A 227,859-nucleotide genomic window follows, 5' to 3' on the forward strand; every position below is an offset into this window, starting at 1 on the left:
AGCATTCGCCTGCGCGCCCGAGTGCGGCTGCACGTTGGCATACTCTGCACCGAAGAGTGCTTTGACCCTGTCGATGGCCAGCTGCTCGATAACGTCCACATGTTCGCAGCCGCCATAGTAGCGCTTGCCCGGATACCCCTCCGCGTACTTATTCGTCAGGACGGAACCTTGGGCCTGCATGACGGCGACGGCGGTGTGGTTCTCTGACGCGATCATTTCCAGGCCGTTGCGCTGACGGCTGAGCTCGTGGTCGATCTTGGCCGCGATCTCCGGATCCAGTTCCGACAGCTGTGCGTCAAGGCTGGGCGAAACCACCTGCTCGAACGAAGCGTGAGCGGTGCCTAAGGCCGGGGCGTTCACAGTTCGCCACCGTTCTTGGAAGCGTAGTCCTGCGCAGAGAGCAGCGGGCCTTCGGACTCCGATGCCACCTTGAACAGCCAGCCGGCACCGTACGGATCGTTGTTAATCAGCGCGGGGTCATCGACGACGGCGGGGTTCACCTCGGTGACCTCGCCCGTCACGGGGGCGTACAGGTCCGAGACGGACTTGGTGGATTCCACCTCGCCGCATGTCTCCCCCGCCGTCACCATCGATCCGAGCTCGGGGAGGTCAACATAAACGATATCGCCGAGGGCATCGGTGGCCACGGCGGAGATCCCGATGGAGACCAGGTTCCCGCCTTCGCGGGCCACCCACTCGTGCTCTTCGGAGTACTGCAATTCAGGGGCAACCTTTGCCATGTTTTTTCCTTACGTTTGAGTTCTGGTGGTTCCGTACAGCGGCAGTAAACCGGGGCCCGTCGGCCCCGGAATCGGGGACAGGAGGGTTTCGCAGGTCTACTTTGCGCGCTTGTAGAAAGGCAGTGCGACAACTTCGAACGGCTCCGTCTTTCCCCGGAGGTCGATGTCCAGGGCAGTGCCGATTTCGCTGTGTTCGACGTCGACGTAGGCCATCGCTACCGGGTAGCCGAGCGAAGGGCTGGGCTGTCCCGAGGTGACTTCGCCAACGACGATGCCGTTCTTGAGCACTGGGTAGTGTCCCCGTCCGGCACGGCGCCCCAGTCCTTTTAGTCCCACCAGCTTGCGGCCTGTGGTGCTGCCGGCACCGGCTTCCTTCTTGGCGGCCAGGGCAGCTTTGCCAACAAAGTCCCCCTCCTTCGAGAGGGCAACCACTCCGCCCAGGCCGGCAGCGAACGGGTCGCCGTCGATCGAGAGCTCGTTTCCGTAGAGCGGCATGCCTGCCTCGAGGCGGAGGGAGTCACGGGAGGCCAGACCTGCCGGCGTGAGCTCCCCTTCGTCAGCAATGGCGACGATGGATTGCCAGAGGGCAGCGGCGTCGTCGTTATCGATGAAAATCTCGAAGCCGTCCTCACCGGTGTAGCCGGTACGGGCCAGCAGGAGCTGCTGGCTGCTTCCGCCCACGAGGACGGGGACCTCGACGGCCGCGTAGTACTTCAGCCCCGTGACCAGTTCGTGCTGGGCCGCGGGAACCAGGCGGAGGAGAATTTCCTCGGCCTTCGGTCCTTGTACGGCGACGAGGGAAGTAGCGGCGGACACATCCTCCACGTCGACGTCGAAACCCGCAGCTCGCAGCGCCAACTCCTCGGCCACTGCCCTGGCGTTGCCTGCATTCGGAACCACCAGGAACCTGGTGTCGCCCCGGCGGTACGTGATGAGGTCGTCGATGATGCCGCCGTCCTCGTTGCAGATGAGGGAGTACTTGGCCTTTCCTAGGCTCATGGCGGAGATCTTTCCCACCAGGGCATAGTCCAGGAAGGCCGCAGCGTCAGGTCCGGTGACCCAGACCTCGCCCATGTGGGAGAGATCGAAGATACCGGCCGATTTCCTGACGGCGTGGTGCTCCGCCAGCTCGGAGCTGTACTTGAGCGGCATCTGCCAACCGCCAAAATCGGTGAAGGAGGCGCCGAGCTTTTTGTGCTCCTCGTACAGGGCAGTGTAGTTCTCAGTCATGATTACAGTCCTCAGTTGGCAGCGTCGGCGGAGTGGTCCTCGAAGGCCTCGAGGGGCGGGCACGAGCAGATCAGATTCCGGTCCCCCAAAGCACCGTCAATTCGGCCCACGGGCGGGAAGTACTTGTCCTGCTTCAGTGAGTGCACCGGGAATACAGCCTGTTCGCGCGGGTACCCGCGGTCCCAGTCACTGCTGATCGCGGCAGCTGCGGTGTGGGGCGCGTTCCGGAGCGGGCTGTCAGCCACGGAGAAGTCGCCGTGTGCCACCTGGTCGATTTCGGCCCGAATGGAGATCATGGCCTCGATGAAGCGGTCCATCTCTCCGAGGTCCTCGGACTCGGTGGGTTCCACCATCAAAGTTCCTGCTACGGGGAAAGCCAGCGTCGGGGCGTGGAAACCGTAATCGATCAGGCGCTTGGCAACATCCTCTGCCGTGACACCTGTCCTGGCCGTGAGCTCGCGCAGGTCAAGGATGCACTCGTGGGCCACCAACCCGCCTTCGCCGGTGTAGAGGACCGGGAAGAAGTCATTCAACCTCGCCGCGATGTAGTTGGCCGCCAGCAGGGCAGACTTCGTGGCCTCGGTCAGGCCCTGGCCGCCCATGAGCTTCACATAGGCCCAGGAGATGGGCAGCACACCCGCGGAGCCAAAGCGCGAGGCCGAAATGGGAACGTCGTTGCCTTCGGTCCAGGTGGCAGCGTTCCCGGGCATAAACGGAGCCAGGTGTGCCTTCGCTGCAACGGGTCCGACGCCGGGTCCGCCGCCGCCGTGCGGGATGCAGAACGTCTTGTGGAGGTTGAGATGGGAGACGTCGCCGCCAAACTTCCCGGGCTGGGCAAGCCCTACGAGGGCGTTCAGGTTGGCGCCGTCGATGTAGACCTGTCCGCCGGCTGCGTGGATGGCATCGCATACCTCGCGGACGTCGGCGTCGTACACCCCGTGCGTGGAGGGGTAGGTGATCATGATGGCGGAGAGCGCGTCCTTGTGGGCGTCTATCTTCGCCTGCAGATCAGCGTGGTCAATGGTGCCGTCGGGGGCGGTGGCAACCACCACCACCTTCATTCCGGCCAGGACCGCGGAGGCAGCGTTGGTGCCGTGGGCGGAAGCGGGGATGAGGCAGACGTTGCGCTGGGAATCGCCGCGGGAGCGGTGGTAGCCGCGGATGGCCAGCAGACCGGCAAGCTCCCCCTGGGAACCGGCGTTTGGCTGGATGGACACCTGGTCGTAGCCAGTAATCTCCGTCAGTTCGGCCTCGAGGTCAGCGATGAGTTCCCGCCAGCCCTCCGTCTGGGAATCGGGTGCGAACGGATGGATGGAGGCGAATTCCGGCCAGGAAATAGCTTCCATTTCGGCAGTCGCGTTCAGCTTCATGGTGCAGGAACCCAGTGGGATCATGGTGCGGTCCAGTGCAAGGTCGCGGTCTGAAAGTTTGCGGACGTACCGCAGCAACTGGGTCTCGGAACGGTGGGTGCTGAACACAGGATGCTGCAGGTAGTCGGACGTACGCTCGACGGCCGGATCCAGCCCGAAGGAACTGTCCCACCCGGCGCCTGCCTCTGCTACCGCGACACCGAAAGCGGCACAAACAGCGGCGACGATGTCCGCCGTCGTCGCTTCATCCGCAGAAATCCCGAGCGTGTCAGCATTGATGGCGCGGAGGTTGATCCCCCTGGCTTCCGCAGCGGCAAGGATCTCCGCAGCCTTGCCCGGAACCGAAACAGTGATCGTGTCAAAGAAGCTGGTGTGCAGAACGTCCAGGCCGCCGGCCTTCAGGGACGCGGCCAGCGACCTCGCGTGCCCGTGGGTGGTCTCCGCGATCGCTTTCAGCCCGTCCGGGCCATGGTAGACGGCGTACATGGACGCAACGATTGCCAGCAGGGCCTGGGCCGTGCAGATGTTGGACGTAGCCTTCTCACGGCGGATGTGCTGCTCACGGGTCTGCAGGGCCAGACGGTAGGCCGGGGTGCCCGCGGAGTCCTTGGAGACTCCCACCAGGCGGCCGGGCATGGACCGCTCGAGGCCCTTCTGCACGGCCATGTAGGCAGCGTGGGGCCCGCCGTAGAACAGCGGCACACCGAAGCGCTGGGCCGAACCGACTGCAATGTCTGCACCCTGTTCACCCGGAGGGGTGATGAGGGTCAGTGCCAGCAGGTCGGCGGCAACGGTCACGAGGGCGCCCCGCTCCTTGGCGTCGGCAATAACTGAAGAGTGGTCGAAAACCCGGCCGGATACGCCCGGCTGCTGGAGGACCACGCCGTTGATGACGCCGTCGGGCAGTCCTTTGGAAAGGTCCGCCACCTCCACCTCGAACCCCAGGGCCTCTGCCCGGCCTTTGACGATGGCTATGGTCTGCGGCAGGCAGTCAGCGTCAAGGACCGTCTTGCCGTCAACTGCAGCCTTGTTCTTGTTGGCCCGGCGCATCATCAGCACAGCCTCGGCTACAGCGGTGGCTTCGTCCAGGAGCGAAGCGTTGGCAATGGGCAGGCCCACCAGGTCCTGGACCATGGTCTGGAAGTTCAACAGAGCCTCGAGGCGGCCCTGGGAAATCTCCGGCTGGTACGGGGTGTAGGCCGTGTACCAGGCCGGAGCCTCGAGGATGTTCCGGCGGATGACCGGCGGAGTGAGGGTGTCGTAGTAACCCTGGCCGATCATCTGGACGGCTGTTTTGTTCTTCGCAGCCAGCTTGCGCAGCTCGGCCAGGGTTTCAACCTCGCTCAGTGCGGGAGAAAGTGCCAGCGGGGAATCCTGCCGGATATCTTTCGGGACCGCAGTGTCCACCAGCGCATCAACGGTGTCGTAGCCGACAGCCTTGAGCATGGCGTCAACGTCAGACTCATGGCGGGCGCCGACGTGCCGGTCAACAAAGGACGTGGAGGCTGATTTAACAGTCACAAGGAACTCCAAAACTAAGGCGGCGCAGGGTACGCCACATTGACTGGGTTCCTCCCCGCTCTGTATTGGACCTGAGAGTTTCCGCGCAACCGTGCTCTCGCATGGCTCCGCTTGCACCGTCGGTGAGCACAGTTTGTCCTGCAGAAACCCCGGTTATGATCCCGGTGCTGGAGCGGACAAACTTGCTGCTTTCCAGAGTTGCCTTGCCGCGGCGGTACGTGGGCCTGAGAGATTCCTGGGGAGGGTTTGCTCCTACGGCGCCTGCTTGTACCTACTTGCAGGACTCTCCCGCCGCAGATCAAAGGCATTTATTTAGTTTGCGGTGACAACAGTCACAGAGGCCATTGTCCTATGTCCCGGGCCGTGGGGCAAATGTGTGTTTTGCCGGGACACATCACTCGCTTTCCACATAGGCCTTTAGAGCATCAAGGAGTCCTTCCGTACCCTCTATGCGGCCTTTGACATCATCTTCGCTCGTAAAATAAACCCCCTGTTCCGTTAAGGTCAGCTTGGTGCCGTCCCCGTCCGGCTCGAACTCCAGACTGCTGAGTGATACGGACATTCTCTGGCCGTCCAGAAGCATTTCGTAGCTGTAGACGATCCTCTCGTCCTGAACGATGTCGTGGTAGGTCGCGTACATGGTGGAGACAAACCCGCCTTCCGGTCCGCCGACATCGGTCTCACGCCCGCCCTCACGGAAGTCCAGGCTGGATTCCCCCTGGGTCCACTCCGGCGGCCCGCCGAACCACTTCTTCTTACTGGAATAGTCGGAGAATGCATGAAAAACGCGCGACGGCGGCGCGTTGAGTTTGCGCTCGAGCGTGAAGCTTGCGTGGGTAATAGGGGTATTCATCGGTTTCTCCTAAGTGTCGTGTTGGTGCAGTTTGGCTGGATCATCTGATTCAAGGAAAGCTTCGAGCCGGTCAAGGCGGCGCTCGGCAGGTGTCCGGCGGGCAGCGAGCCAGTTCTCCGCAAAGCGGAGAGTGGAGGGGACGATGCTGCAGCTGCGGACCCTGCCGATTTTTTCGGTACGGATGAGCCCGCAGTTCTCCAGGACCTGAAGGTGCTGCACAATGGCGGGCAGGCTCATGGCAAACGGGCCTGCCAGGTCCGAAACCGAAGCCGGGCCGTTGCAGAGCCGGACGATAATGGCCCGCCTGGTTGGGTCCGTGAGGGCCTGGAAAACAGAGTCGAGCTGAGCTCTCCCCGACTCGTCACCTTGCGGATTGTTAAGCACATACTTAAGTATTGACGGAACGCTCAGGATGTCAAGAGATCTTTTAGCACCACAAAACAAAAGCGTCCGACGCCGGGAAAGTCCCGGCGTCGGACGCCATGATCGCGGCACAAGCGCCGCGCTCTCTCTGATCTACTGCGAAAGGCGGAGTTTGAACCTGACTATTTCGAATCTGGTCGGGTCACGCTCGCGGTCGCCTTCATGTTCTCGGCCCCAACCATCCAAGCGAACTGCTCCAGCTTCTCGATGAACGTGTGGAGCAAATCCGCCGTGGTCGGGTCTTCTTCATCCACCTCGTCATGGACTTTGCGCATGGTGCCGACGGCGGCCTCAAGGGCTGCAACGATCCGGTCAATGGCGTCCTTGGTGCTGATCAGGCCTTCCGGGAACTGAGCCAGGCTCGTGGAGTCGGACACCGTTGCGCTGCGTCCGTCCGGCAGAGCATGGAGTGCCCGCATGCGCTCAGCCACGTCGTCCGCAAACAAGCGCGCTGCATCCACGATTTCATCCAGTTGAAGGTGAAGATCCCTGAAGTTGGTACCCACGATGTTCCAGTGGGCCTGCTTTCCCTGGATGTGCAGTTCGATGAGGTCCGCAAGTACGGCCTGCATGTTGTTGGTCAGGGTGGGTGACGCTTTCATTTGCTCCTCCTGAATGCTTTTCAACCTATGTTCCGGTCCTTCGAAGCTATCTCAGCAGCAGCGCCGGGGCCAGCAAATCTCGCCTGCGGCTTAAATCAAATGAATTTTGTTCATTTTTCCCTTGCCCTCTTCGCAATGCTTGGGGATACTAAATGAACGTCATTCATTTAGTGACGACCGTCTCACTGGAGAAATCACCACCATGATCGAAATAACCTGCCTCGCGCCCTTGGCTTCACCCGCACGGATGACGCCTTCCACCCGTCCCCTACTGAGGGTCGGCGTAGTCCAGCACCGCTGGCACTCAACCCCGTCCACTCTTCGGGCGGAACTTGATGAGGGCATCGAACGCGCTGCAAATCTGGGAGCCGCTGTTGTCTTCCTTTCTGAACTTACTCTTTCCCGCTACCCCGCAGATGTTCTTCCCGAAAACGATCAGACCCGCCCGCATCAGAAACGCGCACGGCCCTCCGACGGAGCCGAAGACCTCCTGACCGGCCCCACCTTCCGCTTTGCCGCTGAGTCCGCGCAGCGACACGGAGTCTGCGTCCATGCCTCGCTCTACCAGCAAGCAGATGATCCTGAGGGCTCCGACGATGGCCTCGGCCTGAACACCTCGATCCTGGTTTCTCCTGAAGGAGAACTGCTGGCACGAACCCATAAGCTGCACATTCCCGTGACGGCCGGGTACTACGAAGACAAGTTCTTCCGCCACGGCCCGGCTGCAGAAGACGCCTACCAGGTCCACTCCCCTGCCCAACTCGGTGGCGCAAGGCTGGGTATGCCTACGTGCTGGGATGAGTGGTTCCCGGAACTCGCCCGGCTCTATTCCCTGGGCGGAGCCGAGTTGCTGGTCTACCCGACGGCAATCGGTTCCGAACCGCTCTTCCCGGACTTCGACACCCAGCCGTTGTGGCAGCAAGTGATCGTCGGCAACGGAATTGCCAACGGATTGTTCATGGTTGTTCCAAACCGCTGGGGTCAGGAAGGAAGCCTGAACTTTTATGGTTCATCGTTCATCTCGGATCCCTACGGCAGGGTTCTGGTTCAGGCGCCCCGGGATGAATCCGCCGTCCTGGTAGCGGACCTGGACCTTGACCAACGCCGGGACTGGCTCACCCTCTTTCCCTTCCTTACCACCCGCCGGCCTGACACTTACGGCCGGTTGACACAAGCCATCGATCCGTCGGCTCCGTTCGGCGATCACGCCCCCGTCCCCTTGGAGGTGACGGCATGACGTCCTGGCGCATGCCCGCCGAGACTGAGGAGCAAGAGCGGATTTGGGTGGCCTTTCCCACCGGCGGCTATACGCTTGGCGACGGCCCCGAGGCCGCCCACTCCGCACGTAAAACCTGGGCGGCAGTGGCTAACGCCGCCGTCGCATTTGAGCCCGTCACCATAGTGGTTAGCCCCTCCGACGTCGGCATCGCCGGTCAGTACCTGGATCCGGCCATCGAGGTGCTTACCGCAGATCTCAACGACGCCTGGATGCGTGATATTGGCCCGACATTCGTCCTCGACAACCATGGCCGCCTTGGCGCTGTGGACTGGGTTTTCAACGGCTGGGGCGCACAGGAGTGGGCAAGCTGGGACAAGGACGCCTTGATAGGCGGTGAAGTCGCCGGAAGGTCAGGTGCCGAACATGTGGTCTCACGCCTGGTCAACGAAGGCGGCGGAATCCAGGTCGACGGGCAAGGCACTGTGCTGGTCACCGAGACCGTTCAGCTGGATCCGGCCCGCAACCCCGGATGGGGCAAAGCGGAGGTGGAAGCTGAACTTGCCAGAACCATCGGCGCTACGCACACCATCTGGCTTCCGCGTGGCCTGACAAGGGACTCCCAACGCTTCGGAACGCGCGGCCATGTGGACATTGTCGCTGCCATTCCCTCTCCCGGGAAGCTTCTGGTCCACTCCCAGCAGAATCCCGAACACCCCGATTTCGAGGTATCGCAGGAAATTATCGAGTTCTTGCACAGCACCCGGGATTCTGCGGGACGGGAATGGGAAATCACCCAGGTCCCGGCCCCTTCTGTCCTTACAGACGACGAGGGATTTGTGGACTACTCCTACATCAACCACCTGGTGGTCAATGGCGGAGTCATCGCATGCAGCTTCGAGGATGCCATGGATGAGAAAGCACTGCGCATCCTCGCAGACGCATACCCGGGACGCCGCCTGGTCAGCGTTGACGCCCGTGAGCTTTTTGCCCGCGGCGGCGGCATCCACTGCATTACCCAACAGCAGCCTGCTGCCTTCCAGAAAGGGCTCTCATGAGTCAGACAGTTCAGCGCCATGAGGATCCCGCTACCGGCGGCCCTTCCTCCGCTCACGGTATCTCCAGCAAAGGCCTGAAAGGTGGCCAGCTTGGCCTCCTCGCGGTGGTGGTGCTGGGCATCTCCACCATCGCCCCGGCCTACACACTTACGAGCGCCTTGGGCCCCACGATCAGTGAAGTGGGGCTGCAGCTCCCCGTAATTTTCCTCATCGGCTTCATTCCGATGATCCTGGTGTCGCTCGCCTACCGGGAACTCAACGCCGATTCCCCGGATAGCGGGACCACCTTCACCTGGGTGACCAAAGCTTTCGGCCCGTGGGTGGGCTGGATGGGAGGCTGGGGACTGCTGGCCGCCAACATTATTGTGCTTTCCAACCTGGCAGGCGTTGCCGTGGACTTCTTCTACCTGTTCCTCTCGCAGCTGACCGGCAATGCCGAGCTGGCTGACCTGGCAGCAAACAAGCCGCTGAACGTGATCACGTGCTTCGTCTTTGTGGCCCTCGCCGTCTGGGTCAGCTACCGGGGGCTTCACACCACGAAGATCGTCCAGTACGGGCTGGTCGGATTCCAGTTGCTGGTCCTTGGACTGTTTGTAGCCATGGCGTTCGCTAACTGGTCCGCCTCAGAGACATCCATCCCCTTCAGCTGGGAGTGGTTCGACGTCACCAAAATCGAGACTTTCGGCCAGATAGCGGCCGGGATCTCGCTGTCTATTTTCGTTTATTGGGGCTGGGATGTGTGCCTCACCGTGAATGAAGAGACCACCAACGGCAAAAAAACGGCGGGCGTCGCCGGCACCCTGACCGCAGTCGTCGTCCTGGGCATCTACCTCATGGTGACCATCGCCACCATGATGTTCGCCGGCGTAGGCGCCGACGGGCTGGGCCTGAACAATGAGGAAAACCATGCAAACATCTTCACGGCACTGGCTTCACCCATCATGGGACCGCTGGCCATCCTGATGTCCCTTGCGGTCCTGTCCAGCTCCGCCGCATCGCTGCAGTCCACGTTCACCTCGCCCTCACGCAGCCTGCTGGCCATGGCGCACTATGGCGCCTTGCCCAAGCCTTTCCGCCGGATGACCAAGTTCGCAACGCCGGGTTTCGCCATCTTTGCAGCAGGTGTTCTGTCTGCGGGTTTCTATGCAGTGATGCATGTGATCAGCGAAAACGTCCTCAATGACACCATCCTGGCCCTTGGCCTGATGATCTGCTTCTACTACGGCCTGACCGCGATTGCCTGCGCCTGGTACTTCCGTCAGAGTGTCTTCAGCAGTACCCGCAACTTTCTGCTCCGCCTGGTCTGCCCGCTTGTTGGAGGAGTCGGACTGTTCGTGGTGTTCTTCCAGACCGCCGTGGACAGCTGGGCACCTGAATTCGGCAGCGGATCCGAGGTCTTCGGCGTCGGACTCGTCTTTGTCCTTGGCATAGGCATCCTGGCCATGGGCGCTGTGTTCATGGTCATCATGGCTAAGTTGCGTCCCGGGTTCTTCAAAGGCGAAACCATACGCCGGGACACTCCTGCCCTGATTATTCCCGAGTAGGGCTCATTCCTGAGTAGGACGTTCACCAGCAACACTCAACAACGAGCCCTGGCGGAAATGCCCGCCAGGGCTCGTTGTTGTCAGTTAGCTTGCAGTCGCCTTATGGGATCACCAGAAATGTGCGACGTCGATGACAAGGCGTGAGCCGGTTCCCGGACCGTCCAGGGTGAAGACCCGGAACGGAAGTCGTGCACGCACACCCAGGCCGATGCTCGTGGAGCCTTCAAAGCTTCCGGCGTACACGACCTGCCGGAAGGTCTGGTAGCCAGAGACGTTGGATAGCTCGGCTTTGGCTGCCGGGTTGTAGGTCAGGTTCCCGTTACGGTCATGATCCGGAGCCCTCACAACCGCCTGAATCTTCGCGGCGCCATAGGTGGGAATCGTGAAGCCGGAGCCGTCCTGGGTTATAGCCGTGACATAGCTAACGTGATAGCCGGCGGCAGGGCCGTTGAGGTCAACAACCAAGCGGTCGAAGCAGTAGTGCTGCCCGGTACGGACGTTAGTGACAGATGCGGTGCTTGCGGCGTCGCTGGTTTCGGCCAACGATCCCCACATCTGCCCACAGTAAGCGGCAGCCGAGGCAGGCCCCGGTGCCAAAAGGCCTAGCCCAGCTGCCATGAGAATGGCAACGAGCCACGCGTGAATTTTCTTCATTTGGGCCACCCCCTCGAGTGAATTGGATACCTCAAGCGTAGGAGCGGAATGCCCGCCGGCAGAGGGATGTATCCGCTTCGGCGCCGAACCGTTAACCACGGGTTTTCCTGGTCACAAGCCTGTGATGAACCGGGCAATTTAGGGCCCTGTGGCCCTTCCATGCCTGCACTCTATGACCGTTTTCGTTACCTCGAATAACGACGACGAAGCGCCGGCGTCCTCGATGGACGGCCGGCGCTTGTGCTGTTCCTGTTTAGTTCGTGGAATGTGCAGTCCGTGACCGCTGTTGCGGAGCTTCTAGCCTTCGCAGTCGCGGCAGTACTTCATGCCGTTCTTTTCAAGAGCAACCTGGGACCTGTGACGGACCAGGAAGCAGGACGAGCAGGTGAATTCGTCCGACTGCTCTGGAACAACAATGACCATCAGTTCTTCGCCGGAGAGATCAGCACCCGGAAGGTCGATGCCCTCAGCGGTATCGTTCTCGTCGACATCGATCACAGCGGTCTGTGCTCCGCCGCCACGTGATGCCTGAAGGGCCTCCAGCGATTCGGCGGGAGATTCTTCTTCTGTCTTGTTGCGTGGGGCGTCGTAATCGGTAGCCATAGCGGGGTTCACTTTCGTTGCTGCGCAGCGCCATTTCAGGCACCTCAGTGAAGCAGTTTAGGCCATTATCACGTGAGTTGAAGAATAGTGTGTTCAACCCAACAAATTACGTCGGCAGAAGACAGTTAGAGTCGCAGCGCCGGGGCGCCTGATCAGGGTGGCGCCGCACCAATCAGACGGACTCCTCTGGAGCTCTGACTGCTGCTTCATGGGCTTTCCTCGCATGGTCTCCAGCCACCGATACACCGCTAAGCGCCGGCAACCATGCCCAGCGGGTGACATCAGCCAGCTCAGACCTGCCTTCCATCAAGGGCCCTGTCAGTGCCAGCTTCGCCTTCCGCTCCATCCAGGACCGCAGCCATGAACGCATCCGCGGCAATGTCGAGTTGGTCATGCTGACAAACTAGGCCCGAATTATTGTGGGGACGTTTCCGCACGGTCTCCAAGGGGTTACATGTTCACTGGCCGTTAAGTTGAACAGGCGCGATCATTTCGCTCGAGAGCCGCGCCGCACCGTACCACCGGGATGACATCGCCAAGGCCGCTAAAGAGTTGCTTGAGCTGATCGACGCCGAGTAGGAATCTGAGCCCCCTGTCGGATTCGAACCGACGACCCCCGCTTTACAAGAGCGGTGCTCTGGCCAACTGAGCTAAGGAGGCGTTGCGCCGGCATAGGCGACTGCCCGTCAGAAACAGTCCGTCAATTCGGCGCTAGACAAGGTTATCCCACGGACGGGCTGCAGGTAAAAACGGAGCCGCCAAGGGCTCATGAACCCGGGTTCAGACGAGGGTTTTCAAAAGAGGGTTTTCAAACGAAAGGCCCAGCTCCGGAATCTTCCGAAGCTGGGCCTCTGCCCGGCGACTACCCAGGAGACGAATCCCTCGGGTTAGCCCTTGGCGTCAATCGCTGTCTGGACGAACGGGATGAGGTCGACATTTGCGTTGTCGCCCTTGCCCCACTGCTTTCCATCAACAAATGCGGTCGGAGTTCCGGAGACGCCTGCTGCTGCGGCGGCCTGAGTCGCGTACTTCACATAAGGACGGAACACTTTGTTGTCAACGCAGCTGTCGATGTTCTTTGCCCCCACCTCCGTGGCAAGGCCCTTCAACTCGTTGTCGGAGAGGCCCGAGCCACCTTCCTTAGGTTGCTTTTCGAAGAGCGTATTCAGGAAGTCAGCGTATTTCTCGGGGGACTCGTTCACTACACAGGCGGCGGCATTGGCTGCCCGTGAGGAGTAGTTGGTTTGCGACTTGCTGTCCAGGAAGCCCAGGGGACGGTACTCCAAGGTGATCTTGCCTTCGTTCCGGAGCTTGGTGAGGTCAGCACCGTAGGTGTCCTCAAACCTCTTGCACACCGGGCAGATGAAGTCGATGTAGACCACAACCTTCACGGGCTTGCCTGCTTCTGCGTCAGCTCCCGGAGCCTTGATTTCCGTCGGCGGGGTAGCCGGAGCGGCGGGGATGTCTGCAATGTTCACGGTTGCGGGATCTGACTTGGCAACCTCTGAATTGGCCAGCAAGGTGACACCGCCATGCACGTTTGCGTTGGCAGGGGTTGGTCCGTTGTCCGCGACGGGGGCGTTGTCCCTCATCGAGGTCGTGACCACCAGGGCGATTGCAGCCAGAATGGCCACAACGGCAACCACGATGCCCCAGCCGACCAGAAGGCGCTTGCGTTTGTCTTTCGCTACCTGTGCCTCACGGATCTTGCGGGCATGCTCGCGCGCCTCAGCAGTGCGCTCTGCCTTGGACTTCCGGAGTTCGTTTGCGGGGCTCATTAAGTTCCTCGTGTCGATCGGGTCCGGGGACCACCCGGTAGCAACTTCATTATTTTAGGCGAGAAAGCTGGGAGCTTGCACTTTCAACTTTCCCGTCCACGTTCCCAACGGACGAATAGCTCCTAAGATTCCGTGCAAGTAGTGTGGATTTGAGCCACAACAACCCCAGGGAGCACCAATGCACAGACCTGCACGCGGGACAAACGATGTACAGGCAGGTGGGGCGCCGTCCGGAAAAGGCCACGCATCTTCAGCTCAATACGATTTTATGGTGGTGTCCAACCGCCTTCCGGTGGACCGCTGCCCCAAGGAAGACGGCGACGGCTGGCGGCGCTCGCCCGGCGGACTTGTCACGGCATTGGCGCCGATGATGACCAAGACCGAAGGTGCCTGGGTGGGATGGCACGGGGCTCCTGATGAAACCGTCAAGCCGTTCAGCCACGACAACATGGACCTGATTCCCGTCCAGCTCAGCGAGGAAGACGTCGAGTTGTATTACGAAGGCTTCTCGAATGCGACGCTGTGGCCGCTCTACCATGACGTTATTGCCCCGCCGGAGTTCCACCGGACCTGGTGGGACTCGTACCGCAGGGTCAACCGCCGGTTCGCCGACGCCGTCGTGCGCCATGCCGGACACGGCGCCACAATATGGGTCCAGGACTACCAGCTTCAACTGGTACCGCGCCTGCTCCGGGAGGCCAGGCCCGACCTCCGGATCGGCTTTTTCAATCACATTCCCTTTCCCCCACCGGAGATCTTCGCCCAGTTGCCTTGGCGCCGTGCGATCATCGACGGCCTGCTTGGTGCGGATCTGGTGGGCTTTCAGAGAAACAGTGACGCCGGAAACTTCATGCGGTCCGCACGCCGGTTCCTCGGCGCGAGCGTTAAGCAGCAGCAAGTCCATGTGAAGGGTGGCGACGGCGAAATCACCCACATCGCCCGCGCCCAGGCCTTCCCCATCTCCATCGACGTGAAGCACATCGGTGAACTGGCAGCCAAGCCGGAGATCATCGAACGTGCCAAGCAGATCCGCCGGGACCTGGGCAATCCGAAGGTCATCATGCTCGGCGTCGACCGCCTGGACTACACCAAGGGGATCCGGCACCGGCTGAAGGCCTACGAGGAATTGCTGAACGAGGGCAAGGTGAAGGTGGAAGATGCCACTCTTATCCAGGTGGCAAGCCCCAGCCGTGAACGGGTTGAGCATTACCGCCTGCTGAGGGAGGAAGTCGAAGGCACGGTGGGCCACATCAACGGTACCTACGACACCATCCAGAACACGGCGGTCCGCTACCTTCACCACAGCTACCCGGTAGAAGAGATGGTGGCGCTCTACCTGGCCGCCGACGTGATGCTTGTGACGGCACTGCGTGACGGCATGAACCTGGTGGCCAAGGAATACGTCACGGCACGCACCAACAATGACGGCGCCCTGGTGCTGAGTGAGTTTGCCGGCGCGGCCGACCAACTGAAGCAGGCCCTCCTGATGAACCCGCACGATATTGACGGGCTCAAAGACACCATCATGCGGGCCGTGAATATGACAGACAAGGAAGCCGCCAGGCGGATGCGCTCCATGCGCCGTCAGATCCTGGACCACGACGTCGACCATTGGTCTGCGGACTTCCTGCACGCGCTCAACGAGAAAGTGATCCGCGATGACTCCTGATCCCATTCAGCCCGACTCCAGTGACTCCCCGGCCGCAGGCAAGGCACAGCTCACCCTGCCCCCTGAACTCCTGGAGGCCATTCGCCGGGTGGCCTGCACTGAACACCTCCTGATAGCCATGGATTTCGACGGCGTCATGGCACCTTTGGTGGATCACGCCGACGACGCGCGCGCCCTTCCCCGGTCCGCGGACGCCTTCGCGGCACTGGCTGCACTCCCCAGGACCAGTACTGCGCTGATCTCGGGCAGGGCCCTGGATAGCCTCCAGGCCGTGGCATCACCCCCACCTGAAACCCTCTTGGTCGGCAGCCACGGGGCAGAGGCATGGCTGGGACCGAACTCGGCTCAACTGACCCTCGATACCGCGCAACGCGATCTCCTCGCGGATGTCCGGAGAATCATGGAAGAGATCGTCGACGTCGCTCCGGGCACGCTGCTCGAAGACAAACCGGCAGGAGTAGTCCTCCACACAAGGCTCGCTTCCGACGACGTTGCCGAGGACGCCGTCGCCGCAGCCCGGGCCGCCCTTCAGGACCGGGACGGTGTCTACCTGAAAAACGGCAAGCGGGTTCTTGAATCTTCAGTGGTTCATGCCTCCAAGGGAGAAGGAATGGAATTCCTGCGGCGGTCCTCGGGGGCTACCGCTGTGGTCTTTGCAGGGGACGACGTCACGGACGAAGACGCCTTAGGGCGGCTTGTCCCCGGCGACCTGGGCCTCAAAGTCGGTTTCGACTTTACCCAGGCCGAGTTTCGGGTGGAGGCCCCTGCTCAGGTAGGCGAATTCCTTGAGGCCCTCCTTCGGGAGAGGACCCGCTTCCTGGGCCTCGGTGATGCTGCGGAAAGTGCCTAAGCGGAAGAGACGGAAAGCGCCGGGTGCGGGCAATCACAAGTGACATTCGTAACACTTATGACCGAATTCACTTTTTCTGACATACTCTTCAAGGTGATGTGGCGCACATAACCGTGCGGCATCATTCGATGCTCCCCGGCTTCCTTTAGCGGAAAACGGGGAGCATATAACTGAATTACATGAACCATTCACTACGGATCGTCCGGCACGTACCTGCCGGTGAAGGGATTGATAACTGTGGCAACAGTTACTTTTGATAACGCTACGCGTCTGTACCCGGGCACAGAGAAGCCCGCTGTTGACAAGCTCAACATTGAAATCGCCGATGGCGAGTTCCTGGTCCTCGTTGGACCCTCCGGCTGTGGCAAGTCCACTTCCCTCCGCATGCTTGCGGGGCTGGAAGACGTAAATGCCGGCCGCATCCTCATCGGTGACCGCGATGTCACCGATGTTCCGCCGAAGGACCGCGACATCGCGATGGTTTTCCAGAACTACGCGTTGTACCCGCACATGACTGTTGCTGACAACATGGGCTTCGCACTGAAGATCGCCGGCGTTTCCAAGGAAGAGCGCGCCGAGCGCGTTCGCGAAGCCGCCAAGCTTCTTGACCTCGAGCCGTACCTGGACCGCAAGCCGAAGGCACTCTCCGGCGGTCAGCGCCAGCGTGTTGCCATGGGCCGCGCCATCGTGCGTAACCCGCAGGTGTTCCTCATGGATGAGCCGCTCTCCAACCTGGACGCCAAGCTCCGCGTCCAGACCCGTACCCAGATCGCATCCCTGACCCGTCGTCTTGGTGTCACAACCGTCTACGTGACCCACGACCAGGTTGAGGCCATGACCATGGGCGACCGCGTTGCTGTTCTCAAGGACGGTCTGCTGATGCAGGTCGACACACCGCGCAACCTCTATGACAAGCCGACGAACGTTTTCGTTGCAGGCTTCATCGGCTCCCCCGCCATGAACCTCCTCGAGCTCCCCGTCGTCGACGGTGGCGTTCAGTTTGGCGGAACGGTTTACCCCGTTCCCCGCAACATTCTCGAAGAGGCGCACGGCAGCACCGTAACCCTCGGATCCCGTCCGGAAGACCTCGAGACCGCCCCCACCGGCGAAGGCCTCAAGGTTGAAGTTGACGTTGTCGAAGAGCTCGGCGCCGACGCCTACGTCTACGGCCACACGACGCTTGACGGCAAGGACCACGACATCGTGGCACGCGTCGACGGCCGCCGCCCTCCGATGAAGGGCGAGGTCATCTACGTCCGTCCCCAGTCCGGCCACGTACACCTGTTCGACACCAAGACAGGCGATCGTCTGGGCGACTAGTCCCCACCGGTTCACCGGCTCACAACATGAACGACGGCGGCCCTCCTCACCGGAAGGCCGCCGTCGGGCGTTAATGCCTGGTCCTGTTCTGGATTTAGGCTCGCTGGCCCTCTCTACGGAAGAATTGCTTCATGACCGAGGAAAACAATGCCCAATGGCACGATGAACCAACTGACTACGGCCAGATCGGGAAGCTGCCTCGGTTCCAGGCCGCAAGTGCCAATGATGAGAAACTCTCAGCGGTATCCAGTTCCCTGAGCATTACCGCAGCCGCAGCCGATCCAGAACTGCTGGATCTGCCGTGGCACATTGCTCTGGAGGAATGGCCGGCAGAGAGCCTGGCAGCCCTGCCCCGTGGTATCTCGCGGCACATTGTGCGCTTCGCGCACCTTGGGCATTCGGTCATCGCCATCAAGGAGACCTCGGAGCACGTGGCCCGCCACGAATACCACATGCTCCGGAAGCTCGCCCGGCTCGATGTCCCGTGTGTGGAACCCGTTGCGGTCATCACAGGCCGCACCACCCCGGACGGCAGGCCTTTGAACCCCGTTCTGGTCACGCGACACCTGAAGTTCTCCATGCCATACCGGGCCCTGTTTTCGCAGATGCTCCGCAAAGACACCCTTACACGCCTCATCGATGCCCAGGCACTGCTGATGGTACGGCTTCACCTGATCGGGTTTTATTGGGGCGACGTTTCGTTGTCCAACACCCTGTTCCGCCGTGACGCCGGCGCCTTCGCTGCTTACCTTGTGGATGCCGAAACCGGGGAACTCTATCCGGACCTCTCCACCGGGCAGCGCGAGTACGATCTCGAAATAGCCCGAGTGAACATCGCCGGAGAACTGATGGACCTCCTCGATGGCGGTCTTATTGAGGACAAGGTGGATCCTGTCGCCACCAGCGAGCTCATCATGGACAGCTACCGGCGGTTGTGGGCAGAGCTCACGGAAAAGGAATCCTTCGAACTTGGTGAGCGGTGGCGGGTAGGCGCACGCATCCGTCGCCTGAATGAACTGGGTTTTGATGTGGAGGAATATGCCATCAAGACCACCCAGAATGGCTCAACCATCCAGCTGCAGCCAAAGGTAGTGGACGCCGGCCACCATCAGCGCCGCCTGCTGCGTCTGACGGGCCTGGATGCCCAGGAAAACCAGGCCCGTCGGCTCCTCAACGACATGGATACCTTCCGCGCGGACAACAACCCCGGGATGGACGAGGAATATAGCGCCCACCTTTGGGTCAGCCAGATCTTCGAACCGATCGTCCGCTCCATCCCCCGGGATCTCTCCGGGAAGCTGGAGCCAGCCGAAGCCGTTCACGAGGTCCTGGAGCACCGCTGGTACATGTCCGAAAAGCAGGAACGCCACATACCGCTGGCCGAGGCCGTCCAGTCCTATATCGACTCCATCCTCCGCCATCGCCGCGACGAGGCTGCCATCATGCTGAATCCCGATACCGGGCTGCTGAGAATCCTGGAAGTTGAAACCGAAGACTCACGGTACGGCGCCGATGAATCCATCGACGAGTATCCCGACGTCGACGACTGACTACTTCGCCGGCCTCGCGGCCGGCGTTTTAGCGCTGGCGGGTTAAAAGGGTTCAGCTTAGCCATCCTGCCTTAGATGGCCTTACCGGGGTTGAGAATTCCCAAGGGGTCAAAGAGTTCTTTGATGTTGTGCTGCAACTTGCGCAGCGGTTCGGGCTGCTCGAGCCCGAGCCAGCGCAGTTTGTACTGGCCGATCCCATGCTCTCCGGTGATGGTTCCGCCCATGGCCAAGGCCACCGAGATCGATTTGTCCAAGGCCTCGTTCAGCCGCTTCATGTCATCCTCGCCCACGGAGGCATCCGCCCGTTCAACCCAGAACGTCGGGTGGAGATTGCCGTCGCCTGCGTGGGCCACCACCTTGAGCATCACTTTGAACTCAGCCGCCATCAGCTCCAGGGCGGCGATGTAGTCCACCAGCTTGGAGCGTGGAACGGCGACGTCCTCGCCCACTCTGTACTCGTCGTCCACTTCCGCGCCACGGCTGTGCCGCCGCAAGGCCACCAACCTCTCGGCTTCCTCGCTGAAGGCCGTGCTGACCAATGCCCCTCCAGCGGTCAGAACGTTCCGAATGATATCGGCTTCCACTTCTGCTCCAAAGCCATCGGTCTGGATCAGGAGCAGGGATCCTCCCCTGGCGCTCAGATCCGAACCATGGATGGCGTCCAGCTGGCGCAGGGTGGCGCCGTCAAGCAGTTCCATGATGGCTGGCTGGACCCTCGCCTTGCCGACCGCAAGGACTCCTGCTGCAGCGCTTTTGAAGTCGGGATGAAAGGACGCGATGGTCTGCACCTTCGGAGGAAGGTACCTTAGCCGGACAGTCACGCCCACAACGATGCCCAGGGTGCCTTCCGAGCCAACAAAGAGTCCCGTCAGGTCGTAGCCGGCAACCCCTTTAAACGTCTGGTGGCCTGTGTGCAGGAGTGATCCATCGGCCAGAACCACGTCCAGGGCGAGGACGGAATCCCTGGTGACACCGTACTTCGCACACCGAAGGCCTCCAGCGTTGGTTGCAACGTTGCCGCCGATGGTGGAAACCCTGTAGCTTGCCGGGTCCGGCGCATACATGAGGCCATGCTCCGCGGCGGCATCGTTGAGCCGGGAGTTGATGACGCCAGGTTCCACCACGGCTGTCTCATCCTCGGGGTTCAGGGCCAGGATACGGTTCATTCGTTCAAGGCACAGCACTACACAGCCTTCGCTCGCGTGGGCACCGCCTGAAACCCCTGTGCCTGCCCCGCGGGCAACGATCGGCACGCCGTGGCTGGCACAAAGGCGGACCACACTCTGGACGTCCTCAATCGATTCCGCCCATACGACGGCCACTGGAAGGTGGTAATCCAGCACCGGGGCCTGATCCACGGCTACAGCGGCCAGGGACAAATCATCCGAGGCAACCTTCCGAGGACCCAGCGTGCTCCGGAGCCCTTCAACAATCGTGGACACACTGCCTCCGCTTCCTGTCTCAACCCGGACTTCAGTCTAAACCGCGGCCCAGCCTCAGGGCGGCAGAACGTGTCACGCCACCGGGATCGGTCCCCAAACAACTGCAAACGCTTCCATTTTTAGTGAGAAAACAGGTCGATCGGATTGTTTATCCACTTGCTGTCGGTGGACAATCCTTGATCGGTGCCAGCGCATTTCTCCAGTCATTCAGCGGACTTAATCAGCGTGCTTCTCATTTATTGTCCATTCATTAGTGTGACATTCCATAACTGGAAGCGTTTTCAGTTTTTTCAGCCAGAGGTCTACCATCGATGCATGTCAGTCGATTCTCTACTTCAGACGCCCGCTCCTCTCGCCGGACCTTTGACCCTGATCCATGGGAAAGATGAGGCTCCGGGGTGGTGGCGCTCCGCCGTCATTTACCAGGTTTATCCACGGTCGTTCCGGGATATGAATGGTGATGGAATTGGTGACATCGCGGGAATCACCGCCGAGCTTCCGCAGCTGGCCGATCTCGACGTCGACGCCGTGTGGTTGTCACCCTTTTACCGGTCCCCTCAGCGCGATGCCGGCTACGACGTCAGCGACTACTGCGATGTAGATCCGCTCTTCGGGACTTTGACTGACTTCGACGTAATGATTGCAGAAGCCAACCGGCTGCATCTGCGAGTCATCGTGGACCTCGTCCCCAACCACTGTTCTGACCAGCATGTGGCCTTTCAGGCCGCGCTAGCCGCCGCTCCCGGCAGCCCGGAACGGGACATGTTCATCTTCCGTGACGGCACCGGCCTTTCCGGCGAAGAACCGCCGAATAACTGGGCATCCCACTTCGGCGGACCTGCCTGGACCCGGATCACTGAGCCGGACGGCACTCCGGGCCAGTGGTACCTGCACCTCTTCGACTCCTCTCAGCCGGACTTCAACTGGGACAACCAGGCGGTCCATGAAGAGTTCGAGCGGGTCCTGCGCTTCTGGCTTGACCGCGGCGTCTCAGGTTTCCGGGTTGATGTCGCCCATGCACTCGTCAAAGCGCCTGGTCTTCCGGATTGGGGAGGCAGGGCAGACGGCGGCAGCTCCGACGGATTCCCCGGCCATGAAGCCCCAATGTTCGGTCAGCCTGCTTTGCACGCCATTTATCGCAAGTGGCGCCTGATTCTGGAGAGCTATGGCCCAGACAGGATCCTCTGTGCAGAGGCCAATGTGGATCCGCTGCCGCGTCTGGCTGACTGGGTCCGTCAGGACGAGATGCACCAGGCCTTCAACTTCCCCTATCTTCACGCCGGGCTTGATGTCCACCGCCTTCGTGGGGTGATCACAGACTCGCTGCTGACCCTCGACGCCGTGGGGGCACCCAGCACCTGGGTCCTTTCCAACCACGACGTCGTCCGGCACGCCAGCCGGTTTGGCTACAACGGCTCTGGGCCCCGCGACGGAGACGGTATAGGGGTCTGGGATCACCAGCCCGACGAAGCCTTGGGCCGCCGCCGCGCAGCTGCAGCCTCCATGTTCATGCTGGGCCTGCCGGGTGGTGCGTACCTGTACCAGGGCGAGGAACTCGGACTTCCCGACGGCATCGATATTCCTGACGGCCAGCGGCAGGATCCCACTTTTGCCCGAACGGGCGGAGCACGTCTGGGCAGGGACGGCTGCCGAGTACCCCTGCCCTGGCGTGCAGATGAGCCGCACAACGGCTTCGGCGACGGCCAGGAGCCTTGGCTCCCCCAGCCCGAAAGCTTCAAGCAACTCGCCCGGGATGCTCAGGCTGCATCGCCGTCGTCGCACCTGAACCTTTACCGCCGCATGCTTTCCACCCGCCGGGAGCTCGGGCTGGGTGCCGGCTCCCTGTCCTGGTTGGAGCATTACTGCACCGGCTCATCCCTCGCCTATCTCAATGGCAGCACGCTGGTGGTGATGAACCTCAATCACGAGCCCCTGGAATTGCCTCCGGGAAGGGTGCTCCTGCGGAGCGGGTCTGCAACCCCTGCTAGTGACCAGTCCGTTTCCGAGCTTGGACATCGGCTAGGCTCAAATGAAACTGTTTGGATGAAGGTCACTGTCGAGGAGGCGGAGAGCTAGCGTATGGCCGGTATTAAGGACGTTGCGGAACGGGCCGGCCTCTCCATCGCCACCGTATCGCGCGCCCTGAGCGGGAAGGGACCTGTCTCCTCCCGTAGCCGGGAACGCGCCCGGGCTGCAGCAGCCGAGCTGGGTTTTGTGCCCTCCTATCACGCCTCCAGCCTGGCCTCCGGGCGGAACCACAATATTGGCGTGGTGGTTCCGTCCGTTCACCGCTGGTATTTCTCGTCGGTGATGGAGGGCATTTCAGCCACCCTGATCGACGCCGGATATGACCTCACTCTGTACAACGTGAGCGAAGGGCCCAAGCATCGCCACAGCGTCCTGAACGACTTCCTCCTCAGAAAGCGTGTGGACGGTGTCATAGCCGTAGCTCTCAAGCTCAGCGAGGCCGAGATCCGCAAGTTGCTGGCGGTCCACAGACCGATCGTTGGCATCGGCGGCACACTCCCTGGGGCTTCCAGTATCCGGATTGACGATTTTGGCCTGGCGGTGGCCGCCACTAACCACTTGATCCGTTTGGGTCATAAGCGCATTGCCCACCTGACCGGCGGATCCGTTTATGAGCAGGATTTTGAGCTGCCCGGTACCAGGCAAAGCGGCTTTGAGAAGGCCATGCGGGACGCTGGCCTCGCTGTTCGCCCCGAGTGGCACATCCCAGCCGACTTCACGATTCAAGGTGCCTACGCCAGCGCCAGGACGCTCCTGGGAAGCACGGCCGAGCGCCCTACTGCCATTTTCGCCGCTTCCGATGAGATGGCAATCGGGGCAATCCTGGCTGCCCGGGATTTCGGCCTCCGTATCCCCTATGACCTTTCCGTCATCGGCTTCGACGGCCACGAACTCGGGGAAGTGTTCGGCCTGACCACAATCGACCAGGGCGCGCGTGACCAAGGTTCTCTTGCCGTCAGCATGCTCTTGTCAGGCCTCGACGGCGATGCCGGCAACATCGCAACCGAGGCGGAATATCCGGCAAAGTTTCTGATCCGGTCCAGCACTGCAGTTCCTCCGGACGATTCTTCCTTCAAACGCCCCTAGATACGGTGCTCTGCGACGCCCTAATCCCCCGCGCCACCCATGAAGCGAACGAACCGGCCCAACACCAGTGGCCAGGCCTCGAGCCACTTGCCGCGGGCCTGCAGCGGGTCATCTGAACCTTCCCAGCCGCTGTGGACGAGTCTTAGCTCTGTTCCGCCATCAACAGCCTTGAACGCCACCCGAAGCTCTGTTGACCAGACTGCTGTGCTGTCCGGGTGCCAGCTGGCATGAAAGGAGAGCGGCGGCTGCCAATCGTCGATCGATCCCCAGACAGCGGTGCGGCCATCATCAGCCGTTTCGAGGATGAGGTTCTCTTCGAACTCCACATAGGATCCAACGCCAAAGACGCTGATGGTATCCAGGGGCCACCAGAGGTGGGTGTGCTCGGTGAAGCCAATGAACGCCTGGGAAACGGGGCCTGGCACCACCACTGTGTTCACGACGGGGTCCAGCGCTTCTGAGCCCGGCGGCAGATCGTCATCCAGCGGCGCATGGCTGAAGAGGTTGTTCATGGACACCAACTGTACCGGCCTTCGAAGACACGCTTCAGCAGCGGTTAACCGGCGTTAAAAGACTCAGGCCCCGACAATCCTTGTCAGGGCCTGAATCATAAATAGTGTCCGGCGGTGACCTACTCTCCCACACCCTCCCGGGTGCAGTACCATCGGCGCTGTGGGTCTTAGCTTCCGGGTTCGGAATGGGACCGGGCGTTTCCCCCACGCTATGACCGCCGTAACCTTTTTACCCGTTCACGCAACCCCGTTGTGTGGGGTGGTGTGGGAAGTTTGTGGTTACAACATGTTTCCTGCCCTTTTTGGGGGCAGTTGTGGTGTTGTTATTCAGTTGTGGTGTTCCCGTGGCCAGGCAAACCGTGTTCGGGTTTGTTGGTTGGGAACCACATAGTGGACGCAAGCAGTCTTGTTTTCTTTTTACCAGTGCTTGGTGTGAACGTCTTTTGAATGCCGTTCACGCATTGGTGTGTGGTGTAAGTTATCGGCCTATTAGTACCGGTCAGCTTCACGAGTCGTTAGTCCTCGCTTCCACATCCGGCCTATCAACCCAGTGGTCTGGCTGGGGGCCTCTCACACACAAGGTGTATGGAAATCTCATCTCGAAGCGAGCTTCCCGCTTAGATGCTTTCAGCGGTTATCCCATCCGAACGTAGCTAATCAGCGGTGCACTTGGCAGTACAACTGACACACCAGAGGTTCGTCCGTCCCGGTCCTCTCGTACTAAGGACAGCCCTTCTCAAATTTCCTGCGCGCGCAGCGGATAGGGACCGAACTGTCTCACGACGTTCTAAACCCAGCTCGCGTACCGCTTTAATGGGCGAACAGCCCAACCCTTGGGACCTACTCCAGCCCCAGGATGCGACGAGCCGACATCGAGGTGCCAAACCATGCCGTCGATATGGACTCTTGGGCAAGATCAGCCTGTTATCCCCGAGGTACCTTTTATCCGTTGAGCGACGGCCATTCCACAATGTACCGCCGGATCACTAGTCCCGACTTTCGTCCCTGCTCGAGATGTCTCTCTCACAGTCAAGCTCCCTTGTGCACTTACACTCGACACCTGATTGCCAACCAGGCTGAGGGAACCTTTGGGCGCCTCCGTTACTTTTTAGGAGGCAACCGCCCCAGTTAAACTACCCATCAGGCACTGTCCCTGACCCGGATTACGGGCCGAAGTTAGATGTCCAAAGTGACCAGAGTGGTATTTCAACGATGACTCCACCCGAACTGGCGTCCGGGCTTCAACGTCTCCCACCTATCCTACACAAGCCACTCCGAACACCAATACCAAACTATAGTAAAGGTCTCGGGGTCTTTCCGTCCTGCTGCGCGTAACGAGCATCTTTACTCGTACTGCAATTTCGCCGAGTTTATGGTTGAGACAGCGGGGAAGTCGTTACTCCATTCGTGCAGGTCGGAACTTACCCGACAAGGAATTTCGCTACCTTAGGATGGTTATAGTTACCACCGCCGTTTACTGGGGCTTGAATTCTCAGCTTCGCCTTGCGGCTAACCGGTCCTCTTAACCTTCCAGCACCGGGCAGGAGTCAGTCCGTATACATCGTCTTGCGACTTCGCACGGACCTGTGTTTTTAGTAAACAGTCGCTTCCCCCTGGTCTCTGCGGCCCCTGCACGCTCCGGACAGCAAGTGTCCATCACGATGGGGGCCCCCCTTCTCCCGAAGTTACGGGGGCATTTTGCCGAGTTCCTTAACCATAATTCTCTCGATCGCCTTAGTATTCTCTACCTGATCACCTGTGTCGGTTTGGGGTACGGGCGGCTAAAACCTCGCGCCGATGCTTTTCTAGGCAGCATAGGATCACCGAATCCCCCCTTACGGGAGTCCCATCAGATCTCAGGCATCATGAACAGCGGATTTGCCTACCGTTCGCCCTACATCCTTAGACCGGGACAACCATCGCCCGGCTCGGCTACCTTCCTGCGTCACACCTGTTAATACGCTTACCTCCCAGGATCAGGTCCCGCGCTCCACCAAAAACCTCACACCACAAGGGTGATCGGTCAGGTCTCGGGCGGTTAGTATCCCCTGTTCAGCATGGACGGTTTTTCGCCGGTACGGGAATATCAACCCGTTGTCCATCGACTACGCCTGTCGGCCTCGCCTTAGGTCCCGACTTACCCAGGGCAGATTAGCTTGACCCTGGAACCCTTGATCATTCGGCGGACGGGTTTCTCACCCGTCTTTCGCTACTCATGCCTGCATTCTCACTCGTGTAGGCTCCACCGCTGGTTTACACCGCGACTTCACTGCCCACACGACGCTCCCCTACCCATCCAGACGCCTGAACCACAAGGGCTTAGCAAAAATCTGAATGCCACAACTTCGGCGGTGTACTTGAGCCCCGCTACATTGTCGGCGCGGAATCACTTGACCAGTGAGCTATTACGCACTCTTTTAAGGATGGCTGCTTCTAAGCCAACCTCCTGGTTGTCTTCGCAACTCCACATCCTTTCCCACTTAGCACACGCTTAGGGGCCTTAGTTGGTGGTCTGGGCTGTTTCCCTCTCGACTATGAAGCTTATCCCCCACAGTCTCACTGCTGCGCTCTCACTTACCGGCATTCGGAGTTTGGCTGACGTCAGTAACCTTGTAGGGCCCATCGGCCATCCAGTAGCTCTACCTCCGGTAAGAAACACGCAACGCTGCACCTAAATGCATTTCGGGGAGAACCAGCTATCACGAAGTTTGATTGGCCTTTCACCCCTACCCACAGCTCATCCCCTCCATTTTCAACTGAAGTGGGTTCGGTCCTCCACGACGTCTTACCGTCGCTTCAACCTGGCCATGGGTAGATCACTTCGCTTCGGGTCTAGATCACGCCACTGCAACGCCCTATTCAGACTCGCTTTCGCTACGGCTTCCCCACACGGGTTAACCTCGCGACGTAACACTAACTCGCAGGCTCATTCTTCAAAAGGCACGCCGTCACAGCTACTTGTGATTACTCACGGCTGCTCCGACGGATTGTAAGCACACGGTTTCAGGTACTGTTTCACTCCCCTCCCGGGGTACTTTTCACCTTTCCCTCACGGTACTGGTCCGCTATCGGTCATTAGGGAGTATTTAGGCTTATCAGGTGGTCCTGACAGATTCGCACGGGATTTCTCGGGCCCCGTGCTACTTGGGATACTCTCCAGGCGGTACACAACATTTCGGTTACGGGGCTCACACCCTCTCTGGCCGGCCTTTCAAGACCGTTCACCTATGCCCGTACTCTCACCTCACTGTCCCGGCAGAGACAGAACGGAAAGTCCCACAACCCCGACCATGCAACGCCCGCCGGCTATCACACATGGAACGGTTTAGCCTGATCCGCGTTCGCTCGCCACTACTAACGGAATCACTATTGTTTTCTCTTCCTGCGGGTACTGAGATGTTTCACTTCCCCGCGTTCCCTCCACGCACCCTATGTGTTCAGATGCGGGTCACCAGATCACTCGCGCGTCTGGCGGGGTTTCCCCATTCGGAGACCCTGGGATCAAAGTCCGGTTATCGACTCCCCCAGGCTTATCGCAGATTCCTACGTCCTTCTTCGGCTCCTAATGCCAAGGCATCCACCGTGTGCTCTTAAAAACTTGACCACAAAAGATCAAAAAAACATTTCGAGAGAACCTATGGGAACCACACCACAAACACAGCCACACCCAACCCCCAAAAGAGGCAAAGGCACAACCACATCCGCAGCACAGATCCAGGTTCATATTCTTGGAAATTGCTTCTTATAAAAGATGCTCGCGTCCACTATGTAGTTCTCAAACAACAACCCCAAACCACACACCCCACACACCACCCCAAAAAGGGTTCAACGCGCATGATCGATGCAGCCAGGAAACCAGAAACAAACAAACCCGGAAAGTTACCCTCCCGGTCCTGTTGCCTCAGGACCCAACAGTGTGCCAAACACTAAACCCGTGAACCACCACCCCCGCCGTTCCAGGACACCCTCCAAAAGGAGAACAACCGTACTGAACAGGGACAACAACCACGAGGCCGCTATTTGTTGATATTCCACCCTTGAGCACCCACCGCAGAACAATCGCCTGCGCAATGGGCCTTTACTCCTGACAACCCCTCCACACTCACATACATGAGGCAAGGTGACTGTAGGTGCTCCTTAGAAAGGAGGTGATCCAGCCGCACCTTCCGGTACGGCTACCTTGTTACGACTTAGTCCCAATCGCCAGTCCCACCTTCGACAGCTCCCTCCCACAAGGGGTTAGGCCACCGGCTTCGGGTGTTACCAACTTTCGTGACTTGACGGGCGGTGTGTACAAGGCCCGGGAACGTATTCACCGCAGCGTTGCTGATCTGCGATTACTAGCGACTCCGACTTCATGGGGTCGAGTTGCAGACCCCAATCCGAACTGAGACCGGCTTTTTGGGATTAGCTCCACCTCACAGTATCGCAACCCTTTGTACCGGCCATTGTAGCATGCGTGAAGCCCAAGACATAAGGGGCATGATGATTTGACGTCGTCCCCACCTTCCTCCGAGTTGACCCCGGCAGTCTCCTATGAGTCCCCACCATCACGTGCTGGCAACATAGAACGAGGGTTGCGCTCGTTGCGGGACTTAACCCAACATCTCACGACACGAGCTGACGACAACCATGCACCACCTGTGAACCAGCCCCAAAGGGGAAACCACATTTCTGCGGCGGTCTGGCCCATGTCAAGCCTTGGTAAGGTTCTTCGCGTTGCATCGAATTAATCCGCATGCTCCGCCGCTTGTGCGGGCCCCCGTCAATTCCTTTGAGTTTTAGCCTTGCGGCCGTACTCCCCAGGCGGGGCACTTAATGCGTTAGCTACGGCGCGGAAAACGTGGAATGTCCCCCACACCTAGTGCCCAACGTTTACGGCATGGACTACCAGGGTATCTAATCCTGTTCGCTCCCCATGCTTTCGCTCCTCAGCGTCAGTTAATGCCCAGAGACCTGCCTTCGCCATCGGTGTTCCTCCTGATATCTGCGCATTTCACCGCTACACCAGGAATTCCAGTCTCCCCTACATCACTCTAGTCTGCCCGTACCCACTGCAGAACCGGAGTTGAGCCCCGGTCTTTCACAGCAGACGCGACAAACCGCCTACGAGCTCTTTACGCCCAATAATTCCGGATAACGCTTGCGCCCTACGTATTACCGCGGCTGCTGGCACGTAGTTAGCCGGCGCTTCTTCTGCAGGTACCGTCACTTTCGCTTCTTCCCTACTGAAAGAGGTTTACAACCCGAAGGCCGTCATCCCTCACGCGGCGTCGCTGCATCAGGCTTTCGCCCATTGTGCAATATTCCCCACTGCTGCCTCCCGTAGGAGTCTGGGCCGTGTCTCAGTCCCAGTGTGGCCGGTCACCCTCTCAGGCCGGCTACCCGTCGTCGCCTTGGTGAGCCATTACCTCACCAACAAGCTGATAGGCCGCGAGTCCATCCAAAACCACAATAAAGCTTTCCACCCCCCACCATGCGATGAGGAGTCATATCCGGTATTAGACCCAGTTTCCCAGGCTTATCCCAGAGTTAAGGGCAGGTTACTCACGTGTTACTCACCCGTTCGCCACTAATCCACCAGCAAGCTGGCATCATCGTTCGACTTGCATGTGTTAAGCACGCCGCCAGCGTTCATCCTGAGCCAGGATCAAACTCTCCGTTGAAGTAAAACAAAAACAGACACAACCAAATCCCCCGGGAAAACGGGAAACAAGGCCGCACAAAATTTGAAACCAGCCAAAAAAACCAGACCATCCACGGGGTGGACAACCTGGCCAATTCAACCAATCAATAAAACAATTGGTATCAACAAACTTGGCACACTATTGAGTTCTCAAACAACAGACACACCCGGCACCACCACAACAACAAACAGCCGTGGATCGCTCCGGAGCAACTTTTCAAACTTACCCGCTAGCTTCACCCTTGTCAAATCGGGGATCCTGACTCATTTTTGCCTGAGGCGTCTGAATCATCTTCACCGACCGACTCCGGGGAGCAGCGCGGGTATTAACGTTACCACTACTTTGCCCCGGAGACAAAACGTCCCAGCCCGGTGGCCATCCATCGGAAAGGAGCCCGGAATCGTCTCGATTCCGGGCTCCCAGTGGTTGTTCTCGGCAGCTCTGCCGGCTCTCGCCGGCCCGTTGCTTAGACCACTGTTTACATCGCTCTTTACAGCACGATGGCGGGCGGCAAACCTGGCAGGGTATCGGTAACCGGCTTGAAGTAAGCAGCCCCCAGCGGAGGCAGCGTCACACTCAAGCTTGCCGGTTGTCCGTCCACCCCGGGTCCAGTCGCTTTCAGGGTGCCCTTGTTCTCCACTCCCGAGCCGCCATAAGCAACGGCGTCGGTGTTGAGAACTTCATCCCAAGCACCTGCTGACGGAACCCCAAGCACAAAGTCCTGATGCGGGCCGCCGGAGAAGTTCACCGCGACGACTACCGGGCTTCCCTTGGTATCCCAGCGGATGAACGTCAGCACGTTCCGATCAGCATCGCCGCCGTCGATCCACTGGAAACCGCCAGGCTCGTTGTCGCGCTGGTACAGAGCCGGCGTCGAGCTGTACAACTCGTTCAGGTCCTTGGTCAGGAGCTGGACTCCACGATGGGCAGGAATGTCGGCCAGCCACCAGTCAAGGCCATGCTGTTCGGACCATTCAGCTTCCTGACCGAATTCGGTGCCCATAAAAATAAGCTGCTTGCCAGGATGCGCCCACTGGAAAGCGAGGAACGCACGGAGATTGGCCAGCTGCTGCCAGCGATCGCCGGGCATCTTGCGCAGCATCGACCCCTTGCCGTGCACAACTTCATCGTGGCTGATGGGCAGGAGGAAGTTCTCGGTGAAGGCGTAGACAAGCGAGAACGTGACCGTGCCGTGGTGCCACTTGCGGTTGACGGGGTTTTCGGAGATGTACTTCAGCGAATCGTGCATCCACCCCATGTTCCATTTGATCCCGAACCCGAGTCCGTTGTGGCTGGTAGGTGCGGTCACGCCGGGGAAGGCAGTAGATTCTTCCGCGATCATGACGGCACCGGGGTGGGTCTTGTAGACGGTGGCGTTGGCTTCCTGGAGGAAGGACATGGCTTCCAGGTTTTCCCGGCCACCGAACCTGTTGGGCTGCCACTGGCCGTCTTCCCGGGAGTAATCCAGGTAGAGCATGGATGCGACAGCATCTACCCTTAGTCCGTCAATGTGGAACTCATCCAGCCAGTACAGGGCATTGGATACCAGGAAGTTCCGCACTTCAGTCCGGCCGAAGTCGAAAATGAGCGTTCCCCAGTCGGGGTGCTCGCCCAGGTTGGGATCCGCGTGTTCGTAGAGTGGTTGACCATCGAACTGTGCCAGCGCCCACGAGTCCTTGGGAAAGTGCGCGGGGACCCAGTCCAGCAGCACACCGATGCCTGCCTGGTGGAGGGCGTCGACGAGGTGGCGGAACTCATCGGGGTGCCCGAACCGTGATGTGGGGGCGAAATACGAGGTGACCTGGTATCCCCAGGAGCCGCCGAACGGGTGCTCAGCCACGGGCATGAACTCCACGTGCGTGAAGCCAAGCCACTTCACGTACTCCACGAGTTCCTTGGCAAGTTGGCGGTAGTCCAGTCCCACGCGCCAGGAGCCCAAGTGGACTTCGTAAACGCTCATGGCCGAGTTGTGCGGGTCACGCTCCGCACGGGCAGCCATCCATTCGGCATCCTGGAAGTTGTACGTGGAGTCAACAACGCGGGACGCCGTCAGGGGTGGGACCTCCGTGCCGAAGGCCAGCGGATCAGCCTTCTCGATCCAATGACCGGCCTTGGTCTTGATCTCGAATTTGTAGCACGCCCCTGCTACAACGCCTGGGATGAAGAGTTCCCACACGCCTGAGGAACCAAGCGAGCGCATCGAGTACTCCCGGCCGTCCCACGCGTTGAAATCACCCTTTACGCGCAATGCCTCTGCATTCGGTGCCCAGACGGCGAAGGAGACGCCATGGATTTCTCCCAACGACGAGGCATAGTTCTGAACGTGTGCTCCGAGTACTTCCCAAAGCTTCTCGTGCCGGCCTTCGCCGATCAGGTGCAGGTCCACTTCTCCGACAGTCGGAAGATAGCGGTAGGGATCGTCGGTGGTCTGCGGCAACCGGTCCTCGTAGGTGACCTCGAGCCGATAATCCGGAACATGGCCAGGATCGATGGGATCCAGGACAGCGACCCATATGCCATGTGCCTCGTGGGACATGGGGAAAGTTCCGGCAGCAGTGACAACGGAAACAGCCTCCGCGAGGTGCTTCACCGTCCTGATGGTGACGTGGCCATGATCGTCCAGGTGTGCACCCAGGACCGAGTGGGGAGCGTGATACTCCCCCGCAGCGACTTTCGCCAGGACATCGGGATTCACGTGTAGAGGCGCCCCGGGCCGTTCGGTGCGTGCTGAGCCTGTCATGTTCTTGTTACCTTCCGCTGCCGCTCCGGCGGGTGTGCCGGAGCCTGTACTGCTAAGGAGACGCTGGGATGCGTTCACTGGAATGGCCAGCCACCCCGGCCTGTTCCGCAATTCATAAACGACTTCGTAAAGTGCCTTATCCAGCCACAATGCCACGAACAAGGGGGATTCGCGGTCAATCGTTCCCGGTGTGACCTCCGCATAGCCGGCGAGAAACGCCTCGGCGCAGTCATCCACCCACGAAACGGGCACTTCAGTTCCTGCTGTTTCACGGACGGCCGCACCGGCGGCGTAGTCGAAAGACCGCAGCATGCCCACGACGTCCCTGAGGGGGACGTCAGGTTGGTTGCGTTCCGAAATAGGCCGCAGCGGTTCACCCTCAAAGTCCAAAATCGCCCACCGGGCGGGATCTTCCCCTGCTCCTGGGACCTGCAGAATCTGCCCGAGGTGGAGGTCACCGTGGATCCGCTGCAGGGGACCCGCCTCACAACCGTCCAAGCGGTTGAGCAGGACTGCCAGTTCGTCGTCGTACGGCCCTACGGCGGTGCCCGCTTCCGCCCAGGACTGCCGCACGCGCTGGGCCACTCCGGGTGCGATGTCCTTCCCGGGGGACGATTCAGCCGTGAGTCCAAGGGTCTCAGCCAGCCTGCGGTGCACAGTGGCTGTAGCCACGCCAAGGTCATGGGCTTCCCTGGAGAAATCCCTACCGCTGGTGGCTGCATCCACTGCGAGGCGCCAGGCGTCCAGCCCTCCGGCAAGGAACTCATGTGCCACGGCGAGCTCTCCGTGCACGGGTTCCCCCTGACCAATGGCCGCCCCATCCGGCCCTCTGCCCGGGGCATCCCACTGTCCAGTCACCCAGCCAAGGGTGGCAGGCACCTCGACGGTACTGGCAGCAGTCAAAGCTGCCCCCACCTCCACCTCGGGATTGCGTCCTGCGGTAAGGACGCGGAAGAACTTCAGGATTGCCGCCGATTCGCCGTCGTCCACGATGACAGAACTGTTGGACTGCTCACCTGAGAGAACCCGGACCTTACCCTCCGTGGTTGGCAACCGGAATCCTGAGGGGAGAAGGTGCCCCTCAGCAGTCCCGCCAGGGGCTGTGCTCTCGGTCCGCATCAGGTCCAGCCACGACGATATGAAGCCGCGGTCGTGGACGGCGTCGTAGATCCACCGGTGTCCCAGATCCGAATGGACACTTTCGCCGACAAGGGCTGCATCGGCTCCCGGCAAGGGTTCGTTCCGGTAGCTGAGGGGCACTTGAACCACATCGGTGCGGCTGGCGCCGTCGGCAGTGGAGTAGGTGACAGCAACCATGAAGACTTCATGGCCAACACCGGATTCCCTGTCAGTCAAGGTGAGTCCGCCTACGGGGGCCAGGGAAAAGTCGGCGCCCTTGACCGGAAACCAGCGTTGGGACGGAAGCCAGGCCGTGAGGAGTTCGCTGAGCGGCGGGTTGAGTGTTGTTGTCCGCATGTCAGCCCTCGATGGAAAGGATCGGCATCGCCTGGGTGTAGGGGGACGATGGGTTGGACGCCGCCGAACGTACCCTCAGCCAGAAAAAGTCGTGGCTTCCCAGGGTCAGCGTAAGGTTGCCGTCGTCACCGATGGGCGGGAACGTCTGGCCGCCGAAGACGTCCCGGAGCCCGCGGCCGGCCAACTGCGGCACCCGGAGCGTGGTGGCTACAGGATGCTGCGAGAGGTTGAACGCGCAAAGGATGGTTTCGCCTTCCTCCCCTGCCGAGTTGCCCTCCGGAAGTTCACGCAGGTACGCAAGTACGACGTCGTGATCGGCTTCAATGTGCCGGAAACCGCCGAGGCCGAAGGCCGGATGGTTCCGGCGGACGCTCAGGATTTGCCGGGTCCACCGCAGCAGCGAGCCCGAGTGGGCAGCCTCAGCTTCCACGTTGGCCATGGAGTAGTTATACACGAGGGATTGAATGACAGGCAGGTACAGCTTGCCCGGATCCGCATGGGAGAAGCCGGCGTTGCGGTCAGGGTTCCACTGCATAGGAGTGCGGACAGCGTCGCGGTCTTCGAGCCAGATGTTATCCCCCATGCCGATCTCGTCCCCGTAGTACAGGAATGGGCTTCCAGGCAGGGAGAGCAGCAACGCGTTGATCAGCTCGATCTCGGACCGCGAATTGTCCAGGAGCGGGGCGAGTCTGCGTCGGATGCCGATATTCGCCCGCATCCGGGGATCCGGGGCGTACCAGCCCAGCATTGCTGCGCGTTCGTCCGCTGTGACCATCTCGAGGGTGAGTTCGTCATGGTTCCGAAGGAAAGTTCCCCATTGGGCGCCCTCCGGAATGTCCGGCGTATCCCGCATCGTTTCGATGATGGGTGCCGCCTTCTGGTCCCGTAGGGCGTAGTAGAGCCGGGGCATGATGGGGAAGTGGAACGCCATGTGGCATTCGGGCTCTTCCTCGGTCCCGAAGTACTCCACCACCTCGTTGGGCGGCTGGTTGGCCTCTGCGATTATGACGCGGCCCGGGTAGTTCTCGTCCACCATTTTCCGGAGCTTGCGCAGGAACTCATGGGTTGCCGGCAGGTTTTCGCAGTTGGTCCCCTCCTCTTCAAAGAGGTAGGGAATCGCATCCGCACGGAAACCGTCGATGCCCTGGTCCAGCCAGAACCTCACGACGTCGAACAGCGCATCGATGACCCGGGGGTTCTCAAAGTTCAGGTCCGGCTGGTGGCTGAAGAAGCGGTGCCAGAAAAACTGCCGGCGGATGGGGTCGAAGGTCCAGTTGGACTCCTCGGTATCGACGAAGATGATGCGCGCGTCCTGATACTTCTCATCCGTATCGCTCCACACGTAAAAATCCCCGAAAGGCCCGTCCGGATCCTTCCGCGACTCCTGGAACCACGGATGCTGATCGGAAGTGTGGTTCAGCGGAAGATCGATAATCACGCGGACGCCGCGGGCATGCGCCTCTGCGACCAGCCGCTTGAAATCGCTGATGGTGCCGAACTCGTCCAGCACGGAGTTGTAGTCCGAGATGTCGTACCCGCCGTCACGCAGCGGAGACTGGAAGAAGGGCGGCAGCCACAGGCAGTCAACGCCGAGCCATTGCAGGTAGTCGAGCTTTTCGATCAGTCCGTGAAAGTCCCCCGAGCCGTCTCCGTTGCCGTCTGCAAACCCACGGACAAGGACCTCGTAGAAGACCGCCTTCCGGTACCACATTGGATCGTGCGGTAGTCCGGGCGCGTTCAGTTCGAAGCTGCTCTTGGGCGTGAAGTGATGGGTAGGGTTCTGCGGGCTGAAACTCACTAGGCTACCTCCGGATGCTGAAGATGTGGGCAGGTTCGATGTGCGCGTCAAGCCTTACGTAGTTGTACTCCCCCCACTCATAACTCTCGCCGGACACAAGGTCGTCCACCCGGAATCCGCCGCCAGGCGTGAGGTTCTCCGGATCGAGCTCCAAGGCGGCCAGATCAAGGGCAACCGTACTCTCGCGGGCGCTATGCGGATCCACGTTGACCACAATGATCAGGGTGTCCTTGGTGCCGTCAGGGAGGGATTTGTGCTTGGAGTAAACAATGGTGGCTTCGTCAGTGCTCTGGTGCAGGGTCAGGTTCTGGAGGTCGCCCAGCGCAGGGTGGGTGTGCCTGATCTCGTTGAGCCTGGTGATGTACGGCGCCAGGGTCCTTCCCGAGGCTGCAGCGGCGTCCCAGTCGCGGGCCTTGTACTCGAACTTCTCGTTGTCGATGTACTCCTCGGCTCCAGGGCGGGCTACATGCTCATACAGTTCATAGCCGGCGTACATTCCCCAGATCGGGCTTGCCGTTGCTGCGAGGGTGGCCCTGATCTTGAATGCCGCCGGTCCTCCATACTGCAGGTACTCGGTGAGGATGTCCGGTGTGTTGACGAAGAAGTTGGGACGGAAGTACGCCGCCGACTCGTGACTGACCTCCTGGAAGTACGTCTCCAGCTCAGTCTTGGTATTGCGCCAGGTGAAGTATGTGTAGGACTGCTGGAAACCAGCCCGGCCCAGTGCGTGCATCATGGCAGGCCGGGTGAAAGCCTCGGCCAGGAAGACAACCTCGGGGTGCTTTTTGTTGACCTTGCGGATGAGCCATTCCCAGAACCAGACGGGTTTGGTGTGCGGGTTATCAACACGGAAAATTTTGACCCCGTGGCTCACCCACAACAGCACAATGCGAAGAATCTCGTTTGACAGCCCAGCGGGATCGTTATCGAAATTCAGCGGGAAAATATCCTGGTACTTTTTCGGCGGGTTCTCGGCGTAGGCAATGCTGCCGTCCACCCGCGTTGTGAACCATTCCGGATGCGACTGCACCCACGGGTGGTCCGGGGCTGCCTGCAAGGCCAGGTCCAGCGCCACTTCAAGGCCCAGTTCGCCTGCCCGTGCCACAAAAGAGTCAAAGTCTTCGAACGTGCCAAGGTCCGGATGGATGGCGTCATGGCCGCCTTCCTTGGCGCCGATAGCCCAAGGCGAACCGGGGTCGTTGGGCCCGGCGATCAGCGTGTTGTTTGGCCCCTTGCGGTGCTGCACGCCGATGGGGTGGATGGGCGGCATGTAGATGATGTCGAATCCCATGGCGGCCACAGCTTCAAGGCGCTTAGCGGCGGTCTGGAAATTTCCTGAAATCCATTCACCGGTTTCGTGGTTCCGTACCGCGCCTTCGGAGCGGGGGAAGAATTCATACCAGGCGCCGCGGCCAGCGAGGTCGCGCTCTACGAGGAGGGGGAATTGCTCCGAGGTGGTGACCATGTCCCTGATGGGCTGGCGTTCGACGACGGCGGCTATGTCCTCGCTGAAGCCCGCCGCCAGGCGTTCCTCGGGAGACAGCGATGTATCGGAAAGAACGACGACGGCGGTGCGAAGAGTGCGCCGATCGGCTGAGTTTCGGCTCGAGTCCTCCGCGGCTTCGGCCAGGATCGCGGCACCTTCGGCGAGCATGAGCTCCACGTCGATGCCGGCCCCAACCTTGACTTCGGCGTTGTGGTGCCATGTTCCGTAACGGTCGTTCCAGGCCTCGATCATAAAAGACCAGTTGCCGGTGGACGTGGGCGTCAGGATGCCTTCCCAGAGGTCTGTGCCCTTGCCGCGGTCGCCGCGGGGCGGAAACAGCCGGACGCGTTGCCGCTCTTTCCCCTTGGGGTCCAGGAGCACTGCGCTCACGCCGAGCTGATCATGGCCCTCGCGGAAAGCGGTGGCAGACACCACCAGGTCTTCGCCTGGCAATGCCTTGGCGGGGAACTTCCCGCCCTCAACAACTGGCCCCACATTTGTGATCGGGAAACGGCCGAATTGCAGGCCGTCCGTGATCAGAGCCTTGGGCTTTTGCTTGGATGTGGCACTGGTTCGGGAATTAGTCACAGGCTCGACGTTATCGAGAAATCCGGGGAAATGCTAAGGAAGCGATCTTTTTCTGACTCAGCGATTCGTCATTTACACAAATGAAACCTCCACATGTTCCGACGAGTCGGAGTTGTCCGTTAGTGTGGCGCAGGTGAAGGCAATCCGCAGATTTACCGTCCGAACCGTTCTTCCGGAGTCGATCCGACCGCTTGCTCGATTGGCGGGCAATTTACGCTGGTCGTGGCATCGCCCCACCCGTGAGCTGTTTGAAGGTCTGAACCCCAGAATCTGGCGCGAAAGCTCCAACGATCCGGTGACTTTCCTGGGGTTGGTGAGCCGCGAGGAACTTCAGCGGCTGGCCGCTGACCAGGACGTTGTCCGCCGGGTACAGGAGGCAGCCGAGGACCTGGACCGTTACCTCGAACAGCCCCGCTGGTACCAGGGCCTTGGCGAAGATGCCCCCGCCTGCATCGCCTATTTCTCCCCCGAATTCGGTATTACCGAAGTGCTTCCCCAGTACTCGGGCGGTCTCGGTATCCTGGCCGGCGACCACCTCAAGGCTGCCTCGGATCTGGGCGTCCCGTTGATCGGTGTGGGACTGCTTTACCAGGCTGGCTACTTCAAACAGTCCCTGTCCCGTGACGCGTGGCAGGAGGAAACCTACCCGGTCCTGGATCCAGATGGGCTGCCGCTGACGCTGCTGCGGGAAGCATCCCCCGACGGCAACGGTAAGCCCCTGCAGATCTCGCTTCCCCTCCCCCACGGCCGGCGCCTTCTGGCGCATATCTGGCGTGCCGACGTCGGACGCGTTCCGCTTTTGCTGCTGGATTCCAACGTTCCCGGAAACGACGACGCCGCCCGAAGCATCACGGACCGGCTGTACGGGGGCGGCGGGGACCACAGGCTTCAGCAGGAGCTCCTGCTGGGCATGGGTGGAGTCAAGGCACTCCGCGCCTACCAGAAGCTCACGGGCATTCCCGCACCTGAGGTGTTCCACACGAACGAAGGCCACGCCGGATTCCTGGGAATCGAACGCATCCAGGAGCTCATGTCGGCAGAACATCCGCTCAGCTGGGAGGAAGCCTTGGCAGCCGGGAGGGCGTCCACGGTTTTCACCACCCACACGCCCGTGCCCGCAGGAATCGACCGCTTCGAGGCCTCCCAGATCCAGCACTTCTTCGAAGCCGGCCTGGCGCCCAGCGTCCCCGTCTCGAAGATCCTGGACCTGGGCCGCGAAAACTTTGCGGGAGGCAACGCGTCGGTCTTCAATATGGCGGTCATGGGCCTGCGGCTGGCACAGCGGGCCAACGGCGTAGCAAAACTCCATGGTGTGGTTTCACGTGGAATGTTCTCGGCGCTTTGGCCAGGCTTTGACCATTCGGAAATTCCCATCACGTCCGTTACCAACGGCGTCCACGTTCCCACCTGGGTGGACGGACGGGTCTCCAAACTTGCCCGGGAGCAGTTCGGCGCCGAAGCTGAGGCTGCCGGCCGCTGGGATCTGGCCTATAACGTCAGCGATGAGGACGTCTGGGCGCTCCGTCGTGAGATGCGGGTGTCCCTGGTGGAAGATGTGCGCCGCCGGCTCCGTGCGTCATGGAAGAAGCGAGGTGCGGCCGACGCAGAGCTCCGGTGGACCGATTCGGTGCTGGATCCCGATGTGCTGACCATCGGATTTGCCCGGCGCGTTCCCACGTACAAGCGCCTGACGCTGATGCTGCGTGAACCTGACCGGCTGAAAGCACTGCTCCTCCACAAGACGCATCCGATTCAACTGGTTATCGCCGGCAAATCCCATCCTGCCGACGATGCGGGCAAGAAGATGATCCAGGACCTGGTCCGCTTCACCGACGATCCCGAAGTGCGGCATCGCATCGCCTTCCTGCCTAACTACGACATCGCGATGGCCAGGACGCTTTTCCCTGGTTGCGACGTGTGGCTCAACAATCCCCTGCGACCGCTGGAAGCCTGCGGAACCTCGGGAATGAAGGCTGCCATCAATGGCTCCCTGAACCTCTCGGTGCTGGATGGCTGGTGGGATGAGATGTACGACGGCGAGAACGGCTGGGCGATTCCGACGGCCAACAACGACGCCTCTCCTGAGGAGCGCGACGACATTGAGGCCGCTGCGCTCTATGAGCTGCTCGAAACCCAGGTGGCGCCGCGGTTCTATGGCTCCACTGTCTCCGAAGGTGCAGGGGCGGCAGGTCCTTCCCAGACCGGGCCTGAAAAGGTTCCAACACACTGGGTGTCGATGATCAAGCACACCATGGCACACCTGGGGCCAGCGGTCTCGGCGGACCGCATGTTGCAGGACTACGTGAACATTTTGTACCGTCCGGCTGCCGTTGCCGGAAGGTCTGCCACGGCGCACTCGTTTTCTCAGGCCAAGAGCCTCGCTGCCTGGACTTCCAAGATCAGGGCCGCCTGGCCGCAGATCCAGGTGGAACACGTTGACTCCGTGGGCGTGTCCGAGGACCCGCAGATCGGTGACACCCTGCAGGTCAACGCCTACGTGGCCCTGCATGAGCTGACGCCGGACGATGTCTACGTTGAGGTTGCTTACGGCCGGGCCGAAGAAACCGACGAACTGGCGGACATCACCGTGGTGGAGCTCGTTGCTAAGGAAGATCTCGGTAAGGGCCGGCACCTCTTCAGCGGCTCGCTGCTGATCGACCGCTCAGGCTCGTTCGGCTACACGGTGAGGGTACTCCCGAAGCACGAGGCTTTGGCTTCCAAAGCCGAGCTTGGCCTCATCGTCAACGCCTGATCACTTAGCTGGACGGTCCTGCCAGCCAGGACCGTCCAGCCGGGGGCCATACAGCCGCGGATCTAGAGGCAGACAGTGACTATGGCCAGATCCTTGCCTGCGTAGCTCTCGGCGTCCTGGAGGGTTTCGCAGATGATGGCGAAGAACCGGTCTGTGCGGAATGATGCCGGAACCTGCCAGATAACGGTGACCGGTTTGTTTCCGTTTTCTGCGACAGCGTCAGCCAGATCGTGGAGTGAATCGTTCAGATCATCGAGGTCCAGGGCGTCGTACTCGGGAAGGTCCAGGGCCTCGCCGAACGTCGCCAGGACAGCCCGTTTGGTGTCGGCCGCAGGGACCATCAGGAAGCGCCGCCCGGCGTCGTCGGCCTGGGCCTTTAACTCATCGATGGTCCAGGTGTCAGCAGAGTAAATTTTCACAAGTGCCCTAACGTACGTTCAACCAGAATTGCGCAACCAGAGCCCGTCGGTGTCCGAAGGTGCTCAGGTCCGGTAGATACTGATCGTATTCGCTTGGAGTACATCCCGCTCGCCTGAGGACACCATGACACCCTGGCGGCGGTCGTGGAGTGAGGACGTAGTGAGGCGCAGCTCGAAGGCGCGCTTTCCTGTGCCTTCCTCATTGACGACCTCGGGCAGCCTGATCTTGAAGTCCTGATTGCTTCCGTTGATGACAACCAGACCGTCCACCTGTCCGTCCTCGGAGCCCAGCAAAAGCTGCACAACGCGGTGTTGCGGGTCATTCCAGCGCTCCATGGACATCGGATCGCCGTTCTCGTCGAACCAATGCAGGTACGCCTGCTTGTCCCGGGCAGGGTAGTCGTGAGGCTGGCTGGCCAGGAATTCCTTGCGCAGGCGGATCACCCGTTTGGTGGTGCGGAGCATGGCATGTTTCTCCGGCGTATTGGTCCAGTCCAGCCAGGTGAGGGGGTTGTCCTGGCAATACGCGTTGTTGTTGCCCTGCTGCGTGCGGCCGATTTCGTCGCCCGCAGTCAGCATGGGAACGCCCAGCGAGATCATAAGCGTAGCCATAAGGTTCCGGCTGGTCTGGGCACGTTGTGCCAGGATGGCTTCGTCCTCGGTACGGCCTTCGAATCCATGGTTATAGCTGCGGTTGTCTCCGTGGCCATCGCGGTTCTGCTCGCCGTTTGCCTCGTTGTGCTTACGGTCATAGGACACCAGGTCAGCAAGCGTAAAGCCGTCGTGGGCAGTGATGAGGTTGACCGACGCCATCCTGGACCGTCCCGAGGGCTCGAACAGGCTTGCGGAACCGGAAATGGAATCGGCGAGCCGCGCAACTGAGCCGCCTTGTCCGCCGGCGTTGATTGCGGCACGATCCGCGAGCCAGAATGAGCGCAGCGCGTCACGGTAGTGGTCATTCCAGTCCACCCAGCCCGGCGGGAAGCGACCGGTCTGCCAGCCGCCGTAGCCTACGTCCCACGGCTCGGCGATGAGCTTTGTTTCGGAGAGAACAGGATCCGCTGCGACTGCCACCAGGAACGGATGCCTCGGGTCAAAATCATTGGCCGCGTTCCTGCAGAGCGTCACGGCCAGGTCAAAGCGGAAACCGTCGATATGGAATTCATCCACCCAGTACCGGAGCGAATCCAGGACGAGCTGCACAACCCGGGGTTCCCCGAAGTTCAGTGTGTTGCCGCAGCCGGTGGTATCGATGTACCTCCCGTTACCGTCATTGCGGTAGTACTGCATCTCGCCAAGTCCACGGAAGCTCAGGGTCTGCCCGTCGCGCCCACCTTCAGCCGTGTGGTTGTACACGACGTCGAGGATCACCTCGAGCCCGGCAGCGTGGAGAAGCTTCACCATGCCCTTGAACTCGTCCTGCACAGCGTGCGGCCCCGCCTGCTGTGCAGCCCGGGTGGCGTACCCGGGATGGGGGGCGAAGAAAGCGGCAGTGTTGTAGCCCCAGTAGTTGGTCAGCCCCAGGTTCTGAAGGTGCGGTTCGTCCAGATGGAAATGCACGGGCAGCAACTGAATCGACGTCACGCCAAGACCGGTCAGGTGCTCGATCATGGCAGGGTGTGCCATGCCGGCGTAAGTCCCGCGCAACTCCTCCGGAATGTCCGGGTGCAGCATGCTTTGCCCACGGACGTGTGCCTCGTAGAGGATCGTATTGCGCCAGGGTACCCGAGGGCTCCTGTCGGATCCCCAATCGAAACCATTGGCCATTCGGACGCTGGTAATCAGCCGTTCACGCTGGTCCACGGCACGGCCATAGGGGTCAAGCAGCAGGGGCTGCTCACCGGCGTCGTCAAAATCAATGGTGGGAAGCGAAAGGGGCAGCGCCCGTTCTCCTTCAACCGTCCGGAAGCCGTAACGGGAACCGACAGGCATGCCCTCTATGACGCCGTGGTGGACACCGTTGGTGATATTGGGTAGTGCTGCCAACTGCCATTTTCCGCCAGGCGGCTGGAAGGCAACCTCCAATGCTGACGCGCCGGGAGCGTAAACAGCAACGTTCACGGAGGCATGGTTGAGTTCGTCCATCGCGGGGGAACCCGTGCGATGAACGCTAACACCGAGGGGGAACGCCCGGGAGGCGTCTACGGTTGAAGCTGTGTCCAGTAGCGGCATGACCATCGATTAAAGCTTAGCGGGACGGAACAAATGATCCGTCTTATCGACTTAATTATTGGCTGGCAGTGGTTCCAGACGAGGAAACCCTCCCCCACCTAATGGTGAGGGAGGGTTTCCGATTTTAGTGCGAAATGTGAGGGAGCGTCTCCGTTTTTATTGCGAAACGTGAGGGAGCGTCCCCTGCCGGGGCCTACTTGGTGGCGCGCTGCCTGGACACTTCATAAAGCGAAATGCCCACTGCCATTGAAGCGTTTAGTGATTCCATGGCCGAGTCGATGGGGATGGAGACGATCTGGTCGCAGTTTTCACGAACCAGGCGGCTGAGGCCCTTACCTTCGGAGCCAACAACAATGCAGACGGGCTCAGTAGCCAGGGTCAGGTCCGGCAGCGAGACGTCGCCGTCGCCGTCGAGGCCCAGAACGAAGATGCCCATGTTCTTGAACTGCTTCAAAGCGTTGTTCAGGTTGGCGGCACGGGCTACCGGCACGCGTACGGCTGCTCCGGCGCTGGTCTTCCAGGCGGAGGCCGTGACGCCGACGGAGCGGCGCTCGGGGACAATGACGCCGTGACCGCTGAAGGCAGAGACGGATCTGATGATGGCCCCGAGGTTGCGGGGGTCCGTGATGCCGTCGAGGGCAACGAAAAGGGGTGCGTTGGCTACATGCCCCTTCTTCCAGCGGTCAACGGTCTCCTCCGCGAGATCGTAGGCGTCCTGGTATTCGTAGGGCGGGATCTGCAGCACGAGGCCCTGGTGAACGGCGTCTTCGGTCATGCGGTCAAGCTCGGTCTTGCCCGTCTCCATCAAAGGAATACCCCGTTCTGCGGCCAGCTTCAGGGACTCCTTGACGCGATCGTCCATCTCGATCCGGACGGCCACATGGAGGGCCTTGGCGGGGATGCCTGCGCGGAGGGCTTCGACCACGGAATTGCGGCCGGTGACTACTTCTTCAGTAGCCCTTCCCTTGGGGCCTGTTCGTGCGGCACCTGCACTCCGGGCGCCGGTTCCGCGCTTCGCTGCCGACCTTTCGGAGAGCTGCTTGCTCTTGTGTGCCTTGTGGTACGGACGGTCCTCCGCCTTGGGCGTGGGGCCCTTACCCTCGAGGGCTTTGCGGCCGTGGCCACCTGTACCGACGGTGGGGCCCTTCTTTGCTTTGACCGACCGGCGACCGTTGTTGGCCATGAGTTCCACCCTTGATTGTGTTGACTAAGTCTGCATACCAGTCTACTGAATCAAGTTAAATCGAGTTCCAGGCCTGTTTCCGGCCAGACCCGTTATTCCCGTTGCAGGCTCCAGGTGGCACCCTCGGGGCCGTCTTCGACGATGATGCCTGCCGCTTTGAGGGTGTCCCTGATGGCGTCGGACGCTGCCCAGTCTTTGGTGGCCCGGGCTTCCGCGCGGGCCACCAGCTGTGCTTCCACCAGGACCTCGAGGGCAGTGTTGGCCTGGTTGTCTGAGGCCGGCGTGGCGGCAGCACTGATACCCAGGACCCGCAGCATGTCCGTGACGCTCACCAGGGCCTCATTGGCCTCATCGAGGTTGCCCTCTGTGAGCGCGGTGTTGCCCGTGCGGACCGTCTCGTGGAGGACTGCGAGGGCCTGGGGAACGTTGAGGTCGTCATCCATTGCGGCGGCGAACGCGTCCGGAACGGTGCCGTAACTGAAGAACGTGTATGACTCGCCGGCCGAGGCGAGAGCCCGGACGGCGCGGTTTATGAAACCATCAATGCGCTCCATCGCGGCAGCAGCCTCCTGGAGGGAGGTGGGGCGGTAGTCCAGGATTGAGCGGTAGTGTGCTTGGCCCAGGTAGTAGCGGACCACCCTGGGTGATGCCAGTTCCAGCATCTGGCTCGGGCTGATGGTGTTGCCGATGGACTTGGACATCTTTTCACCCTCGTAGGTGACCATGCCGTTGTGCATCCAGAAGTTCGCGAAACCCTGGCCTGCCGCCTGCGACTGGGCCATCTCGTTCTCATGGTGCGGGAAACGGAGGTCCAAGCCGCCGCCATGGATGTCGAATTCCGTACCCAGATACTTCGTGGCCATAGCGGAGCACTCCAAATGCCAGCCCGGGCGGCCGGTTCCCCACGGCGATACCCAGCTTGCCGTCGTCGGCTCCCCAGGCTTGTATCCCTTCCAGAGAGCGAAATCCCGGGGGTCCTTCTTACCCCGCGGGTCGGCGTCGGCAGCACCCTGCATATCGTCAATGTTCTGGCGCGTCAGGGACCCGTACTTGTCCCAGGAGCGCACATCGAAATAGACATCCCCTGAATCGTCCAGAGCCGGGTAAGCATGGCCACGGTCGATCAGCTGCTGGATCAGGGCGTGCATTTCCGGGATGTGGCCGGTTGCGCGTGGTTCATAGGTAGGGCGGGAAACACCCAAGGTGTCGTAGGCCTTGAGGAACTCCTGCTCGTAGCGATAGGCCAGCGCCCACCACTCCTCGCCGGCGATTTCTCCCGGCCCGCCACTGAAATCGGGTTCAAAGGAAGCGGCTGATTTCGCCAGGATTTTGTCGTCGATGTCCGTCACGTTGCGGACCACTGACACGCGGAAGCCCCGGTACTGCAGCCAGCGCGTGAGTTGGTCAAAGGCGATGGCTGAGCGGATGTGCCCTACGTGAGGCATACCTTGGACTGTGGCACCGCAGTAGTACAGGCTCACTTTGCCAGATACCAGAGGAACGAAGTCGCGGACTTCGGCGGATGCGGTGTCGTAAAAGCGGAGGGTCACCGCTCCAGATTAGCCGATGCGGCTGCCGCCCCTTACTTGCAGACCTCGCCGATCCTGTTGTTCTGCTCTTTGAGCTCTTGGGTCTGTTCCGCGCTCTTGGTACCCAGCGAAGTGCCCGCTGCCTTTTTCATGATGTCCGCCATTTTTTGGATGGGATCCGCCACTTCAGGAGCCACCTTGTCCGCGACTTCCTGATAGTGCTTGGCGATCTGGTCCGCCTTCTGCTGCTCGTTTCCGCTCGGCACAAAGGTGTCACCGCTGAGGAATTTGCAGCTCTCCTCCACGCTCATCTTGGGGGAGCCTGAACAGCCAGTCAGCAGTACTGCTGAAGCAAGTACGACGGCGGCCAGCGGCTTGTTCACGGGAAGTCTCCTGAAGGGTGTGGAAGCAGGGTCAGTGATTAAGGGTAGGCGAAAGGGCCGCTGCAAGCCCGTCTGTGTCGCTTCCGGTCTTTTCAGCTGACGCGGTAGACCAGGGCAGTGGCTATAGCAGAGATGCCCTCTCCGCGCCCTGTAAAGCCAAGACCATCGCTGGTGGTGGCACTGACGCTGACAGGGGCTCCGGCTGCGCTGCTGAGCACTGCCTGGGACTCTTCACGCCGGGGACCAAACTTAGGCCGGTTGCCGACAAATTGAATGGCGATGTTGCCGACCTCGAAGCCCTCAGCCCGAACGATTCTCGCAGCCTCGGCCAGCAGAGTGACACCGGATGCACCGGCCAGCTCGGGACGGCTTGTTCCGAAGTGGGTTCCGAGATCGCCCACGCCGGCTGCGGAAAAGAGTGCATCAGCAGCGGCATGTGCCACAGGATCACCGTCCGAATGGCCGGCGAGTCCGCGTTCACCTTCCCAATGGAGCCCACCCAGCCACAACTCACGGGGCTCGTTTTCGGGGGTGAAGGCATGAACGTCTATGCCAATACCGATGAGGGGAATGAGTGGAATGACGGGCCCTGCAGCAGCCATGTCAGCCCTCCACCCAGCGGATACCCAATGGACCTTCGAGTAATCCCTCAGCAAGGATGAGGTCCAGCGGTGTGGTGATCTTCAGCGACTGGCTGGCCCCGCGGACTGCGTGAACAGGGACTCCAAGGAGCTCCACCAGCATGGCGTCGTCAGTGATTGCCGCGGACTGCTCGTCGTCAAAGCCCTCGGCTGCCTGGTGCGCCCGCAGCAATGTGGCCAGCTCGAAGCCCTGAGGTGTCTGTACTGCCCGCAGATCCTCCCGGGGAGCGGTGCCCGTGACGATCTCCGGAGCGATCCGGGCGTCGTCGCCATTGGTCACGGCGACGGTCTTGACAGTGTCCACCACGGGAATTACGGGGATCACAGCGGCGGCACCAGCGGCCAGCGCATTGACTACGCGGTGGAATACAGTCTCGGGCGTGAGCGCGCGGGCTGCATCATGAACCAGGACGGCATCCGTACCGCTTTCAACGGCAGAAAGGGCAGCCCGGACAGAATCGGCCCGGGTTGCACCGCCGTCGACCATTGTGATGAGGGGCCCGCCGTCGACGAGTTCCTCGCTGAACTCCTCGCACAATCTCCGGAGTTCCCCGTCACCCTTTGGCAGCGCAATGCAAACCTGCCGTGCGACGCCTGCAGCAATGATGCCCCGCAGGGTATGCATCAGAATGGGCTCGCCGCCCAGCGGGACGCGCGCCTTAGGGATACCGTAACCAAGCCGCTGCCCGGATCCTGCCGCTACAACAACGACTGCGACGGCGGGCGTGAGAGAGGGGGCTCCGGAGTCCAGTCCTGTTGCCGCCGATTCGTGTGGTGAACTCATGGGCATAACACTACGTGGCACTCCCCGGCCGGACCCCAAAGAGGGCAAAAAGAAACCCCGGCGGCACCTTGCCACCGGGGTTCAATTCTTAGGAAGCCAAAACCTCGTCGAGAACGCTTGCAGCCTTCTCTTCGTCGGTCTTTTCAGCCAGTGCCAGTTCTGAAATCAGAATCTGGCGGGCCTTGGCCAGCATGCGCTTCTCGCCTGCGGAAAGGCCGCGGTCGTGATCACGGCGCCAAAGGTCACGAACGACCTCTGCTACCTTGATGACGTCCCCGGAAGCAAGCTTCTCCAGGTTTGCCTTATAACGACGTGACCAGTTGGTGGGCTCTTCAGTGAACTCGGCTCGCAGCACATCAAAAACGTGCTCCAAACCTTCTTTGCCCACTACGTCACGGACCCCAACAAGGTCAACGTTCTCTGCTGGAACTTCAATGGTCAGATCACCCTGAGCCACCTTGAGCTTGAGATACATCTTCTCTTCGCCCTTGACAGTGCGCATCTTGATTTCTTCAATTTTGGCTGCACCGTGGTGAGGGTAAACTACTGTCTCGCCGACCTCAAAAACCATGTGGACTTTCCCCTTTCCCGCAGACCAGTTTATCACGATTCAGGCATATGACTGGCACTGAAGGGGTCCTGGAACCGCATGAATACAGGGAAAAGGGGCTGAAACAGGCCCCTGCGACCCCTTGACGAATGCGGATAATAGTGCATGCCACCAGCTCTGCCAAGGATCTCCGAGGGGCCCCTCCTGCTCACGAACCACTTCCTGCAAGGTCCTGAAATGGGGCCTATTATGTACAGCCGGAATCCGCGTTTCATGGTGTTTGCGGCTAGGCTATGGCCTGAATAATGTTTCAAACTCTCGAGGAGTACTTGACGTGCGTTTCACTGCGATCACCCGGGGCCAGCGCGGCAGGCTTGTTATGGCTACTGCCGCTCTTGGTGTCAGCCTGCTGTCAGTGACAGGCTGCGGCTACATCAACCCTCAGCAGACCGCCGAGCAGTACTCTGCGTCCGACGGAATCCGCGCTGATGTTGGACCGCTGCAGATCCGGAACCTGATGATCGTCTCCACAGGCGAAGACCAGCCCGGACGGGTCATCGGTGCCGTCTACAACTCCTCGTCCAATGACGTGAAGCTCACCCTCAACGGCGCAGCTGGCTCACAGACCGAGATCCCTGTGGCCAAGAACTCCTACACGCTGCTCAATGAGACCACCGACCCCGCCATCCTGAGCACCACAGGAGGAATTCCCGGATCCCTCGTTGACGTCAAGTTCAAGGAAAGCGGAACCGGCCAGAACGGTGAAGCCAAGGTTCCCGTTCTGGATGCCACGCTCCCCGAATACCAGGAGTACCTGCCGGCGGGCAGCGAACCCACTGGCACGGCTTCCCCGGAGTCCACACCGACGCCGACCAGCAGCGCAAGCCACTGACCTTCCCGCGGGCGTAAACCGCCACGCGAAAAAGGAGCGGCTCCCCATGGGGAGCCGCTCCTTTCGTTTACGGACCTTTTAGGGTTCGAACTTGTAGCCGAGGCCCCGCACTGTGACCAGGTAACGGGGGTTGGACGGGTCCGGCTCAATTTTGCTGCGGAGTCGCTTGACGTGGACATCCAACGTCTTGGTGTCGCCCACATAGTCGGATCCCCACACCCGGTCAATGAGTTGGCCACGCGTCAGCACCCGGCCGGAGTTTCGCAGGAGCATCTCCAGCAATTCGAACTCCTTCAGAGGAAGGGACACGTGGTCCCCGGAGACACTGACGACGTGCCGCTCGACGTCCATCCGGACTGGCCCGGCCTGCACGGTGTTGGAAATCAGCTCCTCGGGTTCCGCCTGGCGCCGCAGCACGGCACGAACCCTGGCAACCAATTCGCGTGAGGAGTAGGGCTTGGTGACGTAGTCGTCGGCGCCCAGCTCCAGGCCCACCACCTTGTCGATTTCAGAGTCCTTGGCGGTCAGCATGATCACGGGCACACTTGAACGCTGGCGGAGCTGGCGGCATACCTCGGTGCCGGACTGGCCCGGCAGCTGAAGGTCCAGCAGCACCAGGTCGGCGCCGTTGCGGTCGAATTCGGTGATGGCGTCCAAGCCGTTATCCACCACCTCCACCTCGAAGCCCTCCTTGCCCAGCAGGAAGGAAAGGGGGTCGCTGAACGATTCCTCGTCCTCAACAATCAGAATCCGGCTCAAGCACTGGCTCCTTGTTCATGGACGCCTGCGGCGTCGCGTCGTTGTGATGATTTCTGGCGTCCGGGCGCCGCAGCTTCGGCGGGCGTGGAGGAGTCGGCTGCGTCGCCGTCGTCCTGCCCTTCCATTTCGGGAAGCCGCAAGGTGAACGTCGATCCCTGCCCGGGCTGGGACCAGAGTGTCACTTCGCCTCCGTGATTCGAGACCACATGCTTGACGATGCTAAGACCCAGCCCCGTTCCTCCGGTATGGCGGGAGCGGGCCGCGTCAACACGATAGAACCGCTCAAAAACCCGTTCCTGATCCTCAGGTGTGAGTCCGTCGCCCTGATCCGTCACCGACACCGAGATCAGGCCCTCGCTGGCTTTGACCCCGATGCCCACCCTGGTGTTTTCGGGGGAATAACGGATGGCGTTGTCGATCAGGTTCCGCAGCGCCGTGACCAACAGGTCCTGGTCACCGAAGACCATGGCTTCCACCCGACCGCCGATCACTATTTCTATGTTCTTGCTCTCGGCCGGCAACTGCGATCGGTCCACAGCTTCGGTAATCACCGAGTTGATGTCCACCGGATGGCCTTGTTGGGCTACGTTCGCCCCCTGCAGGCGGGACAGTTCAATGATGTCCTGCACGAGGGCCGCCAAGCGTGCTGATTCCTTGTGCATCCTTTGAGCGAAGCGCCGCACGGCCTTCTCATCATCAGGCGAGGCTTCGAGCGCCTCCGCAAGCAGGGAGATAGCCCCGACAGGAGTCTTCAGCTCATGGGAGACGTTCGCAACGAAGTCATTGCGGATCTCTTCGGTTCTGGTGATCTCGGTGCGGTCGTCGGCCAGCAGGAGGATGTACTCCTCGCCGAGCATTGCCGCCCGGAGCTGGACAATGATGGTTCCTTGCCCCAGGGGCCCGCGAGGCAACTCCAGCAGTTCCTCCAGGATCACGCCGTCCCGACGCACCCTCGCCGTCATGTCCAGCAATTGCTTGTGCACAACGGTATGCCCGCGGACCAGCCCGTACGCATAAGCTGCCGGGCTCGCACGCACCACACCATCAATGGCATCGACAACGAGGAAGGCACGCCCAAGTACTGCCAGGACTTCCGCGGCCCCATCTGGGAGGGCAGGCTCATCGAAGTCGCCGTCGACCAGTTTGCGCTGCTGCTCGCTTATCCGGAAGGCGAGGACGCCAAAAATGCCCAACGCCAGCCCGACCAGGCCGGCGATAACACCGATAAGCATAGGATCCACGGCTCCAGCTTATGCGGTACAACTGATGGCAAACGGGCAATAGCTGCGATTGGGCCAGCGGTTCAGCTAACGTTCACTTATTGACGCCTAACAGTTCACCCGACGGTGACAGAGTTATCAGTTGGACTGCCGGAACGGTGACACGAAACCTGCCGGTCACGCTGGTGGCTGCACAGTTTCAAAGGAAAGGACGCCTAGTGCGTAAGGTTTTTCAGGAAGAGCTGACCCAGGTGGGCGAACAGCTCGTCGAAATCTCGAAGCTGGTCAGCGAGGCAATAGAGAAGGCGACGACGGCCTTTGAAGGCGCCGACGTCGACCTCGCCCAGGATGTTATCGCCGCCGATGCACGGATCGATTTCCTGCAGAACAGCCTGGACGAGCGCGCAATCGACATCCTTGCACTGCAGGGCCCGGTAGCCAGCGACCTGCGGATGATCGTGGGTTCCCTGCGAATGAGCGCGTCGCTGGAACGCATGGGCGATCTCGCCAGGCATATTGCCCAGCTTGCGCGGCTTCGGTTCCCGGCTACCGTAATTCCCGCCCAGCTGTCCGAGACCTTCAAGCACTTCGCTGAGCAGGACATACTGATCGCGGAAAAGCTCACTGAGCTCCTCGAGACCCGCAACCTGGAAGTCGCGCGGGACATCCTCAAGGCGAACAGCGTGGTCAACGACCTTCACTTGAGCGTCTTCAAGGCGATCGCCCGGAGTGATTGGCAAGAGTCCCCCGCGACTACCGTCGACGTCGCTCTCGCCAGCCGGTACTTCGAGCGGTTCGCCGACCATGGAGTTTCGGTGGCCCAGAAGGTCACGTACCTTGTGACCGGTGCCTGGCAGCCGAACAGCTCGGAAGTCTGACTCCGGGCCCGTTGAGGCAAGCAGAAAGTACGACGGCGGGCGGTCCACTGAGTGGGCCGCCCGCCGTCGTTCGTTCGTTCGACTATTGCGGAGTCAGGATCCCGGCTGAGCTGCGTCTAAGGGAGGAACGACCGAGCAGCCAGCGGGATTCTCGACGAAGCCTTACCGCTTGCCCTGGTTGGCGACCGCCATGATAGACGCAGCTGCGGCGTCGGGGTCAAGGTAGGTGCCGCCCGGGATCAGGGGCTGGAAGTCCTCATCCAGCTCATACACCAGGGGAATGCCTGTGGGGATGTTGAGGCTGGCGATGTCCTCGTCACTGATGCCGTCGAGGTGCTTGACCAGGGCGCGCAGGGAGTTTCCGTGGGCGGTGACCAGAACGGTTTTGCCCTTCTTGAGGTCTTCCTTGATGTCTGATTCCCAATAAGGCAGCAGACGGATCAGGACATCTTTGAGACACTCGGTGCGGGGTACAGCGTCGCCCAGCTCCGCGTACCGGGGATCCCCAACCTGCGAGAACTCGGAGCTGGCGTCGAGGGCCGGCGGCGGAGTGTCGTAGGAGCGGCGCCACATCATGAACTGCTCTTCGCCGTATTCAGCGAGGGTCTGGGCTTTGTCCTTGCCCTGAAGTGCACCGTAGTGGCGTTCGTTGAGGCGCCAGTCACGCTTCACGTCGATCCAGCCGCGATCGGCTTTCTCGAGTGCCAGGTTGGCCGTGTTGATAGCGCGCTTCAGACGGGAGGTGTAAAGAATGTCCGGGAGAATGTCGTTCTCTACCAGGAGCTCACCGCCCCGAACTGCTTCCCCACGGCCTTGCTCGTTGAGGTCGACGTCCACCCAGCCGGTGAAAAGGTTTTTGGCGTTCCATTCGCTGTGGCCGTGGCGCAGCAGAATCAGCTTGTAAGTCATGGTTTTCATCCTAGCCGAGCAGCTATGCGTGCTGCCGAGCGTTACATCCCATTGTCTGAAGGCCCGATACCCTTGCAAGGTGGTGCAGAAAGCAGAGCGGGTGACAGCACCCTTCGGACCCCGTGACAGAGCGGCACCCTTGGCGAGGGCAGGCAAGCCACCGCGGGCAGGGAAGCCGATTGGCAACATCACCCGTGGCACCACCAATCCCAACCGCATGCGCCGCCTTGACCGTTGGCTTACCGGCCCGCAGGCCTGGCGACTGCGTTCGGCAGGAGATCCCCTCGTGATCGATCTAGGGTACGGCGCTACCCCTGCTACCGCCGTCGAACTCTTTGACCGCCTCTCCATGGTCCGCCCTGACGTCCGCGTCTGGGGAATCGAGATTGAACCGGAACGGGTGCGCGCTGCCAAAGCCCTTGAAAGGCCCGGCTTGGGTTTTCTGTTGGGTGGCTTTGAGCTTCCGGTGGAGGGCCAGCCTGTGCTGGTGCGTGCCTTCAATGTGCTGCGTCAATATGAAGAGGCCGACGTCGCAGGAATCTGGAGGCTGGTGCAGGGCAGGCTTTCACCCGGAGGCCTGTTCATTGACGGCACCTGCGACGAGATCGGACGGCGCGTGACCTGGATTGCGGTTGGCAGCCAGGGGCCCCTGAGCCTCAGCTTGTCCCTGCGGTTCGGCAGCTTCGCCCTGCCGTCAGAGGTGGCCGAACGATTGCCAAAAGCCCTGATCCACCGCAATGTTCCCGGTGAGGCCGTCCATTCCCTGCTCCAGGCAATGGACAGGGCCTGGATTGACTCCGCACCATTGCAGTCCTTTGGTAACCGGCAGCGCTGGATAACGATGTGCAAATCATTGCGCGACGACGGGTGGCCGGTTCAGGATGGTCCCACCCGCTGGCGGTTGGGGGAAATTACCGTGAACTGGGAAGCCGTGGCGCCCGGACTGTGACCGGTGCGGGCGCTGGCCAATGACGACGTGCTGACCGTTGTACAGGCGTTGATGGAGCTGGCTTACCAGGGTCCGTAGGGGCCGGCGTTCCGGCTACCGCCCCGTCCCGCATCCTTAACGGCAGGGCGGACATCAGCCAGGTAAACGGAAGCGGCTGTGACAGCGGCGAGACCGAAGATGCCAAGGGTTCCGAAGAGTCCGCCCCTGACTCCGGTGAAGACCGACAACGCACCTATGGCAAAGGCAACGCCGGTCATCGCCAGCCAGAACGTCTTGGTCCGCTTTGATACGGCCTCAAAGGCGTTGGGCCGGTGGCGAAGGCAGTCAAAGAACGCCCACGCCTCGATGCCGAAGGCAACAAGGGCCAGGAGGTAAAACACTCCGTTTTCGACATACATAATCATCAGTTTTCCGTCCACTACCCCAGCCTAACTGCCCAGAGCGTCCAGCGCCTGCGCCACGTCAGCCCAAAGGTCCTCTACGTCCTCGATCCCCACACTCAACCGCAGCAGGTTATCCGGGACGCTCGCCGGCTCTGCGGTGTGGCGACGGCGGCGTTCCATCAGGGATTCCACCCCGCCCAAGGATGTTGCCGGCAGCCAGAGATCGAGGGCGGCAATGACCCGGTCAGCCGCTTCTTCACCGCTGAGCCCGGACGACGCAGCCACTTGAACACTGATGATGGAGCCAAAGCCCTTCATCTGGGCCTTGGCCCGCTCGTGGCCCGGGTCCGACTTGAGGCCGGGATACCGGATGCTTTCGATCCGCGGATGGGAACCAAGCCGTTCGGCCAGAACGGCCGCTGACGCCTGGGACCTCTCGATCCGCAGCGCAAGAGTGCGCAGCCCCCGCAGGGCCAGCCAGGCTTCAAAGGGGCCGGCAATGCCGCCGTGAATGGAACGGTGCTGCAGCAGCGCCTCCCGCAGACCGGCGTCGGACGTCACGAGGGCACCCAGCACTACGTCCGAGTGCCCCGCGAGGTACTTGGTCACCGAATGGAGCACGACGTCGGAGCCGAAGGCGAGCGGCTGCTGCACCAGCGGGGTTGAGAAAGTATTGTCAGTCACCACCAGTGCGCCCACGGCATGGGCGGCGTCGGCCAGGACTGCTATATCTGCAATGCCAAGCATGGGATTGGTGGGGCTTTCCAGCCACAGCATGTCCGCAGCCTTGCCCTGGCTGGGTGACAGCTGCTCCTTGACGGCCTCAGTATCGGCAATGTCCACAGTCCGCAGTTCAAGGAAGCCCTTGCCTGCCAACTCCTCCGCCATCGCCAGGGAACCCGAGTAGCTATGCGTTGGCATGACCAGGATGCCCCCGGCCGGGATCAGGGAGAATGCGGAACTGACAGCGGCGAGGCCTGACGAGTAGAGCAGGCCAGGGAGTTCCGCACCTTCCAACTGGCCCAGGGCCTCCTCGAACGGCTCCCACGTGGGGTTGGAGTAGCGGCCGTACCCTCTGTCGCCGGAATCCAGCGGGCCCGTCCCAAAGTACGTGGAGGACAGTACTACAGGAGGGTTGACCGGTTCATTGCGTTCACGGGCCGGTCTGCCGGCGGCCACAACCACCGTTTCAGCTGAGAGCGCGGCGACCTGCTGTTGGGAGAGAGTCATGGAGAAAGCGTACGTCGCGGCTTCGCAGCGGCTAAATGAGCCCGCGGGCAGCCGCGGTTGGAACGGGCAGTGTTTGCTGTGAACGTGCCTTGATGGTCGGGGGGCGGGATGAGCAGGCACCGTTTGCTGCAATTGCGCTACAAGGCGCTGTGGCGTGCACCTTAGTGCCAACCGCCCGTGAAGGCAGCCCTGACATGTCCGGACACCCCGCCCCGGCCTGTTTTACCACGAACACCCGGCCTCTTGGCGAGGGAACGTGATCAGTATTTCTTTGCACCGGATGCAATTCCGTTGATATAGATTTTCATAGCACCCGCCCATCAATCTGACAAGAGTTAACGTGGTTCGCCTCTCTGGTCGGAGGCGAATTATGTCGTGGGATATCGGTAGGCTAGTCAGGTGACTACCCAGAGCCCCGGACTGTTCATTGCCTTTGAGGGCGGCGACGGCGCCGGCAAGTCAACCCAGGCGGCTGAACTGGCCCGCGCACTGGAGGCAAGGGGCATAACCGTTTTACGCACCCGTGAACCCGGCGGCACACCCATAGGTGAAAAGTTGCGCTCCCTGGTACTCGATCACGGACACGGCCACATTGATGCCCATACTGAAGCCCTGATTTTTGCCGCCTCCCGTGCGGCTCATGCCAGCCAAGTCATCCGGCCTGCCTTGGGGCGGGGCGAAACAGTCCTCACCGACCGCTACATCGATTCCTCCGTGGCGTACCAGGGTGCCGGGCGGTTCCTTGGCGCTGACGCTGTCCGCAGCATTAATGAATGGGCCACTTCCGGTCTGCTGCCGGACCTGACCGTACTGCTCGACGTCGATCCCGCCGTCGGGCGTCAACGCCGCACTTCCGGAGATGCGGCGGAAGACCGGCTTGAATCCGAAGCTGATGACTTTCACACACGTATCAGGGACGCATTCCTGAGTCTCGCGGCCGCCCGCCCTGAACGTTACCTGGTCCTTCCCGCCCATCTGCCGGTCGCAGACCTCGCGGCCAGGATCCTGGCCAGAGTGGATGCCCTGCTGGGAGCCTCGCCGCGGAGTACAGCATGAGTGTGTGGGATGACCTCCAGGGCCAGAGTGCGGTGGTGCACCAGCTGCGCCAGGCCGCCGAGGGCGACGGTTTGACTCACGCGTGGCTGTTCACCGGGCCGCCAGGCTCCGGCCGCTCCAACGCCGCGAAGGCGTTTGCCGCTGCACTGAACTGCGACCAGGAAGATGTCACCAACCGCGGCTGCGGCACCTGTGCAGCATGCCGGACCATCCTGGGCGAGACGCACTCGGACGTAACCTTCGTCCGCACCGACAAAGTCACTATCACCATCCAGGAGTCGCGTGAACTGGTGGCCAAAGCCGGCAACAGGCCCTCCTCCGCCCGGTGGCGGGTCATCATCGTCGAAGATGCAGACCGTATGGCGGAACGCACCACCAACGTGCTTCTTAAGGCAATTGAGGAGCCCACGCCCCGCACCATTTGGATGCTGTGTGCCCCCTCCCCCGCTGATGTCTTGGTCACTATCCGCTCCCGTTGCCGCCCGGTGGCGCTGCGTCTGCCGCCAGCGGCAGATGTTGCAGCCCTGCTGGTGAAGCGCGACGGCGTGGAGCCGGCACTCGCCGAACGGGCGGCCCGGGCGGCCCAGAGCCATGTAGGAATCGCGAGGCGTCTGGCGCGTGACCCACAGGCAAGGGAGCGGCGGCTCGAGACCGTTCGTTTCCCCTTAGGCCTGCGTGGAATAACTGCAGCAATCCTCATGGCGGAGAAGCTTGTGAAGATCGCCACGGAGGAAGCCAACAGCTCTAACGAGGAACGCGACGCCGCGGAAAAAGCCGCTCTTCTGGCCACGCTCGGCGCTCCAGAAACCGGGACCCTGCCCCCGGGAATGAGAAGCCAGGTCAAGCAGCTCGAGGACGATCAAAAGCGGCGGGCCAAGCGGTCCGTTACTGATTCCCTTGACCGGACGCTCACGGATCTGCTGTCCTTCTACCGGGATGTGCTCATTATCCAGATGGGGAACGCCGTGGAACTGGTGAACGTTGAGTTGAGGGGCGAGCTGGAGGAATTCGCGGCCCGCTCCAGCGCCGAAGCAACGCTCACGAGGATGGAAGCCATCAACAAGGCCCGGAATCGAATTACTACCACCAACGCAGCGCCTCTCCTGGCAGTCGAGTCCATGGCCGCCAGCCTCATCTGATTCCGCCAGCCTTCCGCCGACAGCGGAGCGTACACTGAGCCTTCCCGGTCGGCACGGCCGATACGGGCAAGGCCGATATTTGAAGGAGAACCGCATGAAGCCTGCACCACGCCTGCCCGCACCACCCCGATCGGTGGTGACCGGAGCGCGGACTGCCGGCGCGATGGCGCTGGTTCTTCTGCTGGCGTCGTGCAGCTTCCTGGGACAGCCGAAGGATTCAAAGCACCAAGACGCAACCGGGCAGGCTGACCCCTCCATCACCGATGCTGCCCCGCCGGAATTGCGCTCGTACTACGGACAACAAGTTTCGTGGACATCATGCGAGGAACAGTTCCAGTGCGCCAAGGTGAAGGTGCCCCTGGATTACAACAAGCCCGAGGGCGACAGCATTGAGATCGCTGCCCTGCGCTTGCCTGCCAAGGGCAACAAGAAGGGAAGCCTGCTGGTGAACCCCGGCGGCCCCGGAGGTTCCGGCTACGACTTCGTCAAGGACGCGGGAACCACAAACATCTCCGACCGGGTCCGGTCCAATTACGATCTTGTGGGTTTTGATCCCCGCGGTGTGAAGCGATCTGCTCCCGTCACCTGTCTCACTGACAAGGAACGTGACGCCGTCGCGCAGCAAAACTACAACCTGGACCTCGACGCCGATCTGCAGGCCTATCTTGAGGCCAACAAGGCAACCATCGCCAAGTGCGTTGAAAAGACCGGCCCCGTCCTGGCCCATATCGACACCATCAGCGCGGCAAAGGACCTGGATATCCTCCGGGCGGTGGTCAATGATCCCAAACTCAACTACCTCGGATACTCGTACGGGACATTCCTCGGCTCCACCTATGCCTCCCTTTTCCCGGACAACGTGGGCCGCGTGGTGCTCGACGGAGCCCTCGACCCGTCGCTGAGCAACGAGGAACTCACCCGCGGACAGGCACGTGCTTTCGAGAAGGCAATCCGCGCCTATGTTTCAAGCTGCCTTCAGCAGGAGGGCTGTCCGGTGTCGGGAACGGAGGATACGGCCGTGCAGGAGATTCGCGACCTTATCCAGAGCGTTGCCGCCAGTCCCAGGCAGGCAAAGGACGGCCGGGTTGTTACCGGCTCCACCTTTGTGAGCGGCTTCATCCTGCCCTTCTACAACGACGACAACTGGCCGCTGCTGACAAAGGCCCTCGACGACGCCATGAAAGGCGACGCCTCAACCATGCAGCAGCTTGCGGACTTCGGCGCGGACAGGAGCCCTGACGGCACGTACACGTCGAACAGCGGCTTTGCCTTCACTGCGATCAACTGCCTTGATTACCCCATGGTCACAGACACCGAGGGCATGCGGGCGGAGGAACAGTTACTGAAACAGGATTCACCTACCTTGGGCTACTTCTTCGCCTACGGCGGCACCAACTGCAAGGACTGGCCGTACAAGAACGTCCGAACGCCCGCGCCGGTGGAATACTCCGGTTCCGCTCCCATCGTCGTCATCGGCACCACCGGCGATCCGGCCACTCCGGTTGAATGGGCCGAGGCCCTGCGCAAGCAACTCGGAAATGCCTCACTGGTGACGTGGAAAGGCGAGGGCCACACGGCTTACGGACGATCCAACAGTTGCGTCGGGGACGCGGTTGACCTCTATCTCATCGACGGCAAATCCCCCGTGGACAACACCGTCTGCTAAAAGTTTCAAAACCCCCGTCACGTTCCGCCCCGCAGATGCTCTTACTAGTTAGACGGGCTTCAAAACCGTCTGTAGTGGGAGCTGTTTTGCGGCTGGGGCGGCCTAAACATGGGGGGCCGCTTTAATCGTAGAAGGTCCGGAGCCAGGTAATCAGGCTCCGGACCTGCTTCATTTTGACCCGGAACCTTGAACTCGATTACAGTTGTTTCTTGCATGATCCGGCCGGTTCCTCCGGTTAACTTCGTGCGGTGCTTCCTTAGCTCAGTCGGTAGAGCGTTTCACTCGTAATGAAAAGGTCATCAGTTCGATTCTGATAGGAAGCTCGGGAAAAACCCCGTATTGTCGTTGATTTCGGCGATGGTGCGGGGTTTTTTGCTGGTTAAGCAGGGGTGAGTCGGGCCTGACACCTTTACATCCCTGCGGCTCCTCGCCACAATGAGTCGCATCAGCCTCCACTGGGCCAGCAGCGCGCTGCCACTCACTACATGCCACATCAAAGGGGCCATGACATGGATGACAACACAGATGTCAAAGAGGCGGACCGGGCGCTCAAGCAAAAGCACCGGACTATGTGGGCGCAGGGCGATTACCCGGCCCTGGCCAGTGAACTGATTCCGGATCTCGGCGCAATCCTTGTCGACACCTGCGGAATCAAACCCGGTCAGCGGGTCCTTGATGTTGCCGCCGGCGCCGGCAACGCGGCTATTCCCGCCGCCATGATGGGCGCCCGGGTGGTGGCCAGTGACCTTACACCGGAAATGTTCGACGCCGGCCGCCACTTGGCGGCTGATCGAGGCGTCGAATTGGAATGGCGGGAAGGTGACGCCGAGGCCCTGCCGTTCGCGGACGACGAGTTCGACGTCGTGCTGTCGTGTCTTGGGGTCATGTTTGCACCGCACCACCAGGCTGGCGCGGACGAGCTGGTCCGGGTATGCAAGCCCGGTGGGACCATCGGGCTGTTGAGCTGGACGCCCGAGGGGTTCATCGGGAAGATGTTCGCAACCATGAAGCCGTTCTCGCCCCCACCCCCAGCCGGCGCCCAACCCCCGCCGCTTTGGGGCAGCGAAGACCATATACGGGAGCTATTTGGCGACAGACTCTCAGACGTCCGGACCCGCAAACAGACCGTGACCATTCGAAGCTTCCACAGGCCGGAGGACTTCCTCCACTACTTCAAGTCCCACTACGGCCCCACAATTTCCGTCTACAAGTTCCTCGGCGAAGACGAAGAAAAGACCAAGGCGTTGGACAAGGCCCTCACTGAACTGGCAGAGGCTTTCAGCGAGACCCACGGCGATTCGACGTCGCAAATGGAATGGGAGTACCTGCTGTTCACCGCAAAGAAAGCCCGTTCCTGAGGCTCAGGCTAGAGCTATGCGGACGGTTCCTCGACCTTGACGGCGGAGATCTCGAACTCCAGGGTGATTTTGTCCGAAATCAGGACTCCGCCAGAGTCCAGCGCTGCGTTCCAGGTGAGGCCGAAGTCCTGCCGGTCGATCCGGCGTGACCCTTCAAAGCCTGCGCGCAGGTTGCCCATGGGGTCGCGCTCCACTCCCATGAAGTCCAGCGGGATCGCGATGTCCTTGGTCACCCCCCGGATAGTGACGTCACCGCCCACGATGAAGTGGCCGTCGTCGACCTGGTCCACGCGGTTACTGGAGAACGTGATCTCCGGAAACTGCGGTGCGTCAAAGAATTCGTTGGTGCGCAGGTGCTGGTCCCGGTCCGCGTTGCGCGTATCGATGCTGCCCACCTGAATGGTCATGCGTGCAGAGGAACGCTCGGGGTTTTCGCCGTCGACATTGATGACGCCCTCAAAATCATTGAACGCCCCACGGACTTTAGTGACCATTGCGTGACGGGTGGAAAACCCGATGCGGGTGTGAGTGGGGTCAAAGCGCCACGTGCCCGAAAAGTTCGACGAGATTTCAGCCATTTGGAATGCCTCCTGTGCAGGCGTGACGGCACAGGGACTGTGCTGTGGAAAGGTGTAGCAACAGTAACAGACCGGCGGACCCACCCTTGTTGGACGACCGCTAGTACGACGACACGGCTGCCAAAAGTTACGTCCTAAAGGACCTTGCCAGAGCCCTGCAAGCTGCGCTCCGAAGAAGGCTCCGGAAATATCATGCGACCTTGGCTGGTTGGACCGTCTGAGTGCGCCACCGCCTCAACAGGGAATCGAGACTCATGAAATTGTTTTCACTGCTCCGGGAGGACCTGCTGGCGGCCAGGTCCCAGGACCCCGCTGCGACGAGCGCGGCTGAAGTAGGCCTGCTCTATTCAGGGGTTCATGCTCTGTGGATGTACAGGCTGACTCATGTCCTCTGGCAAAGGCCCGGGACCAAGGGTATTGCCCGCCTGCTTTCGCAGGCTACTCGTGCTTTGACAGGCATCGGGATACATCCGGGCGCCTCGGTTGGGCGTCGTCTCTTTATCGACCACGGGACCGGCGTTGTGATCGGTGAAACAGCAGTTATTGGCGACGACGTCCTCATATACCAGGGCGTAACTCTCGGCGGGAAGGCCCTGGACCAGGAGAAGCGGCATCCGACCATTGGTGACAGGGTCATGCTGGGTTCAGGCGCGAAAGTGCTCGGCCCGGTGATGGTCGGAAGTGATTCGGCGGTGGGCGCCAATGCTGTTGTTGTGACCGATATACCCGGGGGTGCGATTGCTGTGGGCATACCGGCTCACTGGCGGTTTCGTGATGCAAATGAAGCCGTCCCCCGGGACGTCTTCATCGATCCAGTGCTGCTGACGTGATCAACCGCCGCGAGGGCCTTACCGGTTCAGCATTACTGCCCACGGCTTTGGATTCATAGGGCAGAATGAACCCATGTGCGGCCGATACGTGATGTCCCGAGCCACTGGCGATCTCCTCGGATACTTCGATGCCCACGAGGCTGAAGGACGGGAAGCTCCACCCAGTTGGAACGTGGCGCCCACCAACGACGTCCCGATCATCACTGAGAAACCGGCGGAGGACGCACCCAAGCGCCGCCTGCTTATTGCGAAGTGGGGGCTGGTGCCATCGTGGGCCAAGGACACGAAGATCGGCTCGAAGCTCATCAACGCCAGAAGCGAAACCATCCTGGATAAGCCTGCCTTCAGAAAAGCAGCGATCAAACGCAGGGCCTTGATTCCTGCCGAAGGCTACTACGAGTGGGAAAAGACGGAAGACGGGAAAAAGATTCCCAATTACCTGTACTCCGCGAAAGATGAGCTGCTGGCCTTCGCGGGACTCTACGAGTTCTGGCCCGATCCGTCCTTGCCTGAGGACGACCCCCACCGCTGGCTACTTACCTTCACGGTCCTCACCACCACCGCTCAGGATTCCCTGGGCCACGTCCATGACAGGTCGCCCGTCATCGTCCCTCGGGAGATGTTTGCCGACTGGCTGAACCCGGAGTTGAGTGACAAGGAAGGAGTGCAGCAATTGCTGGATTCCATGCCTGAGCCGGTTCTCACTCCGCGAATTGTGAGCGACCGGGTGAACAGTGTGCGCAACAATGGTCCGGAGCTTGTTGAGCCCGCCGAATGAGAACCCGCCGTAAAGGGCCCTGTTTCATGTGAACGAACCATTCGTTCTGGCACGCTCCACTTCCAGTCCTACGGCGACGGCTGTGGGACCTCGCAATTGATCTGAGGGTTAGCGCCGAGATAATTCAGCGGGCCGGCGACGATGGTCACCGCGATGGTCCCTGCTTCGGCGCACGTAGCGGGTGAGCCAGCGAAATATCCCCGCTGCACACACGCTGCCACTCCGATTGCCAACCAGAGTATGAGCAAGATCCCGACAATACGCATTTTGGCCTCCAATGCCGGACGGTACCGCCACTTCGAATTATCCTCCCGAATGGAAAAAATCCCTAGGGATTACCACGGGAACCGGTGGCAAGAGCGGAATGGATCAGCTTCGTTCCCGCTGCTCGGCATTCTGCAGCCAGAATCAACCTATGATGCTCGCATGGGAGAGAAGCAGCTGATGGACCGGCGGCTGGCCGAGATTGCCCAAGAACTTTACGGGTTGCCTCTGGAGGAGTTTGTGGCTTCACGCACCGCGGCCGCCAAATCTGCTGCCGACGGAGACCGGGAACTGGCAGCGGCTGTCCGCGGCCTTCCCAAGCCCTCATCAGCGGCGTGGGCGGTAAACATGTTCGCGCGGCATGATCCGGATTCTGTGCGGCAGCTCAGCGAATTGGGTCAGTCCATGAGGGCCGCCCAAGACAATCTTGACGCAGCCGCCATGCGCGAACTGGGCCAGGAACGCCGGCGTTTGCTGTCCGAGGTGATGGATACGGTCCACAACATCGCGGAACAACAGGGACGGAAAATCAGCGGTGCTGTGGCCACCGAGGTTGAAGAGACTCTGCGGGCAGCTACTGCTGACAGCGGAGCTGCCGCTGCCGTCCGAAGCGGCCAATTGCTGAAGGTTCTATCATCCGACGGCGTGGATCAGGTGGACCTCGACGGCGCCGTAGCCGTTCCGCAGGTACTTGCCGATGCACTCCAAAATGAGACCCGGAATGTGGGCAAAGCTCCCCGTCGGCCGGTACCGGCAAGGTCCACCGAAATTCGAAAACAAGAAAAGAAAAGCGCCAGGGAAGGCCAAAAGGGGAACGCTAACCAGGCTGGCGGACGGACTGACAAACCCCGCCTCCAGGCCGTTGAGTCGCTGCGTCGAACAACCTTGCCTTCTGCCCTTGAAAAAGCCCTCGCCTCCCTCGCTGAAGCCGAAGCTGTGACACGGGCGGCAAGTGAGGATGCTGCCGCCGCTGAAAACCGTCTGGAGGAGGCGGAGGCGGAACTGGGCACTCTGGCCGAACGGTCACGGAAGCTCAGGGAGGAACTGAAAAACCTGGACCGCGAGCTCGACAGGGCCCGTAAGGAGAGGGAAACGGCAGCCATAGAGGCCCAGCAGACCACCCGGGCAGCTGACAAGGGCCGGCGGACGGAGGAGTTGGCCCGCCAGCGCGTACTGCGTCTCCGCAACACGCAGAACTGAAATCTCTAATATTGTCAGAGCCCCGCTTCACACTGGATTCATGAACAGGAACCAGATCAACAGCATCGAAATCAACGGCGCGGAACTGCCTGTTGCCGCAAACGCCGGCAATGCCACGGGCGGGCAGGAATTCCATGTCACCTTCTACAATTCCCTCCACGGACGGGTCAGCACCGAGATTTTCGACGACGCCGCCAGTGCCGAGCGGTTCGCGAACCGGATGATCTGCGATGAGGACGATTGGGCAATCGTCGATCCTGTCCCGCTGCAGCAGAACCGCATCGCAGCCTAAAACGGCGCTAGCGCGACTTGAACATCACGGCATAAAAGCGGCGTGACAAAGGTCCCGCGCTGCCACGCACGGGACCCTTTTCACGTCAGTTGGACTCAGATCACTACAAAGCCCGGCGCACTAAGAGTTACGCGAAACCGGCGCACTGAGAGTTAGGCGAAGTCGGAGACTGCCGGATCGGGACCGATTCGTCCGCCGCCTTCAACCGTCCGGTCCAGGGTGTTGATGGCCTGGATATCTTCAGGGTCCAGAGTCACAGCCAAGGCTGCATAATTCTCCTCAATACGGGATTCGGTGACGGACTTCGGAATGACAACATTCCCAAGCGCCAGGTGCCACGCAATGACAACCTGCGCGGGACTGGCGCCGTGCTTGTCAGCAATGGCTGTGATCACAGGGTGCTCCAGAAGCTCCCCTCCCTGACCCAATGGAGACCACGCCTGGGTCAGGACGCCCAGCGAGTTATTGAAGGCGCGCAGCTCTGCCTGGTTAAAGAACGGATGCAGCTCAATCTGATTGATCACGGGCACAACCCCGGTCTCATCGATCAGCCGCTGCAGCCCCTCTTTGGTGAAGTTCGAGACGCCAATGGATTTAACCCGCCCGCGCTTCTGCAGTTCGATGAGCGCCTTCCACGTGTCCACGTACTTATCCTGCTTGGGCTGCTCCCAGTGGATGAGATACAGATCAAGTGACTCCAGGCCAAGGCGTTCCAGAGAGTCCTCAAAGGCCTTCAACGTTGATTCGTAGCCTTGATCGGAGTTCCACAGCTTGGTGGTAACAAAAATGTCCTCAGGCGCGAGACCCGAACGCTCAATCGCCCTCCCCACACCTGCCTCGTTGCCGTAAATCTTCGCGGTATCAATGTGACGGAAGCCGGCTTCAAACGCCTGAACCACCACCTTCTCAGCTACATCGTCTTCAACCTGCCAGACCCCGTAGCCGAGCTGGGGAATGGTGTTGCCGTCATGAAAGGTCAGTACGGGTGAAGTAGTCATGCTTTTCATCGTGCCAATAAGCAGGCGCCCCGGCCAACGCACGCGCCGGGATCAGCTACCCGCGTAACCGGGAATAAGCGCGGCTCCGGATTATGACTCCGGGCTACGACTCCGGAACAGAATCCACCAAACGCTGTTCGGCGTCGGCAATTTGCTCGAACACGGCTTCCGCGCGGCGACGTACTGAGGCCGCGCCGACTGGCACCGGCCCCACAGCGAGGCGCAACATAGCGGCAGCCTCCGCGGTGGTGGCCAGCGAGTTGCCTGCTTTGGACAATGAACGGTGAACTCCCGCAAGAGTTCCCGGGATATCAAGGCCGTCGCTTGGTGAACGCCGCTGAGCCTCGACGCAGACCAGCCGGACGCGCGGAGATAACGCAGCAAGTTCGTTGGCGATCTCCACGAGCTCCTCGTAGAGCTGCGGGTCTTCCACGCCTTCCAGAACCTGGTGGTAACGATCCAAGCCACGGTGGAAGCGGTCATGGGCGCGACGCCAGAGACCCTTGCCGAGTTCAGCGTCGTCTTTCCGCCCTTGCCGCGCGGAGGTGAAAAAGCCCAAGCGAAGCCCTAGAGGTACTGGCCGGGACCGTGGTCCGGGTCCTCCGGCCGGCCGGGAACGGGGGCGCCCTGCCCCGGACGGGATGCGGGTGCACGCTGGGGCTGGCCGTTTTCGCCTATGACAACTCCGGGGGCGATCACAGTGCCCGGCGGCAGCTGTCGCAATTGCATCTGGGCCATGGAGTGCTCACGGGCAGCATGCTGGGCTGCAATAGCCGTCTGGATCCCATGGAAAAGCCCTTCGAGCCAGCCGACCAGCTGGGCCTGGGCAATCCGAAGTTCGGCGTCAGAGGGAGTCACATCATCGGAAAACGGAAGATTGATCCGCTGCAGTTCCTCAACGAGTTCCGGGGCCAGCCCATCCTCGAGTTCCTTGATGGAACGTTCATGGATTGCAGCGAGCCGGCCGCGCGCGGCGTCGTCCAAGGGAGCCGACTTCACTTCATCCAGGAGTTGCTTGATCATGGTGCCAATCCGCATAACCTTGGCGGGCTCGTCCACCAGATCCTGGACGGCATTCCTCGGTTTGGAATCGGGTCCGGCTGCCGCTACCTCCACGGAGGGCTGACTGCCGTCGTCGATGGGTGTCCCCTCCACAGGGGTCTCTTCAGCTGACTGAGTGTCTGCGGGATCGCTCATGGGTTCATACTCTCATGACCGCCGGAAACGTTGCGCCTGTCCGGTGGGGCATGAACCGCCGGGACCGTTCATCCCCCACAGGTTACTTCAACAGCATCGTCCTTGCGGATTGTTGTCCTGACGGTCGGTCTTATCGCGCCAGAACTCCCGCTCGCTCAGGGGCGGGCCGTCATGGCTGGACGCAAGGTGGTGCTCCAGGTATTTCCGGTACGCGTCGGCACCGACCAGAGCCCCAAGATACTGGGCAAAGCCGCGGAACCCGGCCATGACTGCGTTCATCAGTGGTGTCCGGATTTCTCAAGCCGCCTGTCCGCAGGAAGCTTGTTCCATTCAGCCATCAGCGCCCGTTCCGCAGGGGTGGGAATCAGACCAGCGGGCGCGTAGACCCGCGATGCGCTCACCTGGTCCTCGTGGTCCTTGTTGGGGATGCCCGAGGCTGCGTTCCTGAAGGCCTTCACTGTGGCCAGTACTGCCGTGACGATGACGATGATGCTCAGCGTCACGAAAATCACCGACAGCCAGCCCTGCACCGTGGTGTTCCGCACAACGGCTTCCATTGCTGTCACCGTCTTGGCCGAACCGAAGGAGGTCTTGCCGTCTGCAAGCGCCTTGGAGAATGCGGCGTTATTGGCGAAGTAGCCCACGGCAGGGACCGGCGAGAAGATCTTGTGGAAGCTCGCCGTAATGGTGACGACGGCAGCAAAAGCCAGCGGCGCCGCCACGATCCAGATGTACTTGAAGGAACCGCGTTTGGCAGCAATGGCCATGCACACCGCCAAGGCAATGGCTGCCAGCAGTTGGTTGGCGATTCCGAACAGCGGGAACAGGGTGTTGATACCGCCGAGCGGATCGGTGACCCCCATCAGCAGAACCGCACCCCACGCCCCCACCATGACCGCCGTGCAAAGCCATGCCCCGGGCCGCCAAGACGCTTCCTTGAACTTGGGGACAAAGTTGCCGATGGAATCCTGCAGCATGAACCGCGCAACGCGCGTACCGGCGTCGACCGCTGTGAGAATGAAAAGCGCCTCGAACATGATGGCGAAGTGGTACCAGAACGCCATCATGGAGGTGCCGCCGATGAACTGCTGCATGATGTGCGCAAGTCCAACGGCCAGCGTCGGAGCCCCGCCGGTACGGGAAACGATGCTCTCCTCACCGACGTTGGCAGCTGTCTGAGCCAGGAAGTCCGGAGTGAGGTTCACCCCGGACAGCCCCAGGCTGTTGACCCAGGCCGCGGCAGTTTCCACGGTTCCGCCGGTCAGGGCGGCCGGAGAGTTCATCGCAAAGTACAGGCCGCGGTCGATGGAAATGGCGGCTACGAGGGCCATGATGGCCACGAATGACTCCATCAGCATGCCGCCGTAACCGATCAGGCGGCTCTGGCGCTCCTTTTCGATGAGCTTGGGGGTGGTGCCGGACGCGATGAGGGCGTGGAAGCCTGACAGCGCTCCACAGGCGATGGTGACGAACAGGAACGGGAACAATGCGCCGGAGAATACCGGGCCGTTGTCGCGGCTGGCGAACTCGCTGAAGGCCGGGACTGTGATTTCCGGGCGGACCACAATGATGGCCAGGGCCAGCATCACAATCACACCGATCTTCATGAACGTGGAGAGGTAATCACGTGGGGCCAGGAGCAGCCAGACGGGCAGGATCGCGGCGATGAATCCGTACACAATGAGGCCCCAGGCGATGGTGACCTTGTCAAGGTGGAAGAAGGCCGCACCCCACTCTGTGCCGGCCACGGCACCGCCGCCGATGATCGCAGCCATCAGCAAAACGAAACCGATGATCGATACTTCCAGGACCTTCCCCGGACGGATGAACCGCAAGTACACCCCCATGAACAGGGCAATCGGGATGGTCATGCCCACAGAGAAGACGCCCCATGGGCTTTCGCCCAGCGCATTCACGACGACGAGGGCGAGGATGGCAACGATGATCACCATAATGAGCAGCGTGGCCACGAGGGCGGCAGTGCCGCCGATCACGCCAAGTTCTTCACGGGCCATCTGCCCCAAGGAACGGCCGCCGCGACGCATCGAAAAGAACAGGACAAGGTAGTCCTGGACAGCCCCGGCAAGAACGACGCCGATAATGATCCAGATGGTGCCTGGAAGGTAGCCCATCTGGGCTGCGATGACGGGGCCCACCAGGGGGCCGGCGCCTGCAATGGCAGCAAAGTGGTGGCCGAACAGGACGTTGCGGTCAGTACGCACATAGTCTTTTCCGTCGGCCTTGTATTCAGCTGGTGTGGCGCGACGGTCATTCGGCTTGGTGATGTAGCGTTCGATCACCTTGGAGTAGAAGCGGTACCCGATCAAGTACGTGCAGACCGAAGCAAAGACAAACCAGATGGCGTTGACCGTTTCACCCCGGACAATGGCGAGCATGAACCAGGCCACGCCGCCCAAAAGTGCAATTGCTACCCACAGCCCGATCTTGGCCGGGGTCCATTTACTGTCTTCAGCTTCCCTGGCCTCATTCACCGCGGTAGCGGGAAGGGCCGGATCGCCTTCTAAAAGATCCTCCGACAATGTGTTCGGCGACTCTTCTTCGTACGTTTTTCCCACGTCTCCTCCTTGAGAACCCGGTAGAGCGTTGTGCTCGTTCCGCCGGGCAGAGCCCCACATCCCCCGACGCAGTGCTCACAGTACTTGACTGTTACCCTTCGTCGAAACATCATTACAAAGCGGTCAAATTGCGTGACAACGAGCAGCCCTGGGGTTGGCGCCGCGTCAGGGGGCAGGCCTGGCAATGGAGGAAGAGCCCCCGTTGGCTTGGCTGGAGCTGCCTTGGCCGAGGCTGCCCGGGCTGGCGTTTCAGGCGCTCCCGTTGGTGTTCTGGGAGAGCTGAATCATGCGGGCCTCACAGAGGTCAAGCCACCGCACCTCCGCCTCGGTCTGGAAAATCAGCGAGTCCAGCACAAGCAGCGAAGCGGTATCCACGGTGCGCTGGTTTCCGGCCGTGTCCCTGCGGGCTCTGGTGTATTCCTGGAGTGCAGCCATGGAAGCTGTCCGCTGGACTTGAATGATTGCACTGACGTCGACACCGGGGAGAGTAACCGCCAGGGCCAGTTTGATGGCGAGTTCGTTTCGTGGCGGGCTGTCCCGCTCTACCGGCGCGGCGAACCAGCTCTGAACCTGTTCCAGGCCCGCCCCGGTGATGCTGTAGATGACGTGCCCGGCGCCGTCGTCGCCGTCTTTCTTCACCAGACCGTCGCGCTCCAGGCGGTCAAGCGTGGTGTAGACCTGGCCGATATTCAGTGGCCAGGTGGCCCCGGTCCGGTCCTGGAATTCCACTCGCAATTGGTAGCCGTAGCGCGGCTGGTCCTGCAGTAGGGCCAAAAGGCTGTGACGAACGGACATTAGGCTCCCGCTGATAGCCGGACACAGGTACGCACGCGCCCCCAAGCTAGACGCGTGCATACCGCGTATAGAACCACCCTAGCGTTGGGGAACCTGATGGCAAAAACCCCACGCCGAAAAAATCGGATTTAGATGACCAACAGCACTTTGCCCATATGTTCGCCTGAGTCGAAGTATTCGTGGGCGGCCTGCACCTGGTCCAGCGGAAAAGTCTTGGCTACCAGAACCCTGATCCTGCCGTCTGAGACCAGTGGCCACACTGACTCCCGAACGGCGTTCATAATGACGGTCTTTTCCTCCGCTGGACGCGGACGCAAGGCAGTTCCGACGATCGCCGCCCGTTTGCCCAGCAGTTTCCCCAGGTCCAGCTCGCCTTTTGTCCCACCTTGAAGTCCGATCACGATCAGCCGACCATAATCAGCGAGCGCGTCGACATTCTGCTTCAAATACTTGGCCCCGACGACGTCGAGAATCACGTCGGCGCCCCGCCCGCCGTTCTGTGCACGGAGGCTCTCGCCGAAATCTTCCTCCGCATAATTGATGGCGATATCGGCGCCGAGGAACGCTGTTGCGGTGCTGACCTTCTCCGACGTCCCGGCAGTTGTGGCAACTTTGGCCCCGAAGGCCTTCGCCAACTGGACGGCCATGGTTCCGATGCCCCCGGTGGCTCCATGGATCAGCACAGTCTCGCCGGGCTGCAGTTGAGCCGTCATGATGAGATTGGAATAGACGGTAGCCGCCACCTCAGGCAACGCGGCCGCCGTGACCAGATCCACGCCGTCTGGAATCCTCAGAACCTGGCCGGCAGGCACGGCCACCTGCTCGGCGTATCCCCCGCCTGCAAGCAGGGCCACCACCTTGTCCCCCACGCTGAATGGCTTCGCAACGTCCGGCCCAAAGCCGGCGATCCGTCCGGACACCTCCAGTCCGGGAATCTCGGAAGCACCTGGAGGGGGCGGGTAGTGACCTTTCCGCTGCTGGACATCCGCCCGGTTCAGGCCTGCGGCGACGACGTCGACGAGCACCTCGCCGGGGCCGGGAACCGGTGCCGGGACGTTTCGGATTACCAGGGCTTCGGGCCCTCCGGGCTGCGAGATGTAGACGGCCTTCATTGAAAACTCCCCGATACCTAGCGGATTCCTGCACCCGGACAGTGGGCCGGGCTGCACTTTTTCCATTGTTACCGAAAGGCTCGCCTGAAGTGTTTCAGCAACGCTGTTTTTGTCGCAGCCAACTGCCTATGAAAGACTACTGTTACTGGAAGGTTGTCCGAGCGGCCGAAGGAGCTAGTCTTGAAAACTAGTGTGCGGTAACCCCGTACCAAGAGTTCGAATCTCTTACCTTCCGCGAGGCGCACAGTTTGCGCTGGTCAAAGACCGGTCGGGCTAGTTCAAGGACTAGTCCGGCCGGGCTTTGTCTTTTAAGCCTGAACCTGCATCTAAGGCCGAACCGCAGCCAACGGCACGGCGCTTCACTGACCCTATATCGCGGCCCCGCACACGAACCCTCCTGCAGTCCTTCTGACTGCCTGGCGTCTTATAACCGCGCAGTGAGCGCATCCTTCCGCTGACTACCCGGAGTCCGCCACACCCCAGCACCATTTGACAAGTTCAGTAATCAACTACAAGCTGTGCATGACAAAATCTGTCAACTCGGCAACACTTGGGGGAAACTCATGACAAAGATAGTAAACAGGCGCCTATTTCTAGGTACAAGTGCGGCCATGGCTGCTGCCGCTGCATCTGCAACTGTGGCCCCCTCAGCCTCAGCACTGTCCACGGCTGATGTAGACGGATTTGTCGCTAAGTACGACGGGAAGTATGTCAATGTTGACGGCGCTTACGGCGCTCAATGCTGGGATCTCTGGGAGCAGTACTGCCGGGAGGTTATCGGGGTCCAGAATATTTCGACGCAGCTTTCACCCAACCCCGGATACGCGGTAGCGCTGTGGGACGGTTACGTTGCTAACGGCGCCTCCGTCGCGTTCGATGCGATACAAGCCGATCAGGCTCCACGAAAGGGAGATGTAGCGATCTGGCAATCGGGCCAGGCGTACTACCCGCTATCTCACGTTGCTATTGTCTTGGGGGATGCGGGCTCCAACCTCTATGTCTTCTCGCAGAACTCCTCCCCCTCTCTGCCAGGCAATCCGTATCCCTCACAGTCCACGGGACCGTCTGTAAAACAGTACTTACCCAAAGCAGGCCTCGCCGGATACCTTCGCCCCAAAGCCTTGAATGGGGGAAGTGTTCCGCCGCCCGTAGCCTTTTCCCCGAGACTGGCAATAACAGATGCAGCCGGTCATGTCTCCGTCAAGGAAGGCAACCTCTATTCCGGGTGGGTCTCACAGGAAAGCGGCGCAAAGGGCTTCCACATATCTTCGAACCGAATCGGAGTCATCGACTCTACTGGTCTGGCGAGGGTCAAGGATGGCTCATTAACAGCCACCTGGGTCAATCAGCTTCCCAACGCAGCAAAAATTCGCGTCACTGAGACTCGAATCGGCGTACTCGCTACGGACGGCAACCTCTGGGTCAAGGAAGGCTCTCTCTACGCCGGTTGGACACAGGTTAACTCAAGCGTCACCGACTTCGATATGTCGGGGAACCGCATCGCCACCATCGGAGGCGGTGTGGTCAGTGTCAAGGAAGGAGATCTGTACCAGCCGTGGGTCACCCAGATCAGCAACGGAGCCAAGGTCAAGGTCGACGGGGACAGGATCGGCGTCTTGCAAACGAGTGGTGTCCTGCAGGTCAAAGCCGGAAACCTTTGGTCCGGGTGGACCCAGCAAGCCAGCGCAGTGGCCGACTTTGACCTCTCCGGAAACAGAATCGGAATAGTCGGCGCTAACGGATTGGCAAGCGTTAAGGAAGGCGACCTCAGCGCATCCTGGGTCAACCAGCTTGCCAATGTTTCCAAGGTCCGTATTACACAAAGTCGAATCGTCGTCGTCGGCACGAACGGAGACGTCTATGGCAAGGACGGCAACCTCTATGACGCATGGATCAAACAGACCGGCGGTGTTTCCGATGTAGAGGTCTGCAACTAGGTTGCTAGACCAGTAGCCGGCGCGGGCTAGTAGCATTTCATCTCTTGCCCACCTTCCGCGAACGAGTGCCCCAGGTTCTGAATTTTCATCAGAACCTGGGGCACTTTTCGCTTAAGTGCCATTGAAACGGTCGTACCCCCGGCATAGTGTCTGTCCTGTTGCCGCTGCCCCAACAACCATGTAGTGGCCACACCATGCTGTTGATGCACTCAACACTGACCTCACTAGGAGCAATCATGCCCACTCCTGATATCCAATCAGGCGATCCCTGCTGGATCGACCTCATGACCTCGGACACGGAAAAAGCGAAGTCCTTCTACGGCGAACTCCTCGGCTGGACCTTTGAAACGGGCGACCAGGAAATGTACGGCGGCTACATTTCGGCGGCCAAGAACGGCAAGGCAGTAGCCGGCATTATGGCCAAGCAGGAAGACCAGGCCGCTATGCCCGATGCTTGGACCACGTATCTGGCAGCGGAGGACGCCGCGGCAACCGCGACCGCCGTCGCCGAAAACGGCGGCCTGGTCTACATGGAGCCCATGGACGTCCCCGAGCAGGGACAGATGGCGTTCTTCGCCGACCCGGCGGGCGCCTCCTTTGGCGTGTGGCAGCGCCGTGAGCACCAGGGGTTCAAGATCGCCGCCGAACCCGGCGCCCCGGTCTGGCACGAACTCCACGCGAAGGACTACCCCGCAGCGGTCAAGTTCTACCAGGATGTTTTCGGCTGGGAGACGGAGGTCATGAGTGATGCTCCGGACTTCAAATACACCACCCTTGGAGCCGGGGATGCGGCAAGGGCGGGAATTATTGACGCTTCACTGTTCCTGCCCGAGCAGATTCCATCCCACTGGCAGGTGTATTTGGGGGTTGAGGACACGGATGCCGCCGTCGCCAAAGCACTTTCGATGGGTGCCTCCGTTCTCGAACCTGCCGAGGACAGCCCGTTCGGACGCGTAGCTACCCTCGCCGATCCGACCGGCGCCACCTTCAAAATCATCGAAGCTTTGGATCAGGGCGCATAAAGCACCAAACAGGAGCAGGAGGCCTCCAAGGCGCGCAGCTCCATGCCTTGGAGGCCTCTCAGCAATTTGCTGTAAAAAGTACCGGCCCGGAGCTTCCCTCAAAGCTACTGGCCGGTATTCTTTTGGCATGTCAGGGATGGAACGTTTCGCTGGGGGACGTTTCATGGAATGCACGCCCAAGTCATCCTGCGTTCATTCAACGCTGTTTTGATGTGCCGGAAACTACTTGACCAGGAGTAAAGGCCGGTCCCGGTGTCCGTTGGTACAACCCGGATGCCTTCAATGAGGTCCCTCACCCAGGGACACCCTAATGAGAGTCAGAGCGAATGCACCGTACACCTTGGAAAATCGCGCTGGGCACAGCGCTGGCGGCGGGGCTCATCACGCCGCTGGCAGCCGTCCCGGCCGTTGCGGCGGAGGTCTCACCTGCAGCAGGCACTTCACCAGTAGTCATCAACGAGGCCTACCTGAGCGGCGGAAGCGCGGGAGCCGCCTACAAGAACAAGTTCGTTGAGCTTTACAACAGCTCCGACGTCGCAGTGTCACTTGCCGGCTGGTCACTCCAGTACAGGTCCAGCGCAGGCACGGGAGTGCCGAACAATGTCACACCCCTTAGCGGCAGTATCCCCGCCAAGGGCCATTACCTGCTCAAGGGCGCCACTAACAGCGGCACGTCCACGGCAGCTGAGCTGCCCACCGCAGATGTGGTGGCCGCTGGCTTCAACCCATCCGGAACCAACGGAACAATCGTCCTGGCCAAGCAGGCAACCGCAGTCGACCCGTTGCCTACAGGCTCGGTGGTTGAAGCGGTTAACATCGCTGACCTGCTGGGATACGGGACCACCAACACCTACGAAACCCAGGCTGCCCCGGCCCCGGCCGGCAACACAGACGTTAAGAGCCTCAACCGCACTGGCGGGGCGGACAGCAACAGCAATTCAGCCGACTTCACCCTCAGCGCCTCGATTACCCCGACGGCCGCCGGCGCGGTGGATCCGGGTCCAGAAGATCCGGGTCCGGTAGATCCCGGTCCCACCACGCCGCCAACGGTGAAAACCATCGCGGAAATCCAAGGCACGGGCCCCGTCAGCCCTCTTGCCGGCACCACCGTTACAACCAAGGGCAAAGTCACGGCCTCCTTCCCCACCGGAGGATTCGCTGGTTTCTATCTCCAGACGCCAGGCACGGGTGGAGACCTCACTCCGGCCAACCACTCGGCGTCGGACGCTGTGTTTGTGTACTCGCCCTCAGCGGTGGGAACAGTCCAGACCGGTGACTTCGTGGAGGTGACCGGCGCAGTCAGCGAGTTCTTCGGAATGACGCAGCTGACGGCGTCTGACGCGAGCCAGGTAAGGAAACTGACTGAACCTGCCGCAGAGGTAAAAGCCACCGGCTTCAGCCTTCCCGCGGTGGAAACGTTCCGGGAATCCCTCGAGGGTATGCTTCTCGCCCCGCAGGGTGCCGTCACCGTCACGGATAACTACTCGCTGAACCAATATGGCGAGATTGGTCTGGCAGGCGGCACTACCCCTCTGGTCCAGCCAACCGCCGTGGCTCCTTATGGATCCGCAGAGCACACCGCAACCGTGGCCGCGAACGCTGCACGCGGCATCAAGCTCGACGACGGCGCCACCACCAATTTCCTCAAGGATGCGGCCACGAAGGCCCAGGTCCTGCCGTATCTGACGCCTGCTGATCCTGTCCGGGTAGGAGCTCCCGTCACGTTTACCACCAACGTGGTGCTCGGCTACGCCAACAACGCGTGGAAGCTCCAGCCGCTGACAGCTTTGACGGCCGGTAATGCTGCCTCTGCCCAGCCCGCAACCTTCGGCGGCACCAGGACAGACGCTCCCGCCGCTGTCGGAGGAAACCTGAAAATTGCCTCCTTCAATGTGCTGAACTACTTCCCCACCACCGGCGACCAGGTTGCCGGCTGTAATTTCTATACCGACAGGGATGGAAACCCCATCACGGTCAAGGACGGCTGCAACGTCCGGGGGGCGGCCAACGCTGAGAACCTGAAGCGCCAGCAGGACAAGATCGTGGCCGCTATCAACAAAGCCGGCGCTGACGTCGTTTCGCTTATGGAGGTGGAGAACTCAGCCCAGTTCGGCAAGGACAGGGATGCCGCGCTGGCAAAGCTGGTTGATGCCCTCAACATCCAGACCCCAGGGGTATGGGACTACGTTCGTACTCCGGCCAACGCTCCTCCGCTGGCCGACGAGGACATGATCAGGACTGCCTTTATCTACAAGAAGGCCACAGCAGTGCCAGTGGGCGAATCCATCATTCACAATGACACTGTTGCTTTTGCGAGTGCCCGGAAGCCGTTGGCCCAGGCATTCAAACCGGCCGGCGCGGCTGACGACAAGAAGTTCATCGCCATTGCCAACCACTTCAAGTCCAAGGGCTCGCCTCCCCCGGCGGATCCCTCGGACACGGACAAGGGCCAGGGCAACGCCAACCTGGCACGCACGGAGCAAGCCAAGTCCCTACTGGCCTTCTCCAACGAACTCCAGAGCACGCAGGGCACTGACAAGGTCTTCCTGATGGGAGATTTCAACGCCTACGCACAGGAGGACCCGCTCAACGTTTTCCGGGCGGCCGGTTATGTCAACCAGGACGAAAAGGCCCGCAACACCGACGGCTCAGCCAAACACTCCTACCTCTTCGGCGGACTGGTGGGTTCCCTTGACCACGTGCTGGCCTCCCCCGGCGCCAATGCGGTTGTTACCGGCGCTGATATCTGGAACATCAACTCTGTGGAGTCAGTGGCTCTGGAGTACAGCAGGTACAACAACAACGTGACCAACTACTACGCTCCTAATCAGTTCCGTGCCAGCGATCACGATCCCGTGGTGGTGGGCCTGGACCTGAAAACCGAAACTCCCGCGACCGCGGAGCTGAACTTCCTGGGCATCAACGATTTCCACGGCAGGATCGACAGCAACACCGTCCTCTTTGCCGGAACCATCGAGAAACTGCGTGCCGCTGCCCCTGGTCCCACCGCCTTCATCTCGGCCGGTGACAACATCGGTGCCTCACTGTTCGCCTCGGCCGTCGCCAAAGACCAGCCCACCATTGATGTCCTCAACGCCCTGGACCTGAAGGCCTCCGCAGTGGGAAACCATGAGTTCGACGGCGGTTTTGCCGATCTCCGGGACCGCGTCATTGCCGGGGGTGCCAACGCCAAGTTCCCGCACCTTGGGGCGAACGTGTACAAGAAGGGCACCACGGAGCCTGCATTGCCGGAATACACGGTGCTGGATATGAACGGCGTCCGGGTTGCCGTCATCGGAACCGTCACCCAGGAAGTCCCGTCGCTGGTCACTCCGGGAGGCATCACCGAACTGGAGTTCGGCGATCCCGTCGACGCCATCAACCGCGTCGCGGCCCGGGTCACCGCTGAAAACCTTGCCGACATCATCATCGTCGAAAACCACGACGGCGCCGGTTCAGGGGTCCCTGAAGGCGCCACTCTGGAGCAGGAAGTCGCAGCAGGGGGTCCCTTCGCGCGGCTGGTCAATGAAACATCCGCCGAAGTAGATGCCATTTTCAATGGGCACACGCACAAGGAGTACTCCTGGGACGCGCCTGTCCCCGGGGTAGAAGGCAAAACACGCCCCATCGTCCAGACCGGCAACTACGGCGAGAACATCGGCCAGATCCAGCTCACCGTGGACACGGCCACCATGGCAGTGACCGGGTACAAGGCCGGTAACGTCAAGCGGTTCGTACCCACTGCTACCGAGACAGCGGCGGATCTGGTCACCAAATACCCGCGCGTCGCGGCGGTGAAAGCCATCGTGGACAAGGCCATCGCTGACGCCGCTGTGATCGGCAACCAGCCAGTCGGCAAGGTCACTGCGGATATCACCACTGCGTTCAGCCCGGATCCTGCCGGCGGTCCTGCGAAGCGTGATGACCGTGCCAGCGAGTCCACTTTGGGCAACCTCGTGGCCGATTCGCTCGCGGCCACTCTGGGAAGTCCGGAACTCGGCGGAGCAGAAATCGGCGTCGTGAATCCCGGCGGGCTGCGGAACGAACTGTATTTTGCGCCTGACGGAACCATCACCTATGCCGAGGCCAATGCGGTGCTTCCGTTCGTCAACAACCTCTGGACGACGTCACTGACAGGTGCGCAGTTCAAGACGCTGCTGGAGCAGCAGTGGCAGACGAACCCTGACGGCACTGTTCCCAGCCGCGCCTACCAGCAACTGGGGCTGTCCAAGAACGTCAACTACACCTACGACGCCGCCCGGCCGGCGGGCGACCGGATCACCTCCATCCGCGTAGGCGGGGCTCCCATCGATCCGGCGAAGGCCTACCGGATCGGGACGTTCAGCTTCCTCGCCACAGGCGGTGACAACTTCAGGATCTTCAAGGAAGGGGCCAACACCAAGGACTCGGGGCTGGTGGACAGGGATGCCTGGATCAAATACCTGCAGGAACACAATCCCGTATCCCCCGATTTCGCCCGGCGAACCGTGGCCGTGGTGAACACGACGGCCGCCGAGGTCAAAGCCGGCGAATCCATCTCACTGGCTGTTTCCAAGGTGGATCTCACCTCACTGGGCAGCCCTGTGAACACTTCACTGAAGGCCGTCTTTGTTGACTCTGCCGGTGTGTCCACCGAGCTGGGCAGCATCGGCGTCTCCGGCGGCGCGGCCGCTGTGGACGTCAAAGTGCCAGCTGGCGCGGCTGTGGGAACGGCCACGCTTGTACTGACCGCGGTGGAATCCGGAACAGTGATCAAGACCGATGTCCGTGTGGCGTCCAGCGGACCTGTTCCGCCTGTCTGCACCGCACCGGTTCCGCCCGCCAAGTGGTACGACATCGGCGGTTGGATCAGGTACGCCTTCGCCCTCATTGAGTACCGGAAGTGCCTGAAGGGGTGACCTGAACAGGCAAAAGGGGCATGCCCTCCCGTAGTCGGAGGGCCTGCCCCTTTTTTCGCGCCCCGAGGGCATCAGGAAGGAGGCAGTCCACCGAGGCCACCCGGGAGAGGCCGCAGGAATTAAAGCGGGAAGCTAGAGTCCCAGAATGCCGCGGGCGATCTCGTCCGCGTCGCGCAGGGTCCGTTGCCCGCTCGGGTAGACCGGTCCTTGTTGCTGGCAGGCTTCGGCCGCGATCGCTGTTCCCCATTGCGCCGAGGAGAGCTGCAGGCCTAGGACGTACAGGCCGTTGGTGACGGAGCCATTCGTGGCGACGGTCCGGTACGGGTGGGGTTGTACATCAAGGCCGGACGTCTGCACCGGCGTACCCTCCGCAGTCATCATGAGGCGCGGCCTGACGAGCCCGTCGGCCAACAGCTGTTCCAGCAGCGGGGACTTGTTTCTTGCCACCCTGTTGGCCGGGGCCAGCGCTTCGATGAGCGTGCGGGCCTTGACACCGCCGGTCCTGACCCACGGCGAGGCTGCGGAGAACTGGCCGGCCGTCCTGTCGAGGCTGAACTTGGGATCGGGGCCTACAAAACTGACCACTCCGGCACGGGCGAGCGCCGCCAACTGCTCGGAACGCAAGGCAGGCGGACCGCTGGCGAGCCCTTCCACGAACGACTCGAACCAGCCGCGCAGCCCGCCGACCCACGACTCGTCGGTGATGCCGCCGTCGGCCACCGCCGATTTCAGCACCGCACGCCCGTGATGCAGGGCTCCAATGGTCATTTTGACGGGATCGTCTTCGCCGAGGGCTGAGCGGCGGGCGTCATCCTGCAGATAGTCCACGACGGCGGCGTCGAGGTCACTGCCGGAGGCGAAGGATCTGCCGGCCAACGGGGCCGCAAGCCCGAGAAGGTCAAGCCTGCTGGAAGGCACAACATGGGCCGTGACCACCCGCTCCACTTCGTTTTCCCACTTAACGGTGCTGTGCGCATGGGGACGCAGGACGTCCTCAAGCGCCTTTAGGAAAAGGGCCGGTTCGTTCACTGCGACGGGGCTCACCCTTACCAGCGTGGTGTAGTAGGCCCAGAGGGCATCACGGTGCAGCAAGGGCCATAAATCATGGTCGAACGAGGGGACGATCCCTGCTGCGGAAAACCTAGCCAACGCAGCCTTCGTCAGGTACCTCAGAGTCACCGCACCCGGGTAGTAGCCAGCAAGGGTTGCCTTGGCCCGGTAGGGTGTTCCGCGCCGGGAAGCCGCAATAATCTTTGGCTCCTGGCCTGATGGCAGGTACTCCAGCCCGAAGCGGCCGGAAGATCCGGGAGGACCCTGACAGACAGCGTCCACATACTTCCCGCCCCGTCCCTCCGTGAGCTGCCCCATCACGTCAAAGAAGTTCAGGCCCATCCCACGGACCAGCACGGGCTCCCCTGCCGGCACAACGGACCAATCCACATCTGCTGGTGCCGCGGGCGGCAGGTAGAGCAGGCCAAACTGGCGGGCGCCCGACTGCAGGGCGCGCTGCTCCGCGTTAAGCCTTGCTTCCAGATGACCCAGGGCCAGCACCACAGAGTGAACGGCGAGGGAACCGCCGTCGCCGAGCCCGACGTCGAACGTTCCGCTCCCCGTGCGCCGAACCGAAACGGCAGAGGTTTCGTGGAACTGGACGGTGACGCCGTCAGGAAGACGGCCAAGCAATTCCTCAAGGGTGGTCCGCAGGTAGCGGCCATACAATGCACGGCTGGGAAAATCTCCGGCTGCGAGGGTGGCGAGTTCGGCCCGTTCCTCAGCGGACAGGGAAGGGGCGGGCCGCTGCTGCTGGTCCTGCCGCCACCGGTCAAAAGTGCGTCCCGCCAGAGGTGGGGCCAACAGCGGATCTTCGGGGATCAGCGTCGGGTAAAAAGACTGTGTATTCATGAGGTAGAGCCTGGACTGACCGGGCTGCCACACATGCCCCGGACCGGCGGGGTAGGGGTCCACAACGTCAATGTGGAGGCTTCCGGCGTCGGCAGTGCCCTTTTCGGATGCAGGGCGGGCTGCCCAGTTGGCCAGCAGGCGTTCCAACACGCTGGTACCCCTGGGTCCGGCGCCTATCAGTGCCGTCCGGATCCTTTGAGATGTGCCCACGGCATCCAGCGTATCCGCATGTGGGGCACGCGCTTGACTTGCTAGCGGTGTACGGAAGTTGCTTGGATGGGCCCATGACCACCACCGAAGCTGAACAACAGCCCACGTCCGGCCACCCCTCGGCTCCGGCGACAGCCCCCGAACCCACCGACGAGAACATCTGGCTCGAGAAGATTTACGGGGAGGAGCAGCTGGCCTGGGTCCGCGAACAGAACGCCCGCACTGAGGACCTGCTGGAGGACGCGGACTATGCAGAACTGGAGGAGCGGGTCCTGGAAGTTCTTGATTCCACGGACAAGATTCCGATGGTGGGCAAGCACGGCAGTTGGTACTACAACTTCTGGAAGGACGGCAAGAACCCCAGGGGTCTGTGGCGGCGCACCTCCTGGGACAGCTACCTGGGCGGATCCCCCGAGTGGGATGTGCTCCTTGACATTGATGCACTGGCAGCCAAGGAAGGAGAAGAATGGGTCTTCCATGGAGCTGACTTCCTGAGGCCGGCTGCAGGCGAACCGCACCGGCGGGTGCTCCTCGCCCTCTCCCCTGACGGCGGTGACGCCAACCGCTACCGGGAGTTCGACGTCGTCAACCGCGCCTTTGTTGAACCCGCTGACGGAGGCTTCGACCTGCCGACGGCGAAGGGCAACGTCTCCTGGCTGGATGCGGACACGCTCCTGGTGGCCTCCACGGCAGGAAACCTGCCGAAGACTGCCTCCTCCTACGCGCGCACCGGTGTGATCCTGCGGCGGGGCAGCACCCTTGCCTCCGCTGAGCGGCTCTTCGAAATACCCGAGGACCACATGATGGCGCTTATCTCCCACGACTCCACGCCGGGGTTCGAGCGCACGTTCGCCGTTGACTGGATGGATTTCTTCAACAGGCAGACGTCTGTTCTCCGCGATGGCTCCTGGCTGCGGATTGACGTCCCCACTGACGTAAATCTCAGCGTTCACCGCGAATGGCTGCTCTTCCGGCCACAAGGCGACTGGACAGTCAACGGTGTCATCCATCCTGCCGGTTCGCTGCTGGCCGCCGACTTTGAGAGTTACCTGTCAGGCGGGCGGGAACTGGTGGTCCTGTTCGCCCCTGACTCCAGCACGTCGCTTCAGTCCTGGAGCTGGACCCGCAACTTCCTGCTGCTGAATCTGCTCAAGGACGTTTCCTCCGAAATCCGCGTCCTTGATCCCTCACGACCTGTGGAGGGGGGAGACTCAGCCTGGGCTTCCTCCGTGTTGGACGCGTGCCCGCCCCTGCACGATGTCACCGCCTATGCAGTGGACGATGAGGACGAGGACACGGGCTCCGCAGACGACTTCTGGCTCATTGCTACCGGCTTCACCACTCCCAGTACCCTCACCCGCGGGACGCTGAAGCGCGAAGGCAGTGCAGTAGGCAGCGCCCATGAGGTGATCCGGACCTCGCCGTCGTTCTTTGACGACTCCGCTTACGAGGTCCAGCAGCATTTTGCCGTCTCCGATGACGGCACCAGGGTGCCGTACTTCCAGGTGGCATCCAGGGACCTGGTTCTTGATGGCCAAAACCCCACCCAGCTCTCCGGTTACGGCGGCTTCGAAATTTCCCGGACCCCCGCCTACAGCGGAGCCATCGGGCGGGCCTGGCTGGAACGGCGTACGGGCACTGCCGTAATTTCCGGGAGTGATGGTTCTCCGAGTGACAGTTCGGCGGGTGACGGTTCTGCGGGTGACGGTTCTGCGGGTTCAAACGCTGAAGCCGGTCACTCCCGCGGCGGGGTTTTCGTGGTGGCAAACATCCGTGGCGGAGGGGAGTACGGCCCCTCGTGGCATCGTGCGGCCCTCAAGGAGAAGAGGCACCGCGCGTACGAGGACTTCGCCGCTGTGGCCAGGCATCTGATCTCCAGGGGCGTGACGTCGCGGGAACGTCTGGGCTGCGTAGGCGGTTCCAACGGCGGCCTCCTGGTGGGCAACATGCTCACTCAGTATCCCGAATTGTTTGGTGCCGTGTCCTGCGGCGTGCCCCTTCTGGATATGCGGCGATACACCAAACTGTCCGCCGGCCACTCCTGGATCGCGGAGTACGGCGACCCCGATGACCCTGAGGACTGGGATTTCATCAGGACGTTTTCGCCGTACCACCTCCTCAGGGACGGCGTCGACTATCCGGAGACCTTCATCTGGACGGCAACCTCCGATGACCGAGTTGGCCCGGTCCAGGCCCGGAAGATGGCTGCCCGCATGCAGGCCATGGGGATTCCCAACGTCTGGTATCACGAGGCTCTGGAAGGCGGCCACGCAGGTGCGTCGGACAACCGTCAGGCAGCTGCCCTCCAAAGCCGCAGCCAGCACTTCCTGTGGCGGGCCCTTGCCGGACGGGCCGGATGAGCCAAGCCGGCCCGCTGTCGGTCCGGCAGGCAAGACCGCGGGATGCAGAGGAGCTCTCCGCCGTACACGTCCAATGCTGGAAGGAGACCTACGGGGGCGTCCTCTCGGACGGCTTTCTCGCAGGTTTGAATCCCGCAGCCAGGCTCGGCATGTGGCAGCGGATCCTCGAAGGCCCCCGCGTCTCTGATCATTGGGTGGCCTGCGAGGGCCAAAAGGTAGTCGGCTTTGCCGGCCGTGAATCGCCAGAGCAGCAGTCCGCAGGGAGTCCCGTACTACTCTGGGGCCTCTATGTGCTGCAGTCCTATCAGGGCCTTGGCCTGGGCCGGCAGTTGCTGGAAGCGGCCGTGGGTGACGGGCCCGCGAGCCTCTGGGTTGCCGCTCAAAACGAACAGGCTATCGCGTTCTATCGGCACTTTGGTTTCCGGCCGGACGGAGCAGATGACGTCATCGCGGACTGGGAAAACCTGAAAACGATCCGCATGGTGCGCTGACTCCCGGACTCCGGCCGTTTCTGCCGGCCACGCGTTCCCGAACCGTTTTGCACTGTATGGCCGGTTCTGCGTATCCTTGGTGGGCTAGTAATAGCAATTGGAGACGTGCCAGAGCGGCCGAATGGGCTTCACTGCTAATGAAGTGTGGGGCACAACTCCACCGGGGGTTCAAATCCCCCCGTCTCCGCGTTGGGTCCCGGTCATTGACCGGGACCTTTTGCGTAGGATGACAAGCTGGCGCAGCCCTCAAAAATACCGTGTGAGGATAAGCGCATGGTAAACAACAGCAGTGAGGGGCAAGACTCCTGGAGCCCCCGGCTTGCCCTGCTTGTGGCGGCCACATTCTTTATGGAATTCCTCGACGGCACAGTGCTGGTCACTGCCATTCCGAGTATCGCGAGAGATTTCGCCGTAGCGCCCACCGACGTCAACATCACGATGACCGCATACCTCATGACAGTGGCCATGGGAATTCCGATCAGCGGCTGGCTGGCGGAAAGGCTCGGGGCCCGCAACGTCTTTTGTGTCGCCATCGCCACCTTCACAGCTGCTTCTCTGCTCTGCGCCCTCAGCCAGGACCTGACCATGCTGACCCTGAGCAGGATCCTCCAAGGTGCGGGCGGAGCGATGATGGTTCCGGTAGGAACACTGGTTGTGCTCCGCGGAACCCCCAAACAGGACCTGTTGCGCGCCACCGCCTACCTCGTCTGGCCCGGGCTCCTGGCACCCGTGTTGGCTCCCGTCATCGGCGGGGCGTTAACCAGCTACCTCTCGTGGCAGTGGATCTTCCTGATCAACCTTCCGCTGGGACTTGCGGCCTTTCTGTTAGCGCTGCGGCTGGTTCCCCAAGGTGCCGGAAACCCGGACCGGCGCCTGGACTGGCCCGGGCTGGCCCTCACAACACTGGGTGTGGGATCCGTAGTGGTGGGGCTGGAATACGCAGGCCATCATCCATCCGATGTCCTCCCTTGGGCTGTCGTCGGCTTGGGGTTGCTGCTCCTCGCTGCTGCTGCCGGCTGGATGCGACGCAGCGGGCATCCCCTCTTCGACCTGGGGGTTTTTTCCACAAGGACATTCCGCGCAACGGCCACCGGAGGCTTCATCTACCGGCTCACCATCAGCGCTGTACCGTTTTTGCTTCCCCTGATGTTCCAGGACGCTTTCGGATGGGACCCCTTGCACGCCGGAGCGATGGTGGCCGCAGTATTCGTGGGAAACATTGGTATCAAGCCAGCCACCACACCACTGATCCGGCGTTTCGGCTTCAAGCCTGTGCTGGTGTTTGCCTCCCTTGCTTCGGCCATCACCTTCGCTCTATGTTCAATGCTCGACGCCAGCACTCCCGAAGCGCTGATTGCTGTTCTTCTGGTGGTGAGTGGAGCAGCGCGTTCCATTGGTTTCTCCGCCTATGCCTCAGTGCAATATGCGGACATCATGCCGCCCCAACTGCCGTCGGCCAACGTGGTGTCCGCGACCCTGGTGCAGTTGGCCGCAGGCACGGGCATAGCCTTGGGCGCCCTTTCCCTCCGCATTTTTGAAAGCACCGGCGCGCTGGGCACGGATGCCACAGCACCTTACCGGGGCGCCTTCCTGGCCATGGCTGCGCTGATGCTCCTAAGCACCTTGGACAGCCTGTCCCTGCAACGCCATGCTGGCGCCGAAGTGAGCCGTGGGCGGCAACCTGAGCGGAAGGCAACGCCCTAGGCTCCCGGGTGCTTAGCCTGCCTGCGCCAGCACCAACGGCAAAACAGCTCCCGCGCCTGCTCGCCGAAGCGCGCGGGCAGCAACAGTGATGGTCCAGCGGCTGTCTGTGAGATCGTCCACGAGCATGATGCTCTGGCCAGAGAGCGGTTCCAGTTCAGCTGCCAGGTCCGGTCCCACAGCCAGGCGGTCCCAGATGCCGGCGAGCCGGTAGGCACTGTTTCCTCCCCTGGCCCCGGTTGGACCTCCATGCTCGAGCTGGAGCTGTCCCAGATACGGGATGCGGCCTATCCCTGAAATCCCCTGGGCCAACGATTGCACCAAAGCCGGCTTGCTCCGTGAGGGAATACTGACGATTCCAGCTGGCCGACCAGCCCCGCTCCAGCCCGGCGTGCGATCGCTGCCTGCACCCCATTCCCGAAGAACCTGGACGCATGCCTGAAGCATGGCCGGATCGATGTCCCGGTCAGGGGCGCCGGAAGCGAAAAGCTCCCGCAAGGACCCGCCCCAGCCCAGGTCTGTGAGCCTGGCAAGAACGCGCCCCTCAGCCACGTTCTCGTCTGCTTTGATTTTGCCCTTCACCTGTACACCCAGCCGGTCCATTCCGGTGGGCCATTGAAGCCGGGGTTCCAAGGCCACACCTGCCCGGCTGAGCGTCGCCCCCGCGGCCTCAGTTGCTGAGGCGTTGATGTCGGTGGGGAACCATCGCCCCGCACAGTTATCGCAGCGGCCGCAAGCACGCGCCGTCGCGTCGTCGAGGACCGCGGTGATGTACTCCATCCTGCATCCGGCGGTGTCCTGGTAAATGACCATGGAGTCCTGCTCATCAACCCGTGCTTCAGCGATACGGCTGTACCGTTCCGAGTCGTAGACCCAGGGCAAACCCGTGGCGCGCCAGCCTCCACCTACCCGCTCCACGGCTCCGTCCACGGCCAGAACTTTCAGCAGCAGCTCCAGCGGAGTCCGGCGCAGGTCCACGCGTGCCTCCAAGGCCACAGTGGACACAGCCGTTCCGGCATCGCCTAGTGCGGTGAGAACGGCGGCTGCCTTTTCCTCCGAAGGCATGGATGCTGTGGCAAAGTACTGCCAAATATCCCGGTCCTCGGATCCGGGAAGGAGAAGTACGTCAGCGTTGGCTGCCCCTCGACCGGCGCGCCCAACCTGCTGGTAGTAAGCCACGGGGGACGACGGGGCTCCAAGGTGCACGACGAAGCCCAGATCCGGCTTGTCAAAACCCATGCCGAGCGCGGAGGTGGCAACCAAGGCCTTGACCTGGTTGTCCTTGAGCTGCTGTTCGGCCCGTTCCCGGTCGGCGGGGTCCGTTCGCCCCGAATAGGCCAGGACCTTGTGGCCGGCCTCCGCAAGCAGCCGTGCAGTGTCCTCCGCAGCGGAGACGGTGAGTGTGTAAATGATGCCGCTCCCCGGTAAATCCCCAAGATGGGTCAGCAACCACCCCAGTCTGTCCCGGGAATCGGGGAGGGTGAGCACCCCCAACCGCAGGGACTCCCGGCCCAAGGCACCACGAATGGTCAGGACGTCCGCTCCTAGCTGTTCTTCAATATCGTGAACCACCCTGGAGTTGGCAGTGGCTGTTGTGGCCAGAACCGGCACAGTAGAAGGAAGTTCGGTAATAAGATCTGCAATTCGCCGATAGTCCGGCCGGAAATCGTGCCCCCAGTCCGAAATGCAGTGCGCCTCATCAATAACCAGCAGGCCTGTCCTGCGGATCAGCTCGGGTAACTGGTTCTCCCGGAACGACGGATTGGTGAGCCTCTCGGGCGACACCAGCAGCACATCCACCTCATCCGCTGCCAGCTGTTCCCGGACGGTATCCCACTCGAGCTGATTGGCCGAGTTTATTGCGACTGCCCTGACTCCGGCCCTTGCTGCCGCGGCTACCTGGTCACGCATCAGCGCAAGCAGCGGGGAAACGATCAGGGTTGGGCCGGCACCGCGTCGCCGCAACAGGAGCGATGCCACGAAATACACGGCACTCTTTCCCCAACCGGTTCGCTGGACCACGAGTGCCCTGCGTCCGTGGCCGACGAGTGCCTCGATGGCCTCAAACTGGCCGTCATGGAAGCTGGCACCAGGATGGCCAACGAGCTCCCGCAACACATCAAGCGCCTCACCGTAAATGGCAGAAGCGGACGAGGCTACAGATCCGGTATCGGCGGCAGGAAAGGCATGAAGAGCAGGGGCATCTCGATTGGTGAGCATTGCTTCAGTATCCCAGCCACCTCTGACAGCCCGAAAGAATGCTCAATGACCATGTGGATATCGGGGCAGGTCTGCGCCGAAGAGCGGAGCAGGGCGTTTCACCTTCAACGTAAGATGGGACGCGTGACTAGCGACCAGACAAAGACTTTTGATCTCTCGGCTTCCTTCAAGGCCTATGACGTTCGTGGCATCGTGGGCGAATCCATCACCGCGGAAATCGTTGAAGCCGTGGGGGCCGCCTTCGTTGACATCCTTGCCCTCGAAGGCCAGACGGTCCTTGTTGGCGGCGACATGAGGCCCTCCTCCCCTGAGTTCAGCAAGGCCTTTGCCAATGGCGCAGCCACCCGCGGCGCCGATGTCCAGCTCCTGGACCTGATCTCCACCGACGAGCTCTACTACGCTTGTGGAGCCCTCAACGCGGCAGGGGCTACTTTTACGGCCAGTCACAATCCGGCAGCCTATAACGGCATCAAAATGGCCAAGGCCGGAGCCGTTCCCATCTCCTCGGAAACCGGGTTGAAGGAGATCCAGGCTTTGGCGGAAGAGTACCTCGCAGCGGGCACTATTCCGGCTGCCCCCCGACGCGGCCAGATCGGCGTCCAAGACGTTCTCAAGGACTACTCCACCTACCTTCGCAGCCTTGTGGACCTCAGCCGTTCACGCCCCCTCAAAATCGTCGTGGATGCGGGCAACGGCATGGCCGGCCTCACCACTCCTGCTGTCCTGGGCGACACCCTCCTGCCGAAACTCCCCCTCGAGATCGTTCCCCTCTACTTCGAGCTGGACGGGTCCTTCCCGAACCACCCTGCCAACCCCCTGGAACCGGAAAACCTCCGGGACCTCCAGGCCGCCGTCGTCGAGCATGGGGCAGATATCGGACTGGCTTTCGACGGCGACGCCGACCGCTGCTTTGTGATCGACGAAAAAGGCGAGCCTGTATCGCCGTCGGCTATCACCGGCATGGTGGCCCGGCGCGAAATTGCCCGGGCCAAGGCCCTGGGCGAGGAAACCCCCACCATCATTCACAACCTCCTGACGTCAAAGGCGGTGGCGGAACTCGTGGAGCACGACGGCGGCCGCGCAGTCCGCACACGCGTGGGCCATTCCTTCATCAAGGCAGTTATGGCTGAGGAAGGCGCCGTCTTTGGCGGCGAGCACTCGGCCCACTTCTATTTCCGTGACTTCTGGAACGCGGACACCGGCATGCTCGCCGCCATGCACGTGCTGGCCGCCCTGGGTGAACAGCAGGGTCCGCTGTCCGAACTCGGCCGCGAATACGAACCCTATGTGTCATCCGGGGAAATCAACTCCGAAATCGAGGACAAGACTGCGGCCGTGGAACGGGTCCGCAGCAACTTCGAGAATGACGATGTTGAGATCGACCACATGGACGGCAGCACCTTCACGGCAAAGGACGGCAGCTGGTGGTTCAATCTTCGCCCCTCCAACACCGAACCGTTCCTGCGCCTCAACGCTGAAGCCAAGGACAGGGCCACCATGGAAACCCTGCGCGACCGCGTCCTCGCCCTGGTCCGGAGCTAGCCCTCCTTCTGCCATGACTGATGCATCCCCCAACACCAGCACTTCCGGCGACGCCATCTTGCGCGGAACCTCCCGGCCTGAAACCTCCGGGCAAGGTAGTACCGCCTCGGAAACGTCCTGGCGCAGCTCGGTTGCGGCGTCCACAGCGACCGATCTGGAAAACCTGCTGGGCACCGGCGTCGGTGCCGCCCAGGAACAACTCGGACGGAACGGCGGGTTCCTGCCTTTTGCGCTAGTAGTGGAGAACGACGGCGAGGTCCGCCTTGTGGCGGTCACGCCGTCGGACGCTCCGGCCGGGTCCGACGCCGACTTTGACGCCGACTCGATGATCAGCGACCTCCGGGAGCTGCTCAAGCAGAACCGGGACGATTTCCGGGCAGCGGCAGTGGTCTGCGATATCACCTTGCTTGAAGATGACACTGACGCAATCCATGTGGCGACAGAGCACCGGGACGGCGCTGTGTTTTCCGCCGTCCTTCCCTACACGACAAATGCCAATTCGGGGGAGCTGACTTTCGGACAGCTCGCAGCCGACTCAGATGACCCCACCGTTTGGGTGGACTAGCTACCTCAAGGACCAGGTCCAGGGCGTGCGGCTAAGTCCAGGCCATGCGGCGCAGGCGCGGCGCAGGCTACGTCCAGGCCGTACGGCGAAGGGGCGGCTCGTCCCCTCCGGCCTTCTGAACCAGGATCTGGTTGACGCCAGTGGTTCCATCCTCGAAACCGAGGGCACTTGCGGCCATGTACAGCCGCCAAACCCGTGCGCGTCCTGCGCCGCCGGACTCCACAGCTTCGTCCCAGTGATCTTCCAGGTTCCGCACCCAGGCGCGGAGCGTCAACGCATAATGCCGGCGTAGGGCTTCAACGTCCAGCACCTCCAGACGCGCCGCCTCAAGTGCCGTGACCATCTCACCCAGGCTGAGCATCTCGCCGTCGGGAAAAACATACCGTGGAATGAAGGAGTCCGGGTCAGGATCGGTAGGCCCGGCGTTCCACGAAATCGCGTGGTTGAGGAGCCTGCCGCCTGGGCGCAACAGGTCGCGCAGGTGGGACGTGTACCGTGGCATCTGCTCGCGGCCCACGTGTTCTGACATTCCAATGGAACTGATGGCGTCAAAAGGGCCGTCGTTGACGTCGCGGTAGTCCTGGATCCTGATCTCCACTCTGTCCGTCAGCCCGGCTTCTGCCACCCGTTTGCTGGCCAATGCAGCCTGTTCTGCCGAAAGAGTGACCCCGACGACGTCAACGCCGTAGCGCTGGGCGGCGTGAAGGGCGAAGCTGCCCCAGCCGCAACCGACGTCGAGCACGCGCATGCCTGGCTGCAGGCCCAGCTTGCGGCAGACCAGATCGAGTTTGGCCTCCTGGGCAGCTTCAAGGCCGGTCTGCTCGTTCTCCCAAACGGCGCACGAGTAGACCAGTGACGGACCGAGCACCATGCCGTAGAAGTCATTGCCGACGTCGTAATGGTGGGAAATCGCTGCGGCGTCCCTTTTCTTGGAGTGCCGTCGGCCGTGGCGGCCGACATTCGCTTCTTCCGGGGGCGGTGCCGGATTTGGCCCCAGGGCACCAAGCCGGACCGCTGTTCTGACCAGCTTCAGGACTTCCCGAACGGTCAATGAACGGGCGGGGGCGCCCTCGGCAAACTTGGCGATGGAATTCAAAGCCGCGAAGGTCTCAAAGATGTCACCGGGAGCATCGATGTCGCCTGAAACATAGGCGCGGCTCAGTCCCAGCTGCCCGGGTGACCACAGGATCCGCCGTAGGGCCCGCCGGGATCGGAACATGACCAGGGGAGCATCCGGTGGGCCAGCCTCTGAACCGTCCCACGCCTGTACACGAACGGGGATGCCTTCGGCTCCCAGCACAATTGCCAGCGCTTCAGCGAGCCGTGGTGCCACACCCGTAGTTTTCGTCATCTGCATTTGCCCCTCTCCCCCATGCCATGGCCTGAACTCCAACCTACTCCTCGGAGGGATCAACGTCAGGTGACCCCGGCCGAAGACACGCCCGGGTCCCCGCCTGCGTAACGCGCCTACCGGGATTGCGCTGGAGGGAGCAACCCCGAATGCACCTCTCCCTCCGCCCAAAGGCGGACCATGGCGCTGAACAGTTCTCCGTTTTCAACATTCCATACATGATGCATACCCGGGGCAAGCCTGAACTCTGCGCGGGGAAGCAGAGAGCCCAGACTTGCGAAGGAAGCAGACACAATTGCTGGCTCCTTCTCCCCTGCTACGGCCAGGAGACGGCCAGGGAACGCTGCCAGATTCTCAGGGACAGCTCCCGCATACACCTCCCGGAGCATCCGTTCCGCGTTTGACCGCCGGACCGACAATCCATGGCGCACGTATAACTCCACGGAATCCTTCGGCAACCGGAACGCCTTCGCCTGCCCCCGCCAGAACCATGGCCGCTCCCAGAAGACGAACTGCAGGGCCGATAGCAACCGTGTCACTCCCCCGACTTCAGACACGACCGCTCCGCTAACCAAGACCGAAGATGCGATTTCGGGGTGCCTGGCGATGAGATGAAGAGCGACGACGGCACCCATCGAGAGGCCCACGACGTGGACCGGGCCAGGTTCTGCCTGCTCAGCAATGAAGTCGGCCACTGCGTCCGCTGTCCCGGCCAGGTCTGTCCATTCCTCTGTCACCCGGCCGCCAAAACCGGGCAGATCGGGGGTGAGGATCCGATAGTCACGAAGTGCTTTTACCTGCGGGTCCCACATCCAGTTGGCGACGTTTCCGCCGTGCAGGAACACAATTGTCCCTCCTGCGGCAGCACCGGCATCAGCAGATCTTGGATGAACCTCGGGGTAAGCGTCTGCGTGTGTGCTCATACCAGTTCCTTTTCGATGTCCTGCAGCCATTCCAGTTCTGCTATCACGTGGTGGATCCCGTTCGTCAAAGTTGCCAGCTGAAAGTAGAGCGCCTCCCCCGGCTTCGCCGCAGGGCTTGCAGCCAACTGCTCCTGCAGCGAGGCAAGGTAGGTGCGTGTTGCATCCCTGCGGCTGTCAAACAGCTTGTGCACCTGCTCCTTATCGAGCTGGCCTGCGAAAAACACCCGCCCAAGGAAGGCATTCCGTTCCGCGTCAGGAGCCGGCTCGGCTTCCAGCCACTCAAGGAGTGCCGCCCTCCCGTGCTCGGTGATGCGGTGCACTTGCTTCGACGGAAGACCATCCTGCTGCACGGTTTCGGCGACGCAGAGCCCGTCTTTGACCAGCGATGTCAACGTTCTGTAAATCTGGGCCTTATCCGCGGACCAGAAGTGGTTCACCGTCGCGTCGAAGTGCTTCTTGAGTTCGTAGCCGGTCATCGGCGCGAGGCTGAGTAAGCCCAGAATGAGGCGGGAAAGTGTCATGCATCATGGTGACATATCTACTAGTAGACTTGTCAACCACCGGCTGCACGAGCCAAGCCCATAATAGATCTCTTGACTTGAACAACTTCCGGGGCATTCCTGTCAGTAGCACCATGTTGTGGAAAGGGTGTGGTGGCCATGTCTGCCATCCAGACTCCCCAAGGGAAACAGTCCCGTCTCCGGACAGGAGCGGCCCTTATGACGCTTGCCGGGCTGGCCTTCGTCGCGTACGCCGCCGTCTTTCTGATACTCAACTTCACGGGCAGCTTCCTTGAGTTGGGCATCGGGCCTGACGAAGTGGATAAGGGGATGGCGGAGATCGAGGCCTTCAGCCCGCAACTGCATCACTACATCAGCCATCTGCACATCGCGCTCAGTGGTTTCATCGCGGCGACCGGGCTGGCCCTCGCAGGCCTGTCCTGGTACGGAGTGCGGCGCGGAGAACGGTGGGCATTAACCACAGCGGTTATCGTCACGGTGGTCGGACTCGCTGTTGCGCTACCCGCACACTATCCATGGGGGCTGGCCACTCTTGGGCACCTCGGTCCGGTCTACGTCGCCGTCCTCATTTTCGCAGCAGGCGTCGGGGCAGCTTACAGCGGAATGCGGACGCCGGATGCGCGTACCGGGTGACACCTCTTCCCTCACAGCGGCCGCAACACCTGCTTAAATAGAGCAGCTCCGCACCTTTCCGAAAGGCGCGGAGCTGCTCTAAGTGGCTTGTACTTTACGCCTCTGAGTTCAGGCGGGCCTTGAGCCGGGCCAGTTCAGCTTGGAGCGCGTCCGGCAGCGAGCCGCCGAAGTTTGCGTACCAGTCCTCGATAGAAGCCAGCTCGGTGGCCCACTCCTGCGGGTCGACGCGGACGGCTTCTTCCACCTGGGCAGGGGTCATGTCCAAGCCAGTCAGGTCAATCGAATCCCCGGTGGGAACAAACCCGATGGGCGTTTCGACGGCGGCCGCCTTGCCCTCGAGGCGCTCCATGGCCCACTTGAGGACACGGGCATTGTCACCGAATCCGGGCCAGGCGAATCCGCCCTCCGGCGTGCGGCGGAACCAGTTGACCAGGAAGATCTTGGGCAGCCGCTCCGGGTTGGCCTTGGCCGAGAGGTTCACCCAGTGGTTGAGGTAGTCACCGGCGTCGTACCCGATGAACGGAAGCATGGCCATCGGGTCACGCCGCACAACACCTACAGCACCCGCCGCAGCCGCGGTGGTTTCCGAGGAGAGCGTGGAACCCATGAAGATTCCGTTGGACCAGTCAAACGACTCCGTAACCAAGGGAATGGTGGTCTTGCGGCGCCCGCCGAACAGGATGGCTGAAAGCTCGACGCCGTCCGGGTTGTTGTACTCCTCGGCCAGCATGTCGATCTGGTCGATGGGGGTGCAGAAACGTGAGTTGGGGTGAGCCGCGGGCTGGCCCGAGTCCGGCGTCCACGAGTTCCCCTGCCAGTCCGTGAGGTGGGCAGGAACGTCATCGGTCATGCCCTCCCACCAGACTCCGCCATCGTCGGTCAATGCGACGTTGGTGAAGATGCTGTTGCCCTTGGCGATGGCGCGCATGGCGTTGGGATTTGTACCCCAGCCGGTTCCGGGAGCCACGCCGAAGAGGCCGGCTTCCGGGTTGACGGCGCGCAGCTCGCCTTCCTTGCCGAACCGCATCCAGGTGATGTCGTCACCAAGCGTTTCGACTTTCCAACCATCAATGGTGGGATCCAGGAGGGCAAGGTTGGTTTTGCCACAGGCGGACGGGAAGGCCGCCGAGACATAGTAGGTTTTCTGCTCCGGTGAGGTCAGCTTGAGGATAAGCATGTGCTCAGCCAGCCAGCCCTCGTCGCGGGCCATCACTGAAGCGATGCGCAGGGCGTAGCACTTCTTGCCCAGCAGCGCGTTGCCGCCGTAGCCGGAACCGAACGACCAGATGGAGCGCTCTTCAGGGAAGTGCACAATCCACTTGTCCGGGTTGCAGGGCCAAGCGACGTCGGCCTCGCCGGGAGCGAGAGGCGCACCGAGTGAGTGGAGTGCCGGAACAAAAAAGGCGTTCGTTGCCGTGATACGGTCCAGAACCTCGGTGCCGATGCGGGCCATGATGCGCATTGAGGCAACGACGTAGGCACTGTCGGTAATCTCGACGCCGAACTTCGGATCCTCGGCGTCGAGGTGTCCCATGACAAAGGGAATGACGTACATGGTGCGGCCGCGCATTGAACCGGCGAAGAGGCCGCGAAGCTTCTCTTTCATCTCATCCGGTGCCATCCAGTTATTGGTGAAGCCGGCGTCGCGCTTGTTCTTAGAGCAAATGAAGGTCTGCTCCTCGACGCGGGCAACGTCCGCGGGATCCGAGAAAGCGGCAAAGGAGTTGGGGAACAATTCCTGGTTGAGGCGGGTCAGGGTGCCGGCAGCGACGAGTTCGTCGGTGAGCCTGGTATTTTCCTCTTCGGAGCCGTCCACCCAGTGGATGCGGGCAGGCTGGGTAAGTTCAGCAACCTCCTCGACCCACGCCAGCAGGCCGGCATGTGTGGTGGGTGCTTTCTCAAGCAGCGGCAGTCGCGCCAGATCGCCCATTGCGGTTCCCTTCCTCGGGTTCAGTGGTGTGTCCTAAATGCTAGGTGGCCAACCGCCTGTAAATTTTGGGCCCAACGCAGGGCCGAACGCACCTGCGAAAGGAAAAACCGCGTGAACTCAAGGAAGAGCGCTATCAAAATGCGGGATTTTTGTGAGTAAGCTCACATAGACCGGTCTAGTTGTGCAGATTACATATGTTTCGATTTGGAACTACGGCCATATCTCGCGTAAAGTAATTCGAGGTTCGGCAGAGAGCGAAGTTCTCTAAGAGCCGCGAATGCGCCCATAGCTCAGCTGGATAGAGCGTCTGTCTACGGAACAGAAGGTCAGGGGTTCGAATCCCTTTGGGCGCACAATACACGAAATCCGCACCGGTTCGCCGGGGCGGATTTTTTTGTGTGCTGCTTCACGCGCCGCACTGCACAATGATGGGGCTGCGCCTGGCCTCAGCCCCGGCTGGACTCCCCCCAATAGCGCTCCGCCGCCCTCCAACAGGCAGCCGCGGCCCGCTTGTTCACCACGTTTTCTCTCGCATTTCGCGGCTCCGCGGCTCCTCGAGGCGCAATTCCGGCGACGCACCCGGCGCTCCGGCGCAGCATCCCAGCCATGTCAGCGTCCTGAAGCATCTCATGGGGCGTTCCAAGTGTGAGCCAAGGCTATATACCGGTCTAGCCTCTGAGAGCACGGCCGTGTCATACGGGCTGTGAAGCGGGAGCTCTAATTCTCAAGCTCCTGCAGGCCGCGTTCGCCCATCGCCGTGAGCTGCACGGCGCGGCTATCAGGACGTGGAGTGATCCATCCGTTGGCTCGCAAAGCCGAGAGCACCTGAGCACCAACCTGACCGGCCGCATGTAGCCGGCGCCCGGTCCAGTCCAGGCAGCCTCGGGTCCACGGGCGTCGACTTCCGTCAGATTGGCGAAGTCCTAAAGCCCTGACGATGTGATTGTCGGGAAATGGTTTGGGCAGTTGTCCGATCCTTCCCACAACAGGCTCGTCAATAATTCCCCCTTGATGCAAAAGGTCTGTCAGCCGCAGCCCCAGGTCTCCGGCCAGATGGTCGTAACACGTGCGGCCCTCGCGCATTTCCCGGGATGCGCGCTGCCCTCGAAGGGAGTTGACCTGGGCAAGAGGGGCGATTGCTTGCAGAGACTCGATGGCGCGGGCCACGTCACTGTTGGCGAGCCTGTAGAACCGATGCCTGCCTTGGTTATCCACAAGCACAAGGCCTGCCTCAGCGAGGACGTGCAGGTGCTCGCTGGTACTCGATGGAGACAACCGGGCGATGCGGGACAGTTCTCCTGAGGACAGGGCTCGTTCCCCGAGAAGGGCGGTAAGCATCCGGGCACGTGCTGGATCTCCGATGGCTCTCGCCGGGATGGCGATTTCCGGTTCACCGCTCATTGGTCCGTGGTTGCGCCAAGCGCCGCTCGTGCCTTGTCGGGATCGTCCACCACGAGGATCTTCCGGTTGCCGTGATCGCTGTACTGGACTTTGAGCTGCACTCCGGCCTCGGCCAGCCGCATCATGAGGATTCCAAGGGCGCCCGGCACATCCGCATCGAGATCGGCGATCACCACAGGCTGCACCATAACGGGGCCATATCCTGCACTGTCCAGAGCACTTACGGCGGCCGCAGCATCGCTAACGAGGTAGTGCGAGGTGCCGGACCACATTCCGCCACCTTCCAGCCCGACGCCGGCAGCGCCGAGGACCTGGCCTATACCAGCAAGAGAGCGCGCCCCGTCGGGCACCGGGAGGCTGATATCGAACATCAGCTGACCTCGATGGTTGGCTCGATTGAGACCTCGCTTGTCAGGCTGTTGGCGATATAGCACTGCTGGTGCGCCTTTTGCAGAAGCCGTTCCACCCGCTCCGGATCCCCACCGCGGACCACCACGTGCGGCCGCAGCGTAATCCTGGTAACCCACATCGGCGAACCACTCTCCGGCATCTGGCCTTCGGCATCATCCGAGTACCTCATCACGTCGACGCCGGAGCGGGCAGCAACTGCGAGGAACGACAGCAGCTGGCAGGAGCTCGCAGCCGCAACCAGCATCTGTTCCGGATTCGCCAGGTCAGAATCACCGAGGAAAGCAGCATCGGCGCTGATCCGCAATGGAGCAGGGCCAATCTTCACATCATGGCCCCGCTCGTAGTCCTCGTATTTCGTGGTGCTTCCGGACCAGGTCAACGCCGTCCGATACCTGTGCATTGTCATGACTCCAACGCTATGCCCAAATCGTTTCGGGATGGCCCGAACTATGCAGCCCTGCCTCACGTCCTGACCAAAAATTTGCTGCCTCCGGGTTGGGGAAGGCCGGCTGTGGCGGCTCGTTGAAGAACCGTGGGTGTCCGCCTATTTGAACTGACCGGTCAGTTCAGTTAGGCTTAGCGCAGATGCCGTCTGTGAAAGGTCCACATGCTCTCCGTAGAAAACCTCCGTGTCCAAGGCCGAAGGGAGGACCTTCTGCCGCCGATCTCCCTGCAGGGCCGCCGTGGCGAACTCCTGCTGGTCGCAGGGGAACGCCAGGACCAACGGACAGCCTTGGCCCTTAGCCTGAGCGGCCGAATGAAGGCAACGGCAGGTTCCATCAGCTGGGATGGCGTTAACAAGACCAAGAAACTTCGGACCGCGAGCGCCCTCGTCGATTCCCCTGGCGTCAATGAACCCGAACAACACCTGACCGTCCGTGACCTCGTTACCGAGGACCTTGCCCTGATTCCGCGCCGGTACCGCGGGGCTTTGCTTAGCAAGCCATGGTTGAAGATCAACCGCTTCGAGGACATCGCAGAATTGTGGGCCGAGCAGCTAAAACCGCTGCGGCGTGTTGAACTTCTCACCGCTCTGGCCCTCGCCAACCCCGACACTGACCTTTTGGTGGTGGACTCTCCGGACCGTCACAGTGCGGACGCGGGAGGCTGGCTTTCGAGGCTGGAGGAACTGGCGCACGACGGCGGGCGGCCGCTCGCCGTCGTCGCCACCGTCAGCGCCCTCCCGGATGGCTGGACGGGACCGTCCGCGATTATCAACAACGATGTTCCCGAGAAGGAGAGCTCCAAGTGACAGTGCTGCGGCTGGCCCGCTCCGAACTCAAGCGCATGACCGGCGGACTGCTGCCGAAACTCACGCTGCTAGCCCTGATCATGGTGCCCCTGCTCTATGGCGCTGTGTACCTCTACGCGAACTGGGATCCCTACAGCAATCTGGACCAGATTGACGCTGCGCTGGTGGTGGAGGACACAGGAGCGACCTCAGCCAACGGCACAGAGCTCCAGGCAGGGAAGGAAGTGGCCGAAAGCCTGGTCAATGGCCACCTCTTCAACTGGGAAAACATCAGCAGCAGCAATGAAGCCGATCAGGGCGTCGCAAGCGGAAGGTACGCCTTCGCCCTGAAGATCCCGAAGGACTTCTCGGCCAACCTTGCGTCCCCCGGCAGCTTTGACGCCGCCAACCAGGCGATGCTGAACGTGACTACGAACGATGCCAACAACTACCTCCTGAGCACCATCGTGGACAAGCTGACCACCGCGGTTCACGCCTCGGTTGCCCAGGAGGTGGGCGAGGAAACCGCCAATCAGCTGCTCACCGGCTTCGGAACCATCCATTCCCAGGTCACCAAGGCAGCAGACGGGGCCCAGCAACTGTCCGGCGGAGTGAACCAGCTTCACGACGGCACAGTGACGCTCCATTCCGGGACGGGCCAGCTCAGTCAGGGGGCAGCCGGGCTGTACGAGGGCCAGCTAAAACTTCGGGATGGCGCCAATCAGCTCGCGTCCGGGACAGGACAGCTCGACGGCGGCCTGCAACAGCTTAGGGACAAGACAGCAACCTTGCCCACCGATTCTCAACGGCTGGCTGATGGTGCAGCGCAGGTGGCCGCGGGAAATGCCGCCCTGAACACCAAGGTCCAGGAAGTCGTCGGCCAGCTGAGTGCAGCCGATCAGAGCCTGCGTGAACGTGTCGTGGCTTCCAATGCCAAGCTGGTGGAGTCAGGTGTGCTCAACCAGGAACAGGCGGACAAGGTCTTGGCAGACTTCGATGCCGCCGCAGCTTCCGGCCCCGCAACTGATGCCAAATCAAAGATCCAGGGGGATGCAGCGCAGATCCAGCAGTTGGCGGATGGATCTGCTGCGGTCAGTGACGGGGCTGCCAGGCTTGCCGCTGCTGCCCCGGCCCTGACCGGCGGAATATCCCAGGCGGCGGCAGGAGCCGATCAGCTGGCGTCCGGGTCAGCTACTCTTGCCGCAGGCCAGCAGACCGCCTTGGACGGCGCAGCCCGTCTGTCAACGGGAGCACAGGATGTAGATTCCGGAGCCGCGAAACTCGAAAGCGGGGCGGGAGCAGCAGCTGGGGGTGCCGGCACCTTGGCCAATGAACTTGCCAAAGGCGCGGGACAGGTCCCCAACCCGAATGACTCCCAGAAGGTCAGCTTGTCCAAGGTCATTGCGGATCCGGTTGCGGTAAACAACGTCTCCCAGGCCAAGGCCACCTCCTACGGTGCGGGGCTGGCTCCGTTCTTCCTCACCCTTGCTTTGTGGATCGGCATCTTTATGCTGGTCCAGGCGATGCGTCCCATCACCCAGCGGGCCCTGGCTTCCAACGCCCCCGCCTGGAAAATCGCCGTCGGCGGCTGGTTGCCGTTCCTCGCTGTTTCCGTTTTGCAGGCGAGTTTGCTCACGCTGGTGGTGGACGTCGGGCTTGGACTGAACCCCGCCCATCCGGTACTGATGTGGCTGTTTATGCTCGCCGCCGCCATGGCCTTCAGCTCTCTCATCCAGGGCATCGTGGCGCTGCTCGGCTCCCCGGGAAAGCTGGTGGTCCTCATCCTGCTGGTGCTTCAGCTGGTCTCGTCCGGCGGTACCTTCCCTTGGCAGACCACGCCGCAGCCACTGCATGTGGTGCATGACGTCCTGCCCATGGGCTACGTGGTCACCGGAATGCGCCACCTGATCTACGGAGCCGATCTCTCCCTGATCCTGCCTACGGTAATGGGTCTCCTTGGCTACACTGTGCTGGGAGCCGCGCTGTCCACACTGGCAGTCCGCAAGCACAAGTTCTGGACCCTTAAATCGTTGAAGCCGGAGATTGCTGTATGAGCACGCAGGAAGCCGGAGAGCGGAAGTTGCGCCCCGGCAGGACCAACGCCACCAAACAAAAACTGTTCGAGGCTTCAATGGAACTGATCGGCGAGCGTGGAGCGGCCGGCGTGACAGTGGACGAGATAGCAGCGGCTGCAGGCGTTTCAAAGGGCACGGTGTACTACAACTTTGGCAGCAAGTCCGATCTCATCGCCCAGCTCCTGCGCCACGGCGTGGACATGCTGCTGACACGGCTTCTAAGCGCCCAGGACAATTCTGCGGATCCGCTGGAGGCCATGGATCAGATGATCGGCCAGGCTATGGATTTCATGGCGGACTACCCTTCGTTTGCCCGGCTGTGGGTCAGTGAGAACTGGCGGACACCCAGTGTTTGGCAGGACACCTTCGCTGAACTCCGTGCCCTCTTGCTGGAGGTTATTGGTGCGGCGATTGAAAGGGTGGCGGCAACGTACCCAGTGGACACGTCAATTTCCCGCGGAAGCCTGGAAACTGCAATTTTCGGTGCCTGCTTTGTGGTGGGCCTGGACCGGCAGACGTATCACCCCGAGCGGACCAAGGAACAAAGCATTGCGGCGATCATGGCAATCATGCGTGGCTACGTGCTGAAATAACCCGCCGTCGGGGAAGATAGGCACCATGGGGACCAGCGGGAGGACAGCGATTGGCGCGGCCTTCGCCGCCGTCGGCCTGCTGGTCCTGACTGCCGTCACCCTCGAAGAATTGGTCCTGTTCGCTTTCCTGGCAGCGATGGCGATCGGTTACCTTGCATCGGTGGTCCAGGTGGTCACGCGCGGGCGCAATCTGGCGTTATTGGCGGGAGGCCTCGGGACGAGCCTGTTCATCGGCTTCGCCATCGCCTTTCTGCGGATGTGGGGACTGGCCTTCAACCAGGATGCGGCGGCGCTTGGCAGCGCCGTCACCACCCAGGATTCGGACATCTATTTTTACTTGGCCGTTGCATCAGGTTCAGGAACATTGCTGGTGCTCTTTGCCGGAGCTGTGTGGCCCTCAGGCAAACGGCTTCCTTCCGCCTCCAGATCCTCATCGGCCTCGCGCCGTAGGCCGGTTGCGGCGTCCCGGCGGTCCGCCTCGGCGTCTGCCTCCAAGCGACCCGCCTCGCCGTCAACCCGGTCGCGGAGCTCCTCAGCTGCACCCAAGGCGTCCGCGGCGGGGAGGCCTTCCGGGTCCAAGTCATACGCGCCCAGACCATCCGTGGCACCCAAAGTGTCGGCGGCATCCAGGCGCGCACCTGCCGCACCCAAGCCCAAACCCCCAGCCAAAGGGGCCGGACCGGCGAAGGCGACGTCCCGCCGCTGAGCATGCCAACGGCGCTGTCCCGGAGTGATCAGGGGCCCCACCGGTCCCAGTACAGCGGTGGCCACCCCTCCCAACAGGAGCACCCCGCCGGCCACTTCGGCAGGCGACGGAACTTCGTTCAGCACCAGAAACGCAGTGCTCATGCCTACTACCGGGACCAGGAGCGTGAAAGGAACCACGGCCGACGACGGATACATGCTGAGCAGCCGGTTCCAGATCCCGAAGCCCAACAGCGAGGCAAACACCGCTGTGTAGATGGCGCTCAGCACGGTGGCAGGCTGGAGATTTGCCAGCGTTCCAACCACAGCGTCTGATCCGTCTACCAAGAGGGAGAGCCCGGCAAGTGGCAGCGGCACCAAGGCCCCAGACCACACCACCAAACCCAGCCCGGAGGTAGCCTTCGCCTTCCGGACGATCACATTGCCGACAGCCCATGAGAGGGCAGCAGCGAGCACGATAATGAATGGCAGGACAGGCGCCACCATGCTGCGTCCCGCTGCCACGACGGCCAGCCCTGCCACGCCCAGGACGACGCCGGCAAGTTGGCGGCCACTGGGCCGCTCCCCCAGGACTCCCGCCGCAATCAGCACCGTCAACAGCACTTGGGCCTGCAGCACCAGCGACGCCAGCCCTGCCGGCATCCCCAGTGCCATGCCCACGTACAGGAGAGCGAATTGCCCCGTACTCATGAACAACCCGACGCCGAGGATTACCGCCCAGCTGACGTCCGGCTTGCGGATGAAGAAAATGCACGGGACCACTACGAGAACGAAGCGCATCGCCACGAACAGCAGCGGGGGCACGTCCCTGACGCCCTCGGGATGCAGGCCAAGGTCGATCGCTACGAAATTTACGCCCCACAGGACGGCTACGAGGACAGCCAAGGCGCTATGACGTATGTTCACGCTCCCACTGTGCCAGTTGCCAGGGGATTTTCCCGCCAGGTGATCCGGATCCGCGGGCGAGCCCTTCCAGCCGCGCGTCCAGTGGCGCATGCTCCCGTTAGTGGGCCCTCGGCACCTTAAAGCGGGTAAGCCGGGCGTCCTGGCCGTCCAGTTCCGCCCAGGACTTTTCGGTCTCCAGGACGGTCAGACCGCTGGTGGGAAATCTGGTGGCGGCGTCCATATAGGCATCATGGTCCGAATCGCGGGAGGCCAGGTGCATCGCGAGGTCCTGCACACCGGGCATGTGCGAAATGACCATGAGTGTGGTGACCGTGTCCGGCACATGGTTGATAACGGTGAGCATCCGCTGGGCAGACGCTGCGTACAGCCCGCCCTCCAGTTTGGGGGTGGGTGCTTTATCACCGAGCTCGCTGCACACCCACGTGCACGTCTGCCGGGTACGGAGGGCGCTGGAGCACAGGATGAAATCAGGAACCACGTCATGTTTGACCAGCCATTTACCGGCCAGCGGCGCCTCGCGGTGACCCCGTTCTTCAAGGGGACGGTCGTGATCGGCAACCCCGCCAGGCCAGTCAGCCTTGGCATGGCGCATGATCACCAGCCGCTTAATATGGTGCTCACTCATGCCCCCAAGCCTATAGCCGCATCCCAGCGGCTGCTGCCTGCTTGCAGGACCGCCCGGACAATCAACGGTTTAGCCGCATCTATCGGGCCTGACACGGAGGGGCGAGTTGCACCTTACGCCGGCCCGTTAGCCTCGGCGATCGCAACCGCCTCCTCAACCCCCGCTGTCCAGGGTTCTCCGTGGCCTGGCAGGACCAAGCCAGCTTGTGTCCTCGCCAAATGCTTGAGGGACGCGAGATTTAGTGCGCTGTCCGCGGTGGCGGCACCTGCGACGATACGCGGACCGGTCCTTCCTGTGTACGGGTCCATGGTGACGAGCGCATCGCCACTGAATAGAATGCCCCGCTCCTTGAGAAGGAGCGCGCAGTGGCCGCTCGTGTGACCTGGTGAAAAGACGATCTCGGGGCTGCCCGGAACGGGGAGCGGTCCAGTTCCGGGGAAGTGCTTCACGTCCCCGACGCCTTTGACGTTGAGCGCGCCAGCCCTAGTCATGCTCGCCAACACGGGGAGACCCTGCGGGTGTGTGAGTGCGAAGATGAAGCGTGAGCGTTCGTGCCTGTAGCGGTAGGGATGGCGGGCAATGTATGAATCCCCGGCATGGACCCACACAGGAATCCCCAGTTGCTGATGAAGGCGCCTGGCAAGGCCTAAATGATCGAAGTGGGCGTGGGGCAGGACAAGTGCCCTGATGTCCTGAAGGGAGTAGCCGAGCCCAATCAGTGCGCGCTCAAGCGGCGACCACATTGACGGAAGACCCGAGTCAATGAGGGTAAGCCCTTCCCGACCTTCGACTAAGTAAAAGTTGACGTATGCGTCCGCGAAGCGGTGGACGTTGTCGGCCACCTCAGTCAACGCCATGTTTACTCCCTCGCCGCAGATCCTACAGCGCGCTCTTTAGCCTGTATGGCGCCCCGTTAGCTTGTCCAGGAGCCGGTCAACCATTCCCACCCCTGGGCCAACCGTCTTGTGAAACAACTCGGAGTGCGGCGCAGTGGGATGTGGACGGGTCGGTGCCAGTTTCTTGGCCTTCTGCACTTTTTCGCCCAAATCGACGAGTCTTTCTGCAGGAATGTGGGTACGCAGCTTCGGGAACTGTTCAGACTCCTCGTCATTCGCATGGTGACGCAACTTCGCCTCCAGCTGCTGAACCAGTTCCATAAAGGTCGGATCAGAAGGATCCACGCCTTCCACCTGCTTCATCAAGTGGACAATCTCGTCGTGTTCCTTCTTGTCGTGCTCGACCTCCTCGGCGCCGTTGGGCACATGCTCTTCTATGGCCGGGTAAACAAACATCTCCTCGGCGACAGCATGGCGCATCACCTCGGCGATCAGAGTATCGGCCAAGTCTCTGCGCTGGCCGGCGTCGGACGTTCCCTCAATCTGTCCGAACAGCTCCACCATCTCCTGATGGTCAGCGGTGAGGATGTCCACCACATCCGTCCCACCGGCGTTGGCCTCGTTCATGACACAGCCCTCCTGCAGATCGTTTCTCCTACCCTGAATAGAAGGTCAAGCTACCACCGCATTGCCGTGTGATCTATAGGTAACTCTTCTCGAAGGTTGCCGGGATTGACGGGATGCCGTCGCCCGCCAGGAACCTTAGCCGCGGAGGCACACACTCAGAGACAAGACTGAACGCCAAAGGCGGCACATCCCTTAGCCGCGGAGGCACACACTCACTAGTCACGCACGAAAGCGGCATTCTGCGTAGTGCCGCACCGCCGTGGGCCCACGCCGTCAGGGTTCCCTGGCCGAGCTTGCGAGGCTAGGGAGACGGTGGGGAGGAACGAAGGAGGAAGCGAGCTGGCAGGATTCCTTGTCCGAGCTTGCGAGGTCAAGGAAGCCAGCGAACGCTAAGGCACGGCAGAATGCCGCTTTCGTGCGTAGCGGAGGCTAGATCGAGTATTCCGGAGCGGCCCAGACGATGACCTCAGGGTGCTCGTAGAAGCGGTAGCCCTGGCCACGGACGGTGCGCACGGTATTGGCCAAGCGGCCCAGCTTTGAACGTAGGCGGCGGATGTGGACGTCGATGGTGCGCTCGTTCGGCACCTCTTCGGCGTTCCGCCACAGGCCTTCAAGGAGTTCGTCGCGGCCAACGGTACGGGTGCCGTTTTCCACCAGGTAGTTCAGCAGTTCGAATTCCTTGAACGTCAGGTTCAGCGATTCGCCGTCGAGGTGGACTTCACGTCGGGCCAGGTCGATCAACACGCCGGAGGGGCGGGGATCCTGGGCCTGGGGTGTGCGGGCCGTTTCGGGACGCTGCCGCGAGTTCACGGTGGGGTCACCGAAAGTGGAACGGACGACGTCGAGCGCCGAACCGGGGGCGTTAGCAGGCGCTACTGCAACAGCGGCGTAGCTTTCGGCGCCGGAAACGAGGGACTGGGCGTAGGCGCGGATTTCCTGGGCGAGCTTGGCGATGGACGTCCCGGACGCGGCGGCAGTTTCCTCGTCAATGCCCATGTACAGCACAAATCCGCGTGCAACGTTCTCATTCGGAACAGGACGAACGGCGGAGCCATTGGCCGGAGCGATGACCGGGGTGGGGGCAGTGGCCGGCGACGGATCAACCGGGGACACAGCGCGAAGCTGGCCGTAGGAGTTGGGGTTGTAACCCTGCGGAACGAAGCCGGGCGCGGCGTAACTGCTGCTGGGAGCCGCGGGAGCCAATGCAGGGCGGCCACCAAAACCTGGGCGGACACCGGCGGGCGGAGCGCTCTTGTTGGCGTTACGGACGGAGATGTGGACGTATCCAGATGCAACTGACATGAATGCTTACCTCAATGTGAATGGCCGTCATCGCGGCTCGAATGCTCGATTTCCCCGCAATGAGAACTGGGGAGGGGCGCCCGACGCTGGGCTGGGGGGCGAATGCCTAAACAACTGTTCGGGGTAGGAAAGTCAGGCGTGCATTCGACAACAGCGCATGTCAGAGCCAGCGGATGTGCTGGTCCGAGATACTGCGGCTGCAGGTGCTGTTGAGTTCTTGTTCACAATGAGAGTGTGCAACGTAACAATGACAACTTGCAAGTAACAATGGACCGATTCGTCCGCATCGTGAGACAAAACAGCATTATGTGATGTAAATCACCATTCTGTGACGGGGATAAAATAACAGTTGTTTTTCTGTCTGAACGTTCGGGAAAGCAGCTTTTCCGAACAAAATTCTTCGTTTCGGCCTACATTTGCGTTTATATTCAGTTGCTTTTGGAATACCGAAACACACTGCCTCTAACCGCTGTCAATGTCCAGCCCCTTTACACGGCCTCCTGAAAAGTTCGCTTAATTTGCATCTGCTAGGCAATGCGGCAGTACCAACCCACTCACAGGCTCCACACAGGAAGCGCACAGCCCAGACAATCCCGCAGGGCAAAAACTTAGGTATGCCAGCAACTCACACCAGTAATCTGCCGCAGCTCACCCACCCTGACGGGTCCCCTATTCGGGCCCTCGTGGCGGACGACGAACCAAGCCTCTCCGAACTGATGAGCATGGGTTTGAGAATGTCCGGCTGGTCTGTAGCGATAGCAGGAGACGGGCCTGCAGCGGTCAAACTCGCCAAGGACTTTCGTCCCGATGTCCTCATTCTGGACGTCATGCTTCCAGGCTTCGACGGCGTTGAACTGTTGAAGCGGATACGCACGTTTGCGCCAGGAGTTCCGGCGCTGTTCCTGACAGCGAAGGACGATGTGCAGGACCGCATTACGGGCCTGGCCGCCGGTGGGGACGACTACGTGACCAAGCCCTTCAGCATGGAGGAGGTTCTCTTGCGCCTTCACCGGCTGGTTCAGCGTTCAGGCGTTGCAGCCATGGACACTTCCGAGCTGGCAGTGGACACGCGGGAAGTAACCCGCGGAGGCGAGGACCTGCAGCTGACAGCCACCGAATTCGAAGTTTTGCGCTACCTGATGGAAAACGCCAAACGTGTTGTCAGCAAGGCGCAGATCCTGGATAACGTCTGGAATTACGATTTCGGCGGCCAGGCCAACATTGTGGAGCTTTACATTTCCTACCTGCGGAAGAAAGTCGACGCCACACTCCCCCCAATGATCCACACCATGCGCGGTGCGGGCTACGTGATCAAGCCCGCGGTCTGACCACGTGCAGCCCCTGACCGTCCCCCGCACCTGGCGCCAGCCGTCAACTTGGCATCTGCGCACCCGGCTCGTGCTTCTTGCCATGGCCCTCCTCGTGGCTATTTGCGGGGCCACAGGACTGGTCAGCTACGCCTCCATGGACTCGTTCCTGACGGGGCAGCTGGACGATAATCTCCAGCTCGCCTCGAAAAACGCCGTCAAAGGGGGCAGGGCGCCACTGGGTACCCCCAACGGGCCCGATCCCCTGGACTTGCCAGGACAAGGGGTGGGAACGGTCTTCGCGCGGATCCAGAATGGACAGGTCAGCAGTGCCGGGTTCCTGGCTTCGGACACCAGCAGAGCCGCGCTCTCCCCTGACGACAACCATGTTCTGTTGGACGTGCCGACCGATGGCACTCCCGTTACAAGGACTTTGGCAGATGGGGACTACCGGCTGCTCGCGGTCCAGACGCGTTCCGGAGATGTCGCGATAACAGGCCTTCCCTTGGCTGGGAAGGAGAGCACCCTGAATTCCCTGGTGTGGACCATGGGGGTGGGGTCACTCGCCGGAATACTGCTGATCGGCCTGGCAGGTACAGCGATAATCCGCCGCAACCTCAAGCCCCTTGAACAGTTGTCTGATGTGGCCACTCAGGTCTCGCGCTTACCGCTCGACGCCGGCGAGGTGGCACTCGCCGTGCGGGTCCCGCCGTCGAGCGCTCACCCCGGAACTGAAGTGGGCAGGGTTGGCCACGCTCTGAACCTCATGCTTGATAACGTCTCCCGGGCCCTCGAGTCCCGGCAAAGGAGCGAGACCAAGGTACGACAGTTTGTGGCGGATGCCTCCCACGAACTGCGAACCCCTCTCACTGCCATCCGCGGCTACACCGAGCTGATGAGGATGACGGAAAACCTGACGCCTGACGGGACGAAATCCCTGGCAAGGGTACAAAGCCAGTCCGAGCGAATGACTGCACTGGTGGAAGACCTGCTCATGCTCGCCCGCATTGACGAAGGGCGGCAGTTGCCATTCGGCGACGTGGATCTCACCCAGCTGGTGGTCGAGACGGTCAGTGATGAGCGGGTGATGGCGCCCGACCGAAATTGGAAGCTTGAATTGCCGCGAGGTGCGGTCATGGTCCGCGGCGACGCGTCGGGACTGCGGCAGGTCCTGACGAACCTGCTTTCCAACGCCCGGAAGCACACACCGCCTGGAACCACTGTTGTGGCCGGTGTGGTGGGCGCATGTGAAGGGAGCGTCGTCATTTCCGTGGCTGACGATGGGCCCGGCATCGATCCCGGATTCATTGACAAGGTATTCACCCGTTTTACCCGCGCGGATGCCTCAAGAGCGAGCACTCGAGCTGGAGGAAGCAATAGTGAAGATGAGGGATCCAGCGGCCTTGGGTTGTCGATCGTCCAGTCGATCATGGAGGCTCACAGAGGCAGTGTTGAGGTCACTTCCCGCCCTGGCCGCACACGTTTTTTGCTCAGGTTTCAGGCGCAAGGCAACACGCCGCCGTCGTGATCTCTGTTACCAAAATGTGACTTAAGCCCTCAACTCCTGTAGCGTCGTGGGGGTGCGGCTACCGTTCTGGCCGCATTTCCGGTTGGACGCCAAACTCTGCCGCTTCCCGGATACCGCATGACCAGGCAGAGGCGGGGGACCCAGAGTCTCCGGGCAATTTGTGCAGCATTCCGCCCTTGGGGTGAAGCCGACACGTGATTTTCCGTGCGGCCGGATGACCTCATCCGAACCCGACAGCTAACTCCGCAGGCGTTGAGAGGCAATCATGACTGAACCCTTGGTACAAACGCGCCCTGATCACAATCCGGAGCCTGAGAACGCACCGGATCAGCCCTCAAAGCATGGGATTTCAAGGCACCGCGCGGAAGGCTCCAAAACCCCCTTCTCCCTCTCCAGGTTGAACTCGGGCCTGGGTGGCAACGGCTATCGTCTGGCTGTCGTCGCCTCGGCCTGTGCCGTACTGATTGGTGTGGGTGCAGCGGGGCAGGCCTCAGAGCCGGCCACACCGGCAGCTGCTCCCGCGGCCCAAGCTCCCACAACGGCCAACGCGGAATCACGAATCGACTTCGAAAAGTCTCTGGTTGAGGCGAAGGCAGCTCCTTCGCAGGCACCGGTTGAGCCCCAGGCAGCGCCTGCCCCAGCCCCAGCCCCGGCCCCAGAACCTGCACCAGCACCGGCTCCAGAGCCCGCCCCCGCACCCGTAGCGGTGGACGATCCTGCAGCAGCCCAGGCCTACGCTGCGAGTCAGCTTGCCACCTACGGTTGGGCTGCGGACCAAATGCAGTGCCTCGTGACACTCTGGACCAAGGAATCGGACTGGAAGACCACTGCCACCAACCCCAGCAGCGGCGCCTATGGAATCGTGCAGTCCCTTCCCGCTGAGAAGATGGCCACTGCCGGTGCTGACTACGTGACCAACTTCCGGACCCAGATCAACTGGGGCCTGAACTACATCAAGGAACGCTACGGCTCCCCCTGCGGCGCCTTGAACTTCCACTACGCCAACAACTGGTACTAAACCTGTAGCCAGCGTCGGGGATCAAAGCCGGAAAGAAATAACGTTCTTTCCGGTGGCATCCTGATTGACTGTGGCGGACACCGCTGAGTAGTCGCGGACGTGGAGGACGCCGTCGGGAAGCTCTCCGGTGTTGGGCCCAACAGCGATGGTCCGGATGCCCGCTGCTACACCGGCGGCAATCCCGGCGGGGGCGTCTTCAAACACCAGGGCGTCGCTGGGGTGGACACCAAGGAGCGACGCCGCCAGGAGGTAGCCCTCCGGGTCCGGCTTGCCCCGGGTAACGTCAGCGGCGAAGACAGCAGAGACGGGAATAGTCAGCCCGGCTGCAGCCATACGCACCTCAGCGAGCCCGCGGAAAGCCGACGTCACCAGGGCCACGGATTCGGCCGGAAGACTCGCCAGGAGCTCCACGGCGCCCGGCACCGGAATGATCCCGCGCGTCTCAGCCAGCTCCATCCGCCCGAGCTCCTCGGTGAGGGCTTCGACGTCGGATCCGGCGGGGGCGTAACGCCGCACGGTACCGATGGCTTGGACGCCGTGCGAGGTCCGTAGGATTTCGGCATAGTCGAGGCGGTACCGGCCGGCGAATTCGCCCCACACCCTTTCCACAATGCTGGTGGAATCTACGAGCGTCCCGTCCATGTCGAACAGGACAGCGCGGGCGGTCAGTGTGTAGTTGGGCAGGCTCATCAGGTTATCCGGCGATCCCGTACAACCTGTCGCCCGCATCGCCCAGTCCGGGCACAATGTAGGACTTGTCGTTGAGTTTCTCGTCGATGGAAGCAAGCACGATAGTGACGTTGGCGTCCGAGAGTTCTTCCTCGAGCCTGGCAAGGCCTTCCGGGGCAGCAAGGAGGCAGATGCAGGTGACATCCGAAGCGCCGCGCTTGAAGAGGAACTTGATGGCCTCACGGAGCGTTCCGCCTGTGGCCAGCATGGGGTCCAGCACGAAGATCTGCCGGTTGGTCAGATCCTCCGGGAGCCGTTCAGCATAGGTGATGATGTCCAGGGTTTCCTCGTCCCTGGCCATCCCCAGGAAGCCGACCTCCGCCGTCGGGACCAGCTTGGTCATCCCTTCCAGCATGCCCAGACCGGCGCGAAGGATGGGAACCACAAGTGGCGTGGGCTTGGTGAATGCGGTACCCACCGCGGTGCTCACCGGCGTCTCGATGGTCACCGGCTGGGTGCGGACATCCCGCGTGGCCTCATAAGCCAGAAGAGTTACCAGCTCCTCTGTGAGCTGCCGGAAAACCGGCGAAGGGGTCTTTTTGTCCCGCAGGACGGTGAGCTTGTGGGCGACCAGTGGGTGGTCCACGACGAGTGTGCGCATGGGGTCAAAACTATCATCCGGGCGACTTGTCCCCGCCCTGGCTCCGAACCACCCCACCGGACTCTGCAGGAGCCGAATCCGAGAGATGGGCGGGATGGTCAAAAGTGGGCGCCGGACCCGCATGCTCGCGACGGCGGGTGAGATGGAAGAGCCTGTGGGCCAAAATCACAAAGCCGAGCCAGGCAAGCCCCAGGAGCCAAGCCGCAATCACGTCGGTCAGCCAATGATGGCCCAGGAACACCCGGCTCAGTCCCATCGCGCCGGCGAAGAGGATGCCTGCCGCCACCACGGAGATCCGGATCCACATGTGGGCCACCTCCAGGCAGATCAGATACACCAGGACACCGATCACCACTGTGGTGTTGAGGGTGTGGCCGCTGGGAAAAGACGGCGACGTCTCATAGGGGGCAACGGCGTCGACATGGTCCGGACGGGTCCGGCCAAACAGTCGCTTGCCAACGCTCGTGGCCGTCACTGACACCGCTGCGGCTCCGGCAACGAGGATAATCGGGCGCCAGGTCCTGGTGGTAAACGTCAGCCAGGCCGTCAGGAAGCTGGCCAGGATGGGCATGCCGATACTTCCACCGATATTGGTGAAGGCCGTCATCGCCCCATTCATCTCGGGGCTTCGGATCTGTTTCGCAAAGGCGAGGGCGGGATGATCCAGCCCGGCCACACCGCTTTCGTCCACGACGTCCTCGTACACCTCTGCCCCCAGGAGGGCGAACGAAACTATCATGGCGCCGCCGATCAGGAGGGTGAGCCACAGAGCCGCATACGGAGCCACCCAGAGCCCATATCGATCGACCACTGTTTTCAGGACACGGTCAGTCAAAGGTTTCATGATGCCTCCCCGTTTTTTCTGCTTACAAGGCTGCTTACCATCGAAACTATCATTGACCCATGACTTCCCCGGAGCCCCGCCATGCTGAGTGGATGGGCCTTGCCCTGACTGAGGCCCGGCTGGCACTGGCCACGGAGGACGTGCCCATTGGCGCCGTCGTCATCGGGCCTGACGGGACGGTTCTGGGTTCCGGCCGCAACGAGCGTGAGGCCCTCGGCGATCCGACTGCGCATGCAGAGATGGTGGCCATCAGGGAAGCAGCGGCGCGACTTCGCATCCTGCGGGCCCTGGATGGCGGCATTGACGAGGGCTGGCGGTTGGAGGATTGCACCCTTGTGGTGACGCTTGAGCCATGTGCCATGTGCGCCGGAGCAATCGTGCTGGCCCGCATGCCCCGGGTGGTGTTTGGGGCCTGGGATGAAAAGGCGGGAGCCGCCGGTTCCGTGTTCGACGTCCTCCGCGAGCGCCGCCTCAACCATTGGGTGGAGGTCTACGCCGGAGTCCGGGAGCAGGAATGCGCCGCACTGCTCCGTGGATTTTTCGCCCAGCACCGAGGCATCTGAGGGCACCAGGGCGTGTGACTTTTCGGCTCCAGGAACCTTCATTGGCCGGCCGTTCCGTCCAGCGTCGCCAGCACCGTCCGTGCGGTGTCCTCCCAACCGGGAAGCCGTTCCCTCACCGCCATTGCCGCCGTGCGCCATTGTGTGCGGAGGCCTGGATCCGTCAACCAGCTCCCGAGAATACGGGCCAGCGGCGCGGGATCGGTAGCGAGCTCGACGGCGGCGCCCGGGAGGGGCGCATCTGCTGCTTGGGTCCCGGCTTCTTCCCCGCTCCCCTGCCGCAATCCGGCGTGCAGCGCCTCCACCGCGCCCGTCCCGGCACGGACTATGACGGGAAGCCCGTGGGCGAGGGATTCCGGAACCACCAGTCCATAAGCTTCCGCACGCGAGACCAGCAGGCTCAGGTCTGCCGCCTTCCATTCGGCGTCGAACTCCTCGCCGCCCAACTCGCCAGCCAGGCGGACGCGTGAACCAAGGCCAAGGCGCTCGACGGCGGCACGCACGTCGCGTGTGTACGCTTCGTCAGCGGAATCCGAGCCAATCAGCGAGGCGGTCCACGGCAGGTCCATCAGCTGGGCAAGAGCCCCCAATAGGATCAACTGGTCCTTGTTGGGCAGTAAGGCGGCAACGGCGATGAAATGGGGCGGGTTGGATCCCACGGCCAGCGGAGCGGGGTCCGTGCCGGGCAGGGCTGGAGTCACGTCGTCGAGCCCGTGCCGCTTCTTAACCAGGGCGGCAACGGAAGAACTTGTGGACATCACTCCCGCAGCGGCCGCAAGGGCACGGCGTTCCAAAGCGGGCCCCTCCCCTTCGGGCGTCTCCAGCGGCATGTGCAGGAGTACCCATGCGGGCCGGCCCCTGGCTGCGGCCTGCTCCATTTCCTCGGGCGCTCCGGAGGCAACCAGGCCATCGACGATGGTTACCGCCGTCGGGTCCTCCACCGAGAGTTCCGACAAAAGTGAGCCGAACCGCCGTCGGTCCTCCTCGCTGCCGATTGGCCACTGACCGTCGGCCCGGTATGTCTTCACCTGTGCCCCCAGGCCGGTAAGCCTCGTGGTGAGAGCCGCGTTGTAGACGTTGCCTCCCGAGTTATGGAGTACGTTTCCGGGCACCACCAGCTGGATCCGTCTCGTGGACCAGGGAGAGACCGCGGGCCGGTGAGCGGACACAGGAGCTACTCCGCCTCGAAGTCCAGGGAGTACGTTGCCCAGGCATCAGGCGTTTCGCGCAGGGTCACATCGATGCCGGAAAGTTCCCGTCCGTCCGCTCCGTCACGGATTTTGGCGGCCACGGCGTCGGCTATGTATTGGGCCAGCGCCTCGGTGGTGCTCAGTTCTCCGGCAAAGTCAGGGTGCTCATCGAGGTTGCGATAGTTAAGCCCGTCCAGCACTCCGCTGACGACGTCGCCCGCCTCACCAATGTCCAGGACAATCGCGTTCTCATTGAGCTTCCGACGGCGGAATGTCACCTCGGCGACGAAGGTGGCCCCATGGAGCCCCTGGGCAGGCCCGAACACCTCTCCCGGGAGGCTGTGGGCGATCATGAAATGGTTCCGGACGGTCAGGCTGAACACAGTTACCTCTTGCTTTCGGTGGGGGTGTTTTCGGTGGACTTGTTTTCGGTGGGCTTGCTTGGGCTGGACCCGCTTGAATTGGACGGCAGGGAGTAATCAATGACGTGGCAGAGGGCGTCCAGGGTTCCGTCAGAAAGCCTGTCCACCACCTCGGGGAGATCTTCAAAGCCGGACGTACCTGTCAGGAAATGATCAAAAACGGGATCGCTCAGCAGCGAGACGGCCAGCTCAAGACGGTCGGAGGTGCTGCGTCGGTGGCGGCGCGAGCGGGCCACCACTCCTACCTGGCTCGCGCGGATGGATAAACGTCGGGCGTGGAAGTCTTCGCCCAAGGGTACGGAAACTTTTCGGTCCGCGAACCAGGACATCTCAATGATTTCGCCTTCGTCGCCTGCCAGTTTCAGGCAGCGCTCCAGGCCTTCCTGGGAAGCCGAGCAGTGAAACACGATGTCGCAGTCCCCGAGGGCGTCGTCGGGATGGCTGAAATCCACGCCGAGTGCGGCGGCGAACCCGCCCTTGGATGGGTCGACGTCGATGAGCTGCAGCCGCTGGAGCGGAAAGTTCCGCAAAAGTGTGGCCACCATGCCGCCCACAAGGCCCGCACCCACGACGGCGATCCGGTCCCCCAGCCTCGGCCCTGCCTCCCACAAAGCATTGACAGCCGTTTCCACGGTCCCCGTCAGCACGGCCCGCTGCGCAGGGACGTTGTCCGGGACGACAGTGAGCTCGTGCGCGGGGACCACATAACGGTCCTGGTGCGGATATAGGCAAAAGACCTTCTTGCCTTCCAGCTCCGCGGGGCCACGTTCCACGACGCCGACGGACAGGTAGCCGAATTTCACGGGCGAGGGAAAGTGGCCTTCCTGGTGCGGAGCGGCCATCCGGTCTTCGATGCATTCCGGTACTCTCGCGGAGTGCACCACCAATTCCGTGCCCTTGCTGATACCGGAATAGAGGGTCCGCACCAGCGCCTCCCCCTCTGCCGGTTCCGGAAGGTTCTCTGCCCGGAGTTCCCCCTTACGCGGGCCGACGGTCCAATAGGCGGTGGCTTTTTGCGGCTGCTCTGAAATGATCATCTTGCTTACGAATGTAGTCTCGCTGGCTCACGCGTGGAAGCACCCTGGCCCTGCGCGTGCCGCCGTTTTGGGGATGGACGCTCTGCTCCGGTAACCTGTATGGGTTGGTGACGTGTCCGAGCGGCCGAAGGTGCAACACTCGAAATGTTGTTTGGTGTCAAAGCCAACGTGGGTTCAAATCCCACCGTCACCGCCAAATAGCGAGGCCCCTGGTTCCCTTTGTTACAAGGGAACCAGGGGCCTTTTGCTTCGTCTGAATCAGGCTGGTGGGGACATTTTGGGCAGCCCAGCATCTTCTGGACCACCTCACTCAGGTGTTGCGATGGTCGCTAAAATCCACCTTGGATCCTGAGACGCCACCCGATTGTTGCCGGCGAATTCAGTTGCTCGGCGGAGTGGGGTCGTGCGGTGATTGAGCGTGCGGCTGGTTCGGGTAACCAGATACTGAGGGGCCCTGGGCCGGCGGCGCCTGGTTTGCGTACTGGAACTGAGCCTGCGGCTGAACGTAACCGCCGCCGGGGTGACCCCAGACCTGCGGCGCTCCGGCCGGACCGACGTACCGCGCTTCTCCATAGGCGAGCATGGGGAAGAAGACCACCGGCAGGAAGACCAGGCCAAGTGTGTACCCGGTGTCTTTCGCAAAGGATCTCGCCAGGTCATTGAGAACCATTATCCCGGTGACGATGTCGGCAATTGGAACCATGCCCAGGAACAGCCACCACCACGGCCGACCTACGATCTCAAGAAGCTTGAGCCGGTTGTAGATCGGAACAAAGGCGATCCACCCGGGTTGGCCTGCTTTGGTGTAGATCCCCATAGTGAGCAGACCCATGAGTGCGAACATGACAACGAATATCAAGGACATGAGCCCCAGGATTGCGAAGACCACTGCGGGGTCAGTTGAAGAGGAAGTTGTGTAGGTCTCTAGGACGATATTCATTGTTTTCTTTCGTTTGTGTCAGCCCGAGATAGCCACCCCAAAACCTCTAGGCGGGTTCCCGCATCGGCATTCCAAGGCGGTGTCGAGTACTGCATAAGGAAGGTGTGAGGGCCTAATTCTTGCCGGTGTAAGTGTCAATGCTTGGATACAGAGAGATCATCGCAGCGAACCCTTCGACCTCCGGACACCACGACGAAGACCGAACCATCTACCGAGGCGCCGAACACCGCGGCCGCTGCAACAGAGCAGAGGCAGGTCGACGATCCCACCTCACATAAGGGGTGGGGAGGGTCCCCAAAGGGCCCCCCGAGTCCTAGTCAGCACCCCGTGTACGAAGGCTCTCGACTCATTCTGGTCGACCGAAGGGCGGATTGGAGTTAGGGCGATTAACGGCCCCAGGCGTTGCGGCAGGAATGTCCTGACCCGGGGCGGGCTTTCGTTTTGGGTTCTCGGTTTTCTCTACCTCGGCAAACACTGCCATGTCTCGCACGTTCTTCTGAACGGTGATAGCTCCGAAGAGCGACATCAGCATAGCCAGACCGTAGAAGCCCTTCTCAGACAGAAGCATGTCGGCATTCCAAAGACCGATTACCAGTAGCGAAAGTGAGGCAACAACGGAAAACCATGCCACGCCGTAGTAGATATTCGTGACCGGGATTTCCTCAGTTCGATCTCGAATTGTCTTCTGGATCGAGATTACTGCGAACAGCCCGAAGAGCAGGATCGTGAAGTAGTATCCCCTCTCGTTAAGCTCCATGCTCGTTGCGTTCCAAAGACCGATGAGATAAGACGACACTCCGATGAGCAACGCAATCCAGCTAGCGCCGATGAATGCTCCAGTGGGCTTCTGCGGGACAAGTTTAGACTCAGCCATGTAATTTTCCTCTGATTGGATTGAGCAGATTACTGATGTCCATCGGCTGCGTAATCAACAGTCCGAATCAATGAAACCATTTTTCCATTCGTTTGACTAACATTAGGCGAACGAGTCCCCCCGCGACAGGGTAGACGCGGCTTCTTGGGCCGTCACCTCCCTCTTCATGGAGCGTTTCCGTACTGATGGAGCGAGGTCTCGAGAGACCTTCAACCCAGAGCCTGGATCGACAGCTCGTCAGGAAGCCGGAAGGATGGCAGGAATGAGGACAACGGGCTACTGGACACGTTATGCAGGCGAGGAGCGCCAAGTGGACGGCCGGGTGGACGGGCCCACGCTCCGGCTACGTGACAGCTCCGATCCCACAAGCGTGGCTGAGGAAGTGGAGGCCAATCAGGCCGGCGACGTGGTCCGCCTCAGGGTCACCGCGAACTGGCGCGGCGGCAAGGTACTGGTCAGCCAAATGAAGGGGGCCGACGAGGTGGAGTTCCATACCGATGACAAGGCCTTGGCCACGCGTGAAGGACTTTACGGCGACCATTACACGCGATGGGTAGGAGTCGCCCTGGTGCGCGAACTCAGCAGCATCGAGGAGACGGTGAAGTTGGTGCGACAGTCGGAGGAACGCGCGTGGTAGTCGCAGACCTGAGCACCCTGCGGACTTTCCCTACTGAGCGTGCGAAAGGGCGACACTACTGCCTTTTGCGCTGCCACTGCACAGCGTGCCAAAAAAGCAGCCCGATGGCCCCTTGCAGGCCGCTCAATACCCCAAAGGGGCTGAAGTTCCTCACCACCAACATCAGAGGCTCCGTCACAGGGCCGTCAGGGCCGAATGTGTTAAGCAGCGTCATTTCCATTTGAACCCAGAGACCGCCACCTATCATGATGCCTACAAGCACCCAGAGGATGAGGACAAAGGGATTGATGGAAAGCCTTGTGGATTCCCTCCCTTCCCGTCCGGTTGATTCCATGACAGAAGTGGCTGTTTCCGGGTCCAGGGGATTCCCGTTCTGGTCCAGCTCATGGAACGAAATCCGGTCAGCCTTTTCCTGCTCCACCTCTACCTCTACCCCCGCCGATTCACGCTCTCTAAGCCTGCCGCTACGTAGACCCTAGTCTTTCCAGCGATGTTTATGGGGACAAGCAGGAATTTTTCCTTCGGAGACTTGCACCAGACATCAAGCAGCCCTGGTTGCTGTTTCACCAGTCTTATTCCGGCGTTCCTCAGCCTGCTCGATTCCGTCCCGTACTGCTGCGCGAACCACGCCGTAGAGGATGTAGAAGAAAATCGCAGCCAGGATCACGGCCAAGACCATTGAGTTGAGTTGGGAGGCATCCATGCCCTTGAGCCTACCGACTGGGACGAGGGTCAGTTTCCTCCCACACGCCCGCGCTGCTCCTCACCCCGCTTGCGGGTTTCATGTGGAGTTTCCCCGATCACTTTCTTGTAGCTCCGCGAGAAGTGCGGGTAGTCCGTGTAGCCAAGAGAGAATGCCAAGTCAGCAAGTGGTGTGGCCGGTTCGGCGAAAAGGAGTGTGGCAGCGTGCTGGAGCCGACGGCAGTCGATCAGCCACTTGGGCGTTACCCCGATATGCGCGTAGACCAATCTCTCAAGAGAACGGGGTGGAACATTAAGCCGCTCCGCGAGATCTGAAGACCGGAGGATGCTGTCATCCTCCTCCGCCAATTGGCACACGACGTTCACCATGGCGGCCCTCTCGTCGAGTTCCGAAACGTATGGGAAGAGCCACGACCGCAGAATTCCCACCAGCGCAAGGCGCGCCGCTGGGACTGAAAGCGTTCCGTTCATAACCTCGGCGAGCGCCTGATGGGGCGCATTGCCGAGATGCTCACCGCTCGCGGGCAGATTCGCAGGTTCCGCAGCAGCCAACAGCCTCCCGGCGGCAGGACGGAACAGCACTCCGACGGCCCAGGAAGTACCGCTGAGTTCCTGCACTTGAACACGGGACTCCGGGCCAAACAGTCTGGCACCCCTGGCATCGATCACCGCATTCAGCGCCGGATAGCTCAGGACGCGCTGCGCACGGACCTCGCCGTCGGGAATATCCCAGCGGACCACCCAAACGTGCCGCACCAGCTCCGCCAGGCCCGGCCCCAGCTCAAAACGGTCAAAGGTTACGTCCAGAGCCCCGGGATTCAGATGACCCTTCGAAACTGGCACGAGCGCTCCTTTTGTCGCAAAAGTACAAGACGACGGCGCCGTCCGGTCAGCACCATTGGGGTATGGAAAAAACACATTCAGAGCCGGAACTGCAAGCAACCGAACAGATTGACGCGGTCAGCGGGAGGCACACAACGAACGGTATCCCCCACGGAAGCACGTCCCTCACTCCGCACCTCGCAGTGGAACCGGCTTCCAAGGCGATGGAATTCTATCGTGACGTGTTTGGCGCCAGGATTCTGGACGTGACCCGTTTCCCCGGCAGTGATCTGATTGCCCATGCCGTCCTGGATTTTGGATCCGGACTCCTTACTCTGAGCGATCCCCTTGAGGAGTATGGGCTCGTAGCGCCCGACGCCGACGCCGGGCACTCGTTCTCTCTGGCTGTTTATGTGCCCAATACGGACGAGGCACTCGCAGCAGCGGAGGCCGCTCACGCCACGGTGCGCGAGCCGGCCATGACTTTCGTCAGCGGTGACAGGTTCGCCTCGATCGTCGATCCTTTTGGCGTGCGCTGGTCGATCATGACCCGGGTGGTTGACCTCTCGCCTGAGGAAAGCAAACAACGAGTCCAGGAGTGGGCGGCCGGGCAAAGCGCCAGCTAGCTCAATACCCCGCCCGCCCTGCCACCCGAAACGCGATGGCAGCATCCAGAACACTCATGTTCTCACCCGAGCTCACCTCTCCGGCAGCATCAGGCGCCCACCAGAGGAAGGCCGAAGCTTCCTCGTTTATCCTGAGCTCGGGGAGCGCATCGAGCTGCGTGGAGAAAACCGCCGCGTACTCCAGCCGGTCGGGGCTTTTGAGTGAGAAGAGTGCCCGGGCTTCAAAGGAGAGGCTTTCAGCAGTCACACCAGTCTCTTCAAGCAATTCCCTGGAGGCTGCCCGCCGTGGCGTCTCGCCGGCGTCAATCATTCCGCCAGGCAATTCCCATTCCTGACGCCACCTGTTGAAGATCATCAGGACCTTTCCTTGGTACGTCATGACGACCAGCGACAGGGGAAGAACCGGCTCTGAGTGGTCTGCGTTCACCACGCTCTCATCGACAAAATCCAAGGCCAGCAGCTGATTGCCGTTGCGGTCCGTGACGGGAGGAACGTGCATGAAGTTCCTTTCGACGAAGTGGCGGCCGGGGGTCTCTGCGCGCGCCACCTGGGCAGGACAGCCGGGACGGGCAGCGGGTAGTTGGTGCGTGGAGAAGCAAGTACCGGGGAACCAAGCCGCGTTGCGAGGCGGTCAAAGTCGAGTACGCGTTACTCGTGTAGCACCCACCACTCCGGAGTTCACTGGTAGTGGAAGCCAGCACCGCTGGCTTCCACCAGGATTAGTGAAAGAGCCACTTTCGCACCTGGTGCTACTCCGGGGGGAGTGCGGGAAAATGAGTAAAGCCGAGAAAGAAAAGCTACGTTACTGCGATTACTACTGGTGCATGTCGCTCAAGGACTTCACCGCGTGGGTAGAGGCTGAGGACGGCCCCGAACCCGGATTGTCGTACTCAGACGGCTGACACGCGCGCGACCGGAAGGCTCAGTTTTCCGTCTTGATCAGGAGAAGTTCGTAGCCGTCGGGCACTTTGGCCTCGAGCTCTTCCCGGCCTTCGTGGATGGAGTCAGCCTCCACCTCGATGGTGCTGGTTTCTTTGGAACGGATCACGCCGATTAGTTTCACCGCAACACTTTATACGTTCGGAGGCTCGGACTCCGGCCTCTGGTCTCCTTTATGGCCGCGCAGGTTGTCCTGGACCTTGCCGAACAGATCCTTGATGGTGGTCTCAGTATTCGTCAGCATGTCCGGTTGCAGGTAGACATTTTGCGACGGCGGCAGGCTGTAATGGGATGGAAGTCCCCCTGCGCCGTCGACCCCCTCCAAAGCGATCGTTACCCCGCCTTCCTTGCGGGCGATGGCTCCGATGCGGCCGAAAACCACCGTGAACTCGTCCGGTTGGAAGCTGACAGTCTGGCCAATATGCGTGCGGTTCAACTCCGAGGCCGGAAGGGCCTTCTCATTGCCGGTCCCGAGATAGTCCATGATTTTCTCCTAGAGCTAGGTTGCGGCTTATGCGTGCAGTCTAATGAAGGGAATGACTGCAATGGGTAGCAATGACTACGATTTTTTTACGGTGTGGCGCGTCCCGGGAACGGTAGACGAAGTCATCGCGATCCTGACCGATGCGGCCTCCTTGCCGGTCTGGTGGCCCTCCGTCTACCTCAGCGTGGTTCCCGCTGCTTCCGACGGAAGCCCCGGGAAAGCAGGCCCTGGTAAAGAAGACCCAGGAAGGTATCACCTGCACACCAAGGGGTGGCTGCCCTACACGCTCCGCTGGACGATGACTCCGCAGGGATCTGTAACCCGTGAAGGTTTTGCCCTCCGAGCCGCCGGCGACCTGACAGGATCCGGACACTGGTCCTTCAGCCAGGACGGTCCCGAAACTGTCGTCACCTACCGTTGGCAGGTCAGCGCGGGCAAGCCGCTGCTTCGCCGGCTCGGGTGGCTGCTGAAACCAGTGTTCAGCGCTAACCACCGGTGGGCCATGGCTCGGGGTGAGGAAAGCCTGACGTTGGAATTGCGGCGCCGCCGCCACGCCTTGTCCGGAACCGCGGATGATGTTCCCCCTCCCCCGGCCGCCACATTCCGCTTCAATCGCATGCGCACATCGGCTGACCACTTACGGCACGAGCTGCTTAAGCAGCGACGGCGGTCTCCCCACGAAGTGCCATAGCGTTTACCATCCCGGCTAGAATCGGAATCACGTGTCCAGCCAGCGATGAACCGTGAGGAGGTCTCCGTGGCACCCTTGTCCGCCCGGATTCCCTTCCATCTGCTTCGCTCCACCACCGTCGCTGCCACCGTGGTTTTGCTCGCAGCCCTTGCTCACATCCTGGGCGGCGGTTCGCTTCCCCAAGCCGGGATCATGGCCGCAATCCTCGCCATGACGGGCCTGGTTTCAACGCTGGCCACCCGGAGGCAACTCGGGCTGCCCGCCATGACCGCGCTACTTGGTACAGGGCAGCTGGCCCTCCATGAGGTGTTCACGGCTCTCAGCGTTCCGGCATCAGGAACATCTTCGGTGGTTGGGACAGACCACCACCTGACTGGTCAGGCGGGCCTTGTCAGTGAGCACGGACTGCCCTTAGCGCAGGCCGTTGAGGCGGCCGCCGGTCATGCTCACCAGGTTGATTCGCCATTGGCGGCCCTGATGCTGACGGGCCATGTTGTGGCCACCCTCCTCTGCGCCGGATTGCTGGCCAAGGGCGAGGCGGCGCTGTGGTTCCTGGCAGCGTGGCTCCACCCGCTCGTTCAGCTGCCGTCTCCTGTAATGCTCGACGGCGGAACGGTACCCGCCGCTGTTCCTCCCGGCAGGGACTTCACTCCCCTTCCCTGGCGGAACCTCAGGCAAGACTGCAGACGTGGGCCGCCCGCCGTCATCGTACTTTCCTGACTCAGCCCGGCGCCGCCGCCCGCTTTCCCTTTCGATCGCCGCGGCCAGGTGACGGGTTTCTTCCCTCACTTCAGTGCGCCCCGGATGAGGGCGCACCCCGAAAGGCATTTCCATGAACAAGTCCATCCTTTGCCGCGCCGCCTCAGTGACAGGCGCCCTTGCCGGAACAGCAGCCCTGATGATGGCGGGAGCCGCGGGGGCGTCTGCCCACGTGGGCATCAGCCCGGATAAGACCGCCGCCAACACATACGCCCTCCTCACGTTCGGCATCCCTCACGGCTGCGACACCTCAGGAACCACCAAGGTGACCATCACGCTGCCGGAGGAACTGAACGACGCCCAGCCCACCGTGAATCCAAACTGGACGGTCGAAAAGGTTGAAGAGGAGCTCGCCTCACCAAAGAAGCTGGCCGACGGGGCCACCATCACCAAACGCACCAGCAAGATTGTTTACACCGCCAAGACCCCGCTGGATCCGAAGCTGCGGGACGCCCTGGTGTTGTCGGTGAAATTGCCCGACACCCCCGGCGCAACTCTCTTCTTTCCGACACTTCAAAACTGTCAGGTGGGCCAGACGGACTGGGCAGAAATCCCCAAGGACGGCCAGGATCCCCATTCACTTGAGGCGCCAGCACCCTCAGTAACGATTTCGGATGGCTCTCCGGAAGCAGCTGGAGCCCATGCCGATGCACAACAGGCCAGCGCCTCCACCGCTGCCGCTGAAACCAGTGCCGGCGATCAGGGTGCCGAAGCAAGAAGCTGGGCCGGCCTGGCAGCCGGAGCGGGAGGACTCGTGCTGGGTGGCATGGCTTTCATGCGCAGCAGGGGAACCAACAAGGGTTTGCTGCAGTCCTCAGATTCTTCAAGCTAGCAGCATCACTTCGACGCCTGGAATTACAATCCGGGCATCAATCCCCCGCCGTCGTCGTGGCTTCGTTGACTCGCAGGACCTCTGCCGTAAAGGTGTAGCCATGAGGTCTCAGAGATTCAGCATCGTGTCCGCAGTCATGACGGCGGCGGGGGCCGCTCTCCTCCTGACGGCATGCGGTCCCAGCCAACCGCAGTCGCAGCAAACCACCCCTGCTGCCTCCCCCTCCAACTCCTCGTCCGCTGCACCCACCGGAACGTCCGCTCCCAGCAGCAGTCCGCCGGCGCCGTCGACCCCCGCAGCAGGCAGAACACCGCTGTGCCAGGCCGCAAACCTGACAGCCAGCACTGATGCGTCAGGCGGAGGGGCGGCCGGCAGCGTCTATATGCAACTGCTGCTCACCAATTCGGGTTCAACACCGTGCATGCTGCGGGGCTTTCCCGGCGTCTCCCTGACGGCCGACGCGAATGGCGAACCTATCGGGGCGCCTGCCACTAGGGACGAATCCACGCCCGTTGCCGACGTCGTGCTGGCGCCGGGTACGGCGGGAACCGCGCGTTTGCGCTATACCCAGGCCAGAAACTTCCAGGACTGCACTCTGACAGCGGCAGCCGGCTACCGGATCTATCCGCCGGAAGACAAGGCGTCACTTTTCCTCCCGCAGCCCACGGATGCGTGCAGCGATGCCGACGTTGCTTTGTTGAGCATCGGGCCCTTCCAGGCCCAGTAACGGCGGGAAGCACTAACGGCGGGGCCCAGTTACGGCGTGGACCACTCACGCCGGGGGCCCACTTCCGCCGGCTACGGTGCCGTTTCCGGCGGGCTGACGGTTTTCGGCGGGCTGACGGTTTTCGGCGGGCTGACGGTTTTCGGCGGGCTGACGGTTTTCGGCGGGCTGACGGCGTCGCGCGCGAAAGCAACGCCCAAGGCGATCATGCCAAAGCCAAATGCCACATGCAGCCAATTGTCGGGGGTGTTTAGCGGGACCACGTTAAGCGGAGAGTCATGGGGAATGAACAGCCCGAAAATCCACAAAGCCAAATAAGCCACGCCCGCGCCAATGAGGAAGGTACGGGCCCGCATCGCCAGCCGCGCCATGAAGAGACCCACCACTCCTGTGGCCAGATGCACCAGATTGTGCAGCACGGAAACCTGGAAGACACCGAAGAGCATTGCACCTGACTGATGGCCCCAGATCGTCATCCCATCAGTGCCGCTCGTGATCCCGGGGACGAATCCCAGGACTCCCACAAGGACAAATAAGAGGCCAGCCGCGAGAGCGGATTTCTGAAGGGCAGTGCGCTTGCCTGTGCTCCGGCCGGAAACATGGACTGCGTTCATGGTTGCGCTCCTGCTCGTTGGCGGCTGTTCCTTCACAGGTACATGGTAAGTATACTTATGAAATCTTCCGACGCCCCGCTGAAGGAAATCGGGGCACGAGCCGAAAGGCAGGCGTGAACCGATGACTTCACTGTGGCTGGACCGGGCGGACACTTTCAAAAGCGACGAATTCATGCCGGGAACTTCCTATGACACGGCGGTCGCAGGTGCCGGCCTGACTGGCCTCGTCACCGCACTCCTATTGGCCCGGTCAGGGAAAAACGTGCTGGTCCTGGAGGCACGCACTCCGGGAGCGGTAACCACCGGGAACACGACCGCGAAAGTAACCCTCCTGCAAGGCACTGTGCTCTCCAAGCTTCGGGGCCAATACTCACAAAAACTGGTCAATGCTTACGTCGAAGCCAACCGAGAGGGCCAGGCCTGGCTCCTGCGCTATCTTGACTCGAACAACGTCGCCTATCAGACCAGGGACGCGTACACCTACGCGGCAACCCTGGATGGTGTTGAGAAGCTGCGCGAGGAGTTCACTGTGGCTCTTGCTGCCGGCCTTGAAGTGGATTACACCAAGGATCCCGGCCTTCCGTATCCCGTCAAGGGTGCAGTTGCCTTGGCCAACCAGGCGCAGATTCACCCCATGGACGTGCTGGATACTCTGATCGCCGACGTCCGGAGCCACGGTGGAAAGATTGTTTCCGGTGTCCGGGTGACAGGTGCCCAGGGCTCCGGGCCACTGGATATCGAAACCACCCGTGGGAAGATCCGGGCCGATGAACTGGTCCTGGCAACGGGCACGCCCGTGCTGGACAGGGGGCTCTACTTCGCCAAGCTCAAGCCAGGGCGCTCGTATGCAGCGGCGCTGCGGCTGCCCGGTTCCATGGCGCCGCCCACGGGCATGTACATATCGGTCGAGCAGCCCACCCGCTCCTTGCGCGATTACCCGCTCGACGGTGAACGGCTTCTCCTGGTAGGCGGCAACGGCCATCCTGGAGGCCGCATGCAGTCCGCCAGGGCCCATCTGGACGGACTCGTCGAGTGGGCGCAGGGACATTATCCGGGAGCGGAAACAACGCACACCTGGTCTGCCCAGGACTACCAGCCGGTGAACCTCATGCCGTTCTTCGGCAAGATGCCCCGTGGCGGCGGCCGGATCTTCCTCGGAACCGGCTACAACAAGTGGGGCATGACGAATGCCGTTGCGGCGGCCTTGGGAATATCGGCGGATATTCTTGGAGGCCAGATCCCGTGGGCCGACGCCATTAACCACAGGGTTACTTCTCCCCCCGGTGCCGCCTCAGCAGCCTCCCTTAATGCCGACGTCGCTGCGACCGTTTTCAAGGATTGGAGCAAAGTCGGGCTGAAACGGCTCGACGAAACCAGCCAGGCTCCAGCGGAAGGAATGGGCGTGGTGTCCCGGCGAGGCCGCAAGCCTGTTGCAACCTCCACGGTGAACGGCAGCACCTGCAGGCTTTCCGCGGTGTGCACGCACATGGGCGGGATTGTCCGGTGGAACGACGCCGAAAAGTCCTGGGATTGCCCGCTGCACGGTTCACGCTTTACCAATGACGGCGAGGTGCTGGAAGGCCCGGCCACCCATCCTCTGGCCAAGGTTGACTGACCAGGTGGGCAAGCTTGACTGACCAGGCATTTCTGTCAGTGCCTTAAGGCATGATGGAGAAATGGAGGGGCAGGAAGAGGGGCAGGAGAAGCGGGAAAACCAGGAGACCAGCCCAAACGGGCGGGGCGGAACCATGGAACGGTTCAGCCAGTCCACCCGGGAGTGGTTCTTAGGTGCCTTTTCCACGCCCACCCCTGCTCAGGAGGGCGCCTGGAACGCCATTTCCTCCGGTTCCCACGCTTTGGTTGTGGCTCCCACTGGCTCCGGAAAGACTCTCGCCGCATTTCTTTGGGCCCTGGACCGGCTGCTGGCTACTGACCGGATTCTTGCTGCTGCCTCCCCTGACGATGCTGCTGCCGTACCTGTTGCTGCCGTTGCACCTGAAGGAGAGGGGTCCCGGAGCAAAGGGCGAAGAAAAAGGGCCCCGAAGCGGAAAACGCGGGTCCTATACATTTCCCCGCTCAAGGCGCTTGGCGTCGACGTCGAACGCAACCTCCGCGCTCCGCTGATCGGCATCACCCAAACAGCAAAAAGGCTTGGGCTCCCTGCCCCTTTGATCACTGTCGGCGTCCGCTCGGGGGATACGACGACGGCGGACCGGCGCGCGCTGCTGAGCAATCCTCCTGACATCCTGATTACTACGCCCGAATCGCTCTTCCTCATGCTCACGTCCCGGGCGCGGGAAACCCTGGCGGAGGTGGACACCATCATTGTGGACGAAGTCCATGCGGTGGCCGGAACCAAACGCGGCGCCCACCTTGCTGTTTCCCTGGAACGCCTGGATGCCCTGCTAGCCAAGCCCGCCCAGAGGATCGGGCTCTCCGCAACGGTGGAGCCCAAGGAACTCGTGGCGCAGTTCCTGGCCGGCTCCGCGCCGTGTGAGATCGTGGCGCCTCCGTCCAAAAAGAACTGGGACCTGACCGTTTCCGTTCCTGTGGAGGACATGTCAGATCTGCCAGGGGCCGTAGGAGCCTTTGACTCCGGCCCTGCCTCCGGCCTCCAGCCGCAGGCATCCATCTGGCCGCACGTTGAAGAAAAGATCGTGGATCTGGTGCTGGCCAACCAGTCCACTATCGTCTTCGCCAACTCCCGGCGGCTGGCCGAACGGCTCACCGCCCGGTTGAATGAGATTCACGCTGAGCGCCAGTTGGTAGTGGCCGGTGGTGGATGGGACGGCGCACCCACAGTCTTCGATGCTCCTGCCTCGTCCCCGGCGACGCCTGCTGGCCAGGCGTCGGCCACGGGTCAGGCGGCGGCTGGTGCCACCCCTACTTCCACTGGCACGCCCGCCCATATGATGGCGCAGGCGGGCAGCACGTCCGGCGCCGACCCCGTCCTGGCCAGGGCCCATCACGGCTCCGTTTCCAAGGACCAGCGCGCCCTCATCGAAGACGACCTCAAATCCGGCAGGCTCCGGTGCGTAGTGGCAACGTCCTCCCTGGAACTGGGCATCGACATGGGTGCCGTTGACCTGGTGGTGCAGGTGGAATCTCCTCCCTCCGTCGCAAGCGGCCTGCAGCGTGTAGGCCGCGCCGGGCACCAAGTCGGTGAAATCTCCCAGGGCGTCCTGTTCCCCAAACACCGCGCCGATCTCGTCCACACGGCCATCACCGTGGAGCGGATGCTCGGGGGAAAGATTGAACGCCTCAGTGTGCCGGCTAACCCCCTGGATATTCTTGCCCAACAGACTGTTGCGGCCACTGCCCTGGGCAGCATCGACGTCGAGGAATGGTTTTCGACCGTCCGCCGCTCTGCTCCCTTCTCCAGCCTGCCGCGCTCAGCTTTTGAGGCCACCCTTGATCTGCTGGCTGGCCGGTATCCCTCCGACGAGTTCGCTGAACTTCGTCCCCGCATCATCTGGGACCGGAACGCCGGCACCATCGAGGGGCGGCCGGGGGCCCAACGCCTGGCCGTGACCTCCGGCGGGACCATTCCGGACCGCGGGCTGTTTGGCGTCTACATCATCGGCACTGAAGTGGAGGGCACTGGCAACTCAGGTTCTTCTGCCTCTTCCGGCCCCGGGAGTCCGGCGCCGGCGGGCTCGGCGGCGAAAGGCGGCCGCCGCGTGGGTGAACTCGACGAGGAAATGGTCTACGAGTCCCGCGTCGGCGATTTCTTCGCGCTCGGTGCCACCAGCTGGAAAATCGAGGACATCACCCACGACCGTGTCTTGGTTTCGCCTGCCTTCGGCCAGCCCGGCAAGCTTCCCTTCTGGAAGGGCGACTCCCTGGGCCGGCCTGTCGACCTCGGGCGGGCGTTAGGCGCCTTCGTCCGCGAACTCTCGGCATCCGACGTCGGGCCTGCCACCGAGCGGTGCAAAGCCAGCGGCCTGGACGACTTCGCTGCAAACAATCTCCTGCAGTACCTCGCGGAGCAGCGGCAGGCCACCGAAGTGGTGCCCAGCGACACCACCCTGGTGGTGGAGCGGTTCCACGACGAACTGGGCGACTGGCGCGTGATCCTGCACAGCCCCTTCGGCATGCCCGTCCACGCACCCTGGGCACTGGCCGTCGGGCAGCGGCTCCAGCAGCGATACGGGCTGGACGGCTCTGCTATGGCAGCCGACGACGGGATCATGCTCCGGGTCCCCATGATGGAAGACGAACCCCCCGGCGCCGAACTCTTCCTGTTTGATCCTGAAGAACTGGAACAGATCGTGACGGCCGAGGTAGGCGGCAGCGCCCTCTTTGCCTCCCGGTTCAGGGAATGCTCAGCCCGCGCACTGCTGCTTCCGCGGCAGAATCCCGGCAAGAGGCAGCCGCTCTGGCAGCAAAGGCAAAGATCCGCTCAATTGCTCGACGTCGCCAGGAAATATCCGTCGTTCCCGATCGTGTTGGAGACCGTCCGTGAGTGCCTCCAGGACGTCTACGACCTCCCGGCTCTGAAGGACATCGCAGCATCTGTTGAGCGGCGTGAACTCCGGATAGTCGAGACCACCACGCAGCAGCCGTCACCGTTCGCCAAGTCCCTGCTTTTTGGCTACGTTGCCCAGTTTCTTTATGAGGGTGATTCTCCCCTCGCGGAACGCCGTGCAGCCGCTCTCGCCCTGGACTCCACTCTCCTCAATGAGCTTCTGGGCCGGGTGGAACTTCGCGAGCTCCTGGACGCCAAGGTCATCGAGGCAACCGAGCGGGAGCTCCAGCGCCTTGCCCCCGACCGGCGGGTCCGGGGCATGGAGGGCGTGGCTGACCTCCTGCGGCTGCTCGGCCCGCTGACGCCTGAGGAAGTATCCGTCCGCCTCCAGGCCCCTGACGGGGCTTCGGCTCCTGATTCTCCGGCAGTTTCACTTACCGATTCACCTACCGATTCTCTTGCCGACGGGGGGCGTGCAGAAGGTGCGCACGCCACTCCGGCCGACGCCTCCGTGCACCTGGCTGTGCTGCAACGGGCCAACCGGGCACTCAAGGTCAACATCGGCGGAGTTGAACGCTTTTCTGCCGTGGAGGACGCGGCCAGGTTGCGGGATGCCCTCGGCGTGCCGCTCCCCATGGGTGTCCCGCTTGCGTTCATCGAACCTGTGGCCGATCCCCTGGGTGACTTGGTGTCCCGCTATGCCAGAACCCACGGGCCGTTCACGTCAGCCGAAGCCGCCAACCGGCTGGGGCTTGGCGTCGCCGTCGTCAATTCCGCCCTGAAACGGCTGGCGGCGGATGGACGTGTGGTCGAAGGGGAGTTCCGTCCCCATGTTGCCCCTGAGGAGACGCCGGCCGTTGCTCCTGAGGAAGCGGCCTCAGAAGTGCCCTCGGCTCCGCCGGCTGTGCCTGCTCCCTCTGCCTCCGTGCCCGCTGCACTGGCCGGCGCCAGTGAGTGGTGCGACGCCGAAGTCCTCCGTAAGCTCCGGCGCAGATCATTGGCTGCTCTTCGTGCGGAAGTGGAGCCCGTTGACGGCGCATCCTATGGCAGGTTCCTTCCTGCCTGGCAGAATGTGCTGACGCCGGGCGGCCGCCGCGGACAGTCTGTGCTGCGGGGACTCGACGGCATCATCACCGCCATTGATCAGTTGTCCGGTGTGCCTGTTCCCGCCTCAGCCTGGGAGCCACTGGTTCTGGCCGGCCGAGTGGCCGATTACCAGCCGGCCATGCTTGATGAGCTCATGGCTGCAGGCGAGGTCCTGTGGTCCGGGGCCGGGGCGCTGCCGGGCAACGACGGCTGGGTGAGCCTTCATCTCGCGGATTCGGCGGATCTGACACTGAATCCGAACCCTGACTACCAACCCGGCGACGCCCAGCTCCGCCTGCTCGAGCATCTCCAGAACAATGGCGGAGGCTATTTCTTCCGTCAGCTGACGGACATTGCAGGCGGGATGGATTCCGTTCTGAGCGATTCGGATGTAGTCACGGCGCTGTGGGATCTGGCTTGGGCGGGCCGCGTCACCGGTGATACCTTCGCTCCGGTGCGCGCCTTGATTGCCGGTGGACATACAGCCCACAGGCAGGTGGCCCGAGCGCCCCGTGCCCGTGCTCCGAGGATGAGCCGTCTGGGCCGGTCACCCGGATCCGGGTTGCTCGGATCCCCGGGGCTCACGGGCGGCCGGTACGGGTCGATTGGCGGCACCGCACCCACTCCCCCAATGGCCGCCGGGCGTTGGTCGGCACTGCCGGCACCGGAACTGGATCCCACCATTCATGCCCGGGCCACCGCCGAGCTCCTGCTTGACAGGTACGGGGTGGTGACCCGTGGTTCGGTGATGGCTGAGAACATCCTGGGGGGCTTCGGACTGATGTACAAAGTCCTCGCGAGACTTGAGGAGGCGGGCCGTTGCCGTCGCGGCTACTTCATCGAGCACCTTGGAGCCGCGCAGTTCGCCGTTCCGGCCACCGTGGACCGGCTCCGCTCGTTCACCGAGGACACCCAGCTGGCCAAAGGAGAACCCGTTGCTTTGGCTCTCGCGGCTACCGATCCGGCCAACCCGTATGGCGCTGCTCTTCCGTGGCCGGTACTAAGCGCCGAAGCCGGCAGCGGCCACCGCCCGGGAAGGAAGGCAGGAGCCCTGGTGGTGATGGTCGACGGCGCACTCGTGTTTTACGTGGAACGTGGCGGCAAGACCCTGCTCGCCTTCAGCGACGACACCACGATCCTGGCCTCCGCCGCTGCGGCGTTGGTGGGAGTGGTACGCCGCGGGGCTGTGGACAAGCTCGTGATGGAGAAGGTCAACGGCCACGACATTCCGGAGACCCCGGCCGCCGTTGCACTGACCCAGGCCGGCGCCTACACCACGCCTAAGGGACTGAGAATCCGTGCCTGAGAGGCGGACCAGTGCCTGAGGGGTGGACCAGTGCCTGAGGGCGACTCCGTCTGGCGGGCGGCCTCACAATTGCACGCCGCCCTGGCTGGTCAGCAGCTGCTGTCCTCCGACTTCCGCGTGCCGCGCTTCGCGACGCTCAAGCTCGACGGATGGACCGTCAGCGAGGTGGTGCCCCGCGGCAAACATATTCTCATGCGGCTTCAGGGCCCCTCGCAGGAACGGCTCACCATTCATTCCCATCTCAAGATGGAGGGCGCCTGGCAGGTCTATCCGCCTGGTGGACGCTGGCGTAAACCGGGGTTCACGGCCAGGTGCGTCCTCCGGACGGCTGCGGCAGACGCCGTCGGGTTCTCGCTGGGAATACTGGAAGTAGTCAAAACCGCGGACGAAGACTCTGTTGTGGGGCACTTGGGACCGGACCTCCTGGGGCCGGACTGGGACGCCGACGAGGCCCAGCGCCGCATACTCACCCACCCTGAGGTACCCATCGGAGTGGCTCTCCTTGACCAGCGGAACCTTGCCGGAATCGGCAACGTTTACCGCTGCGAAGTCTGCTTCCTCTCGCGCATTCACCCGGCTGCTCCCGTCTCTGCCGTAGCCGACCTTCCCGCTCTCCTTGCGGACGCCAAGCAATTGCTGGAAGCCAACATCGGGTCTGCCCGGAGAACCACCGTCATGAGCCCTCACGGGAAACCAGTGGGCAGCGGCGGAGGGCGTCCCGGCTTCTGGGTATATGGCCGCAAGCACCAACCCTGCCTTCGCTGCAGGACGCCCATCCGGTACGGCGTCCTCGGGAACAGTGCCCAAGGAAGAACCGGCGCCAGCGAGGAGCGGGACATCTACTTCTGCCCCAGTTGCCAGCCGGATCTCGCGGTCTCCTGACGAGTGAGTACTGAAACACCAGGGATGTTGTGACTCAGGCAGCCTGGACGGGTACCTGCTCCTCGTCGTCCACAGCGTCCAAGGCCGCCACGGGAAGTTCAGGAACCATAAACTTCGGCAGGAGAAGCTGCACCAACGGCCCGATCGCGAGCGCGTAGACCACTGTGCCCACGCCGATCGAACCGCCAAGCAACCACCCGGCCGCCAGCACAACAGCTTCGATCCCCGTCCTGGAAAGCCGAACCGACCATCCTGTCTTGCGGGCCAGTCCTGTCATCAGACCGTCCCTGGGGCCGGGACCCAGACGCGCACCGATATAGCAGGCAGAGGCAATACCGTTCAGGAGCACAGCACCGACCAGCAGTGCAATCTGCCCGCCGAGGTGGGAGAACTCCGGGATCAGGAACAAGCCGACGTCGGCAAATACCCCCACCAGCACAGCATTGCTGAGTGTGCCGATCCCGGGCCGCTGCCGGAGGGGGATCCACAGGAGCAGTACCAGGAAGCTGACCACAACAACAACCATGCCAATACTCCAGCCCACTTTGGCTGCGAGGCCCTGATGGAAAACGTCCCAGGGATCAAGGCCCAGGGCCGCCCGGATAAACATGGCCAGGGAGAGTCCGTACAAGGCAAGACCAATAAAGAGCTGAGTCAATCGTCGTGTCATCACTGAACAATGCTCACTGTAACTGGCCTTGTAATCCATAGCCAGTTTGAGATACTGGCTTTATGGCCGGCTCCTTGAACCCCAGCGCCCTTTCGCGTCTCCTCGGCGAATGGAACGTTGGTGCCGCGCCGGCCTATCGCGAACTGGCCGACGTCGTCCGCCTACTGATCCTTGACGGGAGAGTGCCACTTGACGTGGCACTTCCCAGCGAGCGCGCCCTGGCGTCCGCTTTGGACGTCAGCAGGACCACAGTCACAGCCGCCTATGGAAGCCTGCGCGAGCAGGGATTCCTCAGCAGCCGGCAAGGCAGCCGCGGCCGCACGTGTATTCCGCAACGCACGCTTCGGGGAGAGAATTCGGCGGGGGGCGGCAGTGTCCTGACAGCCAGCCCGGGCCTCGCGGCACCCGAGGGGCTTCTCGATCTGGCTTACGCCTCGCTCCCGGCCAGCGGCGAGATGGTCCACAAGGCATTCGCGGCAGCCATCACTGAGCTACCTGCCCTGCTGCCGGGATTCGGGTATGACACCATGGGCGTTCCGGCTCTCCGCCAGGCGATAGCAGCCCACTACACCGATGCCGGTGTTCCTACCGACGAAGAACAGATCCTGGTCACGTCCGGAGCACAACACGCCCTGAACGTTGTGTTGCGCGCTCTGACAGGCCGGCAGGACCGTGTGCTCGTGGAGCAGCCCACATATCCGAACGCCCTTGATGCCATCCGTGCCGCCGGGTGCCGTCCGGTGCCTGTCCCGCTGCCGGTCAGCGGCCAGGGCTGGGACCTCGATGCCCTGAACTCCACCATGATGCAGTTGCGCCCCAAGATGGCTTACGTCGTCCCTGATTTTCACAACCCCACGGGCAGGCTCATGCCGGACTCGCAACGCCGGCAACTGGTGAAGGCATCAGCAGCATCGGGCACCATTCTGGTGGTGGACGAGACGCTGCGCGAACTGAATCTCGACGGCGTGGCCACCACCCCCGTGTCAGCGTTCAGCTCCGCCGTCGTTTCCATCGGTTCGCTCAGCAAGTCCCACTGGGCCGGTCTGCGTTCAGGGTGGATCCGGGCAGACCGGGCCTTGATCCAGCGCTTCGCCGCAGCCAGGAGCACCCTTGACCTGGGCGGCCCGGTGGTGGAACAACTGGCTTCGGCCCATCTGGTCCGCGCGCTGGCTGAACCCTTGCCCGCCCGCCTCTCAGCTTTGCGGGACAACCGGTCGGTACTGCTGGAACTCCTCCAGGAGCACCTCCCCCAATGGCAGGTGGAGCGGCCGAGCGGTGGCCTGTCCGTCTGGTGCCGGCTGCCGGCCCCTGTCAGCACCGCTCTGACAGTAATCGCACCGGACTTCGGCATCAGACTGGCTGCCGGGCCCCGGTTCGGCATTGGCGGAGCCTTCGAGCATTACCTGCGTGTTCCCTTTACCCTCCCGCCTGAACAACTCGAAACGGCTGTCCATTCACTGCGTTCAGCCCAGGACCGGCTCAGCGCTGTTCCCCAACTCCGACGAACCCTAAAGGAATCCAGGCAAGCAGCCATCGCCTAGCCAGCCGCATCCCGAGACCATATGCGCGTCCTGGTGACAGTTCGGGCCATCTAGGCGTACACCCTTTCGAGGAAGCCGCCCCAGGCCGCCGCGATCTCCTTAGAGCTCGCTTTGCCGGTGAAATCATGCACGGTCATTCCCACGGGAGCGCCGAACGAGTTGCGGCCGAAGAACCGGTACATGGCCTCGGCTGTACGCAGCCCAAGGAAGTGCTCATTGGAGAAGTCCACTTCCCCGGAAAGTCTGCCGACGCCGTCGAGCTCCAACTCCACGGACTGCCCCTGTGCCGCGTCCCGGACTCCGAGTGCTTCCTTGAGCTGCAGGAATCCCTGCGGATCCTGCGACGAGGCGGGCGCCTGAATGTCAGCAAACGCGACGGGCTTCCCATCGAAATACTTCAGGTACTGGCCCAGAGTGTGGAGGTAGAACTCGGTGTGCTTGCTCGCGCCGTCATACTGCTGGTCCCAGTCGTCCGTGAAGATGCCGCTGTGCACATAGTGAAGCTTGGCCCGCCCGCCCTCCACTGGTTCCAGAACGTGCTCCAACTGGTTGAACCAGCCGTCGGGTCCCTCCATGCGGGTGACCAGGTGCCGCGGGTAGTCATCCGCTGTCCTGACAGCCGGCCACTGGTCCGTCGGGAACATCCAGGCAGGCGTGTCCTTGGTAACTGCTTCCCAGACCTGCTCCGGCGTGCCGGGCAGCTCGGTATCCACGACGATCTCAAATTTACGGTTGTTGTCAGTCATTGTCCTGCTCCTTGGCTGAGTTTGGGATTTTCGATGTTTTGAGTGTGGGGTGAAGGGCGACGACGAGCCTGTGCTTTCGTCCGCCGGCCCCTTCGGTGCGGGGCCCGCCGTCGTGATACTTGTCCACGAGTTGTGTCACCGCAACGCCGAGTTCCTCGGCGAAGGCCGCGCGGTCCGCCGCAGTCCGGAAGGTGATCTCGCCGTCGATCGCGAACGTGGCGAGCTTCTGCTTGGCCGCAGCCGCTCCGGCAATCAGCTTCCCCATCTCCTGGACTGTGCGGCCTGCGAGCGCCAGCAGCCAGAAGGCGGAGAACCGGTCCGAGAACCGGCGGGGATCGGGAGCGACCGAGGCAAGAGCCACCGGCGAAATCAGGTAGGACGCCGCCGTCGCCTGAAGAACCCGCTCGGTGACATTGCCTTTGCGCCGCTCCTCCACAAGTTCCACCAGCCCGTGCCGCTCAAGTGCCTTGAGATGGTAGTTCACTTTTTGTCGCGGGAGACCCACTTTGACCGCCAGCTGGGTTGCCGAACCGGGGTCCGCAAGTTCCTGGAGGATGCGGGTGCGGATGGGGTCCAGCGACGCTTCGGCTGCGGCCGGGTCCTCGATCACTTCGATATCCAACATGCTTAAAGTATCACCACCGACAATTTTATTTGTCAAGAAATATTCTTCCGTCGGTTTCGCGTTCGTGGGAACGCGGCGAGGTCGCCGGAAGGTTCCGGCGACTAGGACGGGTTCCGGCGAATTCGCCATCCTGGGCCCCAGTAGAATGGACCCGTGATGCAATCCCCCCTCCCGGTACGCGACGGCGTGAACGCGACCCGCCTGCGCCTGCCCGTGGAAGGTCCCTGGGCCACGGCGATGGACTACATGATGCACCGCTGGGGCCACATCGATCCGCAGGGAATCGAGGACAGGTTCGACGCCGGGGAGATCGTCGGAGAAGGCGGGATCCCCCTTAGCCGGACCACGAAACTGGAGGACCACACTTTCATTTGGTATTACCGGACGTTGCCGCCGGAAACCCGCATACCCGTGGAGCTGAACATCCTGCACCAGGACGAGCACATCCTCGTGGTGGACAAGCCGCACTTCCTGCCCACAACTCCCGGCGGGACCTACATCCAGGAATCTGCATTGGTGCGGCTCCGGAACCAGCTCAACCTTCCCGACCTGATTCCCATGCACCGCCTCGACCGGATGACGGCCGGCCTCCTGCTCCTCTCCACCAATCCGGAGACCCGCGGAAAGTACCAGGTGCTTTTCGAGAAGCGCCAACTGCAGAAAGAGTACGAGTGTGTGGCCGCCGCGGAACCCGCAGCCGGCTACCCCGCCGTCGAGTACCCGGTGGTGGTGCGAAACCGGATGACCAAGTCCCGCAGTTACCTGCTGGCCGAAGTCATTGACGGTGAACCCAATGCGGAAACCCGCATTGAAAGGCTCACAACGTACGACGACGGCGGCCGGGAGCGTGCGCTCTATCGCCTGGAGCCGCACTCAGGCAAGACTCACCAGCTTCGGGTGCACATGGCATCGCTGGGGCTCGGCATCCTTAACGACGCTTTCTACCCCGACCTGCTGGACAAGGCCCCGGACGATTACACCAGGCCGTTGCAGTTGTTGGCACGCGGGGTGCGCTTCGTGGACCCCATCACCAAGGAACCCGTGGAGTACCGCAGCCGCCTGCAGCTGAGCCACGCCCCCACACCCGCCTCGAATGCAGGGACGAGCTAGCCAAAAACGCGCCGGAACGCCTCCGCCGTCGGGCTGCTGAAGAGGACAAACTCCACGAGCTCAAGCGAGCTGGATGGCGTCTCCTCGGCAAAGTTATCCAAGGCTGCCAGTGCCGCTTCCGCAACCTCTCCCGCATCCCAGCCGTAGACTCCTGCGCTGATGGCAGGGAAAGCCACGGACCGAGCGCCCAGGGAATCCGCGGCGCGTAGGCTCTCCCGGAAACACGATCTCAGCAGCGCCGGATCAGTCTCTCCCGCATGCCTGTTTGGGCCGACGGTGTGGATAACCCAGCGCGCCGGGAGGCGGAAGCCCGGGGTGACCACAGCTCCGCCCACCGGAAGCCCTCCTGGCAGCAGCGTTACCCGGATCTCACGGCATGCTTCCAACAAGTCCGGCCCGGCCGCACGGTGAATGGCGCCGTCCACTCCTCCCCCTCCGAGCAGTGACGAGTTGGCGGCATTGACTATCGCCTCCACGCGGCGGGTGGTGATATCGCCTTCAAGGATCTCGATGCGCATGGCTTAAGTCTGGCACTGGCGTCCACAGGAGGGCAGTGCAGGCCCTGCCGGAGAGCCGCAGGCAGGAATAGAATTGCCTTCGATGGCGGTCCTACGCCGCCTGGGTCTCATGAGGTGAAAGGACCCGTCATGGACCTCCCGAGGGAATTTCCCGGTGACCGGACAGCGGCCAAATATGCCTACGCTGCTGCAGGACTCGGCGTCATCGGTGTTGCCACACTCGGGCTGATGTTCGCTATAGAGGTACCCAGGAACGGCCCCTTCGTTTTTGGCACGATGAACGATTTCACCGGTGGCCTCTTCAACCTGGCGGTCATTCCCGTGATCCTCCAGGTTCACCGCCGCTTAGACCCCACACTCTGGACAGAGGTCGGCAAGTGGACCGTTGTGACCGCCTGCGTTGCAGGCTCCGTCAGCTCCTTCCTGCTGGTATTCAACCAGCTGGATTTCGCCACCTCAACCAGTATCTCGGTGACGGCCATTGTCATTCAGGGCGCGTGGTTCTTCCTTGCGCATCGGAGGCTGCAGGGGGTGAACGGTTATCCCAAGAACCTGGCCAAGCTCGGGGTGTTCATCGGCGGAGCCATGCTCGCCGCCCTCCCATTGTCGGCTGTCGCGTTCACAGAAGCGGCGCCGGAGTGGCTGCGGTGGACGGTCGGTGCTGCGGGGATTGCCCTGGGGGCGGCCGCCTGGGTCGCCTGGCCTTACTGGTACTTCCGGGCTGGCAAGCTTTTGAGCCACAGCGGTGCCAAATCGCAGCTGCCCACCGCCATCCGGGAAGCCTGACGCCCGGAGTTCGGAACGGCACGGAGCCAACCCGCGGCAAGTACGGTATTTTGTGGCCATGGACATCGGGAACGCTGACAGTTGGGGAGCGGCCATCTACTTTTGGCTCGTCCCCATGGTTTTGGCCGACGCGATATTTCCGCTTGTCCCTTCTGAGATGGTGGTAATCACGGGCGGAGCACTCTCGGCCGACGGGCGCGCCAGCGTTTTCCTGGTGGGGCTCGTGGCCGCCTTCTCCTCGTGGATTGGCGATGTGGTGGTGTTCCAGCTCTTCAAGCGCCGGCTCAGCCATGTGCTGGACAGATGGCGGTGGGGGCGGAAGCTGCACCGGGGCATGCATCGCGCCATTGAGAAAGCCGGACGTTCCTCAACCTACGGCGCCATCATTGGCGTGCGCTTTATCCCTGGCGGGCGGCTGGCGACCTCCGCCGCCGCCGGGATTGCCGACGTCACCACACGCTCGTTCAGTCTTTGCGCCGCAATCGGGGCGGTTCTTTGGGCCGTCTGGCTCGTGGGCCTCGGATATTTCACGGGCACTGCCACTGGTTTACCGTTTTGGGCCAGTTCACTGATCGGAGTCACGGTTGGACTGGTCATTGGGGCGGTTGTTGGCATGATCGCCACCCGCCGCCGGGGTAACCGCTCCCCCGTCGAGGAACCCGAAGCAGATCCCAGCCCGTCCTGACAGGCGCCAGCTAAATCGGCGCCCAGCGTCCTCGGTTCCGGCGAAGCACTTGGAGGGATCCGGTTACAGCAACGCGTTCGACGGCGTCACGCATCATTGACGCCGACGATCTCGCCTGGCTGTTCTCACCGTTGTATTCGGTGGCTTCCACCAGAAAGCGAAGGTTCAACTGTGGCACACCGCCGGCGATATCCAGCTGGTTGGATTCCACGTGATGGCGCGTTTCCAAGGCTTCGACGGCCGCAGCCATCACCGCTTCCGGTGGGTTGCCAGGCCGCAGCCCCGTGATCTTGAGTCTGGTCTGGAACGACGGCATGAATCCAACCCTAACCCTCCCTCACCTTTCGCCCCCAAAACCCTAACCCTCCCTCACCTTTCGCAGGGTCTGCAGTAGATGCGTGCGAAACGTGAGGGAGGGTCACCCAAAAACGTGCGAAACGTGAGGGAGCGTCGGTAGGGGTCGGAGAGGGCGCCTACCCCGTGTTGCGGAGGCCCGCCGCCACACCGTTGACGGTAATGAGCATGGCCCGCTGGAGGCGCTCATCGATCTCGGCACCTGAAATGCCCTCGGTAGCCTCGGCCCGGATACGACGCAGCAGTTCCACCTGGAGGTAGCTGATGGGGTCAAGGTACTGGTCGCGGATTTCCAGGGACCGTTTCAAAGTGGGCTGGGCGTCGAGCAGGACGTTTTCGCCGGTGAGGTTCTGGATCTCGCTGACCGTGAGCTCATACTCCGCGCGGATGCTGCGGAACAGGTGATGCAGGTCTTCGGGGACCAGCGAGGAAACGTAGTAGCCGGCGATGTCCAGATCGGTCTTGGCCAGCGTCATTTCCACGTTGGACAGGACTGAGCGGAAAAAGTGCCAGCGGTCCATCATCTCAACCAGCTCGCCGGCATGTCCGGCTTCCCTCGCTGCTTTCAGCCCGGAGCCGACGCCGAACCAGCCCGGCACGATCTGCCGTGACTGGGTCCAGCCGAACACCCACGGAATGGCACGCAGGCCACCCAGCCCGGCACCGGAATCCGGGCGTTTGGAGGGGCGGGAACCGATATTCAGCGAGCCCAGCTGTTCCACCGGCGTGGACGCCAGGAAGTAGGCCGGCAGGTCAGGATCATCAATAAGCGTCCGGTACTGGTCAAAGGCGGCGTCCGAAATGATTTCCATAACGTGGCCGTAGCGAACACGCTCGTCCTCGGACGTCCGCGGGCTGCGGTGCAGAGCTGAACCTTGCATCACGGCGGCGAGGGAAAGTTCGAGGTTCTCCCGGGCCAGTTCGGGCAACGAGTACTTGTCCGAGATTACCTCCCCCTGCTCGGTGAACTTGATTTCGCCTTCCAGCACGCCGTTGGGCTGGGCCATGATGGCATCGTAGGTGGGCCCGCCGCCACGGCCAACGGAACCTCCCCGGCCGTGGAAAAGACGCACGCGGACACCGTGCTTTGCGGCAACGTCACGCAGCTTCCGCTGGGTCTTGTGGATCTCCCACTGGCTGGTCATCACGCCGGATTCCTTGTTGGAGTCCGAGTACCCCAGCATGATTTCCTGGATGTCGCCGCGTAGCCTGACCAGTTCCCGGTAGGACGCATTGGAGAGGAGCTGGTCCACGATTTCTGCCGAGGCCCGGAGCTCTTCAACTGTTTCCAGAAGTGGCGCGAAGCCGATCCTGGCATACGGCGCCTCACCAAAGAGGCTGACCAGCCCGGCTTCACGCGCAAGCACTGCCGCAGCCAGGACGTCATCGGCGCCACGGGTCATGGAGATGATGTATGTCTCGATCACATCCGGGCCGTAAGTGCGCAGGGCGCGGCGGATCTCCCGGAAGACGTCGTACGTGCCGTCTGCGGCGCCGTCGAGCTTAATAGGGTGGCCTGAGAGGGGACGGCGGGAGGCAAGTTCGGCGCCCAGCACGTCGAATCGCTCGGGGCGGCTCAGCTCGGCGTACCGGATGCCGGGTCCGCCCAGGCGGTCCATCAGCTGGCCGACGGCGTCATGGTGGTGGTCGGCATGTTCGCGGATATCCAGCGTAGCCAGGTGGAGGCCGAAGGAGGCGATGGCCCGGCGGACCCGCGCGAGCGCACCATCGGCTACGAGGGACGCTGAGTGGTGCCGCAGCGATTTTTCCAGCAGCTCGAAGTCTTCGATGAGCTCGGCTGTGGAGATGTAGTCCCGGCCGTGCTCGTGTACGGAGCCGGCACCCACGCGCTTGACCGTGTTCAGCAGCTTGGCCTTGATGCACGTCAGCTTGAGCCGGTACGGTTCCTGCGCGTTGAGTTCCAGGACACGCCGGTCCAATCCGGGCAGCTTGGCGAGATCCGCCTCGATGGAGTCGAGCAGGTCCTGGTCGGCACCGGCGAGAGCTGTGGAATTGGAGAGGATGGAAATCAGCTCGTCGATCATGGTGATGCTGATCCGGACGGCGTGCTGGTTTTGGAGCTGGAGGATCTCCCGCGTTACGGAGGCCGTGACGTTCGGGTTGCCGTCGCGGTCACCGCCGATCCAGGAACCGAAACGGATGGGCGCGTTCTGAGCCGGCAGCGTCACACCCTGCTCAGCCAGGAGCTCGGACAGATCGGTCAGCATTTCCGGCATCGCGTCGGTGAGGATGCTGTTCAGGTAGTAGATGGCGTTCCGGGCCTCGTCCACAGGAGTGGGACGGACCTGGCGGAGCTCGTCCGTCTGCCACATCTGGTCGATAACCTCGGCGAGCTGCCGGTCCTGCCGACGCCGGGCCGATGTTCCTTCTTCGGTGGATTCGGCGAGGATGTCCGACAACCGCCGGATCTTATCCAGTACCGACCGCCGGGATGCCTCTGTGGGATGGGCGGTGAAGATGGGGCGGACGTCAAGCTCATTCACCACGGTCTGCAGGACAGCGGGACCTGCCTGGCTGGCGATGTCAGCCACTGCCTTGGCCAGCCAGCCGTCCTTTTCCTGCCGGGTGCGGAGACCGCGGACCCGGTGGACCTGCTCAGCCGCGTTGGCGAGGTGGAAGTAAAAAGCGAAGGCACGCACCAGGTCGGTTGCCTGCTCAAGCGGCAGGGAGCCGAGCAGTTCACGGACCTGGGCAACGACGTCGTGCGCGCTCCACGGGCCTGTCGCCTGGGCGCCGCCGCGGGCCGCTTCCTTCGATTCCTTTGTCAGGAGGCGGACCTGCTCCACAAGGTCCAGCAGCTCGGGGCCGTGCTGGCGGACCAGGGATTCGCCAAGGAGGGTGGACACGCGCCGGACGTCCGCGCGCAGTTCGGAAGCCAGGTCTGTGCTGGCGAAATCGGTGCTGGAATTCAAGGCAGTGTCAGCCATGGAAGCTATCTTTCAGGGTTCGGAAAGGGTTTCGGACTTGGCTCGTACACTGCGCTGGATACTGTGAGCCGGGTTACTTGTTCCTAGGGGATGTTACCCGCAGCACCCTTAGTGATGGAATTTGTCTCAGAAAATGTCAGCGCAGCAGCCATCCGGTTGGGGGCGTGGCTGGAGCGTTTCAAGGGCGGGTGGAAGCCGAGGGGTCGGGGAAGGAAATCTTTCCCGAGTACACAGTGGAGGGATCCAACCCGTTCCCCGACGACGGCGCCTCATGCTTGTGTTGTTTCATTTCCTCCCGCGCAGCACCCGGAGCGTAGGTGGGCGCGCCGGTGGAGGGATCGATAACGCCTAAAGCACTGCCCAGCGTTCCAGCGCCACCCTTGGTACTCACACCGTGTTTCAGCACCGACATGCCGCCCAGGGTAAACAGCACCACCAGAGCCACGCATACCAGGACCGTGATCAACGCCTCCGCCGCCATATGCTGAGCCTACGCCTGGAGCTGGGGAATGGACCATGATGGGCTGCTGTTGATGCCAACGCAGGAACACGCAGGAACCACCGCAGCAGCCGACGCAGAACGTGAGGAACCATGAGCACCACGCCTGATGCCCAAGTGGAGCGTTGGCAGCGCTTCCGGAAGAGCCGCAATTCGGCCCTCGCCAGCGAACACGGCTGGCTGACGCTGACCTCCTTCCAATGGCTGGAGAACCGGCCGTCCCGCGTCGACGTGGTGCCCGGGATCTGGTCCGCAGACGGCACAGGCTCAGCCAAAGGCGCGACGGCGTTCCTCACCGCTGCGGCGAGAGACGGACTCACGGTGGTGGAGACCGGGGAGCCCGTTGACGGCACAATTTCTGCCTCGTTGGCGAACGAGGAGTCGCTGATGTGGGTGCAGTTCGGCGGCGGAGACGGCAAGCAGGTAGTGGTGGAACTCGTCCGGCGGGCCCACAAGTACGCCATCCGCACGCGGGATTCACGCTCGCCCGCGTTCACGGAGTTCGACGGCGTGCCCACCTTTGATTACGATCCCGGCTGGGTGATCCAGGGCAGGTTCGAGCCTTACCCGGAGCCCGTGGACGTGCCGATCGCCACGGCAAATCCGCTGGTGGACGGGATGCACCGCTCAGTGGGTGAAGTGGTGTTCCGGGTTCCCGGGATTCCGCACGACATCCGCCTCCATGCCGAGGAAGAGAAACTCGGGGCCCTGACGGTCACATTCCATGACGAAACGAACGGCGTCTCCACTGATGAGTGGCGCAAGGTCTTCATCCCGCGCCCCCGCCCTGATGGCTCTGTGGTGATCGACTTCAACCGGGCCATCAACTACCCCAGTGCCTTCACGCCCTACGGCACCTGCCCAATGCCGGTTAAGGGAAATTCGATCGACGTCGAGGTGACAGCGGGCGAGAAACTTCCGGCGGGCAGCCTCGGCTAGCGCCCTAACCAGGCAGAGGGACGGCTAGGCGATAGCAGACACCCCGGTGACGGCCCGGCCCACAATGAGTGTGTTGATCTCGAACGAGCCCTCGTAGGTATAGATGGCTTCCGCGTCGGCGAAGATCTTGGCCATCCGGTAGTCCGTGACAATCCCGTTGCCGCCGAGAATGGAACGCCCCATGGCGACGGTTTCCCGCATCCGGGCGCTTGTATAGGACTTGGCCAGGGCCACCTGAGCCATGTCCGCGTTGCCCTGCTCCTGGAGCTGGGCGATCCGCACCATCATGCCCAGGCTCGCAACGGCATTGCCGAGCATTGTCACCAACTGCTGCTGGATGAGCTGGAACTTCGCCAGCGGCCTGCCGAACTGTTCACGCTCCAGCGCGTATTGACGGGCGACGTCGAACGCGGCCAGCTGCTGGCCCACGGCCTGCCAGGCAACCATGATCCGGGAACCCCGCAGCAGTTCCTTGGTGTCTTCGAAACTGCTGATACCGGCGAAGCGGTCAGCCTCGGCAACCCTGGCGTTCTGGAAGACAATGTCCGCGTTCTGAACTGTGCGCAGGGCGATCTTGTTCTCGATGCGACTCCTGGTGACGCCCGGCAGCCTTGCATCCACAATGAAGCCCCTGACGGCGTTATCGGATTCGTCCCGGGCCCAGACCAGCAGGTAATCGCAGAACGTCCCGTTGCCTATCCACCGCTTTGCCCCATTAAGCACCCAGCTGTCGCCGCCGTCGTCGGCCTCCCCCGTGGTGGAGGAGATGCGCCGGGCGCGGGTCTCCATTCCCCCGGCCACATCGGAACCGTGCTCCGGCTCGGTCAGGGCGAAGGCGCCCGTGGTGCGGAGGTTGGCGGCATCATGGAGCAGCCGGGCCCTCTGCTCCTCTGAACCGAAACCGTACAGCGATTCCACGAAAAGGTCGTGGTGCACAAGGAAAAACGTGGCGATCGACGTGTCAACGCGGGTCATCTCAGCGATGACGAGTCCGGCGAAAAGGTGGCTGTAACCACGTTGTGCAGGCGTGCTCAGCTGAAGTTCCGCGAGTTTGGGCAGGATGTGCGCCGGAAACTCAGCGTCGTTCCACCACTGGGTGGCATAAGGCGCAATTTCCTGGGCCAGGAACTGCCGCAACTCGTTCAGCTTGGCCTGTTCCGCGGGGCTCAACAAGGACTCGAACTGGAAGAAGTCGGCCGTCGGCAGCGATTCCAGCGACGGAGAGTCAGCGGACAATCGTTCGGCCGTCATTTAGGACCCATTCGGATAGCGCCGTCGAGCCGGATGGTTTCGCCGTTGATCATAGCGTTCTCAACGATGTGGGCAGCCAGGTTGGCATACTCCTCCGGCCGTCCCAGACGCGCAGGATGCGGCACCTGTTGGCCCAGCGATTCCTGCGCTTCCTTGGCGAGCCCTGCCATCATCGGCGTTTCGAAAATGCCTGGGGCGATGGTGTTCACCCGGATCAGCGAGCGCGCCAGTTCCCGTGCCAGCGGAAGGGTCATGGCTGCCACGGCACCCTTGGACGCCGCATACGCGGGCTGGCCGATCTGTCCCTCAAAGGCAGCCACCGAGGCCGTGTTGATAATGACACCCCGTTCGGGCCCACCGAGTTCCGTGGCCACGGGCTCGGTGGGAACCATGGCAGCCGCGGCGAGCCTGACCACGTTGAACGTGCCCACAAGATTGATCTGGATCACCCGGGTGAAGGCCTCCAAAGGGAGCACACCTTCGCGGCCCAGCACCTTACCGGGGGTGGCGATGCCCGCGCAGTTCACCACTATCCGCAGCGGGCCCAGGGCAGTGGCGGCGTCCACGGCCGCCTGAACCTCGCGTTCGTCAGTGACGTCTGCTGCGGCAAAGACGGCAGAGTTCGACGGCGGGCTCCCGGGGTTTGCGTTGGCCGCATGGTTGAGTTCGCCGGTTTGGTTGAGTTCGGCCGCATAGGCGGCACCGGAGGAGGAAGCCAAGTCCAGGAGAACCACGGAAGCTCCCGCCTGAAAAAGGCGCTTGGCCGTCGCTGCACCCAGCCCGGAGGCTCCCCCTGTAATTAGCGCGACTGAACCGCTGATGTCCATCCATCCTCCTCGATGTGGAACCCGGCCGACGTCGACCGTTAGTTAATGCATGTTAACTGGAATTTGGTGGGAAAGCACCTGAGCCTGCGGCCGGCAGCGCCCGCTAGGCTGGCTGCATGAGTGATCCCAACGCTCCGTTGCCTCCGTACGCCAGTGGTTCTGCCTGGGACTCTGCCAAGGACTCCCTCTGGGCTTCCCGCGCGGATGAGGCTGCCCGGTCAGTCACCCGGATGTTTGGGCATCGCTTGTGGTTCCTCCCCGGGACACATCTTGCAGCTGTGCAACGCCCCTCGGGCCGCATGCCCAACCCCGCCAAACCCTGGCATTACTGGTGGCAGGCCCATTACCTCGATTGCCTGGTGGACGCCGGGCGCCGGGAGCTGCAGCAGAACCGCCCGTTCGACGGCGATGGGCGGCCGAGTGCCGGGAAGCTCGCTTCACACCTGGTCACCGGCATCAGACTCCGAAACTTCCTGAGGTTCGTCAACAGTTACTACGACGACATGGCCTGGTTGGCCTTGGCCACCCACCGTCTCCAGAAGCTGGCAGAGGAAACCCGGAAGCGGGGTCGCCGCAGGAATAGACGGGCGCTGAGAGCTCTCCAGCTGCAATTCGATTCGGCCTCCACGGACCACCTGGGCGGTGGAACTTTCTGGAACACCACCCGGGACTTCAAGAACACGCCTGCCACCGCTCCGGTGGCCCTCTTCTACGCCCGGAACGGGAATTCTGCCAAGGCTCAGGAACTGTTGGACTGGCTGGATGCCCGGCTGTTCGACCCCACCAAAGGCCTGTACCTCGACGGACTGCGGATACGCCAGGATGGCAGCGAGGAACTGGTCAGCGCCACCTACACCTACAACCAGGGCCCCGTACTGGGCGCCTTGCTTGAACTCGGCGGAAGCCAGAACCTGAGGCGCGCGGCCGGTCTGATTGAGGCGGTGGATCGCGAGCTCGCTCGGCCGGCGCGGGCCGGCAACGGTTTGGACCTCCGGGCACTCCGGGGTGAGGGCACGGGGGACGGCGGCCTGTTCACAGGAATCCTGGCTCGGTACCTTGCACTGGCAGCCACCGATCCACGGCTTCCTGCAGCCATCCGCACAACCGCTGCCCGGCTGGTTACCGGCACTGCCGAGTCACTATGGGAAGGGCGGCGCCTGATTGCAGCCGGAGAACCGTTGGCAAGGTACGGAGGAACGATGGTTTTTTCTATCTACCCGGACGCTCCGGCGTCCGCCACCTACCCGCCGGGAGCCGCCGTCGAGCTTTCCACGCAGCTGCAGGCATGGATGATTCTGGAGGCCGCCGCGGAGCTGGGTTCCAGTACGCATTCCAATTAGGGCACGCAACATTGCGGTAATACCTGTGATACTAGTCACTTAATTGGATTGCGCCTTGGAAGTAAGGATTGGCTAACCTACAGTTTCCCCGTGAGCACCCCGACTTTCCTTGGCTCACAGGACTTCGGTCCGCTGACGTTTCCCCAGAAAGAAGCCCCCATGAAGATCCGCAATAACGCGTTGGCTGGAATCGCACTCCTCGCCACCGCCACTCTCGGCCTGGCAGCCTGTGGCTCCGGCTCGGCCACTCCAGCAGCAACCGCCGACGCAGCAGCTTCTGGCGAGATCACCGTCTACAACGCGCAGCACGAATCGATGACCAAGGCCTGGGCCGAGGAATTCACCAAGGAGACCGGCATCAAGGTCACCCTGCGCCAGGGCAAGGACAGTGAGATGTCCAACCAGATCATCCAGGAGGGCGATAAGTCCCCCGCCGATGTCTTCATCACCGAGAACTCCCCCGCAATGACGCAGGTGGAGACCGCCGGGCTGTTCGCTGACCTGACCGACGAGGTCAAGAAGCAGGTTCCTGAGGAGTACCGTCCCTCCACCAACAAGTGGACCGGCGTCGCCGCACGCTCCACCGTGTTCGTGTACAACAAGGAAAAGCTGACTGAAGACAAGCTGCCCAAGTCCCTCGCGGATCTGGCTAATCCTGAATGGAAGGGCCGCTGGGGTGCCTCCCCGTCAGGGGCTGACTTCCAGGCCATCGTCTCTGCCTACCTTGAACTCAAGGGCGAAGCCGAGACCGAGAAGTGGCTGACGGCCATGAAGGAAAACTTCAAGGGCTACCAGGGCAACGGTGCCGTCATGAAGGCAGTCAACGCCGGCGAGATCGAGGGTGGCGTGATTTATCACTACTACTACTTCGGCGACCAGGCCAAGACCGGCGAAAACTCCAAGAACATCGCCAGCCACTACTTCAAGAACCAGGATCCGGGCGCATTCGTCTCCATCTCCGGCGGTGGTGTGCTGAATTCTTCCAAGAACAAGGCGAACGCTGAAAAGTTCCTCGCGTTCATCACCGGCAAGAAGGGCCAGGAGCTCCTCCAGACCGGCAAGGACTTCGAGTACACGGTGGGCTCTGACGTTCCTTCCAACGAGAAACTGACCCCGTTGGCAGAGCTGGATGCCCCCACAGTGGACGCGTCCAAGCTTAACTCCAAGAAGGTCACCGAGCTGATGACCAAGGCCGGGCTTCTCTAACAATCATTTCCCCGCAGTGATCGCATCGCCAACCGTCGCCACCAAGGCGGCCAAACCAGTGGCGGGCAAGGGTAGCAGCCCTCGCCCGCCATTGGTCGTTGCCTTGCTGGCCACGGTTCTGGCCCTTTTTGCTTTGCTTCCCCTGGGCTACGTCATCTACATGACGGCGGTCACGGGCTGGGAAACAAGCATCGAGCTGGTTTTCCGGCCCAAGGTTGGTGAGCTGCTCACCAACACCCTGCTGCTGATGCTGATCGTTGTTCCGGCAACCCTGGTGGTGGGCGTGGGCAGCGCCTGGCTCGTGGAGCGCACGACGCTCGGTGGCCACAAGGTCTGGGCGGTGCTGCTGGCCGCACCGCTCGCAATTCCGGCATTCGTCAACAGCTATTCCTGGGTATCCGCCATCCCTTCTCTGGAGGGCGTCTGGTCCGGCTCCCTGATCGCAGTACTTTCCTATTTCCCCTTGGTCTACATTCCGGCCGCAGCCACGCTCACGCGCCTTGACCCTGCAATTGAACAATCCGCCGCGGCCCTTGGACTCGGACCATGGCAGGTGTTTTTCCGGGTGATCCTCCCCCAGCTGCGGCTTGCCATCACCGGCGGAGGACTGCTCGTGGGGCTCCACCTGCTGGCAGAATACGGCGCCTTTGCCATGATCCGCTTTGAGACGTTTACGACGGCGATCATGCAGCAGTACGCTTCCACTTTCAACGGCACCGCAGGGAACATGCTTGCCAGCGTGCTGGTGTTCTTCTGCCTGATCCTGCTGGTGCTCGAAGCCCGGAGCCGAGGCTCCGCGCGCTACGCAAGGATCGGCTCGGGCGCCCAGGCCAAGCCATACAGGCTCGTCCTTGGCCGGTACCAGGCGCCCGGGCAGTTGGCCATGATGGCGCTGACGGCGTTGTCGCTGGGCCTGCCATTGTGGTTCGTGATGCGCTGGATCGTTGCCGGCGGGGCTGAAATCTGGGACCTCGATGAACTGCTCCCTGCGCTGCTGCAGACGCTGGGACTGGGGCTGGCCGGTGCAGTGGCCGCCACCGTCGTCGCGTTTCCCATGGCGTACCTGGCCGTGCGCCATCCCGGCTGGTTCAGCAAGTCCCTCGAGCTTTCCAACTACATCACCAGCTCAATGCCCGGGATCGTGGTGGGCCTGGCGTTTGTGACGGTTGCCATCAACGTCATGCCCGATCTCTACCAGACCACCGGGCTGCTGGTGGCAGCCTATGTGCTGCTGTTTATTCCGCGCGCCCTGGTAAATCTCCGGGCCGGGTTGGCTCAGGCACCCAAGGAGCTGGACGAGGCAGCCCGTGCCCTTGGAAAGTCCCCGTTCACGGCCTTCGTCCGCGTCACTTTGCGTCTGAGTGCCCCGGCCGCCGCCGGTGGAGCGGCGCTGGTGTTCCTCGCCGTCGTAACTGAACTGACGGCCACGTTGCTTCTCTCCCCCAACGGCACCACCACCCTGGCAACATCATTTTGGAACAAGAGCAGCGAGATCGACTATGCCGGCGCAGCACCCTATGCGCTGCTCATGATCCTGTTATCCGCCCCCATGACCTACCTTCTATTCCAGCAGTCCAAGAAAGCAGCGGGACAGTGACAGAACAAGCGCCCTCACGGCTCCCCGAACCCCGCATCTCCGCCTCAGTGGAGCCCACCACCAACAGTCACCTGGTTATCGGGTCAGTCACCAAAAACTTTGGAACCCAGGAGGTTCTCAAAGGCGTCAATCTCTCGGTTGCCCAAGGCGGCACCACCGCGATTGTGGGGCCCTCAGGCTCCGGTAAGACCACACTCCTCCGTCTTATCGCAGGCTTCGAGCACCCCGGGACCGGGACCATCGAACTGAACCGAAAGACGGTAGCGGGCGACGGCGTCTGGATCCCAGCGCACAAGCGCCAGGTGGGGTATGTGGCCCAGGATGGCGCCCTGTTCCCGCACCTGACCGTGGGACAGAACATCGCGTTCGGGCTTGACCACGGGAAGCTGACGGGAGGCCGGAAGGGTATCTCGGCGCGGGTCGGGGAACTGCTGGACATGGTCTCTTTGGATGCCGCCATGGCCAAACGCCGCCCGCATCAGCTATCCGGCGGGCAACAACAGCGGGTGGCCCTGGCCCGTGCTTTGGCCCGCGAGCCGGAGCTGATGCTCCTCGATGAGCCCTTTTCCGCCCTCGACGCGGGCCTCCGCGTGGCCACGCGGCGTGCAGTGGCCAAAGTTCTTAACGAAGCCGGGGTCACAACCATCCTGGTCACCCACGACCAGGCCGAAGCACTTTCCTTCGCGGACCAGGTGGCCGTGATGAGGGGCGGCAAGCTTGCCCAGATTGGCAACCCCTTTGTGGTGTACACGCGTCCCACCGACCGGGCCACTGCGGAGTTCCTGGGTGACGCTGTCATCCTGGACGCCTGGATGGAAGGCTCGCTGGCTACGTGCTCGCTGGGCGGAATTCCCGTCCGGAGGCCTCCCGCCCAGGGCCTGGTCCAGCTCATGCTCCGGCCCGAACAGATCCGCATCGCCGAGGACGGCCCCATCCGCGGAGTGGTTGTGGACACTGACTACTTTGGCCCCGAAACCACGGTGCGGCTTAAGCTCGCCATTCCACCGGAACTTGCGGCGGGGGCGACTGCGGATCATCGGTATCCGGGCGGCGGCGAAATCATCACCATCCGCCACTGGAATGCCTCCATTGCCCGGCCCGGCATGGAACTTTGCCTGCGGGTTGTGGGCGAGGCGGTGGCTTTCCCGGTTGGCGGTTAGGCCTTCTCTTCCCGTACCAGGACACTTCCGGCTAAGGCTGATCGCCGGTACCGGCTGGCCTCTTCTTCTGCGGAAAAGGGCTTTCATGGCGGGCGAGCATCGCTACGAAGTCCTTAATCTTCTTCGCGCGGGCTTCCGGCTGCTTTGCAGAGGTGGTCCGGTAGTACAGCGCATAACGGTTGACTGAGGTCAGGACATCGAACATGGCCTGGGCCTCGGGCACCGCGGCGATGGCCAAGGCTAGGTCCTCGGGAATAACGGCTGAAGCCTGGCCTGGGTAGGCCTCCTCCCAGCGCCCATCGGCTTTGGCGGCATCGACGGCGGCGCGTCCCGCCGGAGTCATCCTGCCATGCGCTTCCAGCCGCTCAACATGGCCAACGTTCCGGAGGGACCAGCGGCTCTTCCGCCCCCGTGGCGTCATCCGCTGGATATAGCTCGCGTCGTCACGCCGCTTAACCTGGCCATCGATCCAGCCGAAGCACAACGCCTCGTCCAGGGCGGCGTCGTAATCCAGTTCAGTGACCGAACCGCCCTTTTTATGCAAAACCAGCCAGACCCCGGGGCTGGAGGTGTGATGGTCTTCCAGCCAGCGGCGCCATTCGGCTGCGTCCTTCACCAGGAGTTCCTCGAGTTCAACGGCCATGGCTCCATTGTGCATGCCATGATGGGCCTATCCGGCATCCAGCGCCAGCCTGAGGAGGCCTCTATGTTGCGCGTGCGCCCCATCCACTTCACCTCGAACTTGGAACAGTGGCAGCGATTGCTCACGGTTTTGGGAATGGTCAAAACAGTCGACGACGGCGAATGGCAGGAGTTTGATGCCGGTTCCGGCAGGCTCGCCCTCCGATGGACCGATCCTGGCTCGGCTCAGGATGGAACCACTGTTTTCGGCGTCGAGGTGGGCGACCTGGACGAGTTTGCCCGCCGGACCAACGAAGCAGCGGTGGAAGCCGCAGGGGCCGAAGGCGCTGTCCCGGCAGACGCTGAAGGTACGGCATCCCTGATCGACGCAGACCAAGGCCGCACCTGCCGGATACGGGCCCGGGACGGCTTCAGTTTCTTCGCCGACCCCGCAGCCCACGGCGCAAACTGTGCCGACGCGGATCCGGCGCTCACCGTCGTCGTGGTCTGGTTTACGGAGGACACGGCAGGAGCGGCATCCACCTTGCGGAGTATCGGCGCCCGGCCCCGTCCCGTGCCGGACAACGATGAGACAGCTGATTTCACGGCGAAAAACGGCGGCGTGCTGATGGTGCGGCCCGGAGCTGCCCCCGCAAGGGCGGGTCTGGGATTCGAATACACCGGCGACCTGGACGCGCTGCGGGACCGGATCGAGTCGGCTGGATGGGAGGTTGCCGCTACCGAGGAAGCTTTCGGCCGTACCCTTCAGGTGACAAGCCCGGATGCAGTAACGGCCGCGCACCATCCGGCCCTCTGGATTTCGGGCCCCAGGCCAGGTGTTTGAGGCTCCCGGTTCCACAGCCCCCATGGAGTCGGCAAGGAGTTACGGCAGGGATACGGTAGAACTTAACCATGAACGTTCGCACCCCTGACCCGAATCCCGGCTGGCTGTCCCCCGAGGACCTCTTCGAGGCCCGTGGCCGGCTGCCCATGGTGTACGTGGAAGCTGTACCCGTACGGCTGGACCCGCTGGGATTCGTGAACGAGGTGGGCACACTGCTGCAGGCTGACGAGGACGGAACCATGATCCGTTCACTGGTCTCGGGCCGAGTCCTGTACCGCGAAACCATTCGAGCAGCACTGTTGCGCCATATGGAGAAGGACCTGGGCCCGCTGGCCTTCCCACAGCTTCCCATCAGCCCGGTGCCGTTCACAGTGGCTGAATACTTCCCCGCTCCGTCCCAGACCGGCTTCACGGACGACCGCCAGCACGCCGTCGCGTTGGCTTATGTCATCCCTGTGACCGGTGAATGCGAACCCCGCCAGGATGCTCTGGAACTCACCTGGATGACCCCCCAGGAAGTGCTCAGCCCCGGAGTCCAGCTCGAATTCAGCGGCGGCCGCGGAGCATTGATCAGGCAGGCCTTGGCCTTCGCCGGCGTGGGCAACTAGGCCGGTCGGGGATTCCCTGCACCGGGCTCTGGATTGCATCGCGAACTTCATCCTGATCCGTGCCGGGGACTCTCGCGGTTCCGGCGCATCCCGTACATGGGACCGGCACCTTTGTAGACTGTAGGGCGGACCGCAAGAGAACTTAAGGACTCCCGATGACCCAGCCCCCAGCCGCCCAGCACTACAGCGAACGCCAGGCTGGAGCCCTGCAATCCGGGGACCACCTGATCTTGCCGGGCGGGGACAGCTCGGCTCAACTGCAGGCTGTGAACCTCGAGAAGGACGACTTCGGTGCCCCGGCCCTGATCATCGCAACCCTGTCCAGCGGGGTCACCCTCCGGATAGCGGTGGGCTCCTCGGTCCTGGTCGCCGACTCTCCCGCAGCATCCCTTCAGCTCGTCAAGCACCCCGACGAGGAGGACGACGACGCCGCCGCGGCTCCCGCCGTCGTCGTACCTCCGCTGCCACCCACTCTCCCGGCCAACCTCCCCGCCAATCTCCCGGGGTCCGCCGAGGTTACTGCCAGCGCGGCAACAGAAGAGGAAATGGCACTCATCCCCGAGCCGCAGGGCACGCCGGAAACTGTGGTGCAGGCGGCGGCTGAGGCCCACCCGGATGCCGAGGGCGTCCTGTTGCTCAGTGAGCGGCTGATCAAAGGCATCAACACCAAGTCCGGAAGCTGCCTGAAGGACCTTAGCGACCTCGCCCACGAGCTTTTTATTCTGCTTAAGGACCCGGAGAACGCCCTTGCGGTGGCAGATTTGCTCAACGTCCTGCCGTACGACGGCAATCCGGGCCGGTGGAGCTCCGTGGAAGCGGCCCTGGCTCTGTCCAGCTATATCTGCCGTCAGGCGGGTCAGGAAGAGCGCGCTGACGTCTACGAGAAGCTCCTGCGCGCGCCCGATTCGCAGGAGTCGGATCCGTTCAAGGCGCGGGTCAACGCCCGGGTGCGGCAGCGCTCTCTCAATGAACCGAATCTGTACGACAAGGAAATTTTCCGCTCCATCGATAACTCCAATCGGGAGGCCGAGCGGGAGTGGCGGTTCCTCAGGCTCCAGGCGCTGCTTTTCCTCCGCGCCCACGGTGGCTCGGAAACCATCGGCGGCCCGGAACTGAACCGCAGGATCAGCAACGAACTTGAGGCAGTGCGGGCCTGAAACTGCCTCTTAACGGTAGCCAATTACCCCTGTACCCGCGATGGCAGGAGTTGTAGATTCAGGCGCATGACCAACAATCTGAGCGTTGTCATTAATGCCGATGCACCCCAGGTGTGGACCATGTTGCGGGAGCCCGCCAAAATCGCCCAGTGGCATGGCTGGGAGGCGGACGATCAAGCCGAGGAGATCAACGAAATCTATTTCAAGGACGCGGTGGTCGAAAGTCCTGACCACACGGAACTGACCGTCGACGGCGGTGACATCTTTACCCTCAAGCCGGTACCCAACGGAACCCTCGTCAGTGTGACGCGCTCGGCGCTGGACCACGACTCCGAGTGGGCCGCCTGGGACGAGGACATCACCCAGGGCTGGCTGACGTTCCTGCAGCAACTCCGTTTCGCTTTGGAACGCCACCCGCACGACAAACGGCGGACTTCGTTCTTCTCCGTCCCGGGAACGTCCGGTTCGGCCATCGAGAAACTCGGTGTCAAAGACGTTCCCGCGCCCGGCCAGGAGTACTCGCTGACTTTGGGAACCGGCGAGGAAATCTCCGGGCGGGTATGGTTCAGAAGCAACCACCAGGTGGGGCTCACAGTGCACAGCTATGCGGAACACAACGACGGACTGCTGATCGTCGCCGACCAGCCGGTCATCGAGGATGTCAGGCCCGACGGCGGATCGCTGGTGATCATTTCCACGTACGGGCTCGGGGCGCACAAGCTTGAGTCCATTCGGGCACTCTGGGACGAATGGCGCAGTGAGAACTACCCGTCGTCGGAGCCACTGCACTGAACCGGCCGCTGCTGAAGCTCACTTCTGGCTCATAAGGGTTTTCTTGGCACAAACTGGCACACTTGAACCGTGCCAGCCAACAGCTCCAAAATGCCTGTCGAGTCCCCAGTATCCTCCCTCGCGTCCTCCGTCCCTGCTCCAAGCGCGCCGGTTAAAGATGCTCCTGCTCCAATTTTTCCTGCGGGTCGGGGCGGCTTTGCGTTCACGGTGGGCAATAGGCTCAGCGATACCAGCGGGCCCAGTGCCGAACAGATAGCGGCCAACGGCGGGGAGTTCCTCGGCCGCACCGGAACCATCACCACACCGCACGGTGACATCCAGACGCCGGCGTTCATCGCCGTCGGCACCAAAGCAACAGTCAAATCCGTACTACCGGAAGCGATGGCGGACCTCGGGGCTCAAGCCCTGCTGGCTAATGCTTACCACCTCTACCTTCAGCCCGGCGCGGAAATCCTGGACGAGGCCGGCGGGCTGGGTGCTTTCATGAACTGGCCCGGTCCCACCTTCACTGATTCCGGCGGCTTCCAGGTGATGAGTCTCGGCTCAGGCTTCAAAAAGGTCATCGACATGAAAACGACGCCCCTGCCGGACCAGGCTTTGTCTGATGACGCCGTCGCCGCCGGCAAGGAACGGCTCGCCCACGTTGATGAGGACGGCGTCTGGTTCAAGAGCCATCTCAACGGAGACCGGCACAGGTTTTCGCCGGAGATCTCCATGCAGGTGCAGCACCGCATCGGCGCGGACATCATGTTCGCCTTCGATGAACTGACCACGCTGCAGAATTCCCGCGGGTACCAGGAGGAGTCACTGGAGCGGACCCGTCGCTGGGCATTGCGCTGCATCGACGAGCATTTCCGGCTGACCGAGGAGCGCGCTGGCAAGCCGTATCAGGCGCTGTTCGGCGTAATCCAAGGCGCACAGTACGAGGACCTTCGCCGCAAGGCCTGCCGGGACCTCGGTGCCATGCCGTTTGACGGGTTTGGCATCGGGGGTGCCTTGGAGAAGGAGAATCTGGGCACGATCGTGCGTTGGTGCAACGAGGAGTTGCCGGAGAACAAACCGCGCCATCTCCTGGGCATCTCCGAGCCCGACGACATCTTCACAGCCATCGAAAACGGCGCCGACACCTTCGACTGTGTCTCCCCCACCAGGGTGGCCCGTAATTCCGCGTTTTACACGCCCACCGGCCGTTACAACCTGTCCGGTGCCAAGTACAAGCGCGATTTCGGTCCCCTGCAGGACGGTTGCGACTGCTACGCCTGCGCCAACTACTCCCGGGCGTACATCCACCACCTGTACAAGGCCAAGGAGATGCTCTCGGCCACGCTGATCTCCATCCACAATGAGCGCTTCGTGGTGAAGATGGTGGACGACGCCCGCCTGGCCATTGAGTCCGGCGATTTCTTCGCGTTCAAGGAGCAGACCCTGGGGCAGTACTACTCCTGACCCTGGCCCTTGGCTCCCGCGCCATTTAGACGGTTCCCTGCGCGCTCGACGCCCCGCAGCATCGAGGTGGCAGGGAACCATCGAAGTGGCGCTTTCCACATAGGCGTGATGGGCTCTGGAACTCAGATGCTGGAGTGTCAACAGTGGATACATGGATCCACTTTTCCTCGCGTCACCGTCGACGCAGTACTTCTGGCGGACAGAGCAACTCTTGGAGCGAGGTCTGAACTCTCGCTGCATCGCCACCTTGGTTCGGGACGGAAGCCTCATTCGGGTGCGTCGCGGCTGTTACGCACGCGGAAGCTGGTGGTCCCGCCTGAACGCCGCCACTCGTCGTCGCCAAATCATTTATGCGCATGCGCACGGAACACGTACGACGTCGGCGGGAGGCTTTGTTTACAGCCATACTTCAGGCGCGAGCCTGCAGCGCCTCTACCTGTGGGGCGTGGACGACGTCGTCCACCTTACGCAGGCGACTTGCCCGTCCGGGATCTCGCATGGTCGCGGCGTTGCGGCCCACACGAGACGCTTAGACACCCATGAAATGACGTTCGTGGACAACTTGCCCTGCACTTCTTTGGAGCGGACAGTGGTGGATTGCTGCCTCATGTTCAATCTGCGGCAGTCCCTGATCCTGGTAGACCATGCGGCCCGGCTCGGCGCCAACCTGCCCCTAATCCGTGACCGTTGCTCCTCTTTGGCCGGCCGCAACGGAGTCGTAGCTCTGCGCGGGGCCCTCGAGCTAGCGGATCCTCGCTCCGAGTCGGCCGGGGAGAGCCTGACGCGTGAACTGTTGCACAGGCTCAGGATTACGCCGCCCGAACTGCAGTACTTGGTGCGGACTCCGTTGGGCGAGCATCGGCTGGATTTTGCCTGGCCCAAGAGGAAAGTAGCCCTGGAATTCGACGGTAAGACGAAGTACTTCGACTACCGGCCAACAGGCGAGGTTGTTTTCGAGGAGCGTCGCCGCGAGAAGGTGCTCATGGAACAGGGCTGGACCTTCCTCCGGGTCGAGTGGAGGGACTTGTTCAACGAGGCGCAATTCAAAGCTCGCGTCCTTCGGGCGCTGGACCAGGGTTCCGACGGCTGACGCCACCTCCAAATCGACGCCTCTCCACTCCTCGGTGCACCATTTCGACGGTTCCCTGCCCGCTAGGCGTTGCGGAACATCGAGTAGGCACGGAACCGTCGAAACGGCGGGCTTACGCCGCGTAGCTCGGCTCCCGCTTTTTGATGTGGCCGATCACCAAGGCGGTCACGGGAACAAAGAGGAACTCAACGAGGGTCTTGTAGAGGAAGCCAACCACAACATAGTTCACGAACCCGGCAAAGTCCGTGATGCCAATGACTGATGCGGCAATGCTGCAGAAGATCAGGGTGTCCACAAACTCACCGGCTACAGAGGAACTCATGATGCGGGCCCACAGCGACTTCTCCCCGGTTCGTGCCTTCATCTTCACGAGGATCCATGAATTGAGGGTCTGGCCGGCCAGGAATGCCAGCAACGATGCCAGCACGATTTGCGGAACCGGGCCCAGGGCGCCTTCGAGGGCAGCTTGCTTGGTGGTCCCGAACTCGTCGTTGAATCCCGGTAGGGCAATGATGATCCAGTAGCAGAGCGAAGCGAAGACGGACAGGGCGAAGGTAGTGATGATGGCTTTGCGCGCCACCTTGAATCCATAGACCTCACTGATGACGTCGCCAAGGATGTAAGCCAACGGAAACAGGAAGAAGCCGCCGTCGGTGATGATCGGGCCTATGGCGACGCCTTTGGACCCTCCGATGTTGGACAGGATGAGGACCACTGCCATGAACGCAAGCAGTATCCCGAAGTACGGCGAACCGATAGAGGCGAACTTGGGGAAGGTTCTGGCGCCGGTCAGGGGCAGGGCGTCGGGGCCCGGGGTGGAAGGCATGGGTGTATCCATTCGTAGTGGTTCGCTCGGCGGAATGATCTTGTCCGCCGGCTGTATTAGCACTGTCACGCAATTCTCCCACTGACCCGGCCACCCGACGTCGTACGCCAAGCAGGACCGGCAGGCAGGACCCGCAGGCAGCAGCCCGTCAGGAATCAGGCGGCTTCAGCCGTCAGCGACTCGGCCATCAGAGTCACCGTGCGGACTACGAATTCACGACGACGGGCAAGTCGCCCCGGGGCGGAACCCGCCATCAGCGCATCGAGTTGGGGAAGTACGGTCCAGCCATCGCATAACGTGACCACGGTCAGCAACAGATCCGCGGCGTCGGCCCGGTCAATTCCCGGCAGGACCTGGAGCATTGTGTCGATCTTGGCGGCACAGTGACTGGCCCGAGCCTCCCGGTTTACAACGTAATCGCGCCGCTCCAGTCCTTCCCAGAATTGGAGACGGGGCAAGATGCCGTCCAGGCTGTGACGATCAAACAGCCTGCCCGCGTAGTCGCCCAGCGCTGCTGGGCCCTCTCCCTCAAGGGGAACTTCCGTTACCACCTTGATGAGTTCGGCGGCAAGCACCGCATCGAAGAGTTCATCCTTTTTGCCGAAGTACTGGTAAATGCGTTCTTTGTTAACGCCCGCGGCAGCGGCAATCCGGTCGATCCGGGCACCAGCGAACCCTCTTTCGCTGAATTCGGCTGTGGCTGCCTCCAGCAACAGCGTCTTCGTCCGTTCGATATCCCATGCCATTGGTCAAGTCTACCTTTCCCAACTAGATGGTTGCAGTTTCAAACAGAACCGTCTAATGTCGGAACATTGAAAAGCAACTAATTAGTTGGAGTCGAATCATGAACACAAACGCCGCCACTGCGCCAACCAACAGCATCACGACGCCGGAGGCATACGCCCTAGCGCCCGCTCCGTCAGCTGCGCCCCACTTGCCGTCAGTTCACATGCGGGCACTGCTTACTTGGCTGGCAATTTTTCCACTGGTCGCGGTCGTAATGGCCTTCCTCGCGCCGTTGTCCGAAGGCTGGCACCCTGTTCTCCGGGCCTTCACGCTCACACTCGTTGTGGTCCCGATCGCTGTGTATTTCGTAGTGCCACGGCTGTTTCAGGGCTATGGACTGTTGCGTCGCCGTCGTATGTCAAAGTAGTCCCCGCCAACGGCACTGGCGTCAGCAGGACTCTCAGCGGGGGTCGGCAACCTTGCCCATAAAGAGTGGCAGCCCCGTCTCAGCATGGATGATTTGGTAATGGAAGGGCCGGTCAAACTCGATCACGCGCTCCGGCATGGGTGGGGCGCTGGTGGCCATGCCATTGATCTGGGTAACCGCAGCGGCCACCGTGCCTTTTTCGGCGACCGTAATGTTCGCAGCTTGAGCGGCCTGGGTAATGATCATCCCGGGCTGGATATTGTCGAAGTCCTTGCTGGTGCGGAGAGTCTCCTGCAATCCGAGCGATTCGAAGACCTTGCGCAAATCGAAGCTGCTCTTGTGATCCCATTTGGGCAATGAAATCTGGACCATTTCAGGCACGTCACCATCCAAGGAGCCGGCAACCTCCGAGAGCTCCACGGCTCCAGAGTCCAGGAAATCCTTTGCCTCCCCAGACGCAGGCAGGACGAGGCGCATCACGAACCCTTCGGCGTAGGGAAGATCCACAGCCTGCCATCCAGGGCCTTCGGCGTAAGCCATTTCTGCGAGCTTATTCATGGTGGGCACCACGATCTCTTCACCGTCAGCCTTAGTAAATGGTGAGTCAGCCGTTCCGTTGGAATCAAACGGCGTTTCCCAGGCCGAGGCGAAATAGAGCGCATTCAGCAAGCTGAACGTATTCTCCGGATCATATGCGGCAGGCGCTTTTTTTATACGCCCGCCGGTGTTCTTATTCACCCAGGCATCCAAGGCGGGGGCCATGACCCCCTCGTCACTAAAATCCACGGGGTAGACACCCGTGCCGTAATGCGACCCCAGCGTCTTGAGGTAGTCGGGGCCGGTGGACACTTCCTTATCAACGAACAGCCCGTTGGCAACGTGCATGACAGGAGTCCGGGGCGGGTTTGCCTCATCCACGGACCCGGGATCGCCTTCGAACTTCTGCAACGAATCGAGCAGGGCATTCATGCCCTCGTCCCTCCCATCAGCGGGAAGCCCCAAGACGTGGTCAAGTTCGGCTGTTGTCGCCCCGGACGCGCCTGCTCGCAGCATGGCCAGTGCGATCAGCAGGCTGCCCGGAGAAGAGATGACGTTGCCATTACCGCCCTCCCCGCCGTCGTCCAGGAGAGCCGATCCGAGCTTCAGTGCTGAGTCGCGGTATTGCCGCACGTGGGTTTCATAGTCACCGCGCTCCACGGAGACGCGCGAGACGCCGTCGGCTTTCAACAGCTCAGGAGCCGACGACGACGTCGAACACGCGGTAAGTGCCACCGCTGCACTAACAGCGACAATCTGCGCTCGAAAATTCTTCACTGCTGCCCCCTCAGACACCTTGGTTTTCAGTCAAGCAGTTCGAACCTCAGAGAACGATGCCGGCAGGGTCACGGTTTGCTGTCATTTTGGTGTCGACGCTCCCTCACCTTTCGCAACCAAAACGCCGGCGCTCCCTCACCTTTCGCAACCAAAACGAGCCAGGGAATCAAAAACCCGCGAAACGTGAGGGAGCGTCCCAGAAAAACCCGCGAAACGTGAGGGAGCGTCCCAGAAAAACCCGCGAAACGTGAGGGAGCGTCCCAGAAAAACCCGCGAAACGTGAGGGAGCGTCCCAGAAAAACCCGCGAAACGTGAGGGAGCGTCCCGGAAGGGGGTGGGGAGGATGGGTTAATACTGCTAGCTCCCCGAATGTGCCTGCAGGAAGCTGTAGACCTCGGTTTCGTCGACGCCGGGGAAGGCGCCGGGAGGCATGGCCGCCAAAAGGTGGGAGTGGGCGCGCGCCGAGGGCCAGGCGTTGCCCGCCCACTCTGAAGCCAGCGACGCCGGCGGCCGTTTGCAGCAGCTTTCGTCCGGACACATCGACTTGGACCGCTCCGTGGTGTCGCGTCCCCGGAACCATTTCACGTGGGCGTACGGCACCCCCACGGAGAGCGAAAACTCCCCATTGGCGGAACGCTCGGTCCGGGCGGTACACCAGTAGGTTCCGGCGGGAGTGTCGGTGTATTGGTTGTACGCACGGAACTTGTCCGGAACGTCGAACACCACCCGCGACGTCCAGTATTTGCAGGACGGCTGGCCCTCAATGGCGCCAGTGTGATCCTGGGGGAAGGTCACGCCGTCGTTCTCGTAGGCCTTGTAGATGATCCCGCTCTGGTGCGTTTTCTGGAAATGCGTCCGGATGTCCAGGTGCTCGGTGGCGAGGTTGGTGAAACGATGTGCGGCCGTTTCGTAGGAAACCGCGAACGCGTCCCTAATGTCCTCGACGGCAATTTCCTTGGCCTGTTTGGCCTTCTGCAGGAACTCAACCGTGGCCTGCTCAGGGAGCATCAGCGCCGCGGCAAAGTAGTTGGTGGCCACCCGCTGCATCAGGAAGTCCCCGTAGTTGGACGGCGTCTGGTGTCCCAGCACGTAGTGTCCCAGCGCCTGGAGCAGGACTGAGCGGGGATCGTGATCCGTCCGCTGGTTCTGGGTGAGGTAAATTCGGCGGTTCTTAAGGTCCGTCACGGAACGCGTGGAATGAGGCAAATCGCCCACATGATGCAGGCTGAATCCGAGGTGCGCAGCGATGTCGGCAATGACGTGCTGGGACAGCGGGCCGCTTGTGTGCCCCACATTCGCCAGCACCTTCTGGGCCTCGGCCTCGTACTCCGGAAAATAGTTGTTCCGCTCACGCATCATGGCACGCAGTTCAACGTTGGCGCGGCGGGCTTCTTCCGGCGTCGCTATCTGCTCATTGAGCTTCCGTTCCAGTTCCTGCTGCAGGCCAACCATTGACTCCAGCACGTCCATCGGAAGCCGCGAACTGATACGGATTTTGGGCAGATTGAGGGACTCATAAATGGGGCTTCGCTGGTAGCGCTCCAGCTCGATCTCCAGGGCTGCCCGCCGGTTGGGCGGCTCTGCGCCCAGCAGTTGCTCGATGCCCACATTGAACGCCGCGGCGAGCTGCTGCAGCAGCCCGAGTTTGGGTTCTCGTTTGCCGTTCTCAATAAGGCTGAGTTGGCTCGGGGCGGTGCCGACGGCGGCGCTGACGTCGTCGAGCGTCATGCCTGCCGCTTTACGGAGGTGGCGCACGCGGCGCCCGAGGCTGATGACGTCCAGTTCCCCTGAAGCAGCGGACGACGACGGCGGTGTGGCTTTCCGGTTCCAGCTTGGAGTAGGCATTTCTGAAGAATACGGCAAGAACTGCATTTCTTTCCAGCAATTACACCTAGTAAGCGACTTGGAAGTGCAGAAAAGTAGGGATCACGGAAAGAAGCACCGCACCGGAAAGGCCGGCCCGGACTGCAAGGGAGCAGAACGGGCCGGCTGGGGAACCACTTCCGGCGCTGAACCGGATTAATCCGGATAACCCAAGGAGACAAAGATGACTGCAGCATTTGAGCCCACCCAGCAGACCGCAGAGCAGCAGGCTGCCGCCCTGGAGCTCGAGTGGGCCGCCAACCCGCGCTGGGAAGGTGTGACCCGGGATTACAAGGCCTCCGACGTCGTCCGCCTCCGCGGCCGTGTCTCCGAAGAGCACACCCTGGCCCGCCGCGGTTCGGAAAAGCTCTGGAAGCAGCTCACCGAGGAGCATAAGGCCGGCCAGTACACCAATGCCCTGGGCGCCCTCACCGGGAACCAGGCTGTCCAGCAGGTCAAAGCTGGCCTTCGGGCCATCTACCTCTCCGGCTGGCAGGTTGCTGCTGATGCAAACAACTCGGGCCACACCTACCCGGACCAGTCCCTGTACCCGGCCAACTCCGTCCCGACAGTGGTTCGCCGCATCAACAATGCCCTGCTCCGCGCTGACCAGATCGAATTCTCCGAAGGCATCCAGACCGTTGAGGACTGGATGGTCCCGATCGTCGCCGACGCCGAGGCCGGCTTCGGCGGGCCGCTGAACGCCTACGAGCTCATGAAATCCATGATCCAGGCCGGCGCCTCAGGTGTGCACTGGGAAGACCAGCTCGCCTCGGAGAAGAAATGCGGCCACCTCGGCGGCAAAGTTCTGATCCCCACCCAGCAGCACGTCCGCACCCTGAACGCTGCCCGCCTTGCGGCCGACGTCGCCGGAACCCCCAGCGTCGTCATCGCCCGAACCGACGCCGAGGCAGCCACCCTGATCACCTCCGACGTCGACGAGCGCGACCAGGAATTCATTCTCCGCGAAGGCGGCCAGCCGGTCCGCACCCCGGAGGGCTTCTACAAGGTCCGCAACGGCATCGAACCCTGCATCGCCCGCGCCAAGGCGTACGCCCCGTACTCCGACCTCATCTGGATGGAGACCGGCACGCCGGACCTTGAACTCGCCCGCAAGTTCGCCGAGGCCGTCAAGGCCGAGTTCCCGGACCAGATGCTCTCCTACAACTGCTCGCCGTCGTTCAACTGGCGCAAGCACCTGGACGACGCCACCATCGCCAAGTTCCAGCGTGAACTCGGCGCCATGGGCTTCACGTTCCAGTTCATCACCCTGGCCGGCTTCCACGCCCTGAACTACTCAATGTTCGACCTCGCTCACGGCTACGCCCGCGAAGGTATGAGCGCCTACGTCGAACTCCAGGAAAAGGAATTCGCCTCCGAATCCCGCGGCTACACCGCAACCAAGCACCAGCGTGAAGTCGGCACCGGCTACTTCGACGACATCGCCACTGCGCTCAACCCGAACGCATCCACCCTCGCCCTGGTCGGATCGACCGAAGAGGGCCAGTTCCACTAAAACCCACTTCCGACGGCGAGCTGATGGCAGTCGCTGGCTTAAAGGTGCGACGACGGCCCATGCCTAGGCGGTCGGCTCACCTTCGGCCGGAACGGGTGATCCGGAAGCGTGCGTAAAAGGGGCCCCATGCCCCTGCCGGGCCGAGCTTGCGAGGCCATGGCGGGGCATGGGGAATAGCACGGGGAGGATCACCCTTTTCGGCCCCCACTGCACGCCAGCTATACCGCCGTCGAACTTCCCTTTCGTCTTTAAGGAGACAGAAATGAACACCTTCACTGACAGTTTCAGCATCAATGGCATTACTTTGACGGCGCAGCCCATCTGCCGGCAGAACGAGGTTCTTACTCCGGATGCATTGGCCTTCGTCGCAAAATTGCATCGAGCCACCGCGGAGCGGCGGCAGGAGTTGCTGCAGGCGCGCCGCGACCGTCGGGGACAGATCGCCAAGGGGCAGGACCCACGGTTTCTGAAGGAAACCGAAGAGATCCGGAACGATCCCAACTGGCGTGTTGCTCCCCCGGCCCCGGGCCTGGAGGACCGGCGCGTGGAGATCACAGGGCCGGTGGACAAGAAGATGACCATTAACGCCCTGAACTCGGGAGCCAAGGTGTGGCTGGCGGACATGGAGGACTCCTCCACACCGACGTGGCGCAACGTCATCCAGGGCCAGCTGAACCTGACGGATGCGATGGAGCGCCGTATCGATTTCACGAGCCCGGAGGGCAAGGAGTACAAGCTCCGCCCTGCCGAGGAACTGCCTACGATCGTTGTCCGCCCCCGGGGCTGGCACCTGCCCGAGAAGCACCTGCTGATCGACGGCGTCCCTATCGCGGGCGGCATCGTGGACTTTGGGCTGTACTTCTTCCACAACGCCCGCCGGCTTCTGGCCCAAGGCAAAGGTCCTTACTTCTACCTGCCCAAGATCGAAAACCGGCTCGAAGCCAGGCTTTGGAATGACATCTTCATTCTGGCGCAGGATTTCCTGGACATCCCGCAGGGAACCATCCGCGCCACTGTGCTCATCGAGACCATCACGGCAGCTTTCGAGATGGAGGAAATCCTCTACGAACTGCGCGATCACGCCGCAGGCCTGAACGCAGGCCGATGGGACTACATCTTCTCGCTCATCAAGAATTTCCGTACCCGCGGCCCGCGCTTCGTCCTCCCGGACCGTTCCCAGGTGACCATGACTCAACCCTTCATGCGCGCCTACACCGAGCAGCTCGTTCGTGCCTGCCACAAGCGCGGCGCTATGGCTATCGGTGGAATGGCAGCCGCCGTTCCCAACCGCAAGGACGAGGTTGCAAACGCCAACGCCTTCGAGAAGGTCCGCGCGGACAAAACCCGCGAAGCAAACGACGGCTTCGACGGTTCCTGGGTAGCCCACCCGGACCTCGTTCCGGTGTGCCGCGAAGTGTTCGACGGCGTACTCGGCGAGCGCCGCAACCAGCTGGACCGTCTCCGCGAGGACGTGATCCCGGACGACCGCGCGCTGATCAACGTGGCAGCCACTGAAGGGACCATCACCGAAACCGGCATCAGGAACAACATCGAAGTGGGCATCCGCTACATCGAGTCCTGGCTCCGCGGCAACGGTGCGGTGGCCATCCATAACCTCATGGAGGACGCGGCCACGGCGGAAATTTCCCGTTCCCAGCTCTGGCAATGGATCTACGCCCACGCCATCACGGACCACGGCGAGATCATCACCCGCCAGTGGGTGGAGGATCTGCTGGATGAGGAATTCGCCAAGCTTGAACGGTTTGACGGCGACCGGTTCACTGATGCCCGTGACATCTTTGAGGAAGTTACCCTCAGCGACCAGTTCCCCACGTTCCTGACCCTGCCTGCCTACGCCCGCTTCCTGACGGAGGCCCGCGAAGAAGCGAGCGAAGAGGAACTCTCCGCCGCCTGATTTTCCGTCTGCTGGGCTGCCACGCCCTTCGCAACAGGCATCCCGATGGTCGGGAGGCAGCCCAGCAACGGAAGCACCCCGACGGCGCCGGCCGGCTGAACGCTATTTCGGCGCCTTTCGGACCGAAAGGGTGGTGCCAAGGAAGAACGCCAATACCGATCCGAGAATCATCAGGAGCGGCACAGTCCACGAGCCGCTGAGTCCATGCACGTAGCCCAGAAGGGTGGGGGCCACGGCGGCGAAACAGTAGCCTGTGCCCTGGACCACGGCAGACATCTTGCCTGCCGAAGCCTGATCGCGTGCCAGCCGGATGATGGCTATGAAGATGATGGTGATTCCCCCGCCCTGGGCAACCCCTCCTAAGGAGCACCAGAGCCACCACAGTTCCGGGGCCAGCAGCAGACCCAGGGGCACAGCCAGCCAGAGCAATCCCAAGGTGACGGCCACCGTCGTCGTACTGGCAATCCTGGCCGCGAGCGGGACTCCCAGTCCGCCCACAATGGCGAGGATCTGGAACAGGGAAGAGCCGGCACCGGCCGCGGACGGCGCCATCCCAAGCTCGTCCGCCAGCAGCGTTGGCAGCCACGCTGTCACCCCATAGTAGGAGAAGGCCTGGCCCGCAAAGCCAAGAGTCAGTCCGACAGTGATCCAACGGGACGCCGGGGGTCCCGTTGACGGCAGCTTTAAACCAGGGTCAGCCAAGCGGGGACGGAAGGCGTCGCCGATACCAACAGCCAGGATCCAGAAGACCACCGCTGCCACAGCGAACAGCCCAGTGGCCGCCAGCGCGAACCTCCAGCCCACTCCTTCGGCGATGGGGGCGGTCACAACGGACGTGAGGAATGATCCAATATTGAGGGCCGCCGTATAGATGCCCATCGCAGAACTTTGGCGGCGGGGGGAAAAGTCGCGGCGGATGATCAGCGGCACGGCGATGTTGCCGATGGTGATGGCAACGCCGATGATGGCCGTGCCAGCCATCACCAGAACCCCGCTTCCTGCTGAGCGGAGGGCGACGCCGGTAAGGACTCCCAGCAGGGTCAAGGTGATGGCGAACTCCGCCCCAAACCTCCGGGCGGCTAACGATGCGAGCGGCGAGGCCAGCGAAAAGCACAGCACCGGGATCCCCGTCAGCAGGCCGAGTTCGACGGCGGAGAACCCCAACTCCCGCTGCATCGCACCCACCACGGGTGCGGCGGCGACAAACGGGCCACGCATGTTGAGGGCGATCAGGCCAATGCAGGCAAGCAGTACCAACCCCTGCGGCATCCTGGACAGAACAGGTACTTTTGGCAGGAGTGACGCCCTCATAGGGCCGGAGCCAGGGAACGGGTTATCGCATTCATCATTTCCATTGCTATCACGCCGGCGGCAAACGCCGGCATCGAGCCCGCCAGCCTAGCCGGGCGGCTGCGAGTCTAGCCGGCGGCCTGAAGGGTTGCCTCGACGACGGATGGAGACAGCACGTGCTGCGTAACCATCTGGCTGGCACCGAGCACTGCCGCCTGGTCTCCCGCCTTGGAGGAGGCGATCCGTAAGTGGCTGGTGGCCAGCGGCAGCGAACGCCGGTAGACCACTTCGCGCACACCCGCCATCAGGTGGTCTCCGGTCTGCCCCAGGCTCCCGCCAATGACTATCAGTGAGGGGTTGAGCAGGTTAACCACGGTGGCCAGCACGTCGCCAACATCCCGGCCGGCCTGGCGCAAGGCCTGAATGGCTTGGGGATTGCCTTGATTCACGAGCTCAAGAACATCCCTGCCTTTTTGGGCAGCCAGGCCATTGGCGCTCAGCTCCGACGCAACGGCGGGGCCGGAAGCGAGGGCCTCAAGGCAGCCGTAGTTTCCGCAGCGGCACAGCACGGCATCGCCCCGTGGAACACGGACGTGGCCCAGGTCGCCTGCTGTTCCGTCGGCTCCACGCTGGAGGGTTCCGCTGCTGATGATGCCCGCTCCAATGCCGGTGGCAACTTTGATGAAGAGAAAGTTCTCCTCCTCAGGCCAGTAAGCGTTCCGTTCCCCCAGGGCCATGATATTGACGTCGTTGTCCACCAGAACCGGTACTGCCAGCGAGCGCTGAACGTAACGGACGACGTCGAACCCGTCCCATCCTGGCATGATCGGCGGCTTGACCGGCTTTCCCGTGGCATGTTCCACGGGGCCTGGCAGGCCTATTCCGATGCCGGCCAGGTCCGCGGTCCCCGCACCGGCCTCAGCCAACAGGAGCTTGCCTTCCTCCACAACCCGGCCAAGAACCAGTTCCGGACCCTCGGAGACTTCCAGGGACAGCCGGCGTTCGGCAAGGATCGTCCCGGCGAGGTCGGTCACTGCAACGATCACGTGGGTGGCGCCGATATCGACGGCCAGGATGGAGCGAGCAGACGGGTTGAAGGCAAAGCGCGACGGTGGCCTGCCGCCGCTGGAACTTGCCTCCCCTGCGGGCCCCACCAGTCCGGACAGCATCAAGGCATCAATACGGGATGCAATAGTGGAGCGCGCCAGGCCAGTGGTCAGCGCCAGCTCCGCCCGGGTCCGCGGCTTGCCATCGCGCAGGAGCTGGAAAAGATCGCCGGCACGCCCAAAGCTTCCGCCAATATCGGGGACGGTCGCATCGTTTCCACGCGTGGGCATCATAGCTAAGTGATAGCACAGCGGACTTCCAACTGTCATGCCGATCAAAGCCCGCCAATACACTTCTAACTTTTGCTTGACCTTCGACGAAAGTCCCCCTAGTTTGGATTTGAGCCGGATCACCAGCGGAATATCAGATTCGGCCGCAGTCTTCGCCCCAAGCGATGACGCAGAGGTAGAACGGCGGCTTCGCCGTCCCTCGCCCGCAGCCAGCAATCCTGATTCACTTTTTAGGTAACGCCCACTCCCCGCAAAGGAATCCAATGTCGTATTCGATCCAGCTCTACACCCTGCGAAACGCGATACAAGAGGACCTCCCCGGCACCATCGCCAAGGTGGCTCAAATCGGGTTCGCCCAAGTGGAGCCCTACAACTTCGTTGCCACCGCGAAGGAACTGGGTGCTGCCCTGGAGGAAAACCGCCTCACTGCCCCCTCCGGTCACGCGCCCCTCCTCAGCCAGGACCAGGATGAGATCTTTGCAGCAGCAAGGGCGCTCGGCATGGAAACCGTAATCGAACCCTGCATCACGGCGGAAAAGTGGCAATCGGCCGAGGACATTCAGGCCACGGCCGCGCAGCTGAACGCCGCAGCCAGGAAAGCGGCAGAGTACGGCTTGCGCGTCGGCTACCACAACCATGCCTGGGAACTGGAGTCCGTGATCGACGGCCAAACGGCGCTTGAATACTTTGCCGGTCTGCTGGACCCTCAAGTGGTCCTGGAAGTAGACACCTACTGGGTAGCCGTGGGCGGCCAGGATCCCGTTGAGCTCCTGGGCAGGCTGGGTGACCGTGTGCGGCTCATCCACATCAAGGACGGCCCACTTACCTCTGACACAAAAGCGCAGCTGCCGGCAGGCCAGGGCAAGGTTCCCGTCCTGGACATCATTGCTGCAGCAAAGTCCCTTGAGGTGGGCGTCGTTGAGTTCGACGACTATGCCGGTGACATTTTCGACGGCATTGCCCAGAGCCTGGCGTACCTCCAGCAGGCTGCAACCGGGCAGGTGCGGGCATGAGCGCGGTGCAGACTCCGGTAACCGGAAGCGGGCCCGTCGGTAGGGGCCCTGTCGGCGTAGCGGTCATTGGCGCCGGCAACATCAGCAAGGCCTACCTGGACAACCTTACTGTTTTCCCGGACCTGAAAGTCCACGTCATTGCTGACCTCTTCGAAGAAGCCGCGCAGGCACGCGCGAAGGAATACGGCATCCCCGAATGGGGCGGGGTTGAGGCGGCGCTGAACCATCCCGACGTCGAGATCATCGTGAACCTGACTATCCCGGCCGCGCACGTGGAAGTGGCGACGGCTGCGGTGCGGGCGGGGAAGCACGTGTGGACGGAGAAGCCCTTTTCACTGGACCGCGAATCCGGGCTCGGGCTGCTCAAAGCGGCCGACGCCGCCGGGATCCGGCTCGGCTGCGCGCCGGATACGTTCCTGGGCGCCGGGCTCCAGACTGCGCTCCGGCTTATAGAACGGGGCGATATCGGCGTGCCGCTTACAGCCATGACCACGTTCCAGACCCCCGGCCCGGAGTCCTGGCACCCCAACCCCGCGTTCCTCTTCCAGCACGGTGCGGGCCCCCTGTTCGATATGGGCCCCTACTACCTCACCACGCTGATCCAGGCGTTCGGGTCCATCCGGAAAGTGGCCGCGGTCGGCTCCAAGGCCAAGGACGTCCGGGTCATCGGCTCGGGGCCCAAGGCTGGCGAGGAGTTCACCGTTGAGGTGCCAACCCACGTTTCGGCCATGGCACAGTTTGCGAATGGCGCATCCTCGCACAGTGTCTTCAGCTTCGAATCCCCGCGAGTGCGCATGGGTTTCGTGGAGATCACCGGTACCGAGGCCACAATCTCGCTGCCTGACCCGAACAATTTCGACGGCGATGTCCGGATCTGGAAGCCAGGGAATGATGACTGGACAACTGTTCCTGCCACCGGACCTGCCAGTGGCCGCGGTATGGGTGTCCTGGACATGGCCCGGTCACTCCGGGCCGGCGTCCAGCACCGGGCAACCGGCGATCTGGCTTACCACGTCCTTGACACCATGGTCTCGATCACCGAGTCGATGGAAGCAGGTTCCTTCGTCGACGTCGAAAGCTCCGCCCAGGCATCCCCTGCCCTCCCAGAGGATTGGGCACCGGAAGCCTCCACCCTCTCGGAAGGCACACCATGACTTCACAGGAACTCCACCCCGACAATTCGCACGGCGGCACGCGCCCGGAACCCAAAACTCTGGGGGTGGCAATGATCGGCTACGCGTTTATGGGCAAAGCCCACTCGAACGCCTGGCGGAATGTCGCCAGCTACTTTGACGTCCCCGGCTTCGAGCGCAGGGTGCTGGTGGGCCGGGATGCCGAGGGCGTCGCTGCGGCGGCTGCCACATACGGGTGGGCGGGATGGGAAACCGACTGGCGTGCCGTTCTGGACCGGGATGACGTCGACATCGTCGATATCTGCGCGCCGGGCTGGATGCACGCGGAGATTGCGGTCGCAGCCCTTGAGGCCGGCAAGCACGTTCTCGTCGAAAAACCCCTCGCCAACACTCTCGGCGAGGCCCAGGCCATGACGGAAGCAGCCCAGGCAGCCCGTGCCCGGGGTGTGCAGTCGATGATCGGCTTCAACTACCGGCGAGTCCCGGCTCTAGCGCTGGCCCGGGAGTTGATTGCCGAGGGCAGGCTGGGAAACATCCGGCATGTCCGGGCGTCGTACCTGCAGGACTGGCTGGCGGATCCGGAGGCGCCCATGACGTGGCGGCTCCGGAAGGACAAAGCGGGATCGGGGGCTTTGGGCGATATCGCCTCGCATGCCATCGACCAGGTGCTGTTCCTCCTCGGCGACCAGGTCACTGAAGTCTCCGGCCGCACCCACACCTTCACCCCGAGGCGCCCGGGGGCAAACGGTTTGGAAGAAGTGACGGTCGACGACGCCGCCTGGGCCACGCTGAACCTCGCCTCAGGAGCAATCGCGTCAGTGGAGGTTTCCCGGGTGGCTACCGGCCAGAAGAACTCTCTGAAGCTTGAAATCTACGGAGAGAAGGGTGCCCTGCTGTTCGATCTTGAATCCCTCAATGAACTCGGCTTTTTGGATTCCACGGTGCCCGTCCGGGAGCAGGGCTTCCGGAGAATCCTGGTCAACGAACCCGAGCATCCTTATCTTGAAGCCTGGTGGCCGCAGGGTCACGTGATCGGCTGGGAGCATTCCTTTACGCACCAGATCCGCGATTTTCTCCTTGCGATCGGCAGCGGAAGCGAGCCGTCGCCGTCGTTCGAGGAAGGCCTCGCCGTGCAACGCGTCCTCAGCGCCATTGAAGAAAGCTCCGCCGCCAAAAGTTCAATCATTCAACTGACCTCACCCCCGGCCGGCCACACCAGCCTTGAAGGAGCCTGACATGCCCCGCCCGTACACTCTGTTTACCGGCCAGTGGGCCGATCTTCCGTTTGAAGAGGTCGCGAAACTGGCGTCCGGCTGGGGCTACGACGGCCTGGAAATCGCCGTTTCGGGAGACCACCTGGATGCCTGGCGTTGGGATGAGCCCGGCTACGTCGAGTCCAAGCTCGCCGTCCTGGAAAAGTACAACCTGAAGGTCTGGGCCATCTCCAACCATCTCAAGGGCCAGGCCGTATGCGATGACCCCATCGATTTCCGCCACGAGGCCATCGTCGGAGCCAGGGTCTGGGGAGACGGGGAACCCGAAGGAGTCCGTCAACGGTCCGCCGAGGAAATGAAGCACACCGCACGGCTGGCCCAGGCCCTCGGGGTGAAAACCGTCGTCGGGTTCACCGGCTCCTCCATCTGGCAGTACGTGGCGATGTTCCCGCCCGTCCCGGAAAAGGTGATCGAGGCCGGGTACCAGGACTTCGCCGACCGCTGGAACCCGATCCTTGATGTCTTCGACGAGTGCGGCGTCAGGTTCGCCCATGAAGTCCACCCCTCTGAAATCGCCTACGACTACTGGACCACCGTGAGGACACTTGAAGCCATCGGCCGCCGCGAAGCGTTTGGCCTGAACTGGGACCCGTCCCACTTCATGTGGCAGGGCATCGATCCGGTCTCCTTCATCTGGGACTTCAAGGACCGGATCTACCATGTGGACTGCAAGGACACCAAGCTCCGGTTCACCGGCCGGAACACCGTCATGGGATCGCACCTGCCCTGGGGCGACCCGCGCCGCGGCTGGGATTTCGTCTCCGCGGGCCGGGGCGACGTCCCCTGGGAATCCTCCTTCCGGGCCCTGGCCGCCATCGGCTACAACGGGCCCATCTCAGTGGAATGGGAGGACGCAGGCATGGACCGCCTCCACGGCGCCCCCGAAGCCCTCGCCGCCCTCAAGAAGTTCGACTTCCCGGCGTCGAGCACCTCCTTCGACGCCGCCTTCAGCACCAAGGACTGACTGCGGGACTAAGCCCGGGGGCTTCCAGGGCCAGAGTTTTTGATATGGCGCACATCATTCGAAAAGCAACAGAGGACGACGCCGGCCCGCTGGCAGAGCTGGCCGGCGTTACCTTTCCGCTGGCGTGCCCGCCGGGTTCTTCCGCCGCGGACATTGCCGCGCACTTGGCGAGCACCCTCAGCGAGAAGCACTTTCGCGCTTACACGGCGGACCCGGAGATCACCATCCTGGTGGTCGAAGCTAGCGGCGAACTTCGCGGCTACAGCATGCTCGTCGCCCGGCCTGCCCAGGATCCGGAAGTTGCCTCGGCGCTAAGCCTCCTGCCGTCCGCTGAGCTCAGCAAGTGCTAGGTGCATCCGGACTTCGTGATGGAACGGCGGCTTCTCGCCTGAGCGTTCCGGGAAACCAGCCCTGTGACCAAGTCACATCACACTTAAGCGGTATATTCTCCCGACGTGCGTATATGCGGTAAGTGCTCGCCACTCCCCTCCTCGGAGGCTTCGCGCCTCCAATACGTCTTCGCATAGGGGATCAGTGGGACTGCGACCAGCAGGCCGACAACGGCCGCTCCGACCCAAAGAGTCCCGGCGGACGCCGCGAGGCCGCCAACCAGAGAACCGAGGACGCCAGTGGCAGCTGTCATCGGCACAAAAATGGCGAAGAAACGTCCAATGGCGCCCGGCTTCATGCGGAGTTGGATATCGGCGAAGAAGGCCGTCGTCGCCACGGATTCGAGGACACCACCAATGGCCAGTAGCACGCAAACCAGCAGGAACGGAGGCGCCAACCCAAGCGAGATCCAGATGACCCCCTCAGCGAGATTCCCAATCAGATAGATCGGACCGAGGATTTTCACTGAGAACCTGGATCCGACGAGTCCTCCCACGACAGCACCAAACGCCATGCTGGCCAGGAACCACGCCAACAGGGATTCGTTTATTCCGTACGACGCGGCGAAAGCAACGAGGAAAACGCGCCCGGCCGCCATGGCTGCAGTATAGAAAAGGCCCGTCACCAGGTACGCCTGCGTTCTCCGCTCGTTCCCTGCCATTCCCCAAAGAAGCCTGACGTTGATTATCGCCAGGAAGCTGATTGGTTCCTGTCCTGAATCCCGTTCAGGTTCGGTCTTCGGCAGTGTCAGGATGATGATGCCTGCAAGCACCGTCGTGGCTGCCTCTGCGAAGAGGAGGAGATCAACATTCCAGAGCACCAGGACACCGGCAGACAACGCCGGACCAACGATCAGAGGCAGGCGCTCTGCCGAAACGATCAGGCCGTTGGCACGAACAGCGTTCCCGGGACTGATGATGGTGGAGCGCATTTTCATCAGTGCGGGCGTCGCGAACAGGCCTGTGAATCCTCCGATCACGGAGAGGACGTTGAGCTCCACCATCGACTGGGTGAACGGAATCATTGCTATCGTGCCGCCCGTCACGACGGTGGAAACGACGGCAATGAATCGGGCGTCAAAGCGGTCCATCGCCCACGCCGCCGCCCCACCCGCTACGACGGCTGGTATGAGCCGGAGCGCCAGGGTAATGCCAAGCTCAACGCCTAGCCCGTAGCGGTCGACGACGAACACCGGAAGAGCCACGGCCGTGACAGCCGAGCCCAGCTGCAGCAGAAAGAGACCGGTGAACAACGCGGCCAGGCGACGCGTCTCCGACGTGGTTGCACGGCTTGTAGTCAACGGAAAATTCTCCTGGCGGAATGTTTGTGGGGCAGTGCCAGGCATTGTTACAAAGCACCTGTGCTCACCTCTTGCCTCCTCAGCGTAGCGAATGGGACTCGGAGCGGCCGCTTCCCGCCTGAGCGCCCGGGAAACCGCCCCTGTGACCAAATCAATAGACCATCACGGGAATGAGCGCCGGGACTCCGCGGTTGTGGCAAGCATGAAGATTGAGATCTGGTCCGATGTGGCCTGCCCCTGGTGCTACATCGGCAAACGCCGCTTCGAAGCCGCCCTCGCCGAGTTCCCCCACCGTGACTCTATTGAGGTGAAGTGGCGCAGCTACCAGCTGGATCCCTCCCTGCCGGAGCACTATGACGGCACCGAACTGGACTATTTGAGCACCCGCAAGGGCATGCCCGCCGCCCAGGTCTCGCAGATGTTTGATCACGTTGCCGCCCAGGCAAAAGGTGAAGGACTGGACTTCCGCTTCGACAAGATCGTGGTGGCCAACAGCTTCACGGCCCACCGCCTCATCCATCTTGCCGCTGCCCATGGCGTCCAGGATGCAGCAAAGGAGCGTCTGCTCAGCGGACACTTCGAGCAAGGCAAGGACATCGGCAGCACGGAGTACCTCACGTCACTCGCGCTGGAGCTAGGGCTGGACGAGGATGAGGTGGCAGGGCTGTTCGCCACAGACAAGTTCGCCGACGACGTCCGGCATGACTTCGCCGAAGCCCGCGCACTGGGTATCAGCGGAGTCCCCTTCTTCGTCATCGACCGTAAGTTCGGCCTCTCCGGTGCGCAGCCGGTGGAAACGTTCAGCCAGGCTCTGGAGCAGGGCTGGCAGGAATCCCACCCGCTCGTTATGGTCGCAGCCGGTGACAAATCCGGCGCCACGGACGGCAGTGACGGAGTGGCCTGCGGCCCCGACGGCTGCGCCATCTAGTCATGGCCACCGTCTGAGCTGGAACTGAAAAGTGCAAGAACTGAAAAGGAAGGTCCCGCGATGCGGGGCCTTCCTTTTTCACTTCGACCTCCCGGGGCCGTCACACCTTCTCGCGTGTGCGGTCAACTACCGGTTCAGGAGCGGAAAACTCCCGATGGCGGCGGGGGAAGGCCCAGAACTTGAAGTCCTTTGCCTCAACGCGAGGTTCCGGCATCTCTTCAGGTTGCAGGCGCTCTTCAGGTTTCCGTGAGGCATCCTTCCTGGTGTCACGCCCGAAATCCTTGTTGTATCCGTAGCACATCACTGACCTCCTTATGATGGATGCCCTTTAATCGTCCTCCCAATTGCCGGAGAGCAAAAGGGGCTATGACCGGTCCGGCTCCTTCCGCCGTCGGGAAGTTTGCTGACAGATAACAATAATGTGTCTGTATGCCTAGGATTTCGGCGCCCACAAACGCCGCGCAACGCGCCGAAACCCAACGACGTATCCTGACCGCCTTCGGGGAGCTCCTGTTTTCGCATGGGCTCCCCGGTCTCACCATGACCGACGTCGCCCGCCACGCAGGAGTCGGCCGAACCGCCGTCTACAACTACTACGCGGACATCGAAGAACTGCTGATCTCCTACGCCCTGGATGAAACAGAACGGTTCCTCATCGGGCTCCGCGAATCACTTCAGTCCTTGGACAACCCTGTGGAGCAGCTGGCTCTCTACGTTCGGGCGCAAGTGGAGGACCTCAGCCGCCGCCACCTCCCGCCTGGCCCTGCAATGGGCGCGGTGCTTTCTCCGGCCTCGTTCGCGAGGCTGGCGGATCATGTCGGAGAACTGAGCGTACTTCTGCAGGACATCCTGCGGGAGGCCATGGCCCAGGGTTACCTGCCCGCCGCCGACGTCATCCAGCTGTCGCAACTGATTCATGGCACCCTGTCCTCCAGCGCCGCACGCGGGGACGGAGCAGCGGCTGCCGTCGAGCGGACCGTACGGTTCATTCAGTTAGGTGCCGGCGCCAGGTTCGACGACGGCGGGAGCCTGCCTGTCCGGGTCACCCGGCCGGCGGCACAACCGGCCACTTAGCATCGTCCACAATGCGCCGGGTTTCACGCGGACAGCTGAGCTTCCCGGGTGTCTGGTCAACAAGTTCCGGTGGAGTGAGTGCCTGGTAGTCGTTGGTCAGGATCACGTCCACGCTTGCGTCCGTCCGGTTGTCCTGAAAGTAGTCGGAGCCCGGCACATTCCGCTGGACAGTGAAGGCGGCAGACTGGCCGGCGGATCCCGAAATCACAGCAGCCACCCCCCGGAACCCGGTTTCCTGGTTCCCCACATTTCCGACGGCGAACTTCCGGGCGAGGAACTCGTCCGCCACGGTCCTGGCAAGCCCCGCCCGGCTGGTGCCGTTGAAGACATTTAAATTCACTTTGTCATTCGGCGTGTAGTCGTGGATGGCCGTGGGGCACAGCGTCACAGGTTCCTTGCTGGGCTCAGCCGTCGCAATGGTGACCTGGCCGTTCCAGATTGCCAGGGCCACCACCACTCCGCTCGCAATCAAGGCCAGAAGCAGCACCAGGACCACGCCGTGAATAATCCTGCGGCGCACCCTGATGGGCATGAATTGGCGCTCGTCATGTTCAATTAGCGTGGCCCGCAACTCTGGGCCTGTCACCACGTGGTGCCCGTGGAGTAGAAACGGATCGCGCGGTTTCTTAGCCATCTAACACCAGCACGCGGGCGTGAATGGCGTTCCGCTGATGAAGTGCGGTGCGGACTGCCCGGTGCAGCCCGTCCTCCAAGTACAGCACTCCCCGGTACTCCACAACATGGGGAAAAAGGTCGCCGAAAAACGTTGAATCCTCTGCCAGCAGGGCTTCAAGATCCAGGGTCCGCTTGGTGGTCACCAGCTCGTCGAGACGGACAGGCCGCGGAGGAAGAGCAGCCCAGGCTTTGGGCGTGTTGTAACCATGGTCGGGGTACGGGCGTCCCTCGCCCACAGCTTTGAATATCACTCTGCAAGCCTATGGAAGAAGCAGCCCCAACGGAATGAGTGACCCTCGCCGCGAACAGGTTGTAGCCAAACAGTGACCATTTGTCATGGAGTGCAACGTTCCCCGCGCCCAACGCATCCGGTGAGGCCTGCTGACACAATGGGGGCATGACTGCACCCGAAACTCCCGTGGCCGCCGCCCCGCCGTCGACTCCTCCGTTGGCCCTGCTGCTCGACGTCGACGGGCCAGTGGCAAGTCCCGTCACCCGCAACGTCAAGGCAGAGATTATTGAGGACCTGGTAGCACTGGCCACCGCTGGAATTCCGGTCGTTTTCAACACGGGCCGCTCGGACGCCTTCATCCGTGAACAGGTCATGGTTCCCATGATCGCTGCCGGGATCCCCGCCGGGACCATCATCCATGCCATCTGCGAGAAGGGCGCCGTCTGGTTCAGCTATACCGCAGATGGCCCTGGCCCCGTCCACGTGGACCGGGAGTTGGCCGTTCCCCAGGCGTACGGTGATGACGTCCGCCGGCTCGTGGCGGAGGACTACGCGAGGCATATGTTCTTCGATGAGACCAAGCGGGCAATGGTGTCGGTGGAACAGCACATAGACGTGCCGAGTGCCGATTACCTCGATGAACAGAAACTCTTCGACGCTGATGCCATGGAGCTCATGGTCAGGCACGGTCTGGGTGTTGTTCGGCTGGACCACCATGAACCGGATTCGGACGATCAGGTGGACTACCGCGTGGATCCCACCATCATCTCCACGGATATCGAGTCCATCCGGCTGGGTAAGGATCTTGGTGCCAGCCGGGCTGTTGAGCTGTTGGCGGCCCAGGGCATCACCCCTCAGGCATGGCGCACGGTAGGAGATTCCCGCACCGACTACGCCATGGCTGACTGGCTCCACCACAATGACCACGCGGTGAAGCATGTGGACGTCCGTCCGGCGGATGGCATACCCGAGAAGCCGTACGACATCCTCACAGCGGAGGACCTGGGGCTGGACAACACAGTCATCCACGACGACGCCGGGGGTGCTTTCCTCCGCGGCTGGCGGGACGCACTGACATCCTGAACCCGTACATGCAGCCCAACCGATGTTTGACTCGCGTTTTTTATTCTCCGTTATTATGCAGGTAGAACCCCTCGTATTAAACAGCTCGGAGAATCGCCATTACAGACGCACTGGTCCAGGATGAGATCTATTACGGCAGCCAGCCATCCGACGACGTCCGGAGCCATCCGGAAATAACGTCGCCCGCTGCTGTAGCCCGCCTCAAGAACCGCCCCGACATCATCAGGCACAGGGGCCGTTATGCCCTCATCAACTCCAATCGAACGCCGTATCAGGCCATGGTCGAGGATCTTCTTTTCCTGCGCAATGTGCTGGCCTCTGCCGGTCTGGACTACCTGCTGGTCCGGGGCAATAATGACCGGCCGGTGATCGCCCTGGATTGGAAGGACCGCAAGACACTCCGTTCCGCGCTCGTCGAAGCCTGCCTGGATGAGCCTTTCTATTCAATGACAGTGGACGCCAAGAAAAAGTCGTCGGTGCTGGTTGCCGATGGAGAGTTGTCCACCAACCGTCAGGCGAGGATCTTCCGCCTCTACCGTCCACGCGTTGAACCTGAGGGCGGCTTCGAATTCGGCGCCTCGGCGGGCGTTCAGCTGGAACTATGGAGCTTTGAAGGCAACCAGCTCATCCTGCCAATCGAGAACTCCCTGACCAGGCGTACACTGCTCGCCCAGGATGCGGTCCGTGGAACAGTGGAGCGTTATGGCCACACCTGGCCGACTATCGAAAACATGTTTGCGGACCATGCAAGCGACATCAGTTTTGATATCGATATGGTCTTCTCCTGGGTGGACGGCAACTCCCCCGAGTACATCGCAGCCCGACGTGCCCGGATGGCTGGAGCCGTGTTGGGCGAGGGCGACGACCACGAGGCGCGGTTCAGGCAGATCGACGAGCTGAAGTACGCTCTCCGCTCCGTCTACATGTTTGCGCCCTGGGTGCGCCGGATTTTTATCGCTACCGACTCCCCGGCACCTGCCTGGTTGGCAGACCACCCGACTGTCACGATCGTGCGCAGCGAAGAATTTTTTGCTGACCCATCCGTGCTGCCCACGCACAACTCCCAGGCAGTCGAGTGCCAGCTGCACCACATCGAAGGCCTGTCCGAGCACTTCCTCTACTCCAATGACGACATGTTCTTCGGCCGGTCAGTGGCACCGGACATGTTCTTCACGCCGGGGGGAATCACCAAGTTCATCGAGGCAGAGACCCGCATCGGCCTTGGAGATAACGACGCCGAGCGCAGCGGGTTCGAGAACGCGGCCCGGGTCAACCGGAAACTCCTGTGGAACCGCTTCGGCCGGATCACCACCAGGCACCTGGAACACGCCGCAGCCCCTCTACGGCGCAGCGTGGTGGCCCGGATGGAGAAGGAATTCCCTGACGAGTTCACCAAGACGGCGGCCAGCGTTTTCCGGGCGGCCGACAATATCTCGGTGACCAACTCCTTCTACCACTACTACGCGCTGTTGACCGGCAGGGCCACGACGCAGACAGCCGCGAAGGTCCGCTACATCGACACCACAGTCCGGGCCGGGCTGAACTATCTCCCCAAGCTGTTGGCCAAGCGGAACATGGATTTTTTCTGCCTCAACGACGGCAGCTTCCCAGAGGTCCCCGCGGATGAGCGGGCCGACCTTGTGACGGATTTCCTGGAGAACTACTTCCCCATCAAGGCACCCTGGGAGAAGTGATCCAAGCCGAATAAAGTCAGGGGCTGCTGACGACCCTGGGCTTCGCAACGCCCTGGGTCTTTGCCCGTTCAGGGATCACAATTCCGGCGGCAGCCAGCCGCTTCTGGGTGTCCTCTGCGCTGACGAATTCGCCAACAGTGGGGGTCTGGCCCAGCGGAACCACGGAGTGAACGATGGTGTGTTCGTAGACATGGACCAGGTTGAATGCCTGCCCGCCGTCCCTGCCACGCGAACCGCCAACGGGAACGTTCAGGTCCTGGGTGTAACACGTCGCTGAGGCGACGGACACGGGAATCCCGGCGAAGCTGGCGGTAGTGGAATAGTGCAGGTGGCCGGCCAAAATGGTGCGCACATCCGAGCCACGCAGAACGGCTGCCAAGGACGCCTGGTTGCGCAGTTCCACCAGCACCGCCAGGTCCAGCACGGACGGGACCGGCGGATGATGCAAGGCCAATATGGTGCCGTCCGGGGCTGGCGTTTCCAGCTGGTCGGCAAGCCACTCGAGCTGAGCGGGACTGAGTTCGCCGTGGTGGAAGCCCGGCACGGACGTGTCAAGGGTGATCACGCGGAGCCCGTTGATGTAGTAACTGCGGTCTATCGGGGAATCATCTGCAGGCTGATCCAGCAGGCCGGTTCGAAAGTGTGCCCGGTTGTCGTGATTTCCCATGGCCCAGATGACCCGTGCGCCCATGGCCTCGCAGGCCGGGTCAACGATGGCCCGAAGCTTGGCATAGGCCTCCGGCTCGCCCTTATCCGCGAGGTCTCCGGTGAATATGACCGCTTCAGGGCGCACCCCCGAGGCCTGTACTTCCTGGAAGAGTTGGGCCAGGCGGGATTCGCTGTCGATGGCGCCGTAAAGGGGTTGGGGACCTCCCATCAGGTGGGGGTCGCTCAGGTGGAGTAGAAAATGACGCGGCCGGGGGTGTTCGGCCTCGATGTGCTCCATTACTGCCTTCGTGGTTGGTTGGAAGCGGCGCTTCCAGTGTCCCTCTCAGTAATCTTTATCCAACCAGACTTAAGGCAAACAATGTGCAAACTCCGGCTGGCATGTTGAATAATCCTGATTAATCGGCCTCCGTAGGATCAGACATTCCTTCATCCACTATGAGGTAGGGATGGCTTCTGGTTTCAGGGTCACAGTCGGTTGGACGAACTCCAAGGCAGGCGGATCCAGCGTCGGTGAAGGCCCCGGCGCCGTGGTGGTGCCCGGCCCTGCCGCCCCGCTGGCCGTGGGCGTCGGAGTCGGCTCGGCAGTCGCAGCCGACGACGTGGACTCGGTCGGTGTCAGCGTCAGCGTCGGCGTCGGCGTGGGAGTCGGAGTTGAAGTCGTCGGAGTCGGAGTTGGAGTCGGAGTCGGTGTTGGAGTCGTCGGCGTGGGAGTCGGCGTAGGAACGGGCGTCGTCGGCGTGGGAGTCGGCGTAGGAACGGGGGTCGTCGGCGTGGGAGTGGGCTCTACAGGAGTGGAAGGACTTGGTGAAGGCGAGCTGGGCTCCTGGCCGGATGTACCGTCGTCAGCACCGGGATCAGAATGGTCGTGTCCACCATCAACTTGGTGTGCGCCATCCGCCGCTATGGGAATCGCCCACTGCGGAGTCTCGGCGCCTTCGGGACGCTTCTGTCCTGGTGCATAACTGGCCATATCAAGGAAGCCGAGTTCGTCCACCTGCTTGGTGGGCAAAAGCTTCCAATCGGCCGGATTGGCATGCTTTCCGTTGAGGATGGTCTCAAAGTGGAGGTGGCAGCCCGTGGAGGAACCCGTAGTTCCCACGCGCGCAATGACTTCACCGACCTGGACCGACTCCCCTTTTTTGACCGCGATTGCCTCAAGGTGGTTGTAGGTGGTGATCAGGCCATTGCCGTGATCGATCTCCACCCGGTTGCCTCCACCCCAAAGGTGCCAGCCCACGGCCCGGACCACGCCGGCGTCGGCAGAATAGACGCGGGTGCCGCAGGGGGCAGCAAAATCCTGCCCCCAATGGAATTCGCCCGCCATACCTGTAAGGGGGCTGGTGCGGAGACCAAAGGGTGAGCTGGGTACCAAAACTTCCAACGGAGCCATGAGGGAACCGGCGGGAGGGCGCTTCATATCCTGGATAGCAACGTTCAGTTCATGCTTGCCGTCTTTGGAAGTTGTCCTGACAATGGAGCGGCTATAGGAAACAAGGGCGGCAGGATCTGCGGTAAAACCGACGGGAGCATGTATGTCTTCTCCCCCGGCTGAACCCGCCGCGCTCGAAGTGACGCCTGATCCCGCTGATACGAGCGGCGCCGTCGAGACCGTTTGCACCTGGCTTCCGGGACCCTGGACGCCGAAGGCCCAGCCCGCCAGGGCGACGGTAACGGTGGCTCCCAAAATGCGGACAGCAAGGGCGCAAGGGCCGTCGGACCGGCTGCCAGGCCCGGTTGCTGCAGCGTGATTTCCCACTCAAGGACTCCCAAAAGACTCGGTCCGCGATCCCCAAACCCTGCGGACTTACTAACCAATGGGACCACAGGGCATAGAGCCTGTGAACCCTGACGGGCCAAAATCCGCTCAAGCTTAGAGAACATTGCGGAACTCCTGAGGTTATCTTGCGAATCCCACTCAGAATAATTGATTGAGTGAGAATAGAGCATGCGTAACATCCTGAAGGAGTGGCAGGCCGAAATCAGACGGACTCTGAACGGCAACCCGGTATCACTTCCCGAGTGGGTGCCACGGCTGGCCGAGGGAAATGACCCCGGCTACTTCAGCCCTGACTCCGCGGTCTGGACAGTGCACGGATCCATGAGCACCATCGTGGCCGGCATCCGTGCCCTGCTGATGCAAACGCTCCATCCCGGCGTATTATCCGGCGTCCGCGAACACTCCCACTACCGTGAGGACCCCCTGGGGAGGCTTGCCCACACCATCCGCTGGATCATGACCGTCACCTACGGTTCAACCGCAGCGGCCCGGGAAGCATCAGATTGGGTGCTCAGGCTTCATGAGCAGGTTCGCGGCGAATATATTGACGGACACGGCCAAGTCCGGACCTACTATGCGAACGATCCTGAACTCCTGCGCTGGGTTCATATCGCCTTCACCGACGCCTTCCTGGAGACCCACAAAATCTGGGGCGGTCCGGTCCCCGGAGGCCCGGACGCTTACGTTCGGGAGTGGGCCCAGGCCGGCCTGCTGATGGGAGCCGACGCGCCCCCGGTCAGTGAGGCAGAGATGAAAAAGCAGCTGGACGGCTGGTTCGACGCCGGGGACTTACGTTTTGATGAGAGCGTCAAGGAGACCGTGGATTTCATCCGGAATCCCCCGTTGCATCCGATGCTCAAGCCCGGATATCGGGTGCTCTTTGCTGCTGCCGTTTCCAGCCTCGAACCAAAGTACCGGGATCTACTGAGGCTGCAGCCCGCGCGGCTGGGTCCCTTCCCTCTACCAGTGCGGCTGGCAACGCGGGCAACTCTCGGCCTCGTGCATCTCGCACTGGGGCGTCAGAGGCCCAGCGAGCAGGCAGCCCGGCGCCGCCTTCGCCGTCTGGGTTATGAGGTGTAAGGACGCGGAGGGTCCCCCGGCTACGGAGCTGGACGGGACGGTGAAACGAAAACCCCGGGAACGCAAAAGGCCCCGGTCCAGGACCGGGGCCAAAACGCGGAGAATGGGGGATTTGAACCCCCGAGGGCGTTAACCCAACACGCGTTCCAGGCGTGCGCCATAGGCCGCTAGGCGAATTCTCCAGTAGCTTTTGAATCAAAAGCAGATACTAGACTACCTGAACTTTTCGGCATCACCCAATTGAGGAAATTGGATGGATTTCGCCGTTCGATGGACTTCAGCGGCTGCTGACTCGAGCGCGACTTTCAGGACGGGGTTTGACGTTAACGTCAAAATGGACGCCCCCAATGCGCCCACTCCACGGCATCACCGTTGAGCTACTGGGTCCGACCCCCACGCCAGGCCCAGTGACTCACAACCTCGAGATTGCCCCAATCGGTTTACATACGCAATGTTGCGCTGTCAGCCAAGGATAAGCAAGACATTTCTCAGCGGGTCTGCTGGCATGGCAAAGATTGCCACTGGGATGATGGGGCTATGTCACGATTGCACGCAATGGTTACCTACGTACCGGAGAGTCATGCCGACGCCGTTCTGAGGGCAATCGGAGACGCAGGCGCCGGCAGGATCGGGAACTATTCCCATTGTTCGTTCACCGTGCGTGGCGTAGGGAGATTCACTCCCCTCGACGGTGCTGAGCCGTACTTCGGTGCCGTAGGCCAACCCGAACTCGTTGAAGAGATCCGGGTGGAATGCGTTGTGGACAGGGACAAGCTCGACGCCGTTGTGCTGGCACTGCGCGCCGCCCACCCTTATGAGGAACCCGCCCTGATGACTTGGCCGGTGGACGGCCACGCCCGCTGATATCCCTAGGCTCCGTTGAGTTTGGTCCAACCGACGCCTCACTTCTATTCACGTACCGCAGGGCCGCACCTCCGATTTGGCGACATCAAAACTTCAGGTAAAGTTGCTGACGGCCCCTCATGTGGCGTCATCCTGTTGAACTCCCCCAGGACCGGAAGGTAGCAAGGGTAAATGGGCTCTGGCGGGTGCATGGGGGGTCTTTTATGTCTGTCCCGATTGGTAGGGTTTTCTCTGTGACTGTTACTACTGCCCTCTACCGTAGATACCGCCCTGACTCTTTCGCGGACGTTATCGGTCAGGAACACGTCACCGAGCCTTTGATGACGGCTTTGCGGAAGAACCGTGTCAACCACGCCTACCTTTTTTCGGGTCCACGTGGTTGCGGAAAGACCACGTCCGCCCGGATTCTCGCCCGCTGCCTCAACTGCGCCCAAGGCCCCACCGATACGCCCTGCGGAACGTGCCCCAGCTGCATCGAGCTTGCCCGTGGAGGGGCAGGTTCCCTCGATGTGATCGAAATTGATGCCGCCAGCCATGGTGGTGTGGATGACGCCCGGGATCTGCGCGAACGCGCCACCTACGCTCCGGTTCGGGATCGCTACAAGATCTTCATCATCGATGAGGCCCATATGGTCACTTCGGCCGGCTTCAACGCTTTGCTCAAAATCGTGGAAGAACCACCCGAGCACATCAAGTTCATCTTCGCCACCACGGAGCCGGACAAGGTTATTGGCACCATCCGTTCACGAACGCACCACTACCCTTTCCGGCTGGTTCCGCCGGAGCCGCTCATGGCCTACCTTGAATTGCTTTGCAAGCAGGAGAACGTTCCGGTAGCTCCCGGGGTGCTCTCATTGGTCATCCGTGCCGGTGGCGGATCGGTACGCGACTCACTGTCAGTCCTGGATCAGCTCATGGCAGGCGCCGGCCCGAACGGCCTGGACTATGAGCTGGCGGTGGCGCTCCTCGGTTACACCCACGCATCGCTGCTTGATGATGTTGTCGATGCCGTAGCAGCCTCGGACGCAGCCACGGTCTTCCGTGCGGTGGACCGCGTCATCCAGACGGGCCACGATCCCCGCAGGTTTGTGGAGGACCTTCTGGAGAGGTTCCGCGATCTCATCATCGTCAAGGCCATGCCTGAAAGTGCGCAGTCCATCCTCCGGGGCATGCCTGCGGACCAGATCGCGCGCCTGCAGAATCAGGCCCACAACCTGGGCTCCGCTGAGCTTTCCCGGGCAGCGGACGTAACAAACACAGCACTCACTGAAATGACAGGCGCCACCTCACCACGGCTGCATCTGGAGCTGCTCTGCGCCCGGATACTGCTTCCTAGCGCAGAACAGACTGAACGCGGAATCGCTGCACGGATAGATCGAGTTGAGCGGAGGCTGAGCTTCGCTGGAAACGATCCCGCTGCCCCTACCGTTTCCACCCCTGCCGCCACTCCATCGGCACCCTCAACCGTCACCCCAACACGCGCGCCCTCAGCTCCTGATGCCACTGATGCCACTGATGTTAAAACTCCTGCCGTTGATGCCACAGCTGCTTCTGGCACTCGTCAGCGCCCGGCAGCAGTCCCTGCCGAGCCAACCGCTAGCTCGAATGCCGCAGCTCCGGTTGCAGCTCCCTCGCCTGTCGCAGCTGCGGTTCCAGCGGTACCTCCCGTTGCCGGGTCACCGGGATCCGCCGCTGACGCCCGAGCCGCATCTCCGGCTTTGCCGCCAAGGGAAGCCGAAAACTTGCCTGCTCCTGCAGAGTCGCCGTCTGAGGCTGCCGTCGGCACTCGGCCGGGTGGGAATTCGTCGGACGTCGAAGTTCTGCGCCGTGCTTGGCCGGACATCCTGCAGACGCTGACCAGAATCAAGCGCAGCACGTGGGCTTTGGTTGAACCCAATGCCCAGGTTGCCCGGTTTGATGGCCAGGTACTCACCATTGCCTTCACTACCCCCGGGTTGGCGGGCGCCTTTGGCCGGGCTGACCACTCCGACAACCTCCGCCAGGCCATCCACAAGACCATCGGCATCGACTGCCAAATTGAAGCTGTCGCAGGCGGTACCAAGAGTGCAGCGAGCGCTGAGCCAAACCCAAAAGCGCCTACTGACCGGAACCTTCCGGTAGCATCCACTGATGCGGACTGGGGTCTCGATCCTGCCCCAGCTCCGGTTGCGGTACCAGCTCCGGTTGCGGCACCCGCGTCAGCGCCCGCTCCCACTCCGGTTGCGGCACCCGCTCCTGAAAATATCTCTGCGGTAGAGGCAAGCAAACAGGCAGACCCGGGTAACTCATCCGCAAAAGAAACACGTAAGCCCGCTCCCGCAAATAATGGCACCGCCATCAGCAGCGCGCCCGATTCGGCAGGGTCCTACTCCTATCCTGATGACGACTGGGGTCCACCCCTGGACGAAGACGCTCCACCACTGGACGATGAACCTCCAATGGATTGGGAACCTCCAGCGGAACCCCGACAGCAAAGATCTGCACAGCAGCAGGCCCCCCGCGCTGACACCAAGCCTGCGCCTGGACGATCTGCCTCCTCGAAGGCTGCGGCAACCGGCGGCGAGGCGGTTTCTCAAGTAGAGCCGTCCGCAATAAGTGACCCCTGGGCACATGCACGCGAGCAGGCTCCGGGCGTTTGGGTCGTCGCCGTGGAGTCCAATGTCGGCTCCGGTTCCCAGAACGGATCACCCGATTCGCTGGCCTCTGCAGTTGCCTCCTTTCCAGCACCCGCCACTGCCGCAAGCACAGAGGCAGAACCGGCCGCTCCCACACCACGGTACGAGCCGGCCGCCGCGCAGGTCCCGCAACCGGCGCAGGTCCCGCAGCCGACGCAGGTCCCCCAGACAGTGGGAGCCATGGCCGGACCGGCAGGTGCCGCTGCAACGTCGCCTGCCCTGGCGAAGAAGCCCGCAATGGCCACCAGCGCACAAACTGGAACCAAAAGCGCACCTTCGGCCTACACAGTCTCGGCAGCGACGTCGCCGGGTGAAACAGCCGTTCGGCAAAGTTTGTATCAACGGCTGTCCAGCAGCCCGGAGGCGGAGGCCGGACGGGCCAAAGCTCCCGCACGTACGGCTGACGCCGGCGCGGCATTCGTCCAGGACGTCCCCAGCGCTGACGATGAAACCATCGAAGAATCCGGAGTCTTTGGCCGGGCCGCCGTCGAGCGTATTCTAGGCGGGAAGCTCGTGGAGGAGCGCTCCCTGGATGGCAGTCCCCTCCCACCGCGCTTCTAGCTCCCGGGTCTCCGCGTTCCCAGGAGGGCCACTGCCCGATAAGCGCCTGGTTGCAAAATCAGCCAGCATGATCCATCCGAACGAAATCGACCTGAACCAAATCGATCCGAACGAACGAGGACATAGTGTACGAGGGTGCAGTTCAAGAGCTCATCGATGAGCTGGGGCGGCTGCCTGGCGTCGGTCCGAAGTCTGCCCAGCGGCTGGCATTCCATATCCTCGAGGCGGATCCCCAGGATATGAAGCGCCTGGTGGAGGCGATCACAACGGTCAAGGAACGCGTGAAGTTCTGCACGGTGTGCGGAAACGTCACCGAGCAGGAGCTTTGCAACATTTGCCGCGATCCTCGGCGGGACCCCTCGGTGATTTGCGTCGTCGAAGAATCAAAGGATGTTCTCGCCGTCGAACGGACGCGCTCTTTCCGCGGCCGTTACCACGTGCTCGGCGGAGCCATCAATCCCATAGCCGGGATCGGCCCTGAGCAGCTGCGGATCCGTGAACTGCTCACCCGGCTTAATGACGGTGCCATCCAGGAAATCATCATCGCCACTGATCCCAACCTGGAGGGTGAAGCGACGGCAACGTATCTGGCGCGCATGCTTAAGACAATCGGTATAGCCGTCACGCGGCTGGCATCAGGGCTCCCCGTGGGTGGCGACCTGGAGTATGCCGACGAGGTTACGCTGGGCCGGGCCTTCGAGGGGCGCCGCAACGCCCTCAGCTAAGAGTGGCAAGCTAAGCCGATGACCTGCTCGGCTCGAGGGCCAGCTCGGCTAAAGAGAACGGCCCGGCTATCGGGTGCGGCCCTGCCGCAGTTGAGCCTCCGGCATTGGTCAGGACGACAAGAGCCATTCGCGACGCCGTGAAGCCGCATGGCCGGCAAGCAGCAGAGTGCCCGCCATGGCTAGTTGAGTACCGATGCCGACGAGGGCGAGAGGCACCTGAGCCTCAGTTTCCCCCGGCTCATTCGCCCCGGCAGTTGCAGAGCCCACACACGGAATCTGGTTCCCAGCAGCGGCAGCCTCAAGCTCAGCTGGCAGCCAACCCAGGAAAGCGACGGGAGGGGGTGCTTCCCCGGCGAATAGAACAAAAATGAGCAAGGGGTGCGAAGCCCCCAACCAGCTGATGCGCTCAGTGTGGACCACCTCAACAATGCCGGAGAACTCCGGTGAGCACTCGTATGAGGCAATCCTGCCAAGATCGTCCCGATGGACATTAATAGCGACGTGGGCTGGCTCGTACTGCCGCACTGCCGGAAGTAAAGCGATCACGGCTGCGACGTTGCCAAGCAGAAGGAAGGCAGTCACCGACCAGGCAAGTACGAGTCCGCCTCTCCCGGGCAACCACCGTGCTGCGCCGGCAGCTATCCCGGCGAATACGAAAGACTCGAACACCATTACCACCGCCGCGACTCCGACAAGCTGGGCAGGTGCGTTGAAAGCCGCGGAGAGAATGAGCAGTCCCGCTGTACTGGCGGCCGTGAATACCAGGCCCCGCGCAACAGCGAAGAACCATGCGTACAGTAAGCCAACGGCACCACCCGCATCCGCCGTTCCGTGGCTCGACAGGCTCCACAGGAAGGCCACCAGCGAGACGCCCGGCACCAACAGCGCTGCAGTGAAGATGTACGTGTCAGGAAAGGCGTAGACATCAGGGTTGTAGGCCCCGCCGGACACAAACCCTATGGTCAGGAAGATTCCACCGGCCCAGGACAGCAGGAAGACAGTGAGCGCCTGCAACCAGAACCTAAGACTTCGAACTGATGCCCAGCAGTCATGAAGTGCCCGGCGCAGGGCAACAGCAGCCGCGCCTGGAACACCGGGTGCAGCATTCCGGCCATCCCCCGGGCCGGGCCCGTGGCCCGATGGGGAGATACCGGCTTCCTCCCCGATCAGTTCATAGACCGGCTCAGATTCATCGTTGTCCTTACGCTGGCTCACGTTCCAATCGTGAGCCTGTGCCCGCGGGCTGTCCAGCATGCGAAGGCACCGGCTGGACAAGATGGGCTCAGGCGATGCGGGTTCCCCGTGCCAGCCTATGGGCCGGGGTAAGAAGAGAACGCCAACCCAGCCAAATGAGCAGCCCGGCAAGAACCAGCTGGAGCCCCAGCCCCAGGGGCCACATGGGTGTTCTCTGACTCAGGTAAGAGTCCTGGGGTTCACCATTGGCACAAGTGTACGAACCCTCCGGACCAGCCACCGCTTGACGTGCAAGCTGGCTGATGCCCTCGAGCGCGCCCGCACCCCGGAACATGTCACCTTCGCTCCGGTTTGGATAGGGAATTGCATCGGCCACCACTACGTAGGGATTCATGGCGAGCAGCCAGGCCACGCGCTCCGTGCGTGGCACCCTTACCTCATGGAGGGGACCACTGCAGGTATAGGCAGGAGGGGCGGGTGTGCCTTCGGGGACGAGTGGGCTGGAGCTGGGGTAGTTGGGCTGGTTGGCCATGATGGTTCCCTGCGTGAGGCCTGTGCCGAGGCCAAAGGAGATGACGGTGCCGAAAACCAGTGCGGCCACGGCCAGATAGGTAGTGACAATGGAAAACAGCGGACGTGCTGTCAGTGCCGAAATCCCCACGCCCACGGCGCACACAATGCCCACTTCAACGGTAAGCATCAGCAGGGCAACAATCACATGCCCCGGTGTGAGACCACCCTGCATGACGCCGAAAATCAGGAACGGGGTGCTGGTGACGAGAAAAGCAAGGGCAGCCAGCCAGGCGGCGAAGAACTTTCCCCAGAGTATCTGCCCCGGCGTGAGGAGGGTGATTTGAAGGATGGCAAGGGTTCCGCCGCTGCGGTCCCCGTTGATGGCATTCGCCGAGAGAGCCGGTGCCACGAGCAAGGCAAAGAGCAACACGAAGGCCAGCACGATCTCAAAAATCATGGAGCCCGGGTTCATCGATCCGGCCACGTAACCAAAATCTGAGCCGTTACTGCGGGAGGGTTGGCTGGCGTTCCAGCTTGCCCACGTCAGCCACGTCACCAGGGCTGTCAGCAGGAACCAGATTCCCAGCATGATGTACCAGCCACGTGACCTAAGGCGTTGTTTGAGTTCGAGGACTATGACGTCGCGGATGCCGGCGGCATAGCCTGCGGCGTTCATGCCCGTTGAAGTGTTCTGTGACCCGCTTGTTGTCTGGCTCATCGCTGCTCCACCTCAAGGGTCATGTAGGTTTCTTCGAGTGCTCCTGTTGCCGGTGCGAAAGACAGGACGGGGACATCGGCCAGGACGAGGCCTCGCAGGAGCCGCGCGGCGTCGTCGTCGTTCATCAGTATGAGGCTGACAGCAGCCTTGCGGCTGTTTTCAATGCGGAAGGCGAGTCCAAGCTCGGTGAGCTTCCGGGAAAGTGTCTCGGGGTCGACGGCGGAAATCGCGTAACGCCGTCCGCGTGCCGTAGCTTCCTCCACGGTTTGTTTGTTGACCGTGCGGCCCTGGTTGACGAACACAGCCCCGTCTGCGATTTCATCCAGCTCACTCAGGACATGCGAGGAGACGACAATCGCCTTGCCTGCCTCGGCGAGTTCCCGCAGCATAATGCGCAGTTCCACCCTTGAACCAGGATCAAGGCCTGACGCCGGTTCGTCCAGGAGAAGTACTGAAGGGTCATGGATCAGAGCCCGGGCGAGGCTCAACCGTTGCTGTTGCCCGCGAGAAAGGACCCGTGCCGGCTGGTCAGCGAGGTCAACCAAGCGGACCAGGCCAAGCAAGCCCTCAACCCGGCCGGGGATCCCATGCTTGGGCAGGCGGTAGAAACGGCCCATCTGGGTGAGGATCTCACGGGCCGTCAGGGACTCCCACACCCCTAGAGTGTCCGGCATCCAGCCAACTCTTCGCCTGACTTCAGCCCGTTGCGTCGCTGGGTTCAGCCCATCAACGGCAATGGTTCCTGAATCCGGGGCCAGGAGCGAGGCCAGCATCAGCAGCAGGGTGGTCTTGCCTGCACCATTAGGCCCGATCAAGGCAGTCACTTTGCCTGCTGGTGCGTGAAAGTCCATATGCTCTACGGCGTGCACAGAACCGAAGCTTCGGCTCACACCTCTGGCGATAATTCCGCTTGATGGTCCTTCATCGAGTGGTCCATCAGGGGATGGCACCTCCCGGATCCCGCCAGCTGCAGTCAGACTTCCGTCATTGTCCATGCCGTCTTGCACTTGTCCCCCAACAATTTGTGTGACCGCAGGACTATCTGAAAGCTGGTGCCTCCAAGACACAGGCGGTCCATGGTCACTCGATGCTACGCGGGAAGCACTTCGTCAGCTCGTCCGCAACGGCCACCATTCGGTCACAATTCAGCGCCGGACCTCCCCCGGCGATAAACTGACCCAATAAGGTACGCCGTCGTGCCACTATGGCCGCCTGGCCTTCAGAAACCCGATTAATCCAGTGAGGGTGCGCGCATGAGTATGCCCACTACCGAAGTGAATACCGAGTCCCAGTCACAAGGACTGCCCGAGAACACTGCCGTCACCAAGCAGCTGATCGTGCAAAAGTTCGGCGGCTCCTCGGTTTCCGATGCGGACGGCATCAAGCGGGTGGCCAAGCGCGTGGTGGATGCGCAGAAGGCAGGCAATGAGGTTGTGGTTGTGGTCTCCGCCATGGGCGACACCACCGACGAACTGCTTGACCTTGCTTCCCAGGTGACCGATTCAGCCCCTGCCCGTGAAATGGACATGCTCCTCTCCGCCGGCGAGCGGATTTCCATGGCCCTACTGGCCATGGCCATCAACAAGCTCGGAGCTTCCGCGCAGTCATTCACCGGCTCACAGGCGGGAATGATCACCGACGGTATCCACGGTAAAGCCCGCATCATCGACGTCGATCCCCACCGGATCCGGACCGCCCTGGACAAGGAACACATTGCCATCGTGGCAGGTTTCCAGGGCATGAGCCGCAGCACGAACGAAATCACCACCCTAGGCCGCGGCGGCTCGGACACCACCGCTGTTGCCCTTGCCGCGGCCTTGGAGGCAGACGTCTGTGAGATCTACACCGACGTCGACGGCATCTACACAGCGGATCCGCGGGTAGTCCCCTCCGCCCAGAAGATTGACCGTATCTCCAGTGAAGAGATGCTGGAGCTTGCAGCGTCCGGCGCCAAGATCCTGCACCTGCGTTGCGTCGAGTATGCACGGCGATTCGGCGTTCCGCTGCATGTCCGCTCGTCTTTCAGCCAGAACGAAGGCACCTGGGTTATGCCCGGTGCTGATGACAAGATCACCACTCAAGAGGGAGTTGCCTTGGAGCAGCCAATCATCTCCGGCGTTGCACACGACCGTTCCGAAGCAAAAGTCACCGTGGTTGGCGTTCCGGACATCCCCGGCAAGGCTGCGGCGATCTTCCAGGTCATCGCAGACGCGCACTCCAACATCGACATGATCGTGCAGAACGTCTCAACGCATGGCACCGGTCGCACCGACATCTCCTTCACCCTTCCCATTGTTGAAGGTGCGGATGCTCTGAAGGCACTGCATGCCGCGCAGGCCGACATTGGCTTCGAGAGCATCGAATACAACGAGAACGTCGGCAAACTGTCGCTGATCGGCGCAGGCATGCGCTCCCACCCCGGCGTCTCCGCCACCTTCTTCAAGGCGCTGTCCGACGCCGGCATCAACATCAACATGATTTCCACGTCAGAGATCCGCATCTCGGTGGTGACCCACGCTGACCTTCTGGACGACGCCGTGCGCGCGATCCACAAGGCGTTTGATCTGGACAGCGAAGACGTGGCAACTGTGTACGGCGGCACCGGGCGCTAACCCGGGCTCGTCTCTGGTCCAGCCTTATCCCTGGACCGGTCTCAAGAAGCACAAAGAGAAAGCACCGGTTGCCTGGCAGCCGGTGCTTCTTTTTCAGGTTTCACGTTCCGTCTTTGCGTACGGCGTAGTGATGGCCATGGGAATCTGTTTCCACCTCAAAGTGGGACAATTCTTCCTCTGAAGCCCTCTCGAACTCGTCATGCTTGTGAACAACGGGCGAATCAAAATCTCCGCGAGTGGCAGGGCCGAAGAAGAACCTAAGCCTCTCCGTCACGTTGATCAAGCCGTTCATTGCGCGAGCCACAATTACCACCCCCTTCCCCGCATTTCCCGTCCGGCAGTGCTCCTGCTGTCTGGCGGTTCCAGTGAACCAATTTTACGCCCGGAGAACCCAAAAGCCTCGGAGTTCTAATGTTGCCGGCCTGGCGGAAACTAACGGAGGGATTTGTCCCCGGGGTTTTTGGGGACGACGTAGGTGCTCCCGTCCGGGCGTTTCACCGTTTCCCACTGCTGGCTCTCGGCTTCGCGGCTAGCGAGTAGTTTCTTGTTCTCATCGGTCATTTCGTGGGAAAGGGAACTGCGATTGGCAGGGCCGAAAATCGTCCGCAGCTTTCCGGTGGCACGCATAAACCTCTGTGCCGGGTTTTCTTTTGCCGCCATCTGAAATCCTCCAGGTCTGGTCTTCTTGCCGCTCGCAGCAGACTGCTTCCTTCCCCTCAAGTGTACACTAATCATTAGTGCACTAACTATTAGGAGGACCATGGAGCAGCAGCTTGCAGCCAGCCAGGGCCAGGCGATGGATATTCAGGGGACCGACGTGCAGACCAACGACGTGCAGTCCGACGATGACGAACTCCTCCTTTTGGAGCATCAGTTGTGCTTTGCGCTTACCGTGGCTGCACGCAATGTGGTGGCAGCCTACAAACCGGTGCTGGAGAAGCTGGGGCTTACCCATCCGCAGTACCTGGTGATGTTGTGCCTGTGGGAATCCAGTCCGCGGACAGTTCGGGACATCAGCGACGCCTTGAGCCAGGAACCGGCCACTATCTCCCCGCTGCTCAAACGCTTGGAAGGCGCGGGCCTGATCACGCGTGGCCGGGCTGTCGGAAATGAGCGTGCCCTGGCCGTCGAGCTGACGGCGGCGGGAGCCGCGTTGCGCCAGAAGGCCACTGCGGTACCTGGCACCATGATGGCCCGGCTCGGTCTGACCCGGCAGCAGGCTGTCCAGCTGCACGGGTCCATGATGGACCTGATCGCAGCATCAGCGGAACCGGCGGCCGGCAAGGGTCCGGGGTGAGCTGCCGCGTCAACCGCGGCTGCCGGGATAGGCAGCGATAGAATAGGGAAAACGGAGGGGAACGGGTAATGCGCAAGGGGCTGATCCACGGGGTGCTCACGGTGTTGGCTGCCGGCGCTCTGGCAGCTTGTTCCCCGGGCGGCGGCACAGCAGGTCCAACACCGACAGGCACAGCCTCGAGCGGCGCCCCTTCTGCGTCAGCTCAGCCTTCGACTCCGCCCTCGGTCCCGCCGGACGTTGAAACTTCCGCACCGGCACCGTCTCCTCCGCTGGAATCCCCGCTTGGTACCGCGCCAGGGCAAGGCAATGCCGAACTTGCTGTCCTGGTAACCCCGTCGGAAACGGAACAGGCCATCAATTACACCCTGGTGTGCCAGGACGGAGTTCCCGCCGCGGAAAGTAAACACCCCACGGCCCAGGCCGCGTGCACAGCGCTCAAGAATAAGCCGGCACTGCTGAATCCGCCGACCCGCAGTACGGATCGTGCATGCACCCAGCAATACGGCGGCCCGCAACGCGCCACGATCACTGGAATCGTGGACGGAACACCCGTAGAAGCAAACTTTGCCCGCACAGACGGATGCGAAATAGCAGCCTGGAATGCCGCCGCGGATGTCTTGGGCCCAACCGGCGGAGCCCTCTAGCCCATGCCATCACCAAAGGCCGGCTGGCCGCAGCAGGAGCATGTGCTGCACCCCGGCCGCTGGAAAGCCCGCGAGGCAGCGCATCAGCTGCGGGTTCGTCAGTATTCGGAGCCATATCTTGCCCGCCGCTCGGCCGGGCGAAAACACCCGGTAGAGGATTTCCTCTTCACCTACTACACCCAAAAACCCGGCCAGCTGATGCGCTGGCACCCTGGGGACGCCGTCGTACTTTCCGGGCAGGAGGCGCAGCTCCGCGCCGGCTGGAAATACTACCGGCAGCTCGACGACGGCGAACTCACCGCAGCCGGGCTGCCTGCACGCAGTGTCGCGCTGGCTTTTGACAGGGATTCATTCCTGCACGAGCGGTTCGAGGCGGTACAGTTTGCCGGCGTAATCCTGCAGGGGACATCGCTCCGGCCGGGGCAGTTCGGCTGTTTCGGCCTTCACGAATGGGCCATGGTGTACCGGCAGGACAAGTTCCGGCTCCGCCACGAGTACCTGCAACTGCGGCTGGGAAGCGCGGGAACTGACCGTGTGGTGGAGGAAAACAGGATCCGGTGCTCGCATTTTGACGCCTTCCGCTTCTACACCCCCGACGCCGTTCCGCTCAACGAGCTTGCCCCAAGCCGGGAAAACCAGCGGTCCATGGAGCAGCCCGGATGCCTGCACGCCAACATGGACCTCTATAAGTGGGCCTATAAGCTCTCCCCCGCACTGCCCAGCGAACTGGTGATGGACTGTTTCGAACTGTCCTGGCGCGTCCGGGCCATGGATATGCAGGCTTCGCCCTATGACCTCGAAGAATGGGGTTATCCCGCCATCCGGATAGAGACAGCCGAAGGCAAGGCGCAATACGTGGAGCATCAAAGGTCTTTCTCGGCCGAAGCCCAGGTGTTGCGCGGGCGGCTCCTGGAGGCGCTGGAACCGTTGCTTGAAGCTGCCAGTCTTTTATCTGCGCCCTCAGGCCAACCATCGGAGTCGGACCATGAGCACCCTGCCTGATTCACCCGAGATAGATCTGACGGCAAAGGTGACCGGTCTTCCGGACGGCGGGGAGCACACCTTCCGGTTTCTGGCCCGGAACGGATCCGTTTCTCCCGAGTCCACGGTGCCGGACCCCAGCTCCGCGCTGGCCGCCGTCGAACGGTTCGGGGAGGAGATCTTCTTCGCCGTGCGCCGGACGGACATGATCTGCACTCAGCAATACGGCGGCCCCCAGCTTGCGGTGGTCACCGGCGTCCTCCACGGGCGCCGGGTCCACAGCAGGTTCAGCCTCACTGACGGATGTGAAATCGCCCGTTGGCGTGCCATGGAGCCCCTGCTGGGCGGGGCGGCCTCCCGTGGCGGCCTCGTCTAGGACTTTCCCCAAAGAATGACCCGTCAAAGGGAACGTCCCGGGCAGCGTTCGCTGCCCGGGACGTTCCCTTACTTGCTCGTGCCTATTGAGTTAGCTTCTAGACGCCCGGCACCGCATCAACGGACGACGTCGTCAGGCCACCTGCCGGTGCTGCCGCAGAGGCAGCACCCACCTTGACGCTGACCCACGTTGTGATGCCATTGGGGCCCAGGTTCAGGCGCGCGAGGTACGAGCCTTCCGTGAGGCCGGACCAGTTCACCGTAGCCGTGGTCGGGGTGCCGTTGGGTGCGACGATCGGGTTCGGGCTAACCGTCAGGTTCCCCGCGTCCCCGGCCAGGGACACAGCCTGAACGCTGGCCGTAGCAGCACCGTTCTCCGGAGTGGAGTAAAGGTTGGCCACAATGTAATAAGTGCCAGCGCGGGGGGCGTCCAGGTCCAGGAACTCGCTGGCGGATGCGGTCGCCACCTGCGTGGGCTCAAGGCCTCCCTTGCCGTCGGGCGCGTAGACCACCATGTCCCAGTCGACGTCTTCACTCTGCGCCTGGATACCCAGCCGGGTGAATTCCGTCCCTTCCGGAACTGTCACCTCGATTACAGCGTTGTGCTCGTCATTCTTGGGAGCGAACGCACCAGGGGTCTTGGTGATGGAGGTTTCAGCCAGGGGAGCCAGGCCTTCCACTCCTACAGCAATGGGCGCATCAGAACCGGAAACCAGGTCAAGGGCTCCGCTGCCTTCTCCTGTGCCGGAGCTGAAGGAGAACGACGGCGCGATCTGGGCGTCAACCGGACGGATCGCGATGGGTGAGCTGACGGTCCGCGGCCCCTTCCAGGTCAGCGTGCCGGTGCTGAACTTACCCATGGGAGCATTGATGTTCCGAATAGTGATGGTGACTTCCCGGGTTTTGCCTGCCTTGGCGAAGTTCAGGACCTGCGGCTCAACGTGGACATCGAATCCCGGCATGTTCACTTCCGGCTTGTACTTGCCCGGCACCAAAGCAGTCAGCTGGCGCTTGACTGTGACTTCTCCCACCAGGCTGCCCAAGGCGATGGACGGCAGGTTCAGGTCGCGTGCTCCAATACTGCCGGCCTCAGGCGAACCAGTGTCCATTCCCTGGCCATTGAGGAACGCGAGCCAATCCTTGACGCCCGATTCGTAAACCAACCCCGGATCGAGGACCCGGGTCGAGTCGATGTGACCGGCACCGCCTGCAAACGGATCCGTGTTCGGCGAGCCGTCAGCATTCACCAGTGGGTAAGCCGTTGTCATCATGGCTGACTTGATCATGGACGGGGTCCACTTCGGCTGCTTGCTGAGCACCAAAGCACCAAAGCCTGCAATGTGGGGAGCAGCCATGGAGGTGCCGGACATAAAGCCAAACTGAGCACCGGCATTGCCGATGGTGGATACGCCGGCCAGGACGTTGACGCCGGGAGCGGAGACGTCCGGCTTAAGGAGGTCTCCGCCGGAGGCCAGGCTTGGCCCGCGGGAGGAGAATCCGGCAATTTGGGGAACGGCCGGCAGCGGCTCACCGGTGAGGTCACCCTGGACGAGGCTGACGGTCAGTGCCGGGTTGGCGGCCAGCTTGGACTTGAGCTCAAGGCTCTTGGGTGCGTTCACGTGGACGGTGGGCAGCACATGGTTGTCGGCGTCCTCAGAACTGGCGGTGAGATTAACCAGGATCATGCCCACGCCGCCGGCCCTTTGGACTTCGAGGCTCTTGAACGTCCGGTCGATGACGCCGCGGTCACAAACCACAACCTTTCCAGCGACCTTCGCTGCATCCAGGGTGTCCGGACCGCAGAGGTTGGCCGTAGTTGCTCCGGCAGCCGCGGCGTCAGCCGCCACAACTACGGGAGCATCCTTTACCTCGGTCTTCATGATGGAGGCACCGCGGTACAGCGAGCCGTCGGAGACCTTGACCGTTCCCAGCAATTCGCTGGGGAAGGTGGAGGCTGCAACAGTTGTGAGCCAGGGGGCAGCGTGGTTGACGGTGGAAGCCGTGGGGCCCGAGTTGCCTGCCGAGGCTGAGACGAACACTCCGGCCGCTGCAGCGTTCAGGAATGCGAGGGAAACCGGGTCAGTGGTGCTGTTGGTGTTTCCTGAGATTGAGTAGTTGAGCACGTCAACGCCGTCCTTGATGGCGGCGTCGATGGCGTCGATGGAGGCCGAGGAGTAGCAGCCGCCGGTGTCGGGATCATCGTCTTCCCAGCAGATCTTGTAGACAGAAACCTTGGCCGCAGGGGCAACCCCTGAGCTCTTGCCGAAGCTCTTGCCATCGATCGTCTGTTCAACATTGGCATTGCCCGCGGCGGTGGTGGCAGTGTGCGTGCCGTGGCTGCCGACGTCGACCGGTGAAATCAGTTCCTCGGGGGCGCGGTGCTCCGGCTCCACGCCTTCCAGGAACGCGTCCGCGAAGTAGCGGGCACCGATGACTTTGGAATTGCAGTGGCTGCCGTCAAAGGCAGCTCCGGATTCGATGCCCTTCTGGCATTCACCCTGGAACGTAGTGCCGTCGGACTTCAGCATGGCAATCCGGCCGTCCTCAGTCCGGTAGGGAACGCCTACTTGTGCCTTCCCCTTGAGGGGCTGCACTGCTTCGCCGGCGAGGAACGGGTTGTCAGGCGCGTAGCCCGAATCGATGACGCCCACCACAACCCCCTTCCCTGCATTGGCCTCGCCGCCGAACTGCTTGGCCCACACCCCGTCAGGTCCGGTGAGCTTCAGAAAATCGGTGGTGGTGTAGTCCGGGGCGTTCTGCGTATCCGGGGCGACCTTGAGCACCTTGCTGTCTTTTGCCAGGTCGGCTGCCTGCTCGGCAGTGAGCTCGGCAACAAAGGCGTTCAGGGCCGCCGTGAACTGCTTCTGAGGAGTAACGCCCTCCTGCGCCGCGACCTCCCGCTGCGACTTCCGAAGATGGGCGTCGTAGGCCTTGTAATTCTGGCCCTCCGCGTCGAGTTTGCGGCCTTGCTGGGGCTTGGTGGCGGGTAAGCCCGCTGTTCCGCCTTCGTAGGCGGCCGCTGCCTTTTCGGCAAGTACCACGATGTACCGGCCATCCTGGTAAACGGTAGGGGGTTCGTTCTGGGTGGCTGTGCCGGGAGCTGCCGGCACCGCGGTGGCGGGGCTGACAGCTATGGTTCCAAGGAGGAGCGGAAGGCCAAGGGCTAACGCCGTTGCCTTCCGAATTCCTCTACCCTTTTTACCCATTGGGGTGCTGCGTCGTGGTGATTTCACGGGTGGGTGAGACCTTTCATGAGGAATGGTCCGGCGTTGCCGGTCTCAACATGGCTGGGGACAACTCGATGACAGGTCCTGTAATCAGAGTGAGACCAGCCGTGTCACACAGTACAGACTGATAGCTGAATATGACATAGCACACACATTTTGTAGCCGTTTCGTCATCTGAAAAACAAGAGACGGCATGAAAGAGATCACCTTTGACGCGACAAGACGGAAATCAACGGGGGCAAAAACAAGCGGGTGGCTCCCCCCAGTGAGAACCACCCGCGCCTGTGGGTTGCCTGCAGTGCTGGTCCTTATCCCTTGGCAGCATCGCCGTTAGCAGAGGAAGAACAGCGCGATTCCAGATCAGGCAACCGGCTTTTCAGCCCGCACATTTCACGCCAAACATCAACGCTGCCGGGCCAGATGCCGATAAGAAGAAAAATACCATTGACACAGCGAATTTACCCGCGGAATAACAACATTTAAACTCTCTAGAGGCCATTTACAGGTAGTTATTCCCGCGGTGTCCTGACAACATCACTGATCCACGCCCGCGTTTTCTCGTCCATGTCACCGGCAACATTGGTTTGCCGGGCCGCACGGTCAGCCTTCAATTTTTGAAAAACCATGCGTCCTAGTCCTGCGAAAACGGCGGCAGCCATGACGGGCAATAACAGGGATTTCGGCTTATCAACCATGGCGTCATCCTAGTGACCGGCAAGGGGCAAGACCATAGCCGCCGCCGGCCGTTGTCCAAGCCGTTGGGCCCCCGCTAAGAGTCCGGTAAACCGTGCCCTTATTCCTAACGGAACCTCCGGGCCGGTTCACACTCAACCGCCCGAATACGGCACGAGCCACTATGCCCGGTAGACTGGGCTAGCAAGCTCGCGGAGCGCCCTTTTCACGCTTTTTTGGTCTGTCCAGTCAGGCAGTCTGTCCAGTCAGGCAACAGCGGAACGGCGTGAGACGGCACCCCTCCGCTGCGCCCTTACCCAATGCTCACGCACAGGAGTTACCGGATGCCCCGGATCGTTGTTGACGTCATGCCCAAACCCGAGATTCTGGACCCGCAGGGGAAGGCAATTGTGGGTGCACTCCCCCGGCTGGGTTTCACCAGCTTCAGCTCTGTCCGCCAGGGCAAGCGCTTTGAACTGACAGTGGACGGCGAGGTGACGGATGCCGTCCTCGCACAGGCCCGTGAAGCCGCCGAGACGCTTCTGTCCAACCCGGTGATCGAGGACGTCGTCAACGTCGAGGTCGTCGAGGCCTGAAATGACTGAACTTCCCCTGATCGGCGGAGCAGCCGCGGCTCAGTCCGCCGGCTCTCCTGATAGCGGCAGGCTCGCCGGCGCCAAGATCGGCGTGATAACTTTCCCCGGCACCCTTGACGACCGCGACGCTGCACGCGCCGTCCGTCTCGCGGGCGCCACACCCGTGGCGCTCTGGCACGCGGACACCAGCCTCGGCGACGTCGACGCCGTCGTTATCCCCGGTGGATTCTCCTATGGGGACTACCTTCGGGCCGGTGCAATCGCCCGCTTTGCGCCGCTGATGTCCAGGATCATTGATGCTGCGAACTCAGACGCGAAGCTCCCGGTCCTTGGCATTTGCAACGGCTTCCAGATCCTCACGGAGTCGCATTTGCTTCCCGGGTCGATGATCAAGAACGACCATTTGAAGTTCATGTGCCGCGACCAGGTGTTGCGGGTAGAGAACAACAGCACGCACTGGACCAGCGATTACGCAACGGGGCAGGAAATTACTGTGCCGCTGAAGAACCAGGACGGCCAGTACATCGCGGACGAAAAGACACTCGACGCCCTTGAGGCTGAGGGACGTGTTGTATTCCGCTACGTCGGCTTCAACCCGAATGGCTCCCGGCGCGACATTGCAGGCATCTCCAACAAGGCTGGCAACGTGGTGGGCCTTATGCCGCACCCGGAGCACGCAGTGGAGGTTGGCTACGGCCCTGAGTCCCTGGACGGAATCGGCGGCACTGACACCGACGGGCTCGGATTCTTCACCTCCGTCCTTAACAAGATTGTGGGAGACGCCAAGTGAGCACCTCAGCTGAAACCGTCAGCAAAAAGTTCAACATCGACACCGTCGAGAACGCAGCCAAGACTCCGGACACCGAACTCCCCTGGGCCGAACTGGGCCTGAAGCAGAATGAGTTCGACGAGGTGGTGAAGGTCCTGGGCCGCCGCCCCACCGGGGCCGAGCTCGCCATGTACTCCGTGATGTGGAGCGAACACTGTTCCTATAAGTCGTCCAAGAACCACCTGCGTCAGTTTGGCGAAAAGGTTACGGACGAGATGAAGAAGGACATGCTCGTGGGCATCGGCGAGAATGCCGGTGTCACCAATCTCGGCGACGGCTGGGCCGTGACGTTCAAGATCGAGTCCCACAATTCGCCGTCGTTCGTGGAACCCTACCAGGGTGCCGCGACGGGCATTGGCGGCATTGTCCGCGACATCATCTCCATGGGTGCACGCCCGGTTGCTGTCATGGACCCGCTGCGTTTCGGAGCGATTGACCACCCGGACACGGCACGCGTTATGCACGGAGCCGTGGCAGGCATTGGCGGCTACGGTAACTCCCTGGGCCTGCCCAACATCGGCGGCGAAATGGTCTTCGATTCCGTTTACCAGGGCAACCCGCTGGTCAACGCCCTGGCTGTCGGCGTCATGCGCCACGAGGACATCCGCCTCGCCAATGCCTCCGGCAAGGGCAACAAGGTGGTCCTGTTTGGCGCCCGCACCGGTGGCGATGGAATCGGCGGCGCTTCGGTACTGGCCTCCGAGTCGTTCGACGACACCAAGCCTTCCAAGCGTCCAGCCGTCCAGGTGGGCGACCCCTTCGCTGAGAAGGTCCTGATCGAATGCTGCCTGGAGCTGTTCAAGGGTTCACTGGTTGAGGGCATCCAGGACCTTGGTGCCGCCGGTATTTCCTGCGCCACCTCCGAGCTCGCCTCCAACGGCGACGGCGGCATGGAAGTTGAGCTGACTTCCGTCCTGCTGCGTGACCCCACTCTGACCCCGGGCGAAATCCTGATGTCCGAGTCGCAGGAACGCATGATGGCCGTGGTTACGCCCGAGAACATTCCTGCTTTTGAGGCAGTGATGGACAAGTGGGCCGTTGAGTACTCATGGCTGGGAGAGGTCACCGATACCGGCCGCCTGATCATCACCTGGGAAGGTGAGGTCATTGTCGACGTGGACCCGCGCACTGTGGCCCACGACGGCCCGGTCTACGATCGTCCTTATGCCCGCCCTGAATGGCAGGACGCGGTGCAGGCCGATTCATTCACCGGTTCCGTTCAGGATGCGGGCCGCCCGTCCGCTCCGGCTGAACTGGCTGCGGCTGTCACCGAGCTCATCTCCTCACCGAACATGTGCGACAAGTCCTGGATCACCAACCAGTACGACCGCTACGTCGGCGGCAACACGGCCATGGCCATGCCGGACGATGCCGGTGTGGTCCGTGTGGACGAGGAGACCGGGCTTGGCGTGGCCTTGGCCACCGATGCCAACGGCCGCTACACCTACCTCGACCCCTACCACGGCGCACAGTTGGCGCTGGCCGAGGCCTACCGCAACGTTGCCACCGCCGGGGCCGTGCCCATGGCCGTCAGCGACTGCCTGAACTTCGGTTCTCCCGAGGATCCCGATGTCATGTGGCAGCTGGCTGAGGCCATCCGCGGCCTGTCCGACGCCTGCATGGTGTTGGGCATCCCGGTCACCGGCGGCAACGTCTCGCTGTACAACCAGACGGGCAGCACTCCGATTCACCCCTCCCCCGTGGTGGCCGTTCTGGGCAAGCTCGACGACGTCGCCCGCCGCACGCCGTCGGGTTGGCGCGAAGACGGCCAGGCCATCTACCTGCTCGGCACCACCGCAGCAGAACTTGACGGCTCGGAGTGGTCCAACCTGCGCGGACACCTCGGCGGCCTGCCACCCAAGGTTGACCTTGCTGCCGAACGCGCACTGGGCGAAATCCTGATCAACGCATCCCGTGATGGCATGATCGACTCGGCCCACGACCTCTCCGAAGGCGGCCTTGCCGCGGCCCTCGTTGAGTCATCGTTGCGGTACGGGGTTGGCGCACGCATCGCTCTGCAGGATGTTCTGGACCGCGACGGCGTTGACCTGTTCACGGCGCTGTTCTCCGAGTCCCAAGGCCGTGCCGTTGTGGCTGTGCCCCGCTCAGAGGAGATCCGCTTCAAGGACATGTGCACTGCCCGCAACTTCGAGCACCTCCGGATTGGTGTGGTGGACGCTGCCAGCGGCCAGCTGGAGATCAACGGCGTCGAGCCTTTGCCGCTTGACTCACTCCGCGAAGCCCACGAGGCCACCCTGCCGAAGTACTTCGACTGAGCTTCTCTATCGATTGCTCCGTAACTGCCCTTTTGAACGCTCAGAAGGGCAGTTACGGAGCAATCGTTTCTTAATCAGTGACCACGCCTCCAGCCAGCCATGATTAGAGCCACTCGTACCTTTGCCGCGGCTGGCTTCGCTTCCTCCATCATGTGCCGTTTGGAGATGCGGATCTCAGTCCAGCCAAGCTCCGCGTAGCGTTCCGAACGGGCAATGTCGCGGACAATTTGCCCTTCTTCACTGTGGTGGTCCCCCTCGTACTCGACGCCGATCTTGTACTCGCGATATGACAGGTCGGGCTCGTGATGGCTGGTTCCATCACTGCTGACAATGGGCACGTTGAGCTCCGGTTCGGGAAGACCTGCCCTCACAAGTGCCAGCCGCAGCAGGGACTCCTGAGCAGAATCCGCCCCCACCCGGATGAACTTGATGGCCTCTTTGGCTTTCCGCAGCCCCCGCTTTCCCTTGTGGCGGTCGATCATGCGCTGAAGGTCCGCGATGCTGCACAACGGCACGTCCCGTCCCTCCAGGGACAACCGGGGTATACGGACGCAGCTGTCCCCCATGGCAACCAGTTCATCGACGGTGAGCATCTCGGCCATGTCCAGCCAAGTGCGCTCCGGCGTGGTCACTGGGATTCCATCCACACCAGTAATCTCGTCCTCACAGAGCTTCATCCGATGGACAATGACGTGCGGACGGTCGAGATGGGCCGTTCCTTCCTGCCTGGCAACGTGGTACATCTGTGTTGCCTCCTTTTGCCGACGGCGCGGAAGCGACAAGAGTTCCACGGCGGTGAGGTGGGATGCAGTGCATCCGGTGTTGACCTCAATGAAGGGCCGCACCCGGACGCTCAAGGGGAGGTCCGCCGTCGGGCTTTCCGAACGGATGCCTCGTCCCAAGGCCGTCAACGACTCGTGGCGCAAACGTTTGGCAGACAAGCCGGCACGGCTGGCCTCGGTAACGGTGAATGGCCGACCCTGCAGCTCGGGAGGGAGTGGGCGAGCAGTTTTCATGGACCAATAACAGCAGAAGGCCAGAAATGCCGCGGAAGTTATCCACACCCGTCGTCGATTGCTCCGTAACTGCCCTTTTGAACGCTCAGAAGGGCAGTTACGGAGCAATCGGATGGGGAGGGTCAATCTTCGCTGTTCAGTTCGCGCCGACGTGCGCTGAGCAGCTCCACTTCCGGGCGGGCTGCGACAAATCGTTCGACGGCGTCGAGCACCTCAACGATGTGCACCCGGTCGGCCGCCACCAACCCGGCACCAATGGCGCTCCTCCGATGTTGGTCCTGGAAGTCTGCCTCGGCCACGGAGACGTCAAACCTGCGTTTGACCTCGGCGATCAAAGGGCGCACCACCGAACGTTTTTCCTTCAGGCTATGAACGTCGCCAAGCAGGAGGTCGAATTCAATCCAGCCGATCCACATGCTCCATTATCCGCACGCAGCAGTGGGTCCCCAAGGTGATCAGAAAGACGCAGTGTGCCGCCCTTTATTTTGCTGCCGTTAGAGCTTGTTCGCATTGACCGATAGCCTCACGTGCCTCCTGCTGCTGGCGTGGCGTCCCCACCCGCTCGGCCCATTGCTCGGCGAGCTGGAACTCCACCATCGCCTCCGTGGAACGTCCGGCACGGTGAAGAATCCATCCAAGATTGCTGTGCAGCTCAACCATCCAGCGCTTGGTCCGCTCGTCGTGGACTGTTGAGGCGTACTCCAGGGCACTCCTCGTCCAGGCCTCAGCGTGTGCCGAGTCTGCTATCGCCAGCATGTGTAATGCATCGACGGCGAGGAAGTCCTCACTCAGGTGATCGGCGAGTTCAGCAGCCTGTTCGAACAAAGGCACGGCCATCGCTTCATGCCGGCTGGAATTCAGGAGTCGGCCGCGTTCAAGGAGCACCCGGACAGCAACCGTCGGTTCATCGCCGTCGATGGTATCCAGCAGGGCATCCGCTTCCTCGAAGCGGCCTTGAAGACCAATGGCCCGCCCCAGCTGCGTTGCGAGTTCAGCCCGCTCGTCGGCGTCGTACTTGTCCTCTGCCATTGCCGCACGGAAGTGCGCCTCGGAGGCTGCGGGGTCATCGAAGTTCCACAGGTGGTCAAGGTCTTTCTGCTCCAGCATTGACTGCTCCTGATCAGCTCGCGAACATTACGCTTTGGTGATTATTCCGTTGGATTGGCAAGGCGGGCCCAGCCCAGCTGCTCTTGCTGCTTGCGGCTCAGCGATGCCACCACCAGATCGTAGGAATCCTCCACCATGTCCCGGATCATGTCATCCGGCAGGGAACCATCCAATCGGACGCCATTCCAGTGGGTTTTATTCATGTGCCACGCACCCGTAATCTCCGGATGCGCCGTCCTCAGCTGTTCGGCGAGGACGGGATCGCACTTCAGGCTTACCGACCAGTTCTCCGGATCCATCGAGGACAACGCGAACATTTTTGCATGCTGGGTGGCTCCGCCTGAAATTGCCGCCCGGACTTTGAACACCGAGAACTCCGGCCCGAAGGGAAAGTCCTCAAAAGCTCCGGGAAAACCCAGGCATATCGCCCGAAGTGAAGCCACGTCCATAAGCCGAGCCTACTGTTAGTCTGCGATGCCAGGTACAGGGGCAGCCTTCAGGCGCCACGACTCCTGCGCAGGGCAGAGATTCATAACCACCTCCAGGCCGGCAGCCTTGGCCCGTTGCGCCGCTGCCTCATCAATGACCCCCAGCTGGAGCCAGACCGCCTTCGCGCCTACGGAAATGGCCTGATCCACCACATCCCCCACCCTTTGGGAATTTACAAAACAATCCACGACGTCGACGGGCAGCTTTTCTGACGGAATGTCACCCAAGCGTGAATAACCAACCTCGCCGTGGACGGTATCCGCCGGAAGGTTGATGGGGATGATTTCCATGCCCATGCGGTCCCTTATGAACAGGGATGTGTCGTAGGCGGCCCGCCACTCATTGGAGGTGAGGCCGACGATGGCCCATCTCCCGGGCGTGAGCATCAGGCGTTCGACTACATCCGGATCGTTAACGTGCGCCATGATCCCCAGCCTACGCTGGCAGCCCAGAGCTGCCCGGCCGCCGCTCCGCACCCGGAGCGCTGGACGGGGGCGAGTCCGACGCTGTTCAGCGGCGGTTTTTCTTAAGCCAAGTACCAACGGCGCCCGTGGCTGATCCGATCGACTGGGTTGGGAGTGTTTGCGAAAAATGGCGGCCACTGGGGAGCTGGCTTGGCACCGATGCAGTGGTTTGCTTCGCAATCCGATCCAGGCCCTTCACTACGGCATCTGGCAGGGCAGCGGCGGATCCCCACACCTTGTCACCTTGCCCCTTTCCCTCGGGAGTGGCCGGAGCCACGTGACGGCCGGAGCGTGGGGGATCCTTGACCGCGGCCAAACCGGCTCCACCTTTGACGCTTTCGGGGGGAGTAGCTCCGGCCTCTTCATCGGCCTGGGTTCCGGGACCCGGCACCGCGGAGGAAGGACCTTGGAATGACTGCCCAGGGCGTGCAGGGGCCTCCGAAATTGGTACGGAGGTGCCGCTGAGGGGATCTGCCTGGCGCGGGTCCCCGCCGCCGTCCAGGTCCTGGACCGATACGAGGCCCTGACGGATCCCCGGATTCGGGATGGTAGCCGCAACCCCGCTGACACCCAATCCCATGCCGGCGATGACTGCCACGGAAACCACCGTGGGACGATGCCTGCGCAGGGGGCGCTTGCGTGCCAATTCGTCAGCACTGGGAGCCAACATGGCGGCCAGTTGGGCGTTGGGTTTCGGCAAAGGCAAGTCAGCCAGGGAATGGAGACCGAGGAGAGCGGCCCTGAGCTCGGGCACATCGGCATGTCCGGCGTCGAGCAGGAGCTCGTCCACCGTTAAGTAGGCCGTTTTGTCCGAGTTAGTCATTGCGCCACATACTCCTTCACGGCTGAATGCTCACGGAGTTGGTCCAATGCACGTCTCTGAAGCTGCTTCACCGCTCCTGCGCTCTTCCCCATGATTTTTGCAACCTGATCCACAGTGAGGTCGGCAATGATACGGAGCGTCAGGACTTCCTTCTGGTCTTCGCCCAGCACGTTCAGCAACTGCAGCACCTCCCCCGGTGAAACCCTCGAGAGCGCGTCGCTCTCTGCAGATCCTGACTCCCGGGGATCCAGTTCCGGTTCAAAACTCTGCCTTAACGGTGTCCGGCTCTGACGGCGGTGGTCATCAACCATGCGGGCGTGGGCGACGGAGAATACAAACGTCCGCAAACCGCCCACTCCTCCACTGATGGAATCAATACGCGGGAGAACAGCCAGGAATACATCCTGCATAGTGGCCTCCGGATCCTCTACGCCGCGGACCGTCAGGTATCCAAGGACTTGTGAGGCATAGCTGCGGTACACGGCATTGAAAAGCTCGAAGTCACGTCCCCGAAGGGCGTTTAACGATTCGTCAGTCAGCGCGTCAGTCACAGACCTAGGCTTTCGTTCCGGGGAGGATGGCTACATCATTGTAGGGGTATGGCTGGCCATCTGCGACGAATTTCTGCGCACTAACTTTACTTTCGGTAACCACCCCCGTGTGAAAGCGGTTACCGCTAACAAACATTACAAAAGGGCCGGGTTGGAACATGATGGGGGACAAATTCCAGCCCGGCACCTCTTGGTGGTTAAAGCGCCGGTTCGAACATGATGGGGGACAAATTCCAAGCCGGCGTTTCATAGTGGTAATCGTCACGGAGACAGCAAGGGTTACGCCAAACCAGAAAAACTTTTAAGACTTTTTACAGGCCCTGATTGCGACGCCGGCGGGCCACCTTTCCAGGTGACCCGCCGGCGTCGTGTTTTCGGTTGCGTCAGTCGTTGATGAGGTCGTTGACCACAATGGTCTGGTCCCGGTCAGGGCCAACACCGATAGCCGAGAAGCGCGTCCCTGAGAGCTTCTCCAGGGCCAAGACATAGTTGCGCGCATTCTCGGGGAGATCCTCGAGGGTGCGGGCAGCCGTGATGTCCTCGGTCCAGCCCTCGAAGTACTCGAAGATGGGCTTGGCGTGGTGGAATTCGGTCTGGGTCATGGGCATCTCATCGTGGCGGACGCCGTCCACGTCATATGCGACACATACAGGAATCTGCTCGATGCCGGTGAGGACGTCCAGCTTGGTGACGAAGTAGTCCGTGAAACCGTTGACGCGCGAAGCGTGGCGGGCCAGGACGGCGTCATACCAGCCGCAGCGGCGGGGCCGTCCGGTGTTGACGCCGAACTCGCCGCCGGTCTTCTGCAGGTACACGCCCATCTCATCAAAGAGTTCGGTGGGGAACGGACCGGCTCCAACGCGTGTGGTGTAAGCCTTGATGATGCCGATGGAGCGCGAAATGCGGGTAGGGCCAATGCCGGAACCGACCGAGGCGCCGCCGGCCGTGGGGTTGGAGGACGTAACGAACGGGTAGGTGCCGTGGTCGACGTCGAGGAACGTGGCCTGGCCGCCTTCCATCAGCACTACCTTGCCTTCGTCCAGGGCTTTGTTCAGGACCAGAGTGCTGTCGATAACCAGCGGACGCAGGCGATCGGCGAACGAGAGGAAGTAGTCCACGATCTCGTCCACTTCGATATCGCGCCTGTTGTAGACCTTGACCAGGAGTTCGTTCTTCTGGCGCAGGGATCCCTCCACCTTCTGGCGAAGGATGGAGGCATCAAACACGTCCTGGACGCGGATGCCGAGGCGGGCCACTTTGTCCATGTAGGCAGGACCGATTCCGCGGCCGGTGGTGCCAATGGCACGGCTGCCCAGGAAACGTTCCGTCACCTTGTCCAGTACCTGGTGGTAAGGCGCAACCAGATGGGCGTTGGCGGAGACCCGCAGCTTGGAGGTGTCAGCGCCGCGGGCTTGAAGCCCGTCAATCTCCTGGAACAGGGCTTCGAGGTTCACCACACAACCGTTGCCGATGACCGGGACGGCGTTTGGGCTCAGGATGCCGGCAGGAAGGAGCTTGAGCTCATACTTCTCACCGCCCACGACGACGGTATGCCCGGCGTTGTTGCCGCCGTTCGGCTTGACCACGTAGTCCACGCGTCCGCCAAGCAGGTCAGTGGCTTTACCTTTGCCTTCGTCGCCCCATTGGGCTCCGACGATCACGATTGCTGGCATGGGATCCTCCCCCATTCGTTCGGGCAATTCCGCAGGCAACCCATTCAGTCAGGTCAGCCACGGTCCTGCGCCGTTCATGAGAATGCCCCGAATTCACCGCAGTGCCCTTGGCCAGTAGACCGACGGGCAAATGCAAGAGATCCGGGGCTCTTACGACCCAAGTTTAGCCGATGCCGGTGGCAAGCAGCGTGCACTGTTTCACTGAGTGCCACTCCTGCCCTTGTGAGGGCCGTTACGTGGCATCGCCAGCGGAGAGCCCACATTTTGTGGAGCTTGCTAAGCTGGTAGAGAACGATCAGGGAATCGTTCCACACAACATCTTTTTCAATCCAGGCTGTACTCGGCGTGCCCGCTTACGGTCCGGCAGCGTGCCCTATCCCCGCAGGAGACCCAGCAATTTATGACAGCCTTGGCTACTGAACCTTTCCACGAGCAGCTTTTGAGCCGCCGTTACGAACCCAATGTCGCAGCCGTCAACGAGCTGTGCGACGCCCTCCAGACCGCCAAGCCAGGCACGCAGGTTCCGTATGTGGATCCGATGCACGATGTGGACGAGTGCCGCATCATCAGCCTGTACTCCAATATCGGCACCGCCGACGAATCCGGGTTTATCACTGCCGGCGACGACGAGGCAGCCACCCGAATGCTGGGAGTTCAGTGGAAGCTGGGACTCCGACCGGAATTTGTGATGCCCTGGAACGTACACCCCTGGCACATTGCTGGTGAGCCCAACGGCAAGTTCACCCCGGACCAGATCGCAGCCGGCCTCAAGCCACTCCTGAAGTTCCTGGCCCTCGTCCCCCGCGCGTCAGTCATCGTGGCTCACGGCACGGAGGCCAACCGCCTTGCCAACCTTCTCCTCAAGACCGAAGTACCTCTGCTTTGGCGCCGGGGCCTCAAGACCTACAAGGTCCGCTCGCTTAGCGGCCGGGCGTTCGCAGGCACCCCTGTGCGCCAGCAGCAGTACCTCGACGACATGCACGTCGCTTACGCGGACGCCATGGCCCGCACGGGGCTGACGAAGCCCAGCTAGCACCTGATGTAGCTTGGGGCCCACGCCCTCGCTATAACGACGTCGGGCGCCCACCTTTCCTTGAAAGGTGAGCGCCCGACGTCGTGTTTAACCCGGTTTTCAGCCCCGGCTGCTGGCTTCTATTGCTGCCTTCGCGGAAGGATCAGAGTCGTGGAGGAACTTCTCGATGCGCTCAGGTTCCTCGGCCTCGCCAATGGCGGCTGAAGCCCGGCCCAGGGAGTACAGCGCGCGCAGGAAGCCCTGGTTGGGCTCGTGCTCCCAGGGGATGGGCCCGACGCCGCGCCAGCCATTGCGGCGCAGCGAATCCAGGCCGCGGTGGTAGCCGACACGGGCGTAGGCGTAGGAATCGATGGTTCGCCCCTCGCTCCACGCTTCTTCGGCCAGTACAGCCCACAGCAGCGAGGACGTGGGGTGCTTTTCCACCAGGTCCAGCGCTTCCTGGCCGGCCTCAAGCTGCTCGTAGACGTCAGTCTCGGCAGGCAGGAGCGTGGGCTCAGGACCCATCAGGTTCTTGCGGAATTCGTCCGACATCCTAGAACGTCTTGCCGAGGGAACCGAGCTGCTTGGCAGCCTCTACCACCCGGGCCGAGAGGCCGGCTTCAGCCGAGGCGCCCCAGACGCGGGGATCGTAGAGCTTCTTGTTGCCCACTTCGCCGTCAACCTTCAGCACGCCGTCGTAGTTCCTGAACATGTGGTCCACCACGGGACGCGTGTACGCGTACTGGGTGTCGGTGTCGATGTTCATCTTGATGGTTCCGTAAGAAACGGCGTCGGCGATTTCCTGGTCGGAGGAGCCTGAACCGCCGTGGAAGACGAGGTCGAAGGGGTTTTCCTTGCCGATCTTGGCACCGACCTGAGCCTGGATGTCCTTGAGGATCTCCGGGCGGAGCTTAACGCCACCGGGCTTGTACACACCGTGCACGTTGCCGAAGGTCAATGCAGTGATGTAGCGGCCGTTCTCGCCGGCACCGAGGGCGTCGATGGTGGCCAGTGCGTCTTCGACCGTGGTGTACAGCTTGTCGTTGATGGCGTTCTCCACGCCGTCTTCCTCGCCGCCAACGGTGCCGATCTCGACCTCGAGGATCATCTTGGCAGCCGCAGTGCGCTCCAGGAGTTCGCGCGCAATCCGCAGGTTCTCCTGCAGGGTTTCTGCGGAGCCGTCCCACATGTGGGAGTTGAACAGGGGGTTGCGTCCGGCCTTGACCTCAGCCTCGGAAGCAGCCAGGAGCGGCAGGACGAAGCCGTCAAGCTTGTCCTTGGGGCAGTGGTCCGTGTGCAGTGCGATGTTGACGTTGTAGTTCTTGGCCACCTCGCGGGCGAATGCTGCGAAGCCAAGCGAGCCTGCAACCATGTCCTTGGTCTGGGCGCCGGACCAGTAGGCGGCACCGCCGGTGGAGACCTGCACGATGCCATCGGACTCAGCATCAGCGAACCCGCGCAGGGCAGCATTCAGGGTCTGAGAGGAGGTGACGTTGACCGCCGGGAATGCGAAGCCGCCCTCTTTTGCGCGGTCGATCATGTCGGCGTAGATCTCTGGGGTTGCAATGGGCATGCTGACTCCTAAAGTATTTTCGTCTGCGGGTGTGGTTGACCCTGGAGTGAACCTCGTCGGCTACCCACCATCCTAGCCATTTCTTGGCAAAAGGCCGTGGTTCGTATCACTCAGCCGGGTCATACTGGCTCGTTCCACGCACTCGTTCCACGCACCAGAGATGGCACTTCGCGGCAGTCTCACGGCCAAACACCGCCGCCAAGTGTCATTTCGCGCGCCAGCCCCTGGTCTCCAGCGCCGCGCGGACTTTGCTAACAATGGAAGGCCGTTCGCCTGCCAGATCAAACTTCGACACCCGAACTTCAATCCAGCCGCACGCAGTTGTTGTGTCGGCCCGCCGTATATCACTCAAGTACTGGTCCGGGGCGTTGTGGTGGCCGCCCTCATACTGCACGGCGACCCGCTGCTCAGGATAGGCGGCATCTGGCCACAGCACAGGATTCCCATGGGCCCCCAGCACCGTGTGGTTCAGAATCGAGGCCAGGTCAAGCCACGTCCTGGCAGGCGAGGTGAGCCGGACGCCGTCGTACTCTACAACCTCGTCCGGGAGCAGCGTCAGGAGGTGGCCCACGACGTTGGCCCTCCGCGGCATGCTGAAACCGCGCCGGCGGGCCACATGGACACGCCAGTCGTCCTCCAACCAGGCAGGCAGGGCAGCCGCCAGAATCCTGGCAGCGGACCCGAATGAGAGCACCGATGCGTCATCGAGCTCTGTGTAGGCCCGAAGCGCTGCTGCTCCTGCTGCTTCTGAACCGAGGTGTATCCGGATTCCCCGCGAAACGGTGACGAGGTCTTTGGCTTCGGTGCGGGTCCGGCTGACTCCGGCCTTGTCCGACGCCCGGAGCGAGAAGGAGCCCTTCGTAAGGTGTTCGGGGAGCGGCGCCCTGTGCATGCTCAATTGTGGCCGCTGCCTCTCCGCTCCTCCGGGTTATCCACAGGGCAAAGGACGATCCGGCAACGAAATGGCAGTTCACGGCAGTCTCACGGCCCAACACTGCCGTCAAGTGCCATCTCGGCGGGAGCTGGGGGTGGGGGGTGTGGGGCGTGGGTGGAGCTAGGGGTGCTGGTTGAACACATGGCGGCGGATCCAGGCATGCATCGCCACCGCTGCGGCTGATCCTGCATTGATGGAACGGGTGGAGCCGAACTGTTCGATGGACAACGTGGCCTCTGCCGCCGCATGGACCTCGGGGGTAAGGCCTGGCCCCTCCTGGCCAAAGACCAGCACACAGTTCCTGGGCAGCGCGTAGGTTTCCAGCGGCACGGAGTCCGGGAAGATATCTATTCCGATGATCTCCAGGCCTTCCCCCTGCGCCCAGGCCACGAAGTCGTCAACGGTGGGGTGGTACCGGACATGCTGGTAGCGGTCGGTGACCATAGCGCCGCGACGGTTCCACCGGCGTCGGCCGATGATGTGGACCTCCTTGGCAAGGAACGCGTTGGCCGTGCGCACAACGGTGCCGATGTTGAGGTCATGCTGCCAGTTCTCGATGGCCACATGGAATTCGTGGCGCTTGGAATCCAGGTCAGCAACGATCGCTTCATGTTTCCAGTAGCGGTACTTGTCCACAACATTCCGGCGGTCGCCGTCGGCGAGGAGGTCCGGATCCCAGTGGTCCCCTTCGGGCAGCTCGCCTTCCCAGGGGCCGACGCCGACCTCCGGCTTGGGCTCCGGCTCCTCCTCGGAAGGGGGGACGGGCAGCGTAGGGGTCTGGGGGTGGTCAGTCACCCCTCAACTCTAGCCGCGTCCGCCCCGCCCATCCGGCACTGTCACCCGGCACTGTCATCCAGCACAGTGCCTACGGTTGGACGGATCCGAGAAGCGCTAGCCGGCCAGTTTCCAGCGGTTGGCCCGGTAGGAGTTGCCTATCTTCTCCAGGAGCTCCGGGTTGGCGCTCCAATAGCTCTCGTGGCCGCTCACGCCCACCATCTGCGGGGTGCCCCAGGGAGTCACCGTGAACAGGTTGACCGCCCGTATGGCGTCGCCCCCGGCATTGGTGCACGTGAATCGGACCACTACGGCCTGAGAGCGGCGGAACTCCCGGATTTCCGGCGTCGACGATACGAAATCGGAGGCACACTTGTGGCCGACGAGATGTTGCGGCAGTTCAGCTGCGGGGATGGCTGTGAGCTTTGCCTCAATCTCCTTGATGGCTGCCTGGACCTTCGCCGGTTCCTTTCCGAACTTGCCCTCCTCCGCTTCGGCGAAGAAAGCGAAGGCCGTGGAAATGCCGTCACCGTCACGCTCTTCCGTGCCTTCCGCCTTTTGCTGCATTGGGGCTCCGGAGACAGGGTCCTTGGTGATCCCGAACGTGCCGTCGCTGCTCCACGCGGCGGGGTAGGCGAAAGAGGACTCCCCAGTGACAAAACGGGTGAACAGCGCCTCCTCGGCCGCTGGAACGTTTGCCGGGCCCTGCAGTTGATCCCATCCCGCGGGTAGCGGTGTGGCGTCTGCAGGCATTTGGTCAGCACCGGCATTGTCCGACGGCGCCGCGGTTGCCTCGGGGTTGCTGGTCTCTTCCGCTGCCCCTGAAGATGCCTTTCCGGACGTCGTGGCCAGCGGCACAGGATTGTCCTGCGCCTGCGGCTGGCTGAATCCCGGAATAACCCAAACAAACACAGCAACCAGCGCAACAATCACCGCGGCCGCGACGGAACCCAGCACGATGATCAGGTTTTTGTTGTTGTGCGGCTCGGGCTGGGGCTGCTGTTGGTACGGCTGCTGCTGCTGGTGCGGCTGCTGCGGGAGGTTTTGCGTCGGGAAGTTGGGGGGCGGGTACTGCTGCTGCCCGTACTGCTGCTGCGGGTAAGGCTGCGTGGGATCCTGCGCGCCGAACTGCTCCGTGGGGGCGCTAGGCGGGGGGAAGTTGGGCGGTGGGTAGGCCTGGGGATCACCGGACTGTTGTCCTGGGAATGAATCTCCGGGAGGCGGCGGTGCGCCATGGCTGTTGCTCATTGCGAGCCCTTTCAGGTGCTTGCTGGCATCCAGCGGTTCCCGGATGCCAGAAATGTCCGGCTGCGGGGACCTTCCGGCGCGGGCCGGCACAACAAACCACCGCAGACATCCCCCGATCCGCGGCCGCTGGCACAGGTGCCAGCTAAGAGCCTAGCCGACCAAGCGGCTTGAGCTGCTCCGTCATGTTCCGGCGTCGGAAGTTCCACTACCCGAAGAATGAAAGACTGGGTCAGGAAACAGCGTCTCCCCCATCTAGTGCCGGAGGTCCCCATGGCAGAGTCAGATAATGTACGTGCATCAGCTGCGGTGTACCGCAACAACCAGGAAATCGAATGCTGGCTGACTGACATGGACGGCGTCCTGGTCCATGAAAACCAACCCATCCCGGGCGCCGCCGAGCTCATCCAGCGATGGGTGGATACGTCCAAGCGTTTCCTAGTCCTCACCAACAACTCCATCTTCACTCCCCGCGATCTCGCGGCCCGGCTCCGGTCCTCGGGTCTTGAGATTCCGGAGGAGAATATCTGGACGTCAGCGCTGGCAACCGCCCAGTTCCTGAAGGATCAGGTTCACGGATCGGACTCCGGGAACCGTGCGTACACCATTGGTGAGGCAGGACTCACGACGGCGCTGCACGAGGCGGGCTTTATCCTTACCGACCAGAACCCCGACTTTGTGGTGCTCGGCGAAACCCGGACCTACTCCTTCGAAGCCATCACCATGGCGATCCGCCTGATTCTTGCCGGGGCCAGGTTCATTGCGACCAACCCCGATGCCACCGGCCCTTCCAAGGACGGCCCGATGCCTGCCACTGGAGCAATTGCTGCCCTGATTACCAAGGCAACCGGCCGGGAGCCCTACATTGTGGGAAAGCCAAATCCGATGATGTTCCGCTCTGCCATGAACCAGATCGACGCCCATTCCGAAACCACCGCAATGATCGGCGACAGGATGGACACCGACATCATTGCCGGGATGGAGGCTGGGTTGCACACCGTGCTGGTGTTGAGCGGAATCACCCAGAGGCAGGACATTGCAGCCTACCCGTTCCGCCCCAACCAGATCCTTGACTCCGTCGCTGACCTGAAAAACCAGATCTGACCGACGCCTGGCTTGCTGGCTGGTGGGAGCGTTAGTACGCAGTCACGCGCCCGCCGCCGCGGGGCAGGGGGAATAGTTGATCCTCGATGTCAGCCACCACGCGGCTGTACAGGGAGGGGTTCCACTGGGGGCTGGCGTGGGCCGGCACAGCGCCCTCCGTGAGCAGTTCGTTGGAAGTCATGTACCGGGAATAGGCACGTGACCAGGATCTGCGGGCGGTTTCATAGTTGACGGTCTTGTCCCGCGGGTTTCCAATGAAGGCCATGCGTGCATTGCCGAGCTTGTCCACAAAGCGCGTAGCGTCAAAGTGGTAGATATAGGCTGATTCGGACTGGATCAGGGTGCTCGACGGCGCCAGCGGTGACAGTTGCTCAAGCGTCTGGTCTACGATCTGGCGCCACGTGCGTTCGTCCTTGTGCACGATCCGTTCGCCGAGCTCATATCCGCCACGCAGCACCGTCGGGACCCGGAAGCCGCTTTCGTACAGCACCACCACTCCTTCGAACCAGCTCTGGTCCAGGACGTCGTACTTGCTGTAAGGGCTTGAGTCCAACAGAATCAGTTCAACTCCCACCCCGTGCAGCTCAAGCAGCCTCGCAGCCACCTGGGTGGCCACCATGCCGCCAAAGCTATGGCCATAGAAATAGAGCTTTGTCAGTTTTTTTGCCCGGACATGTTCGATGATGGCGATGACCACATCATCGATGTCCAGGCCTTCGTTGGAATACCCGACGGCGGCCAGCTGACCTCGTTCGCGGAGGGCGCCCCTAAGTGAGTTGAGGATCCACTGCGCCTCCTCCCAGCTGGTTTTATAGCCAGGGAAAAGGATCCAGCTCGAGTTCGGAAAGTACTTTTCAGCAAAGTCGTCGTTGACGGTGAGGATCCGGTTGACCCGGCGCTCCCGTTGCACTCTGCGAGTGAACAACATGTCTGCGGCAAGGACCGAGGAGGCTCCCGCGCCAACAAAAAAGCTTCGCCGTGAGAAGGTTTTGAGTTCGGCGGCGTGCCGGAGTAGACGGACCCCGTCAGGGCTGGGGCCACTGTTTGGCTCCACATCCTCCACAGGCGGCATACTCCTACCGTAGCCACACCCGGCCTGTCTGGTGCAATTTCCAGGGGCCGGCGGAACGGTGAAGCCGCAAATTACTCGACGACGGTTTTACTTTGGGATTCCCTCACCAAGGGAGCGGTCTCACGCCGTTCAATTTCCATACCGATCGCTTCGTACTGCGCCAGCAGCTCAGATCCGGTCACAGCAGCAGGATCGTCGAGCATGCCGAACACCGAATCACTGGCAGCGAGCAGCTCGTCATCTGAGTACTTGGCGAGCGGCTGGGAACCTGAGGGGTCGATGGAAGCCAAGAATTCTCCTGTAATTTCGAGCGCCTGCGCGCCATTGACATGGTCGTCATGGGAATCCAGCCCGCGCTGGATCAGTTCGAGGGACACGCCGGTGGCGCCACCGTCAATCGCGTTGAGATCGTTGCGAAGGCCTGCGAGCGCGGCGGACTCAACATGCACTGCACGGAAAAGGTCAACCCGAATGTGTGACTTAATACCCATGCGGCGGATTCTGCGGATGATGTGCACCAAAACGGGGCGGGAATCCTGTGTGAGGTTACCCCGGACATCAATCCGGACAACGTCAGAAACGACGTCTAGTTTAACGAGGGCTTGTAGCTTGCGGTCCATAGGTACTCCAAAAAATGGATTTCTATGGCCGACGGCTCAACCGTTGTCAGCTTATCCCGGCCGAAGGGTTAGGACAAGCCGCAGGGTTCAAGGGGACTCTCAGCCGGCCTGGCTTTTTTCGGGCTCCTGGAAGTGGGTTCGCGGTGCCGCGCCGCCGACGGATTCCACCAGTGACTTTGCGATATCCCGCAATTTCACGTTGCTGTTGCTCGAGGCATCGGTAAGAATTCTGGCTGCCGCGTCCTGGGTGCAGCGGTTCTGTGCCATAACGATTCCAATGGCAATGTCGATGGTGGTGCGTGATTCCAAAGTGGCGCGAAGGTTTGTGGCGCTGTCGGCATGAAGGGAGAAACGAACAGCCAGCCGGAGGGCCTGGGAGATCTCGCGTGTGTAGCCGCGGGCCTTCGCCGCAGCCTTTTCATCGAACTTATTGGGTGCGTCCGAGTACAAATTCAGGGCGGCCTTGGCATCACCCTGAAGATGGAACGGAAGGGACAAGACGGAGCGCAGACCATGGGCGGCAACCGCGGTTGCGTAGTCCGGGCCCCACCGGTCCTCTTCGAACAGATCCGGGACGTGGACTTCCCGCTCTTCCTCGGCAGCGGTGAGGCACGGTCCCTGGGACAACGAGTACTGGATCTCATCAACCTCGCGGGCTGAGTCACTGCTCCAGCCTATGGTGGCGGCCTTCCGGTCCCGGAGGAGGGTGATTCCGCAGAGTGCGTCGTCGCCGTCGCCGGCCATTTGGTGAGCGGAAAACCGCGCCAGTTCGTTCAGGAAATCCTCGAAGTCAGCACTCTCCAGAATGAGGTTCTGGATCTGATCGACGGTGGTCAAGGATTGTTCTGGCGGGAGCATGGCACGGTTCTCCAAAGGCAGGCACTGATGTGTGAATAGGCAAATGATAGGTCACTGCCGCAGTGCCGTCCACATGAAAGTGCTAGCTCAGGCCGAGTTCGTCCTTGCCGAAGGCGAAGAGGTAGGGAACCCCTGTTTCAGCTTCGATCTTTTCTTTGGCGCCGGTGTCCCGGTCCACGATGACCGCGACGGCCACAACGTTGCCGCCCGCTTTTCGTACACCCTCCACTGCTGTCAGGGCCGAGCCGCCGGTGGTGGAGGTGTCCTCGAGGACAAGAACCTTCCGGCCTTCAACTGAGGGGCCTTCCACCTGGCGTCCCATTCCATAGGACTTCTGCGCCTTCCGGACCACAAATGCATCAACAGTACGGCCGGCATCGGAAGCCGAGTGCATCACTGCTGTGCCTACGGGATCTGCCCCCATCGTGAGCCCACCGGCGCACTCAAAGTCGATGCCGGCCTCGTCAACGAGGGAAAGCATGACCTGGCCCACCAGCTTGGACGCTTCGTGGTGCAAAGTGATGCGCCGAAGGTCGATGTAGTAATCCGCCTCGGCACCGCTGGACAGGATCACCTTGCCGCGGACTACGGCGAGTTCCTTGATCAGTTCCAGCAGGCGGGCGCGGGCAGCGGAAGCGTCAGCTGCAAAGTCAGGGGTGGAAGTCATGGGTTCCAGTTTAGTGGCTGCGCATAAGTGCCCCTGCCCTGGACCGACCGGCCAGCGCTGAACCGCGACGTCGCAGTTGAGGGCAGTTGACACTCCTGACTAGGCTGGGACACATGCGCGAACTCCAGGCCAAGATCATTGAAGAAATGGGCGTGCAGCCCCAGATCGATCCCGCAGGGGAGGTGCGCAAACGCGTCACTTTCCTCAAGGAGTACTTGAAGGCCACCGGCACCAAGGGCTTCGTCCTGGGGATCTCCGGAGGCATCGATTCCTCCCTCGCCGGCAGGCTCACCCAGCTTGCCGTGGAGGAACTGAACGCAGAAGGAGTGGACGCCGACTTCATTGCCGTCCGCCTGCCTTACGGGGTCCAGCATGACGAAGAAGATGCCCAGGCTGCCTTGGAATTCATCCAGGCCAAGACAGAAAGAACCTTCAACGTGTCGGCCGCCGTCAACGGCATCGAGGACGAGTTCGAAAAAAGCACCGGCTCCCCCATCTCCGACTTCCACAAGGGCAACACCAAAGCCCGCGCCCGCATGACCGCGCAGTACGCCTTGGCCGGTGAATTCAACTATCTCGTGGTGGGCACTGACCACGGTGCTGAGTCTGTGACCGGATTCTTCACCAAATATGGCGACGGCGGCGCTGACATCCTGCCGCTGTTCGGCCTGAACAAGCGGCAAAACCGCGCCTTGCTCGGCGAGCTTGGCGCTCCCGCCCGCGTCTGGGAGAAGGTCCCCACGGCTGACCTTCTTGACGGCAAGCCGGGCCGCACTGACGAGGATGAGCTCGGCGTCACCTATGACCAGATTGACGACTACCTCGAAGGCCGGGAAGTTCCTGAGGGCGTGGCCATGCTGATCGAGGAGAAGTACCTGCGGACCAGGCACAAGCGCACAGTTCCGGTTACCGTCTTCGATACCTGGTGGAAGTAGGGTTCCCTACCTTTCAGCAGCCCGCAGTGCCGTTGTAATCCGGTGCGCTTCCTCCATCAGCAGCCGGCCCAGGAATTCCTGCCTGTCGTCGCGGAACCGCGGCTCAATACCGGTCAGCGATAGGGCACACGTGGGCCCGCCATGAGGGTCGAACACTGCCGCCCCCATCCCCCAACTGCCTTCCAGCACCAGCCCCGGGTTCACTGCGTAACCGGCCTGGCGTGTCCGCTTGAGGTTCTCCCGCACCAGATCTGCCGGATGCCCCTTGGCAAATGTTCCGGCGTGGCTGTTCCATCGGCCCAACAGCTCCTCCTGTTCTGCCTCGGACATGAAAGCCATGATGGCGGTGCCGGCTGAGGCAACACCAAGGGGGAACCGCACACCCTCATGGAGTACGAACGAACGGATCGGGAAGCTGCCCTCTTCCCGGAGCACACACACCGTTTCCAAACCGCGGCGGATCGAAAAAAACGCGCTTTCCCCGGTTTCCTCGGCCAGCCTCCGGAGGCTGGGCCGGGCCACTTCCTCTAACGGGAACCGGGCGGAGGCCACGGACGACATCAGCAGGATCTCCGGCCCCAAGACCCAGTTACCTGTCCCGGCGTCCTGATCCAACAACCCTTCGGAAGCGAGGGACGTCAGCAGCCGGTGGACCGTGGGCCTCGTCAGCCCTGATTCCCGGACGACGCCGACGAGCGGGACCCCCTCGGGCTTCCTGGCGACGATACGCAGGAGAGCCGCCACCCGGCTCACTACCTGGGCCCCTTGAACTGGTACTGACGTCATCGATTCTTCACTTTTCCTCGAAAGTATCCATATTGTGGATGGCTTCAAGCTTATCGTCCACACTGTAATCACGCGAATCTTAGCCACATGCATTTCCTTGACACACGCCTCCGAGCAACCCTAGGCTCCAAAGTCAGGACTCCCCGTCCACAACGTGGATGGCGGGGTGAACCACTCAATGAGGAGATGCGATGTCAAAGGTCCGATCCAATGCACCGGATGCCCTGCAGGACCTGCTGCAGGACGGCATGACGCTGGCCGTGGGCGGCTTCGGCCTGAGCGGCATCCCGGCAGACCTCATTGAAGCCGTGCGGGATTCCCGTGTCCGGGACCTGACGGTGGTGTCCAACAATATGGGCGTTGACGGGAAGGGACTCGGAGTACTGATCGAGGCCGGGCAGGTCCGCAAAGTCATTGCCTCCTATGTTGGCGAAAACAAGCTGTTCGCCGAGCAATACCTGGCCAGCCTCCTTGAAGTGGAGTTCACTCCCCAAGGCACCTTGGCCGAGCGGCTCCGCGCAGGCGGTGCCGGGATCCCCGCCTTTTACACCAAGACCGGCGTCGGAACCGTGGTTGCCGAAGGCAAACCGCTGGCAGAATTCGACGGCGAAACATATGTGCAGGAGCGGGCCATCAGGGCCGACGTCGCACTCGTCCATGCGCACACCGCGGACACCGACGGAAACCTCATCTACCGCTTTACTGCCCGGAATTTTAACCCGGTGGTGGCAACCGCCGGAACAACCACTGTCGCTGAGGCAGAGGTGATCGTTGAACCCGGGATGCTTGATCCCAATCACATCGTCACCCCCGGTGTCTACGTCCAGCATCTGGTCCAGGCCAGCGGCCGGATCAAGGACATCGAACAGCGGACAGTCCGGCAACGTAGCGGACTCGTCCCCGCCTGATCAGCTTCCGACTTCAAAGGAGAAACCCATGGCCTGGACCAGGGATGAAATGGCTGCCATCGCAGCCGAAGAACTTACCGACGGGGACTATGTGAATCTCGGCATTGGGATTCCAACGCTTGTGGCCAACAACCTTCCCGCCGGCGTACGCGTGATCCTGCAGAGCGAAAACGGACTGCTCGGCATGGGCCCGTTTCCCTATGAAGGTGAGGAGGATGCGGACCTCATCAATGCCGGCAAACAAACGGTGACTGTCCTCCCGGGCGGCAGCATTTTTGATTCCGCCACGTCTTTCGGCATGATTCGCGGCGGGCACGTCAAGGTGGCAATTCTTGGGGCTATGCAGGTCTCCGGCAGCGGCGACCTCGCCAACTGGACCATCCCCGGAAAGATGGTCAAGGGCATGGGCGGCGCCATGGACCTCGTCGCCGGCGCGCCGCGGGTGGTGGTCCTCACCGAACATGTTGCCAAGGACGGCACACCAAAGATCGTTTCAGAATGCACCCTGCCGCTGACGGGGCTGGGCGTGGTTGACCGGATCATCAGCGACCTCGCAGTGTTTGACCTGACCAAGAACGACGGCGGAAGGCAACTCACGCTCATCAGGCTCGCTCCCGGCGTCGCTGAGCAGGAGATCCGCGAAAAGACCGGAGCCAAATTCACGGTGGACCTTGAGACTGAAGGAGCAGCAGCATGAGCCTGAAAGAACAGTTCGGGAAGGACATCCTGCTGACGGGATGGGGCCACAGCCGGTTCGGGAAACTGAGCGATGACACCCTGGAGTCACTCATCGTCCGGGTTTCCACTGAAGCCATTGAGAACGCGGGCATTGAGCCCGGCCAGGTCGACGAGATCTACCTTGGACAGTTCAACTCCGGAATGATGCCCTTGGCGTTTCCATCCTCGCTGGCCCTTCAGGTCTCGGAGCAGCTCGCATACGTCCCGTCCACCCGAGTTGAGAACGCCTGCGCTTCAGGCTCGGCCGCGCTTCAACAGGGGGCAAAGGCTCTGCTGGCCGGAACAGCCAAAACGGTCCTGGTGATTGGTGCGGAAAAGATGACGCAGGCTGGCGCGGAGGTCGTCGGCTCCGCCTTGCTGGGAGCGGATTACGATATGGCAGGCAAAGCCTCCACCACTGGTTTCACCGGACTCTTTGCGGAGGTGGCAAAACACTACGAGAAGCGCTTCGGCGAACGTGGCTACGGCAACACGTTCGGAAATCTGGGCGACGTCCTGGGTACTATCGCCGCCAAGAACCACCGGAACGGCGTGGACAATCCGTACGCCCAGCTCCGCAAGGACCTTGGCGAGGAATTCTGCCGGACCGTTTCGGAGAAGAACCCCATGGTCGCTGACCCGTTGCGGCGCACCGACTGCTCCCCCGTCTCGGACGGTGCGGCCGCCGTCGTCCTCTCTACTGCCACGGCGCCACGGGGCTCAGCCACAGGGCCGGTACGCCTGGCGGGCTTCGGCCATGCGAACGACTTCATGCCGGCCGAACGCCGGGATCCGACGGCGTTCGCCGGAACCCGCGCCTCCTGGCAGCGGGCACTGGCCATGGCAGGCGTAGGACTTGAGGACCTGGACTTTGCCGAGGTACATGACTGCTTCACGATTGCCGAGCTGCTCATGTACGAGGCCATGGGGCTGACTAAGCCGGGTCAAGGCGTGCGTGCGTTGGAGGAAGGCTGGGCGTTCAAGGACGGGAAACTGCCCATCAATCTCTCCGGCGGACTCAAGGCAAAAGGCCACCCGGTTGGTGCCACCGGGGTGTCCCAGCACGTCGTCGCCGCCATGCAGCTCAGCGGCACTGCAGGCGCCATGCAGTTGGCCAATCCGCGCCGCGCGGCTGTTCAGAACATGGGTGGGGTAGGCATAGCGAACTACGTTAGCGTGCTGGAGGCTGTCTAGCCGGGCCTGCCCGTCCTGACCTTCTTTGCTCCGCAGACCAGGGCCGACTCGCCAAACCAGTGGCGTGTCGGCCCTTGGTCCACGTGAAAGAGGGTCAGCTGGGACCGCGGACTGACCAGAGCCGCTTCCACCATGGCCGGCGTGCTTCCGGTTCAGGCTCAGGAGGACGCGCAGCCGCGGCAGCGGCCCGGCGTTCACGCCAGCGCTCTACCTCGTGGTCCACATCCCGGGTTTTGGTAATGACCGGAGGGCCTCCCTGAAGCTGCCGGCGGGCGTCAATTACCCGCTTGTTGAAGCTTTCGACCGTTTCGCGGACCTGCTGTTCGGAGTAGCGGCCATCCAGCACCGAGTCCAGTTCCGCATCCTCCCTGCGAAGCAGGATTGCAGGTGGTCCCAGGCCGGTGAGGTTCTCGCGCCTGATCAGGCCCTTGAGCCACCAATCGGGATCGGGGTTCTCACCCAAGTCAGGGATTGGTTTTCCGGCATATTTGAGGTTGTCGAACTCGCCCCTGGCCATGGCGTCCCTGATCAGGTAGTCCGCCCGTTGAGCGTCACTGATCCTTCGACGTTTCTGGCGTACGTCGGCATCCGCAGCAGCAGCACCGGGCTCGGGCTCCTCGTGGGGAGCCCGGTTGGAGGTTTGGGCGGCCCGAAGTTCGGCTGCCCGCTCGAGCCGCCGCTCATTATTCTCTGTGGCGCTATCATTCATCGCCTGCCTCCGCCCCGGCTGGTCAATTCGCTCGTTCCATTTTCGCCGATGGGGTGAGGCCGTCCAAGGCCACAAGGTTTGCGGTTTATTGACTTGGGTGCCGTTGCCAAGAAGAAAATAGAAAACACCGAAAGGGAGGCAGCCATGGCGGCACAGCAACCGGGAGCGTTTTCCGGTCATGTGGTCCTGCTGGGGGATTCAATCTTCGACAACCAGGCGTATGTCGACGGCGGGCCGGACGTTGCGCAGCAACTTCGGCAGGAACTGCCTGACGGCTGGAGTTGTACGCTCCTCGCCGTCGACGGCGACAGAATCTCCGACGTCGTCCGGCAACTTCATCTCCTGCCGCCGGACACCACCCATCTGGTGGTGAGCGTGGGTGGAAATGACGCTCTGGGCTATGCCCCCTTGCTCGAGGAGGACGCCGGAACTGTCACCGACGCCCTCCTCATCCTGGCCAAGGCGCAGGACCGGTTCACCGCCGACTATGACGCGATGATCGACGCCGTAGCCGCTAAAGGCCTGCCCACAGCCGTAAGCACTATCTATGACACTCCCCCGTCAGCCCCCGGGCAAAGAGTCATCAGAACCGCGCTGGCCCTCTTCAACGACTCAATTACAAGGGCTGCGTTTGACCGTGGAGTTTCCCTCTTGGACCTCCGGCTGATTTGCAACGAGGACCAGGACTACGCCAATCCCATTGAGCCCTCAGCTCACGGAGGACGGAAAATTGCCCAGGCCATAGCCGCCCTTGTGTTGACCAACGGCAAGGCCCAGCGCTCTGTCGTTGTGGCGACGAAACCGCCGGATCAGGGCGCCCGGTAGGGGACCGTCAATAGCGGGTGGGGGCGGGCGGCACAATCGGAGGAACAGTACCGTCGTCGCCCTCTTCTTTCTCACGGTCAGCTGCGCTCTTCGCCTCGCTCCCTGCCATTTCATCAGACTCGCCCATGGTGTCCGCCAAGCCGTTGGTCTGGTCGAATGGCCGTGCAATCCGCTCAGCTGATGGGTCCGAAGAGGCATCAGACATCGCCCCTGCCGTTCCTGTGCCCATCCCGGAGCCACCCGTCATGGATGCCCCGGTTGCAGGGGCAGCATCCGTCCGCGAAGTGTCAACGCGGGTGACGTCCTCCTCCATTCCCTTATCTTTGTTTTGCGCCGCAGCGGCGACTC

At 62.0% G+C, this 227,859-nt stretch carries 207 protein-coding genes, 7 tRNA genes, 3 rRNA genes, 1 other RNA gene, 2 pseudogenes and 2 riboswitches (2 of these 222 only partly in view); of the genes and pseudogenes, 99 read left to right on the forward strand and 121 right to left on the reverse strand.

Annotation, left to right across the window (positions count from 1 at the left end; translation table 11 throughout):
• From glyA to M1E02_RS17030, 7 genes are all read right to left on the reverse strand, one after another.
• On the reverse strand, positions 1-360 hold the start of the coding sequence (glyA, locus tag M1E02_RS17000) for a serine hydroxymethyltransferase (protein WP_479375378.1). Its footprint begins 972 nt before the window's first position; 360 of the gene's 1,332 nt are visible here — the first part of the coding sequence; its start codon is at positions 358-360; the stop codon falls past the left edge of the window.
• Positions 357-740 carry a glycine cleavage system protein GcvH gene (gene gcvH / locus M1E02_RS17005; protein WP_479375379.1) on the reverse strand — a complete coding sequence of 128 codons (384 nt, stop codon included), beginning with the start codon at positions 738-740 and terminating at the stop codon, positions 357-359. Before gcvH ends, glyA begins: the two co-directional genes overlap by 4 nt.
• Before the next feature lie 96 nt (positions 741-836).
• A complete protein-coding gene (gene gcvT, locus M1E02_RS17010; RefSeq protein ID WP_479375380.1) occupies positions 837-1,970 on the reverse strand; it encodes a glycine cleavage system aminomethyltransferase GcvT in 1,134 nt (377 codons plus the stop codon).
• An 11-nt stretch (positions 1,971-1,981) separates the two neighbouring features.
• Complete coding sequence (gcvP, locus tag M1E02_RS17015; protein WP_479375381.1) at positions 1,982-4,861, reverse strand: aminomethyl-transferring glycine dehydrogenase; 2,880 nt, start codon at positions 4,859-4,861, stop codon at positions 1,982-1,984.
• A gap of 202 nt (positions 4,862-5,063) precedes the next feature.
• Positions 5,064-5,162, reverse strand: a riboswitch (glycine riboswitch).
• 93 nt (positions 5,163-5,255) lie between these two features.
• Entirely contained in the window at positions 5,256-5,714 is a 459-nt protein-coding gene (locus M1E02_RS17020; RefSeq protein ID WP_479375382.1) for an SRPBCC family protein, read from the reverse strand.
• A 9-nt stretch (positions 5,715-5,723) separates the two neighbouring features.
• On the reverse strand, positions 5,724-6,098 hold the full coding sequence (locus M1E02_RS17025; RefSeq protein WP_479375383.1) for an ArsR/SmtB family transcription factor: 375 nt from the start codon (positions 6,096-6,098) through the stop codon (positions 5,724-5,726).
• A gap of 161 nt (positions 6,099-6,259) precedes the next feature.
• On the reverse strand, positions 6,260-6,739 hold the full coding sequence (locus tag M1E02_RS17030) for a Dps family protein (protein ID WP_479375384.1): 480 nt from the start codon (positions 6,737-6,739) through the stop codon (positions 6,260-6,262).
• Between the two features lie 202 nt (positions 6,740-6,941).
• Here M1E02_RS17030 and M1E02_RS17035 point away from each other — a divergent pair, with 202 nt between their 5' ends.
• From M1E02_RS17035 to M1E02_RS17045, 3 genes are read left to right on the forward strand one after another with little or no spacing between them, the layout of a single operon-like run.
• The gene (locus M1E02_RS17035; protein WP_479375385.1) at positions 6,942-7,976 is read left to right on the forward strand and encodes a nitrilase-related carbon-nitrogen hydrolase; all 1,035 of its coding nucleotides are present in this window, start codon (positions 6,942-6,944) and stop codon (positions 7,974-7,976) included.
• Positions 7,973-9,013, forward strand: a complete 1,041-nt coding sequence (locus tag M1E02_RS17040; RefSeq protein ID WP_479375386.1) for an agmatine deiminase family protein — start codon at positions 7,973-7,975, stop codon at positions 9,011-9,013. Before M1E02_RS17035 ends, M1E02_RS17040 begins: the two co-directional genes overlap by 4 nt.
• The gene (locus M1E02_RS17045; RefSeq protein WP_479375387.1) at positions 9,010-10,557 is read left to right on the forward strand and encodes an APC family permease; all 1,548 of its coding nucleotides are present in this window, start codon (positions 9,010-9,012) and stop codon (positions 10,555-10,557) included. Before M1E02_RS17040 ends, M1E02_RS17045 begins: the two co-directional genes overlap by 4 nt.
• Positions 10,558-10,665: 108 nt before the next feature.
• On the opposite strand, the gene M1E02_RS17050 is transcribed toward M1E02_RS17045, so the two are convergent.
• The 5 genes from M1E02_RS17050 to M1E02_RS17070 form a co-directional block, all read right to left on the reverse strand.
• Complete coding sequence (locus tag M1E02_RS17050) at positions 10,666-11,211, reverse strand: AMIN-like domain-containing (lipo)protein (protein ID WP_479375388.1); 546 nt, start codon at positions 11,209-11,211, stop codon at positions 10,666-10,668.
• A 297-nt stretch (positions 11,212-11,508) separates the two neighbouring features.
• Positions 11,509-11,814, reverse strand: a complete 306-nt coding sequence (locus M1E02_RS17055) for a DUF4193 domain-containing protein (protein WP_309108736.1) — start codon at positions 11,812-11,814, stop codon at positions 11,509-11,511.
• Positions 11,815-11,986: 172 nt separating this feature from the next.
• Positions 11,987-12,208 (reverse strand): hypothetical protein, encoded by a 222-nt coding sequence (locus M1E02_RS17060; RefSeq protein ID WP_479375389.1) that lies wholly within the window; start codon positions 12,206-12,208, stop codon positions 11,987-11,989.
• A gap of 192 nt (positions 12,209-12,400) precedes the next feature.
• Positions 12,401-12,474, reverse strand: a tRNA-Thr gene (locus M1E02_RS17065).
• Between the two features lie 227 nt (positions 12,475-12,701).
• Complete coding sequence (locus tag M1E02_RS17070) at positions 12,702-13,592, reverse strand: DsbA family protein (RefSeq protein WP_479375390.1); 891 nt, start codon at positions 13,590-13,592, stop codon at positions 12,702-12,704.
• Between the two features lie 268 nt (positions 13,593-13,860).
• Between M1E02_RS17070 and otsA the strand changes: the two genes are divergently transcribed.
• The 4 genes from otsA (at position 13,861) to M1E02_RS17090 (ending at position 18,981) form a co-directional block, all read left to right on the forward strand.
• Positions 13,861-15,261, forward strand: a complete 1,401-nt coding sequence (gene otsA, locus M1E02_RS17075; protein ID WP_479378201.1) for an alpha,alpha-trehalose-phosphate synthase (UDP-forming) — start codon at positions 13,861-13,863, stop codon at positions 15,259-15,261.
• Entirely contained in the window at positions 15,251-16,111 is an 861-nt protein-coding gene (gene otsB, locus M1E02_RS17080) for a trehalose-phosphatase (protein ID WP_479375391.1), read from the forward strand. Before otsA ends, otsB begins: the two co-directional genes overlap by 11 nt.
• Before the next feature lie 237 nt (positions 16,112-16,348).
• Complete coding sequence (locus M1E02_RS17085; protein ID WP_479375392.1) at positions 16,349-17,431, forward strand: ABC transporter ATP-binding protein; 1,083 nt, start codon at positions 16,349-16,351, stop codon at positions 17,429-17,431.
• A gap of 131 nt (positions 17,432-17,562) precedes the next feature.
• Positions 17,563-18,981 carry a DUF4032 domain-containing protein gene (locus tag M1E02_RS17090; protein WP_479375393.1) on the forward strand — a complete coding sequence of 473 codons (1,419 nt, stop codon included), beginning with the start codon at positions 17,563-17,565 and terminating at the stop codon, positions 18,979-18,981.
• 71 nt (positions 18,982-19,052) lie between these two features.
• Here M1E02_RS17090 and M1E02_RS17095 read toward each other — a convergent pair whose 3' ends face one another.
• The gene (locus M1E02_RS17095; protein WP_479378202.1) at positions 19,053-20,390 is read right to left on the reverse strand and encodes an FAD-binding oxidoreductase; all 1,338 of its coding nucleotides are present in this window, start codon (positions 20,388-20,390) and stop codon (positions 19,053-19,055) included.
• 348 nt (positions 20,391-20,738) lie between these two features.
• On the opposite strand from M1E02_RS17095, the gene M1E02_RS17100 reads away from it, so the two are divergent.
• Positions 20,739-22,499, forward strand: a complete 1,761-nt coding sequence (locus M1E02_RS17100; RefSeq protein ID WP_479375394.1) for a glycoside hydrolase family 13 protein — start codon at positions 20,739-20,741, stop codon at positions 22,497-22,499.
• A gap of 3 nt (positions 22,500-22,502) precedes the next feature.
• A complete protein-coding gene (locus M1E02_RS17105) occupies positions 22,503-23,537 on the forward strand; it encodes a LacI family DNA-binding transcriptional regulator (RefSeq protein ID WP_479375395.1) in 1,035 nt (344 codons plus the stop codon).
• 20 nt (positions 23,538-23,557) lie between these two features.
• Here the strand turns inward: M1E02_RS17105 and M1E02_RS17110 are convergent, their stop codons facing one another.
• The 7 genes from M1E02_RS17110 to M1E02_RS17140 form a co-directional block, all read right to left on the reverse strand.
• Positions 23,558-24,049 (reverse strand): SRPBCC domain-containing protein, encoded by a 492-nt coding sequence (locus M1E02_RS17110; RefSeq protein ID WP_479375396.1) that lies wholly within the window; start codon positions 24,047-24,049, stop codon positions 23,558-23,560.
• A 106-nt stretch (positions 24,050-24,155) separates the two neighbouring features.
• Positions 24,156-24,272, reverse strand: a 5S ribosomal RNA gene (gene rrf / locus M1E02_RS17115).
• Positions 24,273-24,517: 245 nt separating this feature from the next.
• Positions 24,518-27,653, reverse strand: a 23S ribosomal RNA gene (locus tag M1E02_RS17120).
• A gap of 537 nt (positions 27,654-28,190) precedes the next feature.
• Positions 28,191-29,715 (reverse strand): 16S ribosomal RNA (locus tag M1E02_RS17125).
• Together the 16S, 23S and 5S rRNA genes form the textbook arrangement of a ribosomal RNA operon.
• Positions 29,716-30,226: 511 nt before the next feature.
• Positions 30,227-33,952, reverse strand: coding sequence for a 1,4-alpha-glucan branching enzyme (locus M1E02_RS17130; protein WP_479375397.1), 3,726 nt, complete (start codon positions 33,950-33,952; stop codon positions 30,227-30,229).
• A gap of 1 nt (position 33,953) precedes the next feature.
• Positions 33,954-35,750 (reverse strand): maltose alpha-D-glucosyltransferase, encoded by a 1,797-nt coding sequence (treS, locus tag M1E02_RS17135; protein WP_479375398.1) that lies wholly within the window; start codon positions 35,748-35,750, stop codon positions 33,954-33,956.
• A 4-nt stretch (positions 35,751-35,754) separates the two neighbouring features.
• Positions 35,755-37,824 carry an alpha-1,4-glucan--maltose-1-phosphate maltosyltransferase gene (locus M1E02_RS17140; protein WP_479375399.1) on the reverse strand — a complete coding sequence of 690 codons (2,070 nt, stop codon included), beginning with the start codon at positions 37,822-37,824 and terminating at the stop codon, positions 35,755-35,757.
• 133 nt (positions 37,825-37,957) lie between these two features.
• Here M1E02_RS17140 and glgP point away from each other — a divergent pair, with 133 nt between their 5' ends.
• The gene (glgP, locus tag M1E02_RS17145) at positions 37,958-40,576 is read left to right on the forward strand and encodes an alpha-glucan family phosphorylase (RefSeq protein ID WP_479375400.1); all 2,619 of its coding nucleotides are present in this window, start codon (positions 37,958-37,960) and stop codon (positions 40,574-40,576) included.
• Between the two features lie 62 nt (positions 40,577-40,638).
• Here glgP and M1E02_RS17150 read toward each other — a convergent pair whose 3' ends face one another.
• The 8 genes from M1E02_RS17150 to M1E02_RS17185 all read right to left on the reverse strand — a co-directional run bounded on the left by M1E02_RS17150 (position 40,639) and on the right by M1E02_RS17185 (position 48,258).
• Positions 40,639-40,995: a barstar family protein gene (locus tag M1E02_RS17150; protein WP_479375401.1), complete on the reverse strand. Its 357-nt coding sequence runs from the start codon at positions 40,993-40,995 to the stop codon at positions 40,639-40,641.
• Between the two features lie 63 nt (positions 40,996-41,058).
• Complete coding sequence (glgX, locus tag M1E02_RS17155; protein ID WP_479375402.1) at positions 41,059-43,173, reverse strand: glycogen debranching protein GlgX; 2,115 nt, start codon at positions 43,171-43,173, stop codon at positions 41,059-41,061.
• Positions 43,174-43,360: 187 nt separating this feature from the next.
• A complete protein-coding gene (gene rlmB, locus M1E02_RS17160) occupies positions 43,361-44,350 on the reverse strand; it encodes a 23S rRNA (guanosine(2251)-2'-O)-methyltransferase RlmB (RefSeq protein ID WP_479375403.1) in 990 nt (329 codons plus the stop codon).
• A gap of 92 nt (positions 44,351-44,442) precedes the next feature.
• On the reverse strand, positions 44,443-45,900 hold the full coding sequence (gene cysS / locus M1E02_RS17165; RefSeq protein WP_479375404.1) for a cysteine--tRNA ligase: 1,458 nt from the start codon (positions 45,898-45,900) through the stop codon (positions 44,443-44,445).
• 32 nt (positions 45,901-45,932) lie between these two features.
• The gene (locus M1E02_RS17170) at positions 45,933-46,262 is read right to left on the reverse strand and encodes a hypothetical protein (RefSeq protein WP_479375405.1); all 330 of its coding nucleotides are present in this window, start codon (positions 46,260-46,262) and stop codon (positions 45,933-45,935) included.
• A gap of 92 nt (positions 46,263-46,354) precedes the next feature.
• A complete protein-coding gene (gene ispF / locus M1E02_RS17175; RefSeq protein WP_479375406.1) occupies positions 46,355-46,864 on the reverse strand; it encodes a 2-C-methyl-D-erythritol 2,4-cyclodiphosphate synthase in 510 nt (169 codons plus the stop codon).
• A gap of 1 nt (position 46,865) precedes the next feature.
• Entirely contained in the window at positions 46,866-47,687 is an 822-nt protein-coding gene (gene ispD, locus M1E02_RS17180) for a 2-C-methyl-D-erythritol 4-phosphate cytidylyltransferase (RefSeq protein ID WP_479375407.1), read from the reverse strand.
• Positions 47,688-47,775: 88 nt separating this feature from the next.
• Positions 47,776-48,258 (reverse strand): CarD family transcriptional regulator, encoded by a 483-nt coding sequence (locus tag M1E02_RS17185; RefSeq protein ID WP_026266570.1) that lies wholly within the window; start codon positions 48,256-48,258, stop codon positions 47,776-47,778.
• A gap of 313 nt (positions 48,259-48,571) precedes the next feature.
• On the opposite strand from M1E02_RS17185, the gene M1E02_RS17190 reads away from it, so the two are divergent.
• On the forward strand, positions 48,572-49,129 hold the full coding sequence (locus M1E02_RS17190) for a hypothetical protein (RefSeq protein WP_479375408.1): 558 nt from the start codon (positions 48,572-48,574) through the stop codon (positions 49,127-49,129).
• A gap of 78 nt (positions 49,130-49,207) precedes the next feature.
• Here M1E02_RS17190 and M1E02_RS17195 read toward each other — a convergent pair whose 3' ends face one another.
• Complete coding sequence (locus tag M1E02_RS17195; protein ID WP_479375409.1) at positions 49,208-49,888, reverse strand: winged helix-turn-helix domain-containing protein; 681 nt, start codon at positions 49,886-49,888, stop codon at positions 49,208-49,210.
• Complete coding sequence (locus tag M1E02_RS17200; protein ID WP_479378203.1) at positions 49,885-51,120, reverse strand: sensor histidine kinase; 1,236 nt, start codon at positions 51,118-51,120, stop codon at positions 49,885-49,887. Before M1E02_RS17200 ends, M1E02_RS17195 begins: the two co-directional genes overlap by 4 nt.
• Positions 51,121-51,326: 206 nt before the next feature.
• On the opposite strand from M1E02_RS17200, the gene phoU reads away from it, so the two are divergent.
• On the forward strand, positions 51,327-51,986 hold the full coding sequence (gene phoU, locus M1E02_RS17205; protein ID WP_479375410.1) for a phosphate signaling complex protein PhoU: 660 nt from the start codon (positions 51,327-51,329) through the stop codon (positions 51,984-51,986).
• Between the two features lie 162 nt (positions 51,987-52,148).
• Here phoU and M1E02_RS17210 read toward each other — a convergent pair whose 3' ends face one another.
• Complete coding sequence (locus M1E02_RS17210) at positions 52,149-52,895, reverse strand: phosphoglyceromutase (RefSeq protein WP_479375411.1); 747 nt, start codon at positions 52,893-52,895, stop codon at positions 52,149-52,151.
• 79 nt (positions 52,896-52,974) lie between these two features.
• Here M1E02_RS17210 and M1E02_RS17215 point away from each other — a divergent pair, with 79 nt between their 5' ends.
• Positions 52,975-53,844: a class I SAM-dependent methyltransferase gene (locus M1E02_RS17215; RefSeq protein WP_479375412.1), complete on the forward strand. Its 870-nt coding sequence runs from the start codon at positions 52,975-52,977 to the stop codon at positions 53,842-53,844.
• Between the two features lie 62 nt (positions 53,845-53,906).
• Here M1E02_RS17215 and M1E02_RS17220 read toward each other — a convergent pair whose 3' ends face one another.
• Positions 53,907-54,263, reverse strand: coding sequence for a DUF2516 family protein (locus tag M1E02_RS17220; RefSeq protein ID WP_479375413.1), 357 nt, complete (start codon positions 54,261-54,263; stop codon positions 53,907-53,909).
• A gap of 9 nt (positions 54,264-54,272) precedes the next feature.
• On the reverse strand, positions 54,273-55,457 hold the full coding sequence (locus M1E02_RS17225; protein ID WP_479375414.1) for a trans-sulfuration enzyme family protein: 1,185 nt from the start codon (positions 55,455-55,457) through the stop codon (positions 54,273-54,275).
• 399 nt (positions 55,458-55,856) lie between these two features.
• On the opposite strand from M1E02_RS17225, the gene tmk reads away from it, so the two are divergent.
• The 5 genes from tmk to M1E02_RS17250 all read left to right on the forward strand — a co-directional run bounded on the left by tmk (position 55,857) and on the right by M1E02_RS17250 (position 60,676).
• A complete protein-coding gene (gene tmk, locus M1E02_RS17230) occupies positions 55,857-56,513 on the forward strand; it encodes a dTMP kinase (protein WP_479375415.1) in 657 nt (218 codons plus the stop codon).
• On the forward strand, positions 56,510-57,652 hold the full coding sequence (locus M1E02_RS17235; protein WP_479375416.1) for a DNA polymerase III subunit delta': 1,143 nt from the start codon (positions 56,510-56,512) through the stop codon (positions 57,650-57,652). Before tmk ends, M1E02_RS17235 begins: the two co-directional genes overlap by 4 nt.
• Before the next feature lie 94 nt (positions 57,653-57,746).
• Positions 57,747-59,318, forward strand: a complete 1,572-nt coding sequence (locus M1E02_RS17240) for an alpha/beta hydrolase (protein ID WP_479375417.1) — start codon at positions 57,747-57,749, stop codon at positions 59,316-59,318.
• 250 nt (positions 59,319-59,568) lie between these two features.
• Positions 59,569-59,641: transfer RNA gene (locus tag M1E02_RS17245), tRNA-Thr, on the forward strand.
• Between the two features lie 186 nt (positions 59,642-59,827).
• On the forward strand, positions 59,828-60,676 hold the full coding sequence (locus M1E02_RS17250) for a class I SAM-dependent methyltransferase (protein WP_479375418.1): 849 nt from the start codon (positions 59,828-59,830) through the stop codon (positions 60,674-60,676).
• A gap of 14 nt (positions 60,677-60,690) precedes the next feature.
• Here the strand turns inward: M1E02_RS17250 and M1E02_RS17255 are convergent, their stop codons facing one another.
• Complete coding sequence (locus M1E02_RS17255; RefSeq protein WP_479375419.1) at positions 60,691-61,254, reverse strand: YceI family protein; 564 nt, start codon at positions 61,252-61,254, stop codon at positions 60,691-60,693.
• A 254-nt stretch (positions 61,255-61,508) separates the two neighbouring features.
• Here M1E02_RS17255 and epsC point away from each other — a divergent pair, with 254 nt between their 5' ends.
• Both epsC and M1E02_RS17265 read left to right on the forward strand, forming a co-directional pair.
• Positions 61,509-62,084 (forward strand): serine O-acetyltransferase EpsC, encoded by a 576-nt coding sequence (epsC, locus tag M1E02_RS17260; RefSeq protein ID WP_479375420.1) that lies wholly within the window; start codon positions 61,509-61,511, stop codon positions 62,082-62,084.
• Between the two features lie 73 nt (positions 62,085-62,157).
• Positions 62,158-62,862 carry an SOS response-associated peptidase gene (locus tag M1E02_RS17265; protein ID WP_479375421.1) on the forward strand — a complete coding sequence of 235 codons (705 nt, stop codon included), beginning with the start codon at positions 62,158-62,160 and terminating at the stop codon, positions 62,860-62,862.
• A gap of 68 nt (positions 62,863-62,930) precedes the next feature.
• On the opposite strand, the gene M1E02_RS17270 is transcribed toward M1E02_RS17265, so the two are convergent.
• Positions 62,931-63,128 (reverse strand): hypothetical protein, encoded by a 198-nt coding sequence (locus M1E02_RS17270; RefSeq protein ID WP_479375422.1) that lies wholly within the window; start codon positions 63,126-63,128, stop codon positions 62,931-62,933.
• 160 nt (positions 63,129-63,288) lie between these two features.
• Between M1E02_RS17270 and M1E02_RS17275 the strand changes: the two genes are divergently transcribed.
• Positions 63,289-64,326, forward strand: a complete 1,038-nt coding sequence (locus M1E02_RS17275; protein WP_479375423.1) for a hypothetical protein — start codon at positions 63,289-63,291, stop codon at positions 64,324-64,326.
• Between the two features lie 40 nt (positions 64,327-64,366).
• The gene (locus M1E02_RS17280) at positions 64,367-64,618 is read left to right on the forward strand and encodes a hypothetical protein (RefSeq protein ID WP_479375424.1); all 252 of its coding nucleotides are present in this window, start codon (positions 64,367-64,369) and stop codon (positions 64,616-64,618) included.
• 152 nt (positions 64,619-64,770) lie between these two features.
• Here M1E02_RS17280 and M1E02_RS17285 read toward each other — a convergent pair whose 3' ends face one another.
• The 7 genes from M1E02_RS17285 to M1E02_RS17315 form a co-directional block, all read right to left on the reverse strand.
• Positions 64,771-65,616, reverse strand: coding sequence for an aldo/keto reductase (locus M1E02_RS17285; protein WP_479375425.1), 846 nt, complete (start codon positions 65,614-65,616; stop codon positions 64,771-64,773).
• Between the two features lie 103 nt (positions 65,617-65,719).
• Positions 65,720-66,175, reverse strand: a complete 456-nt coding sequence (locus tag M1E02_RS17290; RefSeq protein ID WP_479375426.1) for a hypothetical protein — start codon at positions 66,173-66,175, stop codon at positions 65,720-65,722.
• A gap of 8 nt (positions 66,176-66,183) precedes the next feature.
• The gene (locus M1E02_RS17295) at positions 66,184-66,813 is read right to left on the reverse strand and encodes a bacterial proteasome activator family protein (RefSeq protein WP_479375427.1); all 630 of its coding nucleotides are present in this window, start codon (positions 66,811-66,813) and stop codon (positions 66,184-66,186) included.
• 87 nt (positions 66,814-66,900) lie between these two features.
• The gene (locus M1E02_RS17300; RefSeq protein WP_479375428.1) at positions 66,901-67,092 is read right to left on the reverse strand and encodes a YbdD/YjiX family protein; all 192 of its coding nucleotides are present in this window, start codon (positions 67,090-67,092) and stop codon (positions 66,901-66,903) included.
• On the reverse strand, positions 67,092-69,389 hold the full coding sequence (locus M1E02_RS17305) for a carbon starvation CstA family protein (RefSeq protein ID WP_479375429.1): 2,298 nt from the start codon (positions 69,387-69,389) through the stop codon (positions 67,092-67,094). The genes M1E02_RS17300 and M1E02_RS17305 overlap by 1 nt, the downstream gene beginning before the upstream one ends.
• Positions 69,390-69,638: 249 nt before the next feature.
• Positions 69,639-70,184: a PadR family transcriptional regulator gene (locus M1E02_RS17310; RefSeq protein ID WP_479375430.1), complete on the reverse strand. Its 546-nt coding sequence runs from the start codon at positions 70,182-70,184 to the stop codon at positions 69,639-69,641.
• A 128-nt stretch (positions 70,185-70,312) separates the two neighbouring features.
• Positions 70,313-71,296, reverse strand: a complete 984-nt coding sequence (locus M1E02_RS17315) for an NAD(P)H-quinone oxidoreductase (protein ID WP_479375431.1) — start codon at positions 71,294-71,296, stop codon at positions 70,313-70,315.
• A 147-nt stretch (positions 71,297-71,443) separates the two neighbouring features.
• Here M1E02_RS17315 and M1E02_RS17320 point away from each other — a divergent pair.
• The 4 genes from M1E02_RS17320 (at position 71,444) to M1E02_RS17335 (ending at position 79,153) form a co-directional block, all read left to right on the forward strand.
• Positions 71,444-71,531, forward strand: a tRNA-Ser gene (locus M1E02_RS17320).
• Positions 71,532-71,859: 328 nt separating this feature from the next.
• Positions 71,860-73,233 (forward strand): CHAP domain-containing protein, encoded by a 1,374-nt coding sequence (locus tag M1E02_RS17325; RefSeq protein ID WP_479375432.1) that lies wholly within the window; start codon positions 71,860-71,862, stop codon positions 73,231-73,233.
• Between the two features lie 236 nt (positions 73,234-73,469).
• Positions 73,470-74,255 (forward strand): VOC family protein, encoded by a 786-nt coding sequence (locus M1E02_RS17330; RefSeq protein WP_479375433.1) that lies wholly within the window; start codon positions 73,470-73,472, stop codon positions 74,253-74,255.
• A 326-nt stretch (positions 74,256-74,581) separates the two neighbouring features.
• Positions 74,582-79,153: an ExeM/NucH family extracellular endonuclease gene (locus tag M1E02_RS17335; RefSeq protein WP_479375434.1), complete on the forward strand. Its 4,572-nt coding sequence runs from the start codon at positions 74,582-74,584 to the stop codon at positions 79,151-79,153.
• 132 nt (positions 79,154-79,285) lie between these two features.
• On the opposite strand, the gene M1E02_RS17340 is transcribed toward M1E02_RS17335, so the two are convergent.
• Positions 79,286-81,265, reverse strand: coding sequence for an FAD/NAD(P)-binding protein (locus M1E02_RS17340; RefSeq protein ID WP_479375435.1), 1,980 nt, complete (start codon positions 81,263-81,265; stop codon positions 79,286-79,288).
• Between the two features lie 74 nt (positions 81,266-81,339).
• Here M1E02_RS17340 and M1E02_RS17345 point away from each other — a divergent pair, with 74 nt between their 5' ends.
• From M1E02_RS17345 to M1E02_RS17360, 4 genes are all read left to right on the forward strand, one after another.
• A complete protein-coding gene (locus M1E02_RS17345; protein WP_479375436.1) occupies positions 81,340-83,625 on the forward strand; it encodes a prolyl oligopeptidase family serine peptidase in 2,286 nt (761 codons plus the stop codon).
• The gene (locus tag M1E02_RS17350; RefSeq protein ID WP_479375437.1) at positions 83,622-84,116 is read left to right on the forward strand and encodes an N-acetyltransferase family protein; all 495 of its coding nucleotides are present in this window, start codon (positions 83,622-83,624) and stop codon (positions 84,114-84,116) included. Before M1E02_RS17345 ends, M1E02_RS17350 begins: the two co-directional genes overlap by 4 nt.
• Positions 84,117-84,215: 99 nt before the next feature.
• Positions 84,216-84,303: transfer RNA gene (locus M1E02_RS17355), tRNA-Ser, on the forward strand.
• Positions 84,304-84,389: 86 nt separating this feature from the next.
• Positions 84,390-85,820, forward strand: coding sequence for an MFS transporter (locus M1E02_RS17360; protein ID WP_479375438.1), 1,431 nt, complete (start codon positions 84,390-84,392; stop codon positions 85,818-85,820).
• A 12-nt stretch (positions 85,821-85,832) separates the two neighbouring features.
• Here the strand turns inward: M1E02_RS17360 and M1E02_RS17365 are convergent, their stop codons facing one another.
• Complete coding sequence (locus M1E02_RS17365; RefSeq protein ID WP_479375439.1) at positions 85,833-88,037, reverse strand: RecQ family ATP-dependent DNA helicase; 2,205 nt, start codon at positions 88,035-88,037, stop codon at positions 85,833-85,835.
• A 123-nt stretch (positions 88,038-88,160) separates the two neighbouring features.
• Here M1E02_RS17365 and M1E02_RS17370 point away from each other — a divergent pair, with 123 nt between their 5' ends.
• Complete coding sequence (locus M1E02_RS17370; protein WP_479375440.1) at positions 88,161-89,579, forward strand: phosphomannomutase/phosphoglucomutase; 1,419 nt, start codon at positions 88,161-88,163, stop codon at positions 89,577-89,579.
• A 13-nt stretch (positions 89,580-89,592) separates the two neighbouring features.
• Positions 89,593-90,144 carry a hypothetical protein gene (locus M1E02_RS17375; RefSeq protein WP_479375441.1) on the forward strand — a complete coding sequence of 184 codons (552 nt, stop codon included), beginning with the start codon at positions 89,593-89,595 and terminating at the stop codon, positions 90,142-90,144.
• Between the two features lie 67 nt (positions 90,145-90,211).
• Here the strand turns inward: M1E02_RS17375 and M1E02_RS17380 are convergent, their stop codons facing one another.
• The 3 genes from M1E02_RS17380 to M1E02_RS17390 all read right to left on the reverse strand — a co-directional run bounded on the left by M1E02_RS17380 (position 90,212) and on the right by M1E02_RS17390 (position 92,939).
• Positions 90,212-91,495 carry a class I SAM-dependent methyltransferase gene (locus tag M1E02_RS17380; protein WP_479375442.1) on the reverse strand — a complete coding sequence of 428 codons (1,284 nt, stop codon included), beginning with the start codon at positions 91,493-91,495 and terminating at the stop codon, positions 90,212-90,214.
• A gap of 116 nt (positions 91,496-91,611) precedes the next feature.
• Positions 91,612-92,418: an alpha/beta fold hydrolase gene (locus M1E02_RS17385; RefSeq protein ID WP_479375443.1), complete on the reverse strand. Its 807-nt coding sequence runs from the start codon at positions 92,416-92,418 to the stop codon at positions 91,612-91,614.
• The gene (locus M1E02_RS17390) at positions 92,415-92,939 is read right to left on the reverse strand and encodes a PadR family transcriptional regulator (RefSeq protein ID WP_479375444.1); all 525 of its coding nucleotides are present in this window, start codon (positions 92,937-92,939) and stop codon (positions 92,415-92,417) included. Before M1E02_RS17390 ends, M1E02_RS17385 begins: the two co-directional genes overlap by 4 nt.
• 138 nt (positions 92,940-93,077) lie before the next feature.
• Here M1E02_RS17390 and M1E02_RS17395 point away from each other — a divergent pair, with 138 nt between their 5' ends.
• Positions 93,078-93,572 (forward strand): hypothetical protein, encoded by a 495-nt coding sequence (locus tag M1E02_RS17395; protein ID WP_479375445.1) that lies wholly within the window; start codon positions 93,078-93,080, stop codon positions 93,570-93,572.
• A gap of 94 nt (positions 93,573-93,666) precedes the next feature.
• On the opposite strand, the gene M1E02_RS17400 is transcribed toward M1E02_RS17395, so the two are convergent.
• Positions 93,667-95,502, reverse strand: a complete 1,836-nt coding sequence (locus M1E02_RS17400; protein WP_479375446.1) for a phosphoenolpyruvate carboxykinase (GTP) — start codon at positions 95,500-95,502, stop codon at positions 93,667-93,669.
• 279 nt (positions 95,503-95,781) lie between these two features.
• On the opposite strand from M1E02_RS17400, the gene M1E02_RS17405 reads away from it, so the two are divergent.
• Positions 95,782-95,855: transfer RNA gene (locus tag M1E02_RS17405), tRNA-Arg, on the forward strand.
• 364 nt (positions 95,856-96,219) lie between these two features.
• On the opposite strand, the gene M1E02_RS17410 is transcribed toward M1E02_RS17405, so the two are convergent.
• From M1E02_RS17410 to M1E02_RS17420, 3 genes are read right to left on the reverse strand one after another with little or no spacing between them, the layout of a single operon-like run.
• A complete protein-coding gene (locus tag M1E02_RS17410; protein ID WP_479375447.1) occupies positions 96,220-96,903 on the reverse strand; it encodes an ArsR/SmtB family transcription factor in 684 nt (227 codons plus the stop codon).
• Complete coding sequence (locus M1E02_RS17415) at positions 96,900-97,274, reverse strand: hypothetical protein (RefSeq protein ID WP_479375448.1); 375 nt, start codon at positions 97,272-97,274, stop codon at positions 96,900-96,902. Before M1E02_RS17415 ends, M1E02_RS17410 begins: the two co-directional genes overlap by 4 nt.
• Positions 97,274-97,720, reverse strand: a complete 447-nt coding sequence (locus M1E02_RS17420; RefSeq protein ID WP_479375449.1) for an OsmC family protein — start codon at positions 97,718-97,720, stop codon at positions 97,274-97,276. The genes M1E02_RS17415 and M1E02_RS17420 overlap by 1 nt, the downstream gene beginning before the upstream one ends.
• 201 nt (positions 97,721-97,921) lie before the next feature.
• On the opposite strand from M1E02_RS17420, the gene M1E02_RS17425 reads away from it, so the two are divergent.
• The 3 genes from M1E02_RS17425 to M1E02_RS17435 are packed head-to-tail and all read left to right on the forward strand — an operon-like array spanning position 97,922 to position 101,213.
• A complete protein-coding gene (locus M1E02_RS17425) occupies positions 97,922-98,566 on the forward strand; it encodes an ABC transporter ATP-binding protein (protein ID WP_479375450.1) in 645 nt (214 codons plus the stop codon).
• On the forward strand, positions 98,563-100,599 hold the full coding sequence (locus M1E02_RS17430; RefSeq protein WP_479375451.1) for a YhgE/Pip family protein: 2,037 nt from the start codon (positions 98,563-98,565) through the stop codon (positions 100,597-100,599). Before M1E02_RS17425 ends, M1E02_RS17430 begins: the two co-directional genes overlap by 4 nt.
• Complete coding sequence (locus tag M1E02_RS17435) at positions 100,596-101,213, forward strand: TetR/AcrR family transcriptional regulator (RefSeq protein ID WP_479375452.1); 618 nt, start codon at positions 100,596-100,598, stop codon at positions 101,211-101,213. Before M1E02_RS17430 ends, M1E02_RS17435 begins: the two co-directional genes overlap by 4 nt.
• 753 nt (positions 101,214-101,966) lie before the next feature.
• Here M1E02_RS17435 and M1E02_RS17440 read toward each other — a convergent pair.
• The 5 genes and pseudogenes from M1E02_RS17440 to M1E02_RS17460 form a co-directional block, all read right to left on the reverse strand.
• A pseudogene (locus tag M1E02_RS17440) lies at positions 101,967-102,824 on the reverse strand (EamA family transporter); the annotation flags it as partial.
• Positions 102,825-102,921: 97 nt separating this feature from the next.
• Positions 102,922-103,449, reverse strand: a complete 528-nt coding sequence (locus M1E02_RS17445) for a SixA phosphatase family protein (protein WP_479375453.1) — start codon at positions 103,447-103,449, stop codon at positions 102,922-102,924.
• Positions 103,450-103,562: 113 nt separating this feature from the next.
• Complete coding sequence (locus tag M1E02_RS17450) at positions 103,563-104,306, reverse strand: MBL fold metallo-hydrolase (RefSeq protein ID WP_479375454.1); 744 nt, start codon at positions 104,304-104,306, stop codon at positions 103,563-103,565.
• 36 nt (positions 104,307-104,342) lie between these two features.
• Positions 104,343-104,912 carry a hemerythrin domain-containing protein gene (locus M1E02_RS17455; RefSeq protein ID WP_479375455.1) on the reverse strand — a complete coding sequence of 190 codons (570 nt, stop codon included), beginning with the start codon at positions 104,910-104,912 and terminating at the stop codon, positions 104,343-104,345.
• Between the two features lie 429 nt (positions 104,913-105,341).
• A complete protein-coding gene (locus M1E02_RS17460; RefSeq protein WP_479375456.1) occupies positions 105,342-106,214 on the reverse strand; it encodes a winged helix-turn-helix domain-containing protein in 873 nt (290 codons plus the stop codon).
• A 614-nt stretch (positions 106,215-106,828) separates the two neighbouring features.
• On the opposite strand from M1E02_RS17460, the gene M1E02_RS17465 reads away from it, so the two are divergent.
• The 3 genes from M1E02_RS17465 to M1E02_RS17475 all read left to right on the forward strand — a co-directional run bounded on the left by M1E02_RS17465 (position 106,829) and on the right by M1E02_RS17475 (position 110,067).
• A complete protein-coding gene (locus M1E02_RS17465) occupies positions 106,829-107,542 on the forward strand; it encodes a response regulator transcription factor (RefSeq protein WP_479375457.1) in 714 nt (237 codons plus the stop codon).
• Between the two features lie 4 nt (positions 107,543-107,546).
• Positions 107,547-109,049: a sensor histidine kinase gene (locus M1E02_RS17470; protein ID WP_479375458.1), complete on the forward strand. Its 1,503-nt coding sequence runs from the start codon at positions 107,547-107,549 to the stop codon at positions 109,047-109,049.
• Between the two features lie 87 nt (positions 109,050-109,136).
• Positions 109,137-109,315, forward strand: a riboswitch (cyclic di-AMP (ydaO/yuaA leader).
• Positions 109,315-110,067 (forward strand): aggregation-promoting factor C-terminal-like domain-containing protein, encoded by a 753-nt coding sequence (locus M1E02_RS17475; protein WP_479375459.1) that lies wholly within the window; start codon positions 109,315-109,317, stop codon positions 110,065-110,067. (Overlaps the previous riboswitch by 1 nt.)
• Positions 110,068-110,088: 21 nt before the next feature.
• Here the strand turns inward: M1E02_RS17475 and M1E02_RS17480 are convergent, their stop codons facing one another.
• The 3 genes from M1E02_RS17480 to M1E02_RS17490 are packed head-to-tail and all read right to left on the reverse strand — an operon-like array spanning position 110,089 to position 112,241.
• Entirely contained in the window at positions 110,089-110,757 is a 669-nt protein-coding gene (locus tag M1E02_RS17480) for an HAD-IA family hydrolase (RefSeq protein ID WP_479375460.1), read from the reverse strand.
• Positions 110,758-110,761: 4 nt separating this feature from the next.
• Positions 110,762-111,397: a uracil phosphoribosyltransferase gene (gene upp / locus M1E02_RS17485; protein ID WP_479375461.1), complete on the reverse strand. Its 636-nt coding sequence runs from the start codon at positions 111,395-111,397 to the stop codon at positions 110,762-110,764.
• A 13-nt stretch (positions 111,398-111,410) separates the two neighbouring features.
• Positions 111,411-112,241, reverse strand: coding sequence for a phosphatase PAP2 family protein (locus M1E02_RS17490; protein ID WP_479375462.1), 831 nt, complete (start codon positions 112,239-112,241; stop codon positions 111,411-111,413).
• A 59-nt stretch (positions 112,242-112,300) separates the two neighbouring features.
• Between M1E02_RS17490 and M1E02_RS17495 the strand changes: the two genes are divergently transcribed.
• On the forward strand, positions 112,301-112,804 hold the full coding sequence (locus tag M1E02_RS17495) for a nucleoside deaminase (RefSeq protein WP_479375463.1): 504 nt from the start codon (positions 112,301-112,303) through the stop codon (positions 112,802-112,804).
• A 38-nt stretch (positions 112,805-112,842) separates the two neighbouring features.
• On the opposite strand, the gene M1E02_RS17500 is transcribed toward M1E02_RS17495, so the two are convergent.
• Genes M1E02_RS17500 through M1E02_RS17510 form a run of 3 tightly spaced genes read right to left on the reverse strand, consistent with a single transcriptional unit; the run spans position 112,843 to position 115,450 of the window.
• The gene (locus M1E02_RS17500; protein WP_479375464.1) at positions 112,843-113,970 is read right to left on the reverse strand and encodes a glycosyltransferase; all 1,128 of its coding nucleotides are present in this window, start codon (positions 113,968-113,970) and stop codon (positions 112,843-112,845) included.
• Between the two features lie 5 nt (positions 113,971-113,975).
• Positions 113,976-114,374, reverse strand: coding sequence for a 6-pyruvoyl trahydropterin synthase family protein (locus M1E02_RS17505; protein WP_479375465.1), 399 nt, complete (start codon positions 114,372-114,374; stop codon positions 113,976-113,978).
• A gap of 2 nt (positions 114,375-114,376) precedes the next feature.
• Entirely contained in the window at positions 114,377-115,450 is a 1,074-nt protein-coding gene (locus tag M1E02_RS17510; protein ID WP_479375466.1) for a zinc-dependent alcohol dehydrogenase, read from the reverse strand.
• A 106-nt stretch (positions 115,451-115,556) separates the two neighbouring features.
• Here M1E02_RS17510 and M1E02_RS17515 point away from each other — a divergent pair.
• Positions 115,557-115,646: transfer RNA gene (locus tag M1E02_RS17515), tRNA-Ser, on the forward strand.
• A gap of 183 nt (positions 115,647-115,829) precedes the next feature.
• On the opposite strand, the gene M1E02_RS17520 is transcribed toward M1E02_RS17515, so the two are convergent.
• Together M1E02_RS17520 and yiaA are read right to left on the reverse strand one after the other, a co-directional pair.
• The gene (locus M1E02_RS17520; RefSeq protein ID WP_479375467.1) at positions 115,830-116,390 is read right to left on the reverse strand and encodes a DUF5684 domain-containing protein; all 561 of its coding nucleotides are present in this window, start codon (positions 116,388-116,390) and stop codon (positions 115,830-115,832) included.
• 346 nt (positions 116,391-116,736) lie between these two features.
• Entirely contained in the window at positions 116,737-117,264 is a 528-nt protein-coding gene (gene yiaA / locus M1E02_RS17525) for an inner membrane protein YiaA (RefSeq protein WP_479375468.1), read from the reverse strand.
• Between the two features lie 262 nt (positions 117,265-117,526).
• Between yiaA and M1E02_RS17530 the strand changes: the two genes are divergently transcribed.
• Positions 117,527-117,901, forward strand: a complete 375-nt coding sequence (locus tag M1E02_RS17530) for a hypothetical protein (protein ID WP_479375469.1) — start codon at positions 117,527-117,529, stop codon at positions 117,899-117,901.
• A gap of 55 nt (positions 117,902-117,956) precedes the next feature.
• Here the strand turns inward: M1E02_RS17530 and M1E02_RS17535 are convergent, their stop codons facing one another.
• The 3 genes from M1E02_RS17535 to M1E02_RS17545 all read right to left on the reverse strand — a co-directional run bounded on the left by M1E02_RS17535 (position 117,957) and on the right by M1E02_RS17545 (position 119,446).
• Complete coding sequence (locus tag M1E02_RS17535; protein WP_479375470.1) at positions 117,957-118,322, reverse strand: hypothetical protein; 366 nt, start codon at positions 118,320-118,322, stop codon at positions 117,957-117,959.
• A gap of 120 nt (positions 118,323-118,442) precedes the next feature.
• Positions 118,443-118,604 (reverse strand): hypothetical protein, encoded by a 162-nt coding sequence (locus M1E02_RS17540; RefSeq protein WP_479375471.1) that lies wholly within the window; start codon positions 118,602-118,604, stop codon positions 118,443-118,445.
• 29 nt (positions 118,605-118,633) lie between these two features.
• Positions 118,634-119,446, reverse strand: a complete 813-nt coding sequence (locus M1E02_RS17545) for a helix-turn-helix domain-containing protein (protein ID WP_479375472.1) — start codon at positions 119,444-119,446, stop codon at positions 118,634-118,636.
• A 62-nt stretch (positions 119,447-119,508) separates the two neighbouring features.
• Between M1E02_RS17545 and M1E02_RS17550 the strand changes: the two genes are divergently transcribed.
• On the forward strand, positions 119,509-120,051 hold the full coding sequence (locus tag M1E02_RS17550) for a VOC family protein (protein WP_479375473.1): 543 nt from the start codon (positions 119,509-119,511) through the stop codon (positions 120,049-120,051).
• Position 120,052: 1 nt separating this feature from the next.
• Here the strand turns inward: M1E02_RS17550 and M1E02_RS17555 are convergent, their stop codons facing one another.
• Positions 120,053-120,550, reverse strand: coding sequence for an NUDIX hydrolase (locus M1E02_RS17555; protein WP_479375474.1), 498 nt, complete (start codon positions 120,548-120,550; stop codon positions 120,053-120,055).
• Between the two features lie 274 nt (positions 120,551-120,824).
• Here M1E02_RS17555 and M1E02_RS17560 point away from each other — a divergent pair, with 274 nt between their 5' ends.
• Positions 120,825-120,953 carry a hypothetical protein gene (locus M1E02_RS17560; protein ID WP_479375475.1) on the forward strand — a complete coding sequence of 43 codons (129 nt, stop codon included), beginning with the start codon at positions 120,825-120,827 and terminating at the stop codon, positions 120,951-120,953.
• Positions 120,954-120,973: 20 nt separating this feature from the next.
• Here M1E02_RS17560 and M1E02_RS17565 read toward each other — a convergent pair whose 3' ends face one another.
• Positions 120,974-121,114 carry a hypothetical protein gene (locus M1E02_RS17565; RefSeq protein ID WP_479375476.1) on the reverse strand — a complete coding sequence of 47 codons (141 nt, stop codon included), beginning with the start codon at positions 121,112-121,114 and terminating at the stop codon, positions 120,974-120,976.
• 9 nt (positions 121,115-121,123) lie between these two features.
• The gene (locus M1E02_RS17570; protein ID WP_479375477.1) at positions 121,124-121,474 is read right to left on the reverse strand and encodes a hypothetical protein; all 351 of its coding nucleotides are present in this window, start codon (positions 121,472-121,474) and stop codon (positions 121,124-121,126) included.
• A 52-nt stretch (positions 121,475-121,526) separates the two neighbouring features.
• Between M1E02_RS17570 and M1E02_RS17575 the strand changes: the two genes are divergently transcribed.
• From M1E02_RS17575 to M1E02_RS17590, 4 genes are all read left to right on the forward strand, one after another.
• Positions 121,527-122,165 (forward strand): SRPBCC family protein, encoded by a 639-nt coding sequence (locus tag M1E02_RS17575; protein WP_479375478.1) that lies wholly within the window; start codon positions 121,527-121,529, stop codon positions 122,163-122,165.
• 66 nt (positions 122,166-122,231) lie between these two features.
• Positions 122,232-122,885: a hypothetical protein gene (locus M1E02_RS17580; RefSeq protein ID WP_479375479.1), complete on the forward strand. Its 654-nt coding sequence runs from the start codon at positions 122,232-122,234 to the stop codon at positions 122,883-122,885.
• A 112-nt stretch (positions 122,886-122,997) separates the two neighbouring features.
• Positions 122,998-123,756 carry a YcnI family copper-binding membrane protein gene (locus M1E02_RS17585; RefSeq protein WP_479375480.1) on the forward strand — a complete coding sequence of 253 codons (759 nt, stop codon included), beginning with the start codon at positions 122,998-123,000 and terminating at the stop codon, positions 123,754-123,756.
• A 100-nt stretch (positions 123,757-123,856) separates the two neighbouring features.
• Positions 123,857-124,483: a DUF4232 domain-containing protein gene (locus M1E02_RS17590; RefSeq protein WP_479375481.1), complete on the forward strand. Its 627-nt coding sequence runs from the start codon at positions 123,857-123,859 to the stop codon at positions 124,481-124,483.
• Positions 124,484-124,554: 71 nt separating this feature from the next.
• On the opposite strand, the gene M1E02_RS17595 is transcribed toward M1E02_RS17590, so the two are convergent.
• Entirely contained in the window at positions 124,555-125,094 is a 540-nt protein-coding gene (locus M1E02_RS17595; RefSeq protein WP_479375482.1) for a DUF4383 domain-containing protein, read from the reverse strand.
• Between the two features lie 121 nt (positions 125,095-125,215).
• On the opposite strand from M1E02_RS17595, the gene M1E02_RS17600 reads away from it, so the two are divergent.
• The 3 genes from M1E02_RS17600 to M1E02_RS17610 all read left to right on the forward strand — a co-directional run bounded on the left by M1E02_RS17600 (position 125,216) and on the right by M1E02_RS17610 (position 132,836).
• Positions 125,216-126,709 (forward strand): FAD-dependent oxidoreductase, encoded by a 1,494-nt coding sequence (locus M1E02_RS17600; RefSeq protein ID WP_479375483.1) that lies wholly within the window; start codon positions 125,216-125,218, stop codon positions 126,707-126,709.
• Positions 126,710-126,842: 133 nt separating this feature from the next.
• A complete protein-coding gene (locus tag M1E02_RS17605; protein WP_479378204.1) occupies positions 126,843-131,954 on the forward strand; it encodes a DNA glycosylase AlkZ-like family protein in 5,112 nt (1,703 codons plus the stop codon).
• A 30-nt stretch (positions 131,955-131,984) separates the two neighbouring features.
• Complete coding sequence (locus M1E02_RS17610) at positions 131,985-132,836, forward strand: Fpg/Nei family DNA glycosylase (protein WP_479375484.1); 852 nt, start codon at positions 131,985-131,987, stop codon at positions 132,834-132,836.
• 34 nt (positions 132,837-132,870) lie between these two features.
• Here M1E02_RS17610 and yczE read toward each other — a convergent pair whose 3' ends face one another.
• On the reverse strand, positions 132,871-133,509 hold the full coding sequence (gene yczE / locus M1E02_RS17615) for a membrane protein YczE (RefSeq protein ID WP_479375485.1): 639 nt from the start codon (positions 133,507-133,509) through the stop codon (positions 132,871-132,873).
• Between the two features lie 59 nt (positions 133,510-133,568).
• Between yczE and yczR the strand changes: the two genes are divergently transcribed.
• On the forward strand, positions 133,569-135,047 hold the full coding sequence (yczR, locus tag M1E02_RS17620; protein ID WP_479375486.1) for a MocR-like transcription factor YczR: 1,479 nt from the start codon (positions 133,569-133,571) through the stop codon (positions 135,045-135,047).
• 50 nt (positions 135,048-135,097) lie between these two features.
• On the opposite strand, the gene M1E02_RS17625 is transcribed toward yczR, so the two are convergent.
• Together M1E02_RS17625 and M1E02_RS17630 are read right to left on the reverse strand one after the other, a co-directional pair.
• Positions 135,098-135,793 (reverse strand): SRPBCC family protein, encoded by a 696-nt coding sequence (locus M1E02_RS17625; RefSeq protein ID WP_479375487.1) that lies wholly within the window; start codon positions 135,791-135,793, stop codon positions 135,098-135,100.
• Positions 135,786-136,418, reverse strand: coding sequence for a helix-turn-helix domain-containing protein (locus M1E02_RS17630; RefSeq protein ID WP_479375488.1), 633 nt, complete (start codon positions 136,416-136,418; stop codon positions 135,786-135,788). Before M1E02_RS17630 ends, M1E02_RS17625 begins: the two co-directional genes overlap by 8 nt.
• A 156-nt stretch (positions 136,419-136,574) precedes the next feature.
• On the opposite strand from M1E02_RS17630, the gene M1E02_RS17635 reads away from it, so the two are divergent.
• Positions 136,575-137,528, forward strand: a complete 954-nt coding sequence (locus M1E02_RS17635) for an RluA family pseudouridine synthase (protein WP_479378205.1) — start codon at positions 136,575-136,577, stop codon at positions 137,526-137,528.
• Here the strand turns inward: M1E02_RS17635 and M1E02_RS17640 are convergent.
• Positions 137,525-138,046: an O-acetyl-ADP-ribose deacetylase gene (locus M1E02_RS17640; protein ID WP_479375489.1), complete on the reverse strand. Its 522-nt coding sequence runs from the start codon at positions 138,044-138,046 to the stop codon at positions 137,525-137,527. The genes M1E02_RS17635 and M1E02_RS17640 overlap by 4 nt on opposite strands.
• A gap of 129 nt (positions 138,047-138,175) precedes the next feature.
• Here M1E02_RS17640 and M1E02_RS17645 point away from each other — a divergent pair, with 129 nt between their 5' ends.
• Positions 138,176-138,832 (forward strand): hypothetical protein, encoded by a 657-nt coding sequence (locus M1E02_RS17645; protein WP_479375490.1) that lies wholly within the window; start codon positions 138,176-138,178, stop codon positions 138,830-138,832.
• 58 nt (positions 138,833-138,890) lie between these two features.
• Positions 138,891-139,517 carry a DedA family protein gene (locus tag M1E02_RS17650; protein ID WP_479375491.1) on the forward strand — a complete coding sequence of 209 codons (627 nt, stop codon included), beginning with the start codon at positions 138,891-138,893 and terminating at the stop codon, positions 139,515-139,517.
• Positions 139,518-139,527: 10 nt separating this feature from the next.
• On the opposite strand, the gene M1E02_RS17655 is transcribed toward M1E02_RS17650, so the two are convergent.
• The 3 genes from M1E02_RS17655 to M1E02_RS17665 form a co-directional block, all read right to left on the reverse strand.
• Positions 139,528-139,833, reverse strand: coding sequence for a hypothetical protein (locus M1E02_RS17655; RefSeq protein ID WP_479375492.1), 306 nt, complete (start codon positions 139,831-139,833; stop codon positions 139,528-139,530).
• 157 nt (positions 139,834-139,990) lie between these two features.
• Positions 139,991-142,819, reverse strand: a complete 2,829-nt coding sequence (ppc, locus tag M1E02_RS17660; RefSeq protein WP_479375493.1) for a phosphoenolpyruvate carboxylase — start codon at positions 142,817-142,819, stop codon at positions 139,991-139,993.
• 178 nt (positions 142,820-142,997) lie between these two features.
• The gene (locus M1E02_RS17665; RefSeq protein WP_479375494.1) at positions 142,998-143,300 is read right to left on the reverse strand and encodes a hypothetical protein; all 303 of its coding nucleotides are present in this window, start codon (positions 143,298-143,300) and stop codon (positions 142,998-143,000) included.
• Between the two features lie 111 nt (positions 143,301-143,411).
• Between M1E02_RS17665 and M1E02_RS17670 the strand changes: the two genes are divergently transcribed.
• Entirely contained in the window at positions 143,412-144,257 is an 846-nt protein-coding gene (locus M1E02_RS17670; protein WP_479375495.1) for a DUF1684 domain-containing protein, read from the forward strand.
• 24 nt (positions 144,258-144,281) lie between these two features.
• On the opposite strand, the gene M1E02_RS17675 is transcribed toward M1E02_RS17670, so the two are convergent.
• Together M1E02_RS17675 and M1E02_RS17680 are read right to left on the reverse strand one after the other, a co-directional pair.
• Positions 144,282-145,508, reverse strand: a complete 1,227-nt coding sequence (locus tag M1E02_RS17675; protein ID WP_479375496.1) for an acyl-CoA dehydrogenase family protein — start codon at positions 145,506-145,508, stop codon at positions 144,282-144,284.
• A complete protein-coding gene (locus M1E02_RS17680; protein ID WP_479375497.1) occupies positions 145,505-146,335 on the reverse strand; it encodes an SDR family NAD(P)-dependent oxidoreductase in 831 nt (276 codons plus the stop codon). The genes M1E02_RS17675 and M1E02_RS17680 overlap by 4 nt, the downstream gene beginning before the upstream one ends.
• A 116-nt stretch (positions 146,336-146,451) precedes the next feature.
• On the opposite strand from M1E02_RS17680, the gene M1E02_RS17685 reads away from it, so the two are divergent.
• From M1E02_RS17685 to M1E02_RS17700, 4 genes are all read left to right on the forward strand, one after another.
• On the forward strand, positions 146,452-147,675 hold the full coding sequence (locus tag M1E02_RS17685; RefSeq protein WP_479375498.1) for a glycoside hydrolase family 76 protein: 1,224 nt from the start codon (positions 146,452-146,454) through the stop codon (positions 147,673-147,675).
• A gap of 159 nt (positions 147,676-147,834) precedes the next feature.
• Positions 147,835-148,881, forward strand: a complete 1,047-nt coding sequence (locus tag M1E02_RS17690; protein WP_479378206.1) for an iron ABC transporter substrate-binding protein — start codon at positions 147,835-147,837, stop codon at positions 148,879-148,881.
• A 58-nt stretch (positions 148,882-148,939) separates the two neighbouring features.
• Positions 148,940-150,478, forward strand: a complete 1,539-nt coding sequence (locus M1E02_RS17695) for an ABC transporter permease (RefSeq protein WP_479378207.1) — start codon at positions 148,940-148,942, stop codon at positions 150,476-150,478.
• On the forward strand, positions 150,475-151,638 hold the full coding sequence (locus tag M1E02_RS17700; RefSeq protein WP_479375499.1) for an ABC transporter ATP-binding protein: 1,164 nt from the start codon (positions 150,475-150,477) through the stop codon (positions 151,636-151,638). Before M1E02_RS17695 ends, M1E02_RS17700 begins: the two co-directional genes overlap by 4 nt.
• A 31-nt stretch (positions 151,639-151,669) precedes the next feature.
• On the opposite strand, the gene M1E02_RS17705 is transcribed toward M1E02_RS17700, so the two are convergent.
• Positions 151,670-152,281 (reverse strand): YdeI/OmpD-associated family protein, encoded by a 612-nt coding sequence (locus tag M1E02_RS17705; RefSeq protein WP_479375500.1) that lies wholly within the window; start codon positions 152,279-152,281, stop codon positions 151,670-151,672.
• Between the two features lie 63 nt (positions 152,282-152,344).
• Here M1E02_RS17705 and M1E02_RS17710 point away from each other — a divergent pair, with 63 nt between their 5' ends.
• The 6 genes from M1E02_RS17710 to M1E02_RS17735 all read left to right on the forward strand — a co-directional run bounded on the left by M1E02_RS17710 (position 152,345) and on the right by M1E02_RS17735 (position 158,196).
• On the forward strand, positions 152,345-153,103 hold the full coding sequence (locus tag M1E02_RS17710; protein WP_479375501.1) for a VOC family protein: 759 nt from the start codon (positions 152,345-152,347) through the stop codon (positions 153,101-153,103).
• A gap of 68 nt (positions 153,104-153,171) precedes the next feature.
• On the forward strand, positions 153,172-153,711 hold the full coding sequence (locus M1E02_RS17715) for an NUDIX hydrolase family protein (protein ID WP_479375502.1): 540 nt from the start codon (positions 153,172-153,174) through the stop codon (positions 153,709-153,711).
• Between the two features lie 155 nt (positions 153,712-153,866).
• A complete protein-coding gene (locus tag M1E02_RS17720) occupies positions 153,867-154,868 on the forward strand; it encodes a DUF6707 family protein (protein WP_479375503.1) in 1,002 nt (333 codons plus the stop codon).
• 66 nt (positions 154,869-154,934) lie between these two features.
• Positions 154,935-155,660, forward strand: a complete 726-nt coding sequence (locus M1E02_RS17725) for an SRPBCC family protein (protein WP_479375504.1) — start codon at positions 154,935-154,937, stop codon at positions 155,658-155,660.
• 90 nt (positions 155,661-155,750) lie between these two features.
• On the forward strand, positions 155,751-157,106 hold the full coding sequence (tgt, locus tag M1E02_RS17730; RefSeq protein WP_479378208.1) for a tRNA guanosine(34) transglycosylase Tgt: 1,356 nt from the start codon (positions 155,751-155,753) through the stop codon (positions 157,104-157,106).
• Between the two features lie 151 nt (positions 157,107-157,257).
• Entirely contained in the window at positions 157,258-158,196 is a 939-nt protein-coding gene (locus M1E02_RS17735) for a type IV toxin-antitoxin system AbiEi family antitoxin domain-containing protein (RefSeq protein WP_479375505.1), read from the forward strand.
• 112 nt (positions 158,197-158,308) lie between these two features.
• Here M1E02_RS17735 and M1E02_RS17740 read toward each other — a convergent pair whose 3' ends face one another.
• Positions 158,309-159,022, reverse strand: a complete 714-nt coding sequence (locus M1E02_RS17740) for a queuosine precursor transporter (protein ID WP_479375506.1) — start codon at positions 159,020-159,022, stop codon at positions 158,309-158,311.
• Between the two features lie 155 nt (positions 159,023-159,177).
• Positions 159,178-159,768 (reverse strand): TetR/AcrR family transcriptional regulator, encoded by a 591-nt coding sequence (locus M1E02_RS17745; protein ID WP_479375507.1) that lies wholly within the window; start codon positions 159,766-159,768, stop codon positions 159,178-159,180.
• A 98-nt stretch (positions 159,769-159,866) separates the two neighbouring features.
• On the opposite strand from M1E02_RS17745, the gene M1E02_RS17750 reads away from it, so the two are divergent.
• On the forward strand, positions 159,867-160,175 hold the full coding sequence (locus M1E02_RS17750) for a hypothetical protein (protein WP_479375508.1): 309 nt from the start codon (positions 159,867-159,869) through the stop codon (positions 160,173-160,175).
• 33 nt (positions 160,176-160,208) lie between these two features.
• Here the strand turns inward: M1E02_RS17750 and M1E02_RS17755 are convergent, their stop codons facing one another.
• Together M1E02_RS17755 and M1E02_RS17760 are read right to left on the reverse strand one after the other, a co-directional pair.
• A complete protein-coding gene (locus tag M1E02_RS17755; protein ID WP_479375509.1) occupies positions 160,209-161,489 on the reverse strand; it encodes a serpin family protein in 1,281 nt (426 codons plus the stop codon).
• Between the two features lie 357 nt (positions 161,490-161,846).
• Entirely contained in the window at positions 161,847-163,361 is a 1,515-nt protein-coding gene (locus M1E02_RS17760) for a helix-turn-helix domain-containing protein (RefSeq protein WP_479375510.1), read from the reverse strand.
• A 175-nt stretch (positions 163,362-163,536) separates the two neighbouring features.
• Here M1E02_RS17760 and aceA point away from each other — a divergent pair, with 175 nt between their 5' ends.
• Positions 163,537-164,868, forward strand: coding sequence for an isocitrate lyase (gene aceA / locus M1E02_RS17765; RefSeq protein ID WP_479375511.1), 1,332 nt, complete (start codon positions 163,537-163,539; stop codon positions 164,866-164,868).
• Positions 164,869-165,130: 262 nt separating this feature from the next.
• Positions 165,131-166,783, forward strand: coding sequence for a malate synthase A (gene aceB / locus M1E02_RS17770; protein WP_479375512.1), 1,653 nt, complete (start codon positions 165,131-165,133; stop codon positions 166,781-166,783).
• A gap of 102 nt (positions 166,784-166,885) precedes the next feature.
• On the opposite strand, the gene M1E02_RS17775 is transcribed toward aceB, so the two are convergent.
• Together M1E02_RS17775 and M1E02_RS17780 are read right to left on the reverse strand one after the other, a co-directional pair.
• Complete coding sequence (locus tag M1E02_RS17775) at positions 166,886-168,094, reverse strand: MFS transporter (RefSeq protein WP_479375513.1); 1,209 nt, start codon at positions 168,092-168,094, stop codon at positions 166,886-166,888.
• A gap of 107 nt (positions 168,095-168,201) precedes the next feature.
• A complete protein-coding gene (locus M1E02_RS17780; protein WP_479375514.1) occupies positions 168,202-169,413 on the reverse strand; it encodes an ROK family transcriptional regulator in 1,212 nt (403 codons plus the stop codon).
• Between the two features lie 260 nt (positions 169,414-169,673).
• Here M1E02_RS17780 and M1E02_RS17785 point away from each other — a divergent pair, with 260 nt between their 5' ends.
• From M1E02_RS17785 to M1E02_RS17805, 5 genes and pseudogenes are all read left to right on the forward strand, one after another.
• Positions 169,674-170,423 (forward strand): sugar phosphate isomerase/epimerase family protein, encoded by a 750-nt coding sequence (locus tag M1E02_RS17785; RefSeq protein WP_479375515.1) that lies wholly within the window; start codon positions 169,674-169,676, stop codon positions 170,421-170,423.
• Positions 170,420-171,577: a Gfo/Idh/MocA family protein gene (locus tag M1E02_RS17790; protein WP_479375516.1), complete on the forward strand. Its 1,158-nt coding sequence runs from the start codon at positions 170,420-170,422 to the stop codon at positions 171,575-171,577. The genes M1E02_RS17785 and M1E02_RS17790 overlap by 4 nt, the downstream gene beginning before the upstream one ends.
• Positions 171,574-172,791, forward strand: a complete 1,218-nt coding sequence (locus tag M1E02_RS17795; RefSeq protein ID WP_479375517.1) for a Gfo/Idh/MocA family protein — start codon at positions 171,574-171,576, stop codon at positions 172,789-172,791. Before M1E02_RS17790 ends, M1E02_RS17795 begins: the two co-directional genes overlap by 4 nt.
• A gap of 1 nt (position 172,792) precedes the next feature.
• Positions 172,793-173,794 carry a sugar phosphate isomerase/epimerase family protein gene (locus tag M1E02_RS17800; protein ID WP_479375518.1) on the forward strand — a complete coding sequence of 334 codons (1,002 nt, stop codon included), beginning with the start codon at positions 172,793-172,795 and terminating at the stop codon, positions 173,792-173,794.
• Between the two features lie 44 nt (positions 173,795-173,838).
• A pseudogene (locus M1E02_RS17805) lies at positions 173,839-174,141 on the forward strand (GNAT family N-acetyltransferase); the annotation flags it as partial.
• Between the two features lie 86 nt (positions 174,142-174,227).
• On the opposite strand, the gene M1E02_RS17810 reads toward M1E02_RS17805, so the two are convergent.
• Positions 174,228-175,484, reverse strand: coding sequence for an MFS transporter (locus M1E02_RS17810; RefSeq protein ID WP_479375519.1), 1,257 nt, complete (start codon positions 175,482-175,484; stop codon positions 174,228-174,230).
• A gap of 202 nt (positions 175,485-175,686) precedes the next feature.
• On the opposite strand from M1E02_RS17810, the gene M1E02_RS17815 reads away from it, so the two are divergent.
• Positions 175,687-176,412, forward strand: coding sequence for a DsbA family oxidoreductase (locus tag M1E02_RS17815; protein ID WP_479378209.1), 726 nt, complete (start codon positions 175,687-175,689; stop codon positions 176,410-176,412).
• A 100-nt stretch (positions 176,413-176,512) separates the two neighbouring features.
• Here M1E02_RS17815 and M1E02_RS17820 read toward each other — a convergent pair whose 3' ends face one another.
• Positions 176,513-176,713 (reverse strand): hypothetical protein, encoded by a 201-nt coding sequence (locus M1E02_RS17820; RefSeq protein WP_479378210.1) that lies wholly within the window; start codon positions 176,711-176,713, stop codon positions 176,513-176,515.
• A gap of 128 nt (positions 176,714-176,841) precedes the next feature.
• Between M1E02_RS17820 and M1E02_RS17825 the strand changes: the two genes are divergently transcribed.
• The gene (locus M1E02_RS17825; RefSeq protein WP_479375520.1) at positions 176,842-177,486 is read left to right on the forward strand and encodes a TetR/AcrR family transcriptional regulator; all 645 of its coding nucleotides are present in this window, start codon (positions 176,842-176,844) and stop codon (positions 177,484-177,486) included.
• On the opposite strand, the gene M1E02_RS17830 is transcribed toward M1E02_RS17825, so the two are convergent.
• Together M1E02_RS17830 and M1E02_RS17835 are read right to left on the reverse strand one after the other, a co-directional pair.
• A complete protein-coding gene (locus M1E02_RS17830) occupies positions 177,455-178,120 on the reverse strand; it encodes a LytR C-terminal domain-containing protein (RefSeq protein WP_479375521.1) in 666 nt (221 codons plus the stop codon). The genes M1E02_RS17825 and M1E02_RS17830 overlap by 32 nt on opposite strands.
• The gene (locus M1E02_RS17835; RefSeq protein ID WP_479375522.1) at positions 178,113-178,412 is read right to left on the reverse strand and encodes a type II toxin-antitoxin system VapB family antitoxin; all 300 of its coding nucleotides are present in this window, start codon (positions 178,410-178,412) and stop codon (positions 178,113-178,115) included. The genes M1E02_RS17830 and M1E02_RS17835 overlap by 8 nt, the downstream gene beginning before the upstream one ends.
• Before the next feature lie 146 nt (positions 178,413-178,558).
• Between M1E02_RS17835 and M1E02_RS17840 the strand changes: the two genes are divergently transcribed.
• Together M1E02_RS17840 and M1E02_RS17845 are read left to right on the forward strand one after the other, a co-directional pair.
• Positions 178,559-179,476 carry a hypothetical protein gene (locus M1E02_RS17840; protein WP_479375523.1) on the forward strand — a complete coding sequence of 306 codons (918 nt, stop codon included), beginning with the start codon at positions 178,559-178,561 and terminating at the stop codon, positions 179,474-179,476.
• A gap of 278 nt (positions 179,477-179,754) precedes the next feature.
• Entirely contained in the window at positions 179,755-181,170 is a 1,416-nt protein-coding gene (locus tag M1E02_RS17845) for a stealth conserved region 3 domain-containing protein (RefSeq protein WP_479375524.1), read from the forward strand.
• A 16-nt stretch (positions 181,171-181,186) separates the two neighbouring features.
• On the opposite strand, the gene M1E02_RS17850 is transcribed toward M1E02_RS17845, so the two are convergent.
• Positions 181,187-182,116, reverse strand: a complete 930-nt coding sequence (locus M1E02_RS17850; RefSeq protein ID WP_479375525.1) for a phosphodiesterase — start codon at positions 182,114-182,116, stop codon at positions 181,187-181,189.
• A 156-nt stretch (positions 182,117-182,272) separates the two neighbouring features.
• Positions 182,273-183,595, reverse strand: a complete 1,323-nt coding sequence (locus tag M1E02_RS17855) for a M23 family metallopeptidase (protein ID WP_479375526.1) — start codon at positions 183,593-183,595, stop codon at positions 182,273-182,275.
• A 189-nt stretch (positions 183,596-183,784) separates the two neighbouring features.
• Here M1E02_RS17855 and M1E02_RS17860 point away from each other — a divergent pair, with 189 nt between their 5' ends.
• On the forward strand, positions 183,785-184,696 hold the full coding sequence (locus tag M1E02_RS17860) for an oxygenase MpaB family protein (protein ID WP_479375527.1): 912 nt from the start codon (positions 183,785-183,787) through the stop codon (positions 184,694-184,696).
• Positions 184,697-184,793: 97 nt separating this feature from the next.
• Here M1E02_RS17860 and M1E02_RS17865 read toward each other — a convergent pair.
• Positions 184,794-184,878, reverse strand: a tRNA-Ser gene (locus M1E02_RS17865).
• 355 nt (positions 184,879-185,233) lie between these two features.
• Between M1E02_RS17865 and M1E02_RS17870 the strand changes: the two genes are divergently transcribed.
• The 4 genes from M1E02_RS17870 (at position 185,234) to recR (ending at position 189,521) form a co-directional block, all read left to right on the forward strand.
• On the forward strand, positions 185,234-185,560 hold the full coding sequence (locus tag M1E02_RS17870; RefSeq protein WP_479375528.1) for a hypothetical protein: 327 nt from the start codon (positions 185,234-185,236) through the stop codon (positions 185,558-185,560).
• Positions 185,561-185,668: 108 nt separating this feature from the next.
• Positions 185,669-185,765, forward strand: an RNA gene (ffs, locus tag M1E02_RS17875) — signal recognition particle sRNA small type.
• Positions 185,764-188,796, forward strand: a complete 3,033-nt coding sequence (locus M1E02_RS17880; protein ID WP_479375529.1) for a DNA polymerase III subunit gamma and tau — start codon at positions 185,764-185,766, stop codon at positions 188,794-188,796. Before ffs ends, M1E02_RS17880 begins: the two co-directional genes overlap by 2 nt.
• Positions 188,797-188,921: 125 nt before the next feature.
• Positions 188,922-189,521, forward strand: coding sequence for a recombination mediator RecR (gene recR, locus M1E02_RS17885; protein ID WP_479375530.1), 600 nt, complete (start codon positions 188,922-188,924; stop codon positions 189,519-189,521).
• 108 nt (positions 189,522-189,629) lie between these two features.
• On the opposite strand, the gene M1E02_RS17890 is transcribed toward recR, so the two are convergent.
• From M1E02_RS17890 to M1E02_RS17900, 3 genes are all read right to left on the reverse strand, one after another.
• Positions 189,630-190,736: a hypothetical protein gene (locus M1E02_RS17890; RefSeq protein WP_479375531.1), complete on the reverse strand. Its 1,107-nt coding sequence runs from the start codon at positions 190,734-190,736 to the stop codon at positions 189,630-189,632.
• Between the two features lie 67 nt (positions 190,737-190,803).
• The gene (locus M1E02_RS17895) at positions 190,804-191,946 is read right to left on the reverse strand and encodes an ABC transporter permease (protein ID WP_479375532.1); all 1,143 of its coding nucleotides are present in this window, start codon (positions 191,944-191,946) and stop codon (positions 190,804-190,806) included.
• Entirely contained in the window at positions 191,943-192,770 is an 828-nt protein-coding gene (locus M1E02_RS17900; protein WP_479375533.1) for an ABC transporter ATP-binding protein, read from the reverse strand. Before M1E02_RS17900 ends, M1E02_RS17895 begins: the two co-directional genes overlap by 4 nt.
• Before the next feature lie 429 nt (positions 192,771-193,199).
• Here M1E02_RS17900 and M1E02_RS17905 point away from each other — a divergent pair, with 429 nt between their 5' ends.
• Positions 193,200-194,558 carry an aspartate kinase gene (locus M1E02_RS17905; RefSeq protein ID WP_479375534.1) on the forward strand — a complete coding sequence of 453 codons (1,359 nt, stop codon included), beginning with the start codon at positions 193,200-193,202 and terminating at the stop codon, positions 194,556-194,558.
• Between the two features lie 100 nt (positions 194,559-194,658).
• Here M1E02_RS17905 and M1E02_RS17910 read toward each other — a convergent pair whose 3' ends face one another.
• Entirely contained in the window at positions 194,659-194,850 is a 192-nt protein-coding gene (locus M1E02_RS17910; protein WP_479375535.1) for a hypothetical protein, read from the reverse strand.
• A gap of 140 nt (positions 194,851-194,990) precedes the next feature.
• On the reverse strand, positions 194,991-195,218 hold the full coding sequence (locus M1E02_RS17915) for a hypothetical protein (protein ID WP_479375536.1): 228 nt from the start codon (positions 195,216-195,218) through the stop codon (positions 194,991-194,993).
• 136 nt (positions 195,219-195,354) lie between these two features.
• Between M1E02_RS17915 and M1E02_RS17920 the strand changes: the two genes are divergently transcribed.
• From M1E02_RS17920 to M1E02_RS17935, 4 genes are all read left to right on the forward strand, one after another.
• Positions 195,355-195,855, forward strand: coding sequence for a MarR family winged helix-turn-helix transcriptional regulator (locus M1E02_RS17920; protein WP_479378211.1), 501 nt, complete (start codon positions 195,355-195,357; stop codon positions 195,853-195,855).
• A gap of 68 nt (positions 195,856-195,923) precedes the next feature.
• Positions 195,924-196,499 (forward strand): SSI family serine proteinase inhibitor, encoded by a 576-nt coding sequence (locus tag M1E02_RS17925; protein ID WP_479375537.1) that lies wholly within the window; start codon positions 195,924-195,926, stop codon positions 196,497-196,499.
• 3 nt (positions 196,500-196,502) lie between these two features.
• The gene (locus M1E02_RS17930; protein WP_479375538.1) at positions 196,503-197,501 is read left to right on the forward strand and encodes a 3-methyladenine DNA glycosylase; all 999 of its coding nucleotides are present in this window, start codon (positions 196,503-196,505) and stop codon (positions 197,499-197,501) included.
• Positions 197,485-197,856: a serine protease inhibitor gene (locus tag M1E02_RS17935; RefSeq protein WP_479375539.1), complete on the forward strand. Its 372-nt coding sequence runs from the start codon at positions 197,485-197,487 to the stop codon at positions 197,854-197,856. The genes M1E02_RS17930 and M1E02_RS17935 overlap by 17 nt, the downstream gene beginning before the upstream one ends.
• A 97-nt stretch (positions 197,857-197,953) precedes the next feature.
• On the opposite strand, the gene M1E02_RS17940 is transcribed toward M1E02_RS17935, so the two are convergent.
• Together M1E02_RS17940 and M1E02_RS17945 are read right to left on the reverse strand one after the other, a co-directional pair.
• Positions 197,954-201,061 (reverse strand): S8 family serine peptidase, encoded by a 3,108-nt coding sequence (locus M1E02_RS17940; protein WP_479378212.1) that lies wholly within the window; start codon positions 201,059-201,061, stop codon positions 197,954-197,956.
• Positions 201,062-201,591: 530 nt separating this feature from the next.
• Complete coding sequence (locus M1E02_RS17945; protein ID WP_479375540.1) at positions 201,592-201,777, reverse strand: hypothetical protein; 186 nt, start codon at positions 201,775-201,777, stop codon at positions 201,592-201,594.
• A 321-nt stretch (positions 201,778-202,098) separates the two neighbouring features.
• Between M1E02_RS17945 and purS the strand changes: the two genes are divergently transcribed.
• The 3 genes from purS to purL are packed head-to-tail and all read left to right on the forward strand — an operon-like array spanning position 202,099 to position 205,455.
• Positions 202,099-202,350 (forward strand): phosphoribosylformylglycinamidine synthase subunit PurS, encoded by a 252-nt coding sequence (gene purS, locus M1E02_RS17950; protein ID WP_247046177.1) that lies wholly within the window; start codon positions 202,099-202,101, stop codon positions 202,348-202,350.
• Position 202,351: 1 nt separating this feature from the next.
• A complete protein-coding gene (gene purQ / locus M1E02_RS17955; protein ID WP_479375541.1) occupies positions 202,352-203,140 on the forward strand; it encodes a phosphoribosylformylglycinamidine synthase subunit PurQ in 789 nt (262 codons plus the stop codon).
• On the forward strand, positions 203,137-205,455 hold the full coding sequence (gene purL, locus M1E02_RS17960) for a phosphoribosylformylglycinamidine synthase subunit PurL (RefSeq protein ID WP_479375542.1): 2,319 nt from the start codon (positions 203,137-203,139) through the stop codon (positions 205,453-205,455). The genes purQ and purL overlap by 4 nt, the downstream gene beginning before the upstream one ends.
• A 74-nt stretch (positions 205,456-205,529) precedes the next feature.
• On the opposite strand, the gene M1E02_RS17965 is transcribed toward purL, so the two are convergent.
• The 8 genes from M1E02_RS17965 to M1E02_RS18000 form a co-directional block, all read right to left on the reverse strand.
• Positions 205,530-206,471 (reverse strand): hypothetical protein, encoded by a 942-nt coding sequence (locus tag M1E02_RS17965; protein ID WP_479375543.1) that lies wholly within the window; start codon positions 206,469-206,471, stop codon positions 205,530-205,532.
• A 122-nt stretch (positions 206,472-206,593) separates the two neighbouring features.
• Complete coding sequence (locus M1E02_RS17970) at positions 206,594-206,887, reverse strand: DUF503 domain-containing protein (RefSeq protein WP_479375544.1); 294 nt, start codon at positions 206,885-206,887, stop codon at positions 206,594-206,596.
• Positions 206,888-206,951: 64 nt separating this feature from the next.
• Positions 206,952-207,578, reverse strand: coding sequence for a hypothetical protein (locus M1E02_RS17975; protein ID WP_479375545.1), 627 nt, complete (start codon positions 207,576-207,578; stop codon positions 206,952-206,954).
• 41 nt (positions 207,579-207,619) lie between these two features.
• A complete protein-coding gene (locus M1E02_RS17980; protein WP_479375546.1) occupies positions 207,620-208,027 on the reverse strand; it encodes an MmcQ/YjbR family DNA-binding protein in 408 nt (135 codons plus the stop codon).
• Positions 208,028-208,042: 15 nt separating this feature from the next.
• Positions 208,043-208,492 (reverse strand): CoA-binding protein, encoded by a 450-nt coding sequence (locus tag M1E02_RS17985; protein ID WP_479375547.1) that lies wholly within the window; start codon positions 208,490-208,492, stop codon positions 208,043-208,045.
• A gap of 85 nt (positions 208,493-208,577) precedes the next feature.
• A complete protein-coding gene (locus M1E02_RS17990) occupies positions 208,578-209,354 on the reverse strand; it encodes a hypothetical protein (RefSeq protein WP_479375548.1) in 777 nt (258 codons plus the stop codon).
• Positions 209,351-209,905 (reverse strand): RNA polymerase sigma factor, encoded by a 555-nt coding sequence (locus M1E02_RS17995; protein WP_479375549.1) that lies wholly within the window; start codon positions 209,903-209,905, stop codon positions 209,351-209,353. The genes M1E02_RS17990 and M1E02_RS17995 overlap by 4 nt, the downstream gene beginning before the upstream one ends.
• A gap of 383 nt (positions 209,906-210,288) precedes the next feature.
• Positions 210,289-211,578, reverse strand: coding sequence for an adenylosuccinate synthase (locus M1E02_RS18000; RefSeq protein ID WP_479375550.1), 1,290 nt, complete (start codon positions 211,576-211,578; stop codon positions 210,289-210,291).
• A gap of 400 nt (positions 211,579-211,978) precedes the next feature.
• Between M1E02_RS18000 and M1E02_RS18005 the strand changes: the two genes are divergently transcribed.
• Positions 211,979-212,611 carry a uracil-DNA glycosylase family protein gene (locus M1E02_RS18005; protein ID WP_479375551.1) on the forward strand — a complete coding sequence of 211 codons (633 nt, stop codon included), beginning with the start codon at positions 211,979-211,981 and terminating at the stop codon, positions 212,609-212,611.
• A gap of 99 nt (positions 212,612-212,710) precedes the next feature.
• On the opposite strand, the gene M1E02_RS18010 is transcribed toward M1E02_RS18005, so the two are convergent.
• From M1E02_RS18010 to M1E02_RS18030, 5 genes are all read right to left on the reverse strand, one after another.
• On the reverse strand, positions 212,711-213,142 hold the full coding sequence (locus M1E02_RS18010) for a DUF3151 domain-containing protein (protein ID WP_479375552.1): 432 nt from the start codon (positions 213,140-213,142) through the stop codon (positions 212,711-212,713).
• A 1-nt stretch (position 213,143) separates the two neighbouring features.
• On the reverse strand, positions 213,144-214,163 hold the full coding sequence (gene fbaA / locus M1E02_RS18015) for a class II fructose-bisphosphate aldolase (protein WP_479375553.1): 1,020 nt from the start codon (positions 214,161-214,163) through the stop codon (positions 213,144-213,146).
• Positions 214,164-214,368: 205 nt separating this feature from the next.
• Positions 214,369-215,055 (reverse strand): hypothetical protein, encoded by a 687-nt coding sequence (locus tag M1E02_RS18020; RefSeq protein ID WP_479375554.1) that lies wholly within the window; start codon positions 215,053-215,055, stop codon positions 214,369-214,371.
• A gap of 162 nt (positions 215,056-215,217) precedes the next feature.
• Positions 215,218-215,892 carry a TrmH family RNA methyltransferase gene (locus M1E02_RS18025; protein WP_479375555.1) on the reverse strand — a complete coding sequence of 225 codons (675 nt, stop codon included), beginning with the start codon at positions 215,890-215,892 and terminating at the stop codon, positions 215,218-215,220.
• 96 nt (positions 215,893-215,988) lie between these two features.
• Positions 215,989-217,119 carry a hypothetical protein gene (locus tag M1E02_RS18030; RefSeq protein WP_479375556.1) on the reverse strand — a complete coding sequence of 377 codons (1,131 nt, stop codon included), beginning with the start codon at positions 217,117-217,119 and terminating at the stop codon, positions 215,989-215,991.
• 270 nt (positions 217,120-217,389) lie between these two features.
• On the opposite strand from M1E02_RS18030, the gene M1E02_RS18035 reads away from it, so the two are divergent.
• Positions 217,390-218,220, forward strand: a complete 831-nt coding sequence (locus M1E02_RS18035; protein WP_479375557.1) for an HAD-IIA family hydrolase — start codon at positions 217,390-217,392, stop codon at positions 218,218-218,220.
• A gap of 31 nt (positions 218,221-218,251) precedes the next feature.
• Here M1E02_RS18035 and M1E02_RS18040 read toward each other — a convergent pair whose 3' ends face one another.
• From M1E02_RS18040 to pyrE, 4 genes are all read right to left on the reverse strand, one after another.
• Positions 218,252-219,292, reverse strand: coding sequence for an alpha/beta fold hydrolase (locus M1E02_RS18040; protein WP_479375558.1), 1,041 nt, complete (start codon positions 219,290-219,292; stop codon positions 218,252-218,254).
• 71 nt (positions 219,293-219,363) lie between these two features.
• Positions 219,364-219,912 carry a hypothetical protein gene (locus tag M1E02_RS18045; RefSeq protein WP_479375559.1) on the reverse strand — a complete coding sequence of 183 codons (549 nt, stop codon included), beginning with the start codon at positions 219,910-219,912 and terminating at the stop codon, positions 219,364-219,366.
• Positions 219,913-220,011: 99 nt separating this feature from the next.
• On the reverse strand, positions 220,012-220,770 hold the full coding sequence (locus M1E02_RS18050; protein ID WP_479375560.1) for a GAF and ANTAR domain-containing protein: 759 nt from the start codon (positions 220,768-220,770) through the stop codon (positions 220,012-220,014).
• Positions 220,771-220,852: 82 nt separating this feature from the next.
• Positions 220,853-221,437 carry an orotate phosphoribosyltransferase gene (gene pyrE / locus M1E02_RS18055; protein WP_479375561.1) on the reverse strand — a complete coding sequence of 195 codons (585 nt, stop codon included), beginning with the start codon at positions 221,435-221,437 and terminating at the stop codon, positions 220,853-220,855.
• Between the two features lie 113 nt (positions 221,438-221,550).
• On the opposite strand from pyrE, the gene nadE reads away from it, so the two are divergent.
• The gene (nadE, locus tag M1E02_RS18060) at positions 221,551-222,372 is read left to right on the forward strand and encodes an ammonia-dependent NAD(+) synthetase (protein ID WP_479375562.1); all 822 of its coding nucleotides are present in this window, start codon (positions 221,551-221,553) and stop codon (positions 222,370-222,372) included.
• Positions 222,373-222,378: 6 nt separating this feature from the next.
• On the opposite strand, the gene M1E02_RS18065 is transcribed toward nadE, so the two are convergent.
• Positions 222,379-223,158, reverse strand: coding sequence for an IclR family transcriptional regulator (locus M1E02_RS18065; protein ID WP_479375563.1), 780 nt, complete (start codon positions 223,156-223,158; stop codon positions 222,379-222,381).
• A gap of 191 nt (positions 223,159-223,349) precedes the next feature.
• Between M1E02_RS18065 and M1E02_RS18070 the strand changes: the two genes are divergently transcribed.
• From M1E02_RS18070 to M1E02_RS18080, 3 genes are read left to right on the forward strand one after another with little or no spacing between them, the layout of a single operon-like run.
• Positions 223,350-224,066, forward strand: coding sequence for a CoA transferase subunit A (locus M1E02_RS18070; protein WP_479375564.1), 717 nt, complete (start codon positions 223,350-223,352; stop codon positions 224,064-224,066).
• Between the two features lie 28 nt (positions 224,067-224,094).
• Complete coding sequence (locus tag M1E02_RS18075; RefSeq protein WP_479375565.1) at positions 224,095-224,763, forward strand: CoA transferase subunit B; 669 nt, start codon at positions 224,095-224,097, stop codon at positions 224,761-224,763.
• The gene (locus M1E02_RS18080; protein ID WP_479375566.1) at positions 224,760-225,977 is read left to right on the forward strand and encodes an acetyl-CoA acetyltransferase; all 1,218 of its coding nucleotides are present in this window, start codon (positions 224,760-224,762) and stop codon (positions 225,975-225,977) included. The genes M1E02_RS18075 and M1E02_RS18080 overlap by 4 nt, the downstream gene beginning before the upstream one ends.
• Positions 225,978-226,071: 94 nt before the next feature.
• On the opposite strand, the gene M1E02_RS18085 is transcribed toward M1E02_RS18080, so the two are convergent.
• A complete protein-coding gene (locus tag M1E02_RS18085; RefSeq protein ID WP_479375567.1) occupies positions 226,072-226,686 on the reverse strand; it encodes a DnaJ family domain-containing protein in 615 nt (204 codons plus the stop codon).
• A gap of 144 nt (positions 226,687-226,830) precedes the next feature.
• On the opposite strand from M1E02_RS18085, the gene M1E02_RS18090 reads away from it, so the two are divergent.
• Positions 226,831-227,511: an SGNH/GDSL hydrolase family protein gene (locus tag M1E02_RS18090; RefSeq protein WP_479375568.1), complete on the forward strand. Its 681-nt coding sequence runs from the start codon at positions 226,831-226,833 to the stop codon at positions 227,509-227,511.
• Positions 227,512-227,518: 7 nt separating this feature from the next.
• On the opposite strand, the gene M1E02_RS18095 is transcribed toward M1E02_RS18090, so the two are convergent.
• Positions 227,519-227,859 carry the final stretch of an SRPBCC family protein gene (locus M1E02_RS18095; RefSeq protein WP_479375569.1) on the reverse strand. The gene runs 574 nt beyond the window's last position, so only the last 341 of its 915 coding nucleotides appear in the window; its start codon lies off the right edge, out of view; its stop codon occupies positions 227,519-227,521.

Source organism: Arthrobacter sp. Z5-13, from assembly GCF_056499105.1.

Bases quoted from the DNA above. Each gene is read 5' to 3' on its own strand.
- gcvH (WP_479375379.1), bottom strand. From the start codon at position 740: ATGGCAAAGGTTGCCCCTGAATTGCAGTACTCCGAAGAGCACGAGTGG.
- gcvT (WP_479375380.1), bottom strand. From the start codon at position 1,970: ATGACTGAGAACTACACTGCCCTGTACGAGGAGCACAAAAAGCTCGGC.
- M1E02_RS17020 (WP_479375382.1), bottom strand. From the start codon at position 5,714: ATGAATACCCCTATTACCCACGCAAGCTTCACGCTCGAGCGCAAACTC.
- M1E02_RS17030 (WP_479375384.1), bottom strand. From the start codon at position 6,739: ATGAAAGCGTCACCCACCCTGACCAACAACATGCAGGCCGTACTTGCG.
- M1E02_RS17035 (WP_479375385.1), top strand. From the start codon at position 6,942: ATGATCGAAATAACCTGCCTCGCGCCCTTGGCTTCACCCGCACGGATG.
- M1E02_RS17040 (WP_479375386.1), top strand. From the start codon at position 7,973: ATGACGTCCTGGCGCATGCCCGCCGAGACTGAGGAGCAAGAGCGGATT.
- M1E02_RS17045 (WP_479375387.1), top strand. From the start codon at position 9,010: ATGAGTCAGACAGTTCAGCGCCATGAGGATCCCGCTACCGGCGGCCCT.
- M1E02_RS17050 (WP_479375388.1), bottom strand. From the start codon at position 11,211: ATGAAGAAAATTCACGCGTGGCTCGTTGCCATTCTCATGGCAGCTGGG.
- M1E02_RS17055 (WP_309108736.1), bottom strand. From the start codon at position 11,814: ATGGCTACCGATTACGACGCCCCACGCAACAAGACAGAAGAAGAATCT.
- M1E02_RS17060 (WP_479375389.1), bottom strand. From the start codon at position 12,208: ATGACCAACTCGACATTGCCGCGGATGCGTTCATGGCTGCGGTCCTGG.
- M1E02_RS17070 (WP_479375390.1), bottom strand. From the start codon at position 13,592: ATGAGCCCCGCAAACGAACTCCGGAAGTCCAAGGCAGAGCGCACTGCT.
- otsA (WP_479378201.1), top strand. From the start codon at position 13,861: ATGGTGGTGTCCAACCGCCTTCCGGTGGACCGCTGCCCCAAGGAAGAC.
- otsB (WP_479375391.1), top strand. From the start codon at position 15,251: ATGACTCCTGATCCCATTCAGCCCGACTCCAGTGACTCCCCGGCCGCA.
- M1E02_RS17090 (WP_479375393.1), top strand. From the start codon at position 17,563: ATGACCGAGGAAAACAATGCCCAATGGCACGATGAACCAACTGACTAC.
- M1E02_RS17100 (WP_479375394.1), top strand. From the start codon at position 20,739: ATGTCAGTCGATTCTCTACTTCAGACGCCCGCTCCTCTCGCCGGACCT.
- M1E02_RS17105 (WP_479375395.1), top strand. From the start codon at position 22,503: ATGGCCGGTATTAAGGACGTTGCGGAACGGGCCGGCCTCTCCATCGCC.
- M1E02_RS17110 (WP_479375396.1), bottom strand. From the start codon at position 24,049: ATGAACAACCTCTTCAGCCATGCGCCGCTGGATGACGATCTGCCGCCG.
- M1E02_RS17130 (WP_479375397.1), bottom strand. From the start codon at position 33,952: ATGCGGACAACAACACTCAACCCGCCGCTCAGCGAACTCCTCACGGCC.
- glgX (WP_479375402.1), bottom strand. From the start codon at position 43,173: ATGGTCATGCCGCTACTGGACACAGCTTCAACCGTAGACGCCTCCCGG.
- rlmB (WP_479375403.1), bottom strand. From the start codon at position 44,350: ATGGCCAACAACGGTCGCCGGTCGGTCAAAGCAAAGAAGGGCCCCACC.
- ispF (WP_479375406.1), bottom strand. From the start codon at position 46,864: ATGGCTGCTGCAGGGCCCGTCATTCCACTCATTCCCCTCATCGGTATT.
- ispD (WP_479375407.1), bottom strand. From the start codon at position 47,687: ATGAGTTCACCACACGAATCGGCGGCAACAGGACTGGACTCCGGAGCC.
- M1E02_RS17185 (WP_026266570.1), bottom strand. From the start codon at position 48,258: ATGGTTTTTGAGGTCGGCGAGACAGTAGTTTACCCTCACCACGGTGCA.
- M1E02_RS17200 (WP_479378203.1), bottom strand. From the start codon at position 51,120: ATGCTTATCGGTGTTATCGCCGGCCTGGTCGGGCTGGCGTTGGGCATT.
- M1E02_RS17210 (WP_479375411.1), bottom strand. From the start codon at position 52,895: ATGACTTACAAGCTGATTCTGCTGCGCCACGGCCACAGCGAATGGAAC.
- M1E02_RS17225 (WP_479375414.1), bottom strand. From the start codon at position 55,457: ATGACTCTCTCCCAACAGCAGGTCGCCGCGCTCTCAGCTGAAACGGTG.
- M1E02_RS17235 (WP_479375416.1), top strand. From the start codon at position 56,510: ATGAGTGTGTGGGATGACCTCCAGGGCCAGAGTGCGGTGGTGCACCAG.
- M1E02_RS17240 (WP_479375417.1), top strand. From the start codon at position 57,747: ATGAAGCCTGCACCACGCCTGCCCGCACCACCCCGATCGGTGGTGACC.
- M1E02_RS17250 (WP_479375418.1), top strand. From the start codon at position 59,828: ATGGATGACAACACAGATGTCAAAGAGGCGGACCGGGCGCTCAAGCAA.
- M1E02_RS17255 (WP_479375419.1), bottom strand. From the start codon at position 61,254: ATGGCTGAAATCTCGTCGAACTTTTCGGGCACGTGGCGCTTTGACCCC.
- epsC (WP_479375420.1), top strand. From the start codon at position 61,509: ATGAAATTGTTTTCACTGCTCCGGGAGGACCTGCTGGCGGCCAGGTCC.
- M1E02_RS17265 (WP_479375421.1), top strand. From the start codon at position 62,158: ATGTGCGGCCGATACGTGATGTCCCGAGCCACTGGCGATCTCCTCGGA.
- M1E02_RS17270 (WP_479375422.1), bottom strand. From the start codon at position 63,128: ATGCGTATTGTCGGGATCTTGCTCATACTCTGGTTGGCAATCGGAGTG.
- M1E02_RS17275 (WP_479375423.1), top strand. From the start codon at position 63,289: ATGGGAGAGAAGCAGCTGATGGACCGGCGGCTGGCCGAGATTGCCCAA.
- M1E02_RS17280 (WP_479375424.1), top strand. From the start codon at position 64,367: ATGAACAGGAACCAGATCAACAGCATCGAAATCAACGGCGCGGAACTG.
- M1E02_RS17285 (WP_479375425.1), bottom strand. From the start codon at position 65,616: ATGACTACTTCACCCGTACTGACCTTTCATGACGGCAACACCATTCCC.
- M1E02_RS17295 (WP_479375427.1), bottom strand. From the start codon at position 66,813: ATGAGCGATCCCGCAGACACTCAGTCAGCTGAAGAGACCCCTGTGGAG.
- M1E02_RS17300 (WP_479375428.1), bottom strand. From the start codon at position 67,092: ATGAACGCAGTCATGGCCGGGTTCCGCGGCTTTGCCCAGTATCTTGGG.
- M1E02_RS17310 (WP_479375430.1), bottom strand. From the start codon at position 70,184: ATGTCCGTTCGTCACAGCCTTTTGGCCCTACTGCAGGACCAGCCGCGC.
- M1E02_RS17315 (WP_479375431.1), bottom strand. From the start codon at position 71,296: ATGAAGGCCGTCTACATCTCGCAGCCCGGAGGGCCCGAAGCCCTGGTA.
- M1E02_RS17325 (WP_479375432.1), top strand. From the start codon at position 71,860: ATGACAAAGATAGTAAACAGGCGCCTATTTCTAGGTACAAGTGCGGCC.
- M1E02_RS17330 (WP_479375433.1), top strand. From the start codon at position 73,470: ATGCCCACTCCTGATATCCAATCAGGCGATCCCTGCTGGATCGACCTC.
- M1E02_RS17335 (WP_479375434.1), top strand. From the start codon at position 74,582: ATGCACCGTACACCTTGGAAAATCGCGCTGGGCACAGCGCTGGCGGCG.
- M1E02_RS17345 (WP_479375436.1), top strand. From the start codon at position 81,340: ATGACCACCACCGAAGCTGAACAACAGCCCACGTCCGGCCACCCCTCG.
- M1E02_RS17350 (WP_479375437.1), top strand. From the start codon at position 83,622: ATGAGCCAAGCCGGCCCGCTGTCGGTCCGGCAGGCAAGACCGCGGGAT.
- M1E02_RS17360 (WP_479375438.1), top strand. From the start codon at position 84,390: ATGGTAAACAACAGCAGTGAGGGGCAAGACTCCTGGAGCCCCCGGCTT.
- M1E02_RS17365 (WP_479375439.1), bottom strand. From the start codon at position 88,037: ATGCTCACCAATCGAGATGCCCCTGCTCTTCATGCCTTTCCTGCCGCC.
- M1E02_RS17375 (WP_479375441.1), top strand. From the start codon at position 89,593: ATGACTGATGCATCCCCCAACACCAGCACTTCCGGCGACGCCATCTTG.
- M1E02_RS17380 (WP_479375442.1), bottom strand. From the start codon at position 91,495: ATGACGAAAACTACGGGTGTGGCACCACGGCTCGCTGAAGCGCTGGCA.
- M1E02_RS17385 (WP_479375443.1), bottom strand. From the start codon at position 92,418: ATGAGCACACACGCAGACGCTTACCCCGAGGTTCATCCAAGATCTGCT.
- M1E02_RS17390 (WP_479375444.1), bottom strand. From the start codon at position 92,939: ATGACACTTTCCCGCCTCATTCTGGGCTTACTCAGCCTCGCGCCGATG.
- M1E02_RS17395 (WP_479375445.1), top strand. From the start codon at position 93,078: ATGTCTGCCATCCAGACTCCCCAAGGGAAACAGTCCCGTCTCCGGACA.
- M1E02_RS17400 (WP_479375446.1), bottom strand. From the start codon at position 95,502: ATGGGCGATCTGGCGCGACTGCCGCTGCTTGAGAAAGCACCCACCACA.
- M1E02_RS17410 (WP_479375447.1), bottom strand. From the start codon at position 96,903: ATGAGCGGTGAACCGGAAATCGCCATCCCGGCGAGAGCCATCGGAGAT.
- M1E02_RS17415 (WP_479375448.1), bottom strand. From the start codon at position 97,274: ATGTTCGATATCAGCCTCCCGGTGCCCGACGGGGCGCGCTCTCTTGCT.
- M1E02_RS17420 (WP_479375449.1), bottom strand. From the start codon at position 97,720: ATGACAATGCACAGGTATCGGACGGCGTTGACCTGGTCCGGAAGCACC.
- M1E02_RS17425 (WP_479375450.1), top strand. From the start codon at position 97,922: ATGCTCTCCGTAGAAAACCTCCGTGTCCAAGGCCGAAGGGAGGACCTT.
- M1E02_RS17435 (WP_479375452.1), top strand. From the start codon at position 100,596: ATGAGCACGCAGGAAGCCGGAGAGCGGAAGTTGCGCCCCGGCAGGACC.
- M1E02_RS17445 (WP_479375453.1), bottom strand. From the start codon at position 103,449: ATGAGTGAGCACCATATTAAGCGGCTGGTGATCATGCGCCATGCCAAG.
- M1E02_RS17450 (WP_479375454.1), bottom strand. From the start codon at position 104,306: ATGGCGTTGACTGAGGTGGCCGACAACGTCCACCGCTTCGCGGACGCA.
- M1E02_RS17455 (WP_479375455.1), bottom strand. From the start codon at position 104,912: ATGAACGAGGCCAACGCCGGTGGGACGGATGTGGTGGACATCCTCACC.
- M1E02_RS17460 (WP_479375456.1), bottom strand. From the start codon at position 106,214: ATGTCAGTTGCATCTGGATACGTCCACATCTCCGTCCGTAACGCCAAC.
- M1E02_RS17465 (WP_479375457.1), top strand. From the start codon at position 106,829: ATGCCAGCAACTCACACCAGTAATCTGCCGCAGCTCACCCACCCTGAC.
- M1E02_RS17475 (WP_479375459.1), top strand. From the start codon at position 109,315: ATGACTGAACCCTTGGTACAAACGCGCCCTGATCACAATCCGGAGCCT.
- M1E02_RS17480 (WP_479375460.1), bottom strand. From the start codon at position 110,757: ATGAGCCTGCCCAACTACACACTGACCGCCCGCGCTGTCCTGTTCGAC.
- upp (WP_479375461.1), bottom strand. From the start codon at position 111,397: ATGCGCACACTCGTCGTGGACCACCCACTGGTCGCCCACAAGCTCACC.
- M1E02_RS17490 (WP_479375462.1), bottom strand. From the start codon at position 112,241: ATGAAACCTTTGACTGACCGTGTCCTGAAAACAGTGGTCGATCGATAT.
- M1E02_RS17495 (WP_479375463.1), top strand. From the start codon at position 112,301: ATGACTTCCCCGGAGCCCCGCCATGCTGAGTGGATGGGCCTTGCCCTG.
- M1E02_RS17510 (WP_479375466.1), bottom strand. From the start codon at position 115,450: ATGATCATTTCAGAGCAGCCGCAAAAAGCCACCGCCTATTGGACCGTC.
- M1E02_RS17520 (WP_479375467.1), bottom strand. From the start codon at position 116,390: ATGAATATCGTCCTAGAGACCTACACAACTTCCTCTTCAACTGACCCC.
- yiaA (WP_479375468.1), bottom strand. From the start codon at position 117,264: ATGGCTGAGTCTAAACTTGTCCCGCAGAAGCCCACTGGAGCATTCATC.
- M1E02_RS17530 (WP_479375469.1), top strand. From the start codon at position 117,527: ATGAGGACAACGGGCTACTGGACACGTTATGCAGGCGAGGAGCGCCAA.
- M1E02_RS17540 (WP_479375471.1), bottom strand. From the start codon at position 118,604: ATGGATGCCTCCCAACTCAACTCAATGGTCTTGGCCGTGATCCTGGCT.
- M1E02_RS17550 (WP_479375473.1), top strand. From the start codon at position 119,509: ATGGAAAAAACACATTCAGAGCCGGAACTGCAAGCAACCGAACAGATT.
- M1E02_RS17555 (WP_479375474.1), bottom strand. From the start codon at position 120,550: ATGCACGTTCCTCCCGTCACGGACCGCAACGGCAATCAGCTGCTGGCC.
- M1E02_RS17560 (WP_479375475.1), top strand. From the start codon at position 120,825: ATGAGTAAAGCCGAGAAAGAAAAGCTACGTTACTGCGATTACTACTGG.
- M1E02_RS17570 (WP_479375477.1), bottom strand. From the start codon at position 121,474: ATGGACTATCTCGGGACCGGCAATGAGAAGGCCCTTCCGGCCTCGGAG.
- M1E02_RS17575 (WP_479375478.1), top strand. From the start codon at position 121,527: ATGACTGCAATGGGTAGCAATGACTACGATTTTTTTACGGTGTGGCGC.
- M1E02_RS17585 (WP_479375480.1), top strand. From the start codon at position 122,998: ATGAACAAGTCCATCCTTTGCCGCGCCGCCTCAGTGACAGGCGCCCTT.
- M1E02_RS17590 (WP_479375481.1), top strand. From the start codon at position 123,857: ATGAGGTCTCAGAGATTCAGCATCGTGTCCGCAGTCATGACGGCGGCG.
- M1E02_RS17595 (WP_479375482.1), bottom strand. From the start codon at position 125,094: ATGAACGCAGTCCATGTTTCCGGCCGGAGCACAGGCAAGCGCACTGCC.
- M1E02_RS17600 (WP_479375483.1), top strand. From the start codon at position 125,216: ATGACTTCACTGTGGCTGGACCGGGCGGACACTTTCAAAAGCGACGAA.
- M1E02_RS17605 (WP_479378204.1), top strand. From the start codon at position 126,843: ATGGAACGGTTCAGCCAGTCCACCCGGGAGTGGTTCTTAGGTGCCTTT.
- yczR (WP_479375486.1), top strand. From the start codon at position 133,569: ATGGCCGGCTCCTTGAACCCCAGCGCCCTTTCGCGTCTCCTCGGCGAA.
- M1E02_RS17625 (WP_479375487.1), bottom strand. From the start codon at position 135,793: ATGACTGACAACAACCGTAAATTTGAGATCGTCGTGGATACCGAGCTG.
- M1E02_RS17630 (WP_479375488.1), bottom strand. From the start codon at position 136,418: ATGTTGGATATCGAAGTGATCGAGGACCCGGCCGCAGCCGAAGCGTCG.
- M1E02_RS17635 (WP_479378205.1), top strand. From the start codon at position 136,575: ATGCAATCCCCCCTCCCGGTACGCGACGGCGTGAACGCGACCCGCCTG.
- M1E02_RS17640 (WP_479375489.1), bottom strand. From the start codon at position 138,046: ATGCGCATCGAGATCCTTGAAGGCGATATCACCACCCGCCGCGTGGAG.
- M1E02_RS17645 (WP_479375490.1), top strand. From the start codon at position 138,176: ATGGACCTCCCGAGGGAATTTCCCGGTGACCGGACAGCGGCCAAATAT.
- M1E02_RS17650 (WP_479375491.1), top strand. From the start codon at position 138,891: ATGGACATCGGGAACGCTGACAGTTGGGGAGCGGCCATCTACTTTTGG.
- M1E02_RS17655 (WP_479375492.1), bottom strand. From the start codon at position 139,833: ATGCCGTCGTTCCAGACCAGACTCAAGATCACGGGGCTGCGGCCTGGC.
- ppc (WP_479375493.1), bottom strand. From the start codon at position 142,819: ATGGCTGACACTGCCTTGAATTCCAGCACCGATTTCGCCAGCACAGAC.
- M1E02_RS17665 (WP_479375494.1), bottom strand. From the start codon at position 143,300: ATGGCGGCGGAGGCGTTGATCACGGTCCTGGTATGCGTGGCTCTGGTG.
- M1E02_RS17670 (WP_479375495.1), top strand. From the start codon at position 143,412: ATGAGCACCACGCCTGATGCCCAAGTGGAGCGTTGGCAGCGCTTCCGG.
- M1E02_RS17675 (WP_479375496.1), bottom strand. From the start codon at position 145,508: ATGACGGCCGAACGATTGTCCGCTGACTCTCCGTCGCTGGAATCGCTG.
- M1E02_RS17680 (WP_479375497.1), bottom strand. From the start codon at position 146,335: ATGGACATCAGCGGTTCAGTCGCGCTAATTACAGGGGGAGCCTCCGGG.
- M1E02_RS17685 (WP_479375498.1), top strand. From the start codon at position 146,452: ATGAGTGATCCCAACGCTCCGTTGCCTCCGTACGCCAGTGGTTCTGCC.
- M1E02_RS17690 (WP_479378206.1), top strand. From the start codon at position 147,835: ATGAAGATCCGCAATAACGCGTTGGCTGGAATCGCACTCCTCGCCACC.
- M1E02_RS17705 (WP_479375500.1), bottom strand. From the start codon at position 152,281: ATGGCCGTTGAACTCGAGGAACTCCTGGTGAAGGACGCAGCCGAATGG.
- M1E02_RS17710 (WP_479375501.1), top strand. From the start codon at position 152,345: ATGTTGCGCGTGCGCCCCATCCACTTCACCTCGAACTTGGAACAGTGG.
- M1E02_RS17715 (WP_479375502.1), top strand. From the start codon at position 153,172: ATGAACGTTCGCACCCCTGACCCGAATCCCGGCTGGCTGTCCCCCGAG.
- M1E02_RS17720 (WP_479375503.1), top strand. From the start codon at position 153,867: ATGACCCAGCCCCCAGCCGCCCAGCACTACAGCGAACGCCAGGCTGGA.
- M1E02_RS17725 (WP_479375504.1), top strand. From the start codon at position 154,935: ATGACCAACAATCTGAGCGTTGTCATTAATGCCGATGCACCCCAGGTG.
- tgt (WP_479378208.1), top strand. From the start codon at position 155,751: ATGCCTGTCGAGTCCCCAGTATCCTCCCTCGCGTCCTCCGTCCCTGCT.
- M1E02_RS17735 (WP_479375505.1), top strand. From the start codon at position 157,258: ATGGATCCACTTTTCCTCGCGTCACCGTCGACGCAGTACTTCTGGCGG.
- M1E02_RS17740 (WP_479375506.1), bottom strand. From the start codon at position 159,022: ATGCCTTCCACCCCGGGCCCCGACGCCCTGCCCCTGACCGGCGCCAGA.
- M1E02_RS17745 (WP_479375507.1), bottom strand. From the start codon at position 159,768: ATGGCATGGGATATCGAACGGACGAAGACGCTGTTGCTGGAGGCAGCC.
- M1E02_RS17750 (WP_479375508.1), top strand. From the start codon at position 159,867: ATGAACACAAACGCCGCCACTGCGCCAACCAACAGCATCACGACGCCG.
- M1E02_RS17760 (WP_479375510.1), bottom strand. From the start codon at position 163,361: ATGCAGTTCTTGCCGTATTCTTCAGAAATGCCTACTCCAAGCTGGAAC.
- aceA (WP_479375511.1), top strand. From the start codon at position 163,537: ATGACTGCAGCATTTGAGCCCACCCAGCAGACCGCAGAGCAGCAGGCT.
- aceB (WP_479375512.1), top strand. From the start codon at position 165,131: ATGAACACCTTCACTGACAGTTTCAGCATCAATGGCATTACTTTGACG.
- M1E02_RS17775 (WP_479375513.1), bottom strand. From the start codon at position 168,094: ATGAGGGCGTCACTCCTGCCAAAAGTACCTGTTCTGTCCAGGATGCCG.
- M1E02_RS17780 (WP_479375514.1), bottom strand. From the start codon at position 169,413: ATGATGCCCACGCGTGGAAACGATGCGACCGTCCCCGATATTGGCGGA.
- M1E02_RS17785 (WP_479375515.1), top strand. From the start codon at position 169,674: ATGTCGTATTCGATCCAGCTCTACACCCTGCGAAACGCGATACAAGAG.
- M1E02_RS17790 (WP_479375516.1), top strand. From the start codon at position 170,420: ATGAGCGCGGTGCAGACTCCGGTAACCGGAAGCGGGCCCGTCGGTAGG.
- M1E02_RS17795 (WP_479375517.1), top strand. From the start codon at position 171,574: ATGACTTCACAGGAACTCCACCCCGACAATTCGCACGGCGGCACGCGC.
- M1E02_RS17800 (WP_479375518.1), top strand. From the start codon at position 172,793: ATGCCCCGCCCGTACACTCTGTTTACCGGCCAGTGGGCCGATCTTCCG.
- M1E02_RS17815 (WP_479378209.1), top strand. From the start codon at position 175,687: ATGAAGATTGAGATCTGGTCCGATGTGGCCTGCCCCTGGTGCTACATC.
- M1E02_RS17820 (WP_479378210.1), bottom strand. From the start codon at position 176,713: ATGTGCTACGGATACAACAAGGATTTCGGGCGTGACACCAGGAAGGAT.
- M1E02_RS17825 (WP_479375520.1), top strand. From the start codon at position 176,842: ATGCCTAGGATTTCGGCGCCCACAAACGCCGCGCAACGCGCCGAAACC.
- M1E02_RS17830 (WP_479375521.1), bottom strand. From the start codon at position 178,120: ATGGCTAAGAAACCGCGCGATCCGTTTCTACTCCACGGGCACCACGTG.
- M1E02_RS17840 (WP_479375523.1), top strand. From the start codon at position 178,559: ATGACTGCACCCGAAACTCCCGTGGCCGCCGCCCCGCCGTCGACTCCT.
- M1E02_RS17845 (WP_479375524.1), top strand. From the start codon at position 179,755: ATGGTCGAGGATCTTCTTTTCCTGCGCAATGTGCTGGCCTCTGCCGGT.
- M1E02_RS17850 (WP_479375525.1), bottom strand. From the start codon at position 182,116: ATGGAGCACATCGAGGCCGAACACCCCCGGCCGCGTCATTTTCTACTC.
- M1E02_RS17860 (WP_479375527.1), top strand. From the start codon at position 183,785: ATGCGTAACATCCTGAAGGAGTGGCAGGCCGAAATCAGACGGACTCTG.
- M1E02_RS17870 (WP_479375528.1), top strand. From the start codon at position 185,234: ATGTCACGATTGCACGCAATGGTTACCTACGTACCGGAGAGTCATGCC.
- M1E02_RS17880 (WP_479375529.1), top strand. From the start codon at position 185,764: ATGTCTGTCCCGATTGGTAGGGTTTTCTCTGTGACTGTTACTACTGCC.
- M1E02_RS17895 (WP_479375532.1), bottom strand. From the start codon at position 191,946: ATGAGCCAGACAACAAGCGGGTCACAGAACACTTCAACGGGCATGAAC.
- M1E02_RS17905 (WP_479375534.1), top strand. From the start codon at position 193,200: ATGAGTATGCCCACTACCGAAGTGAATACCGAGTCCCAGTCACAAGGA.
- M1E02_RS17910 (WP_479375535.1), bottom strand. From the start codon at position 194,850: ATGAACGGCTTGATCAACGTGACGGAGAGGCTTAGGTTCTTCTTCGGC.
- M1E02_RS17915 (WP_479375536.1), bottom strand. From the start codon at position 195,218: ATGGCGGCAAAAGAAAACCCGGCACAGAGGTTTATGCGTGCCACCGGA.
- M1E02_RS17920 (WP_479378211.1), top strand. From the start codon at position 195,355: ATGGATATTCAGGGGACCGACGTGCAGACCAACGACGTGCAGTCCGAC.
- M1E02_RS17925 (WP_479375537.1), top strand. From the start codon at position 195,924: ATGCGCAAGGGGCTGATCCACGGGGTGCTCACGGTGTTGGCTGCCGGC.
- M1E02_RS17930 (WP_479375538.1), top strand. From the start codon at position 196,503: ATGCCATCACCAAAGGCCGGCTGGCCGCAGCAGGAGCATGTGCTGCAC.
- M1E02_RS17935 (WP_479375539.1), top strand. From the start codon at position 197,485: ATGAGCACCCTGCCTGATTCACCCGAGATAGATCTGACGGCAAAGGTG.
- M1E02_RS17940 (WP_479378212.1), bottom strand. From the start codon at position 201,061: ATGGGTAAAAAGGGTAGAGGAATTCGGAAGGCAACGGCGTTAGCCCTT.
- M1E02_RS17945 (WP_479375540.1), bottom strand. From the start codon at position 201,777: ATGGTTGATAAGCCGAAATCCCTGTTATTGCCCGTCATGGCTGCCGCC.
- purS (WP_247046177.1), top strand. From the start codon at position 202,099: ATGCCCCGGATCGTTGTTGACGTCATGCCCAAACCCGAGATTCTGGAC.
- purQ (WP_479375541.1), top strand. From the start codon at position 202,352: ATGACTGAACTTCCCCTGATCGGCGGAGCAGCCGCGGCTCAGTCCGCC.
- M1E02_RS17965 (WP_479375543.1), bottom strand. From the start codon at position 206,471: ATGAAAACTGCTCGCCCACTCCCTCCCGAGCTGCAGGGTCGGCCATTC.
- M1E02_RS17970 (WP_479375544.1), bottom strand. From the start codon at position 206,887: ATGTGGATCGGCTGGATTGAATTCGACCTCCTGCTTGGCGACGTTCAT.
- M1E02_RS17975 (WP_479375545.1), bottom strand. From the start codon at position 207,578: ATGCTGGAGCAGAAAGACCTTGACCACCTGTGGAACTTCGATGACCCC.
- M1E02_RS17980 (WP_479375546.1), bottom strand. From the start codon at position 208,027: ATGGACGTGGCTTCACTTCGGGCGATATGCCTGGGTTTTCCCGGAGCT.
- M1E02_RS17985 (WP_479375547.1), bottom strand. From the start codon at position 208,492: ATGGCGCACGTTAACGATCCGGATGTAGTCGAACGCCTGATGCTCACG.
- M1E02_RS17990 (WP_479375548.1), bottom strand. From the start codon at position 209,354: ATGACTAACTCGGACAAAACGGCCTACTTAACGGTGGACGAGCTCCTG.
- M1E02_RS18000 (WP_479375550.1), bottom strand. From the start codon at position 211,578: ATGCCAGCAATCGTGATCGTCGGAGCCCAATGGGGCGACGAAGGCAAA.
- M1E02_RS18005 (WP_479375551.1), top strand. From the start codon at position 211,979: ATGACAGCCTTGGCTACTGAACCTTTCCACGAGCAGCTTTTGAGCCGC.
- M1E02_RS18010 (WP_479375552.1), bottom strand. From the start codon at position 213,142: ATGTCGGACGAATTCCGCAAGAACCTGATGGGTCCTGAGCCCACGCTC.
- fbaA (WP_479375553.1), bottom strand. From the start codon at position 214,163: ATGCCCATTGCAACCCCAGAGATCTACGCCGACATGATCGACCGCGCA.
- M1E02_RS18020 (WP_479375554.1), bottom strand. From the start codon at position 215,055: ATGCACAGGGCGCCGCTCCCCGAACACCTTACGAAGGGCTCCTTCTCG.
- M1E02_RS18030 (WP_479375556.1), bottom strand. From the start codon at position 217,119: ATGAGCAACAGCCATGGCGCACCGCCGCCTCCCGGAGATTCATTCCCA.
- M1E02_RS18035 (WP_479375557.1), top strand. From the start codon at position 217,390: ATGGCAGAGTCAGATAATGTACGTGCATCAGCTGCGGTGTACCGCAAC.
- M1E02_RS18040 (WP_479375558.1), bottom strand. From the start codon at position 219,292: ATGCCGCCTGTGGAGGATGTGGAGCCAAACAGTGGCCCCAGCCCTGAC.
- M1E02_RS18045 (WP_479375559.1), bottom strand. From the start codon at position 219,912: ATGGACCGCAAGCTACAAGCCCTCGTTAAACTAGACGTCGTTTCTGAC.
- M1E02_RS18050 (WP_479375560.1), bottom strand. From the start codon at position 220,770: ATGCTCCCGCCAGAACAATCCTTGACCACCGTCGATCAGATCCAGAAC.
- pyrE (WP_479375561.1), bottom strand. From the start codon at position 221,437: ATGACTTCCACCCCTGACTTTGCAGCTGACGCTTCCGCTGCCCGCGCC.
- nadE (WP_479375562.1), top strand. From the start codon at position 221,551: ATGCGCGAACTCCAGGCCAAGATCATTGAAGAAATGGGCGTGCAGCCC.
- M1E02_RS18065 (WP_479375563.1), bottom strand. From the start codon at position 223,158: ATGACGTCAGTACCAGTTCAAGGGGCCCAGGTAGTGAGCCGGGTGGCG.
- M1E02_RS18070 (WP_479375564.1), top strand. From the start codon at position 223,350: ATGTCAAAGGTCCGATCCAATGCACCGGATGCCCTGCAGGACCTGCTG.
- M1E02_RS18075 (WP_479375565.1), top strand. From the start codon at position 224,095: ATGGCCTGGACCAGGGATGAAATGGCTGCCATCGCAGCCGAAGAACTT.
- M1E02_RS18080 (WP_479375566.1), top strand. From the start codon at position 224,760: ATGAGCCTGAAAGAACAGTTCGGGAAGGACATCCTGCTGACGGGATGG.
- M1E02_RS18085 (WP_479375567.1), bottom strand. From the start codon at position 226,686: ATGAATGATAGCGCCACAGAGAATAATGAGCGGCGGCTCGAGCGGGCA.
- M1E02_RS18090 (WP_479375568.1), top strand. From the start codon at position 226,831: ATGGCGGCACAGCAACCGGGAGCGTTTTCCGGTCATGTGGTCCTGCTG.